The sequence below is a fragment of the Solirubrum puertoriconensis genome (assembly GCF_001483135.1).
Taxonomy (GTDB): Bacteria; Bacteroidota; Bacteroidia; order Cytophagales; family Hymenobacteraceae; genus Solirubrum; species Solirubrum puertoriconensis.
Window position 1 is genome coordinate 110869 of the sequence record NZ_LNAL01000006.1, and the last position, 230686, is coordinate 341554.

Annotated in this window: 195 protein-coding genes and 2 tRNA genes (2 of these 197 running past the window's edge); 98 read left to right on the forward strand and 99 right to left on the reverse strand. The window is 60.1% G+C overall.

Going from position 1 to position 230686, the window contains the following annotated elements; genetic code table 11:
- Both ASU33_RS05360 and ccoS read left to right on the forward strand, forming a co-directional pair.
- On the forward strand, window positions 1–676 hold the 3' end of the coding sequence (locus tag ASU33_RS05360) for a heavy metal translocating P-type ATPase (RefSeq protein WP_286130414.1). It extends 1778 nt beyond the left edge of the window; only the last 676 of its 2454 coding nucleotides appear in the window; the start codon falls outside the window, past its left edge; it ends in the stop codon at window positions 674–676.
- Window positions 677–690: 14 nt separating this feature from the next.
- A complete protein-coding gene (gene ccoS / locus ASU33_RS05365) occupies window positions 691–861 on the forward strand; it encodes a cbb3-type cytochrome oxidase assembly protein CcoS (protein ID WP_059069024.1) in 171 nt (56 codons plus the stop codon).
- Window positions 862–995: 134 nt separating this feature from the next.
- On the opposite strand, the gene ASU33_RS05370 is transcribed toward ccoS, so the two are convergent.
- Entirely contained in the window at window positions 996–1601 is a 606-nt protein-coding gene (locus ASU33_RS05370) for an REP-associated tyrosine transposase (RefSeq protein ID WP_059069026.1), read from the reverse strand.
- 136 nt (window positions 1602–1737) lie between these two features.
- The gene (locus ASU33_RS05375) at window positions 1738–4488 is read right to left on the reverse strand and encodes an alpha-L-rhamnosidase-related protein (protein ID WP_286130415.1); all 2751 of its coding nucleotides are present in this window, start codon (window positions 4486–4488) and stop codon (window positions 1738–1740) included.
- Between the two features lie 160 nt (window positions 4489–4648).
- On the opposite strand from ASU33_RS05375, the gene ASU33_RS05380 reads away from it, so the two are divergent.
- From ASU33_RS05380 to ASU33_RS05420, 9 genes are all read left to right on the forward strand, one after another.
- Window positions 4649–6361, forward strand: a complete 1713-nt coding sequence (locus ASU33_RS05380) for a carbamoyltransferase family protein (RefSeq protein ID WP_059069028.1) — start codon at window positions 4649–4651, stop codon at window positions 6359–6361.
- Between the two features lie 89 nt (window positions 6362–6450).
- Window positions 6451–6948 carry a DUF4126 family protein gene (locus tag ASU33_RS05385; protein WP_059069031.1) on the forward strand — a complete coding sequence of 166 codons (498 nt, stop codon included), beginning with the start codon at window positions 6451–6453 and terminating at the stop codon, window positions 6946–6948.
- Between the two features lie 216 nt (window positions 6949–7164).
- On the forward strand, window positions 7165–9366 hold the full coding sequence (ccoN, locus tag ASU33_RS05390; RefSeq protein WP_078062896.1) for a cytochrome-c oxidase, cbb3-type subunit I: 2202 nt from the start codon (window positions 7165–7167) through the stop codon (window positions 9364–9366).
- A 91-nt stretch (window positions 9367–9457) separates the two neighbouring features.
- Window positions 9458–9658, forward strand: coding sequence for a hypothetical protein (locus ASU33_RS05395; protein ID WP_059069034.1), 201 nt, complete (start codon window positions 9458–9460; stop codon window positions 9656–9658).
- Window positions 9658–10557 (forward strand): cbb3-type cytochrome c oxidase N-terminal domain-containing protein, encoded by a 900-nt coding sequence (locus tag ASU33_RS05400; RefSeq protein ID WP_059069036.1) that lies wholly within the window; start codon window positions 9658–9660, stop codon window positions 10555–10557. The genes ASU33_RS05395 and ASU33_RS05400 overlap by 1 nt, the downstream gene beginning before the upstream one ends.
- Before the next feature lie 321 nt (window positions 10558–10878).
- Complete coding sequence (gene ccoG, locus ASU33_RS05405; RefSeq protein ID WP_059069038.1) at window positions 10879–12303, forward strand: cytochrome c oxidase accessory protein CcoG; 1425 nt, start codon at window positions 10879–10881, stop codon at window positions 12301–12303.
- 131 nt (window positions 12304–12434) lie between these two features.
- Complete coding sequence (locus ASU33_RS05410; protein ID WP_059069041.1) at window positions 12435–12920, forward strand: FixH family protein; 486 nt, start codon at window positions 12435–12437, stop codon at window positions 12918–12920.
- Between the two features lie 109 nt (window positions 12921–13029).
- On the forward strand, window positions 13030–13788 hold the full coding sequence (locus tag ASU33_RS05415) for a sulfite exporter TauE/SafE family protein (protein ID WP_059069043.1): 759 nt from the start codon (window positions 13030–13032) through the stop codon (window positions 13786–13788).
- A gap of 51 nt (window positions 13789–13839) precedes the next feature.
- A complete protein-coding gene (locus ASU33_RS05420; RefSeq protein WP_059069045.1) occupies window positions 13840–14721 on the forward strand; it encodes a universal stress protein in 882 nt (293 codons plus the stop codon).
- A gap of 217 nt (window positions 14722–14938) precedes the next feature.
- On the opposite strand, the gene ASU33_RS05425 is transcribed toward ASU33_RS05420, so the two are convergent.
- Window positions 14939–15916 carry an EamA family transporter gene (locus ASU33_RS05425; RefSeq protein WP_059069047.1) on the reverse strand — a complete coding sequence of 326 codons (978 nt, stop codon included), beginning with the start codon at window positions 15914–15916 and terminating at the stop codon, window positions 14939–14941.
- Between the two features lie 155 nt (window positions 15917–16071).
- Here ASU33_RS05425 and ASU33_RS05430 point away from each other — a divergent pair, with 155 nt between their 5' ends.
- The 3 genes from ASU33_RS05430 to lpdA all read left to right on the forward strand — a co-directional run bounded on the left by ASU33_RS05430 (window position 16072) and on the right by lpdA (window position 21277).
- The gene (locus tag ASU33_RS05430) at window positions 16072–16860 is read left to right on the forward strand and encodes an SDR family oxidoreductase (protein WP_059069049.1); all 789 of its coding nucleotides are present in this window, start codon (window positions 16072–16074) and stop codon (window positions 16858–16860) included.
- Between the two features lie 1219 nt (window positions 16861–18079).
- The gene (locus tag ASU33_RS05440; protein WP_059069052.1) at window positions 18080–19735 is read left to right on the forward strand and encodes a M1 family metallopeptidase; all 1656 of its coding nucleotides are present in this window, start codon (window positions 18080–18082) and stop codon (window positions 19733–19735) included.
- A gap of 135 nt (window positions 19736–19870) precedes the next feature.
- Window positions 19871–21277 (forward strand): dihydrolipoyl dehydrogenase, encoded by a 1407-nt coding sequence (gene lpdA, locus ASU33_RS05445; protein ID WP_059069054.1) that lies wholly within the window; start codon window positions 19871–19873, stop codon window positions 21275–21277.
- A gap of 144 nt (window positions 21278–21421) precedes the next feature.
- On the opposite strand, the gene ASU33_RS05450 is transcribed toward lpdA, so the two are convergent.
- Both ASU33_RS05450 and uraH read right to left on the reverse strand, forming a co-directional pair.
- Entirely contained in the window at window positions 21422–22270 is an 849-nt protein-coding gene (locus ASU33_RS05450) for a DUF5694 domain-containing protein (RefSeq protein WP_059069057.1), read from the reverse strand.
- A 297-nt stretch (window positions 22271–22567) separates the two neighbouring features.
- Complete coding sequence (gene uraH / locus ASU33_RS05455) at window positions 22568–22978, reverse strand: hydroxyisourate hydrolase (protein ID WP_059069059.1); 411 nt, start codon at window positions 22976–22978, stop codon at window positions 22568–22570.
- A gap of 438 nt (window positions 22979–23416) precedes the next feature.
- On the opposite strand from uraH, the gene ASU33_RS21200 reads away from it, so the two are divergent.
- Together ASU33_RS21200 and ASU33_RS05460 are read left to right on the forward strand one after the other, a co-directional pair.
- The gene (locus tag ASU33_RS21200; RefSeq protein WP_149867067.1) at window positions 23417–23635 is read left to right on the forward strand and encodes a hypothetical protein; all 219 of its coding nucleotides are present in this window, start codon (window positions 23417–23419) and stop codon (window positions 23633–23635) included.
- A 246-nt stretch (window positions 23636–23881) separates the two neighbouring features.
- A complete protein-coding gene (locus ASU33_RS05460; RefSeq protein WP_059069061.1) occupies window positions 23882–24313 on the forward strand; it encodes a SpoIIAA family protein in 432 nt (143 codons plus the stop codon).
- Window positions 24314–24494: 181 nt separating this feature from the next.
- On the opposite strand, the gene ASU33_RS05465 is transcribed toward ASU33_RS05460, so the two are convergent.
- Both ASU33_RS05465 and ASU33_RS05470 read right to left on the reverse strand, forming a co-directional pair.
- Complete coding sequence (locus ASU33_RS05465; protein WP_059070721.1) at window positions 24495–24926, reverse strand: VOC family protein; 432 nt, start codon at window positions 24924–24926, stop codon at window positions 24495–24497.
- Window positions 24927–25200: 274 nt separating this feature from the next.
- Window positions 25201–25401 (reverse strand): hypothetical protein, encoded by a 201-nt coding sequence (locus ASU33_RS05470; RefSeq protein ID WP_059069064.1) that lies wholly within the window; start codon window positions 25399–25401, stop codon window positions 25201–25203.
- Window positions 25402–25972: 571 nt separating this feature from the next.
- Between ASU33_RS05470 and ASU33_RS21430 the strand changes: the two genes are divergently transcribed.
- Together ASU33_RS21430 and ASU33_RS05475 are read left to right on the forward strand one after the other, a co-directional pair.
- Window positions 25973–26122, forward strand: coding sequence for a chryseobasin-related MNIO class RiPP peptide (locus ASU33_RS21430; RefSeq protein ID WP_160328136.1), 150 nt, complete (start codon window positions 25973–25975; stop codon window positions 26120–26122).
- Window positions 26123–26152: 30 nt separating this feature from the next.
- A complete protein-coding gene (locus tag ASU33_RS05475) occupies window positions 26153–27286 on the forward strand; it encodes a multinuclear nonheme iron-dependent oxidase (RefSeq protein ID WP_059069066.1) in 1134 nt (377 codons plus the stop codon).
- A gap of 100 nt (window positions 27287–27386) precedes the next feature.
- Here ASU33_RS05475 and ASU33_RS05480 read toward each other — a convergent pair whose 3' ends face one another.
- The 4 genes from ASU33_RS05480 to rlmF form a co-directional block, all read right to left on the reverse strand.
- On the reverse strand, window positions 27387–27764 hold the full coding sequence (locus tag ASU33_RS05480; RefSeq protein ID WP_078062898.1) for a DUF805 domain-containing protein: 378 nt from the start codon (window positions 27762–27764) through the stop codon (window positions 27387–27389).
- A 317-nt stretch (window positions 27765–28081) separates the two neighbouring features.
- On the reverse strand, window positions 28082–28516 hold the full coding sequence (locus ASU33_RS05485) for a VOC family protein (protein WP_059069069.1): 435 nt from the start codon (window positions 28514–28516) through the stop codon (window positions 28082–28084).
- Between the two features lie 213 nt (window positions 28517–28729).
- A complete protein-coding gene (locus ASU33_RS05490) occupies window positions 28730–29119 on the reverse strand; it encodes a DUF805 domain-containing protein (RefSeq protein ID WP_059069071.1) in 390 nt (129 codons plus the stop codon).
- A 247-nt stretch (window positions 29120–29366) separates the two neighbouring features.
- Window positions 29367–30341, reverse strand: a complete 975-nt coding sequence (rlmF, locus tag ASU33_RS05495; protein ID WP_059069074.1) for a 23S rRNA (adenine(1618)-N(6))-methyltransferase RlmF — start codon at window positions 30339–30341, stop codon at window positions 29367–29369.
- Between the two features lie 141 nt (window positions 30342–30482).
- Here rlmF and ASU33_RS05500 point away from each other — a divergent pair, with 141 nt between their 5' ends.
- Window positions 30483–31610: a putative sensor domain DACNV-containing protein gene (locus ASU33_RS05500; protein WP_059069075.1), complete on the forward strand. Its 1128-nt coding sequence runs from the start codon at window positions 30483–30485 to the stop codon at window positions 31608–31610.
- A 5-nt stretch (window positions 31611–31615) separates the two neighbouring features.
- Here ASU33_RS05500 and ASU33_RS05505 read toward each other — a convergent pair whose 3' ends face one another.
- From ASU33_RS05505 to ASU33_RS05545, 9 genes are all read right to left on the reverse strand, one after another.
- Window positions 31616–32173, reverse strand: a complete 558-nt coding sequence (locus tag ASU33_RS05505) for a GNAT family N-acetyltransferase (protein WP_059069077.1) — start codon at window positions 32171–32173, stop codon at window positions 31616–31618.
- 128 nt (window positions 32174–32301) lie between these two features.
- Window positions 32302–32511, reverse strand: a complete 210-nt coding sequence (locus ASU33_RS05510; protein WP_059069079.1) for an alkylphosphonate utilization protein — start codon at window positions 32509–32511, stop codon at window positions 32302–32304.
- 22 nt (window positions 32512–32533) lie between these two features.
- A complete protein-coding gene (locus tag ASU33_RS05515) occupies window positions 32534–33019 on the reverse strand; it encodes a cold-shock protein (RefSeq protein ID WP_059069082.1) in 486 nt (161 codons plus the stop codon).
- A gap of 419 nt (window positions 33020–33438) precedes the next feature.
- Complete coding sequence (locus tag ASU33_RS05520; protein ID WP_059069083.1) at window positions 33439–34941, reverse strand: TPM domain-containing protein; 1503 nt, start codon at window positions 34939–34941, stop codon at window positions 33439–33441.
- Window positions 34942–34989: 48 nt separating this feature from the next.
- A complete protein-coding gene (locus tag ASU33_RS05525; protein ID WP_059069085.1) occupies window positions 34990–35556 on the reverse strand; it encodes a pseudouridine synthase in 567 nt (188 codons plus the stop codon).
- Between the two features lie 138 nt (window positions 35557–35694).
- Window positions 35695–36861 carry a porin family protein gene (locus ASU33_RS05530; protein WP_149867068.1) on the reverse strand — a complete coding sequence of 389 codons (1167 nt, stop codon included), beginning with the start codon at window positions 36859–36861 and terminating at the stop codon, window positions 35695–35697.
- Between the two features lie 186 nt (window positions 36862–37047).
- The gene (locus ASU33_RS05535) at window positions 37048–38319 is read right to left on the reverse strand and encodes a porin family protein (RefSeq protein ID WP_059069089.1); all 1272 of its coding nucleotides are present in this window, start codon (window positions 38317–38319) and stop codon (window positions 37048–37050) included.
- A 148-nt stretch (window positions 38320–38467) separates the two neighbouring features.
- Complete coding sequence (locus tag ASU33_RS05540; RefSeq protein WP_078062899.1) at window positions 38468–39145, reverse strand: head GIN domain-containing protein; 678 nt, start codon at window positions 39143–39145, stop codon at window positions 38468–38470.
- Window positions 39146–39241: 96 nt separating this feature from the next.
- On the reverse strand, window positions 39242–39751 hold the full coding sequence (locus tag ASU33_RS05545) for a GNAT family N-acetyltransferase (RefSeq protein ID WP_059069093.1): 510 nt from the start codon (window positions 39749–39751) through the stop codon (window positions 39242–39244).
- 12 nt (window positions 39752–39763) lie between these two features.
- On the opposite strand from ASU33_RS05545, the gene ASU33_RS05550 reads away from it, so the two are divergent.
- Window positions 39764–41425, forward strand: coding sequence for a pectate lyase family protein (locus tag ASU33_RS05550; protein ID WP_286130416.1), 1662 nt, complete (start codon window positions 39764–39766; stop codon window positions 41423–41425).
- Between the two features lie 121 nt (window positions 41426–41546).
- Window positions 41547–42215, forward strand: coding sequence for a T-complex 10 C-terminal domain-containing protein (locus tag ASU33_RS05555; protein ID WP_059069095.1), 669 nt, complete (start codon window positions 41547–41549; stop codon window positions 42213–42215).
- Between the two features lie 90 nt (window positions 42216–42305).
- On the opposite strand, the gene ASU33_RS05560 is transcribed toward ASU33_RS05555, so the two are convergent.
- From ASU33_RS05560 to ASU33_RS05570, 3 genes are all read right to left on the reverse strand, one after another.
- Window positions 42306–43523 carry an MFS transporter gene (locus ASU33_RS05560; protein ID WP_059069098.1) on the reverse strand — a complete coding sequence of 406 codons (1218 nt, stop codon included), beginning with the start codon at window positions 43521–43523 and terminating at the stop codon, window positions 42306–42308.
- Window positions 43524–43584: 61 nt separating this feature from the next.
- A complete protein-coding gene (locus tag ASU33_RS05565) occupies window positions 43585–44640 on the reverse strand; it encodes a hypothetical protein (protein WP_059069100.1) in 1056 nt (351 codons plus the stop codon).
- Between the two features lie 175 nt (window positions 44641–44815).
- The gene (locus ASU33_RS05570; RefSeq protein ID WP_059069102.1) at window positions 44816–45625 is read right to left on the reverse strand and encodes an FkbM family methyltransferase; all 810 of its coding nucleotides are present in this window, start codon (window positions 45623–45625) and stop codon (window positions 44816–44818) included.
- Window positions 45626–45826: 201 nt separating this feature from the next.
- Between ASU33_RS05570 and ASU33_RS05575 the strand changes: the two genes are divergently transcribed.
- On the forward strand, window positions 45827–46690 hold the full coding sequence (locus ASU33_RS05575; RefSeq protein ID WP_059069104.1) for an SDR family oxidoreductase: 864 nt from the start codon (window positions 45827–45829) through the stop codon (window positions 46688–46690).
- An 87-nt stretch (window positions 46691–46777) separates the two neighbouring features.
- On the opposite strand, the gene ASU33_RS05580 is transcribed toward ASU33_RS05575, so the two are convergent.
- Together ASU33_RS05580 and ASU33_RS05585 are read right to left on the reverse strand one after the other, a co-directional pair.
- Window positions 46778–48121: an alpha/beta hydrolase family protein gene (locus ASU33_RS05580; protein ID WP_160328137.1), complete on the reverse strand. Its 1344-nt coding sequence runs from the start codon at window positions 48119–48121 to the stop codon at window positions 46778–46780.
- Window positions 48122–48432: 311 nt separating this feature from the next.
- Entirely contained in the window at window positions 48433–48963 is a 531-nt protein-coding gene (locus ASU33_RS05585; RefSeq protein ID WP_059069109.1) for a GNAT family N-acetyltransferase, read from the reverse strand.
- A gap of 153 nt (window positions 48964–49116) precedes the next feature.
- Here ASU33_RS05585 and ASU33_RS05590 point away from each other — a divergent pair, with 153 nt between their 5' ends.
- The gene (locus ASU33_RS05590; RefSeq protein WP_078062901.1) at window positions 49117–50568 is read left to right on the forward strand and encodes an aldehyde dehydrogenase family protein; all 1452 of its coding nucleotides are present in this window, start codon (window positions 49117–49119) and stop codon (window positions 50566–50568) included.
- Window positions 50569–50653: 85 nt separating this feature from the next.
- Here the strand turns inward: ASU33_RS05590 and ASU33_RS05595 are convergent, their stop codons facing one another.
- A complete protein-coding gene (locus tag ASU33_RS05595; protein WP_059069111.1) occupies window positions 50654–52153 on the reverse strand; it encodes a DUF5723 family protein in 1500 nt (499 codons plus the stop codon).
- A 353-nt stretch (window positions 52154–52506) separates the two neighbouring features.
- Between ASU33_RS05595 and ASU33_RS05600 the strand changes: the two genes are divergently transcribed.
- Both ASU33_RS05600 and ASU33_RS05605 read left to right on the forward strand, forming a co-directional pair.
- Window positions 52507–54558, forward strand: a complete 2052-nt coding sequence (locus ASU33_RS05600) for a GMC family oxidoreductase (RefSeq protein ID WP_059069113.1) — start codon at window positions 52507–52509, stop codon at window positions 54556–54558.
- Between the two features lie 61 nt (window positions 54559–54619).
- The gene (locus ASU33_RS05605; RefSeq protein WP_059069115.1) at window positions 54620–55726 is read left to right on the forward strand and encodes a flavin-containing monooxygenase; all 1107 of its coding nucleotides are present in this window, start codon (window positions 54620–54622) and stop codon (window positions 55724–55726) included.
- A 314-nt stretch (window positions 55727–56040) separates the two neighbouring features.
- Here the strand turns inward: ASU33_RS05605 and ASU33_RS05615 are convergent, their stop codons facing one another.
- Window positions 56041–56418, reverse strand: a complete 378-nt coding sequence (locus tag ASU33_RS05615; RefSeq protein ID WP_160328138.1) for a T9SS type A sorting domain-containing protein — start codon at window positions 56416–56418, stop codon at window positions 56041–56043.
- Between the two features lie 192 nt (window positions 56419–56610).
- On the opposite strand from ASU33_RS05615, the gene ASU33_RS05620 reads away from it, so the two are divergent.
- The 3 genes from ASU33_RS05620 to ASU33_RS05630 all read left to right on the forward strand — a co-directional run bounded on the left by ASU33_RS05620 (window position 56611) and on the right by ASU33_RS05630 (window position 59661).
- Window positions 56611–57753, forward strand: coding sequence for an NAD(P)/FAD-dependent oxidoreductase (locus tag ASU33_RS05620; protein ID WP_059069121.1), 1143 nt, complete (start codon window positions 56611–56613; stop codon window positions 57751–57753).
- An 83-nt stretch (window positions 57754–57836) separates the two neighbouring features.
- Window positions 57837–58952, forward strand: a complete 1116-nt coding sequence (locus ASU33_RS05625; protein WP_059069123.1) for a type III polyketide synthase — start codon at window positions 57837–57839, stop codon at window positions 58950–58952.
- Window positions 58945–59661: a methyltransferase domain-containing protein gene (locus ASU33_RS05630; protein WP_059069126.1), complete on the forward strand. Its 717-nt coding sequence runs from the start codon at window positions 58945–58947 to the stop codon at window positions 59659–59661. The genes ASU33_RS05625 and ASU33_RS05630 overlap by 8 nt, the downstream gene beginning before the upstream one ends.
- 309 nt (window positions 59662–59970) lie before the next feature.
- Here the strand turns inward: ASU33_RS05630 and ASU33_RS05635 are convergent, their stop codons facing one another.
- Window positions 59971–60888, reverse strand: coding sequence for a histone deacetylase family protein (locus ASU33_RS05635; protein ID WP_286130417.1), 918 nt, complete (start codon window positions 60886–60888; stop codon window positions 59971–59973).
- A gap of 68 nt (window positions 60889–60956) precedes the next feature.
- On the reverse strand, window positions 60957–61367 hold the full coding sequence (locus ASU33_RS05640) for an STAS/SEC14 domain-containing protein (RefSeq protein ID WP_149867070.1): 411 nt from the start codon (window positions 61365–61367) through the stop codon (window positions 60957–60959).
- Window positions 61368–61471: 104 nt separating this feature from the next.
- On the opposite strand from ASU33_RS05640, the gene ASU33_RS05645 reads away from it, so the two are divergent.
- Window positions 61472–62368, forward strand: coding sequence for a carbohydrate kinase family protein (locus ASU33_RS05645; protein WP_059069130.1), 897 nt, complete (start codon window positions 61472–61474; stop codon window positions 62366–62368).
- An 8-nt stretch (window positions 62369–62376) separates the two neighbouring features.
- On the opposite strand, the gene ASU33_RS05650 is transcribed toward ASU33_RS05645, so the two are convergent.
- On the reverse strand, window positions 62377–62784 hold the full coding sequence (locus ASU33_RS05650) for a hypothetical protein (RefSeq protein WP_059069132.1): 408 nt from the start codon (window positions 62782–62784) through the stop codon (window positions 62377–62379).
- A gap of 207 nt (window positions 62785–62991) precedes the next feature.
- A tRNA-Val gene (locus ASU33_RS05655) sits at window positions 62992–63066 on the reverse strand.
- 194 nt (window positions 63067–63260) lie between these two features.
- Between ASU33_RS05655 and ASU33_RS05660 the strand changes: the two genes are divergently transcribed.
- Both ASU33_RS05660 and ASU33_RS05665 read left to right on the forward strand, forming a co-directional pair.
- The gene (locus ASU33_RS05660) at window positions 63261–63950 is read left to right on the forward strand and encodes a porin family protein (protein WP_059069135.1); all 690 of its coding nucleotides are present in this window, start codon (window positions 63261–63263) and stop codon (window positions 63948–63950) included.
- Window positions 63951–64033: 83 nt separating this feature from the next.
- The gene (locus ASU33_RS05665; protein WP_059069137.1) at window positions 64034–64546 is read left to right on the forward strand and encodes a DUF6992 family protein; all 513 of its coding nucleotides are present in this window, start codon (window positions 64034–64036) and stop codon (window positions 64544–64546) included.
- A gap of 74 nt (window positions 64547–64620) precedes the next feature.
- On the opposite strand, the gene ASU33_RS05670 is transcribed toward ASU33_RS05665, so the two are convergent.
- The 11 genes from ASU33_RS05670 to ASU33_RS05720 all read right to left on the reverse strand — a co-directional run bounded on the left by ASU33_RS05670 (window position 64621) and on the right by ASU33_RS05720 (window position 77835).
- Window positions 64621–65181: a type 1 glutamine amidotransferase domain-containing protein gene (locus ASU33_RS05670; RefSeq protein WP_059069140.1), complete on the reverse strand. Its 561-nt coding sequence runs from the start codon at window positions 65179–65181 to the stop codon at window positions 64621–64623.
- Window positions 65182–65398: 217 nt separating this feature from the next.
- On the reverse strand, window positions 65399–65935 hold the full coding sequence (locus ASU33_RS05675; RefSeq protein ID WP_059069142.1) for an acyl-CoA thioesterase: 537 nt from the start codon (window positions 65933–65935) through the stop codon (window positions 65399–65401).
- Between the two features lie 61 nt (window positions 65936–65996).
- Complete coding sequence (locus ASU33_RS05680; protein ID WP_078062905.1) at window positions 65997–67229, reverse strand: DUF3616 domain-containing protein; 1233 nt, start codon at window positions 67227–67229, stop codon at window positions 65997–65999.
- Window positions 67230–67289: 60 nt separating this feature from the next.
- Window positions 67290–68399, reverse strand: coding sequence for an efflux RND transporter periplasmic adaptor subunit (locus tag ASU33_RS05685; RefSeq protein ID WP_059069144.1), 1110 nt, complete (start codon window positions 68397–68399; stop codon window positions 67290–67292).
- 53 nt (window positions 68400–68452) lie between these two features.
- Window positions 68453–69694 (reverse strand): ABC transporter permease, encoded by a 1242-nt coding sequence (locus ASU33_RS05690; protein WP_059069146.1) that lies wholly within the window; start codon window positions 69692–69694, stop codon window positions 68453–68455.
- A 317-nt stretch (window positions 69695–70011) separates the two neighbouring features.
- The gene (locus tag ASU33_RS05695) at window positions 70012–71256 is read right to left on the reverse strand and encodes an ABC transporter permease (protein WP_059069148.1); all 1245 of its coding nucleotides are present in this window, start codon (window positions 71254–71256) and stop codon (window positions 70012–70014) included.
- A 96-nt stretch (window positions 71257–71352) separates the two neighbouring features.
- Entirely contained in the window at window positions 71353–71865 is a 513-nt protein-coding gene (locus tag ASU33_RS05700; RefSeq protein ID WP_059069150.1) for a hypothetical protein, read from the reverse strand.
- On the reverse strand, window positions 71862–72584 hold the full coding sequence (locus ASU33_RS05705; RefSeq protein WP_059069152.1) for an ABC transporter ATP-binding protein: 723 nt from the start codon (window positions 72582–72584) through the stop codon (window positions 71862–71864). The genes ASU33_RS05700 and ASU33_RS05705 overlap by 4 nt, the downstream gene beginning before the upstream one ends.
- A 128-nt stretch (window positions 72585–72712) precedes the next feature.
- Window positions 72713–73138, reverse strand: a complete 426-nt coding sequence (locus ASU33_RS05710; RefSeq protein ID WP_059069154.1) for a hypothetical protein — start codon at window positions 73136–73138, stop codon at window positions 72713–72715.
- A gap of 107 nt (window positions 73139–73245) precedes the next feature.
- Window positions 73246–76434 carry a PAS domain S-box protein gene (locus ASU33_RS05715; RefSeq protein ID WP_059069156.1) on the reverse strand — a complete coding sequence of 1063 codons (3189 nt, stop codon included), beginning with the start codon at window positions 76432–76434 and terminating at the stop codon, window positions 73246–73248.
- A 39-nt stretch (window positions 76435–76473) separates the two neighbouring features.
- Window positions 76474–77835 (reverse strand): sigma-54-dependent transcriptional regulator, encoded by a 1362-nt coding sequence (locus ASU33_RS05720; protein ID WP_059069158.1) that lies wholly within the window; start codon window positions 77833–77835, stop codon window positions 76474–76476.
- A gap of 309 nt (window positions 77836–78144) precedes the next feature.
- Between ASU33_RS05720 and ASU33_RS05725 the strand changes: the two genes are divergently transcribed.
- Window positions 78145–80334 carry a T9SS type A sorting domain-containing protein gene (locus ASU33_RS05725; protein WP_059069160.1) on the forward strand — a complete coding sequence of 730 codons (2190 nt, stop codon included), beginning with the start codon at window positions 78145–78147 and terminating at the stop codon, window positions 80332–80334.
- Between the two features lie 196 nt (window positions 80335–80530).
- Complete coding sequence (locus ASU33_RS05730; protein ID WP_059069161.1) at window positions 80531–81412, forward strand: DNA/RNA non-specific endonuclease; 882 nt, start codon at window positions 80531–80533, stop codon at window positions 81410–81412.
- Window positions 81413–81533: 121 nt separating this feature from the next.
- Here the strand turns inward: ASU33_RS05730 and ASU33_RS05735 are convergent, their stop codons facing one another.
- Window positions 81534–82271, reverse strand: coding sequence for a porin family protein (locus ASU33_RS05735; RefSeq protein ID WP_059069164.1), 738 nt, complete (start codon window positions 82269–82271; stop codon window positions 81534–81536).
- 519 nt (window positions 82272–82790) lie between these two features.
- Window positions 82791–83369: a DUF4468 domain-containing protein gene (locus ASU33_RS05740; protein WP_059069165.1), complete on the reverse strand. Its 579-nt coding sequence runs from the start codon at window positions 83367–83369 to the stop codon at window positions 82791–82793.
- Window positions 83370–84228: 859 nt separating this feature from the next.
- Between ASU33_RS05740 and ASU33_RS05745 the strand changes: the two genes are divergently transcribed.
- From ASU33_RS05745 to ASU33_RS05795, 11 genes are all read left to right on the forward strand, one after another.
- On the forward strand, window positions 84229–85095 hold the full coding sequence (locus ASU33_RS05745; protein ID WP_059069167.1) for a dihydroorotate dehydrogenase: 867 nt from the start codon (window positions 84229–84231) through the stop codon (window positions 85093–85095).
- Window positions 85083–85853: an orotidine-5'-phosphate decarboxylase gene (pyrF, locus tag ASU33_RS05750; RefSeq protein ID WP_059069169.1), complete on the forward strand. Its 771-nt coding sequence runs from the start codon at window positions 85083–85085 to the stop codon at window positions 85851–85853. Before ASU33_RS05745 ends, pyrF begins: the two co-directional genes overlap by 13 nt.
- On the forward strand, window positions 85816–86433 hold the full coding sequence (gene pyrE / locus ASU33_RS05755) for an orotate phosphoribosyltransferase (RefSeq protein ID WP_059069171.1): 618 nt from the start codon (window positions 85816–85818) through the stop codon (window positions 86431–86433). The genes pyrF and pyrE overlap by 38 nt, the downstream gene beginning before the upstream one ends.
- 605 nt (window positions 86434–87038) lie before the next feature.
- A complete protein-coding gene (locus tag ASU33_RS05760) occupies window positions 87039–90080 on the forward strand; it encodes a phosphoribosylformylglycinamidine synthase subunit PurL (protein ID WP_059069172.1) in 3042 nt (1013 codons plus the stop codon).
- Between the two features lie 12 nt (window positions 90081–90092).
- Complete coding sequence (locus tag ASU33_RS05765; RefSeq protein ID WP_059069174.1) at window positions 90093–90980, forward strand: phosphoribosylformylglycinamidine synthase subunit PurQ; 888 nt, start codon at window positions 90093–90095, stop codon at window positions 90978–90980.
- Window positions 90981–91012: 32 nt separating this feature from the next.
- Window positions 91013–91960, forward strand: coding sequence for a phosphoribosylaminoimidazolesuccinocarboxamide synthase (locus ASU33_RS05770; protein ID WP_059069176.1), 948 nt, complete (start codon window positions 91013–91015; stop codon window positions 91958–91960).
- Between the two features lie 100 nt (window positions 91961–92060).
- Complete coding sequence (locus ASU33_RS05775; protein WP_059069179.1) at window positions 92061–92573, forward strand: GNAT family N-acetyltransferase; 513 nt, start codon at window positions 92061–92063, stop codon at window positions 92571–92573.
- Window positions 92560–93846 (forward strand): phosphoribosylamine--glycine ligase, encoded by a 1287-nt coding sequence (gene purD, locus ASU33_RS05780; protein WP_059069181.1) that lies wholly within the window; start codon window positions 92560–92562, stop codon window positions 93844–93846. Before ASU33_RS05775 ends, purD begins: the two co-directional genes overlap by 14 nt.
- On the forward strand, window positions 93794–94474 hold the full coding sequence (gene purN / locus ASU33_RS05785; protein WP_078062907.1) for a phosphoribosylglycinamide formyltransferase: 681 nt from the start codon (window positions 93794–93796) through the stop codon (window positions 94472–94474). The genes purD and purN overlap by 53 nt, the downstream gene beginning before the upstream one ends.
- A 25-nt stretch (window positions 94475–94499) precedes the next feature.
- Window positions 94500–96002 carry an amidophosphoribosyltransferase gene (gene purF, locus ASU33_RS05790; RefSeq protein ID WP_059069183.1) on the forward strand — a complete coding sequence of 501 codons (1503 nt, stop codon included), beginning with the start codon at window positions 94500–94502 and terminating at the stop codon, window positions 96000–96002.
- A 290-nt stretch (window positions 96003–96292) separates the two neighbouring features.
- Entirely contained in the window at window positions 96293–97408 is a 1116-nt protein-coding gene (locus ASU33_RS05795; RefSeq protein ID WP_059069185.1) for an AIR synthase-related protein, read from the forward strand.
- Between the two features lie 93 nt (window positions 97409–97501).
- On the opposite strand, the gene ASU33_RS05800 is transcribed toward ASU33_RS05795, so the two are convergent.
- The gene (locus tag ASU33_RS05800; RefSeq protein WP_059069187.1) at window positions 97502–97915 is read right to left on the reverse strand and encodes a hypothetical protein; all 414 of its coding nucleotides are present in this window, start codon (window positions 97913–97915) and stop codon (window positions 97502–97504) included.
- Between the two features lie 292 nt (window positions 97916–98207).
- Between ASU33_RS05800 and ASU33_RS05805 the strand changes: the two genes are divergently transcribed.
- On the forward strand, window positions 98208–98741 hold the full coding sequence (locus ASU33_RS05805) for a DUF4240 domain-containing protein (RefSeq protein WP_059069191.1): 534 nt from the start codon (window positions 98208–98210) through the stop codon (window positions 98739–98741).
- 53 nt (window positions 98742–98794) lie between these two features.
- On the opposite strand, the gene ASU33_RS05810 is transcribed toward ASU33_RS05805, so the two are convergent.
- A complete protein-coding gene (locus ASU33_RS05810) occupies window positions 98795–100285 on the reverse strand; it encodes a nicotinate phosphoribosyltransferase (RefSeq protein ID WP_059069192.1) in 1491 nt (496 codons plus the stop codon).
- A gap of 204 nt (window positions 100286–100489) precedes the next feature.
- Between ASU33_RS05810 and ASU33_RS05815 the strand changes: the two genes are divergently transcribed.
- The 4 genes from ASU33_RS05815 (at window position 100490) to ASU33_RS05830 (ending at window position 105720) form a co-directional block, all read left to right on the forward strand.
- A complete protein-coding gene (locus ASU33_RS05815; protein ID WP_059069194.1) occupies window positions 100490–101200 on the forward strand; it encodes a class I SAM-dependent methyltransferase in 711 nt (236 codons plus the stop codon).
- 55 nt (window positions 101201–101255) lie between these two features.
- Entirely contained in the window at window positions 101256–102653 is a 1398-nt protein-coding gene (locus tag ASU33_RS05820; RefSeq protein WP_059069196.1) for a M20/M25/M40 family metallo-hydrolase, read from the forward strand.
- 256 nt (window positions 102654–102909) lie between these two features.
- Window positions 102910–104160 (forward strand): efflux RND transporter periplasmic adaptor subunit, encoded by a 1251-nt coding sequence (locus tag ASU33_RS05825; RefSeq protein ID WP_059069198.1) that lies wholly within the window; start codon window positions 102910–102912, stop codon window positions 104158–104160.
- A gap of 39 nt (window positions 104161–104199) precedes the next feature.
- Window positions 104200–105720, forward strand: coding sequence for a TolC family protein (locus tag ASU33_RS05830; protein ID WP_149867071.1), 1521 nt, complete (start codon window positions 104200–104202; stop codon window positions 105718–105720).
- Between the two features lie 100 nt (window positions 105721–105820).
- On the opposite strand, the gene ASU33_RS05835 is transcribed toward ASU33_RS05830, so the two are convergent.
- The gene (locus ASU33_RS05835; protein WP_078062909.1) at window positions 105821–107464 is read right to left on the reverse strand and encodes an OmpA family protein; all 1644 of its coding nucleotides are present in this window, start codon (window positions 107462–107464) and stop codon (window positions 105821–105823) included.
- A gap of 377 nt (window positions 107465–107841) precedes the next feature.
- Between ASU33_RS05835 and ASU33_RS05840 the strand changes: the two genes are divergently transcribed.
- From ASU33_RS05840 to ASU33_RS05870, 8 genes are all read left to right on the forward strand, one after another.
- Complete coding sequence (locus tag ASU33_RS05840) at window positions 107842–108510, forward strand: ABC transporter ATP-binding protein (RefSeq protein WP_059070727.1); 669 nt, start codon at window positions 107842–107844, stop codon at window positions 108508–108510.
- 21 nt (window positions 108511–108531) lie between these two features.
- Window positions 108532–108711: a hypothetical protein gene (locus ASU33_RS05845; protein ID WP_059069203.1), complete on the forward strand. Its 180-nt coding sequence runs from the start codon at window positions 108532–108534 to the stop codon at window positions 108709–108711.
- Window positions 108701–109954 carry an ABC transporter permease gene (locus ASU33_RS05850; RefSeq protein WP_059069205.1) on the forward strand — a complete coding sequence of 418 codons (1254 nt, stop codon included), beginning with the start codon at window positions 108701–108703 and terminating at the stop codon, window positions 109952–109954. Before ASU33_RS05845 ends, ASU33_RS05850 begins: the two co-directional genes overlap by 11 nt.
- A 70-nt stretch (window positions 109955–110024) precedes the next feature.
- Complete coding sequence (locus ASU33_RS05855; protein WP_059069207.1) at window positions 110025–111224, forward strand: ABC transporter permease; 1200 nt, start codon at window positions 110025–110027, stop codon at window positions 111222–111224.
- 364 nt (window positions 111225–111588) lie between these two features.
- Complete coding sequence (locus tag ASU33_RS05860; protein WP_059069209.1) at window positions 111589–112983, forward strand: sigma-54-dependent transcriptional regulator; 1395 nt, start codon at window positions 111589–111591, stop codon at window positions 112981–112983.
- A 78-nt stretch (window positions 112984–113061) separates the two neighbouring features.
- Entirely contained in the window at window positions 113062–114432 is a 1371-nt protein-coding gene (locus ASU33_RS05865; protein ID WP_078062910.1) for a sensor histidine kinase, read from the forward strand.
- 313 nt (window positions 114433–114745) lie between these two features.
- Window positions 114746–114880, forward strand: a complete 135-nt coding sequence (locus ASU33_RS21765; RefSeq protein ID WP_286130418.1) for a hypothetical protein — start codon at window positions 114746–114748, stop codon at window positions 114878–114880.
- A gap of 675 nt (window positions 114881–115555) precedes the next feature.
- Window positions 115556–115828 carry a hypothetical protein gene (locus ASU33_RS05870; RefSeq protein ID WP_149867072.1) on the forward strand — a complete coding sequence of 91 codons (273 nt, stop codon included), beginning with the start codon at window positions 115556–115558 and terminating at the stop codon, window positions 115826–115828.
- 52 nt (window positions 115829–115880) lie between these two features.
- Here ASU33_RS05870 and ASU33_RS05875 read toward each other — a convergent pair whose 3' ends face one another.
- From ASU33_RS05875 to ASU33_RS05890, 4 genes are all read right to left on the reverse strand, one after another.
- Entirely contained in the window at window positions 115881–116627 is a 747-nt protein-coding gene (locus ASU33_RS05875; RefSeq protein WP_059069213.1) for a TIGR04283 family arsenosugar biosynthesis glycosyltransferase, read from the reverse strand.
- A 130-nt stretch (window positions 116628–116757) separates the two neighbouring features.
- Window positions 116758–118815, reverse strand: a complete 2058-nt coding sequence (locus tag ASU33_RS05880) for a M13 family metallopeptidase (RefSeq protein ID WP_059069215.1) — start codon at window positions 118813–118815, stop codon at window positions 116758–116760.
- A 183-nt stretch (window positions 118816–118998) separates the two neighbouring features.
- Window positions 118999–119247, reverse strand: a complete 249-nt coding sequence (locus tag ASU33_RS05885) for a hypothetical protein (protein WP_149867073.1) — start codon at window positions 119245–119247, stop codon at window positions 118999–119001.
- 264 nt (window positions 119248–119511) lie between these two features.
- Complete coding sequence (locus ASU33_RS05890) at window positions 119512–127257, reverse strand: MBG domain-containing protein (protein ID WP_059069220.1); 7746 nt, start codon at window positions 127255–127257, stop codon at window positions 119512–119514.
- Between the two features lie 1297 nt (window positions 127258–128554).
- Here ASU33_RS05890 and ASU33_RS05895 point away from each other — a divergent pair.
- The 4 genes from ASU33_RS05895 to ASU33_RS05910 all read left to right on the forward strand — a co-directional run bounded on the left by ASU33_RS05895 (window position 128555) and on the right by ASU33_RS05910 (window position 135847).
- Entirely contained in the window at window positions 128555–129061 is a 507-nt protein-coding gene (locus ASU33_RS05895; protein WP_059069222.1) for a cupin domain-containing protein, read from the forward strand.
- Window positions 129062–129375: 314 nt separating this feature from the next.
- Complete coding sequence (locus ASU33_RS05900; protein WP_059069224.1) at window positions 129376–131112, forward strand: phosphoglucose isomerase-related protein; 1737 nt, start codon at window positions 129376–129378, stop codon at window positions 131110–131112.
- A gap of 242 nt (window positions 131113–131354) precedes the next feature.
- Window positions 131355–132266 carry an ABC transporter ATP-binding protein gene (locus tag ASU33_RS05905; protein WP_059069226.1) on the forward strand — a complete coding sequence of 304 codons (912 nt, stop codon included), beginning with the start codon at window positions 131355–131357 and terminating at the stop codon, window positions 132264–132266.
- Complete coding sequence (locus ASU33_RS05910; protein WP_059069228.1) at window positions 132263–135847, forward strand: ABC transporter permease/M1 family aminopeptidase; 3585 nt, start codon at window positions 132263–132265, stop codon at window positions 135845–135847. The genes ASU33_RS05905 and ASU33_RS05910 overlap by 4 nt, the downstream gene beginning before the upstream one ends.
- 49 nt (window positions 135848–135896) lie before the next feature.
- Here the strand turns inward: ASU33_RS05910 and ASU33_RS05915 are convergent, their stop codons facing one another.
- Together ASU33_RS05915 and ASU33_RS05920 are read right to left on the reverse strand one after the other, a co-directional pair.
- Window positions 135897–136322 carry a response regulator gene (locus ASU33_RS05915; RefSeq protein ID WP_059069230.1) on the reverse strand — a complete coding sequence of 142 codons (426 nt, stop codon included), beginning with the start codon at window positions 136320–136322 and terminating at the stop codon, window positions 135897–135899.
- Window positions 136323–136381: 59 nt separating this feature from the next.
- Window positions 136382–139171 carry a PAS domain-containing sensor histidine kinase gene (locus ASU33_RS05920; protein WP_078062912.1) on the reverse strand — a complete coding sequence of 930 codons (2790 nt, stop codon included), beginning with the start codon at window positions 139169–139171 and terminating at the stop codon, window positions 136382–136384.
- Between the two features lie 121 nt (window positions 139172–139292).
- Between ASU33_RS05920 and ASU33_RS05925 the strand changes: the two genes are divergently transcribed.
- Both ASU33_RS05925 and ASU33_RS05930 read left to right on the forward strand, forming a co-directional pair.
- Entirely contained in the window at window positions 139293–139703 is a 411-nt protein-coding gene (locus ASU33_RS05925; protein WP_059069234.1) for a hypothetical protein, read from the forward strand.
- 71 nt (window positions 139704–139774) lie between these two features.
- Window positions 139775–140182 carry an STAS/SEC14 domain-containing protein gene (locus ASU33_RS05930; protein ID WP_059069237.1) on the forward strand — a complete coding sequence of 136 codons (408 nt, stop codon included), beginning with the start codon at window positions 139775–139777 and terminating at the stop codon, window positions 140180–140182.
- 82 nt (window positions 140183–140264) lie between these two features.
- Here the strand turns inward: ASU33_RS05930 and ASU33_RS05935 are convergent, their stop codons facing one another.
- On the reverse strand, window positions 140265–141311 hold the full coding sequence (locus ASU33_RS05935; protein WP_059069238.1) for an LLM class flavin-dependent oxidoreductase: 1047 nt from the start codon (window positions 141309–141311) through the stop codon (window positions 140265–140267).
- Window positions 141312–141487: 176 nt separating this feature from the next.
- Between ASU33_RS05935 and ASU33_RS05940 the strand changes: the two genes are divergently transcribed.
- Window positions 141488–141901 (forward strand): hypothetical protein, encoded by a 414-nt coding sequence (locus ASU33_RS05940; protein WP_059069241.1) that lies wholly within the window; start codon window positions 141488–141490, stop codon window positions 141899–141901.
- 81 nt (window positions 141902–141982) lie between these two features.
- On the opposite strand, the gene ASU33_RS05945 is transcribed toward ASU33_RS05940, so the two are convergent.
- Complete coding sequence (locus tag ASU33_RS05945) at window positions 141983–142399, reverse strand: hypothetical protein (RefSeq protein WP_059069242.1); 417 nt, start codon at window positions 142397–142399, stop codon at window positions 141983–141985.
- 242 nt (window positions 142400–142641) lie between these two features.
- Window positions 142642–142713, reverse strand: a tRNA-Arg gene (locus ASU33_RS05950).
- Between the two features lie 177 nt (window positions 142714–142890).
- Here ASU33_RS05950 and ASU33_RS05955 point away from each other — a divergent pair.
- Entirely contained in the window at window positions 142891–144045 is a 1155-nt protein-coding gene (locus tag ASU33_RS05955) for a DUF2652 domain-containing protein (protein WP_078062913.1), read from the forward strand.
- Window positions 144046–144291: 246 nt separating this feature from the next.
- Here the strand turns inward: ASU33_RS05955 and ASU33_RS05960 are convergent, their stop codons facing one another.
- Window positions 144292–145515 (reverse strand): Pycsar system effector family protein, encoded by a 1224-nt coding sequence (locus ASU33_RS05960; protein WP_059069247.1) that lies wholly within the window; start codon window positions 145513–145515, stop codon window positions 144292–144294.
- Window positions 145516–145750: 235 nt separating this feature from the next.
- Between ASU33_RS05960 and ASU33_RS05965 the strand changes: the two genes are divergently transcribed.
- Complete coding sequence (locus ASU33_RS05965) at window positions 145751–149686, forward strand: metallophosphoesterase (protein ID WP_286130419.1); 3936 nt, start codon at window positions 145751–145753, stop codon at window positions 149684–149686.
- 312 nt (window positions 149687–149998) lie between these two features.
- Window positions 149999–151117, forward strand: coding sequence for a DUF6268 family outer membrane beta-barrel protein (locus ASU33_RS05970; protein WP_059069249.1), 1119 nt, complete (start codon window positions 149999–150001; stop codon window positions 151115–151117).
- A 185-nt stretch (window positions 151118–151302) separates the two neighbouring features.
- On the opposite strand, the gene ppk1 is transcribed toward ASU33_RS05970, so the two are convergent.
- From ppk1 to ASU33_RS06005, 6 genes are all read right to left on the reverse strand, one after another.
- The gene (ppk1, locus tag ASU33_RS05975; RefSeq protein WP_059069250.1) at window positions 151303–153390 is read right to left on the reverse strand and encodes a polyphosphate kinase 1; all 2088 of its coding nucleotides are present in this window, start codon (window positions 153388–153390) and stop codon (window positions 151303–151305) included.
- A 60-nt stretch (window positions 153391–153450) separates the two neighbouring features.
- Complete coding sequence (locus tag ASU33_RS05980; protein ID WP_059069252.1) at window positions 153451–153951, reverse strand: SixA phosphatase family protein; 501 nt, start codon at window positions 153949–153951, stop codon at window positions 153451–153453.
- Between the two features lie 204 nt (window positions 153952–154155).
- Window positions 154156–155883, reverse strand: a complete 1728-nt coding sequence (locus ASU33_RS05990) for a GEVED domain-containing protein (protein WP_078062914.1) — start codon at window positions 155881–155883, stop codon at window positions 154156–154158.
- 369 nt (window positions 155884–156252) lie between these two features.
- Window positions 156253–157485 (reverse strand): M43 family zinc metalloprotease, encoded by a 1233-nt coding sequence (locus tag ASU33_RS05995; RefSeq protein ID WP_078062915.1) that lies wholly within the window; start codon window positions 157483–157485, stop codon window positions 156253–156255.
- Window positions 157486–157739: 254 nt separating this feature from the next.
- Window positions 157740–159104: a GTPase HflX gene (hflX, locus tag ASU33_RS06000; protein ID WP_078062916.1), complete on the reverse strand. Its 1365-nt coding sequence runs from the start codon at window positions 159102–159104 to the stop codon at window positions 157740–157742.
- Between the two features lie 111 nt (window positions 159105–159215).
- On the reverse strand, window positions 159216–160118 hold the full coding sequence (locus tag ASU33_RS06005) for a GNAT family N-acetyltransferase (RefSeq protein WP_059069261.1): 903 nt from the start codon (window positions 160116–160118) through the stop codon (window positions 159216–159218).
- 229 nt (window positions 160119–160347) lie between these two features.
- Here ASU33_RS06005 and ASU33_RS06010 point away from each other — a divergent pair, with 229 nt between their 5' ends.
- Together ASU33_RS06010 and rfbC are read left to right on the forward strand one after the other, a co-directional pair.
- Window positions 160348–161490, forward strand: coding sequence for a glycosyltransferase family 4 protein (locus ASU33_RS06010; RefSeq protein WP_059069263.1), 1143 nt, complete (start codon window positions 160348–160350; stop codon window positions 161488–161490).
- Window positions 161491–161548: 58 nt separating this feature from the next.
- The gene (gene rfbC, locus ASU33_RS06015) at window positions 161549–162094 is read left to right on the forward strand and encodes a dTDP-4-dehydrorhamnose 3,5-epimerase (RefSeq protein ID WP_059069266.1); all 546 of its coding nucleotides are present in this window, start codon (window positions 161549–161551) and stop codon (window positions 162092–162094) included.
- 115 nt (window positions 162095–162209) lie between these two features.
- Here rfbC and ASU33_RS06020 read toward each other — a convergent pair whose 3' ends face one another.
- Window positions 162210–163517: a UDP-N-acetylmuramoyl-tripeptide--D-alanyl-D-alanine ligase gene (locus tag ASU33_RS06020; RefSeq protein ID WP_059069268.1), complete on the reverse strand. Its 1308-nt coding sequence runs from the start codon at window positions 163515–163517 to the stop codon at window positions 162210–162212.
- A 106-nt stretch (window positions 163518–163623) separates the two neighbouring features.
- Here ASU33_RS06020 and ASU33_RS06025 point away from each other — a divergent pair, with 106 nt between their 5' ends.
- Entirely contained in the window at window positions 163624–165900 is a 2277-nt protein-coding gene (locus tag ASU33_RS06025; protein WP_078062918.1) for a T9SS type A sorting domain-containing protein, read from the forward strand.
- A 126-nt stretch (window positions 165901–166026) separates the two neighbouring features.
- On the opposite strand, the gene ASU33_RS06030 is transcribed toward ASU33_RS06025, so the two are convergent.
- From ASU33_RS06030 to ASU33_RS06040, 3 genes are all read right to left on the reverse strand, one after another.
- Window positions 166027–166809, reverse strand: a complete 783-nt coding sequence (locus tag ASU33_RS06030; RefSeq protein ID WP_078062919.1) for an amidohydrolase — start codon at window positions 166807–166809, stop codon at window positions 166027–166029.
- Between the two features lie 161 nt (window positions 166810–166970).
- The gene (locus ASU33_RS06035; protein ID WP_059069274.1) at window positions 166971–168128 is read right to left on the reverse strand and encodes a methionine aminotransferase; all 1158 of its coding nucleotides are present in this window, start codon (window positions 168126–168128) and stop codon (window positions 166971–166973) included.
- 34 nt (window positions 168129–168162) lie between these two features.
- The gene (locus ASU33_RS06040; protein WP_059069276.1) at window positions 168163–172386 is read right to left on the reverse strand and encodes a PAS domain-containing protein; all 4224 of its coding nucleotides are present in this window, start codon (window positions 172384–172386) and stop codon (window positions 168163–168165) included.
- A gap of 184 nt (window positions 172387–172570) precedes the next feature.
- Between ASU33_RS06040 and ASU33_RS06045 the strand changes: the two genes are divergently transcribed.
- On the forward strand, window positions 172571–172966 hold the full coding sequence (locus ASU33_RS06045) for a hypothetical protein (protein WP_059069278.1): 396 nt from the start codon (window positions 172571–172573) through the stop codon (window positions 172964–172966).
- Between the two features lie 90 nt (window positions 172967–173056).
- Here ASU33_RS06045 and ASU33_RS06050 read toward each other — a convergent pair whose 3' ends face one another.
- The gene (locus tag ASU33_RS06050; RefSeq protein ID WP_059069280.1) at window positions 173057–173554 is read right to left on the reverse strand and encodes a hypothetical protein; all 498 of its coding nucleotides are present in this window, start codon (window positions 173552–173554) and stop codon (window positions 173057–173059) included.
- Window positions 173555–173764: 210 nt separating this feature from the next.
- Between ASU33_RS06050 and ASU33_RS06055 the strand changes: the two genes are divergently transcribed.
- The 8 genes from ASU33_RS06055 (at window position 173765) to ASU33_RS06090 (ending at window position 184166) form a co-directional block, all read left to right on the forward strand.
- Window positions 173765–176602 carry a hypothetical protein gene (locus ASU33_RS06055; RefSeq protein WP_350308177.1) on the forward strand — a complete coding sequence of 946 codons (2838 nt, stop codon included), beginning with the start codon at window positions 173765–173767 and terminating at the stop codon, window positions 176600–176602.
- Between the two features lie 116 nt (window positions 176603–176718).
- A complete protein-coding gene (locus ASU33_RS06060; RefSeq protein WP_059069284.1) occupies window positions 176719–177291 on the forward strand; it encodes a fasciclin domain-containing protein in 573 nt (190 codons plus the stop codon).
- 367 nt (window positions 177292–177658) lie between these two features.
- Entirely contained in the window at window positions 177659–178198 is a 540-nt protein-coding gene (locus ASU33_RS06065) for an RNA polymerase sigma factor (RefSeq protein WP_059070730.1), read from the forward strand.
- A complete protein-coding gene (locus ASU33_RS06070; protein ID WP_059069286.1) occupies window positions 178179–179111 on the forward strand; it encodes a zf-HC2 domain-containing protein in 933 nt (310 codons plus the stop codon). Before ASU33_RS06065 ends, ASU33_RS06070 begins: the two co-directional genes overlap by 20 nt.
- Window positions 179059–179967: a DUF4097 family beta strand repeat-containing protein gene (locus ASU33_RS06075; RefSeq protein ID WP_078062920.1), complete on the forward strand. Its 909-nt coding sequence runs from the start codon at window positions 179059–179061 to the stop codon at window positions 179965–179967. The genes ASU33_RS06070 and ASU33_RS06075 overlap by 53 nt, the downstream gene beginning before the upstream one ends.
- Entirely contained in the window at window positions 179964–180833 is an 870-nt protein-coding gene (locus ASU33_RS06080) for a DUF4097 family beta strand repeat-containing protein (protein WP_059069289.1), read from the forward strand. Before ASU33_RS06075 ends, ASU33_RS06080 begins: the two co-directional genes overlap by 4 nt.
- Window positions 180834–181092: 259 nt before the next feature.
- The gene (locus ASU33_RS06085; RefSeq protein WP_078062921.1) at window positions 181093–183567 is read left to right on the forward strand and encodes a TonB-dependent receptor plug domain-containing protein; all 2475 of its coding nucleotides are present in this window, start codon (window positions 181093–181095) and stop codon (window positions 183565–183567) included.
- Between the two features lie 176 nt (window positions 183568–183743).
- The gene (locus tag ASU33_RS06090) at window positions 183744–184166 is read left to right on the forward strand and encodes a hypothetical protein (RefSeq protein WP_059069293.1); all 423 of its coding nucleotides are present in this window, start codon (window positions 183744–183746) and stop codon (window positions 184164–184166) included.
- A 79-nt stretch (window positions 184167–184245) separates the two neighbouring features.
- Here the strand turns inward: ASU33_RS06090 and msrA are convergent, their stop codons facing one another.
- Window positions 184246–184920: a peptide-methionine (S)-S-oxide reductase MsrA gene (msrA, locus tag ASU33_RS06095; protein ID WP_059070731.1), complete on the reverse strand. Its 675-nt coding sequence runs from the start codon at window positions 184918–184920 to the stop codon at window positions 184246–184248.
- 127 nt (window positions 184921–185047) lie between these two features.
- On the opposite strand from msrA, the gene ASU33_RS06100 reads away from it, so the two are divergent.
- Window positions 185048–185647 (forward strand): DUF4136 domain-containing protein, encoded by a 600-nt coding sequence (locus ASU33_RS06100; protein ID WP_160328139.1) that lies wholly within the window; start codon window positions 185048–185050, stop codon window positions 185645–185647.
- 48 nt (window positions 185648–185695) lie between these two features.
- Window positions 185696–185896 (forward strand): hypothetical protein, encoded by a 201-nt coding sequence (locus ASU33_RS06105; protein WP_149867074.1) that lies wholly within the window; start codon window positions 185696–185698, stop codon window positions 185894–185896.
- 62 nt (window positions 185897–185958) lie between these two features.
- On the opposite strand, the gene ASU33_RS06110 is transcribed toward ASU33_RS06105, so the two are convergent.
- Window positions 185959–187266, reverse strand: a complete 1308-nt coding sequence (locus tag ASU33_RS06110) for an MFS transporter (RefSeq protein WP_059069298.1) — start codon at window positions 187264–187266, stop codon at window positions 185959–185961.
- Window positions 187267–187411: 145 nt separating this feature from the next.
- Between ASU33_RS06110 and ASU33_RS06115 the strand changes: the two genes are divergently transcribed.
- A complete protein-coding gene (locus ASU33_RS06115) occupies window positions 187412–187681 on the forward strand; it encodes a hypothetical protein (protein ID WP_059069300.1) in 270 nt (89 codons plus the stop codon).
- A 25-nt stretch (window positions 187682–187706) separates the two neighbouring features.
- Here the strand turns inward: ASU33_RS06115 and ASU33_RS06120 are convergent, their stop codons facing one another.
- Window positions 187707–188765, reverse strand: coding sequence for a ferredoxin--NADP reductase (locus tag ASU33_RS06120; protein WP_059069302.1), 1059 nt, complete (start codon window positions 188763–188765; stop codon window positions 187707–187709).
- A gap of 293 nt (window positions 188766–189058) precedes the next feature.
- Complete coding sequence (locus ASU33_RS06125) at window positions 189059–190051, reverse strand: aldo/keto reductase (RefSeq protein WP_059069303.1); 993 nt, start codon at window positions 190049–190051, stop codon at window positions 189059–189061.
- Window positions 190052–190198: 147 nt separating this feature from the next.
- Between ASU33_RS06125 and ASU33_RS06130 the strand changes: the two genes are divergently transcribed.
- Together ASU33_RS06130 and ASU33_RS06135 are read left to right on the forward strand one after the other, a co-directional pair.
- Window positions 190199–190624, forward strand: a complete 426-nt coding sequence (locus ASU33_RS06130; protein WP_059069305.1) for a hypothetical protein — start codon at window positions 190199–190201, stop codon at window positions 190622–190624.
- Between the two features lie 10 nt (window positions 190625–190634).
- Complete coding sequence (locus ASU33_RS06135) at window positions 190635–191468, forward strand: alpha/beta fold hydrolase (RefSeq protein ID WP_078062922.1); 834 nt, start codon at window positions 190635–190637, stop codon at window positions 191466–191468.
- Between the two features lie 153 nt (window positions 191469–191621).
- On the opposite strand, the gene ASU33_RS06140 is transcribed toward ASU33_RS06135, so the two are convergent.
- On the reverse strand, window positions 191622–192956 hold the full coding sequence (locus ASU33_RS06140; protein ID WP_059069307.1) for a Gfo/Idh/MocA family protein: 1335 nt from the start codon (window positions 192954–192956) through the stop codon (window positions 191622–191624).
- Window positions 192957–193258: 302 nt separating this feature from the next.
- On the opposite strand from ASU33_RS06140, the gene ASU33_RS06145 reads away from it, so the two are divergent.
- Window positions 193259–193708: a DUF2141 domain-containing protein gene (locus tag ASU33_RS06145; RefSeq protein ID WP_059069309.1), complete on the forward strand. Its 450-nt coding sequence runs from the start codon at window positions 193259–193261 to the stop codon at window positions 193706–193708.
- A gap of 89 nt (window positions 193709–193797) precedes the next feature.
- Here the strand turns inward: ASU33_RS06145 and ASU33_RS06150 are convergent, their stop codons facing one another.
- From ASU33_RS06150 to ASU33_RS06175, 6 genes are all read right to left on the reverse strand, one after another.
- Entirely contained in the window at window positions 193798–194598 is an 801-nt protein-coding gene (locus tag ASU33_RS06150; protein WP_059069311.1) for an SDR family NAD(P)-dependent oxidoreductase, read from the reverse strand.
- 97 nt (window positions 194599–194695) lie between these two features.
- Window positions 194696–195364 (reverse strand): hypothetical protein, encoded by a 669-nt coding sequence (locus ASU33_RS06155; RefSeq protein WP_059069313.1) that lies wholly within the window; start codon window positions 195362–195364, stop codon window positions 194696–194698.
- A 49-nt stretch (window positions 195365–195413) separates the two neighbouring features.
- Entirely contained in the window at window positions 195414–195839 is a 426-nt protein-coding gene (locus ASU33_RS06160; protein WP_059069315.1) for a hypothetical protein, read from the reverse strand.
- An 89-nt stretch (window positions 195840–195928) separates the two neighbouring features.
- On the reverse strand, window positions 195929–197119 hold the full coding sequence (locus tag ASU33_RS06165) for a PAS domain-containing protein (RefSeq protein WP_059069317.1): 1191 nt from the start codon (window positions 197117–197119) through the stop codon (window positions 195929–195931).
- Window positions 197120–197324: 205 nt separating this feature from the next.
- A complete protein-coding gene (locus ASU33_RS06170) occupies window positions 197325–197618 on the reverse strand; it encodes a hypothetical protein (protein WP_059069319.1) in 294 nt (97 codons plus the stop codon).
- Window positions 197619–197749: 131 nt separating this feature from the next.
- The gene (locus tag ASU33_RS06175) at window positions 197750–198250 is read right to left on the reverse strand and encodes a YdeI/OmpD-associated family protein (RefSeq protein ID WP_059069320.1); all 501 of its coding nucleotides are present in this window, start codon (window positions 198248–198250) and stop codon (window positions 197750–197752) included.
- 107 nt (window positions 198251–198357) lie between these two features.
- Between ASU33_RS06175 and ASU33_RS06180 the strand changes: the two genes are divergently transcribed.
- From ASU33_RS06180 to ASU33_RS06190, 3 genes are all read left to right on the forward strand, one after another.
- The gene (locus ASU33_RS06180) at window positions 198358–199062 is read left to right on the forward strand and encodes a DsbA family oxidoreductase (protein WP_059069322.1); all 705 of its coding nucleotides are present in this window, start codon (window positions 198358–198360) and stop codon (window positions 199060–199062) included.
- A 464-nt stretch (window positions 199063–199526) separates the two neighbouring features.
- Complete coding sequence (locus ASU33_RS06185; RefSeq protein WP_149867075.1) at window positions 199527–199829, forward strand: hypothetical protein; 303 nt, start codon at window positions 199527–199529, stop codon at window positions 199827–199829.
- Between the two features lie 234 nt (window positions 199830–200063).
- Window positions 200064–200465 (forward strand): hypothetical protein, encoded by a 402-nt coding sequence (locus tag ASU33_RS06190; RefSeq protein ID WP_059069326.1) that lies wholly within the window; start codon window positions 200064–200066, stop codon window positions 200463–200465.
- Between the two features lie 33 nt (window positions 200466–200498).
- Here ASU33_RS06190 and ASU33_RS06195 read toward each other — a convergent pair whose 3' ends face one another.
- Both ASU33_RS06195 and ASU33_RS06200 read right to left on the reverse strand, forming a co-directional pair.
- Complete coding sequence (locus ASU33_RS06195; protein WP_059069328.1) at window positions 200499–201746, reverse strand: dipeptidase; 1248 nt, start codon at window positions 201744–201746, stop codon at window positions 200499–200501.
- Window positions 201747–201823: 77 nt separating this feature from the next.
- On the reverse strand, window positions 201824–203101 hold the full coding sequence (locus ASU33_RS06200; RefSeq protein WP_059069330.1) for a gliding motility protein GldB-related protein: 1278 nt from the start codon (window positions 203099–203101) through the stop codon (window positions 201824–201826).
- A gap of 227 nt (window positions 203102–203328) precedes the next feature.
- On the opposite strand from ASU33_RS06200, the gene ASU33_RS06205 reads away from it, so the two are divergent.
- Together ASU33_RS06205 and ASU33_RS06210 are read left to right on the forward strand one after the other, a co-directional pair.
- Entirely contained in the window at window positions 203329–204183 is an 855-nt protein-coding gene (locus ASU33_RS06205; protein WP_059069332.1) for an aminotransferase class IV, read from the forward strand.
- Window positions 204180–205409: a cysteine desulfurase-like protein gene (locus tag ASU33_RS06210; protein WP_059069334.1), complete on the forward strand. Its 1230-nt coding sequence runs from the start codon at window positions 204180–204182 to the stop codon at window positions 205407–205409. Before ASU33_RS06205 ends, ASU33_RS06210 begins: the two co-directional genes overlap by 4 nt.
- A gap of 274 nt (window positions 205410–205683) precedes the next feature.
- Here ASU33_RS06210 and ASU33_RS06215 read toward each other — a convergent pair whose 3' ends face one another.
- Window positions 205684–206250 carry a dihydrofolate reductase family protein gene (locus ASU33_RS06215; protein WP_059069336.1) on the reverse strand — a complete coding sequence of 189 codons (567 nt, stop codon included), beginning with the start codon at window positions 206248–206250 and terminating at the stop codon, window positions 205684–205686.
- Window positions 206251–206308: 58 nt separating this feature from the next.
- Window positions 206309–206737 carry a DoxX family protein gene (locus ASU33_RS06220; RefSeq protein ID WP_059069338.1) on the reverse strand — a complete coding sequence of 143 codons (429 nt, stop codon included), beginning with the start codon at window positions 206735–206737 and terminating at the stop codon, window positions 206309–206311.
- A gap of 137 nt (window positions 206738–206874) precedes the next feature.
- Between ASU33_RS06220 and ASU33_RS06225 the strand changes: the two genes are divergently transcribed.
- The gene (locus ASU33_RS06225; RefSeq protein ID WP_059069340.1) at window positions 206875–207861 is read left to right on the forward strand and encodes a GlxA family transcriptional regulator; all 987 of its coding nucleotides are present in this window, start codon (window positions 206875–206877) and stop codon (window positions 207859–207861) included.
- Between the two features lie 17 nt (window positions 207862–207878).
- Here ASU33_RS06225 and ASU33_RS06230 read toward each other — a convergent pair whose 3' ends face one another.
- From ASU33_RS06230 to ASU33_RS06255, 6 genes are all read right to left on the reverse strand, one after another.
- Window positions 207879–208370, reverse strand: a complete 492-nt coding sequence (locus ASU33_RS06230; RefSeq protein ID WP_059069341.1) for a hypothetical protein — start codon at window positions 208368–208370, stop codon at window positions 207879–207881.
- A gap of 71 nt (window positions 208371–208441) precedes the next feature.
- Entirely contained in the window at window positions 208442–208990 is a 549-nt protein-coding gene (locus tag ASU33_RS06235; RefSeq protein ID WP_059069343.1) for a GNAT family N-acetyltransferase, read from the reverse strand.
- Between the two features lie 82 nt (window positions 208991–209072).
- Window positions 209073–210590, reverse strand: coding sequence for a M61 metallopeptidase family protein (locus tag ASU33_RS06240; RefSeq protein ID WP_216818544.1), 1518 nt, complete (start codon window positions 210588–210590; stop codon window positions 209073–209075).
- Between the two features lie 158 nt (window positions 210591–210748).
- A complete protein-coding gene (locus tag ASU33_RS06245) occupies window positions 210749–211051 on the reverse strand; it encodes a hypothetical protein (RefSeq protein WP_059069345.1) in 303 nt (100 codons plus the stop codon).
- A gap of 100 nt (window positions 211052–211151) precedes the next feature.
- A complete protein-coding gene (locus ASU33_RS06250) occupies window positions 211152–211466 on the reverse strand; it encodes a hypothetical protein (RefSeq protein ID WP_149867076.1) in 315 nt (104 codons plus the stop codon).
- A gap of 149 nt (window positions 211467–211615) precedes the next feature.
- Entirely contained in the window at window positions 211616–212554 is a 939-nt protein-coding gene (locus ASU33_RS06255) for an NADP-dependent oxidoreductase (RefSeq protein WP_059069350.1), read from the reverse strand.
- 493 nt (window positions 212555–213047) lie between these two features.
- Between ASU33_RS06255 and ASU33_RS06260 the strand changes: the two genes are divergently transcribed.
- A complete protein-coding gene (locus ASU33_RS06260) occupies window positions 213048–214082 on the forward strand; it encodes an SDR family NAD(P)-dependent oxidoreductase (protein WP_078062923.1) in 1035 nt (344 codons plus the stop codon).
- 355 nt (window positions 214083–214437) lie between these two features.
- Here the strand turns inward: ASU33_RS06260 and ASU33_RS06265 are convergent, their stop codons facing one another.
- The 4 genes from ASU33_RS06265 to ASU33_RS06280 form a co-directional block, all read right to left on the reverse strand.
- On the reverse strand, window positions 214438–214812 hold the full coding sequence (locus ASU33_RS06265; RefSeq protein ID WP_059069352.1) for an SPW repeat domain-containing protein: 375 nt from the start codon (window positions 214810–214812) through the stop codon (window positions 214438–214440).
- A 165-nt stretch (window positions 214813–214977) separates the two neighbouring features.
- Complete coding sequence (locus tag ASU33_RS06270; protein ID WP_059069354.1) at window positions 214978–215568, reverse strand: sugar O-acetyltransferase; 591 nt, start codon at window positions 215566–215568, stop codon at window positions 214978–214980.
- 48 nt (window positions 215569–215616) lie between these two features.
- Entirely contained in the window at window positions 215617–216006 is a 390-nt protein-coding gene (locus ASU33_RS06275; RefSeq protein WP_059069356.1) for a VOC family protein, read from the reverse strand.
- Window positions 216007–216256: 250 nt separating this feature from the next.
- Window positions 216257–216823, reverse strand: a complete 567-nt coding sequence (locus ASU33_RS06280) for a hypothetical protein (protein WP_059069358.1) — start codon at window positions 216821–216823, stop codon at window positions 216257–216259.
- Between the two features lie 323 nt (window positions 216824–217146).
- Between ASU33_RS06280 and ASU33_RS06285 the strand changes: the two genes are divergently transcribed.
- Window positions 217147–217872, forward strand: coding sequence for an energy transducer TonB (locus ASU33_RS06285; RefSeq protein ID WP_160328140.1), 726 nt, complete (start codon window positions 217147–217149; stop codon window positions 217870–217872).
- Between the two features lie 64 nt (window positions 217873–217936).
- Here the strand turns inward: ASU33_RS06285 and mfd are convergent, their stop codons facing one another.
- Window positions 217937–221455, reverse strand: coding sequence for a transcription-repair coupling factor (gene mfd, locus ASU33_RS06290; protein ID WP_059069362.1), 3519 nt, complete (start codon window positions 221453–221455; stop codon window positions 217937–217939).
- 284 nt (window positions 221456–221739) lie between these two features.
- On the opposite strand from mfd, the gene ASU33_RS06295 reads away from it, so the two are divergent.
- On the forward strand, window positions 221740–222483 hold the full coding sequence (locus ASU33_RS06295) for a metal-dependent hydrolase (protein WP_160328141.1): 744 nt from the start codon (window positions 221740–221742) through the stop codon (window positions 222481–222483).
- A 394-nt stretch (window positions 222484–222877) separates the two neighbouring features.
- Window positions 222878–223861, forward strand: a complete 984-nt coding sequence (locus tag ASU33_RS06300; protein ID WP_059069368.1) for an NYN domain-containing protein — start codon at window positions 222878–222880, stop codon at window positions 223859–223861.
- Between the two features lie 103 nt (window positions 223862–223964).
- On the opposite strand, the gene ASU33_RS06305 is transcribed toward ASU33_RS06300, so the two are convergent.
- Window positions 223965–224450 carry a PaaI family thioesterase gene (locus ASU33_RS06305; RefSeq protein ID WP_059069371.1) on the reverse strand — a complete coding sequence of 162 codons (486 nt, stop codon included), beginning with the start codon at window positions 224448–224450 and terminating at the stop codon, window positions 223965–223967.
- A 73-nt stretch (window positions 224451–224523) separates the two neighbouring features.
- Here ASU33_RS06305 and ASU33_RS06310 point away from each other — a divergent pair, with 73 nt between their 5' ends.
- Entirely contained in the window at window positions 224524–224835 is a 312-nt protein-coding gene (locus tag ASU33_RS06310; protein ID WP_059069372.1) for an Mpo1-like protein, read from the forward strand.
- Between the two features lie 35 nt (window positions 224836–224870).
- Here the strand turns inward: ASU33_RS06310 and ASU33_RS06315 are convergent, their stop codons facing one another.
- Window positions 224871–225821, reverse strand: coding sequence for a pyridoxal-phosphate dependent enzyme (locus ASU33_RS06315; RefSeq protein WP_078062925.1), 951 nt, complete (start codon window positions 225819–225821; stop codon window positions 224871–224873).
- A 277-nt stretch (window positions 225822–226098) separates the two neighbouring features.
- Here ASU33_RS06315 and ASU33_RS06320 point away from each other — a divergent pair, with 277 nt between their 5' ends.
- Window positions 226099–226596, forward strand: coding sequence for a YajQ family cyclic di-GMP-binding protein (locus tag ASU33_RS06320; protein ID WP_059069375.1), 498 nt, complete (start codon window positions 226099–226101; stop codon window positions 226594–226596).
- A 181-nt stretch (window positions 226597–226777) separates the two neighbouring features.
- Window positions 226778–227545, forward strand: a complete 768-nt coding sequence (locus ASU33_RS06325) for a TerC family protein (RefSeq protein ID WP_059069377.1) — start codon at window positions 226778–226780, stop codon at window positions 227543–227545.
- A gap of 84 nt (window positions 227546–227629) precedes the next feature.
- Here ASU33_RS06325 and ASU33_RS06330 read toward each other — a convergent pair whose 3' ends face one another.
- From ASU33_RS06330 to ASU33_RS06340, 3 genes are all read right to left on the reverse strand, one after another.
- Complete coding sequence (locus ASU33_RS06330) at window positions 227630–228586, reverse strand: J domain-containing protein (protein WP_059069380.1); 957 nt, start codon at window positions 228584–228586, stop codon at window positions 227630–227632.
- Window positions 228587–228605: 19 nt separating this feature from the next.
- Window positions 228606–229028: a hypothetical protein gene (locus ASU33_RS06335; RefSeq protein WP_059069385.1), complete on the reverse strand. Its 423-nt coding sequence runs from the start codon at window positions 229026–229028 to the stop codon at window positions 228606–228608.
- A gap of 80 nt (window positions 229029–229108) precedes the next feature.
- Window positions 229109–230686 carry the 3' portion of a T9SS-dependent M36 family metallopeptidase gene (locus ASU33_RS06340; protein ID WP_078062926.1) on the reverse strand. Its footprint extends 1086 nt past the window's final position, so the window shows 1578 of its 2664 coding nt (coding positions 1087–2664); its start codon lies beyond the right edge, outside the window; its stop codon occupies window positions 229109–229111.

Below are 230686 nucleotides of genomic sequence, written 5' to 3' on the forward strand. Positions count from 1 at the left end.
GGTGGGTTCGGCGGCGTTCGTGGGCGCCGCGCCGGTAGCACCGCAAGCGTCGGGAACCTCCGACAACATGCAGTCGCGGGTGTACGTGAGCCTCGATAACGACCTAGGCGGCTGCTACATGTTCCGGAACGTGTACCGCCAAAACTTGCGCGAGGTACTCGCCGACCTAGGCAAGCGCTACCGCCTGGCCGTGCTCTCGGGCGACAACGATACCGAGCAGGAGCGCTTGCGCGAGCTGTTCGGCCCGAAAGCCGAGCTGCGCTTCCGCCAGACCCCGCAAAACAAGCTCGACTACATTGCCGAGCTCAAGCGCCAGGGCGACACGGTGATTATGATCGGCGACGGGCTGAACGACGCCGGTGCGCTGCAGCAAGCCGATGCCGGCATTGCCCTCACCGATACGCTCAGCAACTTCTCGCCCGCCTGCGACGCCATCCTCGACGCCAGCAGCTTCGGGCAGCTCAACACCTTCCTCAAGTTCACGCAGGACTGCCTGCAAGTGGTGCTGGGCACGTTCGTTCTCTCTTTCATCTACAACGGCATTGGCCTGGGCTTGGCGGTGCAGGGCAAGTTCACGCCCATTGTATCGGCCATTCTCATGCCCATCAGCTCGCTCAGCGTGATGCTGTTTGCCACGCTGCTGGTGCGCCTCGCCGCCTACCAACGAAAACTCTAATCCTTCCCTGAGTCATGGAAATCATCTTCGGCCTTATCACCTTTTCGCTTACCGTTGCCGTGCTGTTCCTGCTGGCCTTCGTGTGGGCCGTGCGCAGCCACCAGTACGACGATACCTACACACCCGCCGTGCGCATGCTGTTTGAAGACAACGAAACGCAAGCCCCAACGGAGCAGCCGCAATAATTTGAAGTTAGCACAACTGTAGCGCAGTGTAATGCGGTGTAGCGCGGGCTTCAGCCCGCGTTTGCGTGAACGATTGGTGCCGCGCAGATCTGGCCACACGATTACGTTCGGGCAAAAGCGGGCTGAAGTCCGCGCTACAGGTCGCGCCAGTAGGAGTAAGGCCACTTTTGCCAATCGGCTACCAGCCCGGCTTTCACGGGGTTTTCCAGCACATAGGCAATTATGCGCTGCATCTCCTCGCCGTTGCGCACCACGTGGTCGTAGCTTTCGGGCTGCCAAAAAGCGCCTTCGCGGCCTAGCAGCAGGTTTGCTTGTCGGGCGGTTCGGCCTTTTAGTTCTCGCAGGGTTTGTATCAGAGGCGGTGCTTGTTCGGGTACATGCACCAGCAAATGCACGTGGTTCGGCATCAGGCAGTAGCATATTAGATCGTAGCTCCTGCTATCGAAGTGATGTATAGCGGTGCGTACCGTCTCGGCTATATCGGGCCGTTGCAACCACAACGGGCCGGTGGGTGCCTGATCGAGCATTTGATCAAAATGCTTGAAGTAGCGCTTGCGTCGGACGGATGATTCCTCCGCATCAGAGCGCTTTTCTACCTGCTCCACGCGTTGCAACTGCGCGCGCAAGCTCTCCACCACCGTGCGGGGTAACGTGCCTGCTAACCGAAACGTGATGAATATGGATTCGCCGGGTGGCAGGCGGTGCGGGAGGTTGCGTTCGTAATGCGCGGTGTTATTCACGAAGATGTAGCGCGGGCTTTAGCCCGCTTTTGCTAGCACAATTACCGTTGAACGGCAAAACGTCCCCACAAGGTCGTTCACGCAAACGCGGGCTAAAGCCCGCGCTACTGCCGTTCTGTTTGGTTACGCGTTTGTTTTACCGCACTCGCGTCAGGCGCAGCTGGTCGAGCATGGCTTGGTTTACCTCGCCGTTCATGTTCTCGTTGGCCCGCTCGAAGGTGAGCGTGAGTGTATGCGTGCCTTTGCTGAGCTGCGCCATCACAGGATTAGAGTAACCCCAATCCGACCACTCACCAACCCCGCGCTGCGGCAGCACCACGGTACCTAGCTGGCGCACGCCGTTGCGCAGCGTGCGAATTGCGCACTTGTTGCTGGTGTTGATGGGGCCATTGCCGTTGGCGTAGCGGAAGTCGATGGCGTACACGCCATCGGCGGGTACCTGCACGCGCACGGCTACGCGGCGGTTCTGCGTTTTGCTGATTTCGATGAACCCTTTGCCTGCGAAGCCTTTGTAGGGCAACTTGGCTGCCGGTGCCGAGGCCTCGAGCTCGTAGCTGCGGCGAAACTTGTCACCCTCAATGGCCAGCGGCTCACTGGCGAAACTCTCGTGGCCGGCCGCATCCACGGCTAGTACCTGGTACTCGGTATAGGCAGTAGGGGCGGGTACGGCAAAATCCGTATCGGTAGTGCGGGCGGCGAACTGTCCGTTGCGTAGTACTTGGTAAGCTTTGGCACCCGCCACGGCTGGCCAGCTAAGGCGGCCGCTGCGGTAGCTTACGGCGGGCGTCATGGGCGAGATGTGGTGCGGCACTTTGTTTTGGGCGGCCGCGCTAGGTGCCTCGTTGGCCAACTCGATGCGGATGTTGTGCGTGCCCGTGAGCGTAGCCAGCAGGGTGGCCTCGGGCAGAGGCTGGCCATCCATGGTAATGCTGCGGATGGTGCGGCCGTAGCCAGTCATCTCCACATTCAGCACCGCTTGGCGGTACTTGAAGTTGGTAAGCCGGCGGGTGCCTTGCAGCACTTGCGGCACAAACGGCCGGAACACCAGTTTATCGGCCTGAAAATCCATGCCGAACAGGCCTTTGTACACCAACCCTAGGTTGCCCGAGAGGCTCCAAAGCATAACGCTGCTGTTTACCTGCGTGCCGGCGAAGTCGCCGTTCGAGGCCACGAAGTTCTCCTTGTTGGTAACGAACAGGGCCGCGGGGCGCGTTACGGCCGCTATGCTCTCCATGAGCGCGGTTTCGTTGCCTGCTTTGGCGGCGGCCAGGCCCCAGTAGCTCTGCACAAAGGGCCACACGGCGTTGTTGTGGTAGGGCGGAATGCCGGCAATTTGCGGGTAGATGCACGGAATGCCGTACGCCATTACGGGCGTGCGCTGTACCACAGTGGTCTGGCGCTCGGTCGGCGCTACATCAAATAGCACGCTTAGGGCAGCACCTAGGGCTTCAGCCCGCGGCGACACCGTCTTGTAGGTGCGGCCGTACAGGTATTGACCGTAATAGCCCTTTTCTGCCTGCCACAGGTGCTCGTTTATGCCCCCGCGAATGCGCTCGGCCAATTTGCTGAAGCGCATGGGGTCGCCATCTTCTTTAAGCAGCCGGGCCATGTGCGAGAGCACCGTGTTGGCTTGCGCGTGCACGGCATTGGTGCCTAGGTTCTCCGATTCATAAATGTCGGCGGGCTGCATCCACTTGGGATAGGTTTGCTCGCGCCAGTCCAGGAACGACGATTCGCCGCGCACCAAGCCGGTTTGTGCGTCGTAGGCGTTCGGCACGTCGTCCTCGATGGACTTTTTGATAATGTGGTACACCTTGCGCAGCCAGGCTTCGTCGCCGGTAGTCAGGTAAATTTCCCAGGCGGCCACGGCCCAAATCATGCGGTCGGTAGAGCAGGGGTAGGCGCCGCCCGTACCGGTGTCCTGAATGATGCGGCCATCGGGCGTAACCTTGCGCATGAGACTGGTTTTGGCCACTTCAGGCTGCAGCAAAGCCTGCGAGAGAATGATGCTGTAGCTAATGTCGCGCGTCCAGACACCAGCCCACTCCTGGCCCGTGCGGAAGGTGCCGTCGGGCTCCACGGCGCGTTTGGCTTCTTCGATGCTGAGGTTGTAAACGGCATCGAGCAGCGGGTAATCCGATTGGTACTGCGGAAACCCCGACACGTCGAGGCTCTGCTTCCACTGCTTGGCGGTGGTTTTGGCATCGGAGTGGGCGTTCAGCACCACCGTGGTTTCGTAAATGCCGTCGCCGTCAGGGTCTTTCAGCTCCAGTTGCGGCTTGTTGATGAGGTTGTCGAAGTCCCAGCTGAGCGGCGTGGTGTTGCCGGCTACGTGCACGTGCTTTAGGTCGTCTTTGTAAAGCTTCTGGCCGTTGTAAAGCTGGTAGTAGCCTTGCTTCTGAAAGGCCGCCAGCACGGGGCGCATGTCTACCCGAATCTTCAGCGGGGTGTTTGGGGCTAGGTAGGTGTTGGCCGGCACGGGCGTTTTGTCCACGTACTGCTGCCCAAACACAATCACTGGCGTTTCGAGCGCGGCGCCGCCCGCCTTAGGTAGGGCCACAAACACGTGGTCTTGGCCGGGCTGCATCTCGTTGTCTTTGCCGTTGAGGCTGAACTTGAAGCTCACCTGCGGGCTCTGGAATTCGTTGGCCGGGCTCTGGTAGTTCGATGCCAGTTCGGTGCGCGACACCGCCCTCGCCACGTGCTTGCCCTGCACCACCGAGTCGGGGTAGAGCGCGTACGTCTCCGATTGCCAAATGGGCTGGGCCGGTGCAGGCACCAACGCATTAGATGAAGCAGAGGAAGAGGTAGTTACTTTCGGCATGTGGCACGAACCCAGCAGACCTAGGGCCAGCAAAAAGTGCGGAGGACAGAAACGGTGGCGCATAAAGGCAAAGTAACGTGCTTTTAAGGCGCGCAGCTGCGGTATACGGCGGCCGGCCAACGGGGCCAAGCATAGCCTGGCGAGCAGGTAGCTGGGGCACCCAAGCCGGTAGCGTTGCACAACCGCTATTTTTGGCTGCTCCTACGCCCTTCAGCCCGCCCGTATGCACCGCGTCATCCTAGGTATTAATTGCAGTGGTTTTCACTCCTCGGCCTGCCTGCTCGATGCCCAAGGGCGGGTGCAGTTTGCCATTGCCGAGGAGCGGCTCTCGCGCCAGAAGCAGGATAAGTCGTTCCCGCGGCGCGCCATTCAGTACTGCTGCGAGGCGGCGGGCCTGCGGGTGCAGGAGGTTACCGATGTGTTTGTGGGCTGGAACCCGGCCGCCTACCTAGGGCAATCGGGCCAAACGCTGGCCGATGCTTTCCAGAACCGCGGCAAACTGGCGCAGCTCACGGCGCAGGAGCTGGCCGCCATGCAAGGCGATGCGCACCACCTAGGGCAAACGCTGCTGCGCGCGGGCGGCCACCAAACGCGCATTCACTATGTCAATCACCACCACGCGCACTTGGCCAACGCGCTGGTGCCCTCGGGCTTTGCCGAAGCCGACTTCTTCGTTGCCGATGGCTTTGGCGAAACCACCACCGGACTCATTGGCACCGCCGACGCGCACGGCCTGCACGAGTTGGCCGCCAACCGCACGCCGCACTCCCTCGGTCTATTTTATGCCGCCTTCACCGAATTCCTGGGCTTCCGGCCCAACAGCGACGAGTGGAAGATTATGGCCCTGGCTGCCCGCGGCAACCCGAATACCTACTATGAGCAGCTCCGCCCGCTTATCACGGTAGAGGGGCTGCACTTCGAACTCGATCTGCGCTATTTCGAGTTCTTCCTGTTTTTCACGCCCCGGTATTTTTCGCCCAAACTCGAGGCGTTGCTGGGCCCGGCCGTGGCACCCGGTGCCGAGCTTACCCAACGCGACTACGACATTGTAGCCGCCGTGCAGCGCATTACCGAGGAGGCGGTGTTTGAGCTGCTGAACAACCTTCAGGCCCAAACCGGCCGGCGGCGCCTGGTGCTCGGCGGCGGCGTGCTCATGAACTCGGTGCTCAACGGCAAGCTGCGCCAGCACACCCGATACGCCGAGGTGTTCATCGGCGGCACCCCCGACGATACCGGCATTAGCGTGGGCAGCGCCCTCTACGGCCGGCACTTTGTGCTGTGCGAACCCAGGGCCGCGCACCCCGAGGCCAGCCGCCACAACTTTTTCGGGCGCGCGTACGCCGAGGCCGAACTGGAGGCCGAGCTGCAGCGCCGCAAGCTGCGCTACGAGCGGCCCGCCAGCATCACCGCCGCCACGGCCGAGCTGCTGCACCAAGGGCAGGTGCTGGGCTGGTTTCAGGGCGCCTCGGAATTTGGGCAGCGGGCCCTAGGCCACCGGAGTATCTTGGCCGACCCTACCCGCCCCGACATGAAAGCCAGGGTAAACGCCAGCATTAAGTACCGCGAAGCCTTCCGGCCGTTTGCGCCCGCCGTACCTGCCGAGCACCAGCACGCGTACTTCGAGCTACCCGAAGGCGAAACGGCTTATTTCATGGAAAAGGTGTTCCGGCTGAAGCCGGACGCCCAGCGCCGCCTGCCCGCCGTAACCCACGACGACGGCACCGGCCGCCTGCAAACCGTGCTGGCCGCCGACAATGGCCTCTTTCACGAGTTGTTGCTAAAATTCGGCCAACTCAGCGAAGTGCCCGTGCTACTCAATACCTCCTTCAACCTCAACGGCATGCCCTTGGTCGAGTCGCCGGCCGACGCTTTGGATTGCTACCTGCAATCGGGGCTCGATGCGTTGGCGCTGGGGCCCTTCTTGCTGCGGAAGTAAGCAGCACCCAAGGCAAGCGCCTAGATGCTGCGTGCCATCCTTCGGCCGGATGCGCGCGTTTAAGGCAGACCATCCAATCTGCCTACACCATGAGGATCAATCGTACATCTGTATTCTGGCAAACCCTGGGCCTAGGCGCCTTGTCGGGGTTGCGCAGCATGTCGTCGTTGGCCATGCTTAGCCACGTATTGCACAAGCAACCGTCGGGCCGCTTGGCGGCGTCGCCGCTGCGCTGGTTCCAGTCGGGCACCGCTGCCAACGCCTTAAAGGTTATGGCCGGCGGCGAGCTGCTGGGCGACAAGCTGCCCAACATGCCCGACCGCACCGCGCCGCCTATTTTGGGCGGCCGTATTCTGTCGGGGGCGCTGGTGGGCGGCGTTCTAGCCAAAGCCAACCGCAATAGCCTGTGGCAAGGCGCACTGCTGGGTGCCGCAGCGGCCGTAGCCAGTAGCTACGCCGCGCTGTACCTGCGCAAAGCTGCTTCGCGCAACACGCCCGTTAAGGAGCCCTGGACGGGCGTGGTGGAAGACGCCATTACGCTGGCCAGCGGCACAGCCTTGCTCAAAGGCAACACGCCCGGCCATTAAACACCTCGCAAACTCACCTACTGCGCAAGGGCGCTGCCTGGCTGCTTCGGTACCAAGGCAGCGCCCTTGCGGTTTAGATTAGACAGTAGGAGGGAGCAGCGTCACTTCAGCGGCTTGCGGCCTGATATCTATCAGGCGCCGCGTCTGACTTTCGTCATCTTTTCGCGGTCCGGGTTTGGGGAGTTTTGTAACACTCAAAACAACCCGTTTCGCGCTATGGCTGTGCTGGTCCAAGCGAAATCGCCCCAGGAGCTGGATAAGTCCTCGAAGGCCGTTCTCGCATCGTTTTACGACAACAAAATCGTCCGCAATTTCGGTATTGCTACCGTCTTCTGGGGCATTGCTGGCATGCTGATCGGGGTAATCGCCGCGTTTCAGCTGGCCCGCCCCGAGCTCAACATGGGTACGCCTTACACCACGTTTGGCCGTATCCGCCCCTTGCACACCAATGCCGTGATTTTCGCCTTTGTGGGCAACGGCATTTTCATGGGGGTATACTACTCGCTGCAGCGTTTGTGCAAAACGCGCATGTTCTCCGATCTGCTGAGCAAAATTCACTTCTGGGGTTGGCAGCTCATCATCGTATCGGCCGTGGCTACGCTGCCGCTGGGCTATACCAGCTCCAAGGAGTACGCCGAGCTGGAGTGGCCCATCGACATTGCCATTACTCTGATCTGGGTAGTGTTCGGCTGGAACATGTTCGGCACCATTGCCCGCCGCAAGGAGAAGCACCTGTATGTAGGCATCTGGTTTTACATCGCCACGTTCCTGACGGTAGCCGTGCTGCACATCGTCAACTCGATGGCCATTCCGGTGTCGTTCCTGAAGAGCTACTCGCTCTATGCCGGGGTGCAGGATGCGCTGGTGCAGTGGTGGTACGGCCACAACGCAGTAGCCTTCTTCCTGACCACGCCTTACCTGGGCCTGATGTACTACTTCCTGCCGAAAGCGGCAGAGCGCCCGGTGTACTCGTACCGCCTCTCGATCATTCACTTCTGGTCGCTGATCTTCATCTACATCTGGGCGGGGCCGCACCACTTGCTGTACACCGCCCTGCCCGACTGGGCCCAAAGCCTAGGTGTGGTGTTCTCGGTTATGCTGATTGCACCCTCGTGGGGCGGCATGATCAACGGCCTGCTCACCTTGCGCGGCGCCTGGGATAAAGTGCGCGAAGAGCCCATCCTGAAGTTTATGGTGGTGGCTATCACAGCCTACGGCATGGCCACTTTCGAGGGGCCGATGCTCTCGCTGAAGAACGTAAACGCCATTGCCCACTTCACCGACTGGATTGTAGCCCACGTACACGTTGGCGCCCTGGGCTGGAACGGTTTCCTCACCTTCGCCGTGCTCTACTGGTTGTGGCCCCGCCTGTACCAAACCCCGATGCACTCGCGCAAGTTGGTGAACACCCACTTCTGGCTCGGCACCCTAGGTATCCTGTTCTACGCCATTCCCATGTACTGGGCCGGCTTCACGCAGGGCCTGATGTGGAAGCAGTTCAACGACGAGGGCATGTTGCAGTACGCCAACTTCCTCGAAACCGTGATGCAGATTGTACCCATGTACTACCTGCGCGGCATCGGCGGGGTGCTCTACCTGAGCGGCGTGTTCCTGATGGTGTACAACCTCTATAAAACCGCCAAAGCTGGCTCGCTGCTCGCCGATGAGAAGTTCCACGCGCCGGCTGTAATCGACAACGAGCACAGCCACGAAGGCGGCCACTGGCACCGCTGGATTGAGCGCCGCCCCGTGCAGCTCAGCATCTGGGCTACGGTAGCCATCCTGATCGGCGGCGCGGTAGAAATGGTGCCCACTTTCCTCATCAAGAAAAACGTGCCCACCATTGCCTCCGTCAAGCCTTACACCTCGCTCGAGCTCGAAGGCCGCGACATCTACATCAAAGAAGGCTGCGTGAACTGCCACACCCAAATGGTGCGCCCCTTCCGCTCCGAAACCGAGCGCTACGGCGAGTACTCCAAAGCCGGCGAGTTTGTGTACGACCGGCCGTTCCTGTGGGGCTCGAAGCGCACCGGCCCCGATTTGCATCGCCTCGGGGGCAAGTACCCGCACTCGTGGCACTACAACCACATGATGGACCCCACCAGCATGTCGCCGGGCTCGATTATGCCGCCTTACCCCTGGCTGTTCGAAAACCAGACCGACTACTCGAGCACTGCCGCCAAAATTGCCGCCCTGCGCAAGCTCGGCACGCCTTACCCCGCCGGCTACGAGCAAGTGGCCGTGCAGGACGCCGAAAAGCAAGCCGCCGGCATTGTGGCCGACTTAGCCAAGGAAGACATCAAAGTGAAATCGGACAAGGAAATCGTGGCGCTGATTGCCTACCTGCAACGCCTAGGTACCGACATCAAAGTAAAAGAAGACCAAGCTGCTGCCTCGGCTGTAGCCGCCGCTGAATAACTCAACTGGCCCCGGGCGGGGTGCTCCTTGCAACACGTGCTGGAAACACTTGCCGGCACCCCGCCCCTAAAGCCTCTCTAGGTCTAACGTTATGTACAAGAACGTCCTTCAGGCAATCAGCGGAATCGAGATTTACCCGCTTATTTCCTTCGTCATTTTCTTTCTCTTTTTCCTGGCCCTGTTGGTGTATGTATGCGTGGTTAGCCGCGAGCATATCCAGGCCATGAAACAAATTCCGCTGCAGGCCGACGATGCCGCGCAAGCCCAGCCGGAAGGAGGTGTGCTATGCTAATGCGCCGTTGGTACCTAGGCGCGTTGCTCGTGCTGAGCAGCCTGCTCACCGGCTCGGCCGCCGTAGCGCAAGAAGCCGCCGCTGCTACCGAAGCTGCCAAGCCCGCCGCCGAAAGCGGCACCAACCTCACGGCCATGCTCTGGCTGATGGGGGGCCTCACCGCTCTGATCATCTTTGTGCTGCTGATGCTGTTTGCCCTGCTGTGGCAAATGCGGCCGTTGCTGCGGAAGGTGTACGAAATAGAGACCATTCGCGAATCGTGGTACGGCCGTGCCCTAGGTCTGTTTTTGGGCGACACGGTGGGCCTCACGGGCAAGTACAAGGAAGACGTGATGGCCGGCCATGATTACGACGGCATCACGGAGTACGACAACGACCTGCCGCCGTGGTGGAAGTACGGCTTCTACGTTACCATCGTGTTCGGCATTGCTTACTTCGTGCACTACCACGTATCGGAAACCGGCCAGCTGAGCGACGCTGAGTACCAACACGAAATGGCCGAAGCCGCCATGCTGGCCGCCAAGCTCGGTGCCAACGACGACCCCAACAAGCCCACCGATTACAAAGCCCTAACGGCCGCCGCCGATATTGAAGCCGGTAAGGCTGTATTCGCCCAAAACTGCGCCGCTTGCCACGGCCAGGCCGGCGAAGGCAAAGTAGGCCCCAACCTCACCGACGAGTACTGGCTGCACGGCGGCGAGGTGAACAAGGTGTACAAAACCGTGAAGTACGGCGTAACCACCAAAGGCATGGTAGCCTGGAAAGGCAAGCTCTCAAGCAAGCAAATGCTGCAGGTGTCGTCGTACATCCTGAGCATTCAGGGCACCAACCCGGCCAACGCCAAGGCCCCGCAAGGCGAGAAGGAAGCTGCCAGCGGCAAGCCCGTAGCCAAGCTGTAGCGTGAACTTTAGCCCGCGTTTGCCAGAACAATTGGCTGTGCGCGGAACTGCCCTGACGAACACCGTTTCAGAAAACGCGGGCTGAAGCCCGCGCAACACACTGCCCGCAGCGGGTACCCTTCTCCCCGCTGTTCATCCGCAAGCCGCTCACAGCACAGCCCTAAGCTCGGATGGGCCGCCAGCCCTAGGTTGGCGGCGGGCCTTTTTAGGGAATACGGCCAGGGCAAGGTGCCCGGCCACGCCTGGCCTGCCGCAGACCGACGGAATGTGTAGCCGATAACGCCCTAGGTGCTTTCAACGCCGCGGGGCTCCTGTACCAAGATGAATCCCGTCGCCACCAAACCCGCCGCTGCCGAGTCGTTCCGCGACTCTATCTCGACGATCGACGCCGAAGGCAAGCGCGTGTGGCTCTTCCCGAAGAAACCCAGCGGCAAGCTGTACAACGCCCGCAAGTGGGTAAGCTACGGCCTGCTTACGCTGCTTTTTGCCGGCCCCTGGCTGCGCCTCAACGAATTGCCCGTGCTGATGCTCAACGTGGTTGAGCGCAAGTTCATTATCATGGGCCAAATCTTCTGGCCGCAGGATTTCTTTATCCTGCTGCTGGGCTTCATGGCCTTTATCCTGTTCATCATCCTGTTTACGGTGGTGTACGGGCGCATTTTCTGCGGCTGGGTGTGCCCCCAGACCATCTTCATGGAGATGGTGTTTCGGCGGGTAGAGTACTTTTTCGAGGGCGACGCGTCCCAGCAAAAAGCCCTCGACAAAGCCGACTGGACGTGGAACAAGATCTGGCGCCGCACCGGCAAGCACAGCGTATTTGTGCTTATCTCGTTGCTGATTGCCAATACCTTCCTGGCATACATCATCGGTTCGGAGGCCTTGGTGAAAATCATTGCCGATTCGCCGCTAAACCACCTAGGCGGTCTTAGCTCGATGGTGGTGTTCACGGGTGTGTTCTACGCGGTATTTGCCCGGTTTCGGGAGCAGGTGTGCACCATTGCTTGCCCCTACGGCCGCTTGCAGGGCGTAATGCTCGATAAAAATACCATTACCGTGGCCTACGATTACGGCCGCGGCGAGCCGCGCGAGAAGCTGCGCAAAAACCAGGAGCGCAAAGCCGGCGACTGCATCGACTGCAAACAGTGCGTGCAGGTGTGCCCGACGGGCATCGACATCCGCAACGGCGCCCAGCAAATGGAGTGCATCAACTGCACGGCGTGCATTGATGTGTGCAACTCCATAATGGACCTCATCAACAAGCCGCACGGCCTCATTCGCTACGATTCGGAAGCGCACATCGAAGCGGGTACCAAGTTCAAAGTTACGGGCCGCACCAAGGCGTACACCGCCGTGCTGGTGGTGCTGGTGGTGCTGGTGGGGGTAATGGTTGGCCTGCTGATAACGCGTTCCAACGTTGATGCTACCGTGCTGCGCACGCCGGGGCAGCTGTACCAAAAAACGGAGCGCGGCACCGTCACCAACCTCTACAACATCTCGGTTATCAACAAAACCAACCGCGCCATGCCTATTGAGTTGCGCGTGCTCGAGCCCGCCGATGGCTCGGTGAAGCTGGTGGGCCAGAACGGCCTGAAGTTGCCCGCCCAAGGCATGGTGGAAGGCGTGTTCTTCGCCGAGCTACCCACTGCCGCGCTAACGCATACCAGCAATAAAATCCGCATTGGTGTGTACAGTGGCGGCCAATTGATAACCGAAGAGAAAACTAAGTTTTTGGCGCCAGCGCAGTAGAACGATGTAGCGCGGACTTCAGTCCGCGTTCGTCAAATAGTAAGCCTCCTCGTAAGCCATCGTGCTGCGACAATCGTCCGGACGAACGCGGACTGAAGTCCGCGCTGCATCGGCCAAACATCACCTTTCTTATGACCACCCTAACCGTAAATAAACACGCCCAACAACGTAGCCTCTGGCCCTACGCCATCATTGCGGCCTTCGTTTTGTTTGCCTTGTTCATCGGCTACATGGTAAAGCAAGCCATGAGCACCCAGGTCGACCTCGTCAGCAAAGATTACTACCAGCAGGAGCTGCAGCACCAGCAGCGCATGGATGCCGTAGCGCGCACCAACGCCCTGCCCACCGCCGTGGATGTAGTCTACGACGCCGTGGCCGATGAGCTGACCCTGCAACTGCCCGCCAACTTAGCGGGCCAGCAGGCTACGGGCAAGGTGCAGTTCTTCCGGCCCTCCGACCAAACGCTTGATTTTGCGGTGCCGCTGCAAACCAGCGCCAGCGGTGCGCAACGCCTGAGCACGGCCAAAATGAAGCCCGGTTATTGGCGCGTTCGGCTAGACGTGGAGGCTGCTGGCCAGGCTTATTTTGTGGAGAAAAATATCACCGTCGAGGACTGATTTTTATCATGGTTGCCTGCCGAGGTGCTAGCGAACTTGCCTTCGTTAGCACCTCGGCGCTTTTAAGCAGCGGCCATTGCTGGGTCGCGCGCAGCTTCAACTCTACTCGATGCTCTGGACAGGTTTTCTTTTTGGGCTTCTGGGCAGCTTTCACTGCGTGGGCATGTGCGGCGCTATTGCGCTGGCCTTGCCGGGCGCGGGGCAGCAAGGCAGCCGCTACGTACTAGGCCGCGTGCTCTACAATCTAGGGCGCGTAAGCACCTACGCCACGCTCGGCGCTTTGGCGGGTTTGCTGGGGCAATCGTTGCGGGTGGCGGGCGTGCAGCAAGGCCTGTCCATCGCCTCGGGTTTGCTGATTTTGCTGCTCGTGGCGGTGCCTGAACGCTACACTGGCCGAGTCGCCGCCGTACTAGGTTTCGATCGGGTGCTGGCTCGCCTGAAGCAAGCGTTGGCGTATTTTTTTCGGCGCCCCGCGCTCGGTGCTTTGTACATGAGCGGCGTGCTGAACGGGCTATTGCCCTGCGGCCTGGTGTACCTGGCGTTGGCCGGTGCCCTTAGCGCACCTGGGGTAGGAGGGGCCGCAGCCTACATGGCGTTGTTTGGCCTGGGTACCCTGCCGCTCATGCTGGCTTTGTCGCTCACGGGGCGGCTGGTGCCGCTGCAATGGCGGGCCCGGTTGCGGCAGGCCGTACCGGTGGTGGCCACGGCCATGGCGGTGCTGTTCATTGTGCGTGGGTTGGGCCTGGGCATCCCGTACCTGAGTCCGCAGGTAGCAAAAGCCGCCAACAGGCACTCGGTAAGCTGCCACCAAACGGCCGGCCATAGGCCCGCTACCATTTCGGTGTGCCACGCAACCCCGGCCAAGTAGCCGATCCTTTTTTCCACTGATACTCCAGCTTTATCCAAGCCGCTCCGCCTGATGAAAACCATCCTCGTTCCCGTCGATCTGACTGCTGCGGCCGAGCACACGTTGGTGTATGCCAACAAGCTGGCCGTACGCCTAGGTGCCGAAGTTGTGCTGCTGTACTGCCACCACGGCAACCTCTCCGCAACAGAAACCGCCGACTACCAAAAGCGCCTCGACACTTTAGCCGAGCGCCTGCGCTACGTGCAGCTGGTGCGGCAAGATGGCCGCCGCATTCGCTACCGCCACGCGGTACGCTCGGGCTGCTTGCACGACCGCATTCAGGAGGTAATCGACGCCTACGCTGCTGATTTGGTAGTAATGAACCTCGAGCACATCGATTGCGGCGAAGAGGCCATCAGCGGCAACCACGCCATCCGCATTGCCGAGCTGGCCAGTTGCCCGGTGCTGGTGGTGCCGCCCGGCGCACGTACCTTGCCCGCACGCCTGGCTTTTATGGCCGATTTCGGCAGCCTCGACAAAGCCACGTTGCCGGGCCTCAACGACCTAGTGGTTGGCCTGCATGCGCAACTGCAACTGGTGCATTTCTACCAGCGCCTCGATTTGCCGGAGCTAATCAGCATCAAGCGGGGCATGCAAATGATTCGGACGGAGCTGCCCACCGTGAACATCGACAGCAAACTGGTGCTCGACGACGACCCGCTGGAGGGCGTAAGCGAGTTCTGCGCCCTTATACAAGCGCAATTACTCGTTTTTGCCCCCGCCGACGTAAGCCTGCTCCGCCGCTTCTTCGACGTGTGCTACACCAAAACCCGCGCCTACCACACCCGCATTCCGGTGCTGGTGCTGCGCCAGCCGCAGCAACAAACCCGCTTCTGCTGCGAGCACTGCACCAGCAGCCAAGCTACTCTGGTAAGTGCGGCGGTAATGGAGTAGCAAACCCTAGGTCAGCTATAGCTAAGGCTAGTTCCCCGCTTCAGATGAGGCGTGGGCTAGGGGTGGTTGGTCGTTGTTTACCCAAGGCGTCATGCCGGAGCAAAAACCAAGCGGGGCCACCGAACGAGAGTTCGGTGGCCCCGCTGCCGTCAGAACGAAATCGTTGCTGAAGTTAGGCCGTACGACTTAAGCCCTACGAGCAACCTAGGGGATAACATCAATCCTCGATATCAGCCAGCTGATGCTCACCGGCTGGCGCCGGTTGCGGTGCCGATGTTTTGCGGCCGCCCAGCACCACCAGCATCACGGCCAGCACAATCAGCAGGGCACCACCGGTCATTTGCACGTTCAGGGCTTCGCCCGCAAACGCCCAGCCCAGCAGCACCGCCACCACGGGGTTCACGAAGGCATACGTACCCGCCAACGCCGGCTCTACCACCCGCAGCAGCCAGATGTAAGCTGAAAAGGCAACCCACGAGCCGAACGTAACCAGGTAGGCGAAGGCGAACCATGCCTTAGGCGTAATGCCGCTCAGGTGAAAGCGCGGCGCTTCGCCGTGCAGCAAACCCGCAATCAGCAAGAAAAAGCCACCGCAAATCATTTGCATGCCCACGCCCAAAAAGGGCGAGCCGCCGATGGGGTTCTTTTTGGAGTACAACGAGCCCACCGACCACATCAGCGAGGCCAATAGCACGGCGGCTATGCCAATGCCTGGGTGCCCTGGTATCAGTACGGGGGCGGCTGAGCGGGTGCTGGCCAGCAGGTACATGCCACCTAGGCCCAGGCCCAAGCCCAGCATTACCTTAGCCGTAGGCTTAGGCGTGAGGCCGCTCCACCAGCCCAGCACGGCCAAAAACATGGGCACGGTAGCCACCATCAGCGCCGCCAACCCCGAGGGGATGTACTGCTGCGAAAACGTGGTGCCGCCGTTGCCGAACAGCGGCAGGCAAATGCCCACCACGGCCGCCCGCAGCCAATCTTGCCGCGTAGGGGCCGCTGCCCCGCTCAGCCGAATGGCGGCGTACTGCACCCCGCCGGCCAGCAGGTAGCGAAAGGCCGACAGCAAAAACGGCGGCCAGGCCGAAAGGGCCGTTTTGGTGGCCAGGTACGTGGAGCCCCAAATCAGGTAAAGCGCCAGCAGCGCCGAGCCAACAAGCACGGCCGAAGGGCGGGAAGAAACAGCAGTAGCAGACATAGCAACAGCGCAAATCGACACCTAGGTAGCGGGCAACGGAGCCTTCTACGAAACGGGCGCAAACGTAGCGGGCTTGCCCGCGGCATCCAACCTGTTTCTTGCGAAACTTGGCCAATGCCGCCTAACACGCTCCAGGGCTGCTTACCTTATCCGGCATGAACTTCCGCAACCAAGTCATTTGGCTTACCGGCGCCTCAAGCGGCATTGGCGAAGCCTTGGCCAAAGCTTTTGCCCACGAGGGCGCGCGGCTGGTGCTTTCGGCGCGCAACGAAGCCGAGCTGCGCCGGGTGCAGCAAATCTGCGCCCCTGCCGAGGCCTTGGTGCTGCCCCTCGACCTAGGCGACGCCGCCAGCCTGCCCGGCAAAGTGCAGCAGGTGCTGGCGCACTACGGCCGCCTCGATGTGCTCGTGAACAACGGCGGCGTAAGCCAGCGCTCCTTAGCCCTCGAAACTTCGCTTGCCGTCGACCGCCGGCTGATGGAGGTAAACTACTTCGGCACCGTTGCGCTCAGCAAAGCCGCCTTGCCGCACCTGCTGCAGCAGAGCGCGGGGCGCATTGTTACCATCAGCAGTTTGGTGGGCAAGTTTGGCACGCCGTACCGCTCGGCTTATGCCGCCAGCAAACACGCCCTACACGGCTTCTTCGATTCGTTGCGGGCCGAGTTGCACGGCTCCGGCGTGGGCATCACCATCATCTGCCCGGGCTTTATCCGCACGGGTGTGTCCATCAACGCGCTTACCGGCGACGGCCGCGCCCTAGGCACCATGGACGAAGCCACCGAAAAGGGCCTCTCGCCCGAGGCGTTTGCCCGCCGCGCCCTGCCCATCATCGCCCGCGGCGACAATGAAGCCTACATCGGCGGAAAAGAAACTTTAGGTGTGTACCTAAAGCGCTTCGCCCCCGCAATCTTTGCCAAGCTCCTGACGCGAACTAAAGTGCGGTAGAAGTAAGGTAAACAAGTTTACTAGGTGGTTAGTAATATTGTTTACTTGTTCAAAGAAGGCTCAACAAAGCTAGAGTTAAAGCTAAAAGCAAGTTCCCCTCCTCAGATGAGGAGGGGCTAGGGGTGGTTGACTTCCACATAGCACGTCATGCTGAGCTTGTCGAAGCAACTATCTCGCTTCGCTCGCATATAGCGCGGACTTTGTAGTCCGCGTCCCCAGGTAGTATTCTTCCTAATATCACCTAAGACAACGATTAAGGTTACTATCCTAGGACGCGGACTACAAAGTCCGCGCTACGGCATTGCCGCTCGTGCTGGCCAACGCGGCCTGAACCGAAAGTCGGCGCGTAGCCAAGCCCGTGAGCAGTGCTGCTAGTGGCTTGAGAAGTTGCCAAAAAGCTGCGTTCGGGCCCGCCATGTCCTGACCCAATACGTGAGCCTGAACCGGGTATAACGTTGGCTGCAGTAGATTTTTTGGGCTTATAACTAAAATAATAATAGCGTCAAAGCAATTGGTAACGAATGCTGACGATTTTATTTATTTAAAATAAAATCGTCAGAGATAATGCATATTATTAGCCTAAATTTTAGTGAACAAAAATATTAATACTATTAAAATTATAGATGTAATCTTGATGTATGCGAATTTATCTCTTTTGATCCTATAAGAATTGACATATTGATTATAGTGCTTGTTGTTAGTTTTTATCACCAATGAATACTCATCCTCGATTGAATACTTTTTTATTGATTGAAAATAGGTTTTTGGCTCTGATTTTAGTGATTTTGAATCTGGTAGCACACTGTTGTCGTCTTTATTTACAAGGCTATTATAAATGGTAATTGTGTCAATGAATTTAGTTTTAGTCTTGTTTTCTTTTAACGAAGAATACACAAGTGTAATAAAACAAACACAGAATGAAACAAGAATGGAAATATCCATGAATGCGAAGAGTAAAAGCGGTCTGAAAGTGAATATCACACTTCGTGGCTAATCCAGAAGATGCTTTGCTAACTGTTTCATCTTCTTAGATGTCAAATTTAAGACATTGCTATAAAAGCATAGCCAAGTTTAGTTTTTAGGCCGCGCTACTGCTGGCGACGTAGCGAGCAAATGGGCAGCCCAAGTAAGTACCCTAGGCCAGCCCAAACTGCATTTGCGCAACCCTACCCTGGCCTCTGAGTCCTTTCACCTATTCTCCGCCCCAAATTCCAGCTCCATGCTCAGAGCCACGCTCTGCTTCCTGGCCGTGCTAGCGTTGCCGCACCTAGGCGCCGCCCAGCTCATGCAGCCCAAGCCAGCCTTCACGCGCGCCGATTCGCTGCGCGGCTCGCTTACGCCGCCCCGCAGCTGCTACGACGTCAAATACTACCACCTCGATGTAAAGCTCGATGTAGCTAAGCGCTACATCAGCGGCTCCAACCTGTTCCGCTTCCAGGCCACGCAGGATTTCACGCGCCTGCAGTTCGATCTGTTTGCCAACCTAAAGGTTGATCGGGTGGTGTACCGCGGCCAGGAGCTGCCCTTCACGCGCGAGTTCAACGCGGTGTTCGTCACGTTTCCGCAGCCCATCAAGCAAGGCACCCGCGACGAGTTTCGGGTGTACTACTCCGGCAACCCCACCGTGGCCCAACACGCGCCCTGGGACGGCGGCTTTGTGTTTGCGGAGCACGGCAAGGGCCAGCCCTGGGTAGCTACGGCCTGCCAGGGCATCGGCGCCAGCATTTGGTGGCCCACCAAAGACCACCAATCCGACGAGCCCGACAGCATGCTTATCAGCGTAACGGTGCCCAAAGGCCTGAAGGATATTTCGAACGGCCGCCTGCGCAAAACCACCAAGCTGAAGGGCGGTGCCACGCGCTTCGATTGGTTTGTCTCGAACCCCATCAACAACTACGACGTGGCCCTGAACGTGGCCAACTACGAGCATTTCGACGACACGTACCAAGGCGAAAAAGGCAAGCTAACGCTCGACTATTGGGTGCTGCCCGAAAACCTAGCGAAAGCCCGTAAGCAGTTTGGTGCCAACGTAAAGCCCATGCTCAAGTCGTTCGAGCACTGGTTTGGGCCGTACCCTTTCTACGAAGACGGCTACAAGCTCGTGGAAACGCCGCACCTCGGCATGGAGCACCAAAGCGCCGTGGCCTACGGCAACAAGTACCAGAACGGCTACCTGGGCAAAGACCGCTCGGCCACCGGCTGGGGCGATAAGTGGGATTTCATCGTGATTCACGAAAGCGGCCACGAATGGTTCGGTAACAACATTACCGCCAAGGATATTGCCGACATGTGGATTCACGAGTCGTTCACGAGCTACTCCGAATCGTTGTTTACCGAAAGCCTCTTCGGTAAGCAAGCTGGGCAGGAGTACGTGCACGGCCAGCGCCGCAATATCCAGAACGACGCGCCCATCATCGGCACCTACGGCGTAAACCGCGAAGGCTCCGGCGACATGTACGACAAGGGCGCCAATCTGCTCAACATGGTGCGGACCATCATCAACAACGACGAGCAGTGGCGGCAGATCTTGCGCGGCCTCGGGCAGCAGTTTTACCACCAAACCGTAACGGCCGAGCAAGTCATTGGCTACATCAACCAGCAAAGCGGCCGCAACCTCACCAAAGTGTTCGAGCAGTACTTGCGCCACTCCGGCCTGCCCACGCTGGAGGTGCGCTTCGAAAACAACCAAACGCTGGCCCGCTGGGTGGCCGATGTGCCCGGCTTCGATATGCCCGTGCGCGTGCGGCTGAAAGGCGGTGAGTACCGCTTTGTGCAGCCCACCACCCGCTTCGAGCCCATCGACCTACCCGGCGCCACCAAAGACAACTTCGAAGTCGACACCTTCAACCACTACATCGGCGTGCTGGTGGACTGATCAGTTGCCCTAGCTTTAGTCTTCAGCTTACAAGCCAATTCAATAGCCGCCTTCGCGCAAGCTGCACATTTCCCCGCCTGCCTCGGCATTCTGCCTTACCTTTGCCGCAAGCGCTTCATCATTCCGATTTTCAGCATGAACCAATACGACGTTACCGTCATCGGCTCCGGCCCCGGCGGCTACGTGGCGGCCATCCGCTGCGCCCAGCTCGGCTTCAAAACGGCCCTCATCGAGAAATACCCCACCCTAGGTGGTACCTGCCTCAACGTAGGCTGCATCCCGAGCAAGGCCCTGCTCGATAGCACCGAGCACTTCCACAATGCCCATACCACCTTCAAGGAACACGGCATTGAGCTGAGCGACCTGCGCATCAACATGAACCAGCTCATCGACCGCAAAAACGGGGTCGTGAAGGCCAATACCGACGGCATCCAGTTCTTGATGAAAAAGAACAAGATCGAGGTGCTGCGCGGCGTGGGTTCCTTCGTTGATAAGAACCACATCAGCATCGCGCCCACCGAGGGCGGCGAGGCGCAGCAGATCGAAACCAAGTACACCATCATTGCTACGGGCTCCAAGCCCACGGTGCTGCCCTTCATTGCCCAAGACAAGGAGCGCATCATCACCAGCACCGAGGCCCTGAACATCCGCGAAGTGCCCAAGCACATGATCGTGATTGGCGGCGGCGTTATCGGCCTCGAAATGGCTTCGGTGTACGCCCGCCTCGGCGCCAAGGTGAGCATCGTGGAGTTCATGGATTCGCTTATCCCGACCATGGACCGCGCCCTGGGCAAAGAGCTCAAGCGCATTCTCGGCAAAATCGGCATCGAGTTCTACCTCTCGCACAAGGTTACCGGCGCCACCCGCGAGGGCGACACCGTAACAGTATCGGCTACCAATCCCAAGGGCGAGGAAATTAAGCTCGAAGGCGACTACTGCCTCGTGGCCGTGGGTCGTGCGCCCTACACCCAGGGCCTGAACCTGGAAGCCGCCGGCGTGCAGCTGGAAGAGCGCGGCCGCATTAAGGTTGACGAACACCTGCAAACCACCACGCCCGGCATCTACGCCATCGGCGACGTGATTCGGGGCGCTATGCTGGCCCACAAGGCCGAGGAAGAAGGCGTGTACGTGGCCGAAACGCTGGCCGGGCAGAAGCCGCACGTCAACTACCTGCTCATCCCCGGCGTGGTGTACACCTGGCCCGAAGTGGCCGGCGTGGGCTACACCGAAGAGCAGCTCAAGGAAATGGGCAAGGCCTACAAAATCGGCTCGTTCCCCTTCCGCGCCTCGGGCCGCGCCCGCGCCTCCATGGACCTCGACGGCTTCGTGAAAGTGCTGGCCGACAAGGAAACCGACGAAATCCTGGGCGTGCACATGATCGGTCCGCGCATCGCCGACCTCATTGCCGAAGCCGTAACGGCCATGGAGTTTCGCGCCTCCGCCGAGGACGTAGCCCGCATGAGCCACGCCCACCCCACCTACGCCGAAGCCATGAAGGAAGCCTGCTTGGCCGCGACGGAGAACCGGGCGCTACACATGTAATTTCTGAGCCGAAAGGCCTTAATGTAAAAGCGGCTGGAGCTACTATGGCTCCAGCCGCTTTTACATTAAGGCCAACAAGCCGTTACTAACCAACTGGGCGAAATAGCAGCGACTTCCGAGCCATTAAGGCGTTCCAGCGTACAGCTACTTCACCACGTCCCGGAGCTCCTTAAGCCGAAAACGCGAATCGTACTGGGCAAACTCGCGCATCATGGCTGTGTGGGCTGACCCCGCCAGCACCAGCACGTGCTGGTCGGTGGGTTCCACGGTTTTTTGCACCACCGAGTACATGTAGAGGTTGCGCCGGTACCACTCCGACACCAGCCAGGGCCCGGCGAAGCTCCCGATGCTGCCGGCCTTGTTGAGCATATCCAGGTAAACGCCCTTGTTCTCGCGGTTGCTCTGGGGCGTGTTGAAGTCGAGCAGGAGCTGGGTTAGGGTGAGGGTACTGAGTTTCTGGTTATGGTCGGCTTCAACTTTCTTGAGCGTTTCCCCAACGCGCTGCATCAGAGCGGTCTGATGCGCCTGCTGCATGGCTTTTTGCACGCTATCGAAGGGGAAAGTGGTTTTGGTGTAGTCGAAGGCGTAAACGCGCTGTAGACCCGCCTTTTTGGCGGTGCGGAAAGCCAGCTGGACAATTTCGTTTTTCAGATAGAAGTCGCGCTGCCCGGGCTTGGGATATTTGGCCAAAATGGCCTGCTCGTACTGCCCGCCTAGGTAGAGCTGGTAGAGCGCGTCGAGCTCGGCCTGATTGTTCCAGTCCCACTCCACGAACACCTTGTCGGGGCGCCACTGGCTAAGGCGGCCGGTCATTGTCTCCAAATCGGCCTGGGCCTTAGGTGCCAGTACATCGAAGGATTTCGTTTTGACGATGTCGGCGCCGGGGTTATGAAAGTGGAACGTGCCTAGCAGCAGCAACTCGGCAGGCTTGGTTTGGGCGGCGGCCCCGAGGCTTAGCAGCAACGCTCCAAGCAGGAACAGTAGGTTTTTCATGAAGTTGGGCAAAAGTCGGTCGCAAGGTAGGAGGCTATGGAATGTGTCTGAATATCAGCAGACCACATGATGATGTAGTTTGAAGCCGAGTAACCCAACCGGCGCGAGCTTGCAGCTCACGACCTGCCATAACGCGGCGGTTGCACCGCGCTGCCCTTGCAAGGGTAACTCGCTATTGCGCCCTAGGTCAGTTGGCATGCTCTGCGGATGCAGGAGGCTGCCGGAGAACAACCCTTAAACATAGCGCGCCAGCAGTAGACCTGCCGGCGCGCAAACAAGCATCAAACGGGTCGCAACTCAGCTGCCCCGATACGTGGAGTAGCCGAAGGGCGACAGCGTGATGGGCACGTGGTAGTGGGCGCCGTCTTTTATCTCGAACACCACATCGATGTAGGGGTAAAACGAAGCTTGCTTTTGCGCTTCGAAGTACGGCTGGGTTAGAAAGGTGAGTTTGTAAGTGCCCGGGCTGCCGGCCTTGCCAGAAGCCGGCAGAAAGTCGGCAATGCGGCCGGCGGCATCGGTCTTTTTTTCGCCAACGGTAGCCCAGGTTTTCTTAACCGGGTCGTACTTCTCGAGGCGCACCGTAACGCCGGGCGCCGGCGCACCCGTGCTGATGTTGAGAATGTGGGTGCTGAGCTGGTACTGGGGGGCTTGAGCCAGGCCTAGCAGCGGCAACAGGCTAAGCAGGCAGATGAAGAGTGTTTTCAAAGTAAGCAGGCAACTGATGATGAATGGAAAGGCTGTCGCTCGGGCTGAGAAACGGCACAAACAGTAGTGCAACCGATGGGTGCAGCCAATGTTGGCTATGGTTATGGTTTCCTTGTTGTGGCCTTACTACCTAGGTGTGCTTGTAGTACATAGCTCAAGGGCTGTACAACCCTGCTCCACCTTGGCGAGAGCGAGTTCGGATTTTAGCCAAGCTTATGATATAGCTTGAATGTAGGTTTGAGCAGCAATGCTGTACTGCTTGGGCAGCGTAGGGGCGCGCATCACCTAGAGCTAAGCAGCGTCGTTAGGCCACATATCTATCGCGCTGGAAAGTGCTAGCATTAGTACCACTACCATCAGCTGCACGCAACCATAAAATTTTATTGGGGTAATTGAACTAAAGCTGATCTTTTTCCACCCAGCTTCGGTTACAAGCATATGGCAACTTCCACTAAGCGCCCCCGCGGGGGCAAACCCGTTGAGACGGCTACCCCGACGGTAACCCTCTCTCACGCCGAACACATGCAGGCACTGCAGGCTCGCGAGCAAGGCAAAACCGTGATGTACAAGCAGGATGCCTGGGGGCACATCGAAACCCGCTTTGTGCGTACCCAAAACGTGAAAGCCTGGGAAGAGAAAGGCTTCGTTGTTCGTTAGGCTTCCGTCAGCACTACCCGGCTGTATACATTGCCCAGGGCTTGGCTCTGGGCAATTTTGCTTTTAGGCTGCAGATATGCCAGTCTGGGTAATGTCCGTCGCCCATGAACATGAAAGTTGGAATGCATTGCGGGTTTGCGGCTATCGACAAGCCACTAGCCAAATAGCTAATGGTATGACTATGCGCCGTGCATTCCCGATTACCAGTACCTTAGCTGACTACCCCACCCTCGTCTGCCGTTTTGCATGTCTGCCTCCGACAAATTCCGATTTGCTAACGCCTTTGCCGAGGTGCAGCCCGACCCCGAAGGTTTTGCCTACATGCGCTGCCGGCCCGGGAAGCGGCTATTGGCCGATTATCAGGACGCCATGAACGCGCTGCTGCGGGTGATTCGCAACATCGGCACAGGCAAGGCCCTCGTCGACCACATGAACATCGAGCCCATTACAACCGAGGAACAGCAGTGGGTAACGGCCAACTGGCTGCCGCGCGCCGTGGTGCAGGGCAACTACCGCTATGCCGCCCTGCTAAGCCCACCCGCAACCATGGCTTGGCTAAACCAAATAGACCAGCACCTGCTCGATTGGCCGCGGGCGCCTACCTTCAAGCATTTTAGCAACGAGGCCGAGGCACGAGCGTGGCTGCGTGCGCAAACGGTAGTAGAGTCGCATATTTGACGTGGCAAGCAAATATGCAGGAGCCCGATTTCAGCCTAAGCCGGCCGTTGTAGCCTATGTGGCTTGAATGGCGGTTGTGCTGCTGTAGGCTATCCAAAACAAGCCAATACCAAACAGCTGGGCCGCGGCAGGTTATTACCTGCCGCGGCCCAGCTGTTTGGCTGTAGTGCAAAGTCGGCACCTAGGCGCTGATTTCAGCTGCGGGCTGCGCTTGCTCAATCAGCGTTGGGTTCATGTACATCAACTCCCACAGGTGGCCGTCGGGGTCCTGAAAGTTGCGGGTGTACATGAAATCGGAGTCGGGCAGGGGCTGGGAGGCAATGGCGCCGGCGGCCAGGGCTTTATCCGCAAGCTGGTTTACCTCCTCGCTGCTGTCGAGGGCGAGCGACAGGATTACTTCGGTGGTTCGGGTGGCGTCGGCGACAGGCTTGGGGGTGAAGGTCCGAAAAAACGGCTCCACCAGCAGCATAACGTAAATGTCGTCGCTGACGACCATGCAGGTAGCGCGCTCGTTGGAAAACTGCGGATTGAAGCGGAAGCCGACCTTGGTGAAAAATTCAATAGCAGCGCCTAGGTCACGAACGGGCAGATTTACAAAGATTTTAGTAGGCATAATGGGTGGTGTTTTGGTGATGTATGCTAAAGTTATTGGTTTGTATTTGAACATACTAAATAATTTAGTAAAACAGTTGGTTTTTGCAAGGTATTTGTTTGTTAATCAAGTATGTAAAAATGTGATTGGTCGAGTCTTTGACTCCACTTGTCTGAGACCCTCATCGGCTGCTATTAGCTGAGCAAAAGAAATGCAGCAGCCGCGCCAAACCCACAGTTGCGGGCTTGGCGCGGCTGCCGACTATGCGCTTAGCAGCTGCCAATGGCGGGTTCCGCTACGTTTTCTGTACCAGCTTAGACCCGTCTTTCGTCGCTTGGTACTGCTGGCCCTGGATGGTAATGGTTTCGCCGTCCATGAGCTTGCCTAGGTCGAGCAAATCGGCTTCGATGGTGTGCAGGCTGAAGCCGTGCTTGCGGGCCAGCGCAAGGTACTTGGGGTTGATATAGTCGTGGACGCCGCACAGGATGATGCGCACGTGGGCCGTGGTGTTCTTGAGGAGCTTGGCGTCGCGGGGAAGGTGTAGTTATCGGCAATCAGAATGATGTCGGTAGAGTCGGTGGTGAGCTGGCGGGCGTAGAGCAGCGCCTCGGCATCGTTTTCGGGCGCGTCGCCGCCGCCGCCCGCCTTCATAGCTTCGAGCACTTTTTGCTTAATGGCCTCGTAGCTGTCGGTTTTTACTTGGTAAAGGCCACCGGTTTTGCCCGTGCGCGTGGGCGCTGCCCAGCAGCAACAGAGGAATAAAAAAGCTGAGCAGCACTTTAACAGCAACCGAAAACATGTAACCGGAATAGTAAAAATAGCAAGGCGCAAAGTACGTGTTTGCTGTTCAGCTACAATTGGATTGCGCCTCCGGTAGCTGCACTGGCAATGTTGCCAGCAGGCCTGGATGGTGCATTGCCCGCAACACCAGCCGTTGCCGAGGCCGGCGGCAACTGCCAGCACCTAGGGCAGGTGATGTGGCGCGGGCGACCATGCAACCTTTTAGCCAGCTATCGACTCGCTATGCTGAACCCCCACTACATGCAACAACCATTACTTGGCACGTTATGAAACTACCTAAAGCTGTACTTGGCGCCGTGCTGGTTGGCCTGACTATTCAGACCACCACCAGTTGCGTAAAAGAAGACGTAAAGCCCAAAGAAGAGAAGGGCAGCACCAAAGCGCCTGCAAACTGCCCCGCCTGCGGTATGGGCTAGACAGGCATTGTCCTTACTGCTACACTCTTTATGGAAGCCGCGCCGCCCCTCTACGCCTCGGTAGCCTGCAACCTCGATGCCGACCTGCTCGCCGCGGCTTACCCCTTGCTCGAAGAAGGCCGGGTAGAGGCCCTGGAGTGGTCGTTTGATGCGCTGTACTGGGCCGAGCAAGTGCCCGAGTGGTTTACGAACCTGCTGCATACTTACGCCGGTGCCGGCCGACTGGTAGGCCATGGCGTGTTTTTCTCGCTGCTATCGGGCAAGTGGAGCCCCGAGCAGCAGCAGTGGCTGGCGCACCTAGGGCAGCTGGCCGAGCAATTTCGCTTCGACCACATTACCGAGCATTTTGGGTTTTTCACGGGCCAGAACTTTCATCACGGGGCGCCGCTGCCCATTCCGTACACCGCTACGGCCTTGCGCATAGGGCAGGATCGGCTGCGGCGCATCTACGACGCCTGCTGCTGCCCCGTTGGGCTCGAGAACCTGGCTTTTGCCTACACCCTCGACGAGGTAAAGCGCCACGGCAACTTTCTGGAAGAGCTGCTGCTGCCCGTCAACGGCTTCGTGATTCTGGATTTGCACAACCTGTACTGCCAGCTCCACAACTTCGGGGTACCTTACGACGAGCTGATTGCGCTGTATCCGCTCGAGCGCGTGCGCGAAATCCATATTTCGGGTGGCAGCTGGCACGATTCGGAGCAGGCACCCAGCCAGCGCATCCGCCGCGACACCCACGACGACGCCGTACCCGAAGAGGTATTTCAGCTGCTGGAGCTAACCATGCCGCGCTGCCCCAACCTAAAATTTGTGGTGCTGGAGCAGCTTGGCCACGCCCTGCACGCCGAGGCCAGCCGCACGCAGTTTCGGGAGGACTTTGGCCGCATGGAAAGCCTGGTAGCCCGCCACCGCGCCGCCTTGCGCACCCTGCCCACCAACGATTTTCGGCCCCAACAAACCTGGCCGCCCAGCACTGCCGCCGAAGATGAGCACCTGCACCGGCAACAGCGCCAGCTTTCCGATATCTTGGAAAACGCACCCAGCTACGCCGAGGCGCAACGCCTGCTCCAGGCTTCGGGCCTGGCCCACTCCGATTGGCGCATCGAGCAATGGGAGCCGCACATGCTGGAAACCGCCCTGCACATTGCCCGCAAGTGGAAGACTTAAACCACGCTGTGCCCGGGCCTAGGTGCTGTTGGCACAAACAAGGGGCGGCAGCTACCAGTAGCTGCCGCCCCTTGGCGTTGCTGGGCAAAGCCTGGGTAGGCTAATAAGCAAACACTTTGTGGTAGGCCAGGCCGTACCGGTTGGGGCCGGGGGTGCCGTCGGCGCAAAGCAGATACAGCAGCCACGCCCAGCCTACTACGGGTACAAACGCAGCCAGCAGGTTCAGGCCGCTGCGGTTTACATCGTGCAGGCGGCGGGTGCCCGCCGAAATATTCGGCATCAGCACCGCGAGCATGTACATCAGGAAGGTGTAGCCAACGGCCGATTCGTCGTCGAGGGTGATGCCTAGAACGTTGTCGAGCAGCAGGGCCGTAGCCCCGAATAAGGCTTGGTAAGCAACAAACATCCAGTATTCCTTTCTCCTGGCCCGGCCGGTAAATACCCCGAATTTGTCGAAGGCTCGCAGAAAGTAGCGCATGCTGTGAGGTGAGGGTTATCGGTCCTACTCGTATGGCTTTTCGGTTGCGCCCCGTTTTTTAGGGTGGGTGCTGGTCTCCACCTAAGTGCCTTATAACGCACACTTGCGCGCAGGGTACATTCGGGCGAGTAAGTATGGCATCGTACCTGCCGAAGATAACTGAGCCATGGCACAGCACAAATAAAGTGCCGCATTGGGTGTAGCGCAGTGACGCCCGCTGCTTGGCGGTGGTTATGCTTCAACCCGCACCGCCCCGCGGCGGCAGCCCTGAGGGCTGCCGCCGCGGGGCGGTGCGGGTACACGCTAAGGGGCAGGTGCTACACGGCGGTGGCCGTGGTGGCGGGTTGTTCCTGCGGGATGGCGCTCATGTCCATGTACATCACTTCCCACAGGTGGCCGTCGGGGTCCTGGAAGTTGCGGGCGTACATGAAATCCTGGTCTTGCAGCGGTTTCGACTGCTTGGCACCTGCGGCCATAGCTTTGTCCACGAGCTGGTCTACCTCCGCGCGGCTCTCGGCCGATAGGCAGATGATTACCTCCGTGCTTTGCGCGCTATCGGCAATGGCTTTGGGCGTGAAGGTTTGGAAGAAAGGCTCCACCAGCAACATTACGTAAATGTCGTCGCTGATGACCATGCAGGTGGCGCGCTCGTCGGTAAACTGCTGATTGAATTCGAAGCCCAACTGCGTGAAGAACTCGATTGAGGCTTGAAGGTTCCGGACGGGCAGGTTTACAAAGATCTTTCTGGCCATGGCTGTGGTGTTTTAGTGGGTATGTAGCAAATGTACAGTGGCTTAAGCGTCGTCACGGTGTGCTATTGCGACAACCCTAGGGGGCATTTGCGACACGTTTCCGGCTGCCTTCACCGAGGGCCGAATAAGACTCTTGCAGGAAGGATAAAATGAAAAAGCGGCCGAAGCTTCTCCCGATGCTTCAGCCGCTTTTCGCTGTTTCCAACGTCTAGGTTAATAGGCCATAATGGGCTCCTGGTTTTCGGCTTTGGGGTCGGTGCCGTATTGGTTGTCGCCGCGGGTGCCTTCGCTGCACATCAGCACGAGCAGCCAAATAGCACCAATCAGCGGCACAAACCCGATGAGCAAAAACCAACCGCTCTTGTTTACATCGTGCATGCGGCGCACGGCTACAGCCAAACCCGGGATCAGCATGCCAAGTGAGTACAGGCCGTAAATCATGCCGTAGCCGATACCGTCGAATGCCAGGCCCAGCACGTTATCGAGCACCATGGCTGCAATGGCGAAGATGATGTTGAACAGCGTGAACATCCAGTACTCCTTGCGGCGGGCGCGGCCGCTAAAGGTGGCGTAGTTCTTTAAGGCGTGTAAAAAGTATTGCATGCGCTAGCTCGGGTGATGCGTTTCCTACTCGTAAGGCTTTTCGGTTGCGCCCCGTTGTTTAAAGTGAGTTCTGGTCTCCACTGAGCCAAGTGGCTGAAAGGGCTGCGCGCGGGAGAATGGCAGCTGCTTGCAGCCTTGCTGGCTTCAGCTGAAATATAGGAACTCAGAATAAGATAATGAGCGCGCCGAAGTTCAATTTTTCGGAACTGCGCCTGCCAAAGCCCAACGGCCTAGGTGCCGCAGGCGGTTAAGCCTTCGGAGCCCACCGCTTTTGGCGCCATTCCTGCTGCTCGGCCTCCGTCAGGAATGACCACGCCACAAAGCGGCTCACCTTTTGGCCTTGCGCCATGCTAATGGTGCGCACGTCGGTAGCCCGCAGCTTTTGCAGCGACTTGTAGAGGCCCGGCAGGGTGTCTTTCTTCGAAACGAGCGAGGTAAACCAATAGCAGTTGTGGCGCAGGTGGGCGCTTTCTTCGGCCATGCGCCACAGAAACGTGGCCTCGCCGCCGGGTGTCCAAAGCTCGTTGGCTTGTCCCCCGAAGTTGAGCACCGGCTTGGCGGCGTTGTTGGTGCCTAGGTTCTGTGCCTTGCGGCGGCTGCTGGCCTCGGCTTCGGCCGAGGAGCCGTGGAAGGGCGGGTTGCACATCGTCACGTCGAAGTACTCCGAGGGCTTGATTACGCCGCCGAATATCTCGGTAGCCGCGGGCTGCAGGCGCACCTCCACGGCACCGCCAAGGGCACGATTGACGGTAGCAATTTGCTTGGACACGCGCACGGCCACTGGGTCGGTATCGGTGCCCACAAAGCGCCAGCCGTACTCGCGGTGGCCGATGATGGGGTAAATGCAGTTGGCGCCCACGCCCACATCGAGCACCCGAATGCCGCGGCCCCTGGGTATCTGGCCCTGGTTGCTGTCGGCCAGCAAATCGGCGAGGTAGTGCACATAGTCGGCGCGGCCCGGAATGGGCGGCACCAGATAGCCAGCTGGAAGATCCCACTGCTCAATGCCGTAGTACTGCTTCAGGAGCGCCCGGTTGAGCGCCTTTACGGCGGCGGGGTTGGCAAAGTCGATGCTGTCGTCGCCGTGCGCGTTAGGCGCTACGTAGGTGCCCAGCTCGGGCCAGGCCGCGGTAAGCTGCGCCAAATCGTAGCGGCCTTGGTGGCGGTTGCGCGGGTGCAGCAAGTCTTTATCGGGAGTGGCCGAAGCGTTGGGCTGAGACATGGGATACGGAGCTAAGCAGAAGGCTGCCGCGAGGCAGCGCCTAAAGGTACTACCTAGGGCGCCGGGCGGGGCTACCCCGACTGTTGGCGCGTGTGCCGCGTAGGAGTACCTTTCTGCCTCACTAGCTCCGTTGTCGCCGATATGTATTCAGAGCCTACCTACCTCACGGCCCGCATGGTGGCGCCCACCATCGAAGCACACTTTGCGCGGCAGGCAGCCGAAAGCGCGGTTTTGCCCGGCGAAGCAGTGCTGCCCCTGGCGCCGTGGGTAGAGGCCGTAATAGACGCGGCTTTCTGGGCCAGCCTGCGCCGCGAGGAGGGCCACTCGCCCCGCATTTCGCTGGCGCTGCTGCCGCCCACGCAGGCCGTGCGGCCGCTGGTGTTTGGGCAGGTGCGCCGCCTCACGCCCTACAACCTCGTAAAGCTGGCTCCGGCCGTGGTGCAGCCGGGTATTCACCTAGGCGTGTGGCACGATGCGGATGGCTTTTACGTGTGGGGCACGGCCACGCGCGTACCGCCGCTGTGCTTTGTGCTGGAGGTGGTAGAGCCCGGCTTGCTGGTGGTAAAGCACCGCCGCGCCGATGGCTTCGGCAAGTTTGTGAACGTGGCCATTTTGCGCGGCGACCAGCTGCAGCTCGTCGCTGCCGAAAACGTTGCGGCCGCCGATTGCCCTGCGCTGCGTTCGTTTTTGCCCTTGCCCGGCCCACCCACCCACCGCCACCAGGTAGATAGCGTACTGGTGGAGCTGGCCACGGCCATGCGCGCCCACGGCCGCGGCGGGTTGGTGCTGATAGTGCCGCCCGGCAGCACTACCTGGCAGCAGTCGATTGTGCAGCCCATTAACTACCCTGTGGCACCGGCTTACTCGCGCATTGCCGAGCTGCGGCAGCCCGAGCAGATCAAGCGCAAGCAACAGCAGCGGCTGCTGCGGGCCATTGGCATTGTGGGCGGTTTTACGGCCGTGGACGGGGCCACCGTCATCACGCGCGATTACCACCTGCTGGCCTTCGGTGCTAAAGTAGCCCGGGCCGAAAACAGCACCCCCGTGGATAAGCTGGTGCTATCGGAGCCGGTGGTGGGCAGCAAGCCGCAGCACCTGCACCCGGCCCAAAACGGCGGTACGCGCCACTTGGCCGCCGCCCAGTTTGTGCACGACCAACACGATGCCCTGGCCATGGTGGCCTCGCAGGATGGCTACTTCACGGTGTTTGCGTGGTCGGATAGCGAGCAGCTGGTGCAGGCCCACCGCATCGATGTGCTGCTGCTGTAGCCGCCCTAGGTGTTGGCACCGTGCTGCAGGGCCACAAACCGCTCGCGGGTAAGCACCCACAGCCGCACAGGCTGCTCAAAGTTGATTTGGCCCGGCGTGGTGGTGTACTCCTGCACCAGCTCGAAACCCAGGCGCGGCAGCGTGCGGTTGGGAGCGGGGTTGAGCGCATACGGCTCGCAGCACAGCCGCTTGAGCTGGTAGTTGCCAAAAAAGTAAGGCAACGAGAGTTGCACCAAGGCCGTGCCGTAGCCCTGCTTGCGCACCTCGGCGTCCCAGAGGTGCAAGTGCATGTAGGCCTCTTCGCCGGGCTTTATCTTGTTGATGTTGCAGTGGCCCACGGCGCGCCCATCTACCTCCCAAATCAGGCAATACGACTGCTTTTCGGGCAGCGACGCCGCCAGTTGGGCTTGCAGCATCTGGCGCCACGCCTCGCGGGTAGGCAGTTTGCCTAGGTCGACGCCCATGCCCGTGAGGTAAGCCGGCTCGGCCTGCAGCCAGTAATCGGCAATGGCCTCAATGTCGCGGGCCTCCAACTCGCGAACGGAAAGTACAGGTGAGGGCATAAGCGAAGCGCTAAACGTGGGGAGGTGCCCAAGGTAGCCAAATGCCCAATGCGCCGCGGCCCGGCCGCCAAAACAAAAAGGAGGCCGCGGGGCCTCCTAGGTGTAGGTAGCGGGTTGGGCAACCAGGCTTAGGCTTTCTTCAGAAACTCGGTGCGCAGTACCATCATCGAGCCACCCGCTCGACCTTCAACCTCCGCGGGGCTGTTGGTCAGGCGAATGTTCTTTACCAGCGTGCCGCGCTTCAGCGTTTGCGACGAGCTTTTCACTTTCAGGTCCTTGATCAGCGTTACCGAGTCGCCGTCGATGAGCACGTTACCGTTGCTGTCCTTGGTGTCCATTGAGAGAAGGTGGAACCCGGGCTTAAGCGGTAGGTTGAGCTGGTTGCGCACCGCCGCCCGTGCGTACCGAAACGGCCTGCGGACCTTTGTGCCCGTTCTCGATTTCGAAGGTTACGGCGTCGCCCTCTTTGATGGGGTTAACCAAACCGCTGGCGTGCACAAAAATGCTCTCCTGGGTTTTCTTGTCCTTGATGAAGCCAAAACCCTTCGACTCGTTGAAGAACGATACCACGCCGGTGCGCAGCTTGTCTTCGGGGTTTTCTTCCTCTACCGGCGCAGCGCCCAGGCGGATGCTGTTCACGTCAATTTCTTCGCGCTTCCGGTTGGGGTCGGGCGGGGTGTTGGTGATGTTGCCGAACTCGTCGACGTAAGCCATCATGTCCTCCAGGCTCTGGCCTTTTTTGGCGCCGGCCTGGCGTTCTTGCTTGCGTTCTTCTTTTTGCTTCTGTTTGCTGGCGCGTTTCTTTTCGTTTTCGCGTTTGCCGAAGCTGCCTTGCCCTCTGCTCATAGTAATGCTTGATGTTATTTCCGGCTGGTTCCAAGAAACCATAAGCTCAAACCAATGAGCGGCCCTAAGCAAAGGTACGCAAAAGGCCACGGCGCGGGTGCGCCTAGATGAAAGCCATTAAAAGGGGTTGTGCGGCGTCGCTACAACTTCCGCGCCGCATCTGCTACGGCCACCGCCAACGCTACTTTTTGTGAAGTACGCCAGCAGCTGGATTTGAAGGAGCGGCCGATAGAAATAAAGGCATTGTTGCTCAGTGCCAAATGCTCGGGCTGCAGCAGCCTAATGCGAAAGAACCGCACGGAGCTGAACCAAGCGCAGCCCCTGGGTAGGTACCTGCTGCTTGGTACCTAGGGTTAGCGGTAACTAGCAAAGCTCGCTCAGGCCAGTAGGGCAGGAGCAGGCTCTTTCGACCTATGGCGCTACCAACTGCTGCCTGCCCCGCCGCCACCCGACGACCCGCCGCTGCTCGATGAACTGCTGCCTGACGAGGACGACGAGAACGACGAGCCACCCGACGACGAGCTGCTGAGCTGGGCAATGGTGTAGCGTTCCTTTTGCTCGTGGCCGCAGTGGCGGCAGCGGGCCAGCTCCCACCCCCAGCCCGGTGCGTAGCGCGTGGCGTGCTCCACTACTTGCTGGCCTTCGTCGAGGAAGGTGCGGTAGTGGCACTTGGGGCAGGGTTTGGCTTCGGTAGCGGGGTTGTGGTAATCGAGCACCAGCGTGTGCTGGCACGGCTCGCAGCGCCATACGTCGTAATCGACGGATGCTAGGGTTTCTTCGGTGCGCTGGCCGGGCTGCAGGTGCGCGTCATCGGCGGTTTCGGCAAGGCGCTGCATGGGACGCTGGCAGTGCGGGCAGGCGTAAGGAGCCTCGCGCAACTGCTGCAGGTGCTGCCGGTGCCGCTGCCAGTACCAGTACAGCGGCAATGCAAACAAATAAGCGCTAAAACCCAACCCGTGGTGCGTGCGCTGCAGAAGCTGGTATTGCTGATGCCGGCTCAGGCCATTTTGCTGAACGGCAAATTCCCGGCCCACGCGGCGCAGGTAGCTCAGCAGGTACAACAGCAACGGCACGTACGCCGCGGCGGCCAGCGCCCACACCGGTATGGCGCTGAAGAACCCCAGCAATATCAGCCCAAACGGAAACAACATTACCGTGGACGAAGCATTGCGGTAGCGGCTGCCCTTGGTAGTGGTGTGCCAGGTGAAGCTGTAGAACAAGATGCCTGCCATGCCGACGAGCAAACTACCTAGGGCATGCCAGACAAACGAAGCCCCGTCGGCGCTGCCAACTTCATCTACGATTGCGGGCCCATGCTCTTCGGTAGGCACATCGGCGCCTGCAACCGAATCGGCAGTGGCGGCGCTGCCCGGTTCATCGGTAGTGCCGGTGGCCAGCTGCCGCATAACGGCCGAAACGCCTTGCTGCACAGCCGCATCGTACTGCTCGGCGCGCAGGTAGGGCAGCATGTAGCGCTGCTGAATGCGGTAACACACCACATCGGGCAGCTCGGCTTCGAGGCCGTAGCCGGTTTCGAACTCCACGCGCCTTTGGTCGAGCACCAGCAGCATCAGCAAGCCGTTGTCTTTCTCTTTGTCGCCTATTTGCCAGCGGTTGAATAGCTCGGTGGCGGCGGTTTTGGGCACCGCCTCGCCAATGCTGCGGGCCAGCACCACATCAATGTGCGCTCGGCCGCTTTGGTCGAGGCTGCGCAGTACGTTGTTGAGGTTGGCTACCGTGGCCGGAGCCAGTATGCTGTCGGCGTCGCTGACGTAGCTTTCACCTAGGGTTTTGGGGTTCGGAATGCGCTGCCGGTAATCTGCCGCGGGGCTGGGCGTGGTAGCCGGGTCGGCCGAGTCGCAGGCGGGGGCACACAGCAGCGCCAGGGTGCAAAGGCAGAGGTATACGTAGCGACTGAGCATGGCGCGGGGCGGTAACGCGGCTAAGGTACGCGCTGCGCCCGCTCGGGCCTAGGTGGTCAGTTCGGCTACTTCTTGCACGGCACCGGGCGCCAGATCGAGCAAGTGCAGCTGGCCAATGCGCACGCGCACCAGGCGTAATGTGGGGAAGCCCACGGCGGCCGTCATTTTGCGCACCTGCCGAAACTTGCCCTCGGTGAGGGTGACGCTTACCCAACTGGTGGGGCCATGGCGTTCGTCGCGGATGCGCTTGGCCCTGGGGGGCAGGTTGGGCGGCTCGGGCAAGCGGCGGGCGCGGCAGGTAGTGGTTTGGTACTTCACGTCGCGCACGCCAATTTCTACTCCTTGCTCGAGGGACGCTAAGGCTTCGTCGGTAATCAGGCCATCCACCTGCGCGTAGTATTCCTTCTCCACGCCGCCGTTCCGGATTTGCTCGCTCACGCGGCCGTCGGTGGTCAGCAGCAGCAGGCCTTCGCTGTCTTCGTCGAGGCGGCCAATGGCCATGGTGCCCGCCGGAAAAGGGTACAGTTCGCCCAACAGACGCTTCTTCTTGGCATCGGTTACGAACTGGCTGAGGTAGCCAAAGGGCTTGTGCAGAATAAAGTGCTGGTGGGGCATGAGCAGTTGGGGCTTCGCAACGGCAAAGGTCCGGCGGTGCTACCAAAAAGCGCCATTATCCAAAGGCCTTAGTTCGGAAGCTAACCGGTTGCCCTAGGTCGGGGTGGCGGGAGCAGCAGAGCTACCCCGACCTACGGTTTATTTTATGAAGTACCCAATCAGAAAGTACGTTCGGGTAGTGGTGGAGGTAAAGAACTCGCTGTTCGAAACGCCGCGGCCGGTTTCGTATCGCAGCTCGCCCGAAAACTTGCCGAATCGCCCCCCAGCGCCCAACGCCAAGCCCGGCTCAACCGAGCGAACTGCTGTAAAGGCCTGCTCGGTAGTGGTGCGGCTCGAGGAATTGAAGTAGGTAATATCCTCGCGAAAATTTCGTTCCTTAATTACAAATCCCGTGGCTACCCCGGCTTTTGCAAACAACACCGCTTTGCCAAGGGGCAGGCTGTAACGCAGCATATTATTCAACTTAACATGCGCGTAGCCGAGCTCGATGCGGGTGTTGGTGTAGTAATTTGTCCCCAACAATTTAGTGTAAAATCCTTGCGTCTCAAAAGAGGTATACAACAGTTCATTTGCAATTGACCAATGCCGGTTGCGGCGCGGAAGGACCACGTTCAGAAACAAGCCGCCGGTTGGGCTAGCGGACGGAGCATAATTCGTTTGGGTGAGGTACGGAAAGTCGCTGGTTGCACCCGTAAAGCGCAATTTGGTATTGGTAGCGCCGGCCAGCACCCCAAACTCAACAGCTGCTCGGTCGCTGGTGAGCGTGGATTCTGGTTGGGCGTTGGTGCACTTGTAATAGGTTGAGAACAGCCGCACAAAACTCTCGCGGCGGTATGGCAGAGCGCTGATGTCGCGCTTGATGATGGGGCAATCTGACAGGTAAGCTTCGAGCTGTTCTTTGTACGGAGTGACTTCGTACGACTGCCAGTCCTTCTGGTATTTCTTAAACAGCAGCAATTCAAGCTCGGCACCCTTCCGAATAAAAAAGTGCTCTTTGCCGACAGCATCCAGGTACCTATACAGGTTTTTTGGGCCTTCAATCAACAAGCGCACAAAGGTGGAATCCTGCCGGTACTTGAAAGCCGAGGAACTGGACAGGTTGGCTGTGGTTGTCGGCGATTCTTCTACGCGCACGTAGGCGCTTTCGTACACTTCATTTAACACTTTAAAGGTTTTGAGCTGGCCTGTGCCGTAAGAGGTGGCGCTTTCGTTGCCGCTAGCCCTGAAGAAAATAGACTTGGGATTTCTGTCCCACCCTTTATAATCAATTTCGCCCCGGATGGTGTCGCCTTGTGTATTTACCACAAAGCCCGGTTGGTAATTTTTTTGTCCAAAAGCTGATGCAGGTATTAAACCTGTAAAAATTGTTAATAAGCTGTAGGTAAATAGCTTAATCATTGAGTGGGCTTTGTAAAGAGATAAAGGCATCCGGTGAAATAACCTGATGCGTTTGGTCGGGGCTGAGGTTTAGCACTACAAACCCAGGAACGGCTATTTCAGGTAAAAGCTCGCCAGAATGTACGTGCGGGTTGTGATGGAGCGTAACGATACGGTATACGACATGCCGTTGCCTATTTCGTGCCTTGCCTCCGCCGAAAACCTCGATAGCCGGCCACCAAACCCAAAAACCAAGCTTTGTTCGTAGGGGCGCACATCATCCAGAGCTTTGCCGTTGGTGGTGCGCACTGTGTTAAAAAAGCGCGAAACATCCGTGCGGGTGTTTTCTTGGCTGATCATGAGGCCATTGGAAATACCGGCGTTCAGGAATACACGGGTATTGCCGCGGCCGTAGCTATAGCGCATGAGGTTGTTGAGCTTAAGGTAACCAGCGGCCAGCGTAAAGTTGGTATCGGTATAAGTGTCTTCGTTACGGTATTCGCGGTACTGGCTGCTAAACTTGTAAGAGCTAAACAGCAGTTCGTTCACGAACGAGAGGCGCCGCCTCTTCGAGGGCGGCACGAAGTTGAGGAACAAACCACCCGAAACCCCAGCCGAGGTTTTAAACGGATTTTTGGTTAGGTAATTGAACGCATCAGACGAGCTACTGAACTCGAGGCGCGACAAGGTGCCGCCCGCAACCACGCCAAACTCGGTGATGGTATGCTGCCCCTTAAACCGGTACGTGGGCTGCGCATCATGCTGCTTGTAGTAACCAGCATAAAGCTTTCCGAGGCGCGAGCGGGTGTAGTCGGCCGAGGCAAGGCTTGTTTCGGCGCCAGGAAAATCGCCTAGGTATGCCGCAAGCTGCCCCTTGTAATTCTCGACCGGCACCACGGTTTTGGAGTTGCCGATATACCGCAAGAATTTTTTGTACCGCAGCAGTTCGAGAGCCTCGTTGTTGCGGAAATAAAAGTGCTCGTTGTCGTTGTCGTCGACGAAGCTATGCAGGCTTTTGGGGCCTTCGATGAGCGTTCTGACAAATACAGTATCCTGACGAAGCAGGAACTCGGGCGCAGTGGTAAGGCTGGACAGTGCGCGGGGCGAGGTTTCTACCTGCACATAAGCACTGGTGAACACGTTGCCAGACGTACCGAATGCCCTGATTTGCGCGGGAGCGTAGTTGGTAGCGTTAGCACCCTCAGAAGACCGGAAGGTAACCGACTCCGGGTTTTTGCGCCAATCCTGAAAATCGATTTGGCCACGTACCGTGTCGCCTTGTTGGGTAACGATATAGCCCGGGTGGTAATCGGATTGGGCCCGAGCTACGCTTGTTGATAAACTCGCAAGAGCAAACAGAACTGCTACTGAATAGCTGTTTTTCATAGAAATGATGGTAAACCAGCCACAAAGATATACCGCGACTCTTCCTGCTTCCTAGGTGCAGGAGGAGCCGCGGTAACGATTAATCAACCAAGCGGAAAAGCAGGATTAGTTCGGCTGTTTCTACATGCTCTAGGCCGCAATATTCGGCCTACCGCCCCACCCGGGCGCGGCCTTTATAATGTACGTCGCTGGCGCCAGAGCTGTGGGCTTTCAGGTCGCCGTCAACGTACACGTAGGCGTCGCTGGCGCCCGAGGCCTGCACAATGGCATTCTGGCTTTGCAACTCGTAGGCACGGTAATCACTGCTGCCGCTTACTTGCACCTGCTGCTGCGCTACGCGGCCCGTGAGGCGAATGTCGCTGGCGCCGCTGGCCGTGGCCGACAGGCTTTGGGCGTTGAGTTGGAGCGTTACGTCGCTGGCTCCGCTTACCCGAATGCTGAACTTATCGGCTTGTATGGGCGAACTGCCTTTTAAGTCGCTGGCGCCGCTTACCTCGACGCCCGTGAGGGTAGGGGCCGTAACATACACGGTTACCTTATCCTCCTTGCCCCAGTTCATCGACGACCAACCTTTGCCCGATTCGCGGTAAATGCGCAGGGTACCGTTTTCGACCACGGTGCGCACGCGGGCTTGTACATCGGGCGTAGCTTCGACGCGTACCTCCTGGGTAGCAGCCTGGCGCAGCACCACGTTTACGGCGCCGCTGGCTTTTACCTGCTGAAACGCGCCCACTTGCCGCAGTTGGCCTTGGGCCATGGCCGCAGCCTGTGCAGATACTACAAGGGCCGCAACGGCCAGAGTCCGGAAGAAAGTTGAGGTACGCATAGGGCAACGGAGGTAGTTTGGTTTGACAATGTGCTAGATGCCAGGGTGCGGCAGGCCGTTGCCTCGCTGCCAAACTTTTCTTCGGAGCCTAGGTGCTTAGCGGCTGCCCGAGGGTAGCAGCGCGTATCGGAGCAAGTCGGGTACATCGGAGGCAATGGGGGCAAAGCCCACCCGGGCAAGCAGCCGCTGCGAAGCAGCGTTGTCGGGCTCGGTGTACGCGTCGATCTGCCGCAGCTGCAACTCCTCGAAGCCGAAGGCGCATGCCGCCAGCACGGCTTGCGTCATCAGGCCTTGGCCGCGGAACTCGGGGCGAAGCACGTAGCCGATTTCACCGCAGGCATCGGCAAAGCCGCGGTAAAAACCGCAGGTGCCAACCAGCTCGTTGGAGCTGGCCAGGGCTACGGCCCAGTGAATGCTCTGGCGGTTGCGGTAGTCCTCGTCGATGCGCGCTAGCATGCGCTCGGTTTGGGCCAAAGTGGCAGCCGGTTGGCCATCGTAGAACGTGATGGGGCGCACCGCGTCGAGGTCGGCAGCTGTTACGGCGCGCAGCCGCAAATCGGCGGTACGCAGCTCCGGAAACTTGGTAAATGCATCGGCTGAAGCCATGGACTGAGAAGGATGGAAGAGGCAGCGTGCAGCGCCGATTGGGTGGCAACGTTGCCGACAACGATTGCGCAAATAAATGCCACTTACCGCGGCAACTCCGGCAAGGTATTCGGTAATATCAGCAAGCTAGCCACGCGCGCCGTGCAGGCCGTATCCAACCCGTTACTTCTGACCTCCTTGCAGCAAACTCATCACCGCTTTGGGCTTAAACTGATTGCCACGGGCCAAGCCCTAGGTATAGCAGCATTGCTGAGCACAGCAGCCAGCGCGCAGCAATTAGCTTTTCCGGGTGCCGAGGGCGCGGGGCAGTTTACTTCGGGTGGGCGCGGTGCCGCGGCAGCGCCCACTACCGTGTTCGAGGTAACCAGCCTGCTCGACGACGGACAGCCCGGCACGTTGCGGCACGCCCTTGCGGCGCCGGCAACGGCGCGCACGGTGGTGTTTCGCGTTTCGGGTACCATTCACTTGGCTTCGCCCCTCAACATCAACAAGCCCAACACCACCATTGCCGGCCAAACAGCGCCCGGCGACGGTATTTGCCTGGCCGATTACCCCGTGAGCGTGCGGGCCGACAACGTAATCGTGCGCTTTGTGCGCTTTCGGATGGGCGACAAAAACCAGAACCAGGGGTTTGTGGAAGGGGCCGGCGGCGACGATGCGTTCGGCGGCGGCTTCGGCAAGAAGAACATCATTATCGACCACTGCTCCATGAGCTGGAGTACCGACGAGGCCTTCTCGTTTTACAACGGCGACTCGCTTACGTTGCAATGGAACCTCATCAGCGAGCCGCTGGACTATTCCTACCACTTCGAGAAGGGCGACAAAGATTTTGAGCGCCACGGGTACGGCGGCATCTGGGGCGGCCGCACGGCTTCGTTTCATCACAACCTGGTAGCGCACTGCAACTCGCGCACACCGCGCTTCAACGGCAGCCGCCACGCCAAAACCGCCGGCTGGGAAAACGCTGATTTGCGCAACAACGTGTTCTACAACTGGGGCGAAAACAACGTGTACGGCGGCGAGGGCGGCAACTACAACATTGTGGGCAACTACTACAAGTATGGCCCTAGCACCAAGCCCGCGGTGCGTTTTCGGGTGCTGAACCCCTACAAATCGGAAACGCTGCCCTACGGCAAATACTACGTGGCCGGCAACTACGTGGACGGCAGCCCCGCCCACACCCGCGACAACTGGGCTGCTGTGGATATGCAGGGTGGCACCGCCGCCAGCCGCACGCTGGCCAAAGCCGATGCGCCGTTTGCCCTAGGTACCCAAACAACCCAAACGGCCGAGGAGGCATACGAGGCCGTGCTACAGGGCGCGGGCGCCATTCGGCCGCGGCGCGACACCCTGGATGAGCGCATTATGCGCGATGTGCGCCAGCGCACCGGCCGCATCATTGACGTGCAGGGCGGCTACCCACACGGCACACCCTACCGTGTGTCGCAACGGGCGTGGTCGGAGCTGAAGGCGGCACCTGCCCCCGCCGACACCGACCACGACGGCATGCCCGATGCGTGGGAAACCAGCCAAGGCCTGAACCCCACCGATGCCACCGACCGCAGCAGCGTGGGCGCCAACGGCTACACCATGCTCGAAAACTACCTCAATAGTTTGGCAGGCGCGCCCGCCGAAGCCGCGCCCAGCAAGCCCCTGCGCCAAACGAAACGCTAGGGTGAGGCGACAATATCGGGGCGAGCAGATGTAACTGCAACAGTGCGGCAACCTCAGCCGTACAGCTGCCGTGGGCCCTGCTGTGGCCCGGCTTTCTACTCAACGCTCTCCTCCCCTCACCATGAAAAATACCCTATTGCTGTTTGCCAGTGCTGCTACGTTGGCGCTGAGCACGGCCTGTAACCGCGATAAGCCCGCTGCGGTGGATGCAGCCGCTACGCCCTCGGCCGATACGGCCGTAGTAGTCGACGACGATGCCGACCTGACCATTTACCAGGACCAAGCCAACCGCACCGCCGACCAAGTTGCCGCCGACCTAGGCATTAGTGATACAGCCAAAGTGCGCCGCTTCCGCAACACCTACTACACGCGTGCGCAACGCATCGGCGACCTGGACGCGCAGTACGAAACCGACACCGCAGGCCGCTACGCTGCCACGCGCCAAATCGATACCGATACCGACACGGAGGTGCGCACCATTTTGAGCGACGACGCGCAGTACCGCACCTACGAAACCAACCGCACCCGCTATTACGGCTCGGGCTCGAACACGGAGGGCGCTAGCACCACCGTTACGAGCACTACTACCACCGAAACCACCACGCGCCCGGCTCGCCGGCGCCGGCCTCGCATCGTGAAGTATGAAAACGAGAACGGCGAGGTGAAAATCATGTACTCGAACGGCACTACGGTGAAAATCGATAAGGATGGCGACCGTAAGGTGGAGTACGCCAACGGTACCAAAGTAAAGCGCGACGCCGACGACGGCGAGGTGAAAGTGAAAAACTAACCTGCGCTTCTAAACACCAATTACTGTTCAGCGCCCACCTCTGCTCCGCGGGGTGGGCGCTGCTGTTTGTGCGGAGCAACTGGCCACAACCTAGGGCTGTGTCGGGTTGCCGGGCTCAGCCAGCTTGGCAAGCTGCGCCTCCGGTTGCTCCTTGGCATCTGGCCCCGCCGATACAAGCCACACGAGCGCCAAGCCGAGACCGGACATCAAAGCAAACGACCAACGCAAGCCAGCGGCCTCCGCCACAAAGCCTACTACCGGCGGCACAATCAGGAAGCCAAAGTACCCCACCGTTGACACGGCCGCAATGGCCGAGCCGCTGCTGAGCGTAGCCGAGCGGCCGGCCATGCCAAATACCAGCGGCACCACGCACGAAACCCCAAAGCCAACCATTACAAACCCGACCCCGGCTGCAACAGGTACCGGCCATAGCGCCGCTAGCAACAGGCCGCTCGTCATCAGCAAACCGCTGGTGCGCAGCATGGGCCGCGTACCAAAACGGTTGACGAGATAGTCGCCCATAAACCGGCCCAGCGTCATGGCAATCATGTAAATGGCGAAGCCTACGGTGGCAAGCCGCGGCGGTGCGTGCGCAGCTTTGCTGAAGTAAATGGCGCTCCAGTCGTACATAGTGCCCTCGCAGGCCATGGAGGTAAACGCCATCAGCCCGAAGCGCAGCAAGATTTTATCGGGCAGCACAAAGCCGGAGCGCGCTCCGGAGCCTTGCGCGGGCGGTATGCGCAACGTACCCGGGAAGAACGCCAGCGCCAGCCCCGTCAGCACCAACCCCACGCCGGCAAAGTGGTAGCCCGTGGGCACGTGGCGGCTCAGCAGCCAGGCACCTAGGGCAGCGGCCACAAAGCCCGCTACGCTCCACATGCCATGAAACGTGGCAATAATGGAACGCGGGTACAGCGCTTGCACGCCTACCGACTGCGCGTTGACGGAGATATTGAGCAAGTTGCGCGACGAGCCAAAGCAAAACAGCAGCACCACCAGCTGCCAGGTGTGCGCCGCAAACCCCAACAGGCCTAGGGCAACATTGAACAGCACCGCACCCAGCAGCATAATTTGCCGGCTGCTGAAGCGCTGCAGCAACATGCCCGTAACGGGCAGCGTCAGCATCAGGCCAGCGGGCAAAGCCAATAACACCGAGCCCAGCTCCGCCTCGCTAAGCCCTAGGTGGCGCTGAACGGTAGGAATGCGCGATGCCCAGGTAGAGAAGCCAAAACCCGAAATCAGGAAAAACAAGGTGGTGGCCACCCGCGCCCGCGTGGCGGTGCTGGCCCCTGCCGAATCGATGCCCATTGGTTGAAACGCGAAGCCCTAGGTGGTGCCTCCGTAAAGCTAGACAGCAGCCGGCGGGTCGTTATTGCTTCACCTTAAACGCGCGCAGCTCGGCATCGATGCGCTGGTTCCAGCGTTCTTGGGCCGCCGTGTTCACCCCGCCGCCGGTTTCGCCGTCGTACTGCTCCTGCAGGCGGTTCATTTCCCACCACGATTGCAGGTACTGAAACTGCATGCGCGCGTTGAAGTTGTCAAGGTGCATGCTGTCGGGGCTGAGCTTGTGTTTGAAGCGCTCGGCCACCAGCTTCACCAAATCGAAATGCCGCTGCTCGTGGTTGAGGGTGTAGGCATCGTGGTTGCTGGGTGCCAGCCACGAGGAACTGCGCACCACAAACACTTTGGTGGTAACGGTTACGTGCACTTTGCCGCCTTCGAGCTTAGCACTGCCTTGGTACGAAAAGCTAGGGAACACCGCGCCGCCGTAACGGCCGCCGTCGGTGCGGGGCTGGGCCCGAAAATCGGAGTAGGTAAGCGGCCGGTTCGGGGTGTAAAACAGCGTGTCGGCGTCGGCGTTGTCGGAGTGGTCGATGGCCGTAATGCGCAGGCCCGTGGCCAGCTTTTCGTCGTAGCGTGCCGCTTGGCCTATCCAATTGTTGAAGTTGCCAAGTGCATCGGTAAGGCTCTGGCGTAGCGTAGGCTCAATTATGTTGAGCTGCTTGGTAGTGCGGCGGTAGCGCGCCCCGCCTTGGTAGCTGGTCAGCGGAATGGTTTTGCCGTTGCGTTGCCACTCAAACGCCAGGTGTACGGCCACTTTGCCATCGATCAGCCAATTGGTACCGCTCACGGGCGTTTCGGTAACACGGCACTCGCGCACCCGCACCGTTACGGGGCGTAATGCCCCGTTGCGCTTAACGCCCTGCTGAATAAACCGCCGGAGCGCAACGGCGCCTCCACCTTGCAAGTCTACTGGTTGAGCGGGCTTATCCGTAGCCGGCAGCAGATAGGCTACGGCCTTCTGATCCTTCCGCTCATCAATCACCTGCGCAACATAGAAACCCGACGGCTCGAGCGGCAACTGCTCGGTACGCAGCGCCAGTGGGGCAATGGCAGCTGTAGGAGCCGATTGCTCGGAGCTCAAAAGAAGTAAGCAGAGCGCAGATAGCAGTACCCGGCCCGGTGCTTTTAGGGTAAGTGAGAACACCAGTATTGGAGTTGGGAGCACAGCAGACGAAAAGCCCACTACCGTAGCTGCCAACAGTCGCCGATGCGCGTTAAGTTCTGATGCAGAGAGCTGCAGCGGTCGGCAACCTAGGCTAGCTTTTGGTGCCGTACACCCAATCGTCGATGTACCCCTCGCCGGTGTGTTGCTGCTGTATGGTGTAGCCGGCGGCCGTGAGGTAGTTAGTTACAATTTCTTTGGTGACAAAGAACTCGTTGTAGTTCTCGGGGTACCGGAAATCGTGGCAGGAAATGGCTACGTTTCGGATCCGCAACGTCGGGCTCTGGAACGCACCGGCTAGAAAGCGTTCGGCGCCCTCAATGTTAACCTTCAGAAAATCGATGGTAGTGATGTTGTGCCGCTGGCAGAAGGTTTCCAGCGTTACGCCCTCCACTTGGTAGCTGGTGGTTTTGTCGTGGCCGTTGAGGGTAGAGCCTAAGTAGTTGGCCGGGTTGTCTTCAATTTCAACAGTGGTGTTTGCGGCGTTAACTGCAACATTGTAAGCGGTTACGTTGGCCAGTTTGTTGTGCTTTACAACTTGCGTAAGGCACTTGTAAACCTTCGGATTAGCCTCGATGGAATAAATGCGGCCCGCTGTACCAACCAGCTCGCTGTAAATGGAGGACTCCTCGCCCAGCCCGGCACCGATGTCGACTACCGTGTTGCCCTGGCGGAGTTGGTAATAGCGGCAGCTAATCCGGTTAACCTTATCAATCAGGTATTCCTTTGTCAAGTACCAGCTGAAACCTTCGGAGGCAATGAAGAAGCCATCTACATTATACAGCCAAAAGCGACCTTCCTCGAGCAATTGCAAATCGCGCAAAGCGTGTTTGTTGCGTAGGTAACCCAACTTCCCTACCCAGTAAAGCAGCCAGCGGATCTTAATTACCTTCTCAACTTGCATCGGTTGACGGGTTGGTGAAGGCGTTGAAATACAGGAAAGCCTAGCAGCAATGCAACTCGGACACGCTTAATTATCAATATTGGCAGTGTTGGTAAGAGCCTGCTGGGGCCAGGAGCGCCGCTCGTTTGTTGCTGCGCCTCAACCATAACCCTTGTTCGTACGGCGCGTTTGTTTGGGCTCAGCTACTCACTCCCACGCGCTATGGAAAACAAACCCACGCAGCTGCCACCGCAAAAGCAGGAGCAGCAGCCCGGCATTGAGCAAGAAATGACGCCGAAACCGGAGTACATCCGCGAAGGCTATAAAGGCAGCGATAAGCTGAAGGGCAAAGTCGCCCTGATTACGGGCGGCGACTCGGGCATCGGCCGTTCCATTGCCGTGCACTTCGCCCGCGAAGGCGCCGATGTTGTCATCACCTACCTACCCAACGAAGAAGAGGACGCGCACGAAACCCGCCAGCTTGTGGAGCAGGAAGGGCGTCGTTGCATCACCATTCCTGGCGACTTGCGCGACCGGCAGTTCTGTGAGGACCTCGTCGACCGAACGGTGCAGGAGCTTGGCCGCCTCAATATTTTGGTGAACAACGCCGCCGAGCAGTTCGTGAGCCAAGATTTGACGGAAGTTGACGACGAGCAGTGGGAAGACACCTTTCAGGTCAACTTCTTCTCGTTTGTGCGCGTAACGCGCGCCGCGCTCAAGCACATGCAGGAGGGCGACAACATCATCAACACCTCGAGCATCAACGCCTACCGCGGCAACCAGCAACTGGTCGATTACACCTCAACCAAAGGCGCCATTACGGCCTTTACGCGCTCCATGGCGCAGCAGCTGGCCGAGAAGAAAATCCGGGTGAACTCGGTAGCGCCCGGCCCCATCTGGACGCCGCTTATCCCGGCCTCGTTCCCGCCCGAAAAGGTGGCCAAGTTTGGGCAGGATACCACCATGAAGCGTCCCGGCCAACCTTCGGAGGTGGGTCCCTGCTACGTGTTCTTGGCTTCCGACGACGCCTCGTACATCACCGGGCAAGCCTTGCACCCCAACGGCGGCGAAATCCTGAACACCTAGGTTCTCGGGTTCCTTGAAACAGCAAACAGCCCCGGCTTTAGTAGAAGCCGGGGCTGTTTGCGTAGTAGCCCAAGCTGGCACCTAGGGCTAGGTGCGCTGCTTCTGTTTGTCATCGAGCCAGCGCACAATCACGTTCATGAACTCGAAATTCTTTTCGGGATTAGGCGCTTCGCCGAGCTGCATGCTCTCGAGCGGCGTGCGGGCGCGCGTAAAGCCGTGGTCGACGTTCGGCAGCAGCTGAAAGGTGGCGCGGCCCGGATGCTCGCGGTTTACAATGTCCACGATAAGCTGCTGGTCCTCGTTGTAGGAAATAAAATCGGCCTCGCCGCGCAGTACCAGCACGTTGGTGTCAAGCTTCTTCCAAGCCTCGGCCAAGTTAGCGTCCTGCCACTGCTGCATGTAGGTGTAGTGTTGCGGAAAGCGCAGCAAGTCGCCGGCGTTGGGGTACTTGGCCAGTACCTGCGCGGGCGTTTGCTTTTCGGTGAGCAGCAGGTGCAGCACGGCCGCGTACAGCTGCTGCTGGCGGTTGAGTTGATCGTAGGGCATACCGGCCAGCTCGCTCTGGTAGCGCTTGTTCTGCAGCAGGTATTCGATAAACGTGCGGCTGGCAGTGCCCCAGGTTACGATGCCTTTGATGGGGGCGCCCTCGGCCACCAGCGGTGCCAGGATGCCGCCGATGCTAAAACCCGTCAGAAAGATGTTGTGCTGATCGACCCACGCCAGCTTCTGAATGGCTGCCAGGCCGGCCTTGTAGCCATCGGCTTCCATCCGAAAAGTCGACTCCTGGCACGGCGTGCCTTGGCTGTCGCCCATGCCGGTTTTGTCGACGCGCATGGTAGCGTAGCCGTGGCGGCTCAGCGAGTCAACCATGCGGCGCGTTACATCATCGGGGATAAGCGGGTTATCGATGGAGTAGCAGCCCACGCCCTGGATAATCAGCACCAGGGGCACTTTGGCCTGCTTGCTTACGCCGACGGGGCGCGTAACCAGGGTGCGCAGGTGGTTGGGGCCGGCGTGTACCGAGCCGTACTCCACGGTGTAGCGCGGACTGGTTTCGGTGGGGTAGGGTATGAACACGAGGCGTTGCCGCATCGTTTTGCCGTTGCGCAGCAGCGTGAGCGTGCTCTTGTCGCCCACCTTGTACTGCTTCAGCAAGCCTACGAAATGCGGCACATCGCGCACCTCTTGGTCGTCGAGGCGTAGCACCACATCGTTGGCTTGCAGCTTGGCGGCCTCGGCCGACGACTGCGGCCGCACGCCCGTGACCAGAATGCCGTTTTTGCCGGGCAATTTTCGAGCGTGCTGAATGCTGTCGGTGATGGGTCGCAGGTTGATGCCCACAAAAGCGCGCCTAGGTAGCGACTGGGCCAATGAGCTAATAGCAGCGCCAACCAACAGGGCAGCCGCCAGAGTGCAGGATAAAAAACGCATAGCTATGCCAAGCGAAGCCATTAACCGCGGGCTGCGCAAAACATAGTAGCACGTTGATATTAATCGGTTGCACCAATAGGTTGGTTATTCGCCTAGGTGCGGCAGGCCTGTTGGTAATAGCCACTTTTAAGAAAGGAGTGAATGAAGCTTTAGATTATAAACCGGGTGTGAATAACTAAATAGATAGGTTGTTTGCTGGTTGTAAGTCGTTGATAATAAGTATTAATAATGACTAATTCACATTATGTGGATAACTTTGTTCAAAACTTTAGCATCTGTAGCGCCGTAGCTAACCGCTTTGGCAAGCGGCCCTAGGTGGTGCGCCGGCGATCCATATGCAGCCAACGAACTTGGTTGTGCACCACCTCGCGAGCGAGCTTGAACCCAGCCTTTTCGTAAGTGCGGATGGCGCGGGTGTTGGAGGCCGCCGGCACAATGGTGCACACCTCCACGCCAAGTTGCTCGAAGAGGTACTCCACCAACGTATTCAGGGCGTCGGTGCCGTAGCCACGGCCGGTGTCGGTGTTGGAGGCAATCCAGATGTCGAGCTCGGTGGAGTTGTCGAGCGAATCAATTTCGTTGTAGTTGATTTGGCCGATTGGCTGCCCGTTTACCTCGATGCCAAACGACTGCCCTAAGTTGGGCGCCGAGCTATCAAAGTAGTGCGGCAGGTAGTCGCCAAACAGCTCTTCCCAGGTAGGTACTCGGGCGCTTTGGTCGGAGCCGAAAATGAACGGCGTCGCATCGGAGCGCACAGCCCATTGGTAAAACAGCTCCTTATCGGCGGGCGTTAACGGCCGCAGCGTTACTATTTCGCCTTGCAGCAACAAGGTAGTATCCATAATATAGCAATGTAAGGCGGGTTGCTTACCCAAGATACGCGTAGCGAACCGTGAATACGCCAGTCGCGGCAACTTGGCTGGCATAAACGAGCGCAACTCCGCAGTGCTAAGTGCACGTTATCTTAGCCACACCCCATTGCTGTCCCATCTACTATGTCCGTTTCCGTAGCGCCCGCCCCGGCCACTACTGCGCCCGATGCTGCTGCCCTGCAGCACTTGTTCAGCCTGCAAAAAGGCCGCAGCGAAGCCCTGCGGCGCGAATCGGCCGCCGAGCGCATCCGGCGTTTACAGCGCCTGCACGACTGGATTACGCAACACCGCGACGACATCCGGGCGGCCTTGTACCACGACTTCCGCAAGCCCGCCACCGAAACCGACGTAACCGAAATTTATGCCACCCAAGCCGAAATTCGCCACGCCATCAAGCACCTGCGGCAGTGGATGCGCCCCCGGCGCGTAGGCACGCCGCTGGCTTTGCTGGGCACTACCTCGTGGGTGCAGTACGAGCCCAAGGGCGTGTGCTTGGTTATGGCACCTTGGAACTACCCCTTTTACCTGGCCATCGGGCCGCTGGTGTCGGCGCTGGCGGCGGGCAACTGCTGCATCGTTAAGCCTTCGGAAATTACGCCGGGCGTGGCGGCACTCATCGCACGCTTGGTAACGGAGGTGTTCGACCCGGCCGAGGTAAGCGCGGTAGAGGGCGACAAAGACGTGGCTACGGCGTTGCTGCAACTGCCCTTCGATCATATTTTCTTCACGGGCAGCCCGCAGGTAGGCAAAATTGTGATGCGCGCTGCCGCCGAGCATCTCGCCAGCGTAACCCTGGAGCTGGGCGGCAAGTCGCCGGCCGTAATCGACGATACCGCCGACCTGCGCGACGCCGCCGAGAAGCTCGTGTGGGGCAAGTGCATCAACGCCGGCCAAACCTGCGTGGCGCCCGATTACCTGCTGGTGCACGAGCGCGTGAAAGATCAGCTGGTAAAAGAAATCCGGCAGGTGCTCAACCGCTTCTACGATGCCCAGGGCCGGGGCGTAGCGCAGTCCGATTCGTTTGCCCGCATCGTCAACGGCAACCACTTCCGGCGCTTGGCCCGCCTGCTCGAAGATGCCCAGCAGCGCGGCGCCACCATTGCCGTGGGCGGCAGTGTCGACCACGCGCAGTGCTTTATCGAGCCCACCGTGCTGCTCAACGCCCCTTCCGACAGCGCCGTGATGCAAGAGGAAATCTTTGGCCCGTTGCTGCCCGTGCAAACCTTCAGCAACCTCATGGAGGCCGTCGATTTCATCAACGCCCGGCCGCACCCGCTGGCCATGTACGTGTTCACGCGCAACGCCGAAAACCAGCGCTACCTGCTCGGCCACGTGCCGGCCGGCGGTGCCTGCGTTAACGACACCATCGTGCACCTAGGGCATCCCGAGCTGCCGTTTGGCGGCTTCGGCAACAGCGGCATTGGCCGGGCGCACGGGCACTATGGCTTTGTGGCTTTCTCCAACGAAAAAGCCGTGCTGCAGCAGCGCGTGGGCAAAACAGGCATCAAGATGTTTTACCCGCCCTACACCGAGCGCGTGCACAAAATGGTGGGTTGGCTGCTGAAGTTCTTGTAGCGCCTTACTGCACAACGCAACTGCGCCCCGCCGCCAGCCCTAGGTGGGCAGCAGCGGGGCGCAGGGCTGGCACTTAAGCTGGTAATTAGATGTGCGCCGGCGTGGCCGAGGGCACGGGCTTGCCGGCTTTCGGCTTCTTGTTTTTGGGGCGCTTGTTGGTGAGCGAAAGCAGCGACAGCTCCGCGTACACGTTGGTGCCGTAGGGCTTCGAGCTGAGCAGCCCGCCCAAATCGTTCGAGCCCACGCTCAGTGGACCTAGGCGCAGGTTGAGGCCGTAAGTGAGCGTTTGGTAGTTGTTGATGAGCGCTATGGGCGTAGCCACTTCCAGCCACTTCATTTCGAGGCGCGGGGCCACCGAGGCAAACGAGAAGTGGCGCATGCCGGCCGCGTACGTACCGCGCAGGCTTTGGCTGATGGCCGCGTTCAGGTACACGCGCGGCACCATGCGGTAATCCACATCAATGTTCAGGGCAGTGGGCAGTGCCGCGCCAAAGCTGGTTTCTTTGCGGTAGCGGCTGGTTTGCAATACACGCTCAAACCGCTCGTCGAAGTTATCCTCGTCGATGCCTTCGATGTCGCTTTCGCTTACGCCCAGGTTTTTGGCTTTGATGTTGTTGTAAGCCACGGCATCGTTGTACCGGATGGAGCCTAGGTCGGTAAGGGCCACCGATACGCGGTACAGGTACTTGCTGCGCGAGTGGTCGGTGCGCGTTACGCCCTTCTTATCCACGTAGCGGTACTGTGCGGGGTCGTCGGGGCGGTACTCGTACACCACGCCTAGGTCGGCGCCCCAGCCGCTGCCGGGGGCATTGCTGGGCGCAAGCCAGTGACGCGCCGTGCCCGTGTCAAAGTCCTCGAAGGCATCGGCGTTGGAGTAGCCGAAGGCGCCGTCGAGGTTGTGCACGCGCAGGGTAGAGTCGCCGGTAGCGGCCGTGCGGGTTACCACTTCGTAGTCCAGGTCGCGGCTTTGCAGGTAAGCCGAGGCCACCCCGAGCAGGCGCTTGGCCGTGATGCCCGCCTTCAGGAAGTGCGGTCCTTCGTCGAACACTACCCGCGCGTACGAGGCGTTCCATTCGGCAAAGGCATTCAGGTTCAGGTTGAAAACGTTGTTGTCGAAGCGGGCTTTGGTCTTGAACTCGTCGACGGCGTTTTGCAAGAGCACCGGCGACACCCGGTTGCCCTGAAACGCTACCCGCACGCGGCTGCTAACCGCCACCGAGTTGCGCTCGTTCAGGCGCACCAGCAGGCCCGGCCCGCGCATATTCATGCCCACGCTAAACAGCTTGGGCTTGTCGGTTGGGCGCGGCTCGAGGGTGCGGTTGTTGAACTCGAGCGGCACATCGCGGCTCAGCAGGTTCCAGTCGCCGCTGTAGCGGTAGGCCGTGTTGGTGGCGTGCACATCCACCCCAATCAGTTTCAGCTGAAGCTTGTAGCGGTTGTCGGCCAGGGTGGCGGGGTTCCAGACAGCGCCGCCTAGGCCGCTGTAGTTGGAACGCGAAACGTTAAACGACGACTGAGCCGCTGCCAGCTCGGGGAGCAATAGCAGCAGCGCACCGCCGAGCAGGCGAGGGGCAAGCAAATTCACGGGTTGCAGTAAAAGGTGTAGCCGATAGGCGAGTAGAGTAGCGGAGGCAAGGTGCTGGCTGTCAATGGAGAAGCTGCAGCCATAAAACCTATTTGCATAAGCTGCGTAAACCAACAGTTTTGCCCGCGCAGATTAGGTCGCATCAAAGGTAGAGCCGGCCGTGGCTTGGCTGCAAACCCAAGCTCAACAATTTCCACTGCCGCTACAACTGTTGCTTTCAGCCGATTTTAAAAGCTCGGCATGCCGAGTATATCCCAAAAAATTTGTATTTAGCAGTAAGCCACGCGCCTGCTGCCGCAGCTTGTTACCGGGAAGAAACGTGAGCCTGTTTTGCCTGCTTAATTACTTGTTGCATGGATTTCTCCGCTGAGCAACGCCACACCCTGGCCGCGCTGGCCGATGCCTTTATTCCGAGCTTGCCGGGCCACGCCGAGCACGCCGCTTTCTGGCAGCACCACGGCGCCGAAGGCGTACGCCTCGAGCTGCTGCAAGCCGCCATTGAGGCCCAGCCGCAAGCCGCGCAGCAACAGTTTGGGCAGTTGCTCGATTTGCTAGGTAGTCGCTTGCTGGGACTGAGCTGGGGCGGGCCGCTGAAACCCTTTGTAGCGCTCGATGCCGCCCAACGCGAAAAGCTGCTGCAGCGCTGGAGCCAGAACAGCCTGCCGCCGCTGCGGCAAGGGTTTCAGGCCTTGCGCAAGCTGGTAATGTTTCTGTACTACGGCGGCTCGGCGCCCGAGGCGCCCAATTTCAACTGGCAAGAGCTGGGCTACCCCGGCCCGCTGGCTTTTTCCGATGGGCTGGTAGATACCCCTAGGCCGCTGCAAACCCTGCACCCCGACGCGGCGGAGGTTACCTATTCCTGCGAGGTGCTGGTGATTGGCAGCGGCGCCGGCGGCGGCGTGGTGGCCGGCGAGCTGGCCGCCGCTGGCCACGATGTGCTGGTGCTCGACAAAGGCCCGTACTGCCACGGCTGCGACTTCACGCAGCGCGAAGCCGACATGATTGGTCACCTCTACGACGCACGCGGCACCCTCAGTACCACCGATGGCGGCGTAACGCTGCTGGCCGGCTCGTGCCTGGGTGGCGGCACCACCGTCAACTGGGCCGGCTCCTTCCGCACTCCCGACTACATTTTGGATGAGTGGGCGCGCGAGCATCAGGCCCCACACTTTACCCAGGCCTCGTTCCGGCAAAGCCTCGATGCGGTGGCAGCGGCCCTGAGCGTGAACACCGACTACGTGCGCCACAACGGCCAGAACCAAGCCTTGCTCGAGGGCTCGCGGCGCCTAGGTCAGGAGGTACACCTGATTCCGCGCAACGAAAAAGGCCTCGACGATTCCGATCTGCACTTCCGCGGTTTGGGCTTCAGCACCTTCGGCGACCGGTACGGCATTAAGCAAGGTACGCTTAACACCTACCTCAAAACCGCCGCCGAGCACGGCGCCCGACTGCTGCCCGATACCCGCGTGGAGCACATTACCTTGGAGGCCGGCCGCGCCACCGGCGCCGAAGCCGTGCACACCACTGCCGACCAGCGCACCGTGCGGGTGCGCATTCGGGCCGAGCGCGTGGTAGTGGCCGGGGGCTCCATCCAAACGCCGGCTTTGCTGCTGCGCAGCGGCTTACGCCACCCGCACCTAGGGCAGCACCTGCACCTGCACCCCACGGTGGCGGTATCGGGCGTGTATCCGCAGCTGATAGAGGCGTGGTTTGGCCCGAGCATGTCGGTAGTAAACGACAGCTGCGCCCGGCTTAATGGCTCCAACTTTGGTGCTAAAATCGAAACGCCGCCCGCACACCTAGGGCTGATGGCCATGACGCTGCCGTGGCTCTCGGGCGAGCAGCACAAGCGCATTATGCAGGAGGCCGCGCACCTAGGCTCGTTCATTGTCCTCACCCGCGACCGGGACAGCGGCCAGGTGCGCATCGATAAGCGCGGCCAGCCGCTTATCAGCTACCGCCTGAGCGCCTTCGACCGCAACAGCCTGCTGGCCGGCGTGCGCACGGCCGCCGAAATCCACGCCGCCGCGGGTGCCCGCACGGTGTACCTGCCGCATGGTACGCTGCCCACACTGCACGCGCACGAAGGTCAAATTCAAAACCGCGAGGTGCTCGATGCGCTGCCCCGCCTCGATTGGAGTCCCAACCGCTTTAACCTCTACAGCGCCCACCAGATGAGCACCTGCCGCATGGGGGGCAACCGCGCCACGCACCCCACCAGCCCCACGGGCGAGCTGTTTGAGGCCAAGGGGTTGTACGTGGCCGATGGTTCGGCTTTCCCGGCGTGCAGCGGCGTCAATCCCATGCTCACCATTATGGCCTTGGCGCACCATACGGCGCAGCACCTCAAAGCCGATTTAGCCACGGCCACGCGCCCGGCTACGGCGGCTACAGCAGCCGGCTAAGCATACCTGGCCGGTAATTGTTTCTTTGTGGCGCGGTATCAATTGGTGCCGCGCCTTTGCTATGCCCTTTATTGTTTCTGCCGAAGGCGAGTACCGCACCAATACTTTAATTATCGGTGCCGGGCAGGCTGGCCTGGCGGCGGCTTATTACCTAAAGCAAGCCGGCGTGCCGTGCATCGTGGTTGAGCAGGCCAGCGAAGTTGGGCAGGTCTGGACCTCGCGCTACGCCTCGCTTAAGCTGTTTTCGCCGGTGTGGGTGAATGCCTTGCCTGGGCTGAAATGGCCCGGCCCCGCCTTTCATTACCCCACCAAAGACGAAGCCGCGCAATACCTGCGGCTCTATGCCAACTACTTCAACTTCGAGGTGCACCTAGGGCAGCGCGTGGTGCGCGTAAGCGCCGCCGATGACAGCGGCTTCGAGGTGCACACCCAGGCGGGTGCGCGCTACCTGGCTAAGCGCGTAATCGTGTGCACCGGCGGCTTCGAGTCGGCGCACGTGCCGGCTTGGGCCAGCGCCCTAGGTGCCGAGGTGCAGCAACTGCACAGCAGCCAGTACCAGGCGCCCGAGCAGTTGCCGGGCACGGGCCCGGTGGCCGTAGTGGGCAGCGGCAATTCGGCCTTGCAAATAGCGGCCGATATAGCCGCTACCGGCCGGCCGGTATACGCCGCCTACGACACCAAAACGCCCACTATGCCCAACAACAGCCTGATGTGGCTGCTGCTGAAAACCTTCGGGATCTTAGGATTTTCGCGGCATGGCTTACTCGGCGCCTGGATGCACCGCCAGCCCGAGCCCGTGGTAGCCGGCGACTTGCGCCGCCTTCGGAGCTTCGGCAATGTGCACTGGGTTGGCCGTGCCCGCCAAGCCGAAGGCGCGGCTTTGCTGGCCGATGCGGGCCGTACGCCACCGTTGCAAGCCGTAATTTGGGCCACCGGTTTTCGACCCAATTACCATTGGCTCGATCTGCCAGTGCTTGATGCGCAAGGAGTTCCGTTGCACTATCGGGGCATTAGCCCCGTACCGGGCTTGGCTTTTTTAGGTTTACCCTGGCTCGATAGCCGCGGCTCGGCGCTGATGGGCGGCGTAGGGCCCGACGCTCGCCGGGTAGTAAAGGCCCTTCTGGACAGCGAAATTGTAGTTTGGCAAAAAAAAGGAACCCCAGCGTAGTCTGAATTAGTTAAAGCTGCGTAATTTGGTATGTAGGCTTTCCACTTACTTGTACTCTTCCATGACGCTGAATTCGCTTGCTGATAAATTGGCTGCGCTTCTGGACCGTGTTCTGGGTGGCCGTACCCCTCAGCTCCAGCCAGTGCCAGTTCGCGCCCGCCGCTAACATTGTCTTCCACGTTTGTCTCATCAGCCCTTCGGTTTCCGCCGAAGGGCTTTTTTTTTGCCGCACCCGCATAAGCAGTAGGTGCTAAAAACGCAGCGGCCGTTGCTCCTTCGGTAGGGCAACGGCCGCTGCATGCAAAAGCCAATAGTTAGCGAATTACCAACTTGCGCATCACGCTGGTGTTATCCGAGTCGATTTTGACGTAATACAAACCGCTGGCGAACCGGCTCAGATCGAGGCGGCGCGTAAAGCGGTTGTTGAGTTCGGTAATGGTTTCGCGGTACACCACGGTGCCAATGACATTGAGCAGGCGCAACTCCGTTTTGCGGCCTTCGAAGCCGGTAAACGACACGTATACCACATCCGAGCTGGGGTTGGGGTACACCAGGATGTTCTTGTCGTCGGAGGAGGGCGCTACTGCCCGGGCCGGCGCTTGCTGCTTGGCAGCGGCGGCCGGTAAACTGCTTTGCAAACAGCACAGGCTAAAAGCAGTTACCAGTATAGCGTAAAGTAAACGTTGGGGCATAGAAAAGGGTAATGCTGGCTGGGTGCCCGCGCTACATCGTGGCCAGATGCGGCGCAGCGCACGGAACATCCACAAAAGTAACGGCTTATTCTGAAATAGGTTATAAAAAATATATGGAATATAAGGTACCTTTTGAAGGTTCGTATACGAATACAGCGTCAGTCTTCGTTAGATCTAATTCCCCATTTTGTTTTGCCAACTGCCCGGCCCGTTTCTGATGTTGAGGTACTGATTATCGGCGGCGGCCTGGCCGGGCTTACCGCCGCCCTCGACCTCGCCGGCCGCGGCCGGCGCGTGGGGCTCGTGGAGCGGCGGCACTACCCATTTCATCGGGTGTGCGGCGAGTACGTTTCCAACGAGGTGCTGCCCTATCTGCAGCGCCTGGGCGCCGACCCGGGTCCGCTGCGGCCGGCTCAAATAGAACAATTCCTAGTCTCGGCTCCGGGTGGCCGCACCCTCACGGCTCGCCTCGACCTAGGCGGCTTTGGTGTGAGCCGCTACCTGCTCGATGATTACCTGTATCAGCAAGCGGCCGGGCGCGGCGTGCAATTCTGGCTGGGCTCCACGGTCAGCAACGTCAGCTTCGAGCCCGCTGCCGATCGGTTTACCGTTGCGCTGGCCGATGGGCAGCAGCTTACGGCCCGCGTGGTGCTTGGCGCGTACGGCAAACGCGCTACCCTCGATCGGCAGCTCGACCGTGCCTTTTTCCGGCAACGCTCGCCGTACGTGGGTGTGAAGTACCACATGCGCCTCGACTTTCCGCGCAACCTCATTGCCCTGCACAACTTTGCCGATGGCTATGCCGGCCTTTCGGCCATTGAGGACGACCGGTACTGCTTTTGCTACTTAACCACCCGCGAGCAGCTACGCCGCCACGGCAGCATACCGGCCCTGGAGGCCGAAGTGCTAGCGCAGAACCCGCACCTGCGGCGGGTGCTCACCGAGGCCGAACGCCTCTACGCGCATCCCGAGGTCATCAATGAAATATCCTTCGCTCCAAAAACCAGCGTAGAGCAGCACGTGCTCATGTGCGGCGACGCAGCCGGGCTTATTACGCCTTTATGTGGCAACGGCATGGCCATGGCTATGCACGGCGCAGCCCTGGCAGCGCAGCACGCCCACGCGTACCTAGGCGGCCAGCTTACGCGCCCCGCGCTGGAGGCTGGCTACACCCGCGCCTGGCAGCGGCAATTTGCCAGTCGGCTGCGCATCGGGCGCATGGTGCAAAACTTGTTTGGGGGGCCGCGTCTTACCGATGCCGTAGTGGCTACGCTGCGCTACGCCCCGGCGGTAGTACAAGGCCTGATGCGGCAAACCCACGGCGTGCCCTTCTGATTTTCGCTAAACCTTCCGAAAGCTGGGCCGTTGTCGGTAGAGATGCTGCGCCGCGCGGCATCGGTTTCCGTATACTGCTCTTCATGACCACCAGCTACCTCAGCGCTATCGGCACGGCTACGCCGGCGCACCGGCTGCCGCAGCCACAGATTGCCGAGTTCATGGCCCGTGCCCACGGCATGGACGAAGCTGGCACGCGCAAGCTCCGCGCCATCTACCGCATGTCGGGCATTGGCTACCGGCACTCAGTACTGCCCGACTACGGCCGCACACCCGGCGCCTACACCTTCTTTCCGAACTCACCCGACCTCGAGCCTTTCCCCACGGTAGGTGCCCGCATGCGTGTGTACCGCCGCGAAGCCCTGCCACTGGCCGCCGAAGCCGCCCTCGACTGCTTACGCCAAGCGCCCGAGGTATCGGTGCAAAGCATTACCCACCTGGTGTCGGTGAGTTGCACCGGCATGTACGCCCCTGGCCTCGATATTGAATTGGTGCAGCACCTAGGGCTGCGGCCGGATGTGCAGCGCACCTGCGTCAACTTTATGGGTTGCTACGCCGCTTTTAACGCCCTGAAGCTGGCCGATGCTTTTTGCCGCGCCGACCCCCGGGCACGCGTGCTCATTGTGTGCACCGAACTGTGCACCCTGCACTTTCAGAAGCGCAACGAAGAAGACCACCTCGTGGCCAATGCCTTGTTTGGCGACGGGGCTTCGGCTGCCTTGGTGCTGGGGCAGCCAGCAGCCGGCCGGCCCAACCTCGAGCTGGCGGCGTTTCATTGCGGCCTCGAGCCCGATGGCCAAGCCGATATGGCCTGGCACGTCAACGATTTCGGCTTCGAGATGACGCTCTCCAGCTACGTGCCGCGGCTCGTAAAGCAGGGTATCCGCAAGCTTACCGATGGTCTGTTGCAGCGCCTGCCCGTGCGCCTGCCCGATGTGCGTCACTTTGCCATTCACCCCGGCGGGCGGCGCATTCTAGAGGCCATTGAGCAGGAGCTGGGCCTTTCGCCGGCCGATAATCGCCACGCCTACCGCGTGCTGCACGAGGTGGGCAACTTGTCGTCGGCCACGGTGCTGTTTGTGCTGCGCGAGCTACAGCGGCACTTGCAGCCCGAAGAAGATGGCGCCCCCGTGCTTAGCTTCGCCTTCGGCCCAGGCCTCACACTCGAAGCCATGTTGCTGCGCGTTGCCTATGCCTGATTTTACCCGCCGCTCCTCGGAGCCCGAGTTGATGGATGACCTGACGCTGGCCTCCGACGACCTGCGCCAGAACCTCGACGAGCTCGAAGTCATCAACACGCGCCTAGGTGGCTACCGCGTGGTGCTGAATGCCTTGCAGCGCCTGCGCCCGCGGCTGCCTGCCGGGCGCCCGGTGCGCATTGCCGACCTAGGCAGCGGCGGCGGCGACACCCTGCGGCGCGTGGCGCAGTGGGCGCGGCAGCAAGATTTGGCCGTGGAGTTAGTGGGCCTCGATGCCAATGCCTTTATGGTGGATTACGCCCGTGCCCGCAGCCAGGCGTACCCCGAAATCGAGTTTAAGCAGCAAGACATTTTCGCGCCCGATTTTGCCCTGCAGCGCTACGATGTGGTGATGTGCAGCTTGTTTTGCCACCATTTTGCCGCGCAAGAGCTGGTGCCCATGCTGCGGCAATGGCGCGAGCAGGCGCACGTGGCCGTGGTCATCAACGATTTGCACCGCCACCCGCTGGCTTACCACAGCATTAAGTGGCTGACGCGCCTGCTGGGCGGCTCGTACCTAGTGCAGAACGATGCGCCGCTTTCGGTCGCCCGTGCCTTTCGGCGCACCGATTGGGAAGAACTGCTGGCCACGGCAGCTATTACGCGCTACGAGTTGCGTTGGCAGTGGGCCTTTCGTTGGCAGCTGATTATTGAAGGCGCAGGAGAGTAGCGCGCCGGTGTGCAGCAGCCGAACAACAGTTCCCCTCTCCAGATGAGGAGGGGCTAGGGGTGGTTGACAATCGTTGGACTGGTGCTTGAACAATTACCCTAGGTCGTCATGCTGAGCGCAGCCGAAGCACCTATACTGATAGTATCCTATCCCCTAACGAAGCGGTAGAGGTGCTTCGGCTGCGCTCGGCGTGACGGGCTGTTTGGTTGAGGTTAGTGTCTGACGCGAGGTCAACCACCCCAACATCAGCTAAGCTGATGCGTCCCCTCCTCAGCTGAGGAAGGGAGTTTGTTGTTCTTCGAAAAGGTTCTAAAACCACAGCTCGCGCGCCAGGCGAAAGGTATTGGCGTGGGCCTCCACAATGTCGCTGATGCGCTCGGAGTAGCCGCCGCCCATGCATACTACCACGGGCAAGTGGTGCCGGTGGCAAAGCTCCAGCACCAACCGGTCGCGCTGGCGGCAACCCTCGCGTGTAAGGCCTAGGTGCCCGAGCTTATCGGTGCTGAGCACATCCACGCCCGAGAGGTAGAACACGAACTCGGGTTGTACCTCGTCGAGCAGGCGCGGTAAGGTTTCTTGGAGCAGTTTTAAGTATGTGGCGTCGTCGGTGCCGTCGGGTAGGGCTAGGTCCAGGTCCGATTGCTCTTTGCGGGCCGGGTAGTTGCGGGCTCCGTGCATCGAAAAGGTAAACACCCTGGGTTCGTGCCGGAACAGCGCCGCCGTGCCGTTGCCTTGGTGCACATCCAAATCAACGATCAGCACTTTGTTGATGCCTTCGTGCTGCAGCAGGTAGTTGGCCGCCACGGCTTGGTCGTTGAGCAGGCAAAAGCCTTCGCCGCGGTCGGCAAAGGCGTGGTGGGTGCCGCCGGCTACGTTCAGGGCCACGCCGGTGTGGCGGGCCAGCTTAGCGCATTGTACTGTGCCGCCCAAAATAGTGACCTCGCGCTGCACCAATTGCTCCGACCACGGAAAGCCCGTGGCGCGCTCCTCGTGCCGCGTAAGCTGCCCTTGCACCAGGCGCTGGTAGTACCCGGCGCAGTGGGTTTCCAGAATGTACTTGTCGGGCAGCGGAATAGGCGCGAAAATGCTTTCCTCGGCAATGGTGCCCTCGCGGATGAGCTGCTCGGGCAGCAGCTCGTATTTCAGCATCGGAAAGCGGTGCCCGGCGGGCAGCGGGTGGGCGTAGAGTGGTGCCCAGGCAACGGGCAGATGGTGCGGATGGGTCACGCGCAAAACAACGCTGCGAAGGGGGGTGAGGTTTGCGGAAAAGTAGGGAGCCTAGGTTCTTTGGTGCCTCACTGGGCAACCAGCCAAGCCACGGCGGCATTCTCGTCGGTAAAGTACTGGTACGTCATGGGCTTGCCTTGCATTTGCGTAACCACCAAAGCGGTGGCAAGGCGGGCAAATACATTGTGCGCCTGCAGCACGGCGCCCCAGCGGTAGCCCCCTTCGGCATTGGCGCGGGGTAGCCAATCCTCCAGTACAAAAACTTGCTCTTCGGGCGAGAAGGGCGTCATTAGGCGCTGATCCACCAGCAGTTTACCGGTGCCGTGCTTGGCTAGCGCCCGGGTAACGTGGCCCAGCAACGCCTGCAGCTCGGCAAGCTGGCGCTTTCCGGCAAAGTACTCCAAGCGTACGTAGTGGGGATGTTCGCGCACCAAACCCGCCGCGTTATGAAAGTAGATAGAGGAAGAACTGGTCGGCATTAGGCCTAAATTACACACTCAGTCTTAATAGGGTTTCCGCGCCTTGGCATGCTTGCGCGGCACATAGGGAGCATGCGATTGTGGAGTTTATTGATCTAGCTTTTATGCATCAGCAAGTTGTCTGCTTTGGCGAAGTCCTGTGGGATGTGCTGCCATCGGGCAAGCAGGCGGGCGGCGCCCCCTTCAATGTGGCCGTGCATCTGCAGCAGCTGGGCGTGCGTGCCCACCTCATCAGCAGCATTGGCCCCGACGACCTAGGGCAGGAGCTGCTGGCGTTTGTGGCCCGTAAAGGCCTCGCCACCGACTACCTGCAGCGCACGGCAGCTTACCCCACCGGGGTGGTGCACGCCAACGTAGCCGACGCCCACAACGTGCGCTACGAGATTGTGGAGCCAGTTGCCTGGGATGCCATCGGGCCGAGTGCTGCTGCCGAGGCGTTGGTAGCCCGGGCCGATATGCTGGTATTTGGCAGCTTGGCAGCGCGCCATGCTACCACACGCAGTACCCTGTACGGGTTGCTCGAGCACGCTCGTTTTCGGGTGTTCGATGTAAACCTGCGCCCGCCGCACTACAGCCCCGAGGTGGTGTTGCACCTGCTCGACCAAGCCGATTTAGCGAAGCTAAACCACCACGAATTAGCCGAGCTGATGCAGTGGCATGGGCAAGCCGCCGAGCCCAGTACCGCCATGCCCTGGCTGGCCCAACGCTACAACCTGCAAGCCGTGTGCGTTACCTGCGGCGCCGACGGAGCCCTGCTGTGGGCTGACGGGGAATTGCACCGCGCCGCAGGCGTGCCCGTGGTGGTGCAAGACACCATTGGCAGCGGCGACGCCTTTTTGGCAGCGCTATTGCGCGGGTGGCTAATTCAGCAAGCACCCGCCGAGCTGCTGCGGTTTGCCTGTGCGGCGGGGGCTTTGGTGGCCACCCACCCAGGGGCTACCCCAGTTATTAGTCCGGCCGACGTGCAAGCCTTGCTTACAACGGGCACCAAGGCGAAATAACACTAGGGCTACACCGCCCCCGATGCCCAAAGGCGAGCCTGCTGCACATCGGTAAAGGTGCGCACCTGAAAGGGTAGGGTTTCTTCTACTTCGTGCTGAAGCTGGCTAATCAGTAGCTTGTTGAGCGGGTCTTCGGCCTCGATGCGGGCAAAGCGCTTCAGCCCGATGCGCACCAGCTCGGGCAGTGCATGCTCCGATATCCAATCCAGGTCGGCGGGGCGAACGGGTCCGAGCAGCCGGTCGTCGGCAATCCAGCCCGTAATGCGGTGCTGGCGGGCCAAGCCTATCGCATCGGTTACAGCCTGACGCAGAAACGAGCTGCTGACAAAGCCCCGCCACTCGGCCTCCATGGCTCGTATGGTGCTGCTCTCGTGCAGGTACAAGTTGAGAAAGGAGTAGCGGGCAAGCAGAATCATGCACAGGTGCGGTTGGGTGGAGCTGCTGCTTACAGCCTGTTACGCCTCAGAAAGCTCAGCGTTGCCAATGACAGCGGGATAATACAAGTTCCGGGGCGCAGCCAGGGCTGATATCAGCCTATCAGGTGCTTTAAGCAGGAAACGGCGCCGCCGAAAACGCCTAAAAACATACCCGGCCAGGGCTGGTCGGGTATGCGAAAGGGGGTGTGAAGCGTACTGGACTCGAACCAGTGACCTCCACCGTGTCAAGGTGGTGCTCTGAACCAACTGAGCTAACGCTCCGGGAGGGCAAGGCCGGAAGCCGCAAACATAAGCAGCGTTTGGCCACGATGACAAGCAGCTCAACAGGAAAATTTCTGTTTCGTTGGGTTGCGGTGCAACCCATGAGGGCCGCCCAAAGTATAGGAAACCGCCTATGGCCCGATGCGTTGCCGCAATCAACACGGGGCGCGGCTCAACCTCAGATCCTCTGTCACATGAAAAAATTTGCACTCTTACTCTCGCTGTGCGCCTTGTGCAGCTGGGATGCCCTGGCCCAACGCGGCGTGCAGGGTATCCGCAAATCGTCGGATTACCAAACCACCCCCGATTCGCGCAACAACGGCTTCGGTATCAAGGGCGGCTGGAACTCCTCAAACTTCCGCGGCGACGACAAGAAGAACTACGGCAACGAGGAAAGCCGTCAGAACTTCCATGCCGGTGCTTACGCCCAGTTTGGCTTCTCGCCCCAAACCTCGCTGCAGGTAGAGGCGCTCTACAGCCGCCAAGGCTTTAAAGCGTCGTCGGCGTTCCGGCCGGCGGGCATGCAAAACACCTACGAAACCCAGCTCGACTATGTGCAGGTGCCGGTGATGTTCGTGTACAACTTCGTGGATAACGTGAGCGTGCACGTAGGCCCGCAAGTGTCGTTGCTCGTGAATGCGAAGGAGGACAAGAACGCCGTGAACATCAGCAGCCGCAACTACAACTCGCTCGACTACGGCGGGGTAGCCGGTATTGAGGCCCGCGTAGGCCCGGCCCGCGTGGGCGGCCGCTACGTACTCAGCTTGGCCAACATCTACAACGACCCCAAGATGGAGAACGGCCTGATGACGCCCAACGAGAACCTCAACGACATCAAGAACAGCCTGATTCAGGTGTACGTAGGTTTTGGGTTTGCCCAGTAATCTGCTGCCAGCCTAGGTCCTTTCCGGAAAGCGCGCCCCCAGGGGCGTGCTTTCTTGTTTATGTTCGTGCATTGCCGCCGTTCATGCCCGTACTATCCGATGTGGCCGCCGCGCTGCCGGCCATCAACTTTCAGCGCGAAATGCTGGCCCAGCAAGGCATGGGCGTGCTAGGTGCCTGGGCCTTGCTGAACCTGCTGGGCAGCGGCTGGCTGGTTACGCGCACGCTGCCCAAGCAAGCCCAGCACTACTTCCATCAGATGAACGTGGGCTGGGGCGTGGTAAACGCTTTTTTGGCCGCGTGGGGCATTTTGCAAGCCCGGCCGCTGCACGTGGAGGGGCTTACACTCGTTGACAGCCTGCAGGCGCAGTTTGCGTTCGAGAAGATTCTGCTCTTCAATGCCGGGCTCGATGTGGCGTACGTGGCCGTTGGGGCGTGGCTGTTTGCGCGGGCGGCCTCGGTAGAGGAGCTGCCCGAGCGTTACCTGGGCTATGCCCGCTCGCTGTGGGTGCAGGGCGGCTTCTTGTTTGTGTTCGATGTAGGCTTTTACCTTGTGTACCACCGCTGCGCGGCCGAGCTGCTGGCGCTGGTGCCCTAGGTACTTAGTAGGCCATGGGCACAAAAGAGCCCCGGCCACTACTCGCGGCCGGGGCTCTTTTGTGAGGTAGGCACCTAGGCTTGGGTGCCGCCAATTTTCTCGATCAGCTTTTCGTTAAAAGCGGGCAAATCGTTGGGGTTGCGGCTGGTAATCAAATTGCCGTCTACCACCACCGTGGAGTCTTGCCACTGGGCACCGGCGTTGGTGAGGTCGGTTTTGAGGCTGGGCCAGCTCGTCATGTTTTTGCCGCGCACGAGGCCGGTTTCTACCAAGGTCCAGGGGCCGTGGCAAATGGCTGCCACCACTTTGCCCGACTTCATAAAATCGGCCGCGAAGCTTACGGCTTTGGGCTCGGTGCGCAGCACATCGGGGTTCATTTGGCCACCGGGCAGCACCAGCGCGTCGTAGTCGGCGGGCTTGGCTTCGTCGAGGGTTTTATCCACGGATACTTTGCTGCCCCAATCCTTCTCGTCCCAGCCTTTAATCGAACCGCTTTTCAGGGAAACTATATCTACATCGGCGCCGGCATTCTTCAGCGCTTTTACGGGTTGCTCCAGCTCCGATTGCTCGAAACCATCGGTGGCAAGCACGGCTACTTTTTTGCCCTTCAGCGGGTCGTTACCAAAAATGCTCATGGTGTTTGGCGGTGTGGTGAAACGGTTGGCAATGAAAAACCGGAACCGCCCTAGGTGGGTGGTTCCGGTTTCTGGCTAACGCAAAGGCGAAAGGGGAGGTTGTGATGAGCTGTAGCGCGGACTTTGTAGTCCGCGTCCACATATACAGTTCCTAATTGCTTACACGATTAGAAGTCACTATCCGGGGACGCGGACTACAAAGTCCGCGCTACAGGTGCTATTCCTCGTCGTGGCCGGCGGCTTTGCGCTGTTTCTTGAACTGCTGGCGCAGCTCCCGAATGCGCTCGTCGAAGCCGTCGGGGTGGTACTGCACGTCGTCCACGTCTACCTCCTCAAGCATGTCCATCAGGGCATCGGAGTGGTCGGCGCGTTTGCCGTTTACCAGGCTGATGAACGCCATTTCCGACCACAGCAGGGATTTCAGACGTAGGCCTTCGGCATCGAGCATCTGCATTTCAACCACCAGCGAGGAATTATCGAAGTGAATGAGCTGCGTCCGGATGAGTACTTCCTCGCCGTGGTTGGCCGGTTTCAGGTAGCTGATGTGGTGCTTGGTAATAACCCAGGCGGCGCGCTGCTCGCGGGTAAGCTGCCCTAGGTTAAGGGCGTAGTGGCGCATGGTGTGCTCTTCGCGCGCGTTCAGGAAGTAGTCGAGGTAGCGGGCGTTGTTGAGGTGGCCCAGCTGGTCGCAGTCCTGGAAATAGATGCGGTGCCGGGTTTCGGGCGTTTGAATGAGCGTGGCGTTGTCGGCCATAGGGAAGTAGTAGGTATGCCGAGCAAAGTAACACCTTTGGCCGCCTTTGGTTGGCAGGCGGCTACTGAACGGGTAGATTGCCTTGGGCGTCGGAGGCAGTTACGTGCTCATCGGCAGCGGCTACTTCGGCGCTGGGTTCGGCAGCGGCAGGTGGCGCAACGGCCGCGTTTTCGGCGTCGGGCTGCTCGGGCTCTTGGACAATGCGGTAAGCATCGGCAATTACCGTATCGTCCTCGGGTTTGCGCGCGTCGGTAGGGCTATCGAATACCACCAGCACGTGGTTTTCGTTGAGCAGGGCCATGCCCTCGGCTTTGTCCTGGCCGGCGGTAGGGCCGTAGCCGTGCGGCACGTCAAACATGCGGCGCAACTGCGAAGGTGCCACCAGGCTGTCGGCGTCGTGGTGCAGGGCATCGGGCCAGCAAAACACGGCAATGGTGCCGTCGAGGTCCATAGTAGGGCCGGCCAGCAGGTACAGGTCGTTGCCCACGAGGCGCATTTCGCGCAGGCCCATGCCGCCTAGGTCGAGAAAATGCTTGCGGTAGTACACACCCTGCGCATCGGAGAGCTTGCTGAGGCGCAGACGGCCGGGTTTGCTGCCTTCGGTAACGTGCAGCTCCAGCACAATGGCCCAGCCGCGCAGCACCGGCCCGCGCAGGCCCACAAACAGGCGCCCGTCGCCGGCGTAGGCCATGCCCTCAATGTCGAAGCCGTTGTCTTTGCCGGGCAGGTGCACAAACGGGCCCACGTGCGGGTCGCGGCGCAGCAGGCGGATTAAGGTATGATGACCTAGGCGGGCGGCCTTCAGCTTACGGCGCTTCTGGCCCGGGTTGGGGGCCGATTTCTGCAGCTCGTAATCCTGGGTTTCCTCGTTCAGTACCAGCGGTACCCGGGCCAACAAATAGCGGTTGGGGTCGGCGCGCACTTTGGCCAACTTAGCCAAGCCCTTTTCGGTGTCATCCTTTTCGGGCTTGGGGTCTTTGCGACGCAGGCTGTGCGAGCCCACTATCCACAAGTACCCGTCGCCTTCGGCCAAGCCCTCAATGTCGATTTCGGCCTCGGCATCGGGGTCGGGCAAGTCGAGGAAATCGGCCAGCTGAAAGCGGCAGTGCTGCCCAAAGGTGGTGGCATCGGTAAGGCGCAGCCGTTCCACGCTGGCGCGCTCGTCGCAGGCCGTCCAGAGGTTGTCGCCGGTGCGCAGTGTCGAGGAAAGTCCGTCGCGCACGTGCTTGCCCGAAGGATTGAGGCTGAGGGCAGGGTCGAAGCGCAGGGTAATGGCAGAGGGCGAGTTAGGCATAACGGCAGCAAGGTCGGGAATGAGGCATACGAACGAAAGTACCCGCCCTATGGGTTGTGCCTAACCTTTCTTCTCGTCGGTAGCGGGGCCCAGTACCTTCAGCTTATCGCCCTTGCTCAGGCCCGATACAATCTCGACGTTGATGCCGTCGGAAATGCCCGTTTTCACCAGCTTTTTCTGGAACTGCTGCGGCGCGGTTTCCACCTCCACAAACACGCTGTCCTTATTTAGCTTGCCAAACTGCAGCAACGCTTCCCGAATAGCCAGCACCTGCTTTTTGTGGTCGAGCACAATGTCGCCGTTGGCCGAGTAGCCCGCGCGCAAAAACACACCCGGCTGCGGCTGCACCTTGGCCCGCACCTGAAATTTGATGGCGCCTTCCTCCGTCACGCCCTTCGGCGCGATGTACTCCAGCGTGGCCGGAAACGCAGTGCCTTCGATAGCGCCCACCGTGAGTTTAATGGGCATGCCCTCGCGCACCTTACCTGCTTCGCTTTCGTCGATTTTGCCCTCAAACACCAAGCTGTTCATGTCGGCCACGGTGGCCAGGGTAGTGCCCTCGTTGAAATTGTTACGCTCCACCACCGACGAGCCCACTTTCACGGGCACATCGAGCAGCAAACCCGTAATGGTGGAGCGCACCACGTTAGTAGCGCCGCCGGTATTGCGCGAGGCGCCGCGCTGGGCAATTTGCAGGTCGTTTTGGGCGGCCTCGAGGGCTTGGCGCCGGGCGCGCACATCGTTGAGCAAGCGGTTGAACTCCTGCTGCGCAATTACCTTCTGCTCGTACAAGGGGCGCTGCCGCTCCAGCTCTTGCTGGCTGGTTTCCAAAGCCACGCGGGCCTGCTGAATCTGGTTTTGGGCGTTGTTGACGCTGGCGGCGTTGGGCACCGTGCGAATGCGTGCAATCAGCTGGCCCTCTTTGATGGGCTGCCCGGCCTCCACGTACAGCTCCTCCACAATGCCCGAAACCTGCGGCTTAATCTGCACCTCGCGGCGGGGTACAATGCTGCCGGTAGCCACCGTTTTTTTGGTGATATCGGCCACAAAAGGCTGCTCGGTTTTGTAGGTGATGGGGTCGGCGTGGGCCTGCAGGTAGAAGTAGCGGCCCAGCCACCCGAAGCCGCCAAGCAGAAGCACGAGAAGAAGGACGAGGAAGACGCGTTTCATGGCAAGCAGTAAGTTGGTTGTCGGGAGAGAAGGAGAGAGGGTAGTTGGAGGGATTACTCGTCGCGCAGGGCCACTACGGGCTGCACGCGGGCGGCAATGGTGGCCGGTACCAGCCCAGCCAAAGCCCCGCAGAAAACCAGCATGAACACGGCCGTGAGGGCCACCTGCACATCCACCTGCGGGTTGTAAAAGAAGTTGATGTCCTGGCCTTCTATGAGGTTGCTCAGGAAAGCCATAAGCGCAGTGCCGGCCAGCAGGCCGAGCATGCCGGCGGCGGCCGTAATCACAATGCTTTCTTGCACAATCATGCTCACAATGCTCCAAGGCGTGGCGCCCATAGCCTTGCGGATGCCGATTTCCTTGGTACGCTCTTTCACCACGATGAGCATGATGTTGCTCACCCCGATGATGCCGGCCACGATGGTACCTAGGCTCACCCACCAGCTAAAGCCGGCAATACCAAGGAAGAGGCCCTGCACGCGGGCGTATTCTTCCTCCACGTTGGCCGAGCCAAATGCCCGCTCGTCGGTAGGCGATACTTTGTGTTGCTGAGCCAATACCTGCTTTACTTTCGTTTCCACCACTTTGGCCGGCACGCCGGGCTTGGGCAGGAAAGCGAAGTAGTCAATCTTGTTGACTTGGTTGAAGGCAATCTGCAGGGTGGTGAGCGGAATGAAGATGGTTTGGGCGTCTTCCTGCGCCTCCTCGGCCCGGCCCGTTCCCTTAAAGGTGCCCACCACCTGAAAGTAGGTGCCCTTGATGCGAATTTGCTGCCCAATGGGGTTTTGCGTGCCAAACAGCACCTCGGCCACCCGCGCCCCAATCACGGCAATTTTGCGTCGGTCGCGCACGTCGGGCTCGTTGATGAAGCGCCCCGACAGCAGTGCCACCGGCCGCACCTGCGGGTAGCCGGGGTATTCGCCGTTCACCGAAAACGACGAGCTTTTGGTGCCGTACTGCACCGTAAACGTGCCGTGCAAGGAGGTGCGCGGCAACACCAATGCAGCCTCGGGCACTTGCCGCTGCAGCACGGCCACGTCGTCGTTGGTGAACTGCACCGAGCGGCCCGGCTTCATGCCCTTAAAAGGCTCGCTCGTGCGCTGCGACCACACGAAGATGGCGTTCTTGGCTACGTCGAATTCTTTCTCGACGCCGTTGCGAAAACCTTTGCCCGCGCCCAGCAGCACCACCAGCATAAAGATGCCCCAGAACACGCCAAAGGCCGTGAGCGAGGTGCGCAGCTTGTGCCGCTGCACCGTACTCCAGATTTCGCTCCACTTATCTAGGTCGAACATGGCTTAATGGGGTTACGGAAGCAGGAAGGGGCGAAACTCCCCTCCTCAGATGAGGAGGGGTGCCCGAAGGGCGGGGTGGTTGATGATCGTTGGGCTGTCGCTTGAACGATTGCCCTAGGTCGATAACTCTAGGGCGTCATGCTGAGCGCAGTCGAAGTCTCCTGATACTAATTCCACCAAAGCGATAGAGATGCTTCGACAAGCTCAGCATGACGTTCTTTTTAGTAGCGTTTACTATCCGACGCTAGGGCAAGTACCCCAGCCGCGCCTTCGGCACGGCGTCCCCTCCTCAGTTGAGGAGGGGAGTTTAAATATTTTTATTCCGTCCGGAGTGCTTCGATGGGCTTGATGTTGGCTGCTCGCATGGCTGGCACAAAACCGGCCAGCGCGCCAGCCAGCACTAGTAGCACCGTGGCGCCAACGGCCACGCCCACATCCACCTCGGGGCGGGTAAAGTAGGGCAGCTCGGCCCCCGATTTCTCGATGGCGTAGCGTAATCCATCGAGCAGGCCCACGCCGGCCAGTAGCCCTAGGTAGCCGGCCAGCCCGGTAATCACTACCGACTCCTGCACCACCATGCTCACAATGCTGAAGGGCGTGGCGCCAATGGCTTTGCGCACGCCAATTTCTTTGGTGCGCTCCTGCACAATAATGAGCATGATGTTGCTGACGCCTACCACGCCGGCAATCAGCGTAAGCACGCCGATAATCGACACAAACAGCCGTATGCCGTTGAACAAGCCCTGAAAGCGGGCCACCTCTTCCTCGTTGTTTTCCAGCTCGATGGCCTGCTTGTCGGCAGGGTCGAACTGGTGGCGGCTGGCCATTAGCTGCCGCACCTGCTCTTCTACTTGCTTCACGGGCACGCCGGGCCGGGTGGTAATGGCCAGCAGCTGCACCTGGTTGTATTGATTGAAAGTGGTTTGGAAGGTGCTGAAGGGCACGTAGGCGCGCTCCTCGTTGCGGCCTTGGTTTTGGTTGGTGGTAAAAGTGCCCACAATCTGGAAGAAAACGCCTTTCACTTGCACGTACTGGCCAATGGGGTTTTCGTCGGGCTTAAACAGCACCTTGCGCACCCGTTCGCCAATCACCATCACCTTGCGGCGCTCGGCCAAATCAAGCGGGCTCAGCAGCCGACCGGTTTTTACTTCTTCGCCGTTGATGCGGAAGAACTCGCCGTTGGCGCCAAACACCTGAAACGAGCCGTTGCGCGTGCCGCGCACAATGGTGTACTCGCCCGAAAGCCGGTTGCGGGTAGCCACCATTTCCACGCCCTCCACGCGCTGGCGCAAGGCCTCCAAATCGGCGTTCGTGAATTTGATTTCGCGCCCTGGTTTCAGGCCCTGCCACGGTAGCGAGGTTTTGCCCCCGAAAATGAACAGGCTGTTTTGGGCGCCGGCGCCGAACTCGCGCCAAATGCCGTTTTCCATGCCCTTGCCCGCGCCTAGCAGCAGCACCAGCATGAAAATGCCCCAGAACACGCCAAAAGCCGTAAGGGCCGTGCGCAGCTTGTTGCGGCGCATGGTGCTCCAGATTTCCTGCCACTTATCCAGGTCGAACATCGCAACGGCTGATTAGGCTAAAAGCACGCGGTAAGCAGAAGGCGGAAAGTACACGGCCTAGGTGCCCGCGCCTCGGCGGGCACCTAGGGCAGCAGACTAGTGGCAGCTTTGGCGCACCTTCTCGAGGCGGCGCACCACATCCAGCACGGCTTTCTCGTCGGTGGTGTAGAGGGGCAGCTCGAAGTTGGTGGTGTTGCCCTTGCGCACGCGCCGGATCTTGATTTCGTAGGGCGCTTCGTTTTTGCCCTTCTCGGGCTTGCGGCGGAGGTAGGTAAGGGGTTCTACCTCGCTCCATTCAAAGTCCATCACCAGTTCAAACTTGCCATCCGACACCTTCGCGGCCCAGCCTGCTTCGCCGCCTTTGTTGTAGCTCACCAAAATGGGCGCCGAGGCCTGCACGTCGGCTTTGTTGTCGCGAATGGTTTGCGTGGCGTGACAGCCTTTCAGATCGAGTCGAAGCTCCTGCTGGGGCTTGGCCGGGTTGCGCATCAGCTGGTTGATGCGCTGCTGCAGCGCCTTGCTCTCGGTAGTAGCGGCGGCCGGGTTTTGCGCGTGGGCAGCGGCGCCACCTAGGAGCAGGCAAGCGGCGGCAAGCAGTACGTTTTTCATGAAGGAAGGGAGCTAATGGTAGCGGTAGGGGAGGCGGTAGTTTCTTCGGCTTCTTCGCCCACAATCAATCCGTCGCGGATGCGGATTACCCGCTGCGTTTGCGCCGCAATATCGTGCTCGTGGGTTACGATGATGACCGTCATGCCCTCGGCATTTACCTGCTTGAAGATGTCCATCACCTCCTGCGTGGTGTGGGTATCGAGGGCACCGGTGGGCTCGTCGGCCAGAATGAGTTTGGGCTGATGAATAAGGGCCCGCGCCAACGCCACGCGCTGCCGCTGCCCGCCCGAAAGCTCGCTGGGCAGGTGGTCGGCGCGGTCGGCCAGGCCCACGCGCTCGAGGTACTCCATGGCCAGGCGGTTTCGCTCGCGGCGGCTTACCTGCTGGTAGTACAGCGGCAGGGCCACGTTTTCGAGCGCCGACTTAAAATTGAGCAGGTTGAACGACTGAAAAACAAAGCCCAAAAACTGGTTGCGCAGCTGCGCCGCCCGCCGTTGCGAAAGGCCCCGATCGATGTGGGTGCCAGCCAGCCAGTACTCGCCGGCGTCGTAATCGTCAAGAATACCCAGGATGTTGAGCAGGGTGCTCTTACCTGAGCCCGATGAGCCCATGATGCTTACCAGCTCGCCGGGGTGCACTTCCAGGTCAATGCCCCTGAGCACTGGCAGCCGGTTGTGGCCCATTACGTAGCTCTTTTCGATTCCGCGGAGTTGAATCATGGCCCGTCTGCGTTTGCATCAAGATAAACAATAACGCCGGCGTAAGCCACCCCTAGGTTGCGGAGTGGGCTTACACCGGCGTCAGATGCGCGGGCGCGTGCAGGCGTTGCCTGCGCTACCGAAAATTTTTAGTTGCCAGCTTTCTGCTCGCGCAACTTCTGCTGGATTTGCGGCTTGCGTACTTGGTACTGCTTGTACTGCTCGGGCGTCATAATTTGCTTCAGCTGCGCCTCGGAGCTGGCATTAATGCGCCGCAGCGCAGTGGTAAGGCCAGCTTTGTCGGTGCCAAATTTGGTTTGAGCGGCGTTTACCTGCTCCACTGTGCTGGCCAGCACTTGCCGAATGCGCAAGGTTTGGTCTTCGCGCAATTGCAGCTCTTCCGTCATTACCGAAGCCAGGTCGCGGGCGTTTTCGCGCCGAACTTCTTCGGCCGTGCGCAGGGCCTCAACGGGGGTGCTGCTGGCCGTGTCTTTCTTGGCGCGGTTGCGGCGGGCGCAGCCGGTGGCTAGCGTGGTGATGAGTAGCAACGCAAATAGCCAAAATCGGAGGGTCATAGGAGTGGCGAAAAGGGGGATGTGCGCCAACATACGTGAAAACCACAAGTTGTGTGGCGACCCACTCGTTGGCGACGCCCCTTGCCCGCCCTTTGGAGCAGCCGCACCTAGGGGCATTGCTGGCGCAGCTCGGCCACCAACTGCTCGGCGGCGGTCCGCACTTGCTCCACAGCCGCAGCCAGTTGCGCGGGCTGCGGTGCGGTGCCCGGCTTGCCGGCGGCCTCAAGCAACCGCACGGCCGGCAGCAGGTGGTGCAACTCCATGCCCGCAAACGAGCTTTTCAGAAAGTGTGCTGCATCGCTCATGGCTGCCCACTCGTGGTTGCGGAAGTGCTGCACCAGCCGCTCAACAGCGGGCGGCGTGGTTTGCACAAACAGCTCGGCCAGGCGCTGCCGAAAGCCTGCATCGCCAGTGGCGGCGTGGGCTATGGCGGGGCTCTGTGGCAACCCCGCACCGGTAGCCGGGCCAACAGCTTGATTAGCTGAGGTTACTTGCCGCAGCACGCGCAGCAACTCGTCTTCGCGGAAGGGTTTGGAGAGGTACTCCGAAAAGCCCGTCTCGCGGCAGCGCCTGGCCTCGCCGGGCAGGGCATGCGCCGTAAGGGCTACAATGGGCGTAGCGGCGCGGGCGGCTTCGGGGTGGTTGCGCATGCGCACGGCAGCGCTCAGGCCATCGAGCACGGGCATGCGAATATCCATGAGCACGACATCGAAGCGGTAAGTATCGAATAGCTGCAACGCCTCCAGCCCGTTGGCGGCGGTATCGAACTGTACGCCCCAACCGCGCAGCAACGAGGCGGCAAACAGCTGATTCACGGCGTTGTCCTCCACCAGCAGCACGCGTATGCCCGCCAGCTCCGGCGCTGCAGGCTGCTCGTGCCGGTTGAGGGCAGGCGGTGGCGCCAGCGCCGGGGGCAGCGGCAGCTCTACGTGGAAGGTGCTGCCCAGGCCGGGCTCACTTTCGGCCCAAATGCGGCCGCCAAGTAGCTTCGCCAAGCCGCGGCTAATGCTCAGCCCCAGGCCCGAGCCGCCAAACTCGCGCGCGGTGCTGGCCGAGGCCTGCGTAAACGGCTCAAAGATGGACGCCAGCTGGTGCGGCTCAATGCCAATGCCGGTATCCTCCACGGTAAGATGAAACGTGGGCTGCGCGCGGTTAGGCAACCACTGGCCGCTTAAGGTTACGCGGCCTTGCTCGGTAAATTTGATGGCGTTGCCGAGCAGGTTAAGCACAATCTGGCGCACGCGGTGCGGGTCGCCGCGCACGAGGGCCGGCGCCGGAATGGGCAGCTCCAGATGCAGGCTGATGTCCTTTTCGGCCGCGCGCAGCTGCAGGCTATCCAGGGTATCGTGCAGTAGCGTGTGCAAATCGAAGGCAATACACTCGAGTTGCAGCTTGCCCGAGCCCAGCTGCGCCGCCGACAGCACATCGTTGATCACCACCAACAGGTGGTCGGCCGATTGCTTAATCAGCCCTAGGTAGCGCTGCTGCTCGGTGCTCAGGGGGCTGCGGGCCAGCAGGCCGGCCATGCCCAAAATACCGTTGAGCGGCGTGCGCACCTCGTGGCTCATGTTGGCCAAAAACTCCTGCTTTACGCGGGCGTTTTCTTCGGCGGCTTCTTTGGCACGGCGCAGCTCTTGTTGGGCCCGCTTAAGCTCGGTTATATTGCTATCGACGCCGAGCACGAGCACCGTACCATCGGCCTGCACAAAGGGCCGCTTAATGCTGTGAAAGCAGAGCACTTTTCCGTCGGGCCGGCGGATGCTTTCTTCTTGTTCTACTTGCCGGTGCGTGGTTACTACTTCCTGGTCTTGCTGGTGGTAGCGCTGCGCGGCCTCGGCGTCGGTAGCGTAAAGGGCGCCGGCGCTAAGGCCCTCCAATTCTTCTACCGATAACCCAAACAGCTCGGCCGTGGCTTCGTTGGCCAGCACGTACTGACCGGCTTCGTTTTTGAGGTACACCAAATGCGGTACCGAGTCGATTACCTGGCGCACCAAGCGGCTTTGTTCGGCGGCTTGCTGGTGCGCGCGCCGGCGCTCGGTCTCGGCCAGTTTTTCCTGGGTTATGTCTTCGGCCGAGCCGATGATTTCGCTGGGGGCACCGCTGGCGTTGCGCGCAAACACGCTTTCGCGCACCCGCAGCCAGCACAGGGCCCCATCGCGGCGCCGCACGCGGTATTCGGTCGAGATAAGCTCGCCGTCGAGGGCTTGCTGCAGGCGTTGGTGGTGAGCCGCCACCGCAGGCAGGTCGTCCGGAAATACCAGCTTATCAAACATGGCGTTGCCCATCAGCTGCAAGTCGGCAGCCGCGTAGCCCAGCATGGGCGCTAGTTGGCGGTTGCAGTACAGGTTGCGGCCCTGCAGCAAATCGTAGAGGTAAATCAGGCTTGGTACGGTATCGGCCACCCGGCCCAAAAAGTGGCGGCTGCGGGCCAACTCTTCGGCGGCGGCACGGCGTTCGGTTATGTCCTCGGCCGAGCCAATAAGCTGCCGTACGCGGCCCGCTTCGTCGCGGCTGAAAACGGTTGTCTTCAGCGACAACCAGCGCCAGTACCCGCCGCAGTGCCAAAAGCGCAGCTCGGCCTCCTGCAGCTGGCCTTCGGGTAAGTGTTGGTAGGCGGCCACCTGCGCATCGAGCAGGGGTAGGTCGTCGGGGTGCAGCAGCTGGCGCAGCTCGGGCGCACCTAGGCGCTGCAGCTCGGCGGCCGAGCAACCCAGCAGGGCCTCGGCCTGGTCGTTGGCATATAGCAGGCGCCGCTCCACCACATCGTACAGAAACACCAAGGTGGGCAGCGTATCGTTGATGCGCGCCAGCAGGTGCTGGCTGCGGCGTAGCTCCGCTTCGGTTTGGCGCAGCGTGCTCACGTTGGTGAGGTACACGTTCAGCAGCGGCGTTTCGGGCACGGGTACCGCCGTCCAGATGTAAAACCGGTCGGCTAGCGCGTGCTCCGTTTGCTGGGGGCGCTGCTCGGCCACGGCCCGCTCGAGCAACTGCTGCAAAAAGCCTGTGGCCTGGAGCCCATCGGGCGTGGTAAGCAGCGGGCGCAGCGCCTCGGCGGCCACATTCATGTACCGAATGCGCCCCTGCCGATCGGTGGTAAACGCAGGATTAGGTGTAAGGCGGGTGAGCTCCGAGAGCAGCTGCAGGCGCTCGGCCGCGGCTAGCGGCAGCTCCGACTGAGCGGCTAGGTGCTGCTCGGCCGCAAGCCGGGCCTGGCGCTCGGCCGCATAGCGGCGGGCTAAAGTGGTACGGTAGCGGACAACTCGATTGGCGGGATACTGAACGGGATTTATCGGCATAAGTATGATAGCACCAACAAGGACTAATTCAGCGGCGCATCAGCGCACGCTCACCTCGTTGTTCTGGATCATACGATAAATGGTAGACTTCCCGATTTTCAGAAGTTGAGCTACGTGCAAAATATTTCCGTTGTGCACGTCGAGGTAGCGCTGCACAATGCGCGCAATTTGCTGCCGCAACGACTCATCGGCGGGTATTTCACCGTTGCCACCTGAGCCGTTGCGCAACGATAAATCGGCGGGGCCAATCAGCTCGTCTTCGGCCAGCACGGCAGCCAGCTCCACCACGGCTTTTAGCTCGCGCACATTGCCAGGAAACGAATGGTGCAGAAGCTGCTGTTTGGCTGCTTCGGAAAGCTGCCGCGGCGGCAAGTGATTTTGGGCGCAGAACGCCCGCAAAAAGGCGTCGGCCAGCAGCAGTACATCGGTGCCCCGCTCGCGCAGCGGGGGCAGCACAATGGGCAAACCCAGGAGGCGGTAGTACAAATCTTGGCGGAAGCGGCCTTCCTTTACCTCCTGCTCGAGGTTGCGGTGGGTGGCCACAATCAACCGCGCATCAAAGCTGATGGTTTTGCTGCCGCCTACCCGCGTAAGCTCGCGCTCTTGCAGCACGCGCAGCAGCTTGGCCTGCAGGTTCAGGTCGAGGTCGGCAATTTCATCCAGAAACAAGGTGCCGCCGTGCGCCTGCTCAAAACGCCCAATGCGCCGGTTTACGGCTCCGGTAAAGGCGCCTTTCTCGTGGCCGAACAGCTCGCTTTCGAGCAGCTCGCGCGGAATGGCCGTTACGTTTACGGCCACAAACGGCTGCTGCTGCCGCACCGAGCGGTAGTGAATGGCCTTGGCTACCAGCTCCTTGCCCGTGCCCGTTTCGCCACTTACCGATACCGTGATGCCCGTGCGCGCGGCTTTCTCTATAAGCGTGAATAGCTCCTTAATGGGCTGGCTGTTGCCGATGATGGCCTGCTTCGGATCGAACTTCTGGCCTACTTGCTCGCGTAGCCGCTGGTTTTCGCGGCGCAGGGCCAGCTGCTCGCGCACTTTCAGCACGCTGTGCCACAAACGGTCGGGCGTTTCCGCATCCTTGGCAAAGTAGTCGTAGGCACCTTGCTTTAACAGTCCCACGGCCGTGTTTACGTCTTCCTGTGCCGAAATCACGATGATGGGTACGTTGGGTAGTCGCTCCTGCAGCTGACGCAATACCTGCTCGCCCGTGCCATCGGGCAGCGAATAATCGAGCGTAACCATATCGGGTTTTTCGGTAGCCAGGTGCTGAAAGCAAGCCTGCGCCGACGAAAACTGCCGCACGGTATAATCCGGGTTTTGAGTCAGCTTGTACGCTAGTAGTTCGCTGTACAACGCGTTGTCCTCAATAATAAAAATAGTAACAGGGGCGTGCGGCATCGCAGAAATAAAAGTGCCTGGTACTTGACTAGCTGGCAAGTACTTAGGAGCAGAAACCTAGGTTTCCGGTACACGAATTTGAGCGTTGCAATAGGTAGGTAGGGCGCAATGCGATTATACGGGGCAAAAGCCGCTCAGTCAACATTTCTCAAAATGAAACTCGACCGTATCATTACTAGACAGTATTAAGAAATCAATATTGTAATAATAGTCTGATAATCATATTGTTGAGCATTGGCATAGCTGCAGGCAACGTTATTGCCACCAGACGGGCGCGACCCGAGGTGGGTAGTGATTACAGCTATGTGCATGAAACAATTCTCCTCAATTTCGGCCTTGCTTAGCCGCCGCGTGTTGGCAGGTGCGTTGGCTATGTTGGGCGGTGGCACGCCGTTGGTGGCGCAAACCGCTGCTTCAACGGCACCCTACTATTCTACTTTTGCAACGCCCACGGCACCGGAGCACTACAGCGTGCGCTCAAACGGCTTGTTGTGCGTGGGCTGCGGCGTAACCAACCCCGAGCGCGCCGCCGATCTGGACCTGGATAGCTACGCTACCTTGCAAAACTCGGTGGGCTTGGGTACGCGCGTGTCAATGCGTTTGAAGATGAACGGCGCCGCGCCGCAAGGGCACCGTGCCGGTGTGGTACTCGGCAGCAGTACCACGCTCGATGCCTCGGCCCTAGGTGCGGTGGTGCTGCGCACCTACCAGGGCGACACCCCACAGGAAACCGTGCTAGCAAATGCCAACGGCGTGCAGGCGTCGACGCTCACCGACGGCCGCACCCGCGTAGAGTTTGTAGCTGCCAAGCCCTTTACCCACATAGAGGTGGAGGTGCTGATTACAGCTAACGCGCTGAACACGCTGCGGCTTTACTACGCCTACGGAGTGCCCTCGAACCAGCAAACCACTGCCACGGGCTACCTCTCGCGCCTCATCACCCCCTCCGACAACGACTACCAGGCTACAACCGGCGGCGGTTTGCTGTGCGTGAACTCGGGTGTTAGCAATGCCGCGCAAGCTGTTACCGCCGATCTGAACGATTTTGCCACGCTAACCACGGCAGCGGGCGTGGGCTGCACCTCAAGCTTGCAGGTACGTCTCGAGGGCCAAGCCCCTGCTGGGTATCAAGCGGGCTTTGTAATTGGCAACGGCAGCATCATCGACCTCGATGCTTTTAAGGCCATGCGTCTCAAAACTTACCTAGGCGGCACCCTGCAGGAAACTGCCACCGCGGCCGATTTGCTGCAGCTGAACGTGCTGCCCAACGGCCGCTACGAGGTGAGCTTCGCCACGAACAAAGCTTTCGACCGGGTGGAGTTGGTGCAAGGCAGCTTGGCTAGTGCCCTCAGCAACCTAAATGCGTACTACGGCTTCGGCATCGAGCCGCGGGCATTCCGCGACGATGAGCCCGTGCTATCGGATTTCAACCTTCCCCAGGCCGGCACCGATTATCAGGTAAGCGGCAACTCGCTGCTGTGCGTAGGCTGTAGCCTGCAAAACCCCGAACGCGCCGCCGATAATGTGTTCAACCCAAGCGACTACGCCGAAATGCGTTTCCCGCTAACTGCCCTAGGTACGCAGCGGATTAAACTGCGCCTCAACGGTGCAGGCAAAGCGGGCAACCTTGCGGGCGCGGTGCTCAGCACCAACACCGGCTTGCTGAGCACCAGCCTGCTGAAAAACGTAACTATCCGCACGTATGCGGCCGACGGAACTACCCTGCTCGAAACGAGCAACAGCTCGAGCTTGGTGCAAACCGGCTTACTCGAAGGTGGTGGCCAAGAAGTTGGTTTCCTGACCACGCAAGACTTTGAGTGGGTTGAGGTGGAAGTGCGTGGTGGCGCAGGCCTGTTCAGCAACGCCCGCATTTACTACGCCTACGCCGACGATCCGGCCCAAGGCTTTCCGCTGAGTGTGTCTCCGCCGCGTGGGCCGCTACCTATAGAGCTGGTTTCGTTCCGGGCGGCCGCGCAAGGTGCCGGCGTGGTGCTGAACTGGCAAACTGCTCAGGAGCGCAACAGCAGCCACTTTGTAGTGGAGCGCGCCATAGCCGATGGCGGCAAGTTTGTAGCTGTTGGTCGGCTGCAAGCTGCTGGCAACAGCAGCACAGCACGCACCTATACCTTCCGCGACGCCGATGCCGCCAGCCTAGGTGCAAGTACCCTCTACTACCGCTTGCAGCAAGTAGATGCCGATGGCTCCGCGGTACGCTCGGGCATTGCTGCCGTACGGTGGCAGTCGGCTGCGGCAACTTTAGCTGTGTACCCCAACCCCGCTGCGGGTTCGGCATTTGTAACCTATGGCCAAGGCAGCTGGCCTGCCAACGCCAGCTTGCGCGTGTTCAGCAGCCAAGGCAAACTTCTGCATCAGCAACAATTGCACGGAGCCGCTCCTCAGGTTTCGTTGGCCAATTTGCCCGCCGGTATTTACCACATAGTGCTGTACAGCGGGCAGCAGCAGGTAGCCACCCAGCGCCTAAGCGTAGTTGCCAACTAACGGGCTTGCCACTTACCCAGGGCAGCTTACCTTTGCAACATCCGCAATAGGTGGCTGCCCTAAATGGTGGTTTGGCGGGAGATTGGAACGTTACGTTAACATTTTGGTAACAGTACCGTAACGTTAACGTAATCAGGCAACAATATAGCGTTGCCAACTTTGCAACAACATTCTCCACCACCAATCACCTTTTCAAATGAAGGGTACTTTAACCCGCCTGAGCAGCTTCCTCCTAGTAGGCCTGCTTGCCGCCTCGTGCTCGAAGCAAAACGATGTAGCGCCTCAGCAGCCTACTGCCGTAAGCCAAAGCGCCGACGCTACCCGCGACAGCCACTTGGCCATGGGTAACCCCAGCGGCGCCGTCGCCAGCAGCTCGTACTACTGGAACTACCTCATGCAAAAGTCGCAGTACGCCATGTCGTACCACCGCGACCGAGGCACGCCCAACTGGGTATCGTGGCACCTGAGCTCGGCTTGGCTGGGTTCGGCCGCTCGCCAGGATGACTTCCGCAACGATACTGCGCTGCCTTCGGGTTGGTACCAGGTAGGTGGCAGCAGCTACTCGGGCTCGGGATTCGACCGTGGCCACAACTGCCCCTCAGCCGACCGCACCGGCTCGACGACCGATAACTCGGCCACGTTCCTGATGACGAACATGATTCCGCAGGCGCCCATGAACAACCAACGTACCTGGGCTAACCTCGAGAACTACTGCCGTACCTTGGTAGGCCAAGGCTACGAGCTGTACGTGATTATGGGCCAGTACGGCAAAGGCGGCACGGGCGCCAACGGCTACATGACGACCATCGACGCAGGCCGCGTAACGGTACCCAATCGTATTTGGAAGGTGGTTGTGGTACTGCCCGAAGGCTCGTCTGATGCTAGCCGCGTAACCAGCAGCACCCGCGTTATTGCCATCGATACACCCAACGACAACTCGCTGCTCTCAACCTGGGGCTCATACCGCACCACGGTTGATGCCATCGAAAGCGCTACGGGCTACGACATTCTCTCGAACGTTTCGGCCTCGGTTCAAAGCGTAGTTGAGGCTCGCGTCGACAACGGCCCGACTAGCTAATTAGGCGAGCAGTTATACCGCACAAAAAAGGCCGCCCACAGCATGGGCGGCCTTTTTACGTTTATGTGAGCGAACAGCCAGTATGGAGGAACAATGGTGGAGAAACCCGTGAGCTTACACCTTAGAAGGTAAAGTTCACGGAGGCCTTAATAACGCGGTTTTGGGCGTCGAAGCGGTTGTTTTTATCCAGCGACGACAAACCGTAGTCGTAACCGGCACTCAGGCCCAATCCGTTCCCGAACTGGTAACCCGCGCCGCCGCTCACGCCAAAATCTAACTCGCGGAAGTAGTCGCGCACCTCAAAGTCTTGCTTGTATACATCAAACCCTAGGGCACCCGCCTCAACGCGCGCCTTGCCCGATACCAAGTACGAAGCTTGCGGACCCGCGTACAGATACAAACCGCGCGTGAGGTACGCCTTGGCCAGCACCGGTACATCGATATAGCCCATGCGAGCAGTAGCCGTGGCTTTAGCGTTCAAAAAGTCGAAACGCTCCATGGGTACCCTGCCGTTTACAATCACACCTTTCTCGGAGTATTGCACCCCCGGCTCGATGGTGAAGCGCGGACCTAGGGGCAGGCTGACATAAGCGCCCGCATGAAAACCAGGGCGTTGCTCTTTGGTAATAGCACCGTTGGCTAGGTTCGTAAGGCTTTGTACGCTTTCAACTGCTTCGCCGGACCAATCGGCCACGTTCAGGCCCGCCCTGATGCCAAAGCGGACGCCATCGGTTTTGTTGGCACCGCTGGTAGGGGGCACGTTGGAATAAGAGCGAACCTGGGCTTGAGCAGTTGCGGCTGAGCCCAAGAACAAAGCGGTAGCAAAAGCAAATAGGGTAGCTGCGCGGTTAGTTTTCATGACCACGGGAGGAAAAAGTCGGACGAAAAAGGGAAGAGCAATGCTGCGTCTCGAGGCTGCTGCGCATTGCTATTTGGCCATGGCAATAAAACCGTGCCAATTCCGGTTTACACCATACTTGGTCTACAGCTCGTCAAGGATTATGTATATGTTATTATTGAGAAAAGGGTTAGGCGCTGCTTCCTTCGGAAGGTACCTTTGCAAGCATATAGAAAAGGCCGCGAAGGCCAGGTGAGTGAACCAAAAAAGCCACGCGCAGCGTGGCTTTTTTGGTTTTGTGCATGTTGCTCTCGGGGAGTGCAGTACGTGGTTAGGCGTTGTCTGCGAAATAGAATATTGCTAAGTCTTGTGCGTGCCGATAATTCGGCTAGCGGAGTGCCGAGGATAGTAAGCAAAGTAAGGGGCCATTCATCCCAAGCTAGACGCAGGCGCAAACCAATCGTGTGTGCCTAGGGCCTGAAAACACCGCGGCCGCTCTGCAAAGAGCGGCCGCGGCTATGTTGCTACTGGAAGCGTTACTTAGTGGTTTTCGTTGCTGGCAGGTAGGCCAACACTGCCGTCTTCGTTAGCCGGAATCTGATTCATGTAGGAGCGGAAGCTCATGGCAATTTCGCTTGCTAATGAGTTGGCTTGTGCCCGTACGCGGCGGTCGTTTTTGGTGCGCTCGTTGCTTTTCTCGGCCCGCAACTGCGTCAGGTATTCGTCGAGGGGAATAAGCGTGTCGAGGTTCTGCGGATTAGTAATCACCCGGAAAGCCCCAACGCTGTAGGTGTACCCCTCGTCGGTAGCCTGAAAGGTAAACTCGAAGCGAGCAGTACGCTCAGCTTCTTGCCCTTTGTTGTCGAGCGGCTTCAGCTTAACGGTGCCAAGTACGCGCAAGGTGCCAGCGCCGGCGTTGGTGGCAAAGTCGGTTTTGGGGCCGTACGCAAAGCGGCGCTCTACCCAGTCCTGAGCACGCGCATGCAGCGTAGCGCGGCCGTACGAATCGGCCGGAACTCGTTCGCTGTATTCAATTGGTGCAGTATCGGACTGCGCCAAGGCAGGTGCGCCAGCCAACAGGCCAAGCAGTAGGCCGAGCAATAGTAGCGGTGATTTCATACGCGTAGAGCGATGAGGTAGACTTGGAAATGTGATGTGCAAAGCTCCGACGGGTGTGGAGGTAGCAGGTTAAGCTGGCGTTACCAAAACATGAACCTATCACTCCTCAACTCAGCCAGAAACTCCAATTTTTGAGTAAATGTAAAAATGATTTTGCATTTTTTCTACAAACAGGATTTTAATGTTTTAGTTGAAATATCTTCTCAGAAAAGTTAAAAAGTGCAATGCTTAAGCAAGTCCTGGCTAAAACATATAAGAGTGTTGGTAGGTGAAATTATCTGTTTATCAATAATTTATAACTGTTGGCCATATTCTGATTGTAACACCTTAATAATATAAGGTGGTTTGTGGGTTAACATTTTGTTAACACCAAATTTCATCAGCGGTGGTGTTGCGCTTCTGGCGAAGTTGGATACTTTTGCGACGTGCTTCTGAATTTCCAACATAAAACGAAGCGCAGGACGGCTCTTTCGCTGGTTCTGCAACGGGGTCGAAACCCGTTTTTGTTGGCCGATTTCGTTTCGTTTTTCCGTTTTTCTTCGCTAGCCGCCCGGTTGTTACCGGAGCGGTTTTTTTGTGTTCGTTTGGCTCAAATGCAAGAGGGAACAACTGGTTTTCCCTAGGTCGGCCCAAATCGCAGCGCTGGCAAAGGGAGGCACTGCAGCTACCAATAGCACTACCCTGTCGCGTCGGCCGAAGCATCTTTACGGTTAGCAGCCCCGAGCAACGGTGAGCAGATGGCCGCTTAACCAAGCCGTAGAGGTGCTTCGGCCGGCGCGGCGCGGCAAATAGGCTGAGTTGCAGTCGATTCTCCGTTTAGCGCTATTCCGACCTCCCGAACTCAATAGCCCCATCTACTATGCAACTCGGACCTACTCTTTCGCTGCAGAACCCCGTGTGCCTGGCCGCTGCCCCCTGGCAGCTGCCCGACAACCTAGGCTACGAGCGCCTAGGTGCTATTTTTACCAAAACGGTCATCATGGAGCCGCGGCCCGGTGGGCGCGAAGGCATTATTCGCGTAGCCGACTCCTCGCTGCTCAACACCACCGACCGCCGCACCGAGGGCGCCGAGCAGCTTGTGCAAGACCACCTGCCGCACCTACGCCGCCACGGCGTACCCGTACTGGTGAGCATCACCGCTCCCGGCATTCCTGGATTTCGGAAAATTGCCCGCTTTCTGGCCCGCGAAGCCGCCGGCCAAATTGCCGGAGTTGAGATATACATCAGCAGCGCCACCACCCAAAAGGGCTTCGACGTGACGCCGCGCTTTGTGCGCGAGGCCACCGAAGCCGTGCGCAACGAGCTGGGTGCCGACGCAGCCCTCGTCGTAAAGCTGCCGCCGTGGCCCGACCACGTGCGCGCTCTGGCCCTAGGTGCCCAAGAGGGAGGTGCTACGGCCTTGGCTGCTTGCAATACTCTAAAAGCTCTGCACCTGCCCGATGGCGGTGAACCTATCCTAGGCGGCCTCTCGGGCGAAGCACTGCGGCCCATGGCCCTGCGCTGTGTGTACGAACTGGCCCACGACGAAAGCATTCAGTTGCCGGTTATCGGCACGGGTGGCATCTTCACCGCCCAACACGTGCGCGACTACCTGCGCTGCGGCGCGGCAGCCGTGCAGGTAGCCACCGGCGAGTGGCTGGAGCCCGGCCTCACGGCCCGCCTCGCTACCGAATGGGAAACCGCTAACAACATCACCGCAAATCAAACTGCCGCATGGATCAGCTAACCCGCCGCGCCCAAACTACCAGCTCGCTGCTCTGCGTGGGCCTCGACCCGGTAGGAGAGAACGTAGAAAACCGCTTGCGTGAGGTGGTGGAGCAAACGGCCGAGTACGCTGCCGGCTTCAAGCCCAACCTGGCATTCTTTCTGGCCCGCCCCGATGGGGTAGCCCTGCTGCAGCGCCTGCGCGAGTGGATACCCAGCGAAGTGCCAATGATCCTCGACGGCAAGTTCGGCGACATTGCCAACACGGCCGAGCGCTACGCCGCCTTTGCCTACGACATCATCGGGGCGGATGGCGTGACGGTGAACCCTTACATGGGCGACGACGCCATTATGCCGTTTGCCCGCCCCGGCAAAGCCGTGTTCGTGCTGGCCAAAACGTCCAACAAGCCGGCGCACTCCTTCCAGGATGAGCAGCTGGTGCGCGGCGGCACGCTCAGCGACTTAGCCGCCGATGTGGTGCAGGACCTTCACCCCCAGCACCCCGACCTAGGTCTGGTGGTAGGCGCTACCAACGCCGACGCCCTGGCCCGCCTGCGCCTGCGTTGCCCCGAGCTGTGGTTCCTGGTGCCCGGCGTGGGCGCCCAGGGCGGCGACCTAGCCGCTACCGTGCAGGCCGGCTGCCGCCACTCCGATGGCCTGGGTCTTCTGATCAATACTTCCCGTAGCATCTGGCAGGCCGCTGACGCTGGCGCCGCGGCCCGCGACCTTACCGAACAAATCAATGCCCTACGCTCCGAGCGATTTTCAGCAACAATTTGAGCAGCAACTGCGCGGCGAAGGTGCCCTATTGAGCGGCCACTTTCGCCTGTCCTCCGGTCTGCACTCCGATACCTACGTGCAGTGCGCCCGCTTCTTGCGCCGTCCCGACCTAGCCGCCCCGGCCCTAGGTGTACTGGCTAAGCTGATCCAAGAAGCTGGCCTGCAGCCCGACTTGGTAGTGGGCCCCGCCATGGGTGGCGTGGTTGTAAGCTACGAGCTGGCTCGGCAGCTACAGGTGCCGGGCATCTTTACCGAGCGCGACGCCGACACCAAGATGAGCTTGCGTCGCGGCTTCACGCTTCAGCCGGGCGAGAAAGTAATCATTGCCGAAGACGTGGTAACCACTGGCAAATCGACCTTGGAGGTGGCCGAGGTACTGCGCCAGATGGGCGTGGAAGTACTGGGTGTGGCTTGCCTCATCGACCGGACCGGCGGCCAGCATGAACTAGACTTCCCCTTGTTTGCGTTGCTACCGGTTCAGGCGGCCACTTATCAGCCCGAAAATTGTCCGCTGTGCGCCAAGGGCATCCCGGCGATTAAGCCTGGAAGTCGGCCCGACGCGGTGCCGACGCTTGCGTAAGGACGGCGGTTGTCGTTCTTTTGTATCTCCTTCGCTACCCCGTGCAACGAAGCTTCTCCCATACTTCCACCCCGCTCATGCGAACCCGGCCCAACAAGGCCGCGTTCGACAGCATGTGGCGCCGTAGCGCACTGCTGAGCCGAGCCGCGGGCCTGCGCTTGGATGCCGAGCGCCGGGAAGTGGAAGAGCAGATAGCCGAGCGACAACAGCAGCAACATGCCGAGTCGCAACCGCAGCACAGCCAAAACCAAGCGTGCCAGGCCGACCTCCGAAAACAGCTGCGAAAGCCCGCCGCTGCCAAGGTAGCAAAGCACCTAGGGTACTTCGGCGAAGATGCTTCTTCGAACACTCACGCCGCGAATGCGGTCTCTTGGAGCAACGCTCCGCACAACACTGTAAGCCGCCTTGTGGCCCGTACGTCGGGCCCAGGGCGGCTTACCGCATTCCTGGGGTTTGCTGATGCAGACCACTGTAGCGCGGACTTCAGTCCGCGTCACTCCGGACGATTGTCACAGCACGGCAGTCGTTCTTCCGACAGGGAATCACCACCTGTGGGCTGCGGACTAAAGTCCGCGCTACATCGCGCTACACTCCTTTTCTGAGCTTTGGAAAACACCGCTTCGCATACCATCCAACTGATTCCGCGCCCCGGCCAGCACGACGGCGAAGGTGCCCGCGTAGCTGAAGCCGCCCGGCGCCACTTGCACCTGTTCACCGGCTCGGTGCAAACCAGCGCCGTGTACTCCGTGCGCTACCCGCTGTCGGCTGAGCAGCTGCAGAGCTTCGCGGCCCAGTGCCTGCAGGACCCGCTGCTGAACGACGCGGCGCTGGACGAGTGGGCCGTAGCGCCCGAGTTCAAGAGCTACATCCTCGTCGCGAAAGGCCCCGGCGTAACCGACGACGAAGGCACCTCGGCCCAAAACGCGCTGCAGGATTTTCTAGGTACGGAGCTGGACACGCGCACCCAGCATATCTTCAGCAAGCGCCTGTACCTGCTGGAAAAGAAGCTACCCGAAGTAGACCTGCGCCACCTGGCTGAAGAGCTGCTGGGCAACAAGCTCATCAACCGCTTCGTGGTGGGCCACACCGCAGACGGCATCCGCGACTTCACCCCGCAGCCCGGCGGCGGCGCTGATTCGACCACGCGCACTATTCGCTTGGAAAACCTCACCGATGAGGAGTTGGTGCAGCTCTCGAAGGAGAACGTGTACGCGCTGAACCTGGAGGAAATGCGCGCCATTCGGGACTATTACTACTCGAAGGAAACGCAGATCAGCCGCGCTGAGGCAGGCCTCACGCCCGACCCGACGGACTGCGAGCTGGAAATCTTGGCTCAGACCTGGTCGGAGCACTGCAAGCACAAGGAGTTTGCGGCCGTCATCCGCTACCGCAACGCCGTCACGGGCGAGGAAAAGGAGGTCGACGGGCTGTTCAAGACCTATATCAAAGGCGCCACGTCGGAGGTCGACCGGCTGTTGCGCGCCAACGGCAACGACTGGCTTATCAAGGTGTTTTCGGACAACGCCGGGGCGGTGCGCATCAACAAGGATTCGTTGTTCGTCTGGAAGGTCGAAACGCACAACTCTCCCTCGGCCATCGACCCTTACGGCGGAGCCATTACCGGCATCCTCGGCAACAACCGCGACCCGCTGGCCACCGGCATCGGCGGCGCCCGGCTGCTGTTCAACACCAACGTGCTTTGCTTCGGCCCGCCAAACTGGTCGGGGCCGCTGCTGACGGGACAGCTGCACCCGCGCCGGGTGTTCGAGGGCGTACGCAAGGGCATTGAGGACGGCGGCAATAAATCGGGCGTACCGACGGTGAACGGCGCCATCGTGTTCGATGAGCGCTACCGCGGCAAGCCGCTGGTGTACTGCGGCACCGGCGCCGTGCTGCCCATGCAGCTGGCGGGCCAGGACGCCTGGGAGAAAAAGATTGACGCTGGTGACCGGATCATCATGGCCGGCGGCCGGGTGGGCAAGGACGGCATCCACGGCGCCACGTTCAGCAGCATCGAGTTGGACGAAGCCGCGCCGGCCACGGCAGTGCAGATTGGCTCCCCGATTACCCAAAAGCTGGCCATGGACTTCCTGCTGCTGGCTACCCGCCGCGGCCTGATCAAGTGCAGCACCGACAACGGCGCGGGTGGTTTGTCCTCGTCGGTGGGCGAACTGGCGGGCATCAGCGGTGGCGCTACCGTGGAGCTGGAAAAGGTGCCGCTGAAGTACCCCGGCCTGCGCCCCTGGGAGATATTCTTGTCGGAATCGCAGGAGCGGTTTACGCTGGTGGTGGAGCCCGCGAAGTTGGCCGAGCTGAATGCTCTGGCCGCTGAGATGGAAGTGGAGCTGTCGGACATCGGCGAGTTCACCGACAACGGCCGCCTCGACGTGACCTTCGACGGGCAGCCGGTGGCTTCCTTGTCGCTGGAGTTTCTGCACGAGGGTGTACCGCGCAAAGTGCTCGAAGCTGAGTGGCAGCTGCCCACCCTGCACGAGCCAAAGCTGCCAGCTTCGCTCGACGCAACGGAGCTGCTGATTAAGCTGCTCGGCGCGCTGAACATCTGCTCGCGCGAGGCAGTGATTCGTCAGTACGACCACGAGGTGAAAGGCCGCACGGTGGTAAAACCGTTGATGGGCCGCACGGGCCAGGCGCCGCAGGACGCAGCCGTGGTGCAGTTCAACTTCGAGTCGTGGGAAGGCGTGGCGGTGAGCAACGGCATTCTGCCGCGCTACGGCGACATCGACCCCTACCAGATGTCGGCCGGCGCCTTCGACGAGGCTGTGCGCCAAATTGTGTCGGTGGGCGGCAAGCTGCCCAACCTGACGCCTGGCGACGGAATTTTCTGGTCGGTGAACGACAACTTCTGCGTGCCCGATTCGGTGTACGACCCCGTAACCAACCCCGACGGCAAGCAGAAGTTGGCCGCCCTGGTGCAGCTCTGCGAGGCCCTGCGCGACATGTGCGTGGCCTACCACATTCCGCTGACCTCGGGCAAGGACTCGATGAAAAACGACTTCAAGGCCGACGGGCAGAAGATTTCGGTGCCGCCCACGGTGCTGTACTCGATGACCGCCCTGATGCCCGACGTGCGCCGCGCCGTGACTTCGGACTTCAAGGCTGCCGGTGACGTGGTCTACCTGCTCGGCGACACCTACGACGAGCTAGGCGGCTCGGAGCTCTACCACCTCTTCGGAGAGCTGGGCCAAAACGTGCCGCGCGTGCGCCCCGCCGAAGCCAAAGACCTGTACGAGAAAGTAGGCCGCGCCCACGATGCGAACCTCATCGTTTCGTGCCACGACCTGTCCGACGGCGGCTTGGCCGTAGCCGTGGCCGAAAGCCTGTTCGGCGACGACAACCTAGGCGCCGAGCTGACCCTGGAAGGCGAACTGCCAGCCCTGGCGGAGCTGTTCTCGGAAAGTCACTCGCGCTTCGTAGCCACCGTGGCTCCGGAAGACGTGGTAGTCTTTGAAGCCCTGATGGAAGGCCGCGCCACCCGCCTAGGTGTGGTGACGGATAATGGCCATTTGGTCATTCGTCACCAAAACAAAACGGTGGTGTACGCCGCCACCGCCGACCTGCGCGAAGCCTGGAGCAATGGCCCGGTGAACCGCGTAATGGCCGGCGAAGAACTTACCCTGCAAGCTTAGGAGGTGGAGACGATGAACGAACTAACTGCAACCACCCGCCCGGTACACGCCCTGGTCCTGACGGGCTTCGGCATTAACTGCGAAGAAGAACTGGCTGCCGCCTACCGCTTGGCGGGCGGCGAGGCCACCATCGTGCACTTCAACCAGGTGCTCAGCGGTGAAACCAGCATCCACGACTACGACGTGCTCAACTTCCCTGGAGGTTTTTCCTTCGGCGACGACCTAGGGTCGGGCGTGGTGATGGCCAACAAGGCGCGCTTCCGCAAGCTGCCCTCGGGCCGCACGCTGCTTGAAGAGTTGCGCGCCTTTATCGAGGCCGGCAACTACGTGGTAGGCATCTGCAACGGCTTCCAGATGCTGGTGAAAATGGGCCTGCTGCCTGATTTCGCCGGCCAGCAGGAGCGCGAAGTAACCCTGACGCACAACGCCTCGGGCCGCTACGAAGACCGGTGGGTACGCCTGGCGGTGAACCCGCGCAACCGTTCGCCCTTCCTCAAGGGCCTGACCTCGTTGGAAGTGCCCGTGCGCCACGGCGAGGGCCGCCTCGTTATTCGCGATGAAGAAATCCGGAGCCGCATCCTAGCCGAGGGCCTGAACTGCCTGACCTACTGCGATGCTACCGGTTGTGAAACCGAGCTGTACCCGCACAACCCCAACGGCGCCGAGCTGAACTGCGCCGGCCTCACCGATACCACCGGCCAGGTGTTCGGCCTGATGCCGCACCCCGAGGCCTTCCTCTCGCTCTACAACCACCCCGACTGGGCCCGGCGCAAGCGTCTCGACCCGAACGTGTCGGAGGAAGGAGATGGGCTGAAGCTGTTCCGCAACATCGTGGAGCACATCAGCCAGAGCCGCGCCGCGCAGCCCGCCGAGGCTGCCTCGAACGAAGTTTCTCTTTAGCCCGCCCTGCACTCGCCGCTTAATCCGCGCTAATGAACACGCTCCCGTATTTCAACACGCCCCAGCTTGAGCTGCTGCACCGCGGCAAAGTCCGCGACTCGTACCGCGTCCCCTCGGGCGAGCGGCTTATTGTTGTCACGGACCGTTTATCGGCTTTCGATTCGGTGCTGGAAACTGCCATTCCCTACAAAGGCGCCGTGCTCAACGGCCTGGCCAACTTCTGGTTTGAGAAGACCCGGGATATCGTGCCGAACCACGTCATTCGCGTAGTCGATCCGAACGCCATGCTGGTGAAGGAAGCCGAGCCGATTCGCGTCGAAATGATCGTGCGCGGCTACCTCACCGGCTCCATGCTGCGCGGCTACCTTCAAGGCCAGCGCACCTTCTCGGGCGTTTCGGTGCCGGACGGGCTGACCAAGCACCAGCGCTTCCCCGAGCCCCTGGTGACGCCGACCACCAAGGAGGAATCGGACCGCGAAATCACCCCCGAAAACCTCGTGGCGGAAGGCTGGGTATCGGCCGAGCTGTACGAGCAGATGCGCGTGACTTCGCTGAAGCTGTTCAACTTCGCTTCGGCGTGGATGGCCGAGCGCGGCATCATTCTGGTCGACACCAAGTACGAGTTCGGCTTGCTGAACGGGGAGCTGATTCTCATCGACGAAATCCACACGCCCGACTCCTCGCGCTTCTGGGATGCCGCCGACTATGCCCGCAACCCCGAAAGCGCCGCCCAGATGGACAAAGAGTACATCCGTCAGTGGCTGATTGCCCACAAAGTCGATGGCCAGTACCCCACGGCCCTCACGCCGGAAGTAACCGCCGAAGCCAGCCGCCGCTACCTCGACATCTACCAACGCATTACCGGGCAGCCCCTGGCCGGTACCGATGAAGCCGACGTGAACGTGCCCGCTCGCTTGGTGCAGAATCTGGTGAAGGAGGGCTTTATGCAAGACGCTCCGGTGGAGCAGCTGAATGGATGAACCGCTCTGGAAGCGGTAGGCCAGCAGTACGCTCTCAACGACGGTAACATTCGCGCTTAGTGCTGGAAGCACGCTCACCGACCAACCTCGACGTCTAATAATGCCTCAGTCCCTCTACCTCGTCGCCTCGCACCCCGATGCCCCGCAGGCCCAGCCGCTCATCAATGCCTTGTCGGCCGACCTAGGTACGCGCTTCGGCAGCGACGGGCGCGACTCGTTTGGAGACTGGCAGGCCGACGACCCCAAGCACGTGTTTCTGCTGGCGTGCAACGACGACGAAGCCGTGGGCTGCGGCGCGGTGCGGCCCCTGTCCGAAAGCATCGGCGAGGTGAAGCGCATGTATGCCAAGTACCCCGGCCAAGGTATTGGGCGCGCCGTATTGGCGGGGCTTGAAGCGGCGGCATGGCGGGCAGGTTATGCCGAATTGTGGCTGGAAACCCGCATCAGCAACACGGAAGCGTGCATCTTTTACGAAAAGCGCGGCTACCGGCGCATTCCTAACTACGGCCGCTACATCGGGCGCGACGACGCGGCCTGCTTCGGCCGCAGTCTGGGCCCAGTGCCGGCCGTTACTTCTCAACCTGAATTACAAACCACCCTTGGCAACTCCTAATACCAACCTCGTTCTCCTAGGTAGCGGCGCCCGCGAGCATGCCTTGGCCTGGAAACTCACCCAGGACGGCGCCCGCGTGCACGTGCTGCCCGGCAATGCCGGCATTCCTGGTTCGGTGCCTGGCATCAGCGCTACGGACTTTCCTGCCATTCAGCAGTTCTGCCAGGAGCACGAGGTAAAGCTTATCGTCGTTGGACCTGAGGCCCCGCTAGCCGCCGGCGTAGCCGACTACTTCGCCGAGACCGACATCCGCGTGTTTGGTCCGCGCAAGGAGGCGGCGGTGCTGGAAAGCTCTAAGGTGTGGTCAAAGAACTTTATGCGCCGCCACGGCGTGGCTACTGGCCGTTCGTGGACGTTTCGCTCCGACCAACTGGACCAAGCCCGCGCTACGGCTGCCGAGCAGGGCGGCCATGTAGTGCTGAAGTACGACGGCCTAGCCGCTGGCAAGGGCGTATGGGTGTGCTCGTCGGTAGCGGAGTTCGAGCAGGCGTTGCAAGAGATGAAAGCGCTGAACCCCGCCGGCCACGACTGGTACTCCTTCCTAGTCGAGGAAAAACTTGCCGGCCCCGAAATCAGCATAATCGGCATCACCGATGGAAAAACCATGCGTTTGCTGGCCCCCTCGCAAGACCACAAGCAATTGCACGCTGGCGACCTAGGGCCCAACACCGGTGGCATGGGCGCTTACTGCCCCGTGCCCTTCGCCGACGACAACGTGCTGGCCTCCATTCGCGAAGCCATTATCGAGCCGACGCTCAGCGGCTTGCGCACCGAAGGCTTACCGTTCCTGGGCTTTTTGTACTTCGGTATTATGCTGACACCCGCCGGGCCCAAGCTGCTCGAGTACAACGTGCGCCTAGGTGACCCCGAAGCGCAGGTGCTCTTGGCCTCATTGGGCAGCAGCCTGCTTGAGGTAATTCAGGGCACGCTCAACGGCCGCTTGGCCGAAGTAGGCGTGCGCCAAAAACAGGGTGCTTTCGTGGGCGTGGTGCTGGCCTCGGGCGGTTACCCGGCGGCGCAGTTCCCGACTGGGTTTGCCATCGAGGGAGTTGAGGCAGTAAGCCCCGGCACGCTGGTGTTCCAGGGTGGTACCAAGCGCAACGAGGCTGGCCAGCTGGTAACCAGCGGCGGCCGCGTGCTGACGGTAGTGGCGCACGGCCATGACCTAGACTTGGCTGTGGAGCACGCCTACGCCGAGGTAAAGAAGATTACGTTTCAGGATGCGTACTACCGAACCGACATTGGCCAACGGCCAACCCCGCAGCTTGTCTGAGTTGAAGCCCATTAAGCGGCCGGCACGGCTGGCCATTCTGCTGTCGGGGCGTGGCTCCAACATGCTGGCTATGGCGCGCGAGGTGCGCGAAGGCGTGCTGCAGGGCCTGGCCGAAGTAGCGGTGGTGTTCAGCAACATTCCCGAGGCCCTAGGTCTGCAAGCCGCCCAGGAGCTAGGCTTTGCCACGGCCAGCATCGACTCGCGCGGCCGTAAGCGGGCCGAATTCGATGCCGAGGTAGTGGCGCTGTTGGAGCAGTATCAACCCGATTACGTGGTGCTGGCCGGCTACATGCGCATTTTGTCGCCCACGTTCATCCGCGCGTTTGCCGGGCGCATTCTCAACATTCATCCGGCCGATACGCACCAGCACCAAGGCCTGCACGCCTACGAATGGGCTTGGGAAAACCGCCTGCCCGAAACGAAAATCACCGTGCACCTTGTTGACGAGGGCCTCGACACCGGCCCGGTGCTAGCGCAGGCCTCCGTGGATTTGCGCGGTGCCGATTCGTTGGGCGAAGTGGAGCGCCGCGGCCTTGCCGTGGAGCACCGTTTTTACGCCGATATCCTGGCCCGTTTCATCAGCGGCCAACTGCAGCCGCAAGCTGCCTCTACCTCCTCCCACCCCTAGTTTCCCTAGACTTTCCCCTCCGGCTATGTGCGGAATTGTTGGTTTTTTCGGTCCGGATGATGTCGCCCACGACATGGTGTTTGGCCTCACCGCCCTGCAGCACCGCGGGCAGGATGCGGCCGGCATGTGCACCTTCGACGACAACTTCCACCTCTGCAAAGGCAACGGCCTCGTGGCCGATGTGTTCCGGCCCAAGCAGCTCAAGAAGCTAACCGGCAACATCGGAATTGGGCATGTGCGCTACACCACGCAGGGCTCCAACGACTCGGCGCTGGCGCAGCCTTTTACCACCAGCTACCCCTTCGGGCTGGCGATGGTGCACAACGGCAACGTCATCAACTTTCGGGAGGTGGCCAAGCGCCTGCACGAGAAGTACCACGTGTTGCCCAAAACCAGCAACGACCTGGAGCTGATCATGTACACCTTCGCCTCGGAGCTGCGCCTGAAGAACCTCGATAACCTCTCGGTGGTCGACATCTTCGACGCCGTGGAAACCACGCAGGAGTTGGTGAAGGGCGCCTACGCCACCATTACCATCATTGCCGGCCACGGATTGCTGGCGTTCAACGACCCCCACGGCATTCGCCCGTTGGTGCTCGGCCGCCGCGATACGCCCGAAGGCCCGGTGTTCGCCTTTGCCTCCGAAAGCACCTGTTTCGATTACCTAGGGTTTGAGTTCGTTCAGAACGTGGGCCCGGGCCAGGCAGTGTTCATCGACAAGAATTTCAACATTCACTTCAAGAATCCCTACGAGCTGCCCAAGGCGTTCTGCGTGTTCGAGCAAATCTATTTTGCCCGCGAAGACTCCACAATTCACGGCCGCCTAGTGGCCCGCGAGCGGGTGCGCCTGGGCAAGCTGCTGGCCCGCAAAGTCATGGCGGCCGGCATCGAGCCCGATATGGTTATCGACGTGCCCTCGTCGGGCTACTTCGCGGCATCAGGCTTAGCTGAAGCCATCGGTGTGCCGTACCGCCGTGGCTTGGTGAAGAACAACCACATGGGCCGCTCCTTTATCGTGAGCAGCCAGGCCGGGCGCGAAGACGTGGTGAAGAAAAAGCTGAACCCCATCCGCGAGTTTGTGGAAGGCAAGAAGGTGGCCGTAGTCGACGACAGCATTGTGCGCGGCACCACCTCGCGGCGCATCGTGCGCATTCTGCGCGAGGCCGGGGCCAAGGAGGTGTACTTCATTTCATCGGCGCCGCCCATCATCTCGCCATGCATCTACGGCATCGACATGGCTATGAGCACCGAGCTGATTGCGGCCAACTACACCGAGGAGGAAATCTGCCGCTACATCGAGGCCGACCGCGTGGTGTACCAGGATTTGGCTGACCTCCAGGAGCTTTTCGCCGAAGAGCGTGGCCACGGCGGCAACTGCTTCGCCTGCTTTTCGGGCAAGTACCCCACAGGCGACGTAACCAAGTACCTGCGTCACATTCAGGAGGAGCGCGAAAGCCACCGCCAAAAAGCCGAGCGCCCCACCGAAACGTCGGTCAGTGCTAAGGCACCTGCACCTACAGAACATTAGCAGAACGGCAAGCTCCCCTCCTCAGATGAGGAGGGGACGCGGCAGCTTTAGCTGACGCTGGGGTGGTTGACCTTGCGTCGGATAGTAACCTCAACCAAAAAGAACGTCATGCTGAGCTTGCCGGAGCATCTCTACCGGCTTCGTTTAAGTTGGTATCCGGCGAAGCGGTAGAGATGCTTCGGCAAGCTCAGCATGACGACCTAGGTTAATCGTTCAACGATTATCAACCACCCCGCCCTTCGGGCACCCCTCCTCAGTTGAGGAGGGGAGTTTCGTTCAACTTCTCTCGCATGAGCCAGACTACCGCCGCCAACCTCAAAGAAACCGCCGGCTATTCCATCGAAGAAGGCAATGCCGCCTCGCGCTGTGCCTACAACTGGGCCAAGAAAACCTTCGTAACCCGCGCGGGCAAGCCTGGCGAGCCGGCACAGGACCTAGAAGGCGGTTTCTCGAACGAAATCCGCTTCGGTGCTGAACGCCTAGGTATCGGCTCCGATGGCATCGGCACCAAAATCGAAGTGGCCGAGCGCGTGGACCGCTACGATACGCTGGGCTACGACCTCATTGCCATGGTGGCCGACGACTTGGTGGTAGCCGGTTTCGTGCCCACCAACCTGTCGAACATCATCGACGTGAACACGCTCAACTACGACGTGGTAGACGAGCTGATGCGCGGCCTGCACGACGCGGCGCAGTTCAGCTCCATTGCTGTAACCGGCGGTGAAATTGCTGAATTGGGCAACCGCATCGGCGGCTACCCCGGTGCCCGCATGAACTTCAACTGGTGCTCCACCGCCGTGGGCGTGCTGCACCCCAGCCTGGAGCGTCCCCTGAGTGGCGCCAACGTGCGCGCCGGCCAGGCGGTGGTGGCGCTTCGCTCACCCTCGTTTCGCTCCAACGGCTATTCGCTGGCCCGCCGCGTGCTCACCAAGGCTTTCGGCGAGAATTGGCACACGGCACCTTACACCGGTGCCGATGCCGACGTGATGGGCCAGACCTGGGGCGACGTAATGCTGGCGCCTTCGCTCATCTTCGCGCCCGGCGTAACAGCCGTGCTCGATGCCGGCCTGCCACTGCACGCCGCCGCGCACATCACCGGCGGCGGCATTGCCGATAACTTCAAGCGCGTGCTGAAGAATGGGGTAGGAGCCGAGCTCGACAACCTCTTCGAGCCGCTGCCTGCTATGGCCCAGCTCGCCGACCTAGGCGGCATCAGCCCCGCCGATGCTTACCTGTACTGGAACATGGGCAACGGCATGCTGATCGTAACCGATGCCGACCAAGCCGAAGCTGTAGCTGCTGAACTGACCTCGAAAGGCTACGATGCTCAGGTAGCTGGCCGCATCATCGCCGAGCCTAACATTACGCTTAAGGTAGGCGCGGGCGAATTAAAATACGACATCTAATGCCATTTAGCACCGACTACCTAGGTAAAGCAACAAGGCCCGGCGAGTACACTCGCCGGGCCTTGTTGCTTTACCTAGGTAGTCGGTGCTGACTCACCGAATTGTTACGTGCCAGTTGAGGCGCTCAAGCTCTTCAAGGGATAGGGATATTCTCTTGTAGCGCTTGTTTCTGTTCAAGCTGTCCATGCTGTGGTAAGCGCGCACGGAGTCAGCATTATAAATGAAGATATTCAGCTTCCGGTTGTTGCTGAAGTGCACCTCGTCAATCCAACCTTCTTTACCAGGCATCATTTGAGCAGCTGAATCAAGTGGTGAAATAATATGGGTTAGATAGTACTCGGGGTAATTCATCTCTTTGCTATTGGGTATTGTGTCCGGGAATGTTTCGACGCATACGGGACTACTGTTTTGATTTATAATTAACAAGCGGGAATCATAGTAATCTATAATGCAGCTGCTGAGGAAAAGCAACGCTCCGATACCAACTAGGCCAAAGCTTACTTTCATGATGAATAAGGAAAAGTGGCCTTGTTAATAGGCAATAACGAATGTTGTAACCCGCCGGCCTCTCATGCCGGCCGCACCGCCCGCTTCCCCAGGATAAATTTTATGCGGAAGTTGTTCAAGCCGGTTTCTAATAATCCTGGTGTTGCTCAATTCAAGCTGCTGGGCCAGGCAAGGAGTCCGACAAAGGCAAGTGCGTTGCTGGGACAGTCAAAACAGGCCTGAGTAATGGAATTTCTAGCTGCTGATGTGTAGCGTTTTGCCGTATTTCGAAACTACTATACTCACAATACGAATGGACAAGACTGAGTTTTGGCAGATAATTGAGTCAGCGAAGGCTGCAGCCCAGGGCGACCAGGAAATTCAGGAACAAGCCATCATCAACAGCTTAGAAAAGCTAGAGCCCGAGCAGATAGTTGAGTTTGAGTGCCTATTGCGGGAGTGCTTGCTAGAGGCAGACCACTTTAACATTATGGCTGCCCAAAGGATTATCGACGGCTACGTTTCGGATGACACCTACCTATATTTCCGGTGCTGGCTGATTGGGCAAGGCGAAGCGGTATTCACCAATGCGCTACAAAATGCCGACACCTTAGCTAGCGTAGTAGTCGATCCTTATCAGGATTTTGAAGCCTTGCTGTATGTGGCTACTGCGGCCTTCGAGAAGCGCACAGGCAAAGCCGAGGACGATACAACTTTCCCCAGAGCAGTAGCCTCCGAGCGCGGATTAGACTACGACCTCGGGAGCGAGACCAAAGGCGAAGACTGGACCGATAACCAGTTGCCCAAGATGTTGCCGAAACTGTGGAAGAAATTTGGAGCAGCCTAAAACACGGAAAGCCTAGCCGCACGAGCAGCTAGGCTTTCTTATGTGCTGATGGGCTACGCCGGCCGCACCGCGCGCTTCTCCAATATCAGCTGCGTGCGGAAGCTGTTCAGGCCAGCCTCCAGGCCCACCGGGTACACGTGCGGGTTCAGGAAGCGCCGGATGCTCGGGTCGAAGGAGGCCAGCTCCTGGTGCACCCGTTCGCGGCTTTCCTGCAGGGTGGGCAAATCGGCCACTAGCTTGCCTTGGCGGAACACGGGCTCCAATAGTTCGCGGTACTGCTCCGATTTAACGGGGCGGCGGCGCGTGGGGTCCATGGGGTCGACGATGGTCAAGTCGGCGGGTAGCTCTTCGGCTGTGTTGTAGAGCATATCGGCTACAGGTTTGCCATTTTCGCCTAGGTAGCGGCGCACCTGCAGAATGCCGGGAATGCTCGTTTTGGCGAGCTGCTCCGAAATTTTAACGGTGTAATCCCAACCCGAGCCATCGGCGCGCTGCAGGGCGGCGAGTTTGTACACGCCACCTAGGGCAGGCTGGTCGTAGGCGGTTACGAGCTTGGTGCCGATGCCCCAGGTATCGATGCGGGCGCCTTCAAGTTTGAGCGAAGTGACAAGCTGCTCGTCAAGGTCGTTGCTGGCCACGATGCGCACCTGCGGAAAGCCGGCTTCGTCGAGCAGGCGGCGGGCTTCGCGGCTGAGGTAGGTAAGGTCGCCCGAATCGAGGCGAATGCCGCCCAGCTCGTGGCCGGTAGCTCGCAGTCGTTGTGCTACCCGAATGGCGTTGCGCACGCCTTCGAGGGTATCGTAGGTATCCACCAGAAACACCGAATCGTCGGGGAAAGCGTCAGCGTAGGCGTCAAAGGCCTCTTCTTCGCCCTCAAACGCCATAACCCAGCTGTGGGCGTGCGTACCGCGCACCGGAATGCCAAACTGCTGCCCGGCGAGTACGTTGCTGGTGCCATCGGCGCCGCCTAGGTACGCCGCGCGCGTAGCCGAGAGGCCACCGTCGAAGCCCTGGGCACGGCGCAGGCCGAACTCCAGAATCTGGTCGGTGGGGCCCACGGCTTCGCGAATGCGGGCAGCTTTGGTGGCTATTAGCGTTTGAAAGTTGACGAGTGTGAGCAGCGCCGTTTCGATGAGCTGCGCCTGCAGCAGGGGGCCGCGCACACGAATCAGGGGCTCGTTGGCAAACACCACGGTGCCTTCGGCAATGGCGTCTACATCGCAGGTGAAGCGCAAATCGCGCAGGTAATCCAAAAATGCCGGATCGAACAGGGCATTGCCTTTGCGGCCGCGCAACGCGCCTAGGTAGGCGAGGTCCTCTTCGCTGAAGCGCAACTGCTCAAGCCAATCAACGGCGTAAGTAAGGCCGGCGCAAATGGCGTAGCCGCCCGCAAACGGCGGCTTGCGGAAGTACAGGTGAAACACGGCCTCGCGGTCTTGCATGCCCTTGCGCCAGTAACCGTAGGCCATGGTTAGCTGGTAGAGGTCGGTAAGCAGGCTAAGCGAAGGACGGTACAGGCCGGAGAGAGGAGCGTTGGTTGGCATAGCAAGTGGCGGTGCGATGCGCCAAGGTACGGGGCTGCGCCGATATGGGCTGAGCTCCGGGCGCTTGCCTAGGTGTTGTTTCGGCCTGATTTGCTCGGCATGGCGCTGGCTTTTTGTATCTTAAGCAAGCGCAACGCGCGGACCCGAGGTGGCCGAAACGGACTTGCAAACAGTGCATCGCTCTACCCCTTATGAAGTTGGCTTATGTTCGCCACCCGCCATGTGTTGCTAGGTGCCTTGTTGGTGCTGCTCGGCTCGGCAACCCTTTCGGCCCAACAACGCCCGGCTACTACCTCGCCTAGGCTGGAGCAGGAGCGCCAACGCTGGAACCGCAGCCTTACCCGCGATACGGCCTACAAATTCAACCGCCAGCCCAACGCCTTGCTGATGGAGGTGGCGAAAGGCCGCAAGCCCGGCAAAGCGTTGGATGTAGGTATGGGCCAAGGGCGCAATACCCTGTTCTTGGCCCGGCAAGGCTGGGACGTAACCGGTGTAGACATAGCCGACGAGGCCGTGGCTGAGGCCCAGGCGGAGGCCAAGCGCCAAAACCTGCGCATCAACGCCGTGGTGTCGCCGATGGAGAGCTTTACGTACGGCACCAACCGCTACGACTTAGTGGCCTTTGTGTACGAAGGTTGTTTTGAGGGGCAGCCCGAGGTGTTGGCCAACATCAGAAAAGCCCTAAAGCCGGGTGGCGTGTTGGTGTTCGAGTTCTTCCACCGCGAAGCCGGTATTGAAATGAACCGGCCCGATTTCGGCTGCCTGAGCGGGGCTGTGCAGTCATTGTTCGCGAATGATGCAGGCTTTAAAATTCTGCGTTACGAGGAGAAAATGGGCATACCCGATTTCCGCAGCGGTAGCAATAAGTACAACCGTCCCATGAAGCTGGTGTACTGCGTGGTGCAAAAGCAATAGGGGTTTGCTTGGGGCCTGGGTGCAACTGCTTTGCCGGCGCTTGCTACTTTGCGCTATGAAACATCTACTCCTGGGCTTGGCACTGGTTGGCTCGGTGCAAGCGGCCGTTGCGCAGCAAAAAGCAGCTAAGGCTGTCAAAACAAACATTTCGGCCGCTACGGTGGAGCGCGTAGAGCGTACCCTGGCCGACGACAAGATGCGCGGGCGCGCCCTGAACACCGGCGCCAACGAGGCGGCGCAGTTCCTGGCCGGCGAGTTCAAGCGCATCGGCCTGAAGCCGCTGAACGGCCTCACTTCGTTCGAGCAGAAGTTTCAGGTATTTGAGATAAACACCACCAGCGTGCAGGCTTCGCTAAACGGCACCGCCGTGCCGCGCGAAAACGTGGTGCTGATGTCGGGTATCGAACAAGTAAGCTGGACCAGCGGCCAAAACGGTGCGCCGCAAGCCTCGGTATCGGCTGCTAGCCAGGTAAATTGGACGGACGGCACCGGCGACACCGCCCCGAAGGTGTGCGTGATTGGGCCGCAGGCCGATTTCCGGAAAGAGGTAGGCCCGCTGTTGCGCCAGAAGGGCAACGTGCTGGTTATCATCGATCCGGCCCACGCGGCCATGTTTAAGCGCTTGGCCGGGCAAATGCAGCACAGCACCTTCCGTGGCGAAAAGCCGCAGCCCTACACGGCAGCGTTTATTCTGGCCCCAGCGGCCGTTACCAACGGCGCCAACTACCAGCTTACGGGTGCTACCAGCATTAAGCCGATCGAAATTCGCAACGTGGTGGGTGTGCTGCCCGGCCGCGATAAAAGCAAAGCCGCCGAGCAAGTAGTCTTCTCGGCGCACTACGACCACATCGGCTATCTGCCAGCTGTAGCCGGCGACTCCATTGCCAACGGTGCCGACGACGATGCCTCGGGCACCACGGCTGTGGTGGCCCTAGCCGAGCACTTCAAGAAAGCCAAAAGCAATGCTCGCTCGCTGGTGTTCGTGGCCTTTACGGCCGAAGAGGTAGGCGGCTTTGGTTCGCAATACTTCTCGAAGCAGCTCGACCCGGCCAAGGTTACGGCCATGTTCAACATCGAGATGATTGGCAAGGTGTCGAAGTTTGGCCCCGGTACGGCCTTTATCACCGGCTTCGATAAGTCGGATTTCGGCCAGATTCTGCAGCGCAACCTGCAAGGCTCCACGTTTAAGTTCGAGCCCGACCCGTACCCCGAGCAGCAGCTGTTCTACCGCTCCGACAACGCCACCCTCGCGCGCCTAGGTGTACCGGCCCACAGCATCAGCACCGATCAAATTCCGACGGATAAGCTTTACCACTCGGTGGACGACGAGGTAGAAAGCCTCGACCTGAAAAACATGACCGAGGTAATTAAGGCCATTGCCCAAAGCGCCACCAGCATTGTGAGCGGGCAGGATACGCCCACGCGCATTGCCGACGCGGGCACGCGCAAGTAAGCTCACCTAGGTCTTGCCCAAGCTCCACCGCGAGGCTGCCGAACGTGGGTTCGGCAGCCTCGCGGTGCTTTTGTGGCTGCCGCTTACAAAACCGGGCAGCCTGGCTGACATTTTCGAACACACTGTCCATAACCGGACAACTTTTTTGTACAACTCAACAAGGTATACATTTATAAAATAATGATAATCAATTTGTTATAAGTTTGGCATTGGGCTTGGCTATTACTATCCGAATCCGACCCCAATCCTAACGAAAATGGACAGAGCTATTTCGCCCGCCACGCATGCCAAACGCCGCACCCGGCGCCTGTTGCTGGTAGTTACCGCCTTGGCGGTGGCGGCCGTGGGCCTGTGGGCCTTCCGCGGTGTGCTGAAGCCCAGCATCAGGCAGGAGGAAATTCTGACGGCGGCCGTAGAAACCGGCGACGTAGAGGCTTCCATCACGGCTACCGGCCTCATCATTCCGGCGCACGAGGCGGTTATCACCAGCCCCATCCAGTCGAGCATTCGGCGGGTGCTGCTTACGGCCGGCGCCAAGGTGCAGCCCGGGCAGCCTATCCTGGAGCTCGACAAGGAGCTAACCAGCAGCGCGCTGGCTAAGCTGCAGGACGAGCAACTGCAAAACCGCAACGAAAGCACCCTGCTGCAGCTCTCCCTGGAGCGCAGCCTCAACGACCTGGAGGCGCAGGAGAAAGTGCAGCAGGAGAAAGTGCGCAGCCTGCAATCGGCCCTGCGCGACGAACAGCACCTGCTCGGAATCGGCTCGGGCACCCAGGAGAGTGTACGCCAGGCCGAGCTGAACCTGAAGATTGCCGAGCTGGAGCTGCAGAAGGTGCGCCGCCAAATCAGCAACCAGCGCCGCTCCAACGATGCCGACGAGCGCGGCCTGGGCTACACGATGCAGATTCAGGACCGCAACATTACCGAGCTGGCGCATAAGCTGCGCCAAGCCAACATCAGCTCCGACCAGGCCGGCGTGCTTACCTGGGTAAGCGAAGACATCGGCTCGACCGTGAACCAAGGCCAAGTGCTGGCCCGCGTGGCCGACCTGAGCTCGTTCCGGGTGCGGGGCTCCATTGCCGACACCTACGCCGACTCGCTGCACGTGGGCGACCCCGTGATTGTGCGCCTAGGTAGCAGCACCGATTTGCGCGGCACCATCAGTTCCATCAGCCCCGCTGCCGACAAAGGCGTGATGACTTTCTACGCCCAACTCGAGCAAAACAACCACCCCGCATTGCGCGCCAATCTGCGGGCCGATGTGTACGTGGTGACGCGCGCCCACCGCGGCGTGATGCGCGTGAAGAACGGCCCCTTTTACCAGGGCGGGCGCGAGCAGCCAGTGTTTGTGCTGGAAGACGGCAAGGCCGTGCGCCGCACCGCACGCTTCGGCGACTCCAACTTCGACTACGTGCAGATTATCAGCGGCGTGCGCCCCGGCGAGGAGCTGATCATCAGCGAAACCAAGGACTACGAACAGGCCCCCGAGCTCAGCATCAAGCGCTAAGCCCACCCTTCTTTTCTCCCGACACTGCCCTTCTGAGCTATGAACCGACTAAATCTACCCTTTGTGCTGGAGGTGTTGCGGCTGTGGTTGCTGATGCTGGGCGCCACCGTAGTACTGGTGCTGCTAACCATGTCGATAGCCTGGGCGCAACCAACCGCACCAGCGCAGCCCGCCCTTACGCTGCCGCAGGTAATTGAGCTAACCCTAGGTCAGTCGTCGGTGGCGAAGCAGGCCGTAACCAACCGCGAAACCAGCCTGTGGCAGTACCGCTCGTTTCGGGCCGACTACAAGCCGCAACTCGCCCTGGAGGGCGTGCTGCCCAACTACAGCCGCACCATTACGCCCGTAACGCAGCCCGATGGCACCACCGATTTTCGTTACGTGCGCATCAACAACTCGTACCTGGCTACTACCCTAAGTCAAGGCATCGGCCTTACGGGCGGGCGTATTTCGGTGGGCTCCACGCTGCAGCGCTTCGATAACTTCGAGGGCAACCAGCGTCTCTACAACAGCAACCCCGTGGCAATAGGGTTGGTGCAGCCCATTGCAGGCTTTAATGCCCTGAACTGGAACAAGCGCATCGAGCCGCTGCGCTACGAGGAGTCGCAGCGGCAGTACGTGGAGGAGCGCGAAACCATTGCGCGCCGCGCCACCGAGCTGTACTTCGATGTGCTGCTGCAGCAGGTAAACGCGAGCATTGCGCGCCAAAACCGCCAAGTAAGCGAAGACATGCTGCGCATGGGCCGCGAGCGGCACCGCCTAGGTCGGCTCTCGGAAAACGACCTGCTGCTGCTCGAGCTGAACCTGCTGAACGCCCAACAAGCCGAAGTGCAGGCCAACGTGGATGCCCAAAACGCCGCCGTGCAGCTCAAAGGCTACACCGGCCTGACGGTAGACGCCGCCGCTACGCTCGATGTGCCCGCGGCCGCCCCCAAGCTGGAGGTAGCGCCCGAAGCAGCCTTGGCCCAGGCCCGGCAGTACCGGCGCGAGTCGCTGATGTTTCAGCGGCGCCTGCTCGAGGCCGACCGCAACGTGGCGCAGGCCAAGGGTACTACCGGTTTTCAAGCCAGCCTCACGGCCTCGTTTGGCTTAGCGAGCAGCGGCGAGCAGTTTCGCACCAGCTACGTTAACCCCAACGACCAACAGCAGGTGCGCCTGGGTTTCTCGATGCCTATTGTGGATTGGGGCAAGACGCGCGCCACCGTGAAAACCGCCGAGCTGGCCCGCCAACAGGCCAAAGTAACCGTGGAGCAGGAGCAAATGACCTTTGAGCAATCGGTACTGTCGCAGGCGGCGCAGTTGGGTGCCCTGGAGCAGCAGCTGGCCCTGGCCGCGCGCGCCGATTCGCTGGCGCAGCGCCGCTACAACATTGCCCGCGCCACGTACCAGGTGGGTCGCATTTCGCTTACCGACCTCAACATTGCCCAAAGCGAGAAAGATCGCGCCAAGCGCGCCTACATTGCGGCGCTGCGCGCCTCGTGGGTGGCCTATTACCAGTTGCGCACCCTCACGCTCTACGATTTTGAGCGGCAGCAGCCCTTGCTGGCGGCCAGCAACTAAGCCCTAGGTAAGCGGCGGGCTCGGCCATACGACAGCCCCCCTTCCAATAACCCAGCGGCCCGCTGCTCACGACAGAGCAGCGGGCCGCTGGGTTTTAAGGTTAGCGTTTCTTTTCCCACTCGGTCACGCGCTTGCCTTGCAGGCGCTGGCCTAGGTTGCGAATCCATACGCCGGCTTTGGTGCGTGGCTGGGCTTTTACGCGTTTGCGCTTGCGGCGCTCAGCGGGTTGTTCAGCACCCTCGGCAGCGCCCGAGTTACGAGCCTTAGCAACCGCCGTGGGCTCGGGAGCTGGCAGCTCGTTTGGTGGCAGCAGCATGTTGCGTGGCAAACCGGCTTCGCCATCCTTGCTGATGACGCGCACGCTCAGGCGGCGGTTGAGGGCGCGGCCTACTGCTCCGGCATTGGAGGCAATAAAATAATTGGCCCCGAAGCCTTCGGCCCGCAGGCGGCGAGGGTCTACGCCAAAGCGAACCAACGTGCGGCGGGCTTCGTCGGCGCGTTGTTGGCTGAGCTTAAGGTTGGCAGCCGGGTCGCCGGTACCATCGGTGTAGCCGCCCAACTGCAGGTACACCTCCGGAAAGGCTTTCAGGAGCTTGGCTACGTTGCGCAATTGTTCGCGCGAGCCGTCGGTAAGGGTAGCGCGCCCCGGCTCGAAGTACACGCGGTCGAGATTGACCCAACCCACGGCGGGGCTGATGGTGTTGGGCCCTTTGCTCGGGTCGGAAAGAAAGCGGTAGAGCTGGTACTCGGTGGAGTTGGTGCCCACATTCAGGGTGTTGCCATCGGCTAGCGTAACCAGCAGCTGCGGGCCGGTTTCGCGGATGTAGGTATCCGTGAGCACATCGTAGTAGCCGGCAGGGTAGGAGTTGGCCGTAGGTACGGCGCGGGCTGAGGTAGCATCGGCGGTGGACACGGCAACCGGTGCAATGGCTTGCGCCGGGGCTGGCACAAGCTTGGAGCGATACCCAAAACCGAAGCCCAAACCTAGGGCTGGCACCAACAGCAGCGCCCATTGCCATTTCGGCGCTTTGCGCCGCCGCACATTGGTGAGGGCAGGCGTAAAGGTGATGCCTCCGCCAACTGTGCCCCACGTGCCGTCGGCGGCCGAAGTAAGCTTTGGGGCTGGTTGGGGCGCGGCCGGGGCCTGCGCTGGCCGCCGCGGCGCGGAGGCAGGGGTAGGCACAGGACCGGCGACAGGCCTGTCGATGGGTTCGGCTGTGGTGGTTGCCGGTTGCAGGGGAGTTGGCCGGGGGCTGGCGGGTTGGTGCTGTAGCCACTCGCTTAGGGCAGCGGCATTGAGCCCGTGCTCGTCGGCGTGTTTGCCCAGGGTGCCCAGCACGGCGGCCACGGCCACATCGAGTAGGTGCTGAAACTCGGCGGCCGATAAGTTGTGGCGCGCTGCCATAGCCGAGGTAGTACTGGCGTACGCATCGGCCAGCAGGCCCTGCATCAGCGTTACGCCGCGGCCGTGCCAGGGCTGCCGGCCGGCCGTGCTTAGTTGCTGCAGCACCTCGTGCTGGTGAGCTTGCCGGGTAAGCGTCCAGAGGGCCTCGCTACCGTTGGGCTGGCGGGCGCGCCCTGCCAAGGCACTTACCACGAGCGGCAGCACCTCGGCAAAAGTTTGCTCGATGGCGGCAGTATCGTGGTCGAGAGCGGTACCTAGGGCGTTCAGGTGCTCGGCCTGCAGAAAAGTATGGACCTCTTCCACTAGGGCTTTATCGGGGCTCATGGTAGTCGTGGGCATACATCAAGGGGCAATCTGCTACAGTACGCGAATAAGGGCCGGTGGTTGGGCAACTGGGTAGGTAGCTCAAATCGCACATCAGCACCTTCATTTCCGAACACCTTGTCCAGAACCGGACATTTTTTTAGAAGCATGTTTCATTGGTATTCGATGCAAATTCCTGTAATAAAGCAATATATGCAATTGGCACGCGGCTTGGCTTACTCTACTGCGCCCCGGTGTGCGGTTGCTCAAAACCGGACAACCCACGGCGCCTCCCTTTCCTCAACGCAGGCCAAACCCCGAAAACAAACCCGACCGATCCTATGGAACCGACCCTGACCACGAGCCACGCACTGACCGATTCGCGCGCCACCACGTCGCTCAAAAACACGCCTATGATCAAGCTCTCCGAAATTGAGAAAGTGTACCAGACCGATACCATCGAGACGGTGGCACTGAACCGCGTGAACCTAACGATCAACCGGGGCGAGTTCGTGTCCATCATGGGGCCGTCGGGCTGCGGCAAATCCACCCTGCTGAGCCTGATGGGTCTGCTCGACGAGCCCACCAGCGGCACTATCGAAATCGACGGCCGCCCCGTTACGAGCTACTCCGATAAGGAGCTCGCCAAGGTGCGCAACCACAAAATCGGGTTCATCTTCCAGAGCTTCCACCTCATCAACGACCTCTCGGTACTCGATAACGTGGAGCTGCCCCTGCTGTACCGCGCGGGCATGGGCGGCAAGGAGCGCCGCCAACGCGCTCTGGCAGCCCTCGAAAAAGTAGGCTTGAGCGCCCGCACCAAGCACTTTCCGTCGCAGCTATCGGGCGGGCAGCGCCAGCGCGTAGCCATTGCCCGCGCCCTGGCCGGCGCCCCCGAAATCATCTTGGCCGACGAACCTACCGGCAACCTCGACTCGGTGATGGGAGAGGAAATAATGGAGCTGCTGCTGACCCTGCACCGCGAGGCCAACACCACCATTGTGATGGTAACGCACGACGAAAGCATGGCCCTGAAAACCGAGCGCGTGATTCGCTTCTTCGACGGTAGCCAGGTTAGCTAATTCATCGGTCCTCTTTCTACCATGAAACGCCTGTGGCAAGCGGTAGGCCTGGTGCTAATGGCCGCGCTCCTTCTGCTGGCTGGTGCCGGCCTCCACGCTCTTTTGGTGCCGGTGCCGCCGGCTCGCCGCCCTGCGGCCAAGCCCACGCTGCTTCTGGTGGATCCTCAACCCTCCTCTGCTTCCCAAATCTATGCTGCTTAGCTATCTAAAACTCGCTTGGAAGGTGCTCTTGCGTCGCAAGTTCTTCACCTTTATCAGCCTCTTCGGCATCGCCTTTACCCTGATGGTGCTGCTGGTGGTGGTGGCTCTGTTCGACCACACCGTGGGCGCCCACTACCCTGAGTCGCGCCTCGACCGCATGACCTTTGCGCAGTTTCTGCACGTGCGTTATAAAGACGGTGGCAACATGAACACCCCGCCCAGCTACTACGTGCTTGATAAATACGTGCGCACGCTGCGCACCCCCGAGAAGGTGTCTATTGCCTCGAACTTCCACGCCACGCCGAGCTACGTGGGCAACCGCAAGCTGGACCTGGACTTGCGCTATACCGATGCTGCTTTCTGGCAGATTATGGACTTCAACTTCACGCAGGGCAAGCCGTTCCTGGAAGCCGATGTGAAAGCCGGTTCCCGCGTGGCCGTTATCAACCGCAGCACGGCGCGCCAGTACTTTGGCACCGAAGCAGGGGTCGTCGGCCGCACCATTGTGGTAAACCAAACCAGTTTCCGGGTGCAGGGCGTGGTAGAAGACGTGCCGGCCATGCGCTTCAGCTCGTACGCCGACGTATGGGTGCCCCTGAGCACCAGCCCCGACGATTTGCAGCGCGTGCAGTTGCAGGGCGACTACTTAGCAATTATCCTAGCCAAGTCGGAGGCCGACGTGCCGGCTGTACAAGCCGAGTTTGAGCAGGCTATGAAACGCGTGCCACTGCCCGACCCCAAAAACATGGAGTACCTGGACCTGCACGCCGACCGGCTAATTGCGTCCATCTCCCGGCAGCTGATGAGCCCGCTCACCGAATATAAGTCCGATGGGTTGGAGCTGCTCTACCCCATTCTGGCAGGCTTGGCCCTGCTGTTCATGATCTTACCGGCCCTGAACCTGGTGAACATCAACGTGAGCCGCATCATGGAGCGCTCCTCGGAAATCGGGGTACGCAAAGCCTTTGGCGCTACGGGCGGCAAGCTGGTCAGCCAGTTCCTGGTCGAGAACATCTTCCTCACGCTGATTGGCGGAATACTGGGGTTGCTGCTGGCCTACGTGACCCTGCAAATCATCAGCGGCTCGCAGTTGCTGGCCTACGCGCAATTCGAAATGAACTGGCGCATTTTCAGTTGGGCCTTGCTCGTGACAGTATTCTTCGGGGTGCTATCGGGGGTATACCCTGCCTTCAAAATGTCGCGTCTGCAACCGGTGCAGGCTTTGAAAGCCAGCGGCAAGTAATTCAACCAGTCCAGGGTAAACAGCGCCGTGCTTCGGCCAGCCCCGCCCGACGACCTAGCTAGCTACAACCATGATTCGTCACCTCTTCACCCTGATCTGGAACCGCAAGCGGTCCAACTTTCTGCTGATCAGCGAAATTCTGCTCTCGTTCTTCGTGCTGTTTGTGGTGAGCAGCCTGCTGGTGAGCAGCTACTACAACTACCGGCAGCCCACCGGATTTGCTTACGACAACGTGTGGGAAATCAACGTTTCGCCGGGCCAGGATACAGCCAACCGCAAGGAAATGGTGCAGCTGATGATGCAGCAGCTGCGGGCTACGCCGGGCGTGGTAGCCGTTACGATTACTGGCTCCAACACCCCGTTTGCGTTCAGCACCATGAACTCAAACCAGTACATGTATAAGGGGAAGCAGGCACCAATGACCGATTGGTATAGGGTAGATGACGACATGCCAAAGGTGCTGAAGTTCAATTTAACGCACGGCCGGTGGTTTGACCGCCGCGACGACGCCGCGACCAACAACGAGCCGGTAGTTATCAACCAGAAAATGGCCTCGGAGATGTTCGGGCAGGAAGCGCCGCTGGGCAAGGTGCTCACCGACCGCGAAAGCAAAGCCAAGTGGCAGGTAGTGGGGGTTGTCGACGCTTACCGCCCCGGCAGCGCTTTTGCCGCCAACGACCCGGCTATCTTCTTCCGCGACGATCTAAGCGAAGCCGCCACCAAGGTCGACCCCAACGAGCGTCCTATATTGCTGGTGCGGGTGCAGCCAGGCAGCGGCGCCGTGCTGGAGCAGCAACTGGTGAAAAAAATCCAGAACGTGACCAAGGGCTGGCACGCCATTGTAAACACCCTAGAAGAAAACCGCCACGATAAAATGAAGGTGGTGCTGACGCCGCTTGTTGCCCTAGGTGTGGTGTCGCTGTTTTTGATCATCAACGTAGCGCTAGGTCTGTTTGGCGTGCTGTGGTACAACATCAACCAGCGCAAAGCCGAAATTGGCCTGCGCCGGGCACTGGGCGCTACGGGCTCGGGCATCGGAACGCAGTTCTTGGGCGAAATGCTGGTGGTAACTACGCTGGGCGTGCTGGCCGGCGTGGTGTTGGCGGCGCAGTTTCCGTTGCTGGGTGTGTTTGGCCTAGAGCCGACGGTGTACATCCTGGCCATCATCTTGGCTGCCGTGCTCATCTTCGTTCTCACGGCCATCTGCGCCTTCCAGCCCAGCCGCATTGCCGCTGGTATTCAGCCTGCCGTGTCGTTGCGCGAGGAATAGCTGAATGCCCAAGCTCCCCTCCTCAGATGAGCAGGGGACGCGGCAGCCGCAGGCTGACGCTGGGGTGGTTGACCTCGCGTCAGATACTAACCTCAACTAACTAGCCCGTCATGCTGAGCCTGTCGAAGCATCTCGATAGGTAGCAAAGTCACTATTCAGTGTCAGCACGCGGGATGTCTTGAAAAGCTCGACATGATGGGCTAAGTTGACCTAAGGCATTGGTCCAGGCGTCAGCCCAACGACCATCAACCACCCCGCCCTTCGGGCACCCCTCCTCAGCTAAGGAGGGAAATTGTTGTTCGGCCGCCGCTTCTCTTTCCGTCCCGAAATTCCGTCCTTCGCTACTCTCTCAACGGCCATTCCCATGATACTCATCGTCGACGACGACATTGCCGTGCGCACCTCGCTGGGGCTGTTGCTTAAGCAGGCTGGCTACGCCACCAAAGCCGTAGGCACCCCCGACGATGCCTTGCGCGTGGTGCGCGAAACACCGCCGCAATTGGTGCTCATGGACATGAACTACTCCATGGCCACCACCGGCGAAGACGGCCTACGCCTCCTAGGTCAGGTAAAGGAAATTGCGCCGCAGGTACCCGTTATCCTCATCACGGGTTGGGGCTCTATTTCGCTGGCCGTGGAAGGCATGAAAGCCGGCGCCGCCGAGTTCGTAACCAAGCCCTGGAACAACGACTCGCTGCTGCAAACCATTCGCACCGTCATCAGCCTGGCCGAAGCCCACGCCGCCCACCCCGACGATGAGGTGAGCCCCACCCGCCGCCAGCTCGATCGGCAGTACAACTTCAAGAACATCGTAGGCCAGGATGCCCAGTTGCTGCAGGTGCTGCGCAGCGTGGGGCAAGTAGCCGCCACCGATGCTTCGGTGCTGATTGAGGGCGAATCGGGTACGGGTAAGGAGCTCATTGCCGAGGCCATTCACCTGAACTCGCACCGCCGCAACAAGCCCTTCGTGAAGGTGAACCTAGGCGGCATTTCGGCCTCGTTGTTCGAGAGCGAGATGTTCGGTCATCGCCGCGGCGCTTTTACCGATGCCAAAGCCGACCGCCAGGGCCGCTTCGAAATGGCCAACGGCGGCACCATCTTCCTCGACGAAATTGGCGAGCTGGACATGGGCTCACAGGTGAAGCTGCTGCGCGTGCTGCAAGACCGCACCTACGAGGTGCTCGGCGATTCGCGCAGCCGCTCGCTCGATATCCGGGTGATTTGCGCCACCAACCGCGACCTAGCCCAAGAGGTGCGCGAAGGCCGCTTCCGCGAGGACTTGTTCTACCGCATCAACCTAATTACGGTGCGCCTGCCCGCCCTGCGCGAGCGGCCCGACGATATTCCGCTGCTGGCGCAGCACTTCATCAACAACCTGCGCACGGCCTACAACCGCCACGCCCTGAAGGTGAACACCCGCGCCCTGCACTGGCTGCGCGACCAGCAGCTGCCCGGCAACATTCGGGAGCTGAAAAACCTGGTGGAGCGCGCCGTGCTGGTAAGCGGCAAGGATGAGCTCGGGCCTGAGGAGTTTCAGGCGCAAGCCCAGCGCACCACGGCCAAGGCCGTGGTGCCCGGCGAGCTGCCCGCCGTAGGCATGATGACGCTCGACGAAATGGAGGCGCAAATGATCCGCAAAACCGTGGATTTCTATGCCGGCAACCTCTCGCGCGTGGCCAAAGCCCTAGGGCTAAGCCGGGGGGCACTGTACCGCCGCCTCGAGAAGTTCAACATTCCCTACGACGCCGCGCAACCGTAGCCAGCCTTCGGGCGGTAGCGCGGCGTTGGTAGCTCGTGCTGCGGCCAGTTAGCTGTTGTTGCGCCGCCCTATCACGGCATGAGTTTACGCACCAAGTACATTCTCTTCGTTGTCCTGATCCATGCGGCTATTGCGGCACTGGCAATGCAGTTTCGCAGCACCAACATGTGGCTGTTTATGGCAACGGAGCTGCTGCTCATCGTTACGGCTGTGCTCAGCATTCAGCTGTACCGCGGCTTTGTGCGCCCCCTCAACCTGATTGCGGCCGGTACCGAGGCCATCCGCGACCGAGACTTCACAATGAAGTTTTTGCCGGTAGGGCAGCAGGAAATGGATCAGCTGATTGATACCTACAACACCATGATCGACGAGCTGCGCCAGGAGCGCGTTACCCAGCACGAAAAAAGCTACTTGCTGGAGCGCCTGATTGCGGCCTCGCCAGCGGGTATTTTGCTGCTGAGCTTCGAGGGCACCATTGAGTCGCTGAACCCGGCGGCCGAGCGCTGCCTGCACTTGCCCGCGGCCGAGCTACTGGGCAAGCGCCCCGCCGAGCTGCCCGGCGAGTGGGGCCGCGCCCTAGGTGCTTTAGAGCCCGGCCAAACGGAGGTGGTGCAGTTATCGGGCCTGCAAACCTACCGCGCCAGCACCTCGCACTTCCTCGATCGGGGCTTTACGCGCTACTTCATCTTGCTAGAGGAGCTGACGCAGGAGCTGATTCGGCAGGAAAAGCAAGCCTACGAAAAGCTCATCCGGATGATGTCGCACGAGATAAATAACTCCATCGGCGCCGTCAACTCCATTCTGCAGTCGTTCCGCTACTACGCCCCGCAACTCGCCGCCGACGACCGCCCCGACTTTGAGGAAGCCTTGGATGTATCAGTAAACCGCAACACCCACCTGGCCAACTTCATTGCCAGCTTTGCCAACCTGGTGCGCCTGCCCGCGCCCACGCCGCGCCCCACCGACGTGCACGAGCTGCTAAAGGCCACTTGCCGCCTGCTGCAGGTGCAAAGCGAGAAGCGCAACATTACGTGGCACTGGGAGCTGGCGCCCGGCCCGCTGTACGTAGCGCTCGATGCGCAGCAGATGGAGCAAGCCTTGCTCAACATTTGCAAAAACGCCCTTGAGGCCATCGACCACGACGGCAACCTGTGGGTACGCACCACCGCCCAGCCGCCCGTAGTGCTGATTGAAAACGACGGCCCTGGCATTCCGCCCGAGGTGCAGCCGCACTTGTTTACGCCTTTCTTCAGCACCAAGCGCGATGGGCAAGGCATCGGCCTGACGATGATCCGGGACATTCTGCTGCACCACGGCTTCAGCTTCAGCTTGGCAACGCAGCCCAACGGCCGTACGGGGTTCACCATCAACCTGGTCAGCACAACTAGCGCTGCTGCACCAGATGCAGTAAGTGCTGCCAAGAGCCCCATGCCCGCTACTCCTGCTTAAGGGCGCCGCCGCTCGGGCCTAGGACCATAAGGTGAGTTATAACCCAGAGCCGCTGATTGACAGTCGATCGGCGGCTCTGGGTTTTTTGTGCCTGTCGGATCTGGCGCTGCCCAGCCCTAGGTGCGCTCCAGTAATTATTTTTCAGGCAGCGGTGAGTGGGTGTAATGCGAGCGGACACGGTGTTCGATATCGGACACCTTTTATAGTTGCTGCTGTCGTTATTTTGTATGTAATAAATTGACTTACAAGGCATTATAAAGTTGGTACGCGCATTGGCTATTACTACCCGAAAACGCTAGAAACCCACACAAAAATGAACACGCACACCGCCCTCCGCAGCACCAGCCAACCTAGCCGCCGCGCACTGCCGGCCTTGCGGGCCATGGGCGGTGCACCCGTTCGGATCAGTCAAGCCGCGCCACGCCAAACCGCGCTTTGCGGCCGCTGATTTTCTCCTGCCTCAACACTTCGTCAAACGCCTCAACTCCTACACTACTATGAAAACTGCCCTCACCGCCCGCACCCTCAGCCGTCCTTGGCGTCGCGCCAACCGCCGCTACCTGCGCGCTGCGCTGTAAGTCCCCAGCCTCCGCAGAATTTATTCAGCCCTCTCCAAACACCACACAGCCATGAAAACTACTATCAGCACCCCCGCCGCTGCCGCTCGTCCTTGGCGCCGCATCAGCCGCCGCTGGTTGCGCACGGCACTCTAGGCCGCAGCCATCTGCCCGTAAGCAGCAACGGCCCGCTTCCTACCAGAGGAAGCGGGCCGTTGCTGCTTACTTAAGTTACTGCAATGAGCCAGGATTGGTATAAGTAGCTTGCTCGGCTTCTTAAAGCTGCCGGTATCAGTATTAGTTGGTGTATCAACGGTGAGAAAGCAAACCAGGGGCATACCAAACAGAAGGTTCGGAGCTCTGTTATCTGCTGTGCATCAGGTTTGTACAAGGATTAATCCTTGTAATCATGCCTGCTTACGGATTACCTACGTATTACTAGATACTTCCCCAGTGCGGCAAAGCAGCTAACATAAAATACCTGCTGCTTTGCTGAGGAGCACGGAAAACAATGCCGGCCACTCCCGTTGTGGCCGTTCAAGGTTCCATCCTAACGCACCTGCCGCATGTCGTTCCCACACTCGAACCTTTCCTGGACCGACGCTATCCAGCGCAGTCCTGTTTTGGATTACGCCCGTTGTACCGATGCCAGTGGCCGCCCCGAGCACCACCAAGGCGACTGGCCCACCGAGGGCGAGGTATACCCCGTGCGGTTGGTACAAGAAGCCAAAACCGGCACCCAAATGATTTACATTTTGGGGTTTAGCGCCGAGGCGCCGCACTTCAACGGCTTTGCGCCGCACCGCTTCAAAATGGTGTGCTCGATGTGGCTTAATTAACCAGGATATGGTTTATGATGACATTACATAACCCTGATCCTAGTACCAAAGCTTAAATCTTGTCTTGCCGAATAAGGGAGCAGTACACCCGCTTCAGGTTGGGCTGCGATACGCCTAGGTGGTACAGGATGCAGATGAGCAGGAAGGTGCTTTGAAGCCGGAAAATACCGTTCTCAAGGTACTTGCGAGCCGAGGTGGTTACGCAACCGGGCAGGATGGTAAAAGGCCCGAAGCGCCGCAACCGGCCTACTATTTCCTGATCCTCGAGCACAATCATTTCTTCGCGAAAACCGCCGGCTTGCTCAAATACTTCGCGCTGGGCAAACAGGCTTTGGTCGCCAAAACGCACCGCGTCCCAATTGAAGCGGGTAAACCACGCGCTGGCCCGCAAAAACCAGTGCGGGTGGTCGAAGGCTAGTTGGTAGCAGCCGCTGCCGTACCCCTGCTGCACAGCCCGCCGGATGTCGGCCAAGAAGCTCGGCGGCGGGTAGCTATCGGCGTGCAGAAAGTAGAGAATGCGCCCGTGGGCCGCGTTGGCGCCGTGGTTCATTTGCGCAGCGCGGCCTTTGCGTGGGCAGCGCAGTACCCGAGCGCCCGCGGCTTCCGCAATGGCGGCGGTAGCGTCGGGGCTTTGGCCATCGGCCACAATAATTTCCACCCCGGCTTGCTCGCCACATGCACGGCGTAGGTACTGCACCAACGCGCCAATAGCATCGGCCTCCTTGTACGCCGGAATGATGATGCTCACCGAATCCGGAGCGGCTGGACTAGTAGGAGGAACAGGGGTAGCAGGGTTCATGGCAGAGAGGCACAGGCTACGGTGCCCAACCTACGGCGAGCAGGTGGCAGCACCTAGGCAGCAAGCAAAAATGCCCGCTGGCACTAAGCCAACGGGCATTTGGAGGTGCGGGTTGAGCTCCGCAGGCTATTTACCAGATGCGCACGCGGGCGCTATCGGGGCGGAACAGCTTGTGCGTGGGCTGCACCTTAAAGGCCTCGTAGAACGCGGGCACGTCGGCCATGGGGCCATTCACGCGGTATTGCGCGGGCGAGTGTACATCCGTCATGATGCGCTGGGCCAGCTGCTCGTCGCGCTGGTGGCTTTGCCACCCTAGCGCATAACCCAGAAAGTAGCGCTGCGTGGGCGTGAGGCCGCCGAGCTTTTCGCCCTTCTTGTATTGCTCAGTTTTCTTGAAGGCGTCGTAGGCAATGACGATGCCGCCTAGGTCGGCAATGTTTTCGCCGGCCGTGGCCTTGCCGTTGATGCGCAACGAATCGAGCACGGTGTAGCCGTTGAACTGGCGCACAATCTGGTTTACGCGCTTTTTAAACTCGGCGCGGTCTTGCTTTGTCCACCAATTGCGCAAGTTGCCCTTTTCGTCGTACTGGCTGCCTTCGTCGTCGAAACCGTGGGTAAGCTCGTGGCCGATGGTGCTGGCGCCGGCGTAGCCGTAAATAGTGGCGTCGTCGGCGTCTTCATCCTTCAGGCCCGGAATGGCGAAAATGGCCGCCGGCAGCACAATCTCGTTGTTCGAGGGGTTGTAGTAGGCGTTATAGGTCTGGGGCGTCATGTCCCATTCGGTGCGGTCGACGGGGCGGCCCAGCTTGTTTACGCGGTAGCGGTAGGCCCACTGGTTGGCGCGCATCACGTTTTGCACGTACGAGCTGCGGTCGACTTTCAGCGAGGAGTAGTCCTTCCACTTATCGGGGTAGCCCACCTTCTTGGTAATCTTACTCAGCTTCACCAAGGCTTTTTGCTTGGTCGAGTCGCTCATCCAGTCGAGCTGCTGAATATGCTCGCGGAACGACGCCGTTACGTTGTCGACGAGCTTCTCGTAGCGCTGCTTGGTTTCGGGCTTGAAATATTCCTTCACGAACAACTGGCCCAGCATTTCGCCCATGGCGTCTTCTTCGCGGTCGAGCACGCGTTTCCAGCGCGGGCGCTGCTGCTTGCTGCCCTGCAGCACCGTGCCGTAGAAGCGGAAGTTTTCGTTGTCGAAGTTGCTGCTGAGGTTGGGCGCGAAGGTGTGCACCACATGCCACTGCAAGTAAGCCTTCCAGTCGTCCACCGAAGCCGTCTTCAGCAGCTGCCCGGCCGTGCGGTAAAACTCGGGCTGGCCCACAATCACGGTGTCGGCCTTTTGCAGCTCCATCTGGTTGAGCAAGGCGCGCCATTCCACGTTGCTGGCCAGCTTGCCTAGGTCGGTTACGGCCATTTTGTTGTAGTTGGCGTAAGGGTCGCGCAGGTCTTCGAGCTTGCGCGACGACTTCGCCAAAGCCGTTTCTAGGCGTACCACGCGGTTGCTGTTCTGGCGGGCCGTAACCGAATCCTGCCCCAGCAGCTGAAACATGCGCGCTACGTGGTGACCGTATTGCTGCCGGATGCCCGCCGTGCGCTTGTCGGTGTTGAAGTAGTAGTCGCGGTTGGGCAAACCCAGGCCGCCCTGGTACAGGTACAGCGCCATCTTCTCGCTGTTCTTGGCATCCTGCGTCACGTACATGCCCATCAAGGCATTTACACCTAGGGGCTGCAGGTGCGCCACGGTAGCCATTACCTCTTGCGGCGTACGGATGGCGGCAATGCGGTCCAGTTCGGGCTTCAGCGGGGCAATGCCTTGCTGCTCGATACGGGCCGAGTCCATACCGGTGGCGTAGAAGTCGCCAATCTTCTGCTGGTTGCTGCCCGCAGCGGCGTTGGCTTTGGCGGCCTCTTCGCTCAGGGCGCGCAGGCGGGCGTACACCTCGTTTTGCACCTCGCGGCCAATGCCCCACGAGCTTTCCGAGTTCGGAATGGGGTGGCGCTTCAGCCAGCCGCCGTTGGCGTAGGTGAAAAAGTCGTCGCCGGGGTGTACGGTGGTGTCGAGGCTGCTTTGCAGGATGTCGGTTTGGACCGTGCTGGAGCTGCCCGAGGGGTTACAGCCACCTAGGGCCGCGCCAAGTAGCGGAAAAGCCAACAGCCACTTGCCGAAGGCAAAAGAACGCGTCATAGAGAAAGAAGGAGAGGAGGTGTAGCGGAAGCCCGAAGCTACCATTTCGGGCAGTATGAGTAAGCCATTGACACCGAAAGATGATCAGCCGTTGCGCTACTGCTTGTACTGGCTGGCTCTAAACGCAGCGGACCGCGCCAACCTAGGTTGGCGCGGTCCGCTGACAGGGGTAAGTACCGCTGCTCAGTTGGCGTGCAGGCGCAAAAAGTTGCCCAGGTGCTCGGCGCTGGTAAAGCGCCCCCGGCCGTACACCCGCGGGCGTTGGCCAGGCCCGAGCACAATCTCGGCAAAGGTTTCGTCGAGGGCCACGAACACACACATCGGCTCAATTCGGCCTTTGCGTTCGTATTGCACCCCCGCCGGCCGCGAGCCGCCCGCTTTGACATGCTTGGTTGGGACAAAACCCATAGAGGTGAGTTGAACTGAAATCATAGGCCGCAGTAAGGTTGGGCGCGCAACAACAGCGGCTAGGCAACGGTTCCCACCGCCGCACGAAAAAGCCCCGAAACAAGGCTCCGGGGCTTTGAACAATGGATTTTCCATACGCGCGGAAGGGTAACCGCGCCTTCGGGTAAGCTCAACAATTGTGCCGCTAATTCATTGGGCAGCTGCTAAATGGCTGCTTGGTGTAAATATGAAAAAGTAAAGCGGCCGGGCACTGCCCGGCCGCTTTACTTTTTGGATGGTCAGGCGCCGTTACTTGGCAACAGTAATGCGCCGGTTTTCTACTTGCCCGTTGATGATCAGGCGGCAGAAGTAGGTGCCCGTGGGCAGGCTGATGGCTTGTAGCGGCACCAGGTACTCTTGGCCACCTTGCACCTCGGCATTGTAGAGCGTAGTTACCAGGGCCCCGAGTTGGTTGTAGAGGTACACCTGGGCCTTGCCGCCCTTAGCTGCGCGGAAGCGAACCGTGGCTTTGTCGGCTATCGGGTTCGGATATACTTCGAGCAGCGTAACCTCGGCCTGCTTGGGTGCCGGAGCAGCAGGCGCAGCTATGGCCAGGCTGGCCGTGCTGCTCGGGGTAGTGGCGGTTACGGCGGCCGTGGCGTTCGGTGCGCCGTTCACCGTTACCACGTCTTTGCCTTCCACAACACGCATTACTGGCTCGGTGCCACCCCACTGGCTCGAGTACCACACGCCGCCGTTGGCGCGGTAAATGGTAACGGCCAGCAAATCCTGCGTTGCCGGAGTCACCACGGGGTTGCCTACGCCGTCCATCAGTTCCAACTGCATGTTGCAGTTGCCTTCGATGCTTTGCTCCACGCCATCCACAATTTCCTTGATGTTGGCCTTGCCGCTGAACTGGGCTTTGGGGTTGTTCACGGCCAGCACCGAAATGGCGTTGCTCTTCAGCAGGTAGGTGTGCAGCTTGCCATCTTCTTTACCAGTCCGGTCGAATTTGCTGCGCACCGTTACCGATACACTGCCCTGCGGGTTTTTCAGGCTCTTGTTGTACTGCACGTAGAAGGCGTAGCCGGCGCTGCCTTTGATGTAGCCAGCCGAGCCAGCTTCGGTAAACGAGCCGCCGCCGGCAATCAGGCCACCGGGGGTAGGTACGGCCAGCGTTACGGGCGCATCCTTCGAGCCGTCGTCGAAGCTGCGGTAGTTGCCCGATACTTTCACGGCAATGTCGATAACCGCCGCGCTGCCGCTGAAAGTGTACTGCACATTGGCCGAAGCCGTGCCGGTGCTCATATCACCAGGGTTTACCAAACCAACGGGCAGGTTTTGGGCCCCGTTGATGGCCGTGAGCGAGCCGTCGGCTTTGCGCACGAAGAACGAGGCCTTGGCCGTGCGGATGTCGCCGCCGTAGTTCGGGTTGTTCTTCAGGGTGGTTACCAGGTTCAGGGTTACGGTGTTGCTGGTAGGCCCAGTGCTCCAGTAGAACTTAGAACCGGTGTAGTACGTGTCGGCAACGGGGTTGGCAAACTGCGGCGTAATGGTCAGGTTGGCTCCTACGTACGTGAGGGTGTAGTTGCCACCTAGGGCCAAGTTGTTGCGAAGTATGGCGTACGTGCCCACATCGGTGCCCGGCTGGCGCGACAGTGCCCCCGTGAAGGCATCGTTGTTGACCAGGGTGCCGGCCGAAACTTTGTACGTGAGGGCCGGCTCGGTTTCGCCGTACACCATGGTTTTGCTGTCGGCGGTTACCGTTACGGCACGCGGGTTAATCGTGAGTGTGCCGTTGATTTTTGTGAGGGTGTAGTTGCTCAGCTTGCCAGCCGGGTCGTTCAGCGCGGGCTCGATGGCGTAGCTGCCCACGCCCGTAGCCGCGGTGGCCGTGGTGCTGTAGCTGGCCGTAATGGCGTCGGCGTTTTGCACACCCGTGAGTTGCCCCGTCAGAGTTGGGTTGGCGTCGCCGTAGGTGCGTTGCTGGTTGGCCGCGGTAACCGTTAGCTGAGCTTTGTCCACCGTCAGCGTACCGTCGGTGTTGGTTACGGTGTAGTTGCTCAGCTTGCTGTTGGGGTCGAGGAGCGCGGCCTTGATGGGGTACTGCCCAACAATGGCCGCCGCAGCGGCGCCAACGCTGGAGCGCGTGGCCGTAATTCCATCACCCGAAACAACCCCCTCCAGCGTGCCCGCAAAGTCGGTAGCTGCCAAGCCCGCGCCGTAGGTTTTAGAGCGATTGGTGTTGCCGACGGTAATGGTTGCCTTGCCGATGGTAAGCGTACCCGGTGCAAAAGCAAAGCTGTAGTTGGCCGCTTGCAACGAACCTAGGGCAGCCGTAATGGAATAAGTATTCACCGGGCTGCTGCTGGTTGCGGTGGTGGTAAGCGAGGGTACGCCAGAGTGAGCCGAAGCCCCGTCGCCGTTCACGTAGCCCGTAATGGTGGCCGCGAACAAGGGGTTGGCTTGGCCGTAAGTGCGGCTGGCGTCGTTAGCCTTTACTGTCAATTCGGCTTTGCCCACGGTGAGCGTGCCGGCTACGTACGTAAAGGCGTAGTTATTCGAAGCGCCACCAGCAGCCGTGATGGGGTATATACCGGCGCCGCTGCCCTGTGTAGACGTGGTGCTAGCAGTTGGGGCAGTAGTCAGTACCGAGGCGGTTTGGTTCAGGACGAAGCCGCTGTAGCTTACCGTGAGAGCGGGGTTAAGGTCGCCGTAAGTTTTGCTCTTGTTGTCAGCCGTAACCGTTAGGGTAGCCTTGTCGATGGTGAGTATGCCGTTGGTCAGCTTCACCTCGTAGTTACCCAGCTTCTGATCTGGGTCGTTCAGGCTGGTTACAATGCTGTAGGTGCCAGTACCGGTGGTTTGCTTGGCCATAGAGGTGTAGCTGGCCGTAATGGCGTCGGTATTTTGTACCCCGCTGAGGGTTCCGTCGAAGGCCGGGTTAGCCCCACCGTACAAGCGGCTCTTGTTGTTGGCGGTGGCGCTCAGCTGCGCTTTGCCGATGGTGAGCGTACCGGCTTTGAACGCCAGCGTGTAGTTGCCCGAAGTCAGGCCACTGGGCGTAACGTCGTAGGCGCCTACCGGGCTGCTGGCAGTTGCCTGCGTGGCAAAGCTCAGGGAGCCACCTAGGCTGGCTGGCGTATCGCTGTTCACGAGGCCCGAGTAGCTGGCCGTGAAGGCCGGGTTGACTTGGCCATACACCTTGCTCTTATTGTCGGCCGTTACAATCAGGTCGACGGGCGTAACGGTGAGCGTGCCGGCCTGGTAGCTGATGTCGTAGTTGCCATCGACGGCACCTTGGGCGGTAAGGGGGTATCCGCCGGCCTTAACCGGGCTGCCGGCCGTGGCCGTGGTACCGATGGTAGGCGGCGTTTTCGGGGCAGTGTCGCCGTTTACCAACCCCGAGTAGCTCACGCTGAATGCGGGCAGCGCCGCACCGTAGGCTTTGGTAGCGTTGTTGGCCGTAACCACAAGTGCCGCTTTGCCAATGGTGAGGGTAGCGTTGGTTTTGCTGAGCGAGTAGTTGGCCAATACGGCGGGCGTAGCGGCTACATCGGCTACAATGGTGTAAGTGCCTACGTTGCTGCCTGGCGTGGCCGTGGTGCTGTAGGCTTCGGTAATGGCATCAGCGTTGCGCACACCTGTAAGTGTGCCAGTGAGCGTGGGCAAGGGGGCACCGTAGGTCTTGCTCTTATCGTGAGCCTGCACTGCCAGCGGCGCCTTGTTCACGGTTAGCGTACCGGCTGGGTTGCTCACGGTGTAATTGCCCAGCTTATTGCCGGGGTCGTCGAGCGTAGCCACAATGTCGTAGCTGCCGGTATTGGCCGTGGCCGCGGCCCCTGTGCTGCTGCGCGACACTGTGATGTTGTCGCCGGATACTACGCCGTCGAGGCTGCCCGTGAAGTCAGTTGGCTGCAGGGCGTCGCCGTAGGTTTTGGTTTTGGGGTTGCTGACTACCACCAAGGCCGCTTGTGTAATCTGCAGGTTGGCGCCGGTGTAGTTGAGGGCGTAGTTGTTGCTCAGCGCCAGCGTGCGTTGCTCAATAGCGTAGCTGCCCACGCCCTCGCCCGAAACCCGACCTAGGGCACCCGAGAACTTATCGTTGTTGGCCAACGAACCTGCGGTAATGGTGTACGTTAGGGCAGGGTCGGTGGTACCGTATACTTTGCTTTGTGCATTGGCCTTAATGGCTATTGCGCGCGTGCCGATCGTCAGTTCACCGGCTTTAAAGCTGATGTGGTAGTTGCCTGAGGTAAGCCCGCTGGCAGTAATATCGTAGCTGCCAACCGGCGAAGCCTTCGTGGCCGAAGTTTGCAGGCTGAGCGAGCCGCTCAGCACCGTCTCGGTTTCGCTTTTCTTGAATCCCGAGTAGCTCACGCCGAAAGCGGGATTGTCGTCGCCGTAAGCCCGGTTGGCGTTGTTGGCCGCGACGGTAAGCGGAGCTTTGCCAATGGTTAGCTGTGCTTCCCCGAAGGTGAGCTGGTAGTTGGCACCTAGGGTAAGTGTGTTGCGCCCAATGGTGTAGCTGCCGACATCTTCGCCCGAGGCGCGGGCAATGCTGCCGCTGAAGCTGTTGCCGTTTACCAACGAACCGGCCGTAATCTGATAGGTTAGGTTCGGGTCGGCGTCGCCGTACTCTTTGGTTTTGTTATCGGCTGTTACCGTTACCGGGCGCGTTCCGATGGTAAGCGTGGCGCTCGTTAACGAAACCTCGTAGTTGCCGAGTTTGCTGTTCGGGTCGGTAAGCGTCGACACGATGTCGTAGGTGCCCACGCCCGTAGCCGTGGTGGCCGTGGTGCTGTAGCTGGCCGTAATGGCATCGGCGTTGCGCACGCCCGTGAGTGTACCCGTAAAGGCAGGGTTGGCGTCGCCGTAGGTGCGGCTTTTATCGTCGGCTTTCGCGCTTAGCGCAGCCTTGCCGATGGTAAGCGTACCCGGCACGAAGGCAAAGGTGTAGTTGGCAGCTTGCAACGACCCCAGAGCAGCCGTGATGGAGTAGGTGCCCACCGGGCTATCGGCATTGGCCGTTGTGCTCAGGGCCGGCGCACCGCTGTGGGCTGCTGCCCCGTCGCCATTTACATAGCCCGTCATGATGCTTGTAAAGCTTGGGTTGGCTTGTCCGTAGGCGCGGCTGTCGTCGTTAGCCGTAACGGTTAGCTGGGCCTTTCCTACGGTAAGCTTGCCATCCTGCTTGCTCACCGAGTAGTTGCCAAGCTTGTTGTTGGGGTCGTTCAGCTGAATCTTGATGTCGTAGCTGCCTACGCTGCTGGTAGCATCGGCAGCGGTACTGTACGTGGCCGTAATGCCGTCGCCGCTTACAGCTCCTTCCACCTCACCATCGAGGGTTGGGTTAGCCCCGCCGTAGGTGCGCGTTTTGTCGTTGGCTTTTGCCGTCAGGGCCCGTTGTGCAATTGTCAGGGTGCCGGTGGCATCGGCTGCCGAGTAATTGCCGTTGGTCAAAGTCGCGACAACGTTGTAGGAGCCGGCCGCGCTTGGCTGCGCCGGTGCACCGTTGTAGGTAATCGTGTAAGCCAGGTTGGTGGGCGAGGTGCTTACCTCAGCACCTTTGGTCGTGCCATCGTAGGTGTGGCCGCCTAGGTTGGCTAGGCTGAGGGTGGCCGCGGCAGGGGTAATGCTTAGCTCGCCGGGGGTGTTGGTTACGGTGTAGTTGCTCAGTTTGCCATCGGGGTCGAGGAGCGTAGCGGTGATGGGGTATTTGCCCACATTGCTGGCTGCATCGGCCGTAGTGCTGTAGCTGGCCGTAATGGCGTCGGTGCCTTGCACACCGGTAAGCGTGCCCGTAAGGCTGGGGTTGGCGGTGTTGTAAGCCCGGCTTTCATTCGTTACCGTAATAGCAAGTGCCGCCGGTGCAATTATCAGCGTGCCCTTAGCGCTGCCCGTGTAGTTGGCGTTGCTGAGCGTAGCAGTAACCTCGTAGCTGCCAGCAGCCGTGGGCTCCGTAACACTGGTATTGCCTTGCTTGAAGCTATAGCTGAAACTGCTGCTGCCCGTAGCCGGGGTGCTGGCCGTTACGGTTTTAGCGGTGGCGCTGTACGTTTGGCTGAGGCCGGCGAGTTCTACGGTAGCAGCGGCCTTGCTAATCACCAGCGTACCGGTAGCGTTGGTTGCTTGGTAGTTGGCATTGGCCAGCGAGGCTACTACGGCGTAGCTGCCGGCGGCTGTTGGCGCCGTTGCCGAGCCATCGTAGGTAATGCTCACCCCCGTTAGCGCAGTGGGGTCGGTAGTTACCGCTACGGGTTTGGGGTTGCCGTCGTAATCAAATGCCAGCTGGCCGAGTTGTAGGGTAGCAGCCGCCTTGCCAACCGCAAACGTGCGGCTTACTGCAGTAGCCGCGTTGTAGTTGGCGTCGCCGGGCTGGGTGGCCGTTACCGTAACCGATCCGGCGCCGGTCAGGCGTATCGTTTTGCCATCATCCAGCAGTGTGGCGTTGCCCGTAACGGCAAAGCTTACCGGTAGCTTCGCGGTGCTGCTAGCCGAAAGCTCAAAATCGGCAGCACCAAAGGTTTTGTCGGCCAGCCCAGCAAAGCCGATGGTTTGATCCGCTTTGGCTACGCGGAAGGTGCGGCTGACGGGCGCAGCGGCGGCGTAGTTGCTGTTGCCTGCTTGCGTGGCTTCTACCGTAATGTCGCCCGCACCGGTAATGGCGAGCGTGTTGCCGCTGATGCTGGCCGGCCCGTCGGTTACCGCGAAGCTAACCTGTTGGCCCGAGGTAGCCGTAGCCGCCAGCGTAAGCTTTGCATCTGGCTCGTAAGTCCGGTCAGCAGGCGCGTCGAAGCTGATGCTGTTGCTTGCTTTGGCAATTACCAAGCTGCCCTTGGCTTCCGGAGCGGTGTAGTTGGCGTTGTTCAGGGTGGCTACTACAGCGTACGTGCCGGCGTTGGTCGGAGCCGCTGCGTTGCTATCGTAAGTGATGCTTACGGCCAAGCCAGCCGGCTTAGTTTCCGCAGTTGCCGCCTTGGCCGAGCCGTCGTACGTGGTGCTCAGCCCGCTCAGGCTGATGAGTGCCGGCGCTGGGTTAATGGTGAGCTGACCGGGGGCGCTGTTGCTGGCCGTGTAAAAGTCGGCACCTAGGAAGTGGGCCGAAATAGAGTAGGGCGTAGTGCCCGAGGCGTTCAGTTGGCTGGCATCGTAGGTGTAAGTAGCTACGCCACTATTACCTACCGTGCCCGTGCCCACTTTGCTGCCGCCTAGGTAAAAATCAACGGAGCCGCCGCCTGGGTTTGGCTGCACCGTTGCCGACAGGGTAACTGCGTTTGAGCCATACACGCCGCTAGCATCGGCTACGGTGGTGGTGGTGCTTACCTTCTTCAGCTCTACACTTACCTCGTCGGTAGAGGCGGGGCACAAACCCGTGCCAATGCTCCAGAGCAGCTTGTAAGTGGTGCCAGCCACGCCTTTGAACGTAGTAGTCGGCTTGGTAGCATCCGTAAACGAGCCCCCTGTACCGCTTACAATGCTCCAGGTGCCAGTGCCAACTTGCGGTTCGTTGGCCGCCAGCGTAGCCGTTTCGCCATCTACGCTTTGGTCGGGGCCAGCATGAGCCGTGGTGGGCGCCGGGTTAATGGTGACCGATACGGGTTTAACATCGGTGCAGCTGCCGTTGGTAGCTTTTATGTAGTAGGTTCCGCTTGCGGCCACTGCTGCCGGGTTGTTGAGCGGGGTAGTGGCGGCTGCGTCCGTCCAATAACTGAGAACGGTGCCATTGGGTAGCGTACTGCCGGTTGTTACGGCTGCGGCCGTTAGATTTACAGTGGCGGGGGCGCAAACCGTCTCAGGAGCAGTTATGCTGAGGCTAGGTGTGGGCGTTACGGTTACAACCGTAGCTGCCGAAGTAGCTGAGCAGTTGCTGCCGTTGGTGACGGTAACGGAGTAGCTGCCGCTTGTCGAGGCTGTAATGGATTGCGATGTAGCGCCGGTGCTCCATAGGTAGCTTAAGCCTGCCGGGGCAGATAGCGTAACCGAGCCGCCAGTGCAAAAGCTGGTGGGGCCGCTGGCCGCAATGGTAGCCGTAGGCAGGGCATTGACGGTCATTGTAACACTAGCATTTGCAGGGTTACTTGTGATGCAGGTTGCGTTTGACGTTACCCTGCACCCTACAACATCGTTGTTCTGTAGCGTAGTTCGTGTAAAGGTTGCGGATGTAGCTCCTGCTATGGGGCCTCCATTGATGCTCCACTGGTAAGTTGGTGTCGTACCGCCGTTGGCTACAGTTGCACTAAAAACAACCGTTGTACCGTTGCAAATACTGCTACCCGTTGAGGTGGAGATGCTAACGCTAACTGTCGCTGGAGTAGCAATATTCAGCGTGCTGCTGCTAGTTGTGCCCACTACAGCAATCTTGTTGTCGCTTGTTAAGGAAACCACGCGCACACGGTAATTACCTCCGCTGCTCACTGTAGATGGTATTGTTGTATTAATAAAACCATCAACAGAGGGGTTGCCATTGTTGGGGTAGGTGTAACTGGCCGTTCCTATAGCTATAGGAGAAGTAAAATCGTTAGCAGTTGATATTTCCGCTCGAAAGGTGACAAGCTGATTATTTGTATAGCTCTTAAATGTAAATGGCACCGCTATCTGAGAACCCACGCAGAATGGACCTCCCGAAATAGTACCAGTCTGTATACTTTGGGCCTGAGTTCGACTCACTATCGTAATCAGCAATAGCAAAAGCAGATGTACACTCAACCGAAAGGACCTAGTCGGTCGATAGAGGGGTAAAGTAGTTCCCATAAGAAGTGGTAATAGGTGTGTTGGTTGACTTTGGAGACCCACGGCACAAGCAAACAGATTCCTGCAGCCGCTACACAAGCATGTGTCGGCTGTTGAGCAAGAATTATGTTGGGAGCTTTATAGCTAATATAATGTATGTTTCTAATAAAAAATTGTATTGATGTTATTATTTGTCATAAGTTGGTAACAAGCCGTTCACCACATCGTAATAAGCTAGCTTTGGCCAGTGCAACTACAAGCATTGCAAATGGTTAACACAGCCCACAGAGTACTACTGCGTTCCTACAGCGCCTCTGCCAGGATACAATGTATTCAGGCATTAAACCTCTCGCTGTTATCATTTTAGCAAATGCGCAGCGCCTTGCGCGCGTGAGCTGCATAAAGTGCAGATGCACTAGTTGAGGAAGCGGAGGAGATTTGTTGCGCCCAATACAGCACTATGTTTGCGAGTTATCGTGTGCCGATCAGGTATAAAATGTAACCGCTCTAAGATTTTTTTGGTAGATTCAACTGTCGGGCTGCGTATCTTGGGTGTGGGCCACCTCAGATTCCGCAACCACGGCTTGCTCTTCCACCAACAGCTTAGCGCATCACAACCATGAACTTCATCGCTACCCATCAAGAAATGCTCTTCGAGGAAATTGCCAGCCAGCTTCAGGAGCAAGGATTCACTATCGTGGCTCAGGACCAGGCACGCCCGTGGGGTGGGTTCTTTGTTATCGACGAAGCACAAGCGCAGGAGTTTGCCGACGCCTACTTCAACGGGCTGCCGATTGACGAGCTGAAAATTGCCGGCAAGCTGAGCCCGAAGGTTTTGCTGGTGGCACCGCACAAGCGGCTGTCGTGGCAGTACCACCACCGCCGCGCCGAAATTTGGCGCGTGGTCGAGGGGCCTGTGGGCGTGGCAACCAGCGCCACCGATGCCGAAGAGCCGGTAAAAACCTACGCACCCGGCGAGCAGATTACCCTAAAGCAGGGCGAGCGGCACCGCTTGGTTGGCCTCGACGATTGGGGTGTGGTAGCCGAAATCTGGCAACACACCGACGCCACCAACCCATCAAACGAAGACGATATCGTGCGCGTGCAGGACGACTTTGGTCGCTAAACTCCGCCGCCGAGCAGAATACCCGCGCAGGGCAGTGCCTACAACTGGTGCTGCCCTGCGTTGGCGTTTGCCGATACCTAGGCAAACCGTTTCAGGCGAGGTATTTCGCCAGGCGTAAGCAGTTGCCCCGAAGCGGTTTGCCGGCCTGCACCTAGGGTAAAATATGCATTAGAGTATACTGCCATTGCGGCGGAACGTAGATATTCGCCGTTTCGGGCGGCGTTCTGCAAGCCAACGGCCCGCTGGCTGCCCGTCCGCTACCACTGCCACCGGCAGCACCCCCAACGTTCATCACAAGCTAATACTCAGACCTAATGGCAAACCAAAATCAGCCAGCCAACACCGCTGCGGTAGTGCCCGCGGCCACCTTGCACCTAGGCCGCTACCAAGCCGACATCGACGCGAAACTCCAGGAGTTTAATGTCAAAAACTTCACCGAAGGTTTCTGGAACAAAGAGGCCTCGCTGTGGGTGCAGGATGCCCAGGCGCAGCAAAACCTGCGCAGCTTTATGGGCTGGCTCCGCGTGGCCGAAACCATGCTGGAGGCCGTGCCCGAAATTGAGCAGTTTGTGCAGGAGGCAAAGCAGGCTGGCTTCAAACACGTGGTGGTAATGGGCATGGGCGGCAGCACCATGGCGCCCATCGTGTTCAAATCGTCGTTCGAGCAAGGCCCGAACGGCTTGCCCATGTCGGTGCTCGATACCACCGACCCCGGTACGGTGCGCCAGATCGAAGAATCGGTGCCGCTGGCCGATACGCTGTTTATCGTGGCCAGCAAATCGGGCACCACGGCCGAGCCGCTGGCTTTCGGCGACTACTTCTACGACCGCGTGCGGCAGCTGAAGGGCGATAAGGTGGGCGAGAACTTCGTGGCCATTACCGACCCGGGCTCCAAGTTTGTGGAGCAAGCTACGCGCGAGGGTTACCGCCGCATCTTCCTGAATTTTGCCGAGGTGGGCGGCCGTTTCTCGGCCTTGTCGTACTTCGGGCTGGTGCCGGCCGCGCTGTACGGCATCAACATCCGCGAGGTGCTGGAGCGCTCCGTGGCCATGATGCAGGCCTGCGGCAGCAATGGCCCGGTGGAGCAAAACCCCGGCCTGGAACTGGGCGTGGCCCTAGGTGTGCTGGCCCAGCAAGGCCGCGACAAGCTAACCCTGATCGTGCCGGAGTCGCTGAGCGACCTAGGGCTGTGGCTGGAGCAGCTGATTGCCGAAAGCACCGGCAAAGAAGGCAAAGGCATTTTGCCGGTGGCCGGTGAGCCGGCCGGCGAGCCGGAGCTGTACGGCCACGACCGCGTGTTCGTGTACGTGGGCTACCGCAACCAGCCCGATCAGGAAAACCGCCAGAAGCTGGAGCGCCTCGAGCAAGCCGGCCACCCGGTTATCACCATCCTGATGAACGACCCGCTCGACCTAGGGCAGGAGTTCTTCCGCTGGGAGGTGGCCACGGCCGTGGCCAGCGCCGTGCTCGAAATCAACCCCTTCGACCAGCCCAACGTGCAGGAAAGCAAAACCGCTACCGACCGCCTCATGAAGGTGGTGCAGGAGCAAGGCAAGCTGCCCCAAACCGAGGAGCCCAAGGTGCAGGAGCAGGGCGTAACCTATTACACCAAGGTGAGCGGCGGCAACGCGGCCGAGCTGCTGAAGGCTTTCTTTGGCCAGGCCAAAGCCGGCGACTTCCTGAACATTCAGGCGTACCTGACCGAAACGCCCGGCCTGAACGAGAGCCTGCAGCAACTGCGCGCCCAAGTGCAACAACAGCACCACATTGCCACTACCTCGGGCTACGGTCCGCGCTTTTTGCACTCCACGGGCCAGTACCACAAAGGCGGCCCCGACACGGGCTTGTTCATCCAGTTCACCGTCGACCACCCGCAGGACCTGCAGCTGCCCGGCCGCTCGTACACCTTCGGCACGTTCAAGAACGCCCAGGCGCAAGGCGACTTGGAAGCCCTGCAGAACTACAACCGCCGCACGCTGCGCATCCACCTCGGCAACGATGCCGAGCAAGGGCTGCACACGGTGCTGGCTGCACTGGGCGCTGCTAAGTAAGCACGACGCATCAACCGCTATTAAAAAGCCGGCTGCTAGCATTAGCAGCCGGCTTTTTGCTTTTGGCTTAGCCACAACCTAGGCGGCGTTTGTGCGGGTTGGCAAGTGGTTCGTCACATCTTTTGCGGGTTCCATCACATTTAATTCTGGCTGGCTGCGGGGTTGCCTAACCTTGCCCTACACCGAGCGCGCCAATTGCTGTGGCAGGGGCGCTCAGGTGCAACGCTCAACGGGCAATCCGCATGGACTTAACTATCCGCAACGTTTCCAAAACCTACGCCAACGGCAAGCAAGCCTTGCGTAACGTGTCGCTTACCATCCCGCCGGGCATGTACGGGTTGCTGGGCCCAAACGGCGCCGGCAAAAGCACGCTGATGCGCATACTGGCCGGCCTGCAGCAACCCGATGCAGGCGAAATCAACCTCGGCGACATTGATGTACTGCGCCAGAAGGAGGCGTTGCGCCGCACGCTGGGCTACTTGCCGCAGGAGTTCGGCGTGTACCCCAAATCGACGGCCGAAGACCTGCTCGACTACTTTGCCATGCTGGAGGGCATCACCAACCGCGCCGCCCGCCGCGAAGCCGTGGAAGCGCTGCTGCGGCAAACCAACCTCTGGGACGTGCGCCGGCAAAAGCTGGGCGGCTTTTCGGGTGGCATGCGCCAACGCTTCGGGGTGGCCGTGGCTTTGCTCGGCAACCCGCGGCTGATGATCGTCGACGAGCCCACCGCCGGCCTCGACCCGGCCGAGCGCGTGCGTTTTCTCAACCTGCTCAGTGAGTTGGGCGAGAACAGCGTGGTGCTGCTCTCCACCCACATCGTGGAAGATGTGGCCGAGCTGTGCACGCGCATGGCCATCATCAACCAGGGCGAAATCCTGCTCGAAGGCGAACCACTGCGCGAAGTAGCCCATCTGCAAGGCCATATCTGGCGGCGCATCATCGCCCGCGACGAGCTGCCTACGCTGGCGCGCGAGCACGCCGTTATTTCAACCAAGCTGCTGGCGGGGCGCACCGTGGTGCACGTGTTCAGCGAAACCAAGCCCAGTGCCGGGTTCGAGGCCATCGAAGCCGACTTAGAGGACGTGTACTTCAGCGTAATGGCCGGGCACCGCGGCCGGCTGGCTGCTCACCCCAAACTCGAGGTAGCATCATGAAGACCTGGGGAGTACTACAATTTGAGCTCGGCTACCAGCTGCGGCGCTACACCACGTGGCTGTACTTGCTCGTGTTTTTGGGCTTGGCCATCTGGGTAGCGGCAGCGTTTGTCGATGATGCCCGCCGCGGCGGCTTCTATTTCAACGCGCCCATTATCATCACCACCATCACGGTTATTGCCAGCCTCACGGGTCTGCTGGTAAGCGCCGCTATAGCTGCCGACGCCGCCACGCGCGATGCGCAAACGCGCATCGCGCCCTTGCTCTACACCGCGCCGCAGACGCGCTTTACGTACCTGGCAGGGCGTTTCTGGGCGGCCTTTGTGCTCAATGGGTTGTGCCTGGCAGCGGTGCCACTGGCTTTGGTGCTGGCTACCCACCTGCTGGGCCTCGAAGCAGCTATCCTAGGTCCGTTCAGACCCATGGCGTACGTGGGGGCTTACTTCATCGTGGCGCTGCCCAATGCGTTTGTCATCACGGCGTTGCTGTTTGCGGCGGCCGTGCTTAGCCGGCGGGCGGTGGTAAGCTACTTGGTGGCGGCCCTGCTGTTTTTGCTGGTGCTGTTCAGCCGCGAGTTTGTGGCCGATGTGCTGGGCTACTGGACGCTCGGCAAGCACCTCGACCTAACCGGCTTCACGGCCATGAGCGCCCTGTGGCGAGCCTGGACGCCGCTGCAGAAAAATACCCAACTTATTGCCCTCGAAGGTGCGGTGCTTACCAACCGGCTGCTGTGGCTGGGCATTGGCTTGGCGGCATTGGGAGTAGCGCAGCTGCGCTTTCGGTTTGCGCACCACAGCGTGGGCGGGCGCCGGGTGCAAGCATCAGCCGCTGATGCCCTAGCTGATAGTCAGGCGGCGTTGCTGCAGTGGAGTGTGCCAGCCGCCTTGCCGCGTATGCCGCAAGTGTTTGGGCGCGCTACGGCCGTGCGGCAAGTAAGCCGTGTTGCGCTCAACTCTTTCCGGTGGATTGCCGGTGGCAAAAGCTGGCTGCTATTCCCTATTGTTTTCGTGCTGCTGCAGCTGATGGGCCCCGAGCTGCTCGAAGGCGAACTGGGCACACCCAGTTTGCCGGTTACCGGCCGCCTAGCCACCATGATGGGGCATATGGCCATCGGCGTGTTTGTGGCCAGCCTGATTACGCTGTACGCCGGTGAGTTGGTGTGGCGCGAGCGAGATGCCGGCCTAGGTGCCATAACCGACTCTACGCCCGTGCCGGCGTGGGTGCTATTCGTGGGCAAGCTGCTGGGCTTGTGGTTGATGCTGCTGGCGTTGCAAGTGGTTGTGATGCTCTCGAGCATGGCCCTGCAGGCTCAGCAAGGTTACTTTGAGTTCGAGCTGGGCTTGTACCTGCAAATCCTTTTCGGGCTGCACTTGGCTAAGTACCTGCTGTTTGCGGTAGTGGCTATGGCCGGGCACGCGCTGGTGCAAGCCAAATACGTGGGGCACCTGCTGGTGCTGCTGTTCTACCTCTACACGGTGTTTGCCCCGGTCATCGGCATCGAGCATGAGTTGCTGGTTTTTGGCTCCGACCTCGGCTGGAGCTATTCCTACATGAACGGCTTCGGCAGCGCCCTAGGTGCTTGGGGCTGGTACAAGCTGTACTGGGCCGGTTGGGCGTTGCTGATAGGTTTGGCGGGCTTGGTAGCGTGGCCGCGCGGGCAGGAGCAAGGCCTACCGGCGCGCGTGCAGCAAGCCGCGCAACGGTGGCGGCGCTTGCCCTGGGCGCTGCCTGCCCTAGGTGCAAGCCTGGTATTGGTGGCCGGTGGGTATATCTTTTACCACACCTACGTGCGGCAAACCTATGTCTCCGAAGCTGCCCAAACAACCCAACGAGCCACGTACGAGCGGCGCTACGGGCGCTTCCGCAACGCTCCGCAACCTGTGCTGCAAGCCACCAAGCTGCACCTCGAGTTGTATCCCGAGCGCCAAGCCGCCGAGGTGAGCGGTAGTTATCAGCTCCAGAACCAAACCCCCCACGCCATCGACTCGGTGCACGTGGTGTTTCACCCCGATGTGGCGCCGAGCAACGTGCAGTTCAGCCAACCCGCCAAGCTTGCTTTGGCCGACGACGAACTGGGCTACCGCATCTACACCTTAAGCCAACCCCTGCAGCCCGGCGACACGCTGCGCATGCATTTCCGGCAGGCCCTGGCACCTAGAGGCTTTGCCACGCACGATGCCGGCACCGTGGTAGTAGCCAACGGCACCTGCCTCGAGGAAGAGTGGCTGCCATCGGTAGGCTACCAACCGGCATACGAGCTAAGCAACGCCGGCGTGCGGCGGCAGCACGGCCTGGCAGCGCGCCCCGCCACCCGAGCCCTGCAGGATAGCGCCGCCCGCCACGACCTGCGCGGCCGCGAGCATATTACCCTGGAAACCATTGTGGGCACCGCCCCCGAGCAAACGGCCGTAGCGCCGGGTGCCCTGCTGCGCACGTGGCAGGCCAGGGGCCGCCGCTACTTCCACTATCAAACCGACAAGCCCATCCGCAACGGCTACGCGGTGTTTTCGGCGCGCTACGCCGTGCAGGAAACGCGCTGGAACAACGTGCAAATACAGGTGCTGCACCACCCCAGCCACACCCAAAACTTAGGGCGTTTGCTGCGGAGCGTACGGGCCTCGCTGGCGTACTACACCAAGCAGTTTGGGCCGTACCCGCACCAGCAGCTACGCTTGGTAGAGGTGCCAAGCGCGGCCAGTGGCTTGCGGCTAACATCTTTTCCCGGCACCATTCGCTACACCGAGGGCTTTGCTTTCGTGAGCCCCCAGCGCGACGACCGCGACCTAGACTTGCCCTTTGCCGTAATGGCGCACGAAGTAGCGCACCAGTGGTGGGGCAACCAGGTGGTGCCCGCCAAGGTAGAGGGCGGCCCTGTACTCTCCGAGAGTTTGGCGTGGTACAGTGCCATGGGCGTGGTCGAAGACGCGTTGGGCGCCGAGCACCTAGGGCGCTTGCTGCGCATGATGCGGCGCGAGTACATCAGTCCGCGCCCCGAGGCCGATGTGCCGCTGCTGCGCGAAACCGACCATTTTGGCGTGTACCGCAAAGGACCGTTTGCCATGTATGCCCTGCGCGAATACCTAGGCCCTGCGCCGGTAAACGCGGCTTTGCAGCGCTTGTTTAAGCAATACAGTGGCGGGCGGGCGCCGTTGCCCACCTCGTTGCACCTCTACCGCGAGCTGCAGGCCAACACGCCCGATTCGCTGCGCTACCTGCTGCACGATTTATTCGCCCAGAACACCTTTTGGGAGCTTTCGGCCGAAAGGGTAGAGGCCAAGCCGATAGCCGGCGGCCGGTGGCAGGTAGCCATCGGCGTGCGGGCGCGCAAGTTGAGCGTGAGCGAAACCGGAGCTGAAAAAGCCCTGCCGATGAACGACGTGGTGGAAATAGGCGCCTACGCCCCAGCCCCCGGCGACTTACGCGGCGAGGAGCTATACCGAGGGTGGCACCGCATCAGGGCAGGCCGGCAAACCATTATCGTTACGGTGCCGCGCAAGCCCGGCAAAGCCGGCATCGACCCGCGTTACCTGCTCATCGACGGCAACCTCGACGATAATCTGCGCGCCCTGGCTCCCGAGTAGCCCTAGGTGCCGCGGCGTTTGTTTCGGCCGGGTGGGCACCTTGGGGTGCTTACCCGGCCGTATTTACATGGGCAGGAAAATGGGTGCGCAATAGCTCCTGCACCTTATCGGCCGTGAGCGGCTTGTTCACAAAGCCATCTACGTGCAATTGCTGCACGCGCTCCACATCGCGCGGGTGCATGGAGGTGGTCAGCATTACCACCACCGAGGCTTGTTGGTGCGCCTCTGGTAACTGGCGGTACGCTTCCAGAAACTGAATGCCGTTCATGCCGGGCATGTTCACATCCAACAAAATCAGGGCTGGGCACTCGGGGTCGGAGGTAGCGCAGTGCGTTTGCACCCGGGTAAGGGCTTGCTCGCCGTTTAGGGCCACGTAAATGCGGTTGGCTACACCTAGGCGAGTAAGCAGGGTTTGGTTAAGAAAATTGGTAGTGGTGTCATCATTTACCAACAACACGCTCGGCAGAGGCGTCATAAGCTACTGGTAAGGGGAAAAGCACTAGCGGCCACTAGCAGCAGAACCGTATACGGGTACTAGCGCCGAAAGTACACCGAGAACGTAGAGCCCACTCCCGGCTCGCTCTGCACCGTTACGTTGCCGCCTAGGTTCTCCACGCTGCGCTTCACCATGTACAAGCCCAGGCCCGAGCCGGCAACGTGGTGGTGCAAGCGCCTGAACATGCCAAACAATTCCTCCCGCTGCTGCGCATCGAGGCCCAGGCCGTTGTCCTGCACGCGTAGTACGGTAAACTGCTCCTGCAGCTCGCAGTAAACGCGAATGTGCGGCCGTCGCTCGGGGTGGCGGTACTTCAGCGCGTTGCTGAGCAGGTTGTACACCACCGAGCGCAGGTTTTTGGCCGAAAACGAAATGCTCGGGCAGTTAGCTACGTCGATATCGAGGGTGGCGCGGGTTTCGGCAATCAGCGGTTGCAGGTCGAGGCGCACGTCGTCGATTACGGGGCGCAGCGGCACGTCGGTAGCGGGTTGGTCGTGCTCCTTTTGCAGCTTCACCACGTCGCTCAAATACTCAATGGTGCGCTGAAACCGCGCCACCGATTCCTGCATCATTTGCAGCAGGGGTTGTAGCTCGAGGGTAAGCGGATTGGTAGCCGGCAATTGCTCCTGCATCAGGTTCAGCAGCCCCTCAATGTTGGCAATGGGCGCCTTGAGGTCGTGCGAGGCCGTGTAAATGAAGTTATCCAGATCGACGTTGACGCGCTGCAGCTGCTGGTTCATCAGGTGCAGTTGCTGCTCGGCCTGCTTGCTCTCGGTAATATCAAGCACAAACTTTACGCACTCCGTTTCGCTGAGGCGCTTGCCCGCAAACAGGCCCCACCATCGCGTGCCATCGGGGCGCAGGTACTGCTTTTCGTAGGGGTTGCTTTCGCCGAGGGTGCGCAGCTGCTCAATGGCCTTGCGCGTGGCCGGCATGAACTCCGGGGCGGTTACTTCGTCCCAGCGCACGCGGCCGCTCACAAAATCCTGGCGCGAGTAGCCGCTCATGCGCTGAAAGGCCTCGTTGGCGTCGTGAATTACGCCATCTAGCCCGAAGAAGATAACCCCAACCGTTTCAATCGACATGGCCCGTTTCAGGCGTTCCTCGCTTTCGCGCAGGGCTTCTTCGGTGCGCGCTCTAATTACGGCGGCCCACGTGCGCTCAGCCGTCTCGGTTAGCAGGGCCAGCTCGTCGTCGTTCCAGTCGTGGGCGTGTTGGTAGTGGATAAACAGCACGGCCACCAGCTCGCCGTTTTTCATCAGCGGCAGGTTTACGGTAGCCCCCAGCTGCAGCACGGCGTGGGCGTGCTTTTCGGCTTCGGTTAGCGTAGGGTCGTTGGCAATGTCGGGGCGCACTACCGTGCGGCCGGCCTGCAATTCCTGCAGCAAGGCCGGGCCGTAATCATCGAACTGGTAGCGGCCCTCGATGCCGGGCACGCCGTTGGTATAGTTGCGCGTTACCACAATGGTTTGGACATCGGGCTGCACCTCGGCGTAGCCCACGCGGTTGGCACCCAGGTACTGACCTAGGGCGCACGCCGCCTGAAACTGAATGGCGGTGGCGTCGAGCAAGGGGCGCAGCCGGTCACTAAGCTGCAGCAAAAAGGCCTGCTGCTCTTCGCCCTTGCGCAAAGCCTTTTCGGTACGCTTTCGATCGGTAACGTCGTTGAACAGCACGGCCACGTGGTTCTGCTCCGGCTCGCCGATTCGGAAGGCATAGGCATCGAACCAGCGGCCCATCGACTCAGCGTGGTTCTCGAAGCGCATGGGCTTACCCGTGCGGGCTACTTGGCCGTAAGTCTTCACCCAAAACATCTCGATGTTGGGCACCAGCTCCCGAACGGTTTTGCCCAGGGCGTTTTGCATACCGGTTTGTTGTTCAAAAACCGGGTTCATCTCGATAAACCGGTAATCGGTAGGCTGGTCGTGGGCATCGAAGAGTACCTTGATAATGCAAAAGCCTTCGTCCATCGATTCGATGATGGTGCGGTACTGCGCCTCGCTTGCGCGCAAAGCGGCCTCGGCGCGGCGGCGCTCCGTAACGGGCTGCGTGCGGCCGGCCACGGCCTCTACCGAGCCATCGGGCGCCAGCAAGGGCACAAAGGCGTACTCGTAATGCCCGGTCTCGCCGCTCGGGCTGGTGTAGGCTGTTTCGCCCTCTACGGTTTGGTGAGTGTCGATTACCTGCTGAATCTGGGCTTGCAAAACGCTGGCAAGCTGATTGGGATAGTCGAGATCGAAAAAGTTTTTGCCCACGGCCTGCTCCAGCTTCAGGCCCCACAAATCGAGCAAAGGTTTGTTCACGTACTGAAACCGGCCGTCCAGGTCGAAGAGGTACACGAACTCCTGCAGGCGCTCCAGTATGGTATCAAAAATGCGCAGCTGCTTGCTGTGCTCCTCGGCTTGACGTTCGGGGTGCTCCTGGACTGGCGTAAGGTGGTGCGGGACCGCCGCGTTGGCGAAGCTTACCAGCAAGCCGCTGCCCACTCGTTGTCCGGTAGCTTGCACGGTGCCGTCAGCGGCAATATAACTTAGCGCATGGGGTAGGCCGGCCCCGGCCAGCAGGGCTTGCTGGTGCGCTGCCCACGCATGGTTGCCGCGGCTCTCCGGAAACTGCTGCAGATAGGTGGTTGCCGGTTGGGCCGGCAAGCCCAGCAATTGTTGCGCAGCCGGGTTGAGGTAGGCAAACGCCAAATCAGCTACTTGGCCGGAGGCATCGTGTACGGGAGTGTAGAGCACCAGCGCGCAAGGCACCACATCGAGTACGGTATGCAGGAGCTCGGCCGGCGGAAACACCTCGGCTGAAAGCAAAGCAGGGGAAGGAGGCATGTAAAGCAGAAGGTGGGTATGTAGGCATACGGCACAACTGCGGCACAGGCTGTATGTGCCGCAAAAGTACTGGGAACATGCACATGCCTGAGTACGTTTGTAGCCCTACTATTCCCGTTTCATGCCCCCCATAGCGTCTTATCCTTCCCTTGTACTGCACCTGCACCGCGGGCGCACCAACGCCCTGGAAACGGAGTGGCTAAGCTTTGTGAGCAGTGCCGCCTTCCGTAGTCAGATAACTGATGCGCTGGAATTGGCTCGCCGGCACAACGTTACCGGTTGGATTGCCAACGACCGGCTCCTGGGCGCCGTGCGCCCCGTTGATTTGCGCTGGGTGGCCGAGGTGGTGCTGCCTGCTATGGCCAAGCTGGGTGTGCAGCGCTTTGCCCGCCTCGAATCGGAGGAAACGCTCAACCGTATGCTGATCGGTAATATGTACCAGGATGTAACCGAGGCGGTACCTTTTGAAGTACGCTCATTTGGCGACCTGGCCGAAGCGCGGGCCTGGGCCTGCGGCCTAACTAGTACCTAGGGCCTCGGGGCTTTGGCCGTAATACTCATTTCAACCCTCAACCAAAGTAGTTTTTCTAGGCTCTCATTTTTATGCCAGAACTCAAGTCGTCGCTTGGCCGCGTGTTCCTGACCATCGATACCGATGTGCAAAACCAGTGGATTCACGTGCGTTGGCAAGGTTACCTGACGGCAAGTAACATTCAGGAAGGCGCCAAGGCTTACACCGATGCATTAGCCAAAGCGGGCTTTTCGTGTGTGCTCAACGACACCCGCGATGTGCGCGGCCCGTGGGGGCACTCAATCGATTGGGTTGTCAACGAATGGGCACCCATGGCGGCCGCTGCCGGGCTAAAGCACTTTGCCATGATTACCACCCCCGCCTCGCTGGCCGAAGGCTCGGCCAGCGAGTTTTATGCCCAGCTTCGCGCGTTTGAGGCGCGGGTGTTCGATAACCTGCCCGACGCTCAGCAGTGGCTACGTTCCACTTGCCCTAGCTAAGCGGGGGCGGGGTTGTAATTACATAATTGCAGCAAACAGCTAATTGGCCGCTTTAATGCCTAGGTAGCAGTGTTGGCGCTTCCTATACCTGCAGGGTAGCACCCGGCGCCGGCTCGGCCACCGCAGCCGGTTGGCAAAAGCTGCTGAGCAGGGCATAGGAGCGCAAACGGGCGGTGTGGTCGTAGATGTGCGACACGGCCAGCAACTCATCGATGCCGGTGTTGTCGAGGAAGGTTTGCAGCTGCTTTTGCACCTTGGCTGGGCCACCGATAAAGGAGTACGCCATCATTTGACCCACGGCTTCACGCTCCATATCCGACCAAATACCTTGCATATCATCAACCGGCGGCTGCAGCGGGCGGCTGGTGCCACGAATGATGTTGAGGGCCAACTGGTAGAAGGAGGTTGCCAGCTGCTCGGCTTCGGCATCGGAGTCGGCAGCAATTACGTTTACGCAGGCTGCCGCGTAAGGCTCGGCGAGGTACTCCGAGGGGCGGAAGTTTTCGCGATAGAGATGCAGCGCGGCTTGTAGCTGCGCCGGAGCAAAGTGGCTGGCAAACGCAAACGGCAAACCCAGTAGCCCGGCCAGTTGGGCGCTGTAGGTGCTCGAGCCCAGCAGCCACACCGGTATGTCGAGGCCTTCGCCCGGCACGGCACGCACGCGGCTGGTGCTGTTGTCGGCTGATAAGTACCCCAGCAGCTCCTGCACGTGGCGCGGAAAATCCTCCACCGAGCCTTGTAAATCGCGGCGCAAGGCCATAGCCGTTAGCTGATCGGTGCCGGGCGCGCGGCCCAGCCCTAGGTCGATGCGGCCGGGGTACAGGGTAGCCAGCGTGCCAAACTGCTCAGCCACAATGAGCGGGGCGTGGTTGGGCAGCATAATACCACCCGAGCCCACCCGAATGCGCGAGGTACCGCCCGCCACGTAGCCGATGAGCACCGCGGTAGCCGAGCTGGCAATGCTGGCCATGTTGTGGTGCTCGGCCAACCAAAAACGCTGATAGCCCCACCGCTCGGCATGTTGGGCTAGGTCGAGGGTGTTGCGGAAAGTATCGGCCGGGGTGTGGCCTTCCAAGATAACTGCTAGGTCGAGTATCGAAACCGGCAGCTGCGCAAGTGTCTTCTTCATCTCATTCGAATACGAGCAGCAGTAACAGGCAGCCGCCCCGGATGGTTGCCTGCCAACCCTGAAGTGGCAGAAGATTAGTTCTATTACAGTCAATCCTAGGTGCCCGGCAACACGGCGGCTCCGGGCACCTAGGGCTGCGCGTACCTAAGCAGGGGCGCACCGCGTATCTTTGAATTGTGATTGAAAACTCTACCATCCAACTTCAATACCGCCCCGATCTGCACGTGCTGGTAGCTCGCTGGACGGCGCAGTCCGCATCGGACGCTATTGAAGCTGGCTATCAGGCGCTGGAGCAGGCAACCCAGCAGTACCAAGCCCACCGCTTGCTCGTGGATGTGCGCCGCCGCCCCGTGCCAACGCCCGAGCAGGCCCACTGGATTGCGCACGTATGGTTGCCGCAAGTAGCAGCCGCTTGCTCGCCCGTGCGCCTGCGGCTGGCCTACCTGCTTTCGCCTGCCTACGAGCACAGCCTCCAGAACGCGCCGTCGTTGCAGCCCAGCCTGCAAGCCGTATTGGCCCCCAATCTGCCCTACGACCTCCGCACGTTTGTTGAAGAAAGCGCCGCTATGGAGTGGCTGCAACAAGGCTAAGCTTACTCAAGCGGAACTTGCACTCAGCCGAGGTGCGGTTATCCACATGCCGTTAGGAGCAGACGTTCAGCTTTAAAGAGCCTAGTTGCCGTCGGAGAACTGGTTGTTGGCTCGGGTTCGTATTGCGAACAGCAAGCCATGCAACACAATAAAAAAAGGCACTGCTAGGTAAAGCGGCGCGATAAAGACGGGCTCGTATGCACGCATTGCCGGAAACAGGTTGTAGCCAAGCATTGCGTAGGGTATCCACATCAGCACCCACATTATGCGTAGGCGCGCCAAAGCTCGCATCACAAATACAAGCACTCCGGCGGCGGTTCCCAAGTATATAAATTGAAGTGTCCAGAATCCGATTATTAACAATCGTGTTCCGAGTACCCCGGCTCTGCCGGCATCTTTCACCGGAGCTGACAGCGAAACAAAGAGGATAAGGAGACAAAAAGCACCCGTCGCCATCAGCGCATGTTTCCAGGCGCGCACCGATTCATTTGGAGTCATTTAGTGACGTTCTCTGATCATGAAACGCTACAAGCTTTCGGTGCTTCCACACCTAAACAAACGCTTTTACACACCCGAATCTGGCTTTTACTTTCGCAAGTTCGGCGGCTGGCGGTTTGAGTACAGCACTTTGCTAAAGACGAGTTAAGGAGGTTTTAGGCAACGTGTTTTACCCAACCGCTTACCCCGCAACGGGCGAAAAGAAAATGTCTCGCGAACTTCTGCTCACGAGACATTTTATGTAGCCGCGACGGGAATCGAACCCATATCAAGCGTTTAGGAAACGCCTATTCTATCCGTTGAACTACGCAGCCCAGTGCCGGCAAAGATAAGCCGAAAACCCCTAGGTGCCCAAGCCACTTCGCCGCGTAGCGGCGGGCTATGGCCGCGTTAACTATGCGCCCCGGCGCCGCCAACATCCTGCTGGGCCTATGGCTCGTATAGGCGCACGGGCGCTTGTTGCCGCGGCCCCACCCCGCTAGCGCTTTTGTATGAGTTTACTGGAAGATTTGCGCGCTGCCCGCCGCCTGGCTGGCATGAGGCCGGTTGAGGCGCTTGACGATGCCGAGCCGGCGCTGTTGTTTATACCCGACATCAGTGGCTTCACGCGTTTTATCGAGGAGGCCGACCACCCCCAGGCTCCGCATTTGGTGGCCGATTTGCTGGAGATTTTGGTGGAGGCCAATACCCTTGATATGGAGGTGGCCGAAATTCAGGGCGATGCCATTTTGTTTTACCGCCTCGGTGAGCCGCCCTCGGCAGCCGAAATGGTAGAGCAGTGCCGCCGGGTGTTTCTGGATTTTCAGAACTACCTGAAGATGGTAGCGCGCGATACCGGCTCGGAGCTGGTAGCAGCGCTGCAAGACGCCGATTTGACCCTCAAGATTGTGGTGCACTACGGCCGCGTGAGCGTGTCGCAAATCCGCAACTTTACCAAGCTGCTGGGCCGCGACGTGATAGTGGCGCACCGCCTGCTCAAGAACAACGTAACGGGCTCGGAGTACATCCTGCTCACGGAGGATTACCTGAGCACGCAACCCCCCGCCGAGCTGGCCCGCTGCTTTTCCTGGACGCGCTTGCAGCAGAGCGCCACCGTGTACGACTACCTAGGCGAAATCAGCTACCGCTACGCCTACCTCACGCCGTTGCGCCTGTTGCTGCAAACAGAGTCGGACAACGGCAAGCTGCCTACCACCTGCCGCATTAAGGTGCGCCGCGTGGCCAACGTACCGGCTACGTTCGCCTTTCGGGTGCTCACCAACTTTCGGCTGCGGCCGCGCTGGCTGGCCGGCACTAGCGCCGTGCACTACGATATCACCAAGGCCTACCGCCCCGGCACCAGCTACAAACTCGATCTGTACAACGGCCAAATTGACCTGCAAGCCGTGCAGCGCATCGTAGCCGACGACCACATCGAGTACGTCGAAAAAGTATCGCACTGGCGCCTTTTCCCGAACTCCATGCTCATTTACTACATCGAGGAGGTCGACGACCAGCACTGCCTCATCAGCATCGAGTTTCGGTACGGCCACGTAGCTAGCCCGCTGCGCACCATCCGGCGCGGCCAGTTGCGCCGCCTGCGCCGCTGGCTGGGCCAATCCATGCGCCAGCTCACGGCCTTTTGCGAAGGGTTAGTTATTGGGTAGTAGGTACAAAGTGCCAAGTACCAGGTAGAAAGTGTTGGAGGCTGAAAAGGATAGAATAGAACAACAGTTCCCCTCCTCAGATGAGGAGGGGCTGGGGTAGTTGACCTAGGTCCTGAACTTCGACTAAAGCTAATTCTAGTTTTTCAACCACCCCTAACCCCTCCTCATCTGAGGAGGGGAACTAGCACCTAGCCTTAGCTTTGACTTGAGTTCTAAACCTTTCTCTTGTTCTGGCAACTCGCCTGTTTACGCCTTATACAGCATTACAATGCCGAAGGCCAGGGCGGTCAAAATCAGACCTACCATGAAGATGGTGTAGCTCACGCGCAGCAGGCGGTACTTGCGGCCCAGCACCTCGCCCAGGTAGTAAATGTCCGTCACCATGTTGGTGTAGAGCATGTCCTTGTTGCGCATCAGCTCGTGCATGCCGTCCTGAAAGTGGTCGAGGCTGAGGCGCGTGAAGTTGCCGAAGAACAGCAGGTTTACGCGGCGGTTGGTGGCAATTTGGGGCGAGCGGCGCAGCCACTTAAAGCTTGTTACATCGGGCTGGGCCGATAGAATAGCCGTAACCACCGAGCCCAGCGACGTAGCTACCAGCAAGCCCATGGGCACGGCCAGCACGGGATTTTTGGTGAAAGCCGGACCTAGGGTAGAGGTTTTGGCCCCGAGGTAGGTAATGATAACCGACAGCAGCACCGCGTTCAGGCTGATCATCATGTTGGCCTTTTGGTCGGCCATGCCCGAGAGCTGAATGTGGTTGCTGTACGTTGCGCGAAACATGGTTTCCACACCGCGCTTGCCCTCGGCAAAACCTTCGGCCTTCTCCTGCTGCTTCTTTTCCTTTTTGCCGATTTTCTTCAACTGCTTGTGCTGCTCCTTGATGTTGTCTTTGAGCTGCTCTTTGTAGCGCGCTTTGCCGGCCTCCGACAAAAACTTGTGCTGCAGCAAAAAGTCGAGCTGGTACTCGGCCCACTCCTTGTTGCCGAACACGCGGCCCTGGGTGGCTTCCCACTCGGTGCGCAGCAGCTCGGCATCGGGCAGGCAGTTGTCGCGGCCGAGGTTGCTCATGTCGGCATCTACCATTAGCTTGTGTAGCTCGGTTTTGCGCGGCTCGTCGCGGTGGGTGGCCCGGATGATGTCTTTCACCAACGCAATGCGCTCGGCCGGGTAGCCCTTGCCTTGCAGCCACTGCTCGGCCAGTTCCATGCTGCGGTACTCGTGGCCGTCGTAGCGGTCGATGTAGCCCGTATCGTGAAACCAGGCGGCCAGTACCAGGGCCTCTTGGTCTTGGGGCGCTAAGCCGGCCGCCTCACCTAGGGCGGCGGCTTCTTTGGCTACGATGTTGGTGTGCTTGAAGGTATGATAAACGAGCTGCGGCGGCAGTTGCTGCTCAAACAGCTGCTCGACGTAGGCTTTGGCCTGCTTTACAATTTCGGCCTTTGCCGGTTTGAGGGTAGGAGTCGTTTCCATTGATGGCGGAAGGTGCGGCCCACGGCGGGGCCTAATGGCTTTACAACGCAAGCGCGGCCGCGGGGTTCTAAAAGTAGCTCAACCACCTAGGGCCAATGTGCGTAACGGCGGCAACCCAACGCCGATGCGTCGAGCTGCGTATCGGCTACTATTGTACCTCGTACGCGTCTCTCAAACGCCAAGGTAGCTGCTGCGGCGGCGCCTTCAACCCGCACGTTTCTTTCTCATCTGCAATATGACCCGACCTTTCCTGACTGGCCTGTTGCTGCTGGTCGGTAGCCTGTTTCTGAGGCCCGCCGCAGCCCAGGAAGGCAAAACCCAGGCTGCCCACCCCGAGCGCCCCAACTACCGAGGCATCGGCAGGGACTGGCAGCAGCAAACCCCGCCCGACAGCGCCCAGCTGCGCTACTCCGTGTTTCTGATTGGCGACGTAGGCGCGCCTGCCCTGCCCGAAAAAGGCGGTGAACCTTCGCTCAACTTTATGCGTCGCGAAATCCTGAAAGCGGGTGAGCGGAGCACTACCGTATACCTCGGCGACAACATTTACGAGTACGGCCTGCCGCCCGTGGGCGCCTACGACCGCAAAGTATCCGAACAACGCCTGATTGAGCAGATCAACGTGCTGCGCGATTACAAGGGCGAGAAGTACATGATACCCGGCAACCACGACTGGAAGCAGGGCCTGCCCGGCTCGCTCGAGCAGGTAATTCGGGCGCAGGTATTTGCCGAAGAGTTCATGAACCGCGATTCGGCCGCTTTCACGCGTACGGGGCCGTTTTACGTACCCGGCAACGGCTGCCCTGGCCCCTACGAAATTCTGGTGCAGGATAACCTCGCCATTATTGCCATCAACTCGCAGTGGTTTCTGCAAACCCGCGAGCGGCCTTACGGGGCCAACAGCGGTTGCGGCGTAGCCAACGAAACCGACTTCTTCGTGCAGCTCGAGGATTTAATGGCCAAGCACCGCAACAAAAACGTGATTGTGGTGGGCCACCACCCCATCTTCTCCGATGGCATTCACGGCGGCTACTTCACCCTCGCTGACCACTTTTTCCCGCTGAGCATCGTGTATAAATATGCATTTATACCGCTGCCCATTATTGGCTCTATCTACCCGTTTGCGCGCAAGTACGGCGGCATATCGCAGGATATCCCGCACCCCTTGTACCAGCAGTACAAAAAGGGGCTGATGGATATCTTCAACAAGTACCCCAACACCATTTACGCCGCCGGCCACGAGCACAACCTGCAGTATTTCAAAGCTGAAAACCTGCACCACATTGTGAGCGGCTCGGGCTGCAAAACTCAGCACGTAAAGCCCGGCCGCAACGGCGAGGCCATTTTCTCCGACAAGGAGAAAGGTTTTGCCCGCGTGAACTACTACCAGAACGGCGAAGTGTGGGTGGAGTATTGGGTGCCCAACGAGCAGGGCCAATCGGGCCGCTTGGTGTTCCGCCAGTCGCTCTACGCCAAGCAAGCCGTAGCCGGCGACGCCCCCACCACGCCCACCGACCCCTTCAACGTAGATGTGGCCGGCCGCCCCAAGTTCCGCGACTCAACCGTAACGTTGGCCATCAACCCGCGCTATGCCAAACGCAGCGGCTTTCATAAGGCGCTGTTTGGCCAGCACTACCGCCAGGAGTGGGCCACGCCCGTTAAGTTTCCGGTGCTCGACCTCGCCACCGAAAAAGGCGGCTTGGAGCCCTACAAAATCGGGGGCGGCAAGCAAACGGCTTCCCTAAAAGTGCGCAACGAAGAAGGCCGCAACTACACCATCCGTTCGCTCGACAAGGACCCCGCCGCGGTGCTGCCCGAGGCCCTGCGCGAAACCGCTGCCAAGGACATTCTGCAGGATCAGATTTCGGCCCAACACCCGTACGCGGCCTTCGTAATTCCGCCATTGGCGCAGGCTGCCGGCATTCTGCACACCAACCCCGAGCGCCGCTTTATTCCGCGCGACCCGCTGCTGGGCCAGTACTTGGCACGCTTCCAGAACACGCCGGCCATGATTGAGGAAGACGCCAAAGACGACCAGTCGAACGTGGCCTCCCTAGGTTACGCCGAAAACCTGGTGGGCACCGACCGCGTGCTGGAGCGCTTGCGCCAGGACAACGACAACAAGATCAAAGCCAAAGCCTTTGTACGCTCGCGCCTGTTCGATATGTGGATCGGCGACTGGGACCGACACGAAGACCAGTGGCGCTGGGCCGAAAGCAAGGACGAAGAAGGCGACCGAACTTTTACGGCCGTGCCCGAAGACCGCGACATTGCTTTCTTTAAGGGCGATGGTTTCTTCCCGTGGCTGGCGCGCCGCAAGTGGGCCATTCGCAACTTCCAGAACTTCGGCGAGGATTACGCCGACTGGAAGGGCCTGAACCTGACGGCCCTGGCCAACGACCGCGTGTTCTTAGGTGAAGTATCGAAAAAGGACTGGGTGAAAACGGCTGAGGATTTGAAAGCCCGCCTCACCGATGCCGTTATCGACTCGGCGCTGCGCACCCGCTGGCCCGACGACATTTACAAGCTGCACGGCCCCGAAATTGCCCGCAAGCTGAAAAGCCGCCGCGAGCTGCTGCCCGAGTTGGCCGCCGACTACTACGAGGTGGTAAACAGCAAGGTGGAGGTGAAAGGCAGCGAAAAACAGGAACGCTTTGTGGTGGAGCGCCTGCCCGATAACAAAACCCGGGTGCTGGTGAAGAAGGTGAACAAGGAGGGCCAGACCACCAAAACCCTCTGGGACCAAACCTACGACGGCAAGACGACCAAAGAGATTCGCCTCTACGGCTTTGCCGGCAACGACTCGTACCGCGTAACCGGCAACGTGCCCAAAGGCATCCGGGTGCGCATCATCGGCGGCACCGACCGCGACACCATTGTGGACGAAAGCCGGGTGGGCGGCTCGCTGCTGCGCCCGCACTCCCTGCAGGTGTACGATGCCGATACCGGCAACGTAATTGTGCCCGGCCGCGAAACGCGCCTGCGCCTCGAGCCCGGCATCGAGGTAAGCCAGTACGACTACGCCTCCCGCACCGACCGCAAAGACTACAAGCTGCCCTACTTTGGCCCGGCCGCTTACTTCGGCTACAACATCGACGACGGCATCTTCGTGGGAGGTGGGGCCACGCTGCGCACATTCGGGTTCCGGCGCGAGCCATTTGCCACCGAGCAAACCCTGGTGGCCAACTATGCACCCTCGCGCCGGGCGTACAACGTGCGCTACAACGGGATCTTCACCAACTTGTTTGGCAAGTACGATCTGTTGCTTAGCTCGCAGCTCTACGGTCCGCAGCTGCTCTACAACTACTTCGGCAAAGGCAACGACACCCGCAATGTGGCTCAAGGCGAAGGCAGCGGCAACGCACTCGGCAACCGCATCATCAACGAAACCTACCGCATCCGCTTCTCGCGCTTCTCGTTTGCGCCCACGCTCGAGCGCGACTTGTTCAGCTTCCTGAAAGTTGGTTTCGGGCCGCAGTACGACCAGTGGCGCATCAGTCGCGAAGACCTAGGCCGCGAAATCCGCGAGGGCCTCGACCCGGTAACCGGCAACGGGGTAAGCAGGGCGGCCACTGGCATTCGAGCCTCCGACTTTCAGCTGAACCGCTACGCTGGTGGCCGGGCTTACTTCAACCTCGACGCCAGCTCGTCGCCCAAAAACCCGCGCATTGGGTTACGCATTACGGGCTCGGCCGAGTACAACCGCCAGCTCAACGGCGAAAACCTGCAGTATGGCCGTTTGGCTTCGGAAGTGCGCTTTTACATTTCGCCCAACTTCCCGTTCCAGCTCACATGGGCGGGCCGCATTGGGGCCGCGCGCAACCTCGGCGACTACCGTTTCTTCCAGGCCAATACCCTGGGTGGCACCACCAACCTGCGCGGCTACCGCCGCACGCGCTTTGCCGGCCGCAGCGTAACCTACGCCAACGCCGAAGCCCGCCTGCAGCTCTTCGCCTTCAACGCCTACCTGGTGCCGGGCAAGTTTGGTATTCTGGGCCTCGCCGACGCGGGCCGCGTGTACAGCTCGCAGGATACTCGCACGGGCCTGCGCGCCTTCCACACGGGCGTAGGCGGCGGTATCTGGATCGACATACTCAAGCAAGCCGTTATCAACGCTACCTACTCGGTGGGCGAGGAGCGGCTCGTCAACGTCGGTTTCGACTTCCTGTTCTAAGCAGTTGTCAGATGTTAGTTGTCAGTTGGTAGTTGTGGGTTGTCTGGTATTTGCCTTTAGCCGCTGCCCTAGGTTGCGCACCGCCCACTAACCGCCGGCAACTAGCAACCGACACCTGAAACCAACAAACCCGAAGGCCTGCCTCTTGGCCAGTGTTGCTCACCTAGGGCGCGCTGAGCTTTGCGGGCAGGCCTTCGGGTTTATAGCGAAAAATTGCCTCAGCCAACAGCCATTTCGGGCGTAGCATCGTTAGAAGCAAGACGCCCACAGCGCACCTGATATCGACTCATCGGCGCCTAGCCGCTCTCCCTCATGCTTTCACGTTTCCGTCCGTACCGCGGCGGTGCTGTTTTTGCGCTGCTGCTTGCTGCTGCCTCGGCCCAGGCGCAAATCACGCCACCGGGGCAAGTGTACCCGCGTCCGTTGCCCGCTCAGCCCGATTCGGCCACCGACGAGCAGGAGTTTGCTACCCCATCCGTGGTGGGCATGGGCCCGAGCAAGGGGCTTATTTTCCACTACGAGCGCATGCCCCGCTTCCGGGCCGAATCGAATGCGCAAGTAGTAGGCCTGCGCGATTACGCCACCGAGGCCGAGAAGAACGCCCGCCTCGTGATTAAGGGCTACATTCCCATGCTCAACAACCCGCACCTGAAGCTGATTTTGGGGGTGAACTACGAGCGCGAGGAATTTCAATTCCGAAACCCGCCCACCGAGTACGAGCTCTACGACAACATCGAGGACAAGGGCCTGAAAACCCTAGGTGCGCAGCTGGCCGTTATCCGGCCTGTCAACGAGGTGAATTGGTACATCTTCCGGGTGAAGGGCGAGCTGAGCGGCGACTATACCTCCTCGGCCCTGGCGCTGCGCGACTACCTGCGGGTGTCGTCGGAGTTCTTGTACGGCTGGAAACGCAGCCCCTCGTTTTCGTGGGGCGTAGGCGTGCAGCTGGGCTACACCTTTGGCCGCCAGAGCGTGTACCCGGCCGTGCTCTACAACCGCACCTTCAACCCGCGGTTTGGTATCGAGGCCCTGTTTCCGGCCCGCGTAACCATGCGCTACAACACTTCGCCCAACTCCATCTTCTACGCGGGCTACACCGTCGATGGCTTCAACTACATCATTAAGCTGCGCAACCCGCTAAGCCGCCGCGTCGACGACGGACAGCCCGACCCCAACTCCAAGGCCTTGCGCACGCTCGAGCTCCGCGAAACCGAAGTGAAGTTCCGCGGGCGTTGGGAGCGAGCCATCTTCGATTTCCTGTGGCTGGGGGCCGAAGCCGGCTACCGCTACAACTACGCATTCGACGCCTTCGACCGCACCAACTCCGACCGCCTCAAGATCATCGACTCGAAGTTTGCCGGTGCGCCTTATGGCAGCCTGGAGCTGTTTATCACCCCGGCCATCATCAAAGCATTTGGCCGGCAACCCTAGGTGCAGCAGCATTTAAATGCGAAGTAGCGCGGACTTCAGCCCGCGTTTGCTGAAACGGTTGGTGAAGGGGCATCATCGCCCTCACGTTTTCGTTCTGGCAAACGTGGGCTGAAGCCCGCGCTGCATCATTTCTAGGTGACAACGCCCGATATTTCAGTCAACAGGCTCTATACCTAGTATTTATGTTACTTACGGCGGCTCTTCTTGCGCAAGTACTCGTAGGTAGCAAACTGGGCCCGTACAGGCTCGGCGTTGGGACCGCGCAGCAACTCGTTCTGCCAATCGCGCGACTTCGTATTGTCCTGCCGTTGCAGGTCAACCAGGTGCCGCACTTCGTTGCGGATTTCGGGATTGTAGATGGGAAAAGCCACCTCCACGCGCCGTTCGAGGTTGCGCGTCATCCAGTCGGCTGAGGCTACATATACCTGCTCCTGGCCGTTGTTGGCAAACACGTATACCCGGGCGTGCTCGAGGTACCGATCCACGATGCCCCGCTGCGAAATGTTGTCGCTCTGGCCGGCTTGCCCCGGCACCAGGCACGAGATACCCCGGATGAGCAACTCCACGCGTACGCCGGCCTGGCTGGCCTCGTACAGCTTCCGGATCATTTCTTCATCCTGCAGGGCGTTTAGCTTCAGGATGATGTAGGCCTCCTGGCCTGCCTGCGCATTGTGCATTTCGGCTTCGATAAGCTGGTGCAGGCGCGGCCGCAGCTCAAACGGCGCTACCAGCAGGTGCTCAAAGGCAGCAGGCTGCTTGTGGTTGCGGAAGAAATCGAATAAGCGCAGTATCTCGTCGGTAAGGCGGGCGTCGGCCGTAAACAGGCCGTGGTCGGCGTATACCTGCGAGGTGGCTTCGTTGAAGTTGCCGGTGCTTAAGTAGGCGTACTGGCGCGGCTTGCCCTCTTCTTGCCGGGTAATCAGCAGCAGCTTGGCGTGCACTTTCAGCTCGGGCACGCCGTAAATAACGGTGGCGCCGGCCCGCTCCAGCTTTTCGGCCCAGCGAATATTCGATTCTTCGTCGAAGCGCGCCTTTAGCTCCACCACAACCGTTACGCGTTTGCCGTTTTGGGCTGCTTTCAGCAATGCTTTTGCTACGGCACTCTTATCGGCCACGCGGTAGAGCGTAATGGCTACGTCGGTTACGTCGGGGTCTTTGGCGGCTTCGCGCAACAGCCGCGTTACGTAATCGAACGACTGGTACGGGAAGTGGATGAGGTGGTCGCGCTCAGCCATGGCCGCCAGCATCGAGTCGTCTTTGCGCGGCAGCGTGGGGTGGGGCAGGGCCGGCTGGGGCGCGTACTGCAGCTCTTTCAGGCCAAACCCCGGAAAGCCAAAAAAGTCGCGGAAGTTATGGTAGCGGCTGCCCTCCACCAACTCTTCGCGGCCGATACCGGTTTTCTGCATAATGGCGCGCAGCACCGGCTTGGGCATGGCGGGGTCGTAGAGCAGGCGGGCAGGGTAACCGGTTTCGCGCTTTTTCAGGCTGCTCTTGATTTTAGACAGCAGGTTGTCCGATACCTCTTCCTGGATATCCAGCTCGGCATCGCGCGAAATCTTGATGCTGTGCACCTCCACCGAGCGGTACTTCGGGAACAACTCGGCCGCGTAGCACCGGATTACGTCGTCGAGAAACATAACGTAGCGCTCCTGCCCGCGCGCAGGCAGCTCCACAAAGCGGCCGCCGTGGCGCTTGGTGGGCAGCTCCATTACCAGCACCCGCTCTTCGTCCTCGGCTTTCTTGCCTTTTACCGGCTGCGTAAGGTACAGCGTGAGATACACGGTCTGGTCCTTCAGAAACAAGTAGTGCAGGTTGTCGTCGAGCACCATGGGCGAAAGCAAATCCTGCACCCGCTCCCGAAAGTAGTGGTGTACCCAGCGGCGCTGCTCCTGGTCGAGGTCGCGCTCCGTAATCAGGTGAATGTGGTGGCGGTGCAGCTCGGGCAGCAATTGCTCGCGGAAGGTGGCGCCAAACTGCTCTTGCTGCCGGCGTACCTCCTCCAGCACTTGCTGCAGCTGCTCGGTGGGGTCGTCGCCGAGTTTTGCCCGCGTTTTGCGCTTCAGCTTCTGCAGGCGGCGCAGCGTGGCCACGCGTACCTTAAAGTACTCGTCGAGGTTGGAGGAGAAGATGGCCAGAAACTTCAGGCGCTCCAGCAGCGGTACGTCGGGGCACTGCGCCTCCTGCAGCACCCGCGCGTTAAAGGTTAGCCAGCTAAGCTCGCGGTTGTGCAGGGTAGGCTCGGGGGGGAAGGGTGAGGAAGCAGGGTGCGGCATAGCGGACAATCGCAGCCAAGCAAAACGGCCTAGGTGGGGTTCCCGTGCCGAGGCGCCTAACTACTCATCGTGGTGGTTCTTGGGGTAGTCGTAGAAGTAGAACTCGGAATTGGCGCGGTGCACCTGCGCCCATTGGTCGGCATGAAAGTGCAAGCACACCACGGCGGCCGTGGGCATGTCGTTCAGGCTGCGCGTCGACAGCATATTTACCGTGTCGGTGAGGGTAGGGTTGTGGCCCACCAGCAATACGCTGCTGGCCTCGTCGGGTAATTCTGTGATGATATCGAACAGCCGCTCGGCATCGGCTTCGTAAATACCGGGTATCACCTGTATGCTATCGGGCGGGTAATTCAGCTCCTTGGCTACCAGTGCAGCAGTGCTCAGGGCGCGCACTGCCGGGCTGCTTACCAGCAAGTCGGGCTGAATGTTGCGGCTGGCCAGCGCCTGCCCCATGTGCGGGGCATCGGCACGGCCGCGGCTGTTGAGGGGGCGTTCTTTGTCGCTCAACCCGTCGAAGTTCCAACTCGACTTGGCATGGCGCATCAGGTACAAGGTTTTCATCGGGAATGCAGGAGCTTCAGGGTGGCTGTTTGCTTTACTGCCACCCTGGCAAAATAGTTATTGAGGGCGGCAACCTAGGGCAGCAGTGTAGCGCAAAATTTGTTCCGCGCTACAGGGCAATGGCCTTTGGCCACGAAAAAGCCCGCTTCACCTGGGGCGAAGCGGGCTTTTTGTTGTGGGTTGTAACCCGGGCGTATCCCTAGGTTACTGCTTCACGAAGCGTTGGTGAACTACCGTGCCGCCATCTTGCACGCGCAGGGTGTACACACCGGCCGGCAGGCTTTGTACCTGCAGCATGCCCGAGCCGTCGTAGCGCACTTGCTTCATGGCCGCGCCGCGTGCGTCGAGCACTTCTACCTGCACGTTGGCGGGGTTGTGCTCGGCCGGCAGCACGAGGTTCAGTACGTCGGCAGCCGGGTTCGGGAACAGTTTGTAGTCGGCAGCGGTAGCCGGGCTAGCAGTCGAAGTACGCAGGCCACCCGTGATGTTGATGGTGTAGTCTTCGGTTTCGCCGTAGCTGTAGCTGTTGCAGCTGGTGGTGGCCGAGTTGTCGCTCATTACCACGCGCAGGCGGGTTGCGCCGCTCTTGGCCGTGGTTGGCACCGTAAAGGCGCTGCTCAGGGTAGAGCTGCTGCTGCTCGAGCGGCTGGCTACCAACTCACCCGAGTCGGTGAAGTCGCCATCCTTGTTGTAGTCGATGTAGATCTTCCAGTACTCGGTGTAGGCCGATGAGGCGTAGCCAGCCGAGTAGTAGATGGTTTGCGTAGAGCCGGCCGCTACCGAGGTGCTCAGGGCCGTGCCGTTGTAGTAGCCGGCATCTTTGCTCGAGGTACGGTTGATCGAGCCCAACTGCACCAAGTCAATCCACTCGTAGCTTACGCTATTGCCCTTCGAGGCGCAGTAGGTAGGCGTGGTGGGCGGGGGCGTAGTGCCCGGGGTGGTACCGCCGGTAGAGGTGAGCAGCGAAGCGCGGGCGCCGCCGCTAGCAAACAACGCATTCATGCGAGCCGATTGGCCCGTGCTGAACATGTACATGCAGGCGTCGTCGGTGTAGTCCATGTAGTTCATGAACATGTCGCCGTTGGGGCCGTTCGAGCACGATGCCTTCGGGAAAGAGGGGCAGCCGTAGTTCTGGGCACCTTGGTTCGGCGTGTCCGACACGTTGTCGGTGCCGGTGCAGGCGCCGTTGTCGTCGCCCCAAATGTGGTTCAGGTTCAGCCAGTGGCCTACTTCGTGCGTGCCGGTGCGGCCTAGGTTAAACGGAGCCGTAGCCGAGCCGCCTTTGCCAAATGCCGTCGTCAGGATTACCACGCCATCGGTAGCGGCCGGGCCGCCGGGGAACTGGGCATAGCCCAGCACACCGCCCGATAGGTTGCACACCCACAAGTTCAGGTACTTGCCGGCAGGCCAGGCATCGAGGCCGCCATAGGTCGAGCGCTTCATCTGGTCGTCGGTACCCCACGAGGTTTTCGTGGTTTGCTTGCGCTGGATGCCCGTGGTGGGGTTGCCGTTGGGGTCTTGCTTAGCGAGCGTAAACTGAATACCGGCATCGGCTGCCAGGCCTGCAAATGCAGCGGGCACTTTCGATACGTCGGCGTTCAGCTTACGGAAGTCCTCGTTCAGCACCGCAATCTGCGACTGAATCTGGGCGTCCGAAATGTTTTGCGCGGTGGTGTTGTACAGCACGTGCACCACTACCGGGATGGTTACCGTAACCGCGGTGCCGCGCTGCGCCGTGGTTTGCGGGCGAGCTGTAAACGATTCGGTTTGGGCTTCAATGGCGGCGCGGCGCTGCGCCAGCGTAGGGTCGGCGGCTATTTGAGCAGCCAGGTTTTCCATGGTAGCGCACTGACGAACGGGTGTCGTTTGTGCCTTTGCTCCCGATGCGACTAGGCCCAAGCAGGCCAATGCAGCGTAAAAGGTTTTCTTCATGAAAAAATGGTTTGGTTGTGGAGAAAGAGGGGCGGGGAAATGAGAGAATCGAAAATTAGGGCCGACAATTATGATATTCCGCTACAGAATCGCAACTGTTTATTGCCAAATTTTTAAATCCGGCAAAAACTATTACTCGAGCGACTTACTGACGAGGTTTTGTTAAAGCAAACGTGTACTTTTGCTAGCGAAAGTTGAAAATTGCACTTAGCAAAGTATTTGTTTTGCTTTGTTATTTTACCTGTGTGTCAGTCGTTTGCTCTGCTGATGCGACTACGCAGGACCGTTTTCTGATGGCTAAATGCCACGTAAGAGCCCGCCCTTAATCAAGGCGGGCTCTTGTGTTTTAGTCGGATATCGGCCTAAAGCCTACTCTTTTACGAAGCTCTGCTGCGTTACCTGCTCACCATCGGTGATGGTGAGACGGTACAAGCCCTTGTTCAGGTTCTCCACGTGTACTTGGCCAGTGGCGGCATCGTAGCGGGCACCGCGCATTACTTGGCCGTGGATGTCGTACACGGTAACAGTGGCGCGCTCAGAAGTGCGCGTGCCAATGTTCAGCACATCCGTTGCCGGGTTGGGGTAAGCCGATGTTTTGGTTACGCTGGCAGTGGTGCTGGCCGTAACCATTGAAGCACGCGGGCCGCCAGCTGCAAACACAGCCTCCATGCGCGCCGCCTGCCCCGCCGTGAACATGTACATGCACTTGTCATAAGTGTAGTCCATGTAGTTCATCGACATATCGCCCTGGTTGTTACATGTGATTTTCGGGAAGGCCGGGCAGCCGCCGTTGCTGGTTTGCTGCGTGGGCGTATCGGCTACGTAGTCGTTGCCGCAGGTGGCATCGCCCCAAATGTGGCGCAGGTTTAGCCAGTGGCCTACCTCGTGGGTAGCCGTGCGCCCTAGGTTGTAGTTGGCGGCCGTGCCATTTGGCAGCGAGGAGTACAGCACTACTACGCCGTCGGTAGCCCGGGGGCCACCGGGGAACTGAGCGTAGCCCAGCAAGCCCCCGCCTAGGTTACACACCCACAGGTTGAGGTACTTCTCCGGCGAAACCGGGTCGCTGCCGCCGCGCTTGGTAATCTTCACCGCGTCGTTGCTGCTGAACGAGCTGGTTTTGGTTTGGCGGCGTACTACCTGGGCCAGCGAAAAGCGCACGTTCACGGACGAGGCCAGGCCGGCATAAATGCCCGGAGTCAGGCTGGCATCGGTGTTGGTTTTGCCGAAGTCTTGGTTTAGTACCGCAATCTGATTGGCAATGGCCTGATCGGATACGTTCTGAGCAGCCGTGTTATACACCACGTGCACCACCACCGGAATAGTAATGGGCGTAGTAGCGGTGGTACGGCGGCCGGCGGCATTCGCCACGAACGAGCGCGTATGGGCTTCGATGTTGGCCATTCGCTGACCCATTGCGGGGTCGGCGGCCATTTGGGCGGCTAACACCTCCATCGAGGCGCACGAGCGTTCGGGCAGTTCGTCGGTGCCGCCGCGCACTACCGGCTGGCGTACCTCTTTGTCGCGGGTGCCTTGGGCAGCAGCCGTCAATGTTGTCCCGAAACCTAAGCCAGCAAGGGCAATTGCGTAAAGGGTTTTCTTCATAAAGCGGTGTTTGGTTTTAAAAAGTGGGAAAGCAGGCTATCAATAGACGAGTATTTTACATGATTGCAAAAAATAGGTTAATAAATTTTTAATTAAGTAAAGTATATATAGCTGCTGTATAGCTCTTTAAACTTCTGCTGTGGGCCATAATAATTTTTGGCTTCCCAAAGGCACCGGCTGCAATTGGTATTGTTACAAAAGCAAACGAGCCGCTACCTAGGGGCAGCGGCTCGTGCACCAGCCTGATTTCAAGCTTATTCGGCTTCGGCCGTGTACGCCGATAAATCGGCAAAAGGCGCATGGCCGGGGTATTGCTGCTCGTACAGGGTGCGTACGTGGCGGGCTACCATTTCGCGCAGCTCGTCGATGTTGACGCGCTCCTGCGCCGACACGAAGATTACCGGATCGTGCAGGCGAGCCATGTACGAGCTTTTCAACTGCTCCAGCGAGGGGCGGTGCTGGTGCTCTTCGCGGCTCACCACGTCTTCGTCGTGGTCGGGCTCTACGTCGTGCAGGTGCTGCGCAATGTCCACGTCGGTGCTGTATTGGTCGATTTTGTTGAACACCAGAATGGTGCGCTTGTCGGCGGCGCCGATATCCTTGAGCGTATCGTTCACCACCTGAATGTGCTCCTCGAACATAGGATGCGAAATATCCACTACGTGCAGCAGCAGATCGGCCTCGCGAATCTCATCGAGCGTTGATTTAAAGCTCTCAATCAAGCGCGTGGGCAGCTTGCGAATAAACCCTACGGTATCGGAGAGCAGAAACGGCACGTTCTCGAGCACCACCTTGCGCACCGTCGAGTCGACGGTAGCGAACAGCTTGTTTTCGGCAAACACATCGGCGCGGCTCAGCAGGTTCATCAGGGTGCTTTTACCCACGTTCGTATAGCCCACAAAGGCTACGCGCACAATGCCCGTGCGTGATTTGCGCTGGGTTTGGCTTTGCTTATCGAAATCTTTGAGCTGGTCTTTCAGCAACGAAATCCGGTCGCGCACTACGCGGCGGTCGGTTTCGATTTCTCGTTCGCCGGGGCCACGCATGCCCACGCCGCCGCGTTGGCGCTCCAAGTGAGTCCAGAGGCCGGTTAGGCGGGGCAGCAGGTATTGGTACTGCGCCAGCTCAACTTGGGTGCGGGCCGTGGCGGTTTTCGCGCGCAGGGCAAAAATATCAAGGATGAGCAGCGTGCGGTCGAGGATTTTCACCTTCAGTTCCTTCTCAAGGTTGCGCAGCTGCGAGGGCGACAAGTCGTCGTCGAAGATGACGGTGGTAGCGCCGGCGTGCTGCACGTAGGCCTTTATTTCCTCGAGCTTGCCCGAGCCCACAAAGGTGCGGATGTCGGGCTTCTCGAGCTTTTGCACGAAGCGCTTAATGGGTACGGTGCCGGCGGTTTCCGTCAGAAATGCCAACTCGTCGAGCGACTCCGTGATGATGGCGTCGTCTTCGCGCTTATCGGGTACGGCTACCAGCACGGCTTTTTCGGCCTCAAGAGCGGTTTCGTAGGTAGCGGTTTTGTTGCCTTTGGCTAGGATGCGGCCTACCCGGCCCTTCACCGAATCGGTGGCGCCGGGGTGGCGGGTGCTGTTTTGGCGGCGTTTGGAAGAGGGGTTGCCCATAGCTGAGAATCGGAAAGAAAAAGAAGCCCGCCAGCCGGCAGGCTTCTTCAAAGATTATACGAAAAAGGAAAGTTGGAGGCGAAGCAAACAAGCCGCTTGTGCAAGCAACGCTTATTTGAGCGTAAGGCTGTACGCCGCTACCTGCGAAATCTGCTCGGGCGTAAGTTGGCCCTTGAAGCCGGGCATTTTGCCTAGGCCGTTGGTTACCATATACTCGCGCCCCATTTGGTTGAGGTTGCTTTTGGTAAGGTCGTGAGCACCGTTGAGGCCTAGCTTACCGTTTTGGCCATGGCAAATGGCGCAGTTCTGCAAAAACAACGTTTTGCCGGCATCGGCAATGGCTGCTTCGGCCGGGGCTGCCACTTCGGTGCTGGCCTGCTGGCCCGCCACCTCCGCCGCTCTGGCTGAGGTGTTGTCGGTGCAGGCACCTAGGGCTACGGCCAGTAACCCCGCTGCGGCAACACCTAGGGCCGAGCGTAAACCATGGGAGGCGGCAGTTGCGCGCGGGCGGGCCCATTGCCACATTTCGCCTTCGGTCGGGTCGAGTGCAGGGCCAACAAATTGCAGCCCGGCCTTCTCGAGCACGCGGCACGAAGCGTTGCGCTCGGGCAAAGTGAGAGCCTGCACACGCTGCACGTCGGGGTGTTCGAAGGCAAATGCTACCAGTGCCTGCGCCACCTCGGTAGCCAAGCCCTGGCCACGGTACTCGGGCATCAGGCTGTAGCCGATTTCTACGTTGCCTTCGGCATCGGGGCGCCCCTTAAAGCCGGCAAGGCCAATCAGTTGCTGAGCCTCGCGGTGCACTACTAAGTACGTCCACCAACCCAGCAGGGCAGGTTGTTGGCGCAGGTGCTGATAACCGGCACCTAGGGCCTGCACAGCCTCGGGCGAGCCGGGCCAGTTTGGAGCAGCAGCAACGCCAAGCACCGCCGCCAGCACGTGGTGGCCCGCCAAAGCCGCCTCAAAGTGAGCCGCAGTGCAAGGAATAAGCTGAAGACGCGGAGTTTCAATCATAGCTGGGTGGGCGCGCAGGTTAGCTGCTGCAAGGTACGGCCAATTGATTGGGCTGCGGAGCTTGCTAACGCAGCAAAACGGCCATTGTAGTATGTAAGAACACGTTGTTGCGGCTAAACGTGCCCACCCATTTCGTTGTGCAACCACTTGGCTGATCAACCGTACCATGCGCCACCCGCGTGGTGTGCCTACCTTTGCAAACCGGTAGCCCTACAGCGCCGGCTTTTTTATGCGCGTTGCCATCGTTATCAATACCAGCTGGAACATCTGGAACTTCCGCCGCAACCTGGTGCAGGCCCTGCAGGCGGCCGGCCACGAGGTGCTGGCCATAGCCCCGCCCGATGCGTACTCGCAGCGGCTCGAAACGGAGCTGGGCTGCCGCTACGTGCCCATTCCGATGGAAAACAAGGGCACCAACCCCGTGAAGGATTCCCTGCTCACCAAGCGCTTCTACGACATCTACCGCCGCGAGCGGCCCGATGTGGTGCTGCAGTACACCATTAAGCCCAACATCTACGGCACGCTGGCCGCCAAGCTGGCGGGCATTCCGAGTGTGAACAACGTATCGGGCTTGGGCACGGTGTTTATTGTTAAAAACCTGGTGAGCAAAGTTGCCCTAGGGCTCTACCGCTTTGCCTTTCAATTTCCGAAGCGGGTATTTTTCCAAAACAACGACGACCGGCAGCTTTTTCTGGACCACGGCCTAGTGCAGAAGGAAATTACCGACCTGTTGCCCGGCTCGGGTATTGATGTGGATAAGTTCCGGCCCGACCCGGCCGCACCCGTACGCCACGAGCCCTTCGTGTTCCTGATGATTGCCCGCGTGCTGTACGAGAAAGGCGTGGAGGAGTACTTCGAAGCGGCCCGGCAAGTGCGCGCGCAGGTGCCCGGTACCCGCTTTCAGCTCTTAGGGGGCATCGACGAATCGGGCGGTGTGGGCGTAAAGCGGGCTGTGTTTGAGGAGTGGCTGCAAGCCGGCAACGTGGAGTACCTAGGCACCTCCGACGACGTGCCTGCGCACATCCGGCAGGCCAACTGCGTGGTGCTGCCCTCGTACCGTGAGGGCACGCCCAAAACCCTGCTCGAAGCCGCTGCCATGGGCAAACCCCTGGTGACTACGGATGTACCGGGCTGCCGCGAAACCGTGCTGGATGGCCAAAACGGCTACCTGTGCGAAGTGCGCTCGGCCGACGACCTAGCCGCCAAAATGCTGCAGGTACTGCGCCTGCCCGATGCCGAGCTGCGCCGCATGGGCGAAGCCTCGCGCCAGCTGGCCGAACAGAAATTTGATGAACGCATCGTGCTGCAGAAATACCTTAAAATCGTGGACGAAGTAGGCCTGCGGCGCCAAGGCGCGCGGCAAACTGCCTAACTTGCCGCTGCGTACGTACGAGCCCCTGTATTTACCGACTCCTGTATTCTACCCCCCGATGGAAGTAATTAAGCACCCGCTGGCTGGTGTTATCGAGCTTGTTCCGCGTGTATTTGGCGATGCCCGCGGCGCCTTTTTCGAATCGTTTAGCGCCCGTTTGCTGGCTGAGAAGGCTGGTATTCAAGAGGAATGGGTGCAAGACAACCAATCGTCGTCGCAAGCCGGCGTGTTGCGTGGGTTGCACTTTCAGCGGCCGCCTTATGCGCAGGCCAAGCTGGTGCGCGTGGCCAAAGGCCGGGCCCTCGATGTAGTAGTGGACATCCGCCGCGATTCGCCCACCTACGGCCAACATACCAAGGTGGTGCTCGATGCCGGGCGCGCCAACATCCTGTATGTGCCCACGGGCTTTGCGCACGGCTTTTTGGCCCTCGAAGATGACACCATCTTCCTCTACAAGTGCTCTAACTATTACCACCCGGCTTCGGAGGGTGGGCTGATGTGGAACGACCCGAAGCTAGGCATCGAATGGGGCGTAGAAAACCCTAACGTTTCGCCCAAAGACGAGGTGCACCCGTTATTGGCCGAGTTCGATTCGCCGTTTTAGGCCTCACGCCGGGCGGTTGTTGCTGCGGCCGCTACCTGTTTAGCTTGTAACCACAACGCCCGTACGGTTTCGTACGGGCGTTGTGGTTTTTGCTTATGCGGTGCAACGCTCGGTTCTACAGCAGTTCCATCAGCGTTTCCAGGCCCATGCCGCGCGAGCCTTTCACCAAAATCTGGCGCTCGGCTAGCGGGTACTGGCGCAGCCAGTCGGCGGCTTCGGCTTTGGTAGCAAAGTGCTGAAAACCGGGGCGCACGGCATGTTGCATGTCTTTGCCCACCAGCACCACGGTGCCAAACTGCTGCTGAGCCAGCAACTCACCCAGGGCACTGTGCTCGGCTTGGCTTTCGGGACCTAGCTCGAACATATCGCCTATTAAGGCCACTTTTTGACTGGCCTCGCCGGGGCGGGCAGCCAAGCTAAGAATGGCGGCGGCCATGCTGCTGGGGTTGGCGTTGTATGCATCCAGAATTACCTGGTTGCGCTCGGTACGCACCAGCTGCGAACGGTTGTTGGTGGGGTCGTAGGCGGCCAGGGCAGCCGTAATATCGGCGGTAGGCACACCGAAGTGGGCGCCAACCGCGGCAGCCGCAGCCAGGTTCACGAAGTTGTAGGCACCGGTAATGGCAGCCTCCACGGGGGTGCCGTCGAATAAGCGCATGCTTACGTGCGGGGCGGCAGCTACCAGCTCGGCCGGGTAAGTGTCGCCGGCGTTGGGGTAGGTGATGCGTTGGGCTACGGGCGCGCTCAGCTCGGGTAGGCGGGCATCGGCGGTGTTCACGAAGGCCGTGCCCCCGTGGGCGGCCACGTACCGGAACAGCTCGCTTTTGCCTTTGGCCACGCCTTCTATCCCGCCAAAGCCCTCGAGGTGGGCTTTCCCAATGTTGGTGATGAGGCCGTGCGTAGGCTCGGCGTACTGGCAGTAGCTGTCGATTTCGCCTTGGTGGTTGGCGCCCATTTCCACCACGGCCATGTCGTGCTCATCGGGCCTGATAGTGAGCAAGGTAAGCGGCACGCCTATGTGGTTGTTGAGGTTGCCGCGGGTGTATTGCACCCGAAAGCGGCGGCTAAGCACGGCGTGCAGCAACTCCTTGGTGGTGGTTTTGCCGTTCGAGCCGGTGATGGCTACGATGGGCATGCTGCCCAGCTGGCGGCGGTGGTGCAGCGCCAGCTGCTGCAGGGCCAGCAGGGTGTCGGGGGCGTAGAAGTACCGCTCGGGGTTGGTGGCGGCCAGCTCGGCATCGTCGACCACGGCAAACAGAGCGCCTTTTTCGAGGGCCTGCGGAGCAAACGTGGCGCCCCGGAAAGAGGGGCCGTTCAGGGCAAAAAACAAGGTGCCATCTTGCGGCTGGCGCGTGTCGGTGCTTACGGCACGGCACTGCTGAAAGCGGGCGTAAAGGTCGGCGGTGGTGGCAGAAAGCGACATACGGCGGGGTTAAACGTAGCAGGGGCAAGGAACCCCGGCAGCAAATTTTGTTATTTGTTTGTGCTCGTTCAGCATTTGTCGTCGTTCTTCTGTTTTTCTGCCCGTTATGCCCCGATTGCTACCTGCCCTAATGGCCTTGCTGCTCCCCCTAGGTGCGTTGGCCCAAACCAGCCAGTTTGGCCTGGAGTACCGGCCGCAGGCGGCGGGCATTAGCAACGGCGCGGACGAACTGCCGCTGGCCTGGACGGGCGGACTGAACAGCCCGCAGTTCTCCAGCATCGATTTGAACGCCGACGGGCAGCAAGATTTGTTTGTGTTCGAGCGGATGACCAACCGCGTGCAAACCTACCTGAGCGTGCCCACCGCCAGCGGCGGCCGCGGCTGGCAATACGCCCCCGAGTACGAGAGCCTGTTCCCCGGCGACCTGCAGAACTGGGCCTTGCTGCGCGATTACGACTGCGACAACCGCCCCGACCTCTGGACGCAGATTGGCGGCGGCGACGTGCGGGTGTTTCGCAACGTGGCCAATGCCGCTGGGCGGCCCACGTTTCAGCTAGTCAGCAATCAGCTAACCTACAACTTGGGCTCGGGCCCCGGCGGTTTTAACATTCGCCTAGGTGGCTACGACATCCCGGCCATTCAGGACGTAGACGGCGACGGGAAGCTCGATATCCTGTCGTTCGACTTTGCCAGCGGCAGCTACCTGCAATACTTCCGCAACACCAGCGCTGGCTGCGGCGGCTTGCAGTTTCGGCAGGAAAGCGACTACTGGGGCGGCATCATGTCGTGCTTTAGCACCTGCACGGGCTACGCCACGGGCGGGGTAGCCTGCCGGCCCAACGGTACCAACCACACGGGTGGCTTTGGCTTGCTGCTGCAAGATTTCGACCAGGATGGCGACCAGGATTTGCTGCTGGGCCGCGACGGTTGCCCCGAGTTGGTGGGCTTGCGCAACACCGGCACCGCCCAACTGGCCGCCACCAACAGCAGCAGCCAGCTAGCCACGCTGCCCAACGGCCTAGGAGTGGTTTCGCTGGTGAACTACCCCGTACCCTTCAGCCTCGATGCCAACCAAGATGGCAAGCCCGATTTGGTAGTAGCATCGGGACTGCTCGATAACACCGACCGCGTGAGCCTGCGCAACAACGTGCAGCTGTTCGAAAACACGGGCACGGCTACGGCGCCTAATTACGTGCGCCGCACCACGGGTTTCCTGACCGATCAGATGCTCGACGTGAGCGAAGGTGCTGCCGCCGCCTTCGCCGACCTCGACGCTGACGGCCTCGTGGATATGCTTGTGGCCAACCACGGCGAGCAGTACGGTGCGCCGTTCACCGAAACCAACTACCGCGCCACCCTGGCTTTTTACCGCAACGTGGGTACGCGCAGCCGGCCGGTGTTCAACCTCGCCGACGCCGATTACCTAGGGCTGTCGGCGCGTAATTTCCGCGGCTTGCGCCCCACGCTCACCGACCTTAACCGCGACGGCGCCGTGGACCTCGCCTTTGGCGCTACTCACCAAGGGGCATCGTTTGTGTTCTACTTTCTGAACACGGCCGCTGCCAACCAGCCGGCCACCTTCAACACCACCCAGCTTACTTATCTGCGTAACTTAGGCAACACCGCCGGCGACACGCCTTGTTTTGCCGATGTGGATGGCGACGGTAACCTCGATTTGCTGCTGGGTACCAACTCCATCAACACCGTTGGCTCGCTGCTGTACTACCGCCGCAACCCGGCGCAGCCCTTGGAGGAGAGCTTTAGCTTGGTGAATGATGATTTTGGCCGCATCAGAATGGCTAATGGCGAGCGGCCGTTTACCCTAGCACCCACCGTAACCGATGCCGACGGCGACGGCACCCCCGACCTGCTCACCATCGACCATACCGGCGTGCTGCGCATGTACGCCAACTACCGCGCCCAAAACGGCACCTTCGTGGAGCGCACCGACTTAGTGCTCAACAGCCGCACCGGCCAGTACGAGGCTACCCACCTAGGCGCCAACACCCGCGCCCGCAACCACGTGGTAGCCGCCGACCTTAGCAACGACGGCGCCCCCGAAGTGGTGGTGGGCCTCGAAACGGGCGGTTTGCTGCTCTACGGCACGCGCAACCGCGTTACCAGCACCCGCAGCAACCAAGCCGCCGCGCTGGCGCTGCAGTTGTACCCCAACCCCGCCACCACCAAAGTAGTAGTAGAAACCGCTGCGCCCACGCGCGTGGCAATCCGCGATTTGCGCGGACGCGTGGTGATGCAAGCCACCGCACCTGCGCGCAGGCATCAGCTCAAGGTGCAAGCGCTGGCGGCAGGCGTGTACTTGCTCGAAGCTACCGATGCCGAAGGCCGCCGCGGCGTGCAGCGTTTTTCGGTTGTCGGGTATTAGCGGACAGTTGTTGGCCCCGAATCAGACCTAAGCTTTGGCGTCTAGCTTTCAAAAAGTGCAGGAGCAGCGAGCAGCGCTCCGCGCATCTAGTGCAGGGCCAGCATACAACAGGTTCTAGTTGCTAATTCATAGCTGCAACTCGTACGCGTCGCCATCCAGCAGGGCCGGAAAGCGCATGCGGTACGCCTCCAGGTCGGCGCGGCGCAGGGTGCGCGTGATGCTGGTTTCCTGGTTGCCTACTTCCACCAGGTACTCGCCTTTCATGTCGAGCAGGGCCGAGTCGCCCTCGTAACTGTTGCCGCGCAAATCGGTACCTAGGCAATTCACACCCATGGTGTAGGCCAAGTTTTCCATGGCGCGGGCACGCAGCAGGGTAATCCAGGCGGTGCGGCGGGCAGCAGGCCAGTTGGCCATGTACAGCAGCAAATCATAGGGCTCGGCGGCAGTGTTGCGGCTCCACACCGGGAAGCGCAAATCGTAGCAGATCAGTGGGCAGATGCGCCAGCCGCGCCACTCCTCTACGAGGCGGTGTTGGCCTGGGGTGTACACCTCATGCTCACCGGCCATCCGAAACAAGTGGCGCTTGTTGTAGTGGCTGAAGGTGCCATCGGGGCGTACCCACAGCAGGCGGTTGTAGTAGTGGCCGTCTTCTTCGGTAATCACGCTGCCCGTAACCACGGCATCGCGCGAGGCGGCCAGGTTGCGCATCCAAGCCAGGGTGGGGCCCTCCACGGGCTCGGCTAGCTGGGCGGCCTCCATGCTAAAGCCCGTCGTGAACATTTCGGGCAGCACCAGCAAATCTGTAGCAATAGATATGGCGTCGATGTGCGAGGCCAGCTCGGCACGGTTGTCTTCGGGCTTGTGCCATTGCAGCGAAGCCTGGACAAAAGAAACTGTTAGGTCGGACACAGGTGATGGGGAGGTAGGGCGTAGCGGATTGTCCGGCATGTTACCTAATCCTGGGCGCAAACACAACCTAGGCCAGGAGCAGGTATCTACGAAAAAAGCAAACCGGCCGCGCTGCAGTACAAACAGTGCAGCGCGGCCGACAAGCAGGCGTTGGCTCGCAGCTACAGTTGGCGCAGGCGCTCGGCGGCGGCACGCAGGGTGCTGTCTTGCTTCGCAAAGCAGAAGCGCACCAGGCCGTGGTCGGTTTGGTTGTGGTAAAAGGCCGATACGGGCACCACGGCTACGCCGGCCTCGGTGGTAAGGCGGCGCGCAAACGTCACGTCGTCTTCGTTGGGGGCAATGCGCTGGTAGCGGGCCAGCTGGAAGTACGAGCCTTCAGAGGGCAGTAGCTCAAAACGCGTATCGCGCATCAGCTCGCCAAATAAGTCGCGCTTTTGCTGCATAAACGCGGGCAGGTAGTCGTACGAGGCTACGTCGCCCAGCACATCGGCAATGGCCAGCTGCGAAAGCGTGCTCACGCTGAACGTAACAAACTGGTGCACGCGGCGCACCTCGGCGCTCAGGGCGGGCGGTGCCAAGCAGTAGCCTACCTTCCAGCCGGTGGCGTGGTAGGTTTTGCCAAACGACGACAGCACGAAAGCCCGCTCGCGCAGCTCGGGGTACTGCAGCGCCGAGCGGTGCGGCCGCTCGTCAAAAACCATGTGTTCGTACACCTCGTCGCTCAGCAAAAAGGTTTGCGTGGGCGCCAGAATTTTGGCTAGCTGCTGCCAGTCGGCATCGGTGAAAACCGCGCCGGTGGGGTTGTGCGGCGTGTTTACCATTACTAGCCGCGTACGCGGGGTAATAGCCGCCTTTATCCGCTCCCAATCGGGGCGAAAATCGGGCACCGTGAGCGGCACGTACACGGGCGTGCCGCCTTGCAGGCGAATGGCCGGGCCGTAGAGGTCGTAAGCAGGCTCGAGTACTACTACCTCGTCGCCGGGTTGCACCACGGCGGCCAGCACGGCGTACAGCGCCTCGGTGGCGCCAGTGGTTACGGTTACGTCGGTTACCGGGTCGGGGGCGGGTACGCCGTACACGGCGGCCGTTTTGGCGGCAATCAGCTCGCGCAAGCGGGGCAGGCCGGGCATGGGCGCGTACTGGTGCTGCGCACCTAGGGTGTGGCGTTGCAGGGCTTCGGTAAGCGCAGCGGGCGGGTTGAAATCGGGAAAACCCTGGGCCAGGTTGATGGCGCCGTGCTCCGCAGCCAACTGCGTCATTACGGCGAAAATGCTGGTACCTACGTCGGGCAGTTTAGACGAGAGCGTGGGAGCGGGCATAGCAGGTAAAAAGATACGAGCCGGCAAAGTACGGCTAGCGCGCCGAGCTTGCCGCATGGGGCGCTGGCGCAAGCGGCAGCCTGATGCGGAAGGTGGTGCCCTGGCCCACCTGGCTTTGCACCTCCAGGCGGCCGCCGTGTATCTGCACAATGCGCTGCACCAGGTACAGGCCCATGCCCGAGCCCTCCACGTGGTCGTGGAAGCGGCGGAACATCTGGAACAGCTCGGCGCCGTAGCGCTCCAGGTCGATGCCCAGGCCGTTGTCCTGCACCACAAGAATGGCGTACTCGTTTTCCACCGCCGAGCACACCCGAATGTAGGGCGCGCGCTCGGGCGAGGCGTACTTAATGGCGTTGCTGATGAGGTTGTAGAACACGCTTTGCAGGTTGGGCCGCACAAACGACATAGCCGGCAACGCCGAAAAATCGGCCTCGATGGTAGCGCCGGTTTTACGCACCTGCTCCCGAATGCTTTGCAATACCTCCTGCGTGAGCAGCTCCAAATCAACCAGCTCGGCCGGCACTTGCTGGCTTTGCTTCTGCACTTGCACCAGCTCGCTCAGGTCGCTGATGGTGTCGTAAATCTGATGGAGGGAGTGCTCGAACATGGCGGTAAGCCCGGGCGCGTCGGGGTCGTCGTAGCGGGCCATGCGCGTGAGCTCGGCAAAAATCCCGGCCATGTTGTCGATGGGTTGCTTCAGGTCGTGCGAGGCCGTGTACACGAAGTTGTCGAGGTCTTGGTTGATGCGCACCAAGTCGGCGTTGCGCTCCTCCAGCTCCTGCTGAAAGCGCTTGTAGTCGTCGATGTCGGTGCTGGTGCCAAACCACTTGATGATGCGGCCCTCGTCGTCGCGCATGGGGCGGGCCCGGTGCAAAAACCAGCGGTACTGCCCATCGGAGTGGCGGCGCAGGCGGTTTTCGTGTTGGTGGTAGCGCCCTAGGCGAATGTTCTCGGCTAGCGTTTGGGCAGCTTGCTGGCGTTCGGCAGCGGGTACCAAGTGGGCCCAGCCATCGTTGCGGGCTTGCACCAGTGTCATGCCCGTGTACTCGCGCCAGCCTTCGTTCAGGAAGTCGATGGTGCCATCGGGCTCCAACGTCCAAACCAATTGCGGAATACTATCGGCCAGGAAGCGGAACTTTGCCTCCGAGGCTCGCAGCTCTTCCTGCAGCTCGTACTGTTCGTGTATGTCGGTCGAGGAGCCGTAGAGGCGCACCACGGTGCCTTGTGCGCCCACCTCGGGTATGCCGCGCACCAAATGCCAGCGGTACTGCCCGTCGCGGCGGCGCAGGCGTATTTCAATGGCGTACGGCAGGCGGTCGGCCAGCGACTGCGCCAGCTGTTGCTGCGCCGGCCCTAGGTCATCGGGGTGGATGGCTTGGGCCCAACCGCTGTCGGGGCCTAGCAGGGTGGGGTCGAGCGGGTCTTGGCCGGTAAGCCGGAACCATTGCGGGCTGAGGTAATCGAGGTAGCCCTGGGCATCGGCCGTCCAGATAATCTGCGGAATGCTATGCGTCAGAAACCGGAAGCGCTCCTCCGAGCGGCCCAGGCGCTCCTGCAATTCCAGCTGTTCGTGCACGTCAATGATGGAGCCGTACCACTGCGTTACGTGCCCGTGTTCGTCGAGCATCGGGAGCGTGCGCCCTAGGTGCCAGCGGTACTGCCCGTCGCGGCGGCGCAGGCGCAGCTTGCCCGTCCAGGGAGCATTTTCGCGGCGGGCCCGCTCGAAACCCACGTTGCAGGTGCGGCGGTCGGCGGGGTGCAGGTACTCCTGCCACGGAGTGCTCTCGGTGCCGGAGCGGCCGGTGTAGGCGTACCATTGCGGGCTTACGTACTCGAGCTGCCCGTTGGCCCGCTGAATGTAGCTGATGATGGGCAAGGCTTCCGTCATGGCCCTGATCTGCACGTCGCGGCGGCTTACCTCGCCGGCCAGCTCCTCGCTGCGTTGCTGCGTAAGCACCCGCTGCGTGGCTTCAATGCCAAATAGCAGCACGCCCTGGGTGCGGCCTTGCTCATCGAGCAGGGGCTGCAGCGTAAAGTCGAAGTAGTGTAGCTCGGGCCGCTCCGTGAGCGGACTGAGCAGGGCCAAGGAGTAGTCGCGCTGCGTAATGGTTTTTCCCGAGCCAAATACTTCGTTTAGCATCGCAACGAGGCCCTGCTCCTGCAGCTCGGGTACCGATTGCGCCACCGACAAGCCCACGCGCATGCGGCCGCCCATCAGCTCGGCGAAGTTGGGCGTGGCAAAGGCGCAAATGTGCTCGGGCCCCAGCATGGTAGCCACGTAAGCCGGTACCTGACCCAGGATTTGCTGCAGCTGCCGGTCTTTTTCGAGCATGCGCTGCTGCACGCGCTTGGCATCGTCGATGTCGGTGCAGGTGCCAAACCACCGGCTGATGCTGCCGTTGGCATCGCGCAGGGGCAGCGCCTGCACCAAGTACCAGCGGTAGCGCCCCTCGTGGCTGCGGATGCGGCACTCGGCTTTGTAGGGCATGCCGCTGTGCAACGAGTCTTGCCAGCGCTGCTCGGCCGTAGCCACGTCGTTGGGGTGCAGAAAGGTGGTCCAGGGGCCAGGGCTGATTTCCGTAACGGGCTGGCCGGTGTAGAGGTGCCAGCGGCCGTTGGCGTAATCCTGCTGACCGGATGCATCGGTAGCCCACACCAGCTGCGGAATGAACTCGGTAAGAAACCGAAATTGCTCTTGTTGGCGGCGGGTTTCGGCCGTGGCCAGGGCCACGGCCTGCTGCGTGCGCAACTGCTCCGTTACATCGAGGGCAGCCATCAACACACCCTCGATGCGCCCGCGCGAATCGTAGAGTGGGTGGATGGAAATGTTGATGTGGCTGACGTCGGCCTCGCCGCCACCCAGCGGCGAAACGGGCACGTTCTCGAGGCGGCTCAACTCGCCCGTGCGGTACACCTCATCGAACAGCGCCAACAATGCAGGGCCTGGGCTGGGGTGCGCGGCGCGTGCCGGTTTGCCTACCGAGTCGTCGGCAACAAACGGCCGCGCCTGGGCCGAAACGTACTCGATTACGTGGTCGGGGCCGCGCATTACCACCAAGTGCATCGGCAGCTGATCGAACTGGCGTAACAGGCGGCGTTGGCGCTGCTGGCGCACTTTGCGCTCGTGTATGTCGGTGCTGGTGCCCAGCCAGCGTACTTGCTCGCCGTTGGGCACCACGCGGGCCTGCGTCAGAAACCAGCGGTACTGCCCATCGCGGTTGCGCAGGCGGTATTCGGCCTCAAACGGGGTACCGCTTGCCAAGGCATTAATCCAGTTCTGCGCTATGGCGGCGCGCTCGTCGGGGTGCAGGTGCTGCTGCCACCCCGCCTCTGCCGACCAAAAAGCCGCCGCGGGCTCACCGCTAAACTCTTCCCAGCGCTTGTTTACGTAGCCGGCGGTGCCTTCGGCGTTCGTCATCCACACAATCTGCGGAATGCTGGCGGCCAAAAACTCCAGTTGCTGCTGCTGCTGGCGCACCTCGGCAGCGGCTCGCTCGGCAGCGTGGCGGGCGCGCACTTGCTCACTTACATCCACGGCCACCACCAGCACGCCTTCCACCTGGCCGGCTTCGGCACGCAGTGGCTGCAGGGTAATGTCGAGGTAGGTAGGCTTGGTGGCGTGCGCTTCGGCACCTAGGGGGTACACGGCCTGCTCGCGCAGCACCACTACTTGCCCGCTGTTGTAGGCTTGGTCGAGGATGCGACCTAGGGCGCGGGTTATCGGCCGAACATCGTTTTTATCGAGCGGTTTGCCCAACGGGTGCGAGCCGCTGAAGCGTGTGGCCGAGGGCGACTGGTACACCAGCCGGTGCTCGGGCCCCGTTACAATAAGCAGCTGCACGGGTAGTTGGCCTAGCTGCTGCAACAGGCGCTGCTGGCGCAGGTACAGCGCCGAGGTAGCTTCGGGCTCGGGCACGCTAGCTGTTTCGGCGCGGCACAGCAGGTAGCGCGGCTTGCTGCTGCTTGGCTCGGCTACGGGCGTTAGGGCGAGCTGCAAAGCACCTAGGGCAAGGTGGGTAGCGGCCGGGTTTTGCTGCGCGTCGGCTAGGGCCTGCGCCCAGGTGCTGGGCGGTATGCCATAGGGTGCAAATGCCTCGGTTATGGGTTTGCCCACCAGCTGCTCGGGCCTGCAGCCAAGCAGTTGGCCCACGGCCGCATTGGCCGCCACCACCCGGCCCGAATCGGGACAAATAGCGAGGTGAGGTGCTGGCAACGCATTGAACAGCAACGCAAAATCGGCGGCGGGGATGGTTGCCATAACCTAACGAAGGGCCCGTGTGCAACGGACTCGTTTCAGCCAAATATAGCAACCTACGGTAGCAATTAATGGCGTTTAGGCCAAGTTGCCCGTGGCATGCCCCACCCCCGCACCTAAGATCTGTAACCTTAGCTCAACAGTTACGTTTAAGGCTGATCCTTTATCGTTATCCGTTGCCCGCGTCATGGCTCTGCGCTCCGTCTACGAGGATGCTACCATCAGCATTTACTACGATTTCAGCAACGATTGGCTGTACGTTGATTGGGGCGCCGAGCAGGACCTGGCCAGCGTGCAGGCCGGCGCCTTGCAAATGCTGGCGTGCCTGAAGCAGGAGCGCTGCCACAAGGTGCTCAACGACAACCGCCAGGTGCAAACCATTTGGGCCGACGCGGCCGAGTGGGGCGGCAAGGTGTGGTTTCCGGCCATGGCCGAAGGCGGTCTGGAGTATTTCGCCTGGGTGTACTCGCCCAACATCTACAGCCGCCTCTCCACCGACCTTACCCTGCAGCACACCACCAAGCCCATCGTGATGACGTTCGACAACATCGATACCGCTGCCTCGTGGCTGCGCCAGATGTAACCACCTAGGCCCTTACACAACACCGCCCCGCCCGCGCTGGCTTACCAGTGGGGGCGGGGCGGCTTGCGTTACGGAGCAATAGCGCAGCTATTAGTAAGGCGCGATGCTGTACTCGGCAGTGGTTTCGTAGCGGCCGGCGTTTAGTTGCGCCGAGGCGCTGGTGTGCTGGGCCGCAAACACCTCGTTGCGGCCTTGGTACAAGTGCACATCGAGGGCTTGGCCAGCCGCGGGCTGGTTGCTGGTCGAAAGCACCAAGCGCAGCTTGGCGGGTGGCCCACCGGCGTAGGTTACTATCTCGGGCAAATCAACTATCGTGGGCGTGTTGCCAACAGTGCTATAGCTGGTGCGCTGCGTAAACGGCTTCATGGTGTAGGTGCCGTTGCTGAAATCGGGCTCGGAGGTGTACACATCAATTCGGGCGTTATCGAGCTGCGCGTTTTGGCCGTTGCCAGCCAGCTTGCTGTAGCTGATGGTGTACACCTGGGTTTGCGCCTCGGCCTTGGTGGTGGGGTTGGGCTGCGGGTCGTCGGAGGAGTTGCAGCCGAGCAGGGCCAGCAGCGGTAAAAAGGCAATCAGTTTTTTCTTCATGCGACGAAGGATCAGTAGTAGCACCTCCAACACCGGTAGCCCGGCAATGGTGCGGCTTGCAAGTTAAGTTGCCGTACGGATGCCGAACAACGAGCCTGCCAACTCGCGCAAACAGCAGAAGCCCTGATCCTAGGTTGGAAATGCCGCCGCTGCGCAGCAGATTTACTACCGATGCTTCGCTTTCCTTCTTTTGCTGCTTGCGTTTTTGCCGTGGCAGCCACGTTTTCGGCCTCGGCCCAATCGTTGCCCATTCTCGATCAGAACCCGCCCTCGTTGCGCTGGCGGCAGGTGCGTACCCCGCACTTCAGCGTGCTGTACCCGCAGGGGTTCGACTCGGCCGCGCAGCGCACCGCCCGCCGCCTCGAGCAGGTGCACGCCGTGGGTTCGGCCACTCTGGGAGTAACGGCGCGGCCGCTTACAGTGGTGCTGCAAAACCAAACCACCGTCAACAACGGGTTTGTTACGTTTCTGCCGCGCCACTCCGAGTTCTTCGTGGTGCCGCCGCAGGACATGAGCCTCGGCACCCTGGATTGGCTTGATCAGCTAGCGGTGCACGAGTTCCGGCACGTAGGGCAGTTCGATAAGGCCCGCCAAGGCGTAGGCCGCCTGCTGGTGCCGCTGCTCGGCGATGGTGCCCTAGGCGTAAGCTCGGTTGGCGTGCCGCCGTGGTTTTTTGAGGGCGACGCCGTAGGCACCGAAACGGCCCTGACGCGCAGCGGCCGCGGGCGCATCCCGAATTTCGATGTGGGCATGCGCGCCAACTTGCTGTCGGGGCGCTACTACAGCTACACCAAAGCGGTAGGGGGCTCGTACCGCGACTTGGTGCCCGATTGGTACGTGCTTGGGTACTTCATGACCTCGTACCTGAAAAAACACCACGGGCCCGACGTGTGGGACCGGGTGCTCGATCGGTACTACAGCTTTCCGTTTTACCCGTTTTCGTTTTCGCGCAGCATCCGCCGCGAAACCGGCCTGCGGGTAGAGCAGCTGTACCAGCGCAGCATGCTTGAGGCGGAGGCGGCGTGGCGCGACCAACAGCGCGAGCTGGTGCTCACCGATGGCCGTGAGTTGAAGGTGCAGGCCACCGAAAAGGTATTTACGCAGTACGAGTTTCCGCAGTACCTCTCCGATAGCACCGTGCTGGCCCTGAAAACCGGCCTCGGCGACATTGCCCAGCTGGTGCGCTTGAGCAAGCAGGGACGCGAAGAAAAGGTGTTTGTACTGGGGCAACTGCACTGGCCCGAAATGCTGTCGGTAGCGGCGGGTAAGGCTATTTGGCCCGAGTACGGTTTCGACCCAAGGTGGGGGCAGCGTATTTACACCGAATTGCGCGTACTCGACCTGGGCACCGGCCAACTCACGCGCCTCACCCAGGGCAGCCGCTACACCGCCGCGGCCCTCTCGCCCGACGGTACGCGCATTGTGGCCACACAAACCGACGAAAGCTACCGCCACTCGCTGGTGCTGCTCGATGCCGCCACGGGAAAGGTGCTGCAAACATTGCCCAACCCGCAAAATCAGCTGTACATCCAGCCGCGCTTCACCCCCGATGGGCAGCAAGTGGTGGCCGTAGTGCTGCGACCCGAGGGCAAAACCATTGAGCTGATTAACCCAGCCACCAATCAGGTGCGCGCGCTGTTGCCGGTAGCCAACGTAAACCTCAGCAACCCGCAGCCCTGGGGCGACTACGTGCTGTACAACTCGCCGCAATCGGGCCTCGATAACGTGCACGCCGTGCACACCGGCACGGGCCGCACCTACCAGGTTACCAGCCGTCCATTTGGTGCTTACCACGCGGCTGTGTCGCCCGATGGGCGCCGCCTGACTTTCCACGATTACCGCGCACAGGGTGCCCGCGTAATGGAAATGCCGCTCGAGCCCGCCACCTGGCGCGAGGTACCCGTAGCCACTGCCGATCCGGCCCGCTTGTACTCGGCCCAACTCGCGGCGCAAGAGCCCGGCGCCCGGCGTTTGCTGCCCCAGCTTGCGGCCCCCGCCGATTCGGGCCAAGCCTACGCGGTGCGGCCCTACTCGCCGCTGCGCCATGCATTCAATGTATTTGGCTGGGGGCTGGTGCAAAGCCCGGCTGGCAATAGCCTCAGCCTAGGTATTCGGTCGCAGGATTTCCTGAACACCACCCAAGCTATAGCGGGCGTGTCCTTCGACCAGGCCGAGCGCACCGCTGGTTTCTTCGGCGGCGTAAGCTACCAAGGGCGTTACCCCGTTTTCGACCTCGATATTGAGCACGGCGGCCGCAACGCCGGTATTTTGTACCAAGGCGATGTGTACCGCGACCGGTGGCGCTACACCCGCCTATCCACCGGCCTGCGCCTGCCGCTCATGCTCACGCGCTCCAAGTACCTGCAGGCGCTTACCCTAGGTGCCTATTACCTGCACGAGCAAGTGCGCGACTACAACCTGCCCGTGCGGCGCATTACCGAGGTGGGGCCCAACAGCCCGCTCAACGGCGTGCAGGGCAGCGTAAGCTACGCCCGCGTGCTCAAGCAAAGCACCCGCGATGTAGGCCCCAGGTGGGGCCAAAGCCTGCTGGCCACGGGGCGCACCACGCCGTTTGGCCGCGGGCTCGAGGCCTCGCAGTGGGCCGTGCAGGGCAGCGTGTATTTCCCCGGCGTGGGCAAGCACCACAACATTCGGGTGCGGGGCGGCTATCAGTGGCAGCAGCAGCGCGAGTACCAGTTTGCGCCGGCCGTATTTTTCCCGCGCGGTTTGGGCTACGTCAGCTTCGATCGGTTACGCACGGCCAGCATCGAGTACCGCCTGCCCTTGGCCGATACGCACTGGGCGCTGGGCCGCTGGCTGTACGTGCAGCGCTTTACCGGCTCGGGCTTTGCCGACTGGGCCCACGGCCGCAACGTAGAAGGCCGCTTTGTAGGCTCCCGCACGTACCAAAACCTAGGGCTGAGCGCCACCGTGGTGTTTAACGTGCTGCGCCTGCGCACCCCCATCGAAACGGGCCTGCGCTACGTGTACGACACGCGTACCGGCAATTGGGTGCTGCAGCCGTTGGTGCTTGATATCGGAATTTAATTGGCTGATGGCGAGGACGAGAGAGCCGGTGCAAAGAATTTTTCGGGGTATAGAAATCCGCTGATAAAGCGACTCCCGTAGGTTCCGGCACATTCATTCTCTCCTGTTCCAAACCCATGAAAAAGCACTTCTTCTCGCTCGCCCTGGCAGCCCTTCTTGGTGTAGCTGCTCACTCGGCTTCGGCCCAAGCCATGATGTCGCCTAACAGCGTAATGGTAGGCGGCAAGGCCATGTTGCCGAGCAAGAACATCGTAGAAAACGCCGTGAACTCGGCCGACCACACCACGCTGGTAGCCGCTGTAAAAGCAGCTGGCCTGGTGGAGACGCTGCAAGGCAAAGGCCCCTTCACGGTATTCGCGCCGGTAAACGATGCCTTTGAAAACCTACCCGCTGGCACCGTTGACAACCTGCTGAAGCCCGAAAACAAAGCTACCCTCACCAAGGTGCTGACCTACCACGTAGTAGCCGGCAACATGACGGCTGATAAGCTGATGGCAGCTATCAAAGCCGGCAAAGGCAAGGCTTCGCTGAAAACCGTTAGCGGCGGCACGCTGGTAGCCCAGATGAACGGCAAAAACAACGTGGTACTCACCGACGAATCGGGCAACGTAGCTACCATCTCGACCTACGACGTTAACCAGAGCAACGGCGTGATTCACGTAATCGACAAAGTGATGCTGCCGAAGTAATCCTACTGAGGCACCACACGCTCACGCAAACACCAAGCCCGCCGGCAACCTAGGTTGCCGGCGGGCTTCTGCTTTATAGGCACCTAGGGCCGGTGTAGCGCGGACTTGGCTACGCCGACTTTCCATTCAGTCCGCGTTTGTTAGCACGGTTGATCCTAGGTTAGATACCTCAACGGCTCGGGGCAGGTGCTCCGAGCCGTTATCGATTTTACTATCTGAGAGCTGCAACTGAAGTCCGCGCTACAGCGCCCACCAGAAAAAATTTATACTCGGGCTGTAACCTTGCTCACAAGGCGAGGTTTCCACACCCGAATACGACACCTACTCATCGCTCTAACCCTTGAATTCGCTGACGGACAATGCGCTAATGCTCCAGGTGAAGGAGGGGCAGGTCGATAAGATGGGGTTGCTATTCGAGCGCTACCACCGGCCGTTGTTTGCTTTTTTCTACCACTCGAGCGGCAACTCCACCACGAGCGAGGACCTGGTACAAAACGTGTTTTACCGCATGCTTAAGTACCGGCACACCTTCACCGGCGAAGGCGAGTTCCGGACGTGGATGTACCACCTCGCGCGCAACGTGCTAGCCGATGCCGCGAAGAAGAACAAGCCCTCGGCGCACCACCACGACGTGGCCGATTACGCCGAGAAAATTGCAGGCGGCACGGCGGCCGACGCCAGCCTGCACAAGGAGCAGGAGGTAGACCTGCTGCACAAAGCCATGGCACGGCTAAGTGCCGATCAGCGGGAAGTGCTCGTGCTGAGTCGCTTTCAGGAGCTGAAATACGAGCAGATAGCGCAGCTGCTCGATACCACGGTAGGGGCCGTGAAGGTGCGCGCGCACCGGGCCCTCAACCAACTCAAGGACATATATCTGACCCTGGAAAATGGAAGCAAAGTTCACTAACTGCGAGAGCGTGCAAGAGGGGCTGATGGACTGGCTTGCCAACGAATTATCCCCCGCCGAAGCGCAGGTAATGGAGGCCCACCTGGCCCATTGCCCCGACTGCCGCCAGCAGCAAGCCGCCTTGTGGCAGCTGTGGCAAACCATGGGCAACCTGCCCGTGCCCGAGCCCAGCGAGCAACTGCGCCCCGGCTTCTACAACATGCTGGCCGAGTTCAAGGCCGAAGAGGAGCGCAAGCAGCGGTGGTCGGTGCAGGCGATGCTGCAGCGCCTGCGCGAGTGGTGGCAGCCCGAGTACGGCATGCGCCTCGCCTACAGCCTGGTGTTGTTGGTAGTAGGCTTGGCTGGCGGCTACTTCCTCAAGGCCCGCACCGAACCCACCGACCTAGGCCCCAACACCGAAGCCGTGGCCACGGCGCCCGCGCCGCAACAATCGGCCGAACAAGCCCAGCTACTGGCTTTGCTAGATAACCCCTCTGCCGTGCAGCGGCTCCGGGCCGTGAGCTACGCCGAAGAGCTGGCCCCCAGCAACGAGCGGGTGGTGCAGGCCCTGCTCAGCACCCTCAACCACGACCCCAACGTGAACGTGCGCCTCGCCACGCTGGAGGTACTGGCCGGCCTTGGCAACGACCCCACCGTGCGCCAGGGATTGGTACGCTCGCTGGCCCGCCAGGAGTCGCCGCTCGTGCAGGCCGCCATGGCCGATGTAATGGTGCAGCTGCAAGACCCCCGCTCGGTGCGCCAGCTGCGCAAGCTGCTGAAGCAGGAAGACCTGAACGAAGAAGTGAAAAGCAAAATCGAGCAAAGCATTGAGTCTTTGTCCATCGGTCGGCCCACCGACCCCTCAGCCCAACCGAAAACCAATGAAAACCGCATCCATATTCAGCCTGGCTCTGACACTTCTGTTTCTGCCTAGCGGCTCGTTGCTTGCGCAAGGCCGCGAAAGCAAAGAGCAGATCAAGCGCGAGTTTGCCCTAAGCGGCGACGCAAGCCGCGCCACGCTGGCCCTCTACAACATCATGGGTTCGGTATCGGTGCAGGGCTACAGTGGCAAGAGCGTGGTGGTCGAAATCACCAAAACCATCAAGGCCGATACACCCGAGCTGCTCGAGCAAGGCAAAAAGGAAGCCCAACCCGGCTTTGAGCAGCGCGGCGACAGCGTGCTGCTGTACGTTGCCGGTCCGCACGACTCGCGCCCCAACCGTAACAACCAGCAGTCGGGCGGCCGCTTCAGCGACAACTGGAACAACCGTAACAGTTCAGGGCGCCCGAATTACCAATACGAGTTCGATTACGTGCTGAAAGTGCCCGCCAGCATGGAGGTGCGCGTGAGTACCGTAAACGGCGGCGAAGTGGTGGTGCAGGATGTAGCCGGGCCGCTGCAGGCTCGCAACGTAAATGGCAGCATCCGCATCAGCAATGCCAAAGCCCTGAAGCTGGCCCACACCGTGAACGGCAAAGTGGAGGTAAGCTACGCCGCGGCGCCCACTACTCCGGCCTCGTACCACACCATCAACGGCGACATCGTGGTGAGCTACCCCACCAATACCTCCGGCGACTTGTACTTCAAGAGCATGCACGGGGAGATGTACACCGACTTTCCGAAAACCGAGGTACTGCCCGCCCGCGTGTCGCAAAACCAGCAGGCCAACGGCAACGGCACCAAATACAAACTGAGCAGGGAAACAGCCGTTCGGCTGGGCAAGGGCGGTGCCGATTTCCGCTTCGAGACCATCAACGGTAACGTTACCGTTAAGCAACAACCCCGATGAAACCCTTCGCATATAGATTCTTGCTGGCCCTGCTTTGCCTAGGTTGGGCCGGCCCACTAGCCGCTCAAAGTTCGGAGCAGATGTCGGTGGCACTTAGCTCGCCCGGCAAGCCCGGCGTGCTGCACCTCAAACTGGTTGGTGGCTCCATTAATGTAACGGGCTACAGCGGCAAAGAAGTGGTAATTGAAGCCACGCCGCGTAGTGGAGGCAGCCGCCCGGGCCGCGCACCCGGCCCGCCGAGTCCGCCCAACACGCCCATGCCACCCACTGGTGGCGGAGAGGGTGCTGGCATGCGCCGCCTTTCGCAAGTACAAGGCATGGAAATTACCGCGCAGGAGAAAAGCAACCACGTGTACGTCAACTCCGATTCGTGGCAGCGGCCCATCGATTTTACTGTGAAAGTGCCGCGCCAGTTTTCGCTGCAGGTAAGCACCGTAAACAGCGGCAACATCACGGTGCAAAACGTATCGGGCGAGTTGGAAATATCGAACGTAAACGGCTCGATAGCCCTCGAAGATGTAGCCGGCTCGGCGGTAGTAAGCACGGTAAACGGCCGTGTGGTGGCCAACTTCCGCGACGTGACGCCCAACGCCCCAATGGCCTTTTCGAGCGTGAACGGCAAGCTCGATGTAACCCTGCCTGCCAAAACCAAGGCGGCTTTCAAGCTGAAGTCGGACCGCGGCGAAATCTACAGCGACTTCGACATGACCGTGGATGCCAGCGCCCCCAAAGTAAACCGCAGTAGCAAAGACGGCGTGTACCGCGTGAGCACCGACAACTGGACGTACGGCAAAATCAACGGCGGCGGAGCCGAGGTGATGATGCAAACCATGAACGGCAACATCTACATCCGCAAGGCGAAGTAGCCGCTACTTAAAGAAGCAGCGCCGGGCACCGGCTTGCCGAACCACTTCTTTCTGCAATAGCTGGTAGCGCTAGGTGAGTGAAGGGCGCTACCACGCAGGAGGAAGAGTTTGGTGAGCCGGTGCCGTGTTTGTAAACTACCAACCGGCCACGGCATGGCAGGCCACGATAAATAAAGCTCTGACGAGGTTTGGGTGCTAAACAGGCGGCTGTTTTATTAGCTGCCGACTTATTGGCTTATTCCCGATTATTCCTTCTTCAATGCTTTTCGATTATCGTACGAGGTGGCGGCGCTGGGCGCTGCTGAGCAGCTGCGTGGCAGCCCTAGGTGCCTCGGCCTTTACCACACCCGAACCGGCTCTGGTGCAGCAGATTCTGGCCAAGCTAACGGGTTTTTACCAAGCCACTGCTCCCGAAAAGAGCTACTTGCACCTGGATAAAAGCTACTACGCAGCCGGCGAACTAATTTGGTTTAAGGCCTACGTGGTAGATGCCGGCAAGCACCTGCCCGATACCCTGAGCCGGGTGCTCTACGTGGATTTGGTGGGGCCCAATCAGCAAGTCGTAGCGCGCCGAGTCCTGCAGCTGAATGCGGGTACGGCCGCCGGCGACCTGGTTCTGCCCGATAGCGCGGCGCAGGGCTCCTACACGGTGCGCGCCTATACCAATTGGATGCGCAACGCCGGGCCCGACTACTTTTTCAGTCGAAGCCTGCCGGTATTGGGCACCAAATCAACGGTAGTAGCCAAGCGGAAGCCCGCTGCCACCAAGCCCGATTTCCAGCTATTCCCGGAAGGCGGCCAGCTGATCAATGGTCTGCCCAACGTGCTGGCCTTTAAAGCTACTGATCAGCAAAGCCGCGGCCTAGCTGTAAAGGGCGAACTGCTCAACGAAGCGGGCAAGCCGGTAGCCAGCTTTGCCAGCCTGCACGCAGGCATGGGGGCGGTTACCTTCACGCCCGAAGCCGGCCATACCTACACCGCGCGCGTTACCTGGCCCGATGGCAGCACCAGCGCCCAGGCGGTGCCCGCCGCGGCTCCGGCCGGAGGCTTGCTGCTGCACGTAGAGCCTGCTGCTACCCAAGTGGGCATCCGCATGGCCCGCAAAGTGCCCGATGCAAATGCCGCTCCCGAAAACATTACGCTGGTAGCACACGTGCGCGGCCAAGTGGCGTATGTAGGGCAATCGGCGCTAGCCAACGGCGAAGTGCTGAGCAGCCGTATCCCCATCGAGCGGTTTCCGACGGGCATTGTGCACTTTACCATGTTCGATGCGCAGGGCGTGGCGCGCTGCGAGCGTTTGGCTTTCGTGAACCGGCAAGATGGCCTGCGCTTAACCGTGCGGCCCGACAAAGCCAACTACGGGCCACGCCAGAAAGTAACCTTGGCACTCGAAACCCGCGATGCCGCCGGGCAGCCGGTGCCGGCGCAGCTTTCGCTGGCAGTCACAGCCGCCGACCTAGAGCGGGCCGACGCCCCTACCATCGTAAGTCACCTCTTGCTCAGCTCCGATTTGCGCGGCCACATCGAAGATCCTGCCTATTACTTCCGCAACGTTGAGCCAGAAACCCGGCAAGCACTGGATCATCTGATGCTTACCCAAGGCTGGCGCCGGTTTGTGTGGCAGCAGTTGCTAAACAGTCCTTTGCCCGTGGGCGAGTACGCCTTGGAGCGGGGTTTGTCGCTCAGCGGACAGGTATGGCGCACCGAACGCAAACCCGCCCCTCAGAGTGAACTGACCTTGCTGATTGGGAATGCACTTGGCAACCTCACTACCAGCACCACCGACAACCAGGGCCGGTTTTTGTTTACGGGTTTCGGTGGCCAGGACAGCGCCCGCGTGGTAGTACAGGCGCGTACGCCCAAAGGGAGCCCGGCACTCATGGCTAAACTAACCGACCGTTGGGCGGGGGTGCCTGCGCTTTACCCACCGGCCTTGATGCCCGACGCCGCGCTTACGGCCAGTTTCGGGCAACGCAGCCGCCAGCAGCAGTCCATTGAGCGGCAGTTTGGCCCCGATACCACCCGGCGCATCATGCTAAGCAACGTTGTAATTAAAGGCCGCCGCGAGCCGGTGCCCGACGACCCGCGTCGCATTTTTACCGGCGCCGACGTGATACTCAAAACCAGCTCTATCCCGGGCTTCGACAATTACCCCAATGCGCTTATGGCGCTACAGGGGCGCATTGCCGGAGTACAAATTATGGGCAACGGTATGCAAATGAGCGTACAAATCAGGGGTGCCGGTTCCATCATAGGCTCGTCGCAGCCGTTGATATTGCTTGATGGCATGCCGGTAAGGGATATTGAAGCCATACTTACCATTCCGGCCTCGGATATTGAGTCAGTCGACGTGTTCAAGGGGGCATCGGCTTCCATGTTTGGCACGCAGGGCGCCAACGGGGTAATGGCGTTTTACACCAAGCGCGGCGGCTCGGCAAGCACCTCTTCGAGCAACAGCCTAGGCGTGGCGCGGGCTACCGTGCCGGCCTATTACCGCGGCCGCGAGTTTTACGCTCCGCGCTATGAGGTGCCGGCCTCCGTGCAGCACCCCGATCATCGGGGCGCTACCTTGTATTGGGCTCCCAACGTGAGCACCAATGCCGAAGGCCAGGGCACGGTTACGTTCTATACCTCCGATGACCTAGGGGCATTCCGGGTTAGTGCCGAAGGATTAAGCCCGAGCGGCCGGCCCGGTACCGGTTCGGCAACCCTAATGGTGCAGCGTGGAGGTTAGAGGGACTGCACTCACTTAATCATACAAAACTGGCTTAGGTGTGCCCAAGCTTGTCAATCAATACTGATTGAAGCCGGTGCGGTAACGCAGCGATGATGCAGCAAAAAGATAACCTTAGCAACGTTCAAGAAGCCCGATAAAATACCATAGCTTTGAAGGTAACAGACCTTTTGGTTATGGCCGTAGTACACAAGTCAGCAGCGTTAATAATCCACTACCACGCTGCTACTGCGGTATTAGAGGCAGAGTGGCTGGGCTTTGTGAGCAGCGAACAGCTGCGCTCAGGCTTGCAGGAACTGCTGCGGCACGGGCGCTTGCGCCGCGTGCGCGGTTGGATTGCCAATCACAAGCAAATGCGGACCATTCGGCTCGACGACCAGGAGTGGATGCTCGAGCAATTCATTCCGCGGGTGGCCGAGCTGCCCCTTGTGCGCCTAGGGCTGGTGTACTCCGACGACCCACTCAACCGCATGGCTATCAAGCGCGTCATCAGCAGCGGCTCCAAAATGCTGCCCTGCCAAATTGAGTTCTTCAGCGAAACCCAACAGGCCCAGCAATGGGTAGGCGAGGGCGCTACCAATGCTTTGCCGCAGTTGTAACGAGTGTTAACACGTATAATCGCAGAGCCCCGGCAGTACCTACTGCCGGGGCTCTGCGATTAACTGCGCTTGGAGGCACCTAGGCGCCGGGCTTCAGTAGCTCCGGAAACTCCTTGGCGAATTTTTGATAGCGCGGAGTAGACACAGTGCGGATGTACGGATCGGTAGGGTGCTTCACAAAGTAATCCTGGTGGTAGCGCTCGGCGGGGTAAAAGGCTTTGAAAGGCACCACCTGCGTTACGATGCGGGTAGGGTAGCGGCCCGATTCGTTCACACGCTTTATTTCGGCCTCGATCTGCTGCTTTTCCTGCGGGGTGCGGTAAAATGCAACCGAGCGGTACTCCGGGCCTTCGTCGGGGCCTTGGCGGTTGAGGGTAGTGGGGTCGTGCTGCACAAAGAACACCCGCAGCAGCGTGGGGTAGCTGATCAGCTTGGGGTCGTAGTACACCTGCACGGCCTCGGCGTGGCCGGTGCCGCCGCGGCCCACTTGCTCGTAGGTGGGGTTGGCAACCGTGCCGCCTGCGTGGCCCGACACAACCGTGCGCACACCTTTCAGGCTTTCGAATACGTGCTCGGCACACCAATAGCAGCCGCTGGCAAAGGTGGCTACCGCCTCGCCGGATTGCGGCTTGGGCAGCTCGGCAAATCGGCGGTCGGGCTCGGTGGTATTGCCAGCTACTACGGTGGTGTTGGTTTGGCCTTCGCAGCTAGTGGCTCCTGCAGCGGCCAGCAGAAGAATAAGCAAGCGTTTCATCATAATACCACGACATACGCAGTCCCGCTTTAATTCGGTTAGGCGCAAACATTTGCTGCGGCACAACTAACGGTTAGCCAGAGGAGTACAGGCAGTAGATACCATCCGAATTACCAGTCGTATGACCATGAACTTCCGCCTATTAGCCGTGCTGCTGTGTTTGCTGAGCGCAGGCCTGAGCGGCTGCTCGTCGGTGAGCGTGCAGCAGAGCGAGGGTGTCAACTTCAATCAGTACCGCAGCTTTGCCTGGGCCGAAACCGAAGTAAAAACCGACGGAACGCAAGGGCCCGCGTTGCGCAGCCAGCTGCAGGATGGCACCATTCGGCAAGCCATCGAAACCGAATTAGCCAAGCGCGGCATCAGCCCGGTTGCCTCGGGCAAACCCGATTTTTACCTGACGTACCACCTCTACGTGGAGGAGGCTGAGCGCACGGTGGCCAATCCGCCCAACCCGGCCGTGCCCGTGAGTTACCCCTACCTGGTGCGCTACCGCGGCTTCTTGGTTCCGGTAAACTACACCTACTGGTACCAGGCCCCAAGCGGCTACCGCACCGAGCGCTACCAAGAGGGCATGCTGGTGCTCGATTTTGTGGATGCTAAAACCAACAACCTCGTGTGGCGCGGCTCCATTATCGATGCCGTAAGCAGCCCAAACCGCGCAGGCGAGCGGTTTGCCGAATCGGCCCGCGACATTCTCGATAAGTTTCCGGTGAAAGAGCGCAACTAACCCAGGGCGTTGCAAGGCCGAAAGCCTTTTTGCGGCGGTGCTCAGCATGTGGCCGATGCGGCCGCGTGGGGTGGCCAGGTGTGGTTTCCGGCCATGGCCGAAGGCGGCCTGGAGTACTTCGCCTGGGTGTACTCGCCCAACATCTACAGCCGCCTCTCCACCGATTTGATGATGAGCCACGCGCAGCGGCCGTTGGTGCTGGCTTTTGATGACGCAGACACCGCCACGGCTTGGCTGCGCCAGATGTAACTAGGTACTAGGTGTTAGAAAACAGAAAGGACGCAGGCAGGCGGCGCACGCCCGGCGCTTCACTAACTCTCTATTCTTGATGTATGCTTGGTATCGGCCATGCGCCAGTACACCAGCAGCGAGAGGGCGGCACAGGCCGTAACGTACCAGTAGTACGCGGCTTCTACACCCTGGCTTTTGGCAAGCAGCGCGCCGTACTCAGCCGAGCCGCCAAAAATGGCCACCGTAAGCGCGTAGGGCAAGCCCACCCCCAGGGCTCGAATGTGCGTTGGAAACAGCTCGGCTTTTACCACGGCATTGATGGAGGTGTAGCCGCTCATGATAACCATGGCCACAACCAGCAAGCCAAAAGCTGCCCACGGGCTGCTGGCCCGCGAAAGCAACGTAAACAGCGGCACCGTACCTAGGGTTGCGCCCACCCCAAAAAACAGCAGCACAGGTCGGCGGCCTACGCGGTCGGAAATAGCGCCCATCAGCGGCTGCAGCAACAGGGCCACGGCCAGCGCCCAAAAAGAAATTTGTGTAGCCTCGGCTTTGCTGAAGCCGGTGGTGTTTACCAAAAACTTTTGGGCGTAGGTGGTGAAGGTGTAGAACGCGATGGTGCCACCTAGGGTAAGCCCTACCACCGTAAGCACCTCGCGCGGGTGGCGCAGCAGCACGCGCAGCTTGCTTTCCGACGCGTGGCTTTCGGATTGCTGCACAAAGGCGTCGGTTTCATCCATGCCGCGGCGCAGGTACAGCGCCACCACGGCAGCCAGTGCGCCAATCACAAACGGCACGCGCCAGCCCCAATCGTGCAGCTCGGCGGGCGTGAGCAGGCGCTGCAATGCTAGCTGCACCAGCAAGGCCAGTAACTGCCCGGCCAGCAGTGTTACGTACTGAAAGCTGGAGTAAAACCCCCGGTGTTGGTGATGGGCCATTTCGCTGAGGTAGGTAGCCGAGGTGCCGTACTCGCCGCCCACGCTCAGGCCCTGCAGCAGCCGCGCCAATACCAGCAGCAGAGGGGCTGCTACGCCAATGTTGCGGTAACCGGGGGTAAGGGCAATAAGCAGCGAGCCGGCGCACATCAGCAGCACCGAAAAGAGCAAGGCGGCTTTGCGCCCGTGGCGGTCGGCGTACAGGCCCATCAGCCAGCCACCCAGGGGCCGCATCAGAAAACCCACAGCAAAAATGGCGGCCGAGTTGAGCAGCTGCGCCGTGAGGTTGCCCTCCGGAAAAAAGGCCGGCGCAAAGTACAAGGCAAAGGCTGAGTACACGTACCAATCGTACCACTCGACGAGGTTGCCGATAGAGCCGCTCACGATGGAGCGAATGCGCGAAGCAGTAGAGCGGACGGGCGGTGGCGTGGGGGCGGAGGGGGGCGCAAGCATGGCGCTAAGCTAAGCAGCCTGCGCCCAGCAACGCGCCAAAACTTTGCGCCGCCGATGCAACGTGTGCCTTCGATTATCTTCTTATAAGTACTTGCGTATTAGGCTAATTGTGAGCCGCGCCTACCGTCAATACACCTGATCTGCAATGAGCCAAAACCGATCCTTCCCGGGTATTGTATTTACCAACCGCAACACGCCTACCGCACGCGCCGAGCTAGCTGAGCGCTTCAAGCAATTTCATGCTGCGTTTTTGCGCAAAGCCAGCTGCGAAGAAGTATTGAAAGTGTACACCCGCGCCTTCGTGGAGTGGTCGATGAACCCCAACACGGATGTGTATCAAATGGAGCTGCTATTCGACGAAATCTACCACGCCTCGAAAATTGAGGATGCCGAAGAGCAGGACAGCAACGAGTAGCTTATTGCCCTAGGTGGCGGAGTGGCTATCCAACCTCGAGGTGCACATCGCCGCCAACAGGGTAGCCGGTGCAGGTAAGCACCAGCCCGCGCGTGGTTTCGCGGTCGGTGAGTACTTCGTTGTAACTCATCCATACCTGCCCTTGGGTGCAGCGCGCTACACAGTTGCCGCAGCGGCCAGCTTCGCAGCTGTAGGGCAAGCGTATGCCTTGTTGGCGGGCGGCTTGCAGTATGGTGCTGGGGTATTGCACCAGTAGTTGGTGTTGTTGACCGCGCCATTGCAGCACTACCTGGTGCGGCTCGGTATCGGGCGGCAGCACGGGCGGCACATAGGCCGGCTCGGCATTAAAGCTCTCCTTGCGAATGTTGATGGCCGGTACTTGCAACTCGCGCAAGGCGTAGGTACACATGCGCATGTAGTTGAGCGGGCCGCACACATACGCCAGCAGCTGCTCGGGTGCGGCGGTGGCGTAGCGCTGCACCAAGGCCTCGAGCAACTCTTTGTAGAGGCGGGCCCGGGCTAGGTTGGGGTGGTTGCTGTAAAGCCACTCGAGGCGCAGCCGCTCGGGGTATTGTGCCGCTAGCGCGTGCAGCGCATCGTGAAAAATGGCAGTGGCCGGCGAGTGGTTGGAGTACACCAGCACTGCACTCAGCTCGGGCTGCGTGGCTAGCAACGTTTTCAGTAGCGAAAAAATGGGCGTGATGCCGCTGCCAGCCGCCATAAACCACACTTGGCGGTACGGAGCAGCATCGGGCGGCAACGTGAAAAAGCCCGCCGGCCCGGTTGTCAGCAGGATGTCGCCCACTTGGACCTTATCAACGAGCAGGCGCGAGAACGTGCCGTTTTCGATGCGCTTGACGGTAATAGCCAACGGCTCGGCCAGCGCGGACGAGGAGCTGATGGAGTAGGAGCGGCGCACCTCGTGGCCGTGCTGCTCGTGCACCAGCGTAAGGTATTGCCCGGCTTGGTAAGGCAGCACTGCACCGTTGGCTGGAGCCAGCTCAAACGTCTTGGTATCGGCCGTTTCGGGCCGGATGGCCGTAACGGTGAGCGGCAGGTACAGCGAGTCGGAGGGGGCAGTCATGGCGAGGGGGCGGAAGAGGCTAGTGCCCGCCCGAAGTTGCATGCAAAAGCGGCTAAGGCGCAAACCCTAGGTGGCGGCAACTACAACAGGCCAGATGTGCCGCCGCAGTACCGGGGCTGCGGGCTGCGCTTACGCCACAACGCCCGGCTGCTGCGCTACTGAGCGGAGCAACCGGGCGTCGGTGTTGGTTGTAGAAAAGAGGGCGAATGGATGCTTGCTTACGCAGCGTACCAAGGTTGGGTTGAGCTAGTGCCCTTGCTTGCGGCGGCGGCCATGCCCTCGGCAACCAGCACCTAGGCAAGTTGCAATTGCCCTAGGTGCTGGTTGATAAAGCTGATTTCGTCGGCAGCAAGTTGTACCTCATAGGCTTTGGCATTTTGGCGGGCCTGCTCGGCGTTGCGGGCACCTACCAGTGCCACTGTAATGCCCGGCTGCGCAATCGTCCAGCGAATTACTAGTTGCCCCAACGTGGCATTTTTGCTTTCGGCCAGCGGCCGCAGCTTGTCGAGGAAAGCGTTTACGCGCGTCACGTTTTCGGGGGTAAACAGGCGGTGGGTATCGCGCAGGTCGGTAGCCTCGAAGTGCTGGCCGGGCTTAACCTTGCCCGTTAGCAGCCCCAACTGCATAGGGCTGTAAGCCAGAATAGCCTTGTTGTTGGCCACGCAGTACTGCACCACATCCTGCTCAATGTCGCGGCGCACCATGCTATAGGGCACTTGGTTCGAGGCCAGCTTCAGCACCTGCTCGGCCTCCTGCATTTGCTCCACGGAGTAGTTGCTTACGCCGGCGGCGCGCACCTTGCCTTGCTCAATCAGGCGTGCCACGGCCGCCATTGTGTCGTTGATGGGCGTGGTTACATCGGGCCAGTGAATTTGGTACAGGTCGATGTAGTCGGTGCCGAGGCGCCGCAGCGAGTCTTCGCACTCCTTGATGATGCTCTCGGGGCCTGCGTACTTGTATACATCAATGGGCTGCCCATCGTTGTTCTGGCTACGCATGGCCAGGGTGCCCTTGGCCAAATCCCAGCGCATGCCAAATTTGGTCATGATCTGCACCTTGTCGCGGGGCAAGGATTTGATGGCTTCGCCCACAATTTCCTCGCTGAGGCCTTGTCCGTAAATCGGGGCTGTATCGATGCTGGTTACGCCTAGGTCGTAGCTGGCATGAATGGCCGCCACAGCATCGTTTTGCTCGGTGCCGCCCCACATCCAGCCGCCTGCCGCCCAGCTGCCAAACGCAATTACCGAGCTCTGCACGCCCGAGTCGCCAAGTTGTCTGTATTCCATGTTGCGTAGTTTAGAGGTCCTGGTTCAGCCAAAACTTTGCGGTGTTCCGGCCGCTCCAAGCGTGGTAAACTGCCGGTTGCCGCCTAAGGTTATGGCCGAACCTTGCCCCAATCCGTTAAACGCGAGTAATATCCGCGTGACACTCCTATGCAATCTGTTTCTGCCCTAACCACGGTTTTCCACCGGCCCGACGGCTACGTGTATCTGACGGCCGAGCGCAACCGCGCCGAAGGCTGGATTTACGCCCACTGGTCGGGCATTCAAACCCTGAGCACCGTGATGGAGGGCGGCTTGGCTTACCTCGATATGCTGCGCGAGGAGCCCTGCGCCAAACTGCTCAACGACCACAGCGAGCTGGTAGGGCCGTTTTCGGAAGCCAACGAGTGGATAGCGCAAGTCTGGACGCCGCTTACGATCGAAGCTGGCCTGCGTTACTTCGCGCAGGTGTTGTCGCCGGGTATTTTTGGGCAGCTCTCCATTCAGGATCTGCACATGCGCATCGGCAATCTGCTCGAGATGCGCATGTTCGACAACCTCGACGAGGCCAAAAACTGGTTGCGCAGCGTGGGGTAGCTTTGCGCCGATGATTGCTGCCGACCTTATCACCACCGAAGCTGACCTAGGCCTCGCCGAAGGCTACACCCTGCGCGTGCAACGCCTGCTGCCCGCCAACGCCGCGGCGCAGCGCCCTACGCTGGTGTTTCTGCACGATTCGTTGGGCTGCATCCGGCTGTGGCGCGACTTCCCGGCCCGCGTAGCCGCCGCTACGGGCTGCCCCGCGCTGGTGTACGACCGGCGCGGCTACGGCCAATCCTCGGCATTTGCTGATGCAACCCGTACCAACCAGTACCTGGAGCAAGAGGCCCCGGTGCTGCGGCAAGTGCTCGATGCCTACCACATAGAGCAGGCCATCCTGTTCGGGCACTCCGATGGCGGCAGCATTGCCTTGGTGGCCGCTGCCTTGTACTCCGAGCGCATTACGGGCGTCATCACCGAAGGCGCGCACGTGTTTGTCGAAGACCTCACGCTGGCCGGCATTCGGGAGGCGCAGCAGCAGTACCGCAGCACCAACCTGCCCGAGCGGCTGGCGCGCTACCATGGCACCAAAACCACGGCCGTGTTCAGCGCCTGGGCCGATACCTGGCTTGCGCCCGCGTTCCGCAGCTGGAACATCGAGGCCTACCTGCCGCGCATTCAGTGCCCAGTACTGGCGCTGCAAGGCGAGGCCGATGAGTACGGCACCGTAGCGCAGGTACAGGCCATTGCCGAGCAAACCGGCGGCCCGGCGCGCACAGTGCTGCTGCCCGGCGCAGCTCATACGCCGCACAAGGAAGCCCCCACCGAAACGCTGCAGCTGGCTACCAGCTTCGTGCAGCAAATACCCGCAAGTGCAACAGCCGGCGTAGCCCTAGGTTAAGAGTTTTGCACCCAGCAAGGAGCAGCCTCACCTAGGGGCAAAAAAATGGCGCGAGCGGTGTTTCGCTCGCGCCGATCCTGAAGTCCACGGCGGGTCCATTCCCCCTAAACCCTCGCCAGCCGGGCAGCTAGGTGCATTCTCCCATTCCCAGTGCTAGGCCCGGCTGACTTGTGGCTTCAGTGATGTGAGGCTGCCGATGCGTACCGGCTTGCCTGTATCTATGCTTTGGCGGGCGGCAATGCCCACCAATATCGACATGGCCCCATCGCGCACGCCCGCGGCTTGGCGGTACGGGTCCTGGCCATCGGGCGCAAAAATCTGCTTGCGCAGGCGCACGTCGCCGCCGCCGTGGCCGGGCTCGTGGTTAGGCATCCGGATAATTTCGCGCTTGCCAAAGTTGGTGGTCAGTTGCAGCTCATCGAAGGGCTCTTCCTCCCAAGTTTGCTTTTCCTTGATCCAAGCTTCCAGGCGGCCTTTGGTGCCGTTGAAAGCAATGCGGTAGCCCTCGTAGGGCGAGTACGTGGTGAGCGAATAGCTTACCTGCACCTTGTTGGCGTACTTAATCTGCACGGCCATTTTGTCGAAGATGTCGATGTCTTCGCGCCACACGCAGCCGTCGCGGTGGTAGCCGTCGTGCTGCTCGTTAGCGGCGTAAATCTTCATCAGGCGCTGGTTCTTGGTCATGTCCCAGTAAAACGCGCACTTATCCTTGTGCGGGCAGGGCCGGCAATGCGTGTGCCGGAACGGGTTGTTTTTGCCGTAGTGCTCGAGCGAGCCGTAGGCAAACACCTCCTCGGGTTCCGACTCCAGCCACCAGTTCAGCAAATCGAAGTGGTGCGTGGATTTGTGCACCAGCAACGAGCCGCTGTGCTCGCGCTTGCGGTGCCAGCGGCGGAAGTAGTCGGCGCCGTGGTGCACATCGAGGTACCAATGAAAATCGACCGACGTAACCTGCCCGATGGCGCCGGCGCGCAGCAGCTCGTACATCTTTTGGCGGTGTGGCGAGTAGCGGTAGTTAAACGTCACTTTCACCTTTTTGCCCGTGCGCTTTTCCGCATCGATGATGGCTTGCGCCTTCTGCTCGTCGGTGGTCATGGGCTTTTCCGTCACCACGTCGCAGCCGGCTTCCAGGCCCTTGATGATCTGCTCGTGGTGCGAACCATCCACAGTGGTCACAATCAACACCTCGGGCTTCGTCTGCCGCAGCATCTGATCGAGGTTGGTGAAGGTGGGGCAGTTTACGCCCAGCATTTGCTTGCCGGTTTGCACGCGCCCGGGGTTGATGTCGCACAACCCTACAAACTCCACCTTATCGGCGTGTTCCTTCAGCACATCTACGCCCCACATACCTAGGCCGCGGTGGCCCGTGCCCACCATCGCCACGCGGGTTTTCTTCGGGCCCGCCAACGAGGCGGCCAGCACATCGGGGGCAAGAAAGGAGCCGGCCACAACGGCGCCGGTGTGCTGAAGAAACGTACGCCGCTGCATAACTGCTGAGTAGGAGGATTGCGGAAAGGGTGCGGTAGCGCGGTAAAGCCTTATGAATGTTGCGGTAAGGGCGCGTATTGCAGCAGCAAGCCCGCAAGTTTATTTGCGCAAACGTTGTCGGGAACGTTGCCAATTGCTGCGGTGTCCAGGTCAGTGGTGGCTGCCCTAGGTGCCCGAGCTGCCGAACCCCAAGAAGGCTTGGTTGCTTGGGCGCGTAAAGCAGCCACAAACCCAAGCATTCCGTACTAATTTTTAGTAGCTTAGGGGTTGCACGTAAGCATTCGGTATTCAGTACGCTTTCTATGACTTTGTTTCAGCTTGCTCTCGTTGCCACCGTGGGTAATCCGCTGGTGGCTTTGCTGCCGGCCGCCGACCACGCGCCGGTAGCCACGTCGTCGGTTACGGTGGTGGTTTCCAAGCTGGCTTCGAAGGAGTCGGCCGTGAAGTTGTACTTCTACAACGTGCGCGAGTCGTTTCTGAAGCCCAAGCAATACGCGTTCTACAAAGTGGTGCGCCCCGGCGGGCAGGATAAGATTACGCTACCCGTGCAGTTGCCCTACGGCGAGTGGGCCGTAGCCATTACCCAGGACGTGAACAACAACGATAAGCTCGACAAAAACTTCATGGGCATTCCCACCGAGCCGTATGCCTTCTCCAACAACGTGCGCCCCAAGCTGGCCCCGCCCCAGTTCGACGAGTGCAAGTTTCGGGTGAGCGGCAACGAGCTGGTGGTATCCATTCAGCTGAAATAACCCAGGCCAAGCAGCATCCGGCCACACGCAAAACGGGCCCCGACCAGTGCTGGTCGGGGCCCGTTGCTTTTGCCTAGCGCTTTAGGTAGCTACTCGTCTTTGGTGCTGGGCTTGGCCTGCTGGTGCAGGTTGGCGGCCACCAGGTTATCGGGAATGACGTTGCTGACGGCTACCTGTACTTTGTTCATGAAGCCCGATACCACTTTGTCTTTGCCGGCCAGCAAGGCCTCGTAGCCGTCTTTGGCCACGTCGGCGGGGTCGGCGCGGTGGCCTTCCTTCACTAGTTTGGCCTCCGTCATGTCGGCTTTGTTGAAGAAGTCGGTGTCGGTTACGCCGGGCAGCAGGGCCGTAATCTTCACGCCAGAGTCCTTGTTTTCTTCGCGGATGGCCTCGGTAAACGACGTCACGAAGGCCTTGGTGCCGTGGTACACCGATTGCAGCGGCCCCGGCAGCTCGCCCCCAATCGATGATACCTGCAAGATCAGGCCCGAGCCGCGGCTTACCATCTCACGCAGGTAAGCTTTGGTAAGCACCACGTAGGTAGCAATGTTCAGCTGAATCATGTCCAGCTCGCGGCGGATGTCGGTGTCCACAAACTCGCCGTACTGGCCCTGGCCGGCGTTGTTCACGAGGGCTTCAATCTGCAAGCCGCGCGACTTCACCTCGTCAACCAGCTCAAAGGGCGCCTGCGGCTGAAACAGATCTTTGGCAATGGGTACTACCTCCACGCCAAACTGCTGCCGAAACTCGCTGGCCACGCGCTCCAACTCGTCGGGGTGGCGGGCTACTATCACCAGGTTATATTGGTCGCGGGCGAACAGCTTGGCCAACTCGTAGCCGATGCCATTGGAGGCGCCGGTAATCAGCGCATATTTCTGATTGCTAGGCATACTTCTGAGTTAATGAGTTAACACTAGCTCAGGCAAACGGCCGCGTTGCGAGTACTGTTATGGCCGAGGTGCCGCCGGCTAGCCGTGCCCTAGGTGCTTATTGCGCGCGATAGGGCAGGGCCGTATAGGCGCGCTTCGCCAGCTCTTTGCCGAGGCTTTTGGCATTCACCACCACGTTGCCGGTTTGCTCGTGCTCGAAACGCCAAGCCAGTTGCCCGGTACGGCCATCGTACACCGAGAGGTAGGAGCGCACCACGTTGAGCGGTGCCTCGCTGGGGTCGGTGGGGGCAAACAGCATTAGCATGGCCAAGGGGCCAGGTAAGGATTGCACCACCCGGGTTTCGCCGGCCAGCACGGCATCAACGCCCAGCACCTGCTGCAGCTCTTCGGTGCTGCGGTAACCTAGACTATCGAGCGAAATGCCGGCTTGGCTCAGGCGCTTGTTGGTTTCGGCTACTTCCTGAAATTGCACGCGCCAGCTTTGCTGTTGCAGGCGCGTGGCCAGCTCGCCTTGCAGGCCATAGGCCAGGCCGCGAATTTCGGCGGCCTGCCGGCGGTCGAACTCGGCTTCCGACATGCCTAGGTCGTCGAAGGAAACTTCGGATAGCCAAGGCCGCTCCACCCGCACGTAAAACGGTAGCACGGCTACCGTGCGGTGCGTTTGCAACATGCTGGGCACGTTTTCGCGGGTGGCGTACAGGCGCTCTACGCACGAGGAGGCCAGCAAAACCAGCGTAAAAAGCAGCGGAATAACACGACGGCGCATAGGCCGGCAAAGGTAGCGGCCAGCGGCGCGGTAACGGGCTGCTCCGGGACTACAAATTGCGGCGCACCCAGCGTTTGGTTTCCTCCAGCGTTGTCAGTATTTCGGGCTCCAGGATGTAATCCTCGCGGGCGGTGGTGTTGGCGGCGTACACCTGGGCCGCAATGCGCCCGAATATGTTCTCCGACGACACCAAGCCGATGTGCCGAACGCCGAGGTGGTAGGCGCGCGGGTTCCAGTCGGTTTCAAGCCACAGCTGATCGGCGGGTACCAGGGCGCTCATCTTGCGCATGTCAATCAGCCAACCCAGGGGCCAGGTTTGCTGCGCTTCGCGGGTGTAGTAGGCCAAGGCCTCGTCCATGAGCGAGCGGAACTGCGCGCTATTGGCAAAGCTGTGCCACCGCACGGCCACGCAGGGCACGTCCGGCATCAGCAGCACGTCGCCGTAAGGCTCAGAAATGACAACCGACTCGGCCATGGATAAACAGGGTTTAGCCCCTAAACGTAGGCAACCGAATTAACGTTGGGCTATTCTCATCAGTAAGAAATCCTATTCTCCTGTTTTAGTCATAACAGCTTCATATTCTGAACCTCAGGAACCTGGCGCAAGTCGGTAATATCTGTGTTGGTGCCAAACCAGCGGGTAATATTGCCCACAGCATCGCGCAGCGGCGCCGCCTGCGATAAAAACCAACGGTACTCGCCCGTGTGGCTGCGCAGCGGAAATACGTCTTGCCACGGTTCGCCGCTTTGCAAGGCCTGCATCCAGCGTTGGTACACCCGCTGAAAGTGCTCGGGGTGGTGCACGTGCTCCCAGCCCCAGCCGCGCATTTGCTCGAGGGTGGTGCCGGTGTAGTCGTACCAGCGCTGGTTGTACCACACAATGTAGCCCGAGGCCTCGGTCATCCAGGCGAGCTGCGGAATGGAATTCGAAATGGAGCGGAACTGCTCTTCGCGGGCTTGCAGCTGCTCGCGCAAAATGTGTTGCTCGTGTATATCGGTGCAGGTACCAAACCACTGCAAAATGTGGCCATCAGAGTCAAGCAGGGGCAAGCCCCGGCCCATAAACCAGCGGTACTCGCCTGTGTGCGCCTTCATCCGAAATTCTTTTTCGAAGGGCTGACCCGATTGCAAGGAGCGGTTAAGCGCGGCTATAGCAGCCGAAATATCGTCGGGGTGCATGGCCGGGCCCCAGCCCCACTCGCGGCCTTCCTCCAACGTGAGGCCCGTGTACTCCGACCATCGCTTGTTGAAGTACGTGATGCCGCCGTCGGGGCGGGCTATCCACAGGATATCCGGAATCGACTCGGCCAAAAACTCGAACTGCTGCAAGTGCTGCTGCGCTTGGGCTGCTGTTTGCTTGCTTTCGGTTATATCAATGCAAAAGCCTTGCAGCAGCACGGCCGCGGTGCGCTCGGCATTAAACACGGCGCTGCCTATCGAACGAATCCAGCGGGTTTGGCCGTGGTAGCCGGGCTCCAACACGCGGTACTCGTTTTCGTAGCGGCCGTCGCCGGCGGGGTTGCACGCCCGGTTAATGGTTTGCTGCAGGCGGCCCCGATCCTGCGGGTGCACGGCGGCCAGCACCTGCTCAAATGTTATTTCCTGATCGGGAGCAAAGCCGAACAGTATTTTGCATTGCCCCGACCACAACAGCCGACGCTCGGGCAGTGTCATTTCCCAAACGCCAACCCGCGCTGCATCCAGCGCCGCCTGCAACTGCTCGATGGGGAAAGTAGGCAACGAGGTAGTAAGCATAGCTTCGGAACGAACAGGGGGAGGAAGGATTGCGCGGCCACTTGCTACTAGGTACGCACCGCGGCGCCGGGCGTTTTGCCCGCCACGGTTTAGCTAGTAAAGTAGCCCTGGCCGTCTAGGGCGAAAAAGCACCCACGCTGCAATTGGCGCGGTGCTGCACCTAGGCAAGCAATTCCTGAAAGCTGTTCCGAAAAACTACGCTGCCCTAGGTAACGGCAGCCGACTCGGCTGGGCGCGGGGCAGTTACCCTGGGCGCCGGCTCGTCGTTGAGTGGGCGGTACCCATCGAGCAGCACGGAGTTTAGGCGCGGGTCGTAGGGCCGGGGCCGGGGCGCGGCTTTGGGCGTGCGCAGCTGATATTGGGCCGCGGTGGGTGCTGGGTTAGGCTTATTTTCGGGCTCGGGCAGGCCAGTAATGGCCCACTGGTCGCGCTTCCACACCCCATCCCGAAAGGCATAAAGGCAAAGGGCAAGCAGGCAAAACAGTAGCAGTAGGTTCATGGCACCGAATGCTGTGGTAAGTGGGGTGTGTACCCCACCCGCCGCCGCAAGGTTACTGCCCAGATGTAGTGTTTTTGTTAAGCCCGAGGTGTGGCAACAAGCTGATCAGCAATGCTAAACACTGTTTGTGGCTACACAGGCAGCGTTTTGGGTGGCCTGAAGGGGTTGCCGCCGGTAGCCAGCTGGTGCAGCACGCCCAGCACCCGCTGCACCCGGGTTTCGGTGCGTTTGGCCGTGCCGATGTAGTGCGCCAGGTTGCGCTGCTGCCCCGGCGTGAGGCGAGCAAACGCCTGCTCGGCTTCGGGCCACTCAGCCAGGCCTTCGGCAAATTCTTCGGGTAGGTCTACGTGGTCGGGGTTGGGGTCGGCGGTAAGGGTAATGTCCACCTCGGCGCCCACCTGCAGGTTGGCTTGCTTCAGCAGGGCCTTGCTCACCATCAGGTACCGCTCGCCGGTGCGCATGGGCAGCAGGCCGCGCCGAATGGCAAAGCCGTTGAGCGTGCCAACGATGCGCTTCACGCTTTTGCCGCCCAGGCCTTCTACCACTTCTTCCGGCACAATCAGGATAAGCATGGGCATGAAGCCGAGGCCGTTGGGCTGCAGGCGCGCCCGAAAGCTGAAGGTTGGTTGCATGGCCGGAAGTTACGTGTCCGCTCCGTATTGGCGTAGCCCTAGGTGCCGGCGGTAAACTTTTCGGCAGGCAATTGACTTATTGCCACCAAATCGTTTTGCTCCGAGAGATGAAAGTAGAAATCTGGTCCGATATAGTTTGCCCGTTTTGTTACATCGGCAAGCGCCGCTTTGAGGCAGCCTTGCAGCAGTTTGCCCACGCCGAGGAGGTAGAGGTGGTGTGGCACAGCTTCGAACTCGACTCCAACACCCAAACCGCGCCGGGCGAGCAGTTGTACGGCCGCCTGGCCGCCAAATACGGCCGCTCCGAAGCTTGGGCCCGCCAGATGTGCGCCGATATGACGCAGACAGCCGCCGAAGTAGGTCTCAACTTTAACTTCGACATTGCCGTGCCGGCCAACACCTTCCGGGCGCACCGGCTGGTGCACTTGGCCGCGCAACACGGCAAGCAGGATGCCGCCAAGGAGCGTTTGTTTAAGGCTTATTTAGAAGAAGGCCTGAACATCGACGACGTGGCCACGCTGCAAACCCTAGCTGCCGAGCTGGGCCTCGGGGCCGAGGAGGTAAGCCACACCTTGGCCTCCGATGCATTTGCCCAAGAGGTGCGCCACGACGAGTACCAGGCGCAGCAGATTGGCGTGCGCGGCGTGCCGTTCTTCGTGTTCAACGACAAATACGCGGTATCGGGCGCACAGCCGTCGGAGTTATTCCAGGAAGTGCTCGAGAAGGTATACGAAGAGTTTAAGCCAGCGCAGCCCAAAGCTGTAGTACCCCTGGCCGAGGGCCCCGCCTGCGGCCTCGATGGCACCTGCTAACAGTTGACGTAAGCCTTAGTAGCTTGGCAACGGCCGCCCTCTATCCCGAGGGCGGCCGTTGTGTTTGGGGGGCCTGCGCAATGGTTGAGCTTGGATAAAACCGAGAAGCCTCGTGCGCGCGCATTGCTGCGTCCCCGACGGCCGTAATGCAACAATCAAGGCAAGGTGCAAGCGTAAGTATTTACCGAAAATATGTGCAAATGCGTAGCCCAGAGTGCGTTGATTGCGTACAATCGTTCCCGACGGCTGCCTGGTGTTTCTTGCCTCAGCTGCTTTAAGCGCCGTTGCGGCCTCGCCAGCAGGGTTGCACCGGCGTGCTGGTCTGTTGGACTGCGCGTTCTGCTTACCGTGTGTTCTTTGCTCATTGCCCTGTGCTGCCGCAAGCGTGCCGACCGGATAAGGACAGTGCGCCTATCCGGTTACCCTACCCATCTTCTTTCGTTAGTTATTGCTCCTCCACAACCATGACTCCTTCAACCCCCCGTGTTCGTGCCTTCATAGAGACCAGTGGTTCAGTAGCCGAAGTATGCTTGCTAGTGCAGCCAGAGCCCGGCGTAGATGTGCCGTGGCGCTGGGATTTGCCTTATCCGTTGTGGGCCTCGTGGGGCACCGCCCGTACTGCCCGCTGGTTAGCCGATCAGTTTTTCCGCCACGACATCAGCCTTACGCGTGCCGTTGGGGCCGAAGCCGTGCGCCACGCCCTGCTACGCGCCCTAGAGGTGCACCGCCGTTTTTTTAAGGTGACGTGGCTGTCCAATGTGGCTTAAGCCTGAAGAAGGTAGCTGGGGCGTTTAATGTAATAACCCACAGCACCCTAGTTGTTTACAACCGAAAAAAGTCTCTGCAGCCTTGCAGGGGCTTTTTTTGTGGCTAACCAAGATGCATTTGGGTGTAAGTAGGAGGTTAAAATGTAGTTAATGTGTAATAATGTCATGGTCAATTAATTACGAAAGCCTAGTTTTGCGCCCCATTCCGCCGAACAGTACTTAGCCGCACAGTACATGGTCACACGCCTGCTTTACGAATCTCCGGTACTTGCTCTTTCGCACGATGAGGCTTCCGATTGGTTGTACCTTGAGTGGTACGGCACACCTACACTGAAACAAGTGCAGGAAGGCTGCGCCCTTATCGGGCAGGCTTTGCACGAGGAGAGTACCCAAAAAGTGCTGTGCGACATTTCGCAGGTGCTGCAGCCCAACCAGGAGGCCGTGCGCTGGGCGCTAACCGAGTGGCTGCCCGCGGTGCGCAATATGGGCTTGCGCTACGTGGCGTGGGTATATTCGCAGCATTACATCATCGGGCGCGAAACCTTCGACCGATTACACGTGCTGCTTACCAGCCCCGTAGTTGCAGCCTTCGACGATTTAGCCTCCGCTTACGATTGGTTGCAGCAGCAAGCATAAAGTAGTTTTCTGCGTTCCAGGCGCACGGCGGGCTTACTTACCGGCCGTTGTTGCCGGCGCTGCGGTACGGGCCCTTTCCACGGCCCGCATTACCCTGAACAGGTTTCCGCTCCAGATCTTCTCGATGTCGCGCCGCGAGTAGCCGCGCCGCACCAGCTCGGTGGTGAGGTTGGGGTACTCGCCCACGTCGCGCAGGCCGTCGAGCTCGGTGCCCCCGTCAAAGTCGCCGCCGATGCCTACGTGGTCGATGCCGGCTACGCGCACAATGTGGTCGATTTGGTTTACGGCATCTTGCACCGTAGCCAGCGGCACCGGGAAGCGCTTGTCCAACTCATCCATCTCAGCCAAGGCCTGCTTCTGCTCCGCCTCGGGCAGACTATACACGTTCAGGAAGTTCTTGATTTTCCATTTGGCATTAAACGCCTGCACCGCGGCCGCGCGCGCCGGGTTGGTGGGCTGTGCTTTCACATAGGGGCTGAACAAGTTGAGCTGCACCACGCCATCGTGCCGGGCCAGGGCGCGCAGCATATCGTCGGAGAGGTTGCGGGGTACGTCGCTCAGCGCCCGCGCCGCCGAGTGCGAGGCAATTACGGGCGCTTTCGAGAGGCGCAGCACATCGTAGAACGTGGAGTCGGAGGTGTGCGAAATATCCACCATCATGCCCAAGCGGTTCATCTCGGCTACGGCTTGCACCCCCAGGGGGCTCAGGCCTTGGTACTCGGGGCCGTTGGGGTCGGTGGCCGAGTCGCAGAGGTCGTTGTTGGTGCCGTGGCACAGCGTCATGTAGCGCGCCCCTAGGTTGTAGTACTGCTGCAGCAGGCCTAGGTCGCGGCCCACGGGGTAGCCGTTTTCGATGCCGATAAAGATGGCCCGCTTGCCGGCCTTACGAATGCGCACGGCCTCGGCGGGCGTGGTGGCCATGGCTATTTCGGTGGGGTGCGCTTTGATGGCCGCGTGGATGGCGTCGAAAATCCGGAGCGCCTCTTGCTTGGCGGCGGTGTTGCCCTCGGGGGTGCGCGGACCTTGCCCCATATACACAGCCCAGAATACCGCATCGAGCCCGCCGCGCTTCAGCTTCGGAAAGTCGAGCTTGGCTTCGGTGGGGTCGTTGTCCTTGGTCAGGTCGAAGCCCGGCTTCACCAGGTTCATGGGCGTGTCGGCGTGCGTATCCACCGTAAAAATCTGCTCGTGCAGCTTGCGCGCTTTGGCCTCTTGCTGAGCGGCGGCCGAAGTACCTAGGGCAGAGGCGGCGATGAACGGGAATAGCAGGCGGAGGCGCATGGCAGACGGATAAGACAAAAGCCGATCGGGTAGTGCTGAAGGTACTACCCGATCGGCTTCGTTACGCTACCGGCAACCTAGCGGCGGGCCAAATCTTCTTCGTAGCCGCTGGCGGCCAAAAAGGCTTTGGCGTCGCGGATGTTCAGGATGTCGGCCACGGCTTGCTTCTTGTCGGTGGCCTTGTTGTAGTAGGCCTGGCAAATTTTGTAGCCCACGTAGTAGCCTAGGTCGCAGGGCTTCTCGGGGGTTTCCTGGCGGCCGTTGGCAATCCAGTTGCTGGCGTCGCGGCCTCCCATTTCTTTCTTAAATGCCTCCCACAGCTCTTCCTCGTGGGCATTGCCGTACACGTGCAGGCGGGCGTTGTTGCCCAGCGTGCCCGTTACCAGCTCGGCTATAAAGTCGGCCATGCCCTCGTTGATGGTGTAGCTCAGCAGCGTGCCATCCTGCGCGCCTTGGTTGCTGTGAATCAGCTCGTGCAGCAGCAGGGTAGGCATTTCGGTTACCATGCCGTTGCGGTTGCGCTGCAGCAAGTTCAGCTCGGTGGTGATTACACCCGGCCCGTTGGCCGTTTGATCGGCCCCGATGAGCAGCCCGGCATCCGACACCGTGCCGCCCGACGAAAACCCACCCACCACAAAATAGATGTGCTGGAAGTAGGCCGCGGGGTACAATTCTTGGAACTTCTGAAAGACGGCCAGCATCTGCGGCTTTTGGGCCGCAATGGAGTTCAGCGTGGCCTGAATGGAGGCATAGTATTGCGGCCGCGCCAGTACGCGCCGGGCAAAGGTTTGGGCGTTCCGGATTTTGTAGGCGTAGTAGTCCTGCAGCCCAATGGAGGCTTTGCCGAAATAGTCGCGCTGAAAAATGGCGGCGGCATTGGCCGTGTCGGTCTTGGCTTTGGCGTAGGCTTGCCAAAAGTTGTCGATGTCGGTGGTAACGAGCTTAATGTCCTGCACGCGGCGCACCTTCTTTTTCTCTTCGGCCTTGCGCACTTCAGCCAGCAGCTTGGGCCACTGCTTGTGGGTGTGCAGCACTTTCAGGTCGGAGTCGTGCTCCATGTTGGCGGCGTTTGCATAACCGGCGGCCACTGCCTTTTGGGCGTACTTAAGCGCCTCGGGAGCGTTGTTGAGCAGGCCGTAGTCGCAGGCTAGGTTGTAGTAAACCGTGGTTTTGTGGCGAGGCGTAATGCCCGGCGCACGCAACGCCAGCTCGTAGGTGCGGGCCGAGGCTTCGTACTGCTGGGTGCGGTACTGCTCCTGGCCTTTGCTGTTCAGCGAATCAAACTTGAGGGTATGTTGGGCAAAACCCAGGGTGGAGGTAAGCGTGAGGGTAAGCGGTAAGAGAAGTCGGCGCATAACCGGGTGGGTGGTGGATGGAAATACTGCAGCGCGAAGAGCATTGCCCAAGCACAACCACTAGGCAAAGCTTCTGCACCGCAGCCATAGATAGGCGAAACACTATGTGGTTGCTTTGCGGTGGCCAAATCCGTGTTTTTCGCGCGGCCATTACAGTTGGTGCTGCGCAGCCAGCGCTGTGGAGTTCTGCCGAACGGCCGTAACTTCCGGCGCTTGCTACCCCGCCCATGAACCCGGCTCCCTACGCATACCTGCGCGGCGATTTTGTGCCGCTCGATCAGGCCTTTTTGCACGTCAGCGACCTAGCTGTTCAGCGCGGCTACGGCATCTTCGATTTCCTGAAGGTGCAAGACGGCCACCCGCTGTTTCTCGACTATTACCTCGACCGTTTCTACCAATCGGCTGAGCTGATGGAGCTAGTCGTGCCGCTTGCGCGGCCCGAGCTGGTGGCGGTGCTGCGGCAGCTCATCGGCCGCAACAACCTGCCGCTGTCGGGCATTAAGCTGCTGCTCACGGGTGGGTACTCCAGCAGCGGCTACGAGCCGCCCGCCCAGGCCAACCTCATCATCACGCAGCAGCCCATCGCGCTGCCCACGCCCGAGCAGTTGGCGCGCGGGCTGCGGATCATCAGCCACGAGTACGTGCGCGAGTTTCCGGCGGCCAAAACCATAAACTACACCATGGGTATTCGGCTGCTGAAGCGGCTGCAAGCCCTAGGTGCCGACGAGGTGCTGTACCACCAGCAGGGTGCGGTGACGGAGTTTCCGCGCGCCAACTTCTTCATCGTGCGCCAAGACGACACCGTGGTTACGCCCGCTGCCAACGTGCTCGGCGGCATTACGCGGCGCAACATCCTAGGTCTGTCGGGGCGGCCGTACCGCATTGAGGAAGGCCCCGTAACCCTGCACGACGTGCGCCAGGCCAAAGAGGCTTTCCTGACCAGCACCACCAAACTGGTAATGCCCGTAGTGCAGCTCGACGACCACGTAATTGGCAGCGGCCAACCCGGCCGCGTCACCCTCGATTTACTTCACGCCCTAACGCAGCTCGAACAACAGCAGCTGACGCAATCCTACGCATGACGCACGCATCCATCCTCGCTATCCGTTCGCACTTTCCGGCCCTGCAGCCCGATGCCATTCGCCCGCCCTACATCTTCTTCGACGGGCCCGGCGGTACGCAAATGTCGCGGCAGGCCCTCGATGCCATGGTGGCCTACATCACGGGCGGCATGGCCAACCTGCACGGCACTTTCCCGACAAGCGTAGGCACCGATGCCCTGCTCGACGAGGGCCGCCAAGCCGTAGCCGATTTGCTGAACTGCGAACCGCAGGAGGTTGCCTTCGGCCAGAACATGACCTCACTGGCCTTTGCCATTGCGCGCGGGCTGGCCGGTTTCATCAACCCCGGCGACGAGGTGGTGGTAACCGAGCTCGACCACCGCGCCAACGTCGACCCGTGGGTAACGCTGGCCAAGGACCGCAGCGCCGTGGTGCGATTTATTCCCGTCAGCCCCGAAACCTACACCCTGGAGCTCGACGACCTAGGCAGCCTGATAAACGAGCGTACCAAGCTGGTAGCCGTGGGCATGTCGTCGAACGTGACGGGCACAGTTACGCCCATAGAGCGCATCATTGCCCGCGCCAAAGAGGTGGGTGCCATTACGGTAATTGATGCCGTGCACGCCGTGCCGCACCTGCCCATCGACTTTCGCGCTCTAGGTGCCGATGTGCTGCTGTGCTCGGCCTACAAGTTTTTTGGGCCGCACCTAGGCGTGGCGGTAGTATCGGCCGAGCTGTTCGAGAAGCTGGCGGTGTATAAGCTGGCGCCCGCGCCCACCGACATTCCGCACAAGCTGGAAACCGGCACCCAAAACCACGAGGGCATTGCCGGGCTGATCGGTGCGTTGGAGTTTGTGCAGGCCCTAGGTGAGGGCAGCACCCGCAAGGAGCGGCTGCGCGCGGGACTCGAGGCTATTGATGCCTACGAGCAGGAACTGGCCCAGGAACTCGAACGCTTTTTGCTGTCGGTGCCGCAGGTGCGCTTGTACCGCGCGCCAGCCGGCACGCGCAAAACGCCAACGCTGGCATTTACCATCGAAGGCCGCAACTCCCGCGAGGTAGCCGCTTGGTTTGCCAAGCACCACCACATGTGCATTGCCGATGGGCACTTCTACGCCTCCACGCTGGCCGATAAGCTGGAAGTTGGGGCGCAGGGTGGTTGGGTGCGCATCGGGTTAGCGCCGTACAACACGGCTGAGGAAGTGGAGCAGTTTAAAGCCGCGCTGCAGGAGTTTCTGGCTGAGTAGCTGACCTAGGAAGTGCGCACGGCTCTCCCGCTTCGCCAGCGTGTAGCGCGGACTTTGTAGTCCGCGTCCCCGGATAGTAATCTGCTGCCATTGAACAACGGTTAGAGAATTCTATCTGGGGGCTGCGGACTACAAAGTCCGCGCTATACCCAGGCGAAGCGGGAGAGATGCTTCGACAAGCTCAGCATGACGTACGAGTATCAACCACCCCTAGCCCACGCCGCTCGAGGCGCGGAATTCATCTGAGGAGGGGAACGAGCACTAGTTTGTAGCTCTAGCTTTGGTTGGCTTCTTCCTTCTGCGGAGCGGGGGCGTAGGTGAGTACGGTTACGCCGGAGGGGTAGGCTTTTGAGCTGACCAGCTTTAGGTTGGCGGTGCTGCCTTCCTGAAACAGGCGCTGGCCTTTGCCTACCACCAGCGGAAACACCATCAGGCGGTACTCGTCCACGAGGTTGTGCTGCATCAGGGTTTGTACCAGCTGGCCGCTGCCGAACACCAGAATATCCTGGCCGGGCTGCTGCTTTAGGCGCGTAACGTACTCCGCTAGGTTATCGGCAGCAACGATGTGCGTGTTCTGCCAGGGGCCTTCGCTAAGCGTGGTAGTTACCAGGTGCTTGGGCATGGTGTTGATGCGCTCGGCGTAGCCGTCTTCGTCGGTGCGGCTGGGCCAGGCGGCGGCAAAGCCCTCGTAGGTAACGCGGCCGAGCAGCAGGTCGTCGGCAGTCATCATTTCGTGCAGCTTAAACTGGCCTTCTTCCTCGCCGAAGTACTCCAGCGTCCAACGCGGTTCTTCCATTACGCCGTCGAGGGTCAGGAACTCCGATACAACTACTTTTCTCATGGTGGGGGAGAGGGTTAGGTAATGCTAGGTTGTAGAATGCGAAACTATTGGAAAGTGCTTAGGCCACGGCTAGCTGGGCAGCCGGAGTAGCATCAGCCATCAGGGCCGACGGCACGCGTTGGCCCTGCCGCTTTTTCCAGAGCAGATAGCTCAGGCCCATAAAGCCCAGAAACAGCAGCGGCGATACGATAAGCGCAGGGCTGTCGTGGGCGGCGGCGCGGGCAGCGCAGGCCCCGAGCAAGTTGAAGGTGAAGCCGGCGTAGGCCCACTCCTTAAGGGTGCGGTAACGGGTTTGCACCAAGGCCAACGCACCCAGGGCCTTGCCCGCGCCCAGCACCAGCAGCACGTGCTCGGGGTAGCCTAGGTGGCGCATAATCTCGCGGCCCTCGGGGCCTTGCATCAGCTCCATGATGCCGGCCATCAGCATAAAGGCCGCGAAGAGCAGGGTGGTGGAGTAGTAAAGGGCGGTAGTGGCTTTGGCTTTCATGGCTGGGCTGGGCTAAAAGGGTTTAGTAAGTGCCTGATCGACATCCCAAAAGTATTAGCAACGCCGACCACCTAGGGGGTGTAAATGCGACCATCTGAGGGGTTGATTGCGACACCCCATAATGCTAGCTTGGCACCATGAAACACATAACCATCCTGGTTCCTAAGGGAGCCATTCTAGGAAGCATAGAAGGGCCACGGCTGGTGTTCTCGGAGGTAAATGCTCTGATGCAGCGCATGGGCAAGCCGCCGTTGTTTCAGATTCAGCTGGTGGGCCTCGTGCACGACACGCCCGTGTGCGGCGGCCTGTACCAAGTGCATACCGATTTGCTGACTTCCGATGTGGAGCGCACCGATTTGGTGGTAATCCCCGCCATCGACGGCGACCTAAGGCAGGCGCTCGACGATAACCGCGACTTCATTCCGTGGATTATTAGCCAGTACAAGCGCGGCGCCGAGGTGGCCAGCCTATGCGTGGGCGCTTTTTTGCTTGCCTCCACGGGCCTTATCAAAGGGCGGCAGTGCACCACACACTGGGCGGCGGCCAGCTACTTCCGGGCCATGTTCCCCGATGTGCAATTGGTGGAGGATAAGCTCATTACCGACGAGCACGGCATCTACTCGAGCGGTGGTGCTTTCTCTTACCTCAACCTGGTGCTGTACCTGATTGAGAAGTATGCCGGCCGCGACATTGCCGTAACCTGCGCCAAAGTATTCCAAATCGACATCGAGCGCGTCAGCCAATCGGCCTTCATCATTTTCAAAGGCCAGAAAGAGCACGGCGACGAGCCCATCAAGAAGCTGCAGACCTACATCGAAGACAACTACCAAGAGAAGATTACCGTCGATCAGCTGGCCGACATGCTGGCCCTAGGTAGGCGCAACCTCGAGCGGCGCTTTAAGAAAGCCACCGCCAACTCGGTGGTCGAGTACATTCAGCGGGTGAAAATCGAAGCGGCCAAAAACAGTTTGGAGTCGTCGCGCGATACCGTGAACGAGGTGATGTACCAAGTGGGCTACACCGACCCTAAGGCCTTCCGCGACACGTTCAAGCGCATCACGGGTTTGTCGCCGAAAGAGTACCGCGACAAGTACAACCGCGAGCGGGCCGTGGTGGCGGTGTAGCAGATTGCAGCGGCTGCCTATTCCAGCAGGTGTAGTCCGTAAGCGGCGGCCAACTCGGCAAACGCCGTGTAGTGGAGCGGCGGCAGAAAATAGGCGGCCATATTCAAATCAAAGGCGCTGTGGAGTAGCACCCGATAGCGCGGTACATAAAAATCAACGCGTCCCTGCTCGCGCAAGCCCAGCGTTAGTTGGCCAATCAGCTGCGCCCAATGAGCTACCGGCTCTAGTTCATCACTGGCAGCAAGGTTGCTGCAGAAGATGGTGCCCGAGCGAAACAAGTGAGCAAACAGCTGCACAAACTTGTCTTCCTCGGCCAGGTAGAAGCGGTACTCCTGCAAGGTTTGGAAAATGGCAAAGCTGACGATATCAGTATCGGCTTCTTCGACGCTCAGCCAATGATCGTAGATGCACAGCGTGCGTCCGACGGTGCCGTTTGGTAATGGTAACTCGCCTTCGGCTGCTAACTGCTGCCGCAGGAGTAATACGTCGGATTCTATTGGCTCAGGCATTGGCTATCCGGCAAAGATAGTCACCACAATCTGGGGCAATGTCATGTGCGAACTTTGTTGCTGGCTGAAGCTCAGTACAGCACCTGCACCCGGCTGGTGTCGTAGAGCTGCAGCCAATCGCGCCGCAGAATGGCGTAGAGCAGCTCGTCCTCAAACTCGCCTAGGTCGTTCAGGCCCGATTCGCGCATGACACCCTCGAACTGAAAGCCTGCGGTTTTCTCAATGGAGCGCTTCGACGACAAGTTCGATACGCGGCAACCGGTGGCTACGCGGTTCAGGCCCAGCAGCTCGAAGGCCAGGTAAAACAAATGCGGCTTGCTGCGCGGCGTAACGCCCCGGCCGCGCATGTGCTCGAACACATCGGCCCCGGTTGAGCCGGCGCGTTCTTCCCAGCTGTCCACCGAGAGCAGCGTCATGCCGGCCAGCTCCGAGCCGAGCATGGAGTAAAAGCCGAAGTTGGTGCGCTGGCCTCGCTCGTACCTAGGCAGGTAGTTGCGGAACATTTCCTCCAGCATGGGCTGCGTATCGGGGTAGCCCTGGAAGAGGTTAAACACCTCTGTCAGATTGTCCTCGTTGATGAGGTGCAGCGTAATGCCATCGGAGTGCAGTGCTTTGAACATGGCAGTGGAGGCTAAGTCAGATAAACCTAAGGTAGTGGCCCTAGGTCGTTTATAGCTGAGGTGCCTGCCGCCTATGCCCAGGTTACTTCTGTGCTACTGATTTAGCTGCCGGCTTGGTATTGAGGTACCGCTCGCGCACGGCGCTGCTGTTGCCGGTAATCTTCAGCGTAGGTACTCCCTGCACGGTTTCCACCTCAAAGCCCTCGAGGAGGTCGGCGGAGCTGAGCGGCAAATCGGCGCCAACCAAGATGTGCTTCTGAAAGAAGGCGCTGATGTCTTGGTGCAGATAGTCCTGCACCATAGCCAGAAAACGCTCGTCGGTGAACTTCTGGCCGGGCTGGCGGCAGGCCTGCAGCATGTCGCGCATCAGGTTGTCGAGCGAGCGGGTGTAGTTGCTCTTCTTCAGAATTTGGTTGTCGAGCCAAAAGGCAAACACGGCACCGCGGCGGTAAGCCAGCGTTTCGAAGCTGCGCGACTTCCAGAAGTTCTCTTTGAGCACGTAGTTGGGCTGATTGCGCTCGGGGTTATTGTACAGCGACTTGATTATGCGGCTGTTGAAGCTCTTCACCCAATCCTCCAGCGAAAGGTCGCCGTTGCGCAGGCGGTTTTTGTAAGCGTAGTAGTCGGTAAAACCTTCCGTAAACCAGTAGTTCAGCTCCTCGTGTGCGGCGCCAATTTGCCCGCCCAGCCAGTCGTGCATCATCTCGTGGTTGAACATGTAGCTGAGCACATCCCAGTTGTTGAACGGGTTGTTCGACGACTGCAGCTTGAAGCCCTGGTACATGCTCTCGCCCCGCATGCTTTGCCCGCGCCAGGTGGTATCGGCGGTGCTGATGGTGGGGCTTAGGAACACGGTATACATGGCCGGGCCAGCATCGTTCCAGAACTCGCGCTGGGTGCTGAGCACCTTTTGCATGCTGCTGAGCACGCGGGCATCGTCGTAGTGTTGCCACTGCCCGCGCACGGCCAGGTACACGGGCTTGTTGCGGTAGCTAAACTGCTGCAGGCGGTAGTCGCCGCCGACGTAAAGCGAGCGGAAGAACTGCGTCCAGAGCTTGCCCCGAAAGGTTTGCTGTGCCACCTGCGAGGCAAACGTGTTGTGCAGCACGTAGCCCTTCGGAAAGCCCACCCACCGGATGTTGGCCGTAATGCTCGGCTCGGTGGGCGCATTGGTGATAAACTCGGGCATGGCAAACAGCGACTCGCCCAGCACGTGGAAGTACGTATCGGTTACGCGCGGCCGGTTGAAGGCGTCGCGCGGGTACTCGGCCGCATCCTGCTTCACGCGGTACGAGAAGCTCACCGAACGGGTTCGCGGGTGGTACACCACAATGCGGTTGCTATCGGGCACCACCCGAAAGCGGTACTGCGCGTTTTCGCCGGCAAAGCCGCCAATGCACCGCAGCAGATCTTTCTCGCCCCACACCTCGTTGGCGAAGTGAAAGTAGGTAGAGTCGGTGGCCTTGGGGGTGCGCACGCTCAACTGCACCCGCAAACCCTCGGTGCCTAGGTTGGGCGAGTAGTGCACGGCGTAATCGAGGCGGTGCTGGGCCAGCAGCAACGTAGGCAGCAGGCAGCAAACAAGTAGCAGCAGTTTCATGAGCAACGGTGAGGGCGAGCGTGTTGGCAAATGTAGACTTACTGCTAATCAGCTGGTTTCACATGATGATGTGAGTTGCCGTGTGGGGCCTAGGTGAAAACAACACAGGGCCGCCCTGCACGTGGCAGAACGGCCCTGGTCTTGAAATATGGGCTCGGTTAGTACGAGCTGCCCGAGGTAGTGGAGGCGGCTTTCTGCTTTTGCTTCTTGCGCGCCTTCTTCATTTCCTTGTTGCTGCCGCTGTTCTGGCTCTGGGTGGTAGTAGTGGTTGTTTCGCGGTCGGCAGCGGGTTGGGTGTTTTGGGCCGGTAGCGTACCCAGCGACCCAGGCGCTTGCGCAGGCGGCGCCGATTGCGGGCTGGTGGTGCCGTTTACGGTTGGGGTGCTTTGCGGAGTGGTTTGGGCCGAGGCAGCGGTGGCGCTCAGCAGCAATGCGGCGGCGAATACAAAAGCAAGTTTCATAGCGGTTGGGGTTACTAGCGAGCTGTGTCATACGGCTTAGCTACCCGTTGCGTTCAACTTGCCCGGCACAGTGCAAGCGCTATGGCCCTGCAAACAGCCCCTAGCGGGTGCTCGGGAATAAGCTACGCTTGGCCGCGAGCAGCAAAACCAGAGCCGCAACGCGGAGGCTGCCGGTTACGGAATAACCCAGCAGCGGCCCGCCGTCGCGAAAGTTGTGCAGCAGCACGTAGCCGGCCATCAGCAGGGCCAACACCTGCCATACCACCAGCAGCTGCAAGGCCAAGCGTTGCAGCCCAGGTTTTCGGTACGCAAATAGCCCCACCAGCAACAGTAGCAACAAGCCAGAGCTGCGACCTACGCGGCCGCTTTCGGCCACAAACCACAGCTTTTGCAAACCGGGCAATAGTTCGGCCACCAGCAAACACGCCGAAGCCACATGCAATTGCAATCGAGAGTTTTGTGGGCTATCCATCGAGCCAAATATAGCCGCACAAACAAAGGCACGGCCCGCTGCCGCTCACCAAGGAGGGTAACAGCGGGCCGTGCAGCGTAAAAAACGCGTGGTTACAGCGTAACCACCACTTTGCCTTGGGTGCGGCCGGTGGCTACTTCGTCTAGGGCTTGGGGCAGTTGCTCGAAGGCAAACGTGTGCGACACGTGCGAGCGAAGCGCGCTGCTGCCCAGCAGCTCGGCTACTTGCGGCATGCCCGGCTCGTTGGAGTTCACGAGCATGCCCTTGGCCGTTACGCCCCGCTGCTCGGCGCGCTGCGGCGTATCGGGCGTGAGGCCCAAAATGCTTACCAGCACACCACCGGGCTTCAGCACCTCCAAGGAGCGAAGCTGCGTGTCGCCGGCCAAGCAGTCGAGCACCACATCCACGGGCTCGATGGCTTGTTCAAAGGCTTGCTGCTGGTAGTCTACAATCTCATCGGCACCTAGGCTTTGCACAAAGTCGCGCTTAGCCGCCGAGGCCGTAGCCACCACGTGGGCGCCTAGGTGCTTGGCTAGCTGCACAGCGTAGTGGCCCACGCCGCCCCCAGCCGCATGCACGAGCACGCGCTGGCCGGCTTGCAGGTTGGCGTTGTTTACCAGCGCTTGCCAGGCCGTAAGGGCCGCCAGCGTACCGGCCGCGGCTTCGGCCATCGAAATGTTGGCGGGCTTGCGCACCAGGTGGGCGGCCGGAGCGGCAACCAACTCGGCGTAGGCGCGGCCATGACCGGGGAAGTTTACCATGCCCAGCACCTCGTCGCCGGGTTGCAGGGTGGTTACGTTGCTGCCCACCTCGCGCACGGTGCCGGCAATGTCCCAGCCGGGCATCACGGGGCTTTGCTCTTTTAGGCTGCCGTATAAGGCCTTGCCCTGGCAGGTTTTTACATCTACGGGGTTCAGGCTGATTGCCTGCACCTGCACCAGCACATCGTCGGCACCTAGGGTGGGAGTGGGCTGCTCGGTTAGCTGCAGGCCAGCCGAGCCAGTGGGCTCAGCAAGGATGAACGCTTTCATTGGAATAGTATAAAGTAGAACAGCGGCAGTTCAGCCCGCCGCCGCGTGGCACATTGGGCTATTAAACCAACTCCGGCCAAAAAGGATATAGCGTCGCTCAAAAGAAGATAAAGTCGGAGCTAGAGCTAAGCTAGAAGCTAGTTCCCCTCCTCAGATGAATTCCGCGCCTCGAGCGGCGTGGGCTAGGGGTGGTTGACTCACCGTTGTTTACCTAGGGCGTCATGCTGAGCAAAGTCGAAGCATCTCTTCCACTTTGCCAGCGTGTAGCGCGGACTTTGTAGTCCGCGTCCCCAGATAGTAATTCCTAATCAGCCGAACAATAGAAGAATGTATCTGTGGGCTGCGGACTACAAAGTCCGCGCTACAGAAGCACCGCTCGTTCACGCAAACGCGGGCTTAAGCCCGCGCTACACTCCAACCTGGAGCATATCCAGCCCCGGCGGCAAGCCGTAGGCCGAAGTGCCACACCGTGCCCAATCCACTACTACTTGCTATGAAACACAAACGCCTACCAGTATCCATCAACCTGGCGCTGCTCGTGCTGCTGATTGGAGTGCTAAGCAGTTGCGCCACCTCCAAACCCGGTGCGGCGGTACAGAAGAAAGTGCAAGGCAAAACCTACGTGATTGTAGGCGCCTCGAGCGGCTTTGGGCGCGGCATGGCCGAGCAGCTCGGCGCCATGAAAGCCAACGTAGTGCTGGCCGCCCGCCGCACCGAGCTGCTCGAAGAAGTAGCCACCAAAGTGCGTGCCGGCGGCGGCCAGGCCTTGGTAGTAACCACCGACATCAGCCAGCCCGACCAAGTGCAGCGCCTCGCCGATGCCGCCGTGCAGCAGTTTGGCCGCGTTGATGTGTGGGTAAACGACGCGGGCGTGGGCGGCATCGGCCGCTTCTGGGAAATACCCATTGCCGACTACTCCCGCATGATCGACGTGAACCTGAAAGGCATTGTGTACGGCAGCCACGCTGCCATGCAAATCTTCAAGAAACAGGGCACAGGCGTGCTCATGAACCTGGGCTCCGTCGAAAGCCACGTGCCCTTGGCCTACCACGCCGTGTACGCCTCCACCAAGGGCGCCATCAAAAACTTCGACCAGGCCCTTAACCAGGAGCTGCGCCTGAGCGGGCTTAAGAACATTGAAGTGGTTACCATTGAGCCGTGGGCCGTGGATACCCCCTTCTGGACGCACGCCGCCAACTACAGCGGCGGCACGCCCCGCATGGCCGCCATGGACCCACCTAGCAAAGTGGTAAACGCTATGGTGCGCTCCTCGGTACGGCCGCGGCAAGAGCTGCCCGTGGGCTGGAAAGCCCGCGGCGCCGTTACCTCGCACCGCATTCTGCCGCACTTCACCGAGCGCCTATCGGCCAACGTGGTGCACCGTTACCAAATGAAAACCGCCCCGCCCGCCCCTGCCAACGCCGGCTCCCTGCACCAGCCCGAGGCCGAAGGCCGCGGCGTAGCCGATGGCGTAAAAGCCCGCATCAAAGCCGAAAACAAGCAGCGCCGCGAGCAAAAAGGCAAATAGCTGTTACAGTCCGTCCCGCACGACCCCGGCGCCCTAGGTGCCACATGCTACCAGCGTGTGTGCCACCTAGGGCGCCGAGGTTATAGCAAAGGCAGAAAGAAGTAGAGCGTCATGCTGAGCGAAGTCGAAGCATCTCTACCGCTTCGCCAGCGTGTAGCGCGGACTTGGCTACGCCGACCTTCGATTGCATTCTGCGTCCGCAGATAATAAAACCAACAACGGCTCGGAGCCTCTGCCCCGAGCCGTTGTGGTATTGTACCTGGTGCCAATCGTGCTGGCAAACGCGGACTAAAGTGAAAATCGGCGTAGCCAAGTCCGGGCTAAATGAGGCGGCCAAAGCACAGGCGGCACAGCCTTAGCGCGTGCGGTACTTGGGCATTTCCTCGGGCCGCGACAACGCCGTAACGATGCTGGCAATGGTGCCCATGGCCAGGAACGCGTTGCGGGCGCGGGTGTTCTTGGCAAAGCCAAACAGCCACGGCGCAGCCAAAGCCGTCAGGCCGCTCACGGCATCGAGCGCAAGGTGGGTTTTGTAGGGAATCACCTTCACGGCGCCCCATTCGGCGCGGGTAAACAACGCCGAGAGCAAGGCCGTGCCGCTAAGCACGTAGCACAGGGTAGAGGCGGTTTTGTCGTCGGTGAAACCGAACGCGGCCGGCGCGGCGGCGATAGACGGAATCATGGTGAACTCCGGGATGGCGTGCTGGCGGCGCGAAATGGGCTGATCCATAGTTTATCGGGCTGAGTTGATGGGTTGTACTACCTGCTACCAGAGCAGTAAAAAAGCCAACGGCCCAACCGCCCAAAAGGATAATGACGAGGTTGCCCTGCTGCCGCTCCGCCACTGACCCAAATCCTTGGCCCGGCTGCCCGCCTTGCCCGCGCTCCGCAGCACCTAGGGCATGCCCATGTCGGCAGCTTGCTCGCCGGGTTCCAGCTGCCTGATTACCCGGCAGGGGTTGCCGGCAGCAAACACATCATTCGGAATGTCGCGGGTAACTACGCTGCCGGCCCCAATTACGCTGCGGTGCCCAATGGTTACGCCGGGGCAAATCACGGCGCTGCCGCCAATCCATACGTCGTCGCCAATTACCACGGGCTTGCCGTACTCCAGCCCCGCGGCGCGCTGCCGGTAATCCAGGGGGTGCGTGGCGGTGTACACCTGCACGTTGGGGCCCAGCAGCGTGCGGCTGCCGATGCTCACGGGCGCCACATCGAGCACTACGCAGTTGAAGTTGAAAAACACCTTGTCGCCGAGCCGAATGTTGGTGCCGTAGTCGCAGTAAAAGGGCGGCTGCAGCCACAGCTCGGTGCCGGCGTGGGGGAGTAGCTGCTGCAGTATGCGCCGCCTTTCGGCCACTTGGTCTTCGCGCGAATCGTTCAGCTCCTTCAGCAGCAGCCGTGCTTGCAGCCGTTCCGCCGCAAGCTGCGGGTCGAGGGCATCGTACAGCTCACCCGCCAGCATCTTTTCTTTCTCGGTTTGCATGCAGTACCAACAGGTGAAGGATGGTTTCTGCCCTAGGCCGCGCCTTGCCTACTCGGCTTGCTCATCGGCGGGCTCCCACAGCTCAATCTTGTTGCCTTCGGGGTCGAGGATGTGCACGAATTTGCCGTACGCCGAAGCCTCAATTTCGTCGAGGATGGTTACGCCTTCGGTGCGTAGCTGCGCTACCAGGGCCTCCAGGTTCTCGACGCGGTAGTTGATCATGAAATCCTTGGCCGAGGGCTCGAAGTAGGTGCTCTTGTCGGGGAAGGGGCTCCATTGCGTCGAGCCTTTTTTCGTGGGGTCGGCATTATCGCGCCATGCAAAGCTGGCCCCGTAGGGATTGGTATCGAGCCCTAGGTGCGTTTTGTACCACTCGCGCACTTGGGTGGGGTCTTGGCACTTGAAGAAGATGCCGCCAATGCCGGTTACTTTTTTCATTGTCTTGGTTGTGTCGGGATGGTGCCGTTCGGCACAGTAGCGCAGTCTAAGCAAAACCGCGGCGAGATGATCTGAAGATTCCCAAGTAAAAATCAGCGCATAGCGCTCCGACCGGTTTGCTAGGGCGTTGTGCGTTCATGAGCGGAGTCGTTGCGGAGCCATATTGTTGCTATGCAGCAGGGTGGCGCAGCTTCTCGCTAAATAGGACACGAGGTATAAGCTCGCGCCAATTGGGGACACCGCAGTTTAATTAGCTTAGAACAATGCCTTGTTGTGCAAGTTTGGCTGCACCCGGTAGGATGCCGATGCTTCCTATTTTCTCGACAGCACGCTTGGAATGTAGTAGGTGCTTCAACTTATGAGAAGTAGCATTTATTTCTGGCCAATTCCAGGCAGCTACCAGCCCTAACCGAGAACGATAAGTATCTTCTCGTGCCAAAGCCCCTTTCTCATTGAAATGCCCAAGTTGCGATTGTGCCAACACTCCGTTCTGCTGACCGCCGAAATAAAGTTGAATCAAACCCCAGCCTTCGGTAGCGTAGCGGAAGGTGTGGCCTTGACAGCTTTGCGGGTTGAGTTCTATTCTTCGAAAGTTTGGTGTAGCACCAAAGCGGGGTGACCAAAGTTTGAAGCAAGCGGCGTATTGACTGCCGTACTTTAAGTCGTAATCAGCTACTACGGCTGTTGTGCTGATGTAGGCCTTGACTTCGGTGCCGAAGGCTGAACTGAGTTCATACAGGCGTAGATCTGTCTCGGTAAATAGATAGTCTAGTAGCGCCAGCTTATCGGTTTTGCTGGCGAAGAAGTTATAGTTCATGCCTTGAAATAACAGACAAGTCACGGACTTTTAGTAGGGCGATACCTGCCGCTGGGTCGTCAAGAAGGTGCAGCCTTCCGCCAAGCTGGTCACGAGCTAAAATCTCACACCAGTGGGGTGAAGCATTGCAACAAGGATTGTCAAATGGCGTGTTTCGTCTCGTAATTCTTCATCATAAATCCTCCTTCCCCGGCACTGTAGCCGCATTCAACACCAACGGCAATGACTCTGCGCTTAGCTCATGCATCAGCTCACGGGCGTGCAGCACTTCAACCATGCAAATGATTAGTTTCTATGTTTGTAGAATATACATTCTATACCAAATGAAATACATCATCTGCCTAGGCCTACTGGGCATTTCGGTAGCTAGCTATGGTCAGGAAACCAAAAAAGTTACTGAGCAGCAAGGCAATGCTAAAGAGCAGTACAGCGCTTTAAAATCGGACCCGAAAGTAAAGCACGGACCATATGCTAGATACGAGGGACGTTCCGGTCAATTGGCTGAGCGGGGATACTACCGTAATGGCGTACGGGACAGCATCTGGACCGAGTACCATTGGGGCGGCAGCAAAGTGCGGGCCCGCGGTAAGTACCGCAACAATGAGAAAGTGGGAGAGTGGGAAGCGTATGACTACAAGGGTGAACTAGTCCAACGCTACGACTATACAAAGCGCCAACTACTGCTCGACAAGCCTAGTCAATGGGCAGAGAAAGTCACCGCAAGAGCACTAAATACTGAAGCGGCACTCGACAATAAACCAGTGTACATAGGCGGCTGGGATGCCGTTTTTAGAACCGTCGGAATGAATATCAGGTACCCGGCACTTGCTCTGCGCACCGGTATTCAGGGTGATGTGCGCGTAGCTTTCACAGTAGATGCCGATGGTAAAGCATCCGACTTTAGAGTAGCTAAAGGCATTGGCGCCGGATGCGACGAAGAATCATTACGTGTAATCAGTTTGATTACCGATGGCTGGTTTCCGGCACAAGCTGGAGGACAGCCAGTGGCATCGGAGATAGAAGTGCCGGTAAGTTTCAGCATTAAATAAGTACAAACGACAAGGCCCGCTTCAAGCGGGCCTTGTCGTTTGCGAGTGGCGTTAAAAGTGCCGCCTACACGTCCTCCTCATCATCCGACACCGTAGCCGCAGCCACCACCGGCGGCATCGACTCCGCGCTTAGCTCGTTCATCAGCTCGCGGGCGTGCAGCACGTCGCGCACGTCGTCGATGCTGATGATGAGCTGGTCTTTGCGCTCCTTCATGCGCGAGGTGCGGGGGTGCGTCTGCACGTAGTTCAGAATCTGCCCGAACTGCTCGCCCTGGAAGTACGCCTCCGAGCCTTCGCCGGCGCGCAGGTAGCCTTTCAGGGTGCCTTTCTTCAAGGATATCTTCTCGAAGCCCACGCGCGAGCCCTGCCAGCGCAGGCGCACAATGTCGGCCAGCTGCTCTACCTCGGGCGGCAGCGGGCCGAAGCGGTCTTCCATGCTCACCAGCAGGCGGCGCAGCTCCTCGGGCTCCTTGGCGCGGTCGAGCTTCGAGTACAGCCGCAGGCGCTCCGATACGTTGCTCACGTAGGTATCGGGGATGAGGATTTGCAGGTCCGTTTCGATGTTGCACTCCTTGGGGCGGGCAAAATCGGCGGCTTCTTTGAGGCGGCCGGTGGTGTCGCCCAAAAACAGGTCGCGGAACTCCGTTTCCTTCAGCTCCTGCACGGCCTCGTCCAGAATCTGGTGGTAGGTTTCGTAGCCTAGGTCGTTGATAAAGCCCGACTGCTCGCCGCCCAGCAGGTTGCCGGCGCCGCGTATGTCGAGGTCGCGCATGGCCACGTTGAAGCCGGCCCCTAGGTCGGAGAACTCCTCGAGGGTGCTCAGGCGCTTGCGGGCATCGGAGGGCAGGCCGGCCACCGGCGGCGTAAGCAGGTAGCAGTAAGCCTTTTTGTTGGAGCGGCCCACGCGCCCGCGCATCTGGTGCAGGTCGGAGAGGCCGTGCATGTGCGCCCGGTTGATGATGATGGTGTTGGCGTTCGGAATATCGAGGCCCGATTCGATGAGGTTCGTCGACACGAGCACGTCGTACTCGCCCTCCACAAACTTCATCATGCGCTTCTCCAGGTCTTCGCCCTCCATTTGCCCGTGTATGTAGGTAATGCGGGCATCGGGCACCAGGCGCTGAATCATGGCGGCCTGCTCGGTAATGTCCTTCACGCGGTTGTGCACATAAAACACCTGCCCGCCGCGCTTCAGCTCGCGGGCAATGGCATCGCGCACCAGGTGCTCGTCGAACACGGCCAGCTCGGTTTGCACTGGCTGGCGGTTGGGCGGCGGCGTGCTGATCACCGACAGGTCGCGGGCGCCCATCAGCGAGAAGTGCAGGGTGCGCGGAATGGGCGTGGCCGTGAGCGTGAGGGTATCCACGTTCACCTTCAGCTCCTTCAGCTTGTCCTTGGTTTTCACGCCGAACTTCTGCTCCTCGTCGATAATGAGCAGCCCTAGGTCCTTGAACTGAATGTCCTTGTTGGTGAGGCGGTGCGTGCCGATGAGGATATCCGTTTTGCCCTCGGCCACCTTGCCCAGGGTTTCCTTTACCTGCTTGGTGGTTTTGAAGCGGTTGATGTAGTCCACCGTGACGGGGAACTCGGCCAGCCGGTCGCGGAAGGTTTTGAAGTGCTGCATGGCCAGAATGGTGGTGGGCACCAGCACGGCCACCTGCTTGCCGTCGCACACGGCCTTGAAGGCGGCGCGAATGGCTACTTCCGTCTTGCCAAAGCCCACGTCGCCGCACACGAGGCGGTCCATGGGGTGCGGCTGCTCCATGTCGTTCTTCACATCCTCCGTCGACTTGGCCTGGTCGGGCGTGTCTTCGTAGATAAACGACGACTCTAGCTCGGCCTGCAAAAAGCCGTCTTTGCTGAAGGCGTAGCCCGGCGCGGTTTTGCGCTTGGCGTACAGCCGGATGAGGTCGGCGGCAATGTCCTTAACCTTCTTCTTAACGGCCTTTTTCTTGTTTTCCCATTCCGGCGAGCCCAGCTTGCTCATGGTGGGCGGCGTGCCCTCGGCCCCCGAGTACTTCGCGATTTTGTGCAGGGCGTGAATGCTCACGGTCAGCACGTCGTCGTCGCGGTACACCAGCCGGATGGCCTCCTGCACGTGGCCGTGAATCTCTACCTGCGTGAGGCCCACGAAGCGGGCAATGCCGTGGTCCTGGTGCACCACGTAGTCGCCGGGGCTCAGGTTGCGCAGCTCTTTCAGCGTCAGGGCTTTCTTTTTGCTGAACTTGCGCTTCTCCTGGGCACGGTAGTAGCGCTCAAACAGCTGGTGGTCGGTGTAGACAACCAGCTTGCGGTCCTCGTCCACGAAGCCTTCGCGCAGACCTAGGGCCAGGTGCTGAAAGCGCACGTCGTGGTCGAGCTCGTCGAAGATGGTGCGCAGGCGGTCAATCTGCCGCATCGAGTCGGCGGCAATGATGTTCACCAAATCGCGCCCCTGGTTTTCGTGCAGGTTCTTGACGAGGCGGTTGAAGTCCTTGTTGAACGAGGGCTGCGGCTTGCTCGTGAACTGCACCTGCTCGGCCTCCTTGTAGTAGAAGCGCTTGCCGAACTCCAGCACCGGAAACCGCTCCAGGCTTTTCTTCAGCGCCTTGGTGGTTTCAAACAGCGCCTCCGGAGACGATACGATTTGCTGCCCGCCGGCTTCCTCCATCAGCTGCTTAAAGTTTTGCTCGGCGCGCTCAAACTGCTCGCCCACTACGTCGAGCAGCTGGCGCACATCCTTGGCCCAAATGGCCGAGTTGGCCGGCAAAAACTCCAGAAACGACTCGCGCTTCTCGGTCAGTAGCTTGGTTTGCACGTTCGGCACAATGCTGATGAACTCCTTGCGCTCCACCGACAGCTGCGACTCTGGGTTAAACGTGCGAATCGAGTCAATCTCGTCGTCGAACAGCTCGATGCGGTAGGGCAGCTCGTTGGCGTAGCTGAACACGTCGACAATGCCGCCGCGCACGGCGTACTGGCCCGCTTCGTACACAAAGTCGGTGCGCTCAAAGTCGTACTCGGCCAGCAGCTCACCCAGGAAGTTCACGTCGAGCCGGTCGCCCACCTTGGCCGAAAACGTGTTTTGCACCAGGCTTTGGCGGTTGATTACCTTCTCGCTCAGCGCCTCGGGGTAGGTTACGATAAGGGCACCTTTCGGCGGCTTCTCGTCGTCACTGGCTTTGTCCTTGTCGGCAGCTTTGGGTTTCTCGTCGGCTTTCTTGCCCTTCTCGCCCGATTTGCCGCTGAGGCGGTTCAGCACCTCGGCGCGCATCAGCACGTTGGCATTTTCGGTCTCATCGAGCGCGTAGGAACGCTTGTAGGAGCTCGGGAAGATGAGCACCTCCTCCCGCTCGCCCACGAGGTGCTGCAGGTCGGAGGCGAAGAAGGCGGCCTCGTCGCGGTCGTGCAGCACAAACACGAGGTGCTCGTCGGGGCGGTCGAGGTGCAGAGCGGCGGCTACCGTGGCATCCTGGCTGCCCACCAGGCCGCGCAAATGAAAGCGCAGCGCAGCGGCGGTGCCAGTGGCAGGCGCCAGGCGCATGGCCAAGGCCTGAATGTCGGTATCGAGCGTGTAAAGGCGGAGAAATTCGGAAGCTTGCACGGAATATCGGCTTGGAGCGGCGGCAAAGGTAGAAGCCCGACCGAATGGATTTTCGGCCGGGCACACGGTAGGGAATACCACCTAGGCGGCCCGAAAGTTTCCGACGAGCTGTTACTCCCCCGCAGTAAGCGCCCGCCGCAACACCGGGCATAAGCCCGGAAGTGGCGGTTTACCCAAAATATTAGCCAGTTCAGATATCGTAAATAGCGTTTAAGCCAATGGTTTCGGCCTTATCGCGCGTAGGTGCCGTATTTTAGGCCATCCACTTAGTAGCTCAATCACTAGTGCGCGGATCTTCTCACTTAGCTATTGGCCTGATCACCGGAGTCGGAATTGCCGCCGTAGTGCCCGATATGCGCCTCTCGCTGCCCGGCGTGGCGCTGGCAGGATTCTCGGCCCTGGCCCCCGACCTCGACCACCCCGGCTCGCGGCTAAGCAAGCGTCTGGGTTTCGCCCAAAACTACGTGCGCTGGGCCTTTGCAGCCGCGGGCGTGCTGCTGGCCGTTTTCACGCACTTCAACTTGCCTATGGGGCCCGAGCGGCGCATGGGTTTCACGGCAGCAATGTCCATGTTTCTCATCGGCATGGCCATGCAAAACCAGTCGGCGCGCAAGCTGGCTTTGCTGTTCACGGGGGTAGGGGCGGTGCTGGCCGGCCTTTATTGGCAATTTTTGTGGCTGAGCTTGCTCGGCGCGTTTGTGGCTACGGCGCCGTTTACCTCGCACCGCTCCTGGACGCACACCATCTGGGCGGCCGCGCTCTGGACCTACATCGGCTACCTCGCCAACCGCGACCTAGGCTGGCACGGCGTGGCCGCTTACGCCGGCGCGGGCTACATGTCGCACCTGTTAGCCGATACGCTTACCAAATCGGGCGTGCGGTACCTGCTGCCGCTTTCCGATATGGCGCTCAAAATTCCGCTCATTTCAACCGGCTCAACCCTTGGAAATATGATAGAACTGGGCATTTGTGCAGGATATGGCTTGCTGGTAGCCTTGCTGTGGTGGCAGCGCTTCAATTTTGCATAGCTGTAGGCCAATCTCGTACGGGCAAAATCCTAAGCAACGGCGCCTGTGCGCATTAATTGTGTCACGTTGTGGGTCTATCGCCTAGGTTTTGTAACATTGCAGTGCTCGTATGGGCACTCCGCAACCCGCCGCAACTATGCTGCCACCTAGGCACAGTCATATTTGTTTTGGTTTGCAACGTTTCTCCTCATAGTGTGTTTCTACTACCGAAAGCACTAATGATACGTTCTTGTTTTATAGCATAATTTTTAGGAGAAAAATAGCTATACCGCTGAACATCTTGCACATCTAATACATCGGAAATTAACTATGCTTTTGTACCTTTGGTCTCTTCCGGCTACCGGGCCCGGAATCACTGCTCCCTCCTCTTACCCTCTCGCACACCTCCTGTAATATGAACCAGATCAATAGCCCGCTGATCCGGATCGGCGTCTTCTACGACGGCAATTATTTCCTTAAGATCAGTGATTACTACTACTTCCAGCACGACCGTAAAGCCCGGATTAGCCTGGAAGGCCTGCACGATTTCATTCGGCACCAAGTAGCCGAGGATGAAGACGCCGACGTGCGTCTGTGCCAAATTACCGAACCTCACTTCTTCCGTGGCCGCTTGTCGGCTACCGAAGCCCGCGATAAAGACCGTCTGTTCCACGACCGTCTGCTCGACGATATCCTGATGAACATGTCGGTGCAAACGCACTACATGCCCCTGAAAACCCGCGACGGCCGCTTGCAAGAAAAGGGTGTTGACGTGTGGCTGGCCCTCGAAGCTTTCGACTTGGCTCTGCACAAGCACCTCGATGTGGTAGTGCTCATCGCCGGCGACTCGGACTACGTGCCGCTGATCAAGAAGCTGAACACGCTGGGCACCCGCGTGATGCTGCTGAGCTGGGATTTCAAATACACCGACTTCAAAGGCGAAAGCCGCGTAACCCGCCCCTCGCAGCTGCTGCTCGAAACGGTGAACTACGCTGTGGCCATGAACGAGGTAATCGACGGCCGCGGTGGCGACATCGTTGACAGCCTGTTCGTGAACCAGCCCGAGCCATCGGCTTACCCCAACGTGGCTACCCCGCCGCGCCCAGCTACCACCGCGTATCAGCCCACTGCTGCCGGTCCCGAGGGTTCTATTGGTGTTAGCACCATTAAAAACCTGAAGAACGGCTACGGCTTTGTGGTGATGCCGCCCAACAACCTGTTCTTCTCCTACGCCGACATGGCCGAAGGCCAGGACTTCAACGAACTGCACGAAGGCGACTGGGTTGAGTTTACGGTTGGCCGCAACCACCGCAACGAAGATTGTGCCCGACACGTGCGCAAGGTAGAAGCCCCCGCCGAAAGCGACTACCAGCACGAAACGGTCGAATCGAGCCTTTAGGCCAGATTAACCTCACTTGCCCGGTAGTGTAGCTGTAGCGCCGCCGGACCGGTTGCCCCCGAGGGGCACCGCGTCCGGCGGCGCTGCGTTTGGGCGGTGCTGTTTAGCTGCTGGGCCGCTCGAGCCCCAGTTGGTTGGCTACCGCGCGCACAAAGTCGCGCTTGGTAGCGGGGTAGCGGTTGAAGGTACCTAGGCCCAAAGCCACCAGTGCCTCGCGCACCGGACACTCGATGCGGCCGTTTACCACCACCAGGCTTTTGCCGTGGTGCTCTACCTCAGCGTGGGCCACCAGCTCATCGCCGAGGTGCACGGGCTGCAGGTAGTTGATCTTGAACTCCACTGTGGATACAAACTCCTGCTCGGTAAAGGCTTGCGTAAGGGCTGCCGCACCTAGCACGGCATCCATCAGGCCGGCCACAATGCCGCCGTGTGCCGTACCCGGCGACGACAAATGCTCCTCGCGCACGCGCATGGTGTAGGTAACGCGGCCGGGCCGGTGCACCGTCAGCTTCATGCCGTTGGTGCGGCCATAGTTATTTATCTGGTCGTAAAGAGCCACCAAGGTGCTCACGTCGGGCAGGTCGGCCATGGCTAGGTAGTAGAGGGCTTGGGAATGGCTGAAAAGTTAGGTTTCTTTCCTCAGAAAGGAAGTCCTTACTGCTATGGCCGAATTGCCCGCCCAGCCCACATTTGCCGAGTTTTACCCATACTACCTGCGCGAGCATCAGCAGCATGGCACGCGGGTGCTGCACTTCATCGGCACGTCGTTGTTTCTGCTCATGATGGTGGCCGCTGTGGTGCTATTGCGTCCGTGGCTGCTGTTGGTGGGCGTGGTGCTGGCCTACGGCTTTGCGTGGGTAGGGCACTTCTTTGTGGAGCATAACCGCCCGGCCACGTTCCGCTACCCGCTGCTCTCCCTGCGCGGCGACTTCCAGCTGTATTGGGATTTGCTCCGCGGCAAAGAGAAATTCTAGTCAGCCCGCTTGCCCTAGGTGCCAGCCACTAGTTGCTAGAAAGGCAGCTTGCTCAGATCGACGTTGCCGCCCGACAGGATAATGCCGATTCGCTTGCCGGCGTACCGCGTTTTCTCTTTCAGCAACGCGGCCAGGGCTACGGCGCTCGAGGCCTCCACTACAATCTTCATTCGCTCCCAAATCAGCCGCATAGCTGCTACAATCTCGTCTTCGCTCACCAGAATAATGGCGTCAATGCCTTGCTGGATGATGGGGAAGTTGATGTCACCGAGCTGGGTTTTCAGGCCGTCGGCAATGGTGTCGCCGGCGTCGTTACCCTCAATCGTGCCCGATTGCCACGAGCGGTACGCGTCGTTCATCGTAGCAGGCTCGCCGGCTACCACGCGACAGTTGCGGCCAAAGTACTGTGCCGCCAGAATAGTACCGGCCACTAGCCCGCCACCGCCCACGGGCGTGAAGATGTAATCGAGAGCGGGCTGCACGGCGAGTAGCTCGGTGGCCGCTGTGCCTTGCCCCAGAATAACGTTGAGGTCGTTGGACGGGTGAATGAACGTAGCACCGCGCTCCTCCACTATTTGCTGCGCCGCTTGCTCGCGCGCCGTCAGGGTAGGGGCACACTCCACTACTTGCCCGCCGTAAGCCAGCACAGCCTCCTTTTTCACGCGTGGGGCGTTACTGGGCATCACAATGTAGGCCGCCACCCCTAGGCTTCGGGCAGCCAGCGCCAGAGCTTGCGCAAAGTTGCCCGACGAGTGCGTAACCACGCCGCTCTGCTGCTCCTCAACCGAAAGCTGCATAATGGCATTCACGGCGCCGCGCATCTTAAAAGCCCCCATCCGCTGAAAGTTCTCGCACTTGAAATACAGCGTAGCGCCGGCCAGCTCATCGAGCAGGTGCGAGGTAAGCACCGGCGTGTTGTGTACGTAGGGCTGAATGCGGGCGTGCGTATGCGCAAGGGCGTCTTTCAGGGTGTCGGTAAGTAGCATGGCGCGTGCTTGGGTGCGGGGAGTAATCGGTAAAGTTCGCAAAATCAGGGTGCGGCGGTGCCTAGGCCAATGACAAACCCGATAGCTGCCTGCGTGGGCTGAAGCTAAAGGCACCTAGGCCGGTACTAACTACAAGAAAATCAGGTGCAGGAAAAATAGCGCCGAACGCAGCCTTTGGCGGCATTTGGGCGTTTAGGCAAATTCGCCAACCTTTGGCGGCTAGCGCGGCTGCTTGCTGCGCCAACCATTGCCTTCACCAAACTGCCCATTTCCAAGCATGGCCTCGTTCGATATCGTCAGCAAAGTAGATCCGCAAACGCTCGAAAACGCCGTTAACAACGCCAAAAAAGAGTTGCTGACGCGCTACGACTTCCGCGACACCAAGGGCGGCATCGAGCTGGATAAGCAGAACAACGTCATTACGTTGTCGTCGGAAAACTCCATGAAGATCAAGTCGCTCGAAGACATCCTCATGGGCCGCATGGTAAAGCAGAGCATCGATCCCACCAGCCTCGATTTCTCGGCCGATGAGGAAGCCTCGGGCGCCCTGGTCAAAAAGAAGCTGCAAGTGCGCGCCGGCATCGACAAAGACCTGAGCCGCAAAATTCAGAAGCTCATCAAGGACTCGAAGCTGAAGGTGGAAGCCCAAATCCAAGGCGACCAGCTGCGCGTAACAGCCAAGAAAATCGACGATCTGCAGGCTGTTATTGCCATGCTGCGCGGCAACGCCGCCACCATTGGCCAGCCCCTGCAGTTCGTGAACATGAAAAGCTAGGGCCGCCGGCTAATGCGCCGGATAATGCGCACCATAAACCACAGTAGGCCTGCAAACAACAATACGTTCACAATCTGCCACAGCAGTACCGCGGTATCGGGAGTAGTGTCCATCACGAAATTTCTTGATGAAAGCTGCGAATATACCACCCTCCACCGCTCCGACTCTTCTCTCCCTGCCTATGTTCGATTTATCTGTTTTCTCTAACCCCCAAACGTGGGTTAGTCTGCTTACCCTCACGTTCATGGAAATCGTGTTGGGTATCGATAACATCATCTTCATTTCCATCATCGTTAACCGCCTGCCGCCCGAGCAGCAGCAGCGCGGCCGCACCATTGGCCTGATGCTGGCCTTGCTGTTCCGCATTGGCTTGCTGCTTAGCATTTCCTGGATTGTGGGCTTGAAGGACCCGCTGTTCCACGTGAATTTGCCCTGGACAGAAAGCGACTTCGGCGTGACTGGCCGCGATATTATTCTCTTCCTAGGTGGTTTGTTCCTGATTGGCAAAAGCACCACCGAAATCCACACCAAGCTGCAAGGCGAGGAGGAGCACGAAGGCGGCTCGCCGGTTTACAGCACCATGAGTCGCATCATCGTGCAAATCATCATCATCGACATCGTGTTCTCGTTCGATTCCATCCTCACGGCTGTGGGCTTGGTTGATAACGTGATGATCATGATCCTGGCCGTAATCCTGTCGATGGGCGTGATGTTGGCCTTCTCGGGCCTGGTAGCCAATTTCGTCAACCGGAACCCCACCATCAAAATGCTCGCCCTGTCTTTCCTGATCATGATCGGGGTGATGCTGGTGATGGAATCCTTCCACAAGGAAATCGAGAAAGGATACATCTACTTCGCCATGTTCTTCTCGCTGGTGGTAGAGCTGCTGAACATGCGCCTGCGCAAGCAAACGGAGCCCGTGCACCTGCGCGACTCGCACTACGACTAAGCCCTGCAGTATTGCCTGCCCAGCAAAAACACCGCGGCACCTAGGATTTCTTAGGTGCCGCGGTGTTTTTGCTGGGTGAGGGGGTTAGTACCGGTAGGCATTAAAAATCGCAAGCAACAGCACCAGCACGGCCATAAAAGCCGCCGCAATGGCTACTTGCACGGTGCCCTCGGCTGTGAGCCGTCGTTGCTGCGAAAGGCAGCACAGCAACAGCAAAATCACCGACATCGAGGCCAACGTGGTTTGGTTGATGAGCAAAGGCAGGTTTTCGCCCGAGGGCAGCTCGGCCGCGTGCACAAATCGGAAAAGCCACGAAATGCGCAGCTTATACTGCTCGATGCCGCCCGGTAGTTCGATGGTGGTGAGGAACGGACCCTCGGTGGTGCGCACAAAACAGCTACGTTCGCCCTGAACCTGGTAGCACTGCAATAGCAACGGCCGAGCCAGTACGCTGCGCCCGGGCAGCCAGTAATCGGCCCATACGAGCAGAGGCAGCAGTACCAGCCAGCGGCAGCTGCGGCGCGCCACGCTGGCGTAGCCCGCGTACAGCGCCCTAAACCTATCGAGGGCGGTACGCTGCACGTTTTGGTGCCGCACCTGCTCGTAATGCTGCTGTCGCCACCTAGGGTCGCGCAGAACGGCGTAGGCATGCTCCACGGTACGCAGGTAGCGGCGTAAGGCCGGGTCGGTGGTGTTGCGCCGCAGTGGGGCAGCCAAGCGCTGGTAGGCCTGTTCTATCTGCGTCTGTGAGGCTGCATACGGCACGCGCAGCACCTGAAAGGCATTGCCCGGAAAAGGGGGCGGAGTCGCTACGGGTGCTACGGGCTGGCGCTGCAGGGCAAGCTGCGCATCGTAGCGGGCGCGCGAAGCCGGTTGCCGCAGCGTGTCGTAGGCTTCGTTAACGAGCAGGTAACGCTGGTGAGCTGCTGGGTCGGGCGTGCGGTCGGGGTGGGTAATGCGCACCAGCCGCAGGTACGCCCGCCTGATGTCTTCGGCAGTAGCCTGCTCGCTAAGCTCCAGTACTTGGTAATAGGTTCTCACGCGGGCAGCGAAAGTAAGGCTACTCGGTTGCTGTTACTAGTCCGACAACAGCGGCAGTTTGCGATAATACACGTTGGCGAGCCAAGTCGAGCAACCGGCGGTTTATTTCGGGGCGGTGCTGGCGGTAAAAGGCGTACTCGGAGGCAGTAAACAAGCTCGTCACCATCCCGGTAAGCGTATGCTGCAGGCGGGCGTTGCGGCGCAGCAGCTCGTCGAGCAACCGCTCGCAATCGGCAGGAGCCGCAGTGCTTAAGGGCAAGCGATAATCGCGGGCATAATCGGCTACCAGCTCCAGCAAGCGTTGGTTGTGCAGCTTCAGAATAGGCCGCAGTGCGCGGTGCAGCACGTCGTCGGCCGAGGTGGCTGGCGCCGAGCCTAGGTCGGCATCGATGGCGGGGCGCAAGGCAAGCACAGCGTCGTCGAAGGAATTGATAGCAGGCATATAGTTATCGGAGGAGCCTCGAATAAACAACAAACGCCCGACCTAGGGTCGGGCGTTTGTACAACAATTTACTGCTTCGATTAGTGGCGTACTACCACTTTATGCGTGGCCGTACCGGTAGAGCCCGTCAGGCGAACGATGTAGATACCGGCCGGCAGGTTAGCCGTGTTCAGCTTTACACCCTCGCGCTGCACCACAGCCGCCGATTCGCTGGTGCGCTGTACCACCTGGCCCAGTTGGTTTACCAGCTCAACTGCTACGGGCTGTTGGCTGCTGGCCGTCATGCGCACAATTACTTGCTCATTAGCAGGATTCGGGTAAACCATCAGGTCTTCCGTCGAGAGCTTAGGTTTGTTCGAAAGCACAGCGGCCGGTAGCGTAAAACCAGCCTTGCCGTCGGTGAGGTTATTGCTCGAACCTTGGGTTGCATCGGCGCCCATGCCACGGCGGGCAAACACACGCCAGATCAGGCCAGCGTTAGCCGCGTTGTTATTCACGGAGTCAGCCTTCAGGATGCCGTCGCGGCCCGAGATAAAGCCGGGCGAGCAGCCTTGGTACTTCATGCCGTCGATTACCAGCTTCAGGGCAATGTTGTTACCGCCGGTAGCAGCGTACAAATCGGCGTTGTAGCCGTATTTTTCAATCAGAGCCCAGTTCAAATCCCACAGCGCGGAGCACCAAACGGTGCCAATGCTGTGCGCGGCAGTATAAGGCGCCACACCTATGTTGGCGTACGAAAGCTCGTTTACAGCTAGGTTGGTGGTGTAGGGGCGGGTACGAATACCGGCGCCATTCACGGGCTGGCCGTCGGCGTAGTTGCCAATGCCGCGGGGCGTGTCGCCTTTGTCGCCGGGCTTAGTCGTCATCCATAGGCCGAAGAAGTCGCTCCAGCCTTCGCCCATCTGCTCGGCGTTGTTCAAGCAGCCTGCGCCTACACCCGTAAGGCGGTTGCTGATGCCGTGGCCGTATTCGTGAGCAATAATGCCGTTGTCGAAGTCACCGTCGCGGTCGAAGGCTGCAGCGCTAACATTTACCTCGCCTGCGCGAATGGCGCTAACGAGTTTCTCGCCGTCGTTACGCGAAATGAAAACGGTAGGAATGCGGATGTTGTTGGTATCGGGAGCAGTGCCGCCAAACGTCAGCAATGGGCCGTTAGCCACGCTGTCCATCACAATCACCATGCGAGCACCGGCCGCTACGGCCTTCTGCACCTTGGGTACAAAGTTGCAGTTGCCGCGGCGTATAAGCGCGATGTTGTTGTTTACAGCCGCTGCGTTGGGCAGCGGATCGGTGCAACCGTCGCCGGCGTACACAAGCTTGCCGCTGACACCAGGGCCAAACTGGCTTAGGCGGCGGCCAAAGGTGGTACCTGCAAAGTTCTCGATGGTGATGGGCGTACCATTGGCTGGCGTAGCCACAATGCTACGCTCGCCGGTATCCCACAGGTACATCTGCATGCGCGGCTGAAAACCCTCGCTCGGCGTAGCCATGTTGGCGTTGTTGATGCCGTTGCCGTCCAAGCCTTCGGCCTGTACAAAGTCGTTGCCGCGGCCTGCGCCCGAGTAGTTAAACGCTTGGAAGTTGCGCGCTGCCTCCGTGAAGCCGTGCCGATCCATCACGTCGTGCATCACGTTGTTCCAGTAGAACAAGTTGGTGAG

Excerpts from the sequence above, each read along its gene's own strand:
- ccoS (WP_059069024.1), top strand. The coding sequence starts at position 691 with ATGGAAATCATCTTCGGCCTTATCACCTTTTCGCTTACCGTTGCCGTG.
- ASU33_RS05375 (WP_286130415.1), bottom strand. The coding sequence starts at position 4,488 with ATGCGCCACCGTTTCTGTCCTCCGCACTTTTTGCTGGCCCTAGGTCTG.
- ASU33_RS05380 (WP_059069028.1), top strand. The coding sequence starts at position 4,649 with ATGCACCGCGTCATCCTAGGTATTAATTGCAGTGGTTTTCACTCCTCG.
- ASU33_RS05385 (WP_059069031.1), top strand. The coding sequence starts at position 6,451 with ATGAGGATCAATCGTACATCTGTATTCTGGCAAACCCTGGGCCTAGGC.
- ccoN (WP_078062896.1), top strand. The coding sequence starts at position 7,165 with ATGGCTGTGCTGGTCCAAGCGAAATCGCCCCAGGAGCTGGATAAGTCC.
- ASU33_RS05395 (WP_059069034.1), top strand. The coding sequence starts at position 9,458 with ATGTACAAGAACGTCCTTCAGGCAATCAGCGGAATCGAGATTTACCCG.
- ASU33_RS05400 (WP_059069036.1), top strand. The coding sequence starts at position 9,658 with ATGCGCCGTTGGTACCTAGGCGCGTTGCTCGTGCTGAGCAGCCTGCTC.
- ccoG (WP_059069038.1), top strand. The coding sequence starts at position 10,879 with ATGAATCCCGTCGCCACCAAACCCGCCGCTGCCGAGTCGTTCCGCGAC.
- ASU33_RS05410 (WP_059069041.1), top strand. The coding sequence starts at position 12,435 with ATGACCACCCTAACCGTAAATAAACACGCCCAACAACGTAGCCTCTGG.
- ASU33_RS05415 (WP_059069043.1), top strand. The coding sequence starts at position 13,030 with ATGCTCTGGACAGGTTTTCTTTTTGGGCTTCTGGGCAGCTTTCACTGC.
- ASU33_RS05420 (WP_059069045.1), top strand. The coding sequence starts at position 13,840 with ATGAAAACCATCCTCGTTCCCGTCGATCTGACTGCTGCGGCCGAGCAC.
- ASU33_RS05425 (WP_059069047.1), bottom strand. The coding sequence starts at position 15,916 with ATGTCTGCTACTGCTGTTTCTTCCCGCCCTTCGGCCGTGCTTGTTGGC.
- ASU33_RS05430 (WP_059069049.1), top strand. The coding sequence starts at position 16,072 with ATGAACTTCCGCAACCAAGTCATTTGGCTTACCGGCGCCTCAAGCGGC.
- ASU33_RS05440 (WP_059069052.1), top strand. The coding sequence starts at position 18,080 with ATGCTCAGAGCCACGCTCTGCTTCCTGGCCGTGCTAGCGTTGCCGCAC.
- lpdA (WP_059069054.1), top strand. The coding sequence starts at position 19,871 with ATGAACCAATACGACGTTACCGTCATCGGCTCCGGCCCCGGCGGCTAC.
- ASU33_RS05450 (WP_059069057.1), bottom strand. The coding sequence starts at position 22,270 with ATGAAAAACCTACTGTTCCTGCTTGGAGCGTTGCTGCTAAGCCTCGGG.
- ASU33_RS21200 (WP_149867067.1), top strand. The coding sequence starts at position 23,417 with ATGGCAACTTCCACTAAGCGCCCCCGCGGGGGCAAACCCGTTGAGACG.
- ASU33_RS05460 (WP_059069061.1), top strand. The coding sequence starts at position 23,882 with ATGTCTGCCTCCGACAAATTCCGATTTGCTAACGCCTTTGCCGAGGTG.
- ASU33_RS05465 (WP_059070721.1), bottom strand. The coding sequence starts at position 24,926 with ATGCCTACTAAAATCTTTGTAAATCTGCCCGTTCGTGACCTAGGCGCT.
- ASU33_RS21430 (WP_160328136.1), top strand. The coding sequence starts at position 25,973 with ATGAAACTACCTAAAGCTGTACTTGGCGCCGTGCTGGTTGGCCTGACT.
- ASU33_RS05475 (WP_059069066.1), top strand. The coding sequence starts at position 26,153 with ATGGAAGCCGCGCCGCCCCTCTACGCCTCGGTAGCCTGCAACCTCGAT.
- ASU33_RS05480 (WP_078062898.1), bottom strand. The coding sequence starts at position 27,764 with ATGCGCTACTTTCTGCGAGCCTTCGACAAATTCGGGGTATTTACCGGC.
- ASU33_RS05485 (WP_059069069.1), bottom strand. The coding sequence starts at position 28,516 with ATGGCCAGAAAGATCTTTGTAAACCTGCCCGTCCGGAACCTTCAAGCC.
- ASU33_RS05490 (WP_059069071.1), bottom strand. The coding sequence starts at position 29,119 with ATGCAATACTTTTTACACGCCTTAAAGAACTACGCCACCTTTAGCGGC.
- rlmF (WP_059069074.1), bottom strand. The coding sequence starts at position 30,341 with ATGTCTCAGCCCAACGCTTCGGCCACTCCCGATAAAGACTTGCTGCAC.
- ASU33_RS05500 (WP_059069075.1), top strand. The coding sequence starts at position 30,483 with ATGTATTCAGAGCCTACCTACCTCACGGCCCGCATGGTGGCGCCCACC.
- ASU33_RS05505 (WP_059069077.1), bottom strand. The coding sequence starts at position 32,173 with ATGCCCTCACCTGTACTTTCCGTTCGCGAGTTGGAGGCCCGCGACATT.
- ASU33_RS05510 (WP_059069079.1), bottom strand. The coding sequence starts at position 32,511 with ATGGACACCAAGGACAGCAACGGTAACGTGCTCATCGACGGCGACTCG.
- ASU33_RS05515 (WP_059069082.1), bottom strand. The coding sequence starts at position 33,019 with ATGAGCAGAGGGCAAGGCAGCTTCGGCAAACGCGAAAACGAAAAGAAA.
- ASU33_RS05520 (WP_059069083.1), bottom strand. The coding sequence starts at position 34,941 with ATGCTCAGTCGCTACGTATACCTCTGCCTTTGCACCCTGGCGCTGCTG.
- ASU33_RS05525 (WP_059069085.1), bottom strand. The coding sequence starts at position 35,556 with ATGCCCCACCAGCACTTTATTCTGCACAAGCCCTTTGGCTACCTCAGC.
- ASU33_RS05535 (WP_059069089.1), bottom strand. The coding sequence starts at position 38,319 with ATGAAAAACAGCTATTCAGTAGCAGTTCTGTTTGCTCTTGCGAGTTTA.
- ASU33_RS05540 (WP_078062899.1), bottom strand. The coding sequence starts at position 39,145 with ATGCGTACCTCAACTTTCTTCCGGACTCTGGCCGTTGCGGCCCTTGTA.
- ASU33_RS05545 (WP_059069093.1), bottom strand. The coding sequence starts at position 39,751 with ATGGCTTCAGCCGATGCATTTACCAAGTTTCCGGAGCTGCGTACCGCC.
- ASU33_RS05550 (WP_286130416.1), top strand. The coding sequence starts at position 39,764 with ATGGAAGAGGCAGCGTGCAGCGCCGATTGGGTGGCAACGTTGCCGACA.
- ASU33_RS05555 (WP_059069095.1), top strand. The coding sequence starts at position 41,547 with ATGAAAAATACCCTATTGCTGTTTGCCAGTGCTGCTACGTTGGCGCTG.
- ASU33_RS05560 (WP_059069098.1), bottom strand. The coding sequence starts at position 43,523 with ATGGGCATCGATTCGGCAGGGGCCAGCACCGCCACGCGGGCGCGGGTG.
- ASU33_RS05570 (WP_059069102.1), bottom strand. The coding sequence starts at position 45,625 with ATGCAAGTTGAGAAGGTAATTAAGATCCGCTGGCTGCTTTACTGGGTA.
- ASU33_RS05575 (WP_059069104.1), top strand. The coding sequence starts at position 45,827 with ATGGAAAACAAACCCACGCAGCTGCCACCGCAAAAGCAGGAGCAGCAG.
- ASU33_RS05580 (WP_160328137.1), bottom strand. The coding sequence starts at position 48,121 with ATGCGTTTTTTATCCTGCACTCTGGCGGCTGCCCTGTTGGTTGGCGCT.
- ASU33_RS05585 (WP_059069109.1), bottom strand. The coding sequence starts at position 48,963 with ATGGATACTACCTTGTTGCTGCAAGGCGAAATAGTAACGCTGCGGCCG.
- ASU33_RS05590 (WP_078062901.1), top strand. The coding sequence starts at position 49,117 with ATGTCCGTTTCCGTAGCGCCCGCCCCGGCCACTACTGCGCCCGATGCT.
- ASU33_RS05600 (WP_059069113.1), top strand. The coding sequence starts at position 52,507 with ATGGATTTCTCCGCTGAGCAACGCCACACCCTGGCCGCGCTGGCCGAT.
- ASU33_RS05605 (WP_059069115.1), top strand. The coding sequence starts at position 54,620 with ATGCCCTTTATTGTTTCTGCCGAAGGCGAGTACCGCACCAATACTTTA.
- ASU33_RS05615 (WP_160328138.1), bottom strand. The coding sequence starts at position 56,418 with ATGCCCCAACGTTTACTTTACGCTATACTGGTAACTGCTTTTAGCCTG.
- ASU33_RS05625 (WP_059069123.1), top strand. The coding sequence starts at position 57,837 with ATGACCACCAGCTACCTCAGCGCTATCGGCACGGCTACGCCGGCGCAC.
- ASU33_RS05630 (WP_059069126.1), top strand. The coding sequence starts at position 58,945 with ATGCCTGATTTTACCCGCCGCTCCTCGGAGCCCGAGTTGATGGATGAC.
- ASU33_RS05640 (WP_149867070.1), bottom strand. The coding sequence starts at position 61,367 with ATGCCGACCAGTTCTTCCTCTATCTACTTTCATAACGCGGCGGGTTTG.
- ASU33_RS05645 (WP_059069130.1), top strand. The coding sequence starts at position 61,472 with ATGCATCAGCAAGTTGTCTGCTTTGGCGAAGTCCTGTGGGATGTGCTG.
- ASU33_RS05650 (WP_059069132.1), bottom strand. The coding sequence starts at position 62,784 with ATGATTCTGCTTGCCCGCTACTCCTTTCTCAACTTGTACCTGCACGAG.
- ASU33_RS05660 (WP_059069135.1), top strand. The coding sequence starts at position 63,261 with ATGAAAAAATTTGCACTCTTACTCTCGCTGTGCGCCTTGTGCAGCTGG.
- ASU33_RS05665 (WP_059069137.1), top strand. The coding sequence starts at position 64,034 with ATGCCCGTACTATCCGATGTGGCCGCCGCGCTGCCGGCCATCAACTTT.
- ASU33_RS05670 (WP_059069140.1), bottom strand. The coding sequence starts at position 65,181 with ATGAGCATTTTTGGTAACGACCCGCTGAAGGGCAAAAAAGTAGCCGTG.
- ASU33_RS05675 (WP_059069142.1), bottom strand. The coding sequence starts at position 65,935 with ATGGCCGACAACGCCACGCTCATTCAAACGCCCGAAACCCGGCACCGC.
- ASU33_RS05680 (WP_078062905.1), bottom strand. The coding sequence starts at position 67,229 with ATGCCTAACTCGCCCTCTGCCATTACCCTGCGCTTCGACCCTGCCCTC.
- ASU33_RS05685 (WP_059069144.1), bottom strand. The coding sequence starts at position 68,399 with ATGAAACGCGTCTTCCTCGTCCTTCTTCTCGTGCTTCTGCTTGGCGGC.
- ASU33_RS05690 (WP_059069146.1), bottom strand. The coding sequence starts at position 69,694 with ATGTTCGACCTAGATAAGTGGAGCGAAATCTGGAGTACGGTGCAGCGG.
- ASU33_RS05695 (WP_059069148.1), bottom strand. The coding sequence starts at position 71,256 with ATGTTCGACCTGGATAAGTGGCAGGAAATCTGGAGCACCATGCGCCGC.
- ASU33_RS05700 (WP_059069150.1), bottom strand. The coding sequence starts at position 71,865 with ATGAAAAACGTACTGCTTGCCGCCGCTTGCCTGCTCCTAGGTGGCGCC.
- ASU33_RS05705 (WP_059069152.1), bottom strand. The coding sequence starts at position 72,584 with ATGATTCAACTCCGCGGAATCGAAAAGAGCTACGTAATGGGCCACAAC.
- ASU33_RS05710 (WP_059069154.1), bottom strand. The coding sequence starts at position 73,138 with ATGACCCTCCGATTTTGGCTATTTGCGTTGCTACTCATCACCACGCTA.
- ASU33_RS05715 (WP_059069156.1), bottom strand. The coding sequence starts at position 76,434 with ATGCCGATAAATCCCGTTCAGTATCCCGCCAATCGAGTTGTCCGCTAC.
- ASU33_RS05720 (WP_059069158.1), bottom strand. The coding sequence starts at position 77,835 with ATGCCGCACGCCCCTGTTACTATTTTTATTATTGAGGACAACGCGTTG.
- ASU33_RS05725 (WP_059069160.1), top strand. The coding sequence starts at position 78,145 with ATGAAACAATTCTCCTCAATTTCGGCCTTGCTTAGCCGCCGCGTGTTG.
- ASU33_RS05730 (WP_059069161.1), top strand. The coding sequence starts at position 80,531 with ATGAAGGGTACTTTAACCCGCCTGAGCAGCTTCCTCCTAGTAGGCCTG.
- ASU33_RS05735 (WP_059069164.1), bottom strand. The coding sequence starts at position 82,271 with ATGAAAACTAACCGCGCAGCTACCCTATTTGCTTTTGCTACCGCTTTG.
- ASU33_RS05740 (WP_059069165.1), bottom strand. The coding sequence starts at position 83,369 with ATGAAATCACCGCTACTATTGCTCGGCCTACTGCTTGGCCTGTTGGCT.
- ASU33_RS05745 (WP_059069167.1), top strand. The coding sequence starts at position 84,229 with ATGCAACTCGGACCTACTCTTTCGCTGCAGAACCCCGTGTGCCTGGCC.
- pyrF (WP_059069169.1), top strand. The coding sequence starts at position 85,083 with ATGGATCAGCTAACCCGCCGCGCCCAAACTACCAGCTCGCTGCTCTGC.
- pyrE (WP_059069171.1), top strand. The coding sequence starts at position 85,816 with ATGCCCTACGCTCCGAGCGATTTTCAGCAACAATTTGAGCAGCAACTG.
- ASU33_RS05765 (WP_059069174.1), top strand. The coding sequence starts at position 90,093 with ATGAACGAACTAACTGCAACCACCCGCCCGGTACACGCCCTGGTCCTG.
- ASU33_RS05770 (WP_059069176.1), top strand. The coding sequence starts at position 91,013 with ATGAACACGCTCCCGTATTTCAACACGCCCCAGCTTGAGCTGCTGCAC.
- ASU33_RS05775 (WP_059069179.1), top strand. The coding sequence starts at position 92,061 with ATGCCTCAGTCCCTCTACCTCGTCGCCTCGCACCCCGATGCCCCGCAG.
- purN (WP_078062907.1), top strand. The coding sequence starts at position 93,794 with ATGCGTACTACCGAACCGACATTGGCCAACGGCCAACCCCGCAGCTTG.
- purF (WP_059069183.1), top strand. The coding sequence starts at position 94,500 with ATGTGCGGAATTGTTGGTTTTTTCGGTCCGGATGATGTCGCCCACGAC.
- ASU33_RS05795 (WP_059069185.1), top strand. The coding sequence starts at position 96,293 with ATGAGCCAGACTACCGCCGCCAACCTCAAAGAAACCGCCGGCTATTCC.
- ASU33_RS05800 (WP_059069187.1), bottom strand. The coding sequence starts at position 97,915 with ATGAAAGTAAGCTTTGGCCTAGTTGGTATCGGAGCGTTGCTTTTCCTC.
- ASU33_RS05805 (WP_059069191.1), top strand. The coding sequence starts at position 98,208 with ATGGACAAGACTGAGTTTTGGCAGATAATTGAGTCAGCGAAGGCTGCA.
- ASU33_RS05810 (WP_059069192.1), bottom strand. The coding sequence starts at position 100,285 with ATGCCAACCAACGCTCCTCTCTCCGGCCTGTACCGTCCTTCGCTTAGC.
- ASU33_RS05815 (WP_059069194.1), top strand. The coding sequence starts at position 100,490 with ATGTTCGCCACCCGCCATGTGTTGCTAGGTGCCTTGTTGGTGCTGCTC.
- ASU33_RS05820 (WP_059069196.1), top strand. The coding sequence starts at position 101,256 with ATGAAACATCTACTCCTGGGCTTGGCACTGGTTGGCTCGGTGCAAGCG.
- ASU33_RS05825 (WP_059069198.1), top strand. The coding sequence starts at position 102,910 with ATGGACAGAGCTATTTCGCCCGCCACGCATGCCAAACGCCGCACCCGG.
- ASU33_RS05830 (WP_149867071.1), top strand. The coding sequence starts at position 104,200 with ATGAACCGACTAAATCTACCCTTTGTGCTGGAGGTGTTGCGGCTGTGG.
- ASU33_RS05835 (WP_078062909.1), bottom strand. The coding sequence starts at position 107,464 with ATGCCCACGACTACCATGAGCCCCGATAAAGCCCTAGTGGAAGAGGTC.
- ASU33_RS05840 (WP_059070727.1), top strand. The coding sequence starts at position 107,842 with ATGATCAAGCTCTCCGAAATTGAGAAAGTGTACCAGACCGATACCATC.
- ASU33_RS05845 (WP_059069203.1), top strand. The coding sequence starts at position 108,532 with ATGAAACGCCTGTGGCAAGCGGTAGGCCTGGTGCTAATGGCCGCGCTC.
- ASU33_RS05850 (WP_059069205.1), top strand. The coding sequence starts at position 108,701 with ATGCTGCTTAGCTATCTAAAACTCGCTTGGAAGGTGCTCTTGCGTCGC.
- ASU33_RS05855 (WP_059069207.1), top strand. The coding sequence starts at position 110,025 with ATGATTCGTCACCTCTTCACCCTGATCTGGAACCGCAAGCGGTCCAAC.
- ASU33_RS05860 (WP_059069209.1), top strand. The coding sequence starts at position 111,589 with ATGATACTCATCGTCGACGACGACATTGCCGTGCGCACCTCGCTGGGG.
- ASU33_RS05865 (WP_078062910.1), top strand. The coding sequence starts at position 113,062 with ATGAGTTTACGCACCAAGTACATTCTCTTCGTTGTCCTGATCCATGCG.
- ASU33_RS21765 (WP_286130418.1), top strand. The coding sequence starts at position 114,746 with ATGAACACGCACACCGCCCTCCGCAGCACCAGCCAACCTAGCCGCCGC.
- ASU33_RS05870 (WP_149867072.1), top strand. The coding sequence starts at position 115,556 with ATGTCGTTCCCACACTCGAACCTTTCCTGGACCGACGCTATCCAGCGC.
- ASU33_RS05875 (WP_059069213.1), bottom strand. The coding sequence starts at position 116,627 with ATGAACCCTGCTACCCCTGTTCCTCCTACTAGTCCAGCCGCTCCGGAT.
- ASU33_RS05880 (WP_059069215.1), bottom strand. The coding sequence starts at position 118,815 with ATGACGCGTTCTTTTGCCTTCGGCAAGTGGCTGTTGGCTTTTCCGCTA.
- ASU33_RS05885 (WP_149867073.1), bottom strand. The coding sequence starts at position 119,247 with ATGATTTCAGTTCAACTCACCTCTATGGGTTTTGTCCCAACCAAGCAT.
- ASU33_RS05890 (WP_059069220.1), bottom strand. The coding sequence starts at position 127,257 with ATGACCGTCAATGCCCTGCCTACGGCTACCATTGCGGCCAGCGGCCCC.
- ASU33_RS05895 (WP_059069222.1), top strand. The coding sequence starts at position 128,555 with ATGAACTTCATCGCTACCCATCAAGAAATGCTCTTCGAGGAAATTGCC.
- ASU33_RS05900 (WP_059069224.1), top strand. The coding sequence starts at position 129,376 with ATGGCAAACCAAAATCAGCCAGCCAACACCGCTGCGGTAGTGCCCGCG.
- ASU33_RS05905 (WP_059069226.1), top strand. The coding sequence starts at position 131,355 with ATGGACTTAACTATCCGCAACGTTTCCAAAACCTACGCCAACGGCAAG.
- ASU33_RS05910 (WP_059069228.1), top strand. The coding sequence starts at position 132,263 with ATGAAGACCTGGGGAGTACTACAATTTGAGCTCGGCTACCAGCTGCGG.
- ASU33_RS05915 (WP_059069230.1), bottom strand. The coding sequence starts at position 136,322 with ATGACGCCTCTGCCGAGCGTGTTGTTGGTAAATGATGACACCACTACC.
- ASU33_RS05920 (WP_078062912.1), bottom strand. The coding sequence starts at position 139,171 with ATGCCTCCTTCCCCTGCTTTGCTTTCAGCCGAGGTGTTTCCGCCGGCC.
- ASU33_RS05925 (WP_059069234.1), top strand. The coding sequence starts at position 139,293 with ATGCCCCCCATAGCGTCTTATCCTTCCCTTGTACTGCACCTGCACCGC.
- ASU33_RS05930 (WP_059069237.1), top strand. The coding sequence starts at position 139,775 with ATGCCAGAACTCAAGTCGTCGCTTGGCCGCGTGTTCCTGACCATCGAT.
- ASU33_RS05935 (WP_059069238.1), bottom strand. The coding sequence starts at position 141,311 with ATGAAGAAGACACTTGCGCAGCTGCCGGTTTCGATACTCGACCTAGCA.
- ASU33_RS05945 (WP_059069242.1), bottom strand. The coding sequence starts at position 142,399 with ATGACTCCAAATGAATCGGTGCGCGCCTGGAAACATGCGCTGATGGCG.
- ASU33_RS05955 (WP_078062913.1), top strand. The coding sequence starts at position 142,891 with ATGAGTTTACTGGAAGATTTGCGCGCTGCCCGCCGCCTGGCTGGCATG.
- ASU33_RS05960 (WP_059069247.1), bottom strand. The coding sequence starts at position 145,515 with ATGGAAACGACTCCTACCCTCAAACCGGCAAAGGCCGAAATTGTAAAG.
- ASU33_RS05965 (WP_286130419.1), top strand. The coding sequence starts at position 145,751 with ATGACCCGACCTTTCCTGACTGGCCTGTTGCTGCTGGTCGGTAGCCTG.
- ASU33_RS05970 (WP_059069249.1), top strand. The coding sequence starts at position 149,999 with ATGCTTTCACGTTTCCGTCCGTACCGCGGCGGTGCTGTTTTTGCGCTG.
- ppk1 (WP_059069250.1), bottom strand. The coding sequence starts at position 153,390 with ATGCCGCACCCTGCTTCCTCACCCTTCCCCCCCGAGCCTACCCTGCAC.
- ASU33_RS05980 (WP_059069252.1), bottom strand. The coding sequence starts at position 153,951 with ATGAAAACCTTGTACCTGATGCGCCATGCCAAGTCGAGTTGGAACTTC.
- ASU33_RS05990 (WP_078062914.1), bottom strand. The coding sequence starts at position 155,883 with ATGAAGAAAACCTTTTACGCTGCATTGGCCTGCTTGGGCCTAGTCGCA.
- ASU33_RS05995 (WP_078062915.1), bottom strand. The coding sequence starts at position 157,485 with ATGAAGAAAACCCTTTACGCAATTGCCCTTGCTGGCTTAGGTTTCGGG.
- hflX (WP_078062916.1), bottom strand. The coding sequence starts at position 159,104 with ATGGGCAACCCCTCTTCCAAACGCCGCCAAAACAGCACCCGCCACCCC.
- ASU33_RS06005 (WP_059069261.1), bottom strand. The coding sequence starts at position 160,118 with ATGATTGAAACTCCGCGTCTTCAGCTTATTCCTTGCACTGCGGCTCAC.
- ASU33_RS06010 (WP_059069263.1), top strand. The coding sequence starts at position 160,348 with ATGCGCGTTGCCATCGTTATCAATACCAGCTGGAACATCTGGAACTTC.
- rfbC (WP_059069266.1), top strand. The coding sequence starts at position 161,549 with ATGGAAGTAATTAAGCACCCGCTGGCTGGTGTTATCGAGCTTGTTCCG.
- ASU33_RS06020 (WP_059069268.1), bottom strand. The coding sequence starts at position 163,517 with ATGTCGCTTTCTGCCACCACCGCCGACCTTTACGCCCGCTTTCAGCAG.
- ASU33_RS06025 (WP_078062918.1), top strand. The coding sequence starts at position 163,624 with ATGCCCCGATTGCTACCTGCCCTAATGGCCTTGCTGCTCCCCCTAGGT.
- ASU33_RS06035 (WP_059069274.1), bottom strand. The coding sequence starts at position 168,128 with ATGCCCGCTCCCACGCTCTCGTCTAAACTGCCCGACGTAGGTACCAGC.
- ASU33_RS06040 (WP_059069276.1), bottom strand. The coding sequence starts at position 172,386 with ATGGCAACCATCCCCGCCGCCGATTTTGCGTTGCTGTTCAATGCGTTG.
- ASU33_RS06045 (WP_059069278.1), top strand. The coding sequence starts at position 172,571 with ATGGCTCTGCGCTCCGTCTACGAGGATGCTACCATCAGCATTTACTAC.
- ASU33_RS06050 (WP_059069280.1), bottom strand. The coding sequence starts at position 173,554 with ATGAAGAAAAAACTGATTGCCTTTTTACCGCTGCTGGCCCTGCTCGGC.
- ASU33_RS06060 (WP_059069284.1), top strand. The coding sequence starts at position 176,719 with ATGAAAAAGCACTTCTTCTCGCTCGCCCTGGCAGCCCTTCTTGGTGTA.
- ASU33_RS06065 (WP_059070730.1), top strand. The coding sequence starts at position 177,659 with ATGCTCCAGGTGAAGGAGGGGCAGGTCGATAAGATGGGGTTGCTATTC.
- ASU33_RS06070 (WP_059069286.1), top strand. The coding sequence starts at position 178,179 with ATGGAAGCAAAGTTCACTAACTGCGAGAGCGTGCAAGAGGGGCTGATG.
- ASU33_RS06075 (WP_078062920.1), top strand. The coding sequence starts at position 179,059 with ATGAAAACCGCATCCATATTCAGCCTGGCTCTGACACTTCTGTTTCTG.
- ASU33_RS06080 (WP_059069289.1), top strand. The coding sequence starts at position 179,964 with ATGAAACCCTTCGCATATAGATTCTTGCTGGCCCTGCTTTGCCTAGGT.
- ASU33_RS06085 (WP_078062921.1), top strand. The coding sequence starts at position 181,093 with ATGCTTTTCGATTATCGTACGAGGTGGCGGCGCTGGGCGCTGCTGAGC.
- ASU33_RS06090 (WP_059069293.1), top strand. The coding sequence starts at position 183,744 with ATGGCCGTAGTACACAAGTCAGCAGCGTTAATAATCCACTACCACGCT.
- msrA (WP_059070731.1), bottom strand. The coding sequence starts at position 184,920 with ATGAAACGCTTGCTTATTCTTCTGCTGGCCGCTGCAGGAGCCACTAGC.
- ASU33_RS06100 (WP_160328139.1), top strand. The coding sequence starts at position 185,048 with ATGAACTTCCGCCTATTAGCCGTGCTGCTGTGTTTGCTGAGCGCAGGC.
- ASU33_RS06110 (WP_059069298.1), bottom strand. The coding sequence starts at position 187,266 with ATGCTTGCGCCCCCCTCCGCCCCCACGCCACCGCCCGTCCGCTCTACT.
- ASU33_RS06115 (WP_059069300.1), top strand. The coding sequence starts at position 187,412 with ATGAGCCAAAACCGATCCTTCCCGGGTATTGTATTTACCAACCGCAAC.
- ASU33_RS06120 (WP_059069302.1), bottom strand. The coding sequence starts at position 188,765 with ATGACTGCCCCCTCCGACTCGCTGTACCTGCCGCTCACCGTTACGGCC.
- ASU33_RS06125 (WP_059069303.1), bottom strand. The coding sequence starts at position 190,051 with ATGGAATACAGACAACTTGGCGACTCGGGCGTGCAGAGCTCGGTAATT.
- ASU33_RS06130 (WP_059069305.1), top strand. The coding sequence starts at position 190,199 with ATGCAATCTGTTTCTGCCCTAACCACGGTTTTCCACCGGCCCGACGGC.
- ASU33_RS06135 (WP_078062922.1), top strand. The coding sequence starts at position 190,635 with ATGATTGCTGCCGACCTTATCACCACCGAAGCTGACCTAGGCCTCGCC.
- ASU33_RS06140 (WP_059069307.1), bottom strand. The coding sequence starts at position 192,956 with ATGCAGCGGCGTACGTTTCTTCAGCACACCGGCGCCGTTGTGGCCGGC.
- ASU33_RS06145 (WP_059069309.1), top strand. The coding sequence starts at position 193,259 with ATGACTTTGTTTCAGCTTGCTCTCGTTGCCACCGTGGGTAATCCGCTG.
- ASU33_RS06150 (WP_059069311.1), bottom strand. The coding sequence starts at position 194,598 with ATGCCTAGCAATCAGAAATATGCGCTGATTACCGGCGCCTCCAATGGC.
- ASU33_RS06155 (WP_059069313.1), bottom strand. The coding sequence starts at position 195,364 with ATGCGCCGTCGTGTTATTCCGCTGCTTTTTACGCTGGTTTTGCTGGCC.
- ASU33_RS06160 (WP_059069315.1), bottom strand. The coding sequence starts at position 195,839 with ATGGCCGAGTCGGTTGTCATTTCTGAGCCTTACGGCGACGTGCTGCTG.
- ASU33_RS06165 (WP_059069317.1), bottom strand. The coding sequence starts at position 197,119 with ATGCTTACTACCTCGTTGCCTACTTTCCCCATCGAGCAGTTGCAGGCG.
- ASU33_RS06170 (WP_059069319.1), bottom strand. The coding sequence starts at position 197,618 with ATGAACCTACTGCTACTGTTTTGCCTGCTTGCCCTTTGCCTTTATGCC.
- ASU33_RS06175 (WP_059069320.1), bottom strand. The coding sequence starts at position 198,250 with ATGCAACCAACCTTCAGCTTTCGGGCGCGCCTGCAGCCCAACGGCCTC.
- ASU33_RS06180 (WP_059069322.1), top strand. The coding sequence starts at position 198,358 with ATGAAAGTAGAAATCTGGTCCGATATAGTTTGCCCGTTTTGTTACATC.
- ASU33_RS06185 (WP_149867075.1), top strand. The coding sequence starts at position 199,527 with ATGACTCCTTCAACCCCCCGTGTTCGTGCCTTCATAGAGACCAGTGGT.
- ASU33_RS06190 (WP_059069326.1), top strand. The coding sequence starts at position 200,064 with ATGGTCACACGCCTGCTTTACGAATCTCCGGTACTTGCTCTTTCGCAC.
- ASU33_RS06195 (WP_059069328.1), bottom strand. The coding sequence starts at position 201,746 with ATGCGCCTCCGCCTGCTATTCCCGTTCATCGCCGCCTCTGCCCTAGGT.
- ASU33_RS06200 (WP_059069330.1), bottom strand. The coding sequence starts at position 203,101 with ATGCGCCGACTTCTCTTACCGCTTACCCTCACGCTTACCTCCACCCTG.
- ASU33_RS06205 (WP_059069332.1), top strand. The coding sequence starts at position 203,329 with ATGAACCCGGCTCCCTACGCATACCTGCGCGGCGATTTTGTGCCGCTC.
- ASU33_RS06210 (WP_059069334.1), top strand. The coding sequence starts at position 204,180 with ATGACGCACGCATCCATCCTCGCTATCCGTTCGCACTTTCCGGCCCTG.
- ASU33_RS06215 (WP_059069336.1), bottom strand. The coding sequence starts at position 206,250 with ATGAGAAAAGTAGTTGTATCGGAGTTCCTGACCCTCGACGGCGTAATG.
- ASU33_RS06220 (WP_059069338.1), bottom strand. The coding sequence starts at position 206,737 with ATGAAAGCCAAAGCCACTACCGCCCTTTACTACTCCACCACCCTGCTC.
- ASU33_RS06225 (WP_059069340.1), top strand. The coding sequence starts at position 206,875 with ATGAAACACATAACCATCCTGGTTCCTAAGGGAGCCATTCTAGGAAGC.
- ASU33_RS06230 (WP_059069341.1), bottom strand. The coding sequence starts at position 208,370 with ATGCCTGAGCCAATAGAATCCGACGTATTACTCCTGCGGCAGCAGTTA.
- ASU33_RS06235 (WP_059069343.1), bottom strand. The coding sequence starts at position 208,990 with ATGTTCAAAGCACTGCACTCCGATGGCATTACGCTGCACCTCATCAAC.
- ASU33_RS06240 (WP_216818544.1), bottom strand. The coding sequence starts at position 210,590 with ATGAAACTGCTGCTACTTGTTTGCTGCCTGCTGCCTACGTTGCTGCTG.
- ASU33_RS06245 (WP_059069345.1), bottom strand. The coding sequence starts at position 211,051 with ATGAAACTTGCTTTTGTATTCGCCGCCGCATTGCTGCTGAGCGCCACC.
- ASU33_RS06255 (WP_059069350.1), bottom strand. The coding sequence starts at position 212,554 with ATGAAAGCGTTCATCCTTGCTGAGCCCACTGGCTCGGCTGGCCTGCAG.
- ASU33_RS06260 (WP_078062923.1), top strand. The coding sequence starts at position 213,048 with ATGAAACACAAACGCCTACCAGTATCCATCAACCTGGCGCTGCTCGTG.
- ASU33_RS06265 (WP_059069352.1), bottom strand. The coding sequence starts at position 214,812 with ATGGATCAGCCCATTTCGCGCCGCCAGCACGCCATCCCGGAGTTCACC.
- ASU33_RS06270 (WP_059069354.1), bottom strand. The coding sequence starts at position 215,568 with ATGCAAACCGAGAAAGAAAAGATGCTGGCGGGTGAGCTGTACGATGCC.
- ASU33_RS06275 (WP_059069356.1), bottom strand. The coding sequence starts at position 216,006 with ATGAAAAAAGTAACCGGCATTGGCGGCATCTTCTTCAAGTGCCAAGAC.
- ASU33_RS06280 (WP_059069358.1), bottom strand. The coding sequence starts at position 216,823 with ATGAACTATAACTTCTTCGCCAGCAAAACCGATAAGCTGGCGCTACTA.
- ASU33_RS06285 (WP_160328140.1), top strand. The coding sequence starts at position 217,147 with ATGAAATACATCATCTGCCTAGGCCTACTGGGCATTTCGGTAGCTAGC.
- ASU33_RS06300 (WP_059069368.1), top strand. The coding sequence starts at position 222,878 with ATGAACCAGATCAATAGCCCGCTGATCCGGATCGGCGTCTTCTACGAC.
- ASU33_RS06305 (WP_059069371.1), bottom strand. The coding sequence starts at position 224,450 with ATGGCCGACCTGCCCGACGTGAGCACCTTGGTGGCTCTTTACGACCAG.
- ASU33_RS06310 (WP_059069372.1), top strand. The coding sequence starts at position 224,524 with ATGGCCGAATTGCCCGCCCAGCCCACATTTGCCGAGTTTTACCCATAC.
- ASU33_RS06315 (WP_078062925.1), bottom strand. The coding sequence starts at position 225,821 with ATGCTACTTACCGACACCCTGAAAGACGCCCTTGCGCATACGCACGCC.
- ASU33_RS06320 (WP_059069375.1), top strand. The coding sequence starts at position 226,099 with ATGGCCTCGTTCGATATCGTCAGCAAAGTAGATCCGCAAACGCTCGAA.
- ASU33_RS06325 (WP_059069377.1), top strand. The coding sequence starts at position 226,778 with ATGTTCGATTTATCTGTTTTCTCTAACCCCCAAACGTGGGTTAGTCTG.
- ASU33_RS06335 (WP_059069385.1), bottom strand. The coding sequence starts at position 229,028 with ATGCCTGCTATCAATTCCTTCGACGACGCTGTGCTTGCCTTGCGCCCC.